Source organism: Gemmata sp. SH-PL17 (assembly GCF_001610855.1).
GTDB classification, from domain to species: domain Bacteria; phylum Planctomycetota; class Planctomycetia; order Gemmatales; family Gemmataceae; genus Gemmata; species Gemmata massiliana.
In genome coordinates this window covers 1,842,117-2,072,802 of record NZ_CP011271.1, presented here as the reverse complement: position 1 = coordinate 2,072,802, position 230,686 = coordinate 1,842,117, and the positions used below count along the sequence as shown (strand labels likewise).

The window sequence follows — 230,686 nt, the reverse complement described above, 5'->3', positions numbered from 1 at the left end:
CCCGTGAATCACGGGCGCGGTGGTGATCGCGTCCTTCACCGGGAGCCGCCAGACCTGGGACCGATCCGCCAGACCACTGTATTTGAACAGCACCAAGGAACACTCATTCGCGGCATTGCGCGTCGGGGCGAGCAGGCCGTGCGCGCGGGCGGTGCCAAACGGGGTCGCGGGCGCGGTCGCCTTAGAAGAACCCAGTAACACCGTTTCCCTCGACTCGTGGACCGCACCGAACCCGTTGGCCAGCGTCGCGAAGAGGTAATCGACATCTGCCGCCGGGTGCGGCTCCGTCGAGGTGGGCTTGGTCGTCCACGATTGGCGCTGCTCGACCGCGTTGTACCGAATCACGCCCGTCGCACTGATCGCGTAAATGACGCCCGCTCTCGAAGAGAACTTGGGCTGATCGCCGAACCCGCCGCGCACGATGTCAAACCCGGTTTGCCGGCCGGTTGCCACATCAAGCATGTACACGTGACCGGTCTTCTCTGCTGCGCCGCCCTTCGGCTCGTTTCGGCTCGCGAGGTACACCTTCCCGTCGTGAAACCCCACGGCACCGAGCAACTGCTCGCCGTTGTCCACTTTGCCGGGCAGCACGAACCGCCAGTCGATGCGGCACTCGGTGTCGATCACGAGAAGCTCGCGCGCTGTGCAGAGGAACACTTTTCCGTTGTGCGAAACCGTTTCCCCGGCCGCCACTTCGATCCGCTTCACGTCGCTCTTCGCGTTGGCGTCGGCTGCGGGGATCGCACTTGCGAGCGGGCGGCTCTGGATCTCCGCCTTATCCTGACCGACTTGCACGTACACCAAAGCGCGCTCGCGGTCACAACAGAGATACTTCCCATCGAAGCGATGAACTGTCAAAACGGGTTCGGTGATCCCCGGTTTCGCTAGTTCGGGTGGCGTCGCCGGCAGGAGCGGACCATCTGAAGGTGTTGGAAGCTTTGAAGGCTCCGGAAGCACCGTCGGAGCGAATGACAGTTTAGCTGCAGGTGAAGGGATCAGAGCGTCGCTTGCTGGTGGAGGCGAACCGCCCTGCAACTCGGACGGGCGAATCGGCTGAACGATGGGCACAACCAAGCCCCCCGGAGGCGCAACCGGCACAAGCGCCGTGGGCGCGGGAATGATTGGCGGGGGCAGGACCGAGGAAGCCTCCGGGGGGGGCGGAGGAAGTACCACGGCGGCCAATGAAGTAGACGAAGAAGCCACAGAAGGCACCGGGGGGCTCACGCCAATCGCGACCGGAGGCGTCACCGGCGACGGAATCGGAGGAAACACCGGTTCGGGTATTTTGGGGGTTACCGGGAGACCAGGAGGAACGGGCGGAGCGAGTGGAGCACTCATCGCGATCTTCGCCTGTTCGCTCGAGTCTGCGACGAAAGGGGCGTGAGCGTGTGTCGCAGGTGCTTTGGGCGCGACAATTACATGCGGTTGCGGTGGTGCAACGGCAACTTCAGCAGTGTGCGTCGCGGGCGTCGTTGGTCGGGGCCACCTGCCTTCATTATTGAGCACCAATGTGACCAATAGTGCCGCACTCAAAATGCCGGGCACACACCAACGCCTGAACGCACGCATCGTTCGCCCTCCGTGACCTACGTTCCCGCGTGAATTATTGCCTCCGTGGGCCGCGGCGTAAAGGGCAAGACCGGTGTTGGCGTTGCCGCATTTGCGGTTACTCAATTAGCATGAGGAGTAACTTCCCAGGACGTAGAGGATTACCGATGACCACCGGCTCGCGCTTCGACCTGAGCGTGCTCGAAACGGCCCAGAAGGTTCCGGGCAAACCGCGCCACAAGACCCGCGAGGTGAAGGTCGGCTCCGTCATCATCGGTGGGTCGAACCCGGTCGCGGTGCAGTCGATGACGACCACCGACACGTTCGACGTCGAAGGCACGATCAAGCAGATCCACGCACTGGAAGAGGCCGGATGCGAACTCGTCCGCGTGACCGTGCCGAAACCCGAGGACGCGGGGGCGCTCACGCAGATCAAACAGAAGATCGGCATCCCGCTCATCTGCGACATCCACTTCGACTACAAGATGGCGCTCTCCGCGCTCGACCACCCCATCGACAAGATCCGCATCAACCCGGGCAACATCGGGACCGAGGAGCGGTTCCGCCAGGTCGTGCGGAAGGCGAAGGAGAAGGGCATCCCGATGCGGATCGGGGTGAACGCGGGGAGCCTCGAGCGCGACCTGTGCGAGAAGTACGAGTTCCCCTGCCCGCCCGCGATGGTCGAGAGCGCGCTGCGCCACATCGAAACGGCCGAGAGCGAGGGGTTCCGCGACATCATCGTGTCGCTGAAATCGAGTGACGTGCTCGTCGCGGTCGAGGCGTACCGCCTGTTCGCCAAGATGTGCGACTACCCCACCCACATCGGCATCACCGAAGCGGGCAAGCCACCCTACGCGGTCACGAAGTCCGCGGCGGGCCTCGCACCGATCCTGCTCGATGGCATCGGCGACACGGTCCGCATCTCGCTCCTGGGCGACCCGGTACCGGAAATCGCCGCCGCGTTCGACATCCTGCAAGCGACCCAGCGCCGCGTGCGCCGGCCGGAGCTGATCGCGTGCCCTACGTGCGGGCGCCTCGCGATCGACCTGGAGAAGATCATCGCGGAACTCGAAGGGCGGCTGAACGGCAAGCGCCTGCCGGTGAAGATCAGCGTGCTCGGGTGCGTCGTGAACGGCCCCGGCGAGGCGCGCGAGGCCGACATCGGTATCGCCGCGGGCAACGGCCAGGGGATGATCTTCCGCAACGGCGAAATGGTCCGGCGCGTCGCGGAAGCGGAAATCGTGGACGCGCTCATGGAGGAACTGGCCCGCTGGGAAGCGGAGAACCAGCACCGCATCCCGAAGACCACCGACGCGGAGGGCATCGGCCGGCGCAAACTGCCGGTCGTGACCGCGTGACTTCCGGGCACGAGCGCGGGCGGGTAAACTGAAGTGTCGGAGGTCGCCCGATGGCCCGGCCGAAGATCGACATCAGGCACTTCGTTGTCTGTCGCGCCGTTTCGTGGGAGGGGCCACCGGGACCGTACACACTGCGAACGTTGGAAGGCGTGTGCCACCGCTTCGGCGTCCCGCCCGGGACCGAGTTCCCGTTCGAAGTCGATGAGTTCTGGACGTACCTGCGTGTGTTCAACATGAACGCGGGTACGGGAACGATCCCGTTCTTCTTGACTCTGCTTCGGACGGGCACGCAGGGGACGCCTCAACGAATCTGGACACGCCCCTACGCCCAAATTCCGTTTCGGCCGAGCCGCGGGGTTGTGGAGGCCGCGTTCTCCCTCAAACGAGTGACGTTTCCCGCCCCGGGATGGTACGAGTTCCGGCTCTCCCGGGAAGTCCGATTGAGGTGGCAAACGCGGCGCCTCATTGTCGCGCGGGAGCACGTCCTAATCGAGAAATGACATGGCCAAGCGCCGCCGGAAACGCTCGAACGGTCCGCCTCCCAACAACGGAGCCGACTTCCTGATCGGCGAAGCCGGTCCGCTCATTTACTCGTACCCGATGCCGCCGGCAAAGAGTCGCGGGCAGCTCATCCCGCGGCCCGAATGGACGGCGATCGAGTCTGGCACAGAACTGGCGCCCGCTGAGCAAGCCGCGACCAACGCGCGCACGAAGGCGCCCGCCGATCTCCCGCTGATACCCGCCTCCGAAGAAGTCGCGACGCTCCCCCGAGCCGCGCGAGAAGCGTTCGCCGCGCGCTGTGCGGCTCGTGTGGCTCCGCTACGCGAAGGGGTGATATCACCGGAAGGGACTGCAGCCCTGATACTCGCGGCCGCGACCACCGCGACCCCGGTCCGGCGCCAGTTGCTCTGCATCCGGCGCGACTTCGACCGGTTGAAGCTCCTCGCACAGCAGAACAACTGGACCGACGACACGCCGGTGTCTCTCGACATTTTTGGCCCGATGTGGCCAAAACGTGCCACGCCGGACTGGGCAAAAGGGCCGCCCGCGACCACGAATCCTGAGTAGCACAGTCTCCGAATTCTTCGACGCAACGCGCCGCAGACCGTTTTAGTCAAGCTCATGGGCGGTAGCACGGGCCGCACATCCGGCGCGTTCTGAAGAAACCAAACAGGCTCTCATCGCGTTTTCTGCGGTGAGTTCTGCGCGCGTTTCACGTTTCATTTCTCATACCCACTTCATCGGAAGTGAGTAAACTCAAGTATCCAGGTGGGACATTCCTACCGGAGGGTGAACCCGTGCGCGTGCTGCTCGTTGAAGACCACCAGCCCCTCGTCAAAGCCTTACGGCAAGGGTTGGAAGAGGAAGGGTTCGCCGTCGACGTCGCGACCGATGGCGAAGAAGCGGACGTGAAGTGCCGGAGCACGTCCTACGACGTCGTCGTGCTCGACGTGATGTTGCCAAAAGTTGACGGATTAAGTCTGTTAAAGAGGTGGCGCGGCTCCGGTATCAATACACACGTCCTGATGTTGACTGCGAAAACCACAACCAACGACAAGGTGACGGGACTGGACGCGGGGGCCGACGACTACCTCCCCAAGCCGTTCGAGATGGACGAACTGTTCGCGCGGTTGCGGGCACTCATCCGCCGTGGGCACCAGCAAAAAGACCCCGTACTGCGGTGCTACGACCTGGAGATCGATACCGCGGCGCGCACGGTGCGCCGGTCCGGGCAGGTGGTCCACCTCACGCCGCGCGAGTACGCCCTGCTGGAGTTCCTCGCGTTCCACCGCGGCAAGGTGGTGACCCGGAGCATGATCTGGGAGCACCTCTACGACGAGTACGACGAGAACACGTCGAACGTTGTGGACGTGTACATCCGGTACCTGCGGAACAAAGTCGATAAGGGGTTCGATCCGCCGCTGATCCTCACCCGCTGGGGCGAGGGGTACATGCTCCGCGGCGACGACGATCCGCCCCCCCAGAAAGCGTGACAACAACGAAGGGCGACGCATAACAAGGGCACACCGGAACGGCGGTTCCGGTCGCGTCGCGGCGCCCCTCGCTTCTCCTCTGGTGCCCCATGCGCTCGATCCGGCGCTCGCTACTGGCTTACCTGCTGGTGCTGCTCGCACTCGCGCTGGGCGCGGTGGGCGTACTCGTGGACGGGTTCGCGATCGACGCGATCCGCGCCCGCGAGAAATCGGAATCGGACAACATCGAGCACGCCTTCAAAGTGCGCCACCAGGAAGCGAAGGCGAAATTCGACGCGGACCTGGTAGCCGAATCGAAGGCCCTCTCGAAGGAAGTCTTCTACAAGCTCGGGCCGCTCCTGGGCCAAACGGAACCACTGCGCCGGCTCACACCAACGGAACAAATCGCGGTTCAAATCGGTGGGGCCGTTCTCGGTCACAACATGGAATCGCGCCGCCCGCCCGGGGGCGGTCCGGGCGGCCCCGGGCCGCGCCCGGAACCGCAACCACCACTGAGGGCGTCCGAGGACGAGGCCCGTCAGTACAGTTTGCGCCTCGGGTTACTGAGAAACGTTCCCGGGCCGACCCTCTGGTCGCAACTCGCGCCGGCGGCGGCGACCGAACCGATCCTCCGGAGCGCGGGCGGCGACACCCGCCGGCTCAACCCGTACCCGAACTGGGTGGAGTTCGACGGCCCGCGGCTCGTGATCCGGGTCCAAGACGCGCTCCGAAAGGCGTTCACCGACGACGAGCACTCGTTCCCGTACCAGTTCCAAATCACACTGGTGGCGACGTACCCGAACCGCCCCGGGCGGAACATCGCGGTCATCCGATCGGAGGGGATCCACAGCGACCTCTCCATAGACCCCGCGTTCTTGGAACCGACCGAGGAACTGGAACCCAAACTGGTGGGCGACAACCTGCCCGGGTTGGGCGACTGCCTGCGCGTCGTCACCGGTACCCTGGCGGGCGGGCGCCCGATCGGGTTCTGGGTGCTCCTACCGTCCCCGCCCGCCCCGGCCGCCCTCGCCCGATTCTCGCCGTACCCGCCGTGGCGCGGCGGTGCGGACATGGCACTGCGCGCGATCGTCCAAACCGTGCGCCCGTACTCGGACCTCGACGCGCGCCTCGCGGCCGACCAGCAAACGCGGGACGAGCAACTGGAGCGCGTGCGGACCGAGACGCGCGTGGAACTCGCGCAGTTCCGCGGGCGCCTCATCCTGATCGGGGCCGGCACGTTCGCCGCACTGGTACTCGGCGGGTGGTTCTTCGTCGCCCGCGGGCTGGCCCCGCTCCAAATGCTCTCCGACGCCGTCAGCCAGGTGTCCGAAAAGGACTTCCGCTTACCCGTTGTCGCGCACGAACTGGGCCGCGAACTGGCCCCCATCCACGCCCGCATCACGCAGACCCTCACCCTCCTCCAGCGGGCTTTTGAACGGGAGAAACAGGCAGTGGCCGATATTTCGCACGAGCTCCGCACGCCCATCGCGTCCCTCCTCGCTACGATCGACGTCGCCCTCCGCAAGCCGCGCACGCCCGAGCAGTACCGGACCACCCTCGAGGAGTGCCGGCTGATCTCGAAGCAACTGGGCCAGTTGGTCGAGCGGATCATGACCCTCGCCTCGCTCGACGCGGGCAACGACCACACGCACATCACGCGCACCGACGCGGGCGAACTCGCGATCGGGTGCGCGGCCGTCATCCGCCCGCTCGCCGCCGCGAACAACCTCTCGGTCGCGGTGAACACCGACGAAGTGGCGGTCGACACCGACCCGGGCAAACTGCGCGAAGTGCTGATGAACCTGCTGCACAACGCGGTCGAGTACAATTCGCCGAACGGCACGATCGATCTGGCCGTGCGGCGCGAGGGCGAGGCGGTCGTGTTCGAGGTGCGCGACACGGGCATCGGTATGACGCCCGAGGTGCGCGAGCGTATCTTCGAGCGGTTCTACCGCGCGGACTCGTCGCGCCACGCCACCGGGGTTCACGCCGGGTTGGGACTCGCCATCGTAAAAGAGTACGTGGCGCGGCTCAACGGCTCGATCGAAGTGGAAAGCGAACCGGGCACCGGGACCACGTTCCGCGTCACGCTGCCGACGCCCTCCAGCGAACCGGCCCCTTCCGCCATCACACGCATGAAGGCGCCACGCGACGTGGTTCCCAGCGGGTCGTAGTCGTAAGGGACAGCGGTATCAATTAAATCGTGATACCGCCAACGAAGGCCTCACCCCTCGACGCCACCGCAGTCACGGAGAATGGCGCGGAAGGCGTCGGTCGCATACGGGAACAGGTCCGGTCCCGTTACCCCTCCGGTCGGGCCGCCGCCGCGCAGGTGCGGCTCCATCACCGCGAACCCCTTGTACCCCATCGCGACCGCCCCGCGGATGCTGTGCGCGACGTTCCCGTCGCCGGTCCCCGCGATCACACCGTAGTCGTGACCGGCCGCGTGCCCCCCGCGCTTCCAGTCCTTGATGTGGAAGTGCGACGTGTACGCTTTCGTTTTCTCCCACCCCTCGACCGGGTCGAAGTTGCCGTAGGTGTAGTTGGCCGCGTCGTAGGCCGCGCGGAGCGCCGGGCTGTTGACAGTGCCCAGGATGTCCGCGACGCGATCCGGGGAATCGCCGTAGATACGGTGCTCGTTCTCGTGGAACAACACGACGTTGTTTTTGGCCGCGATCTCGGCCTTCGCCCCCATGCGCCGAATCACCTCCGCGCGGTGAGCGGGCCAGTTCGCCGGGTCGAAGTTCGGGTCGTTGCCGGGCGGGTAGTAGCTGAACACGCGGATGCCGCGCGTACCGAGCACGCCACACAGTTCGATGGCCCGCTTGAACTTATCGAGGTGCGGCTCGAACGGGGCGTCCACCGCGACCTTCCCGATGGGCGAGCCGATCGCGGAAAGCCCGATGCCCTCGCCGTCGATGAGTGCCTTGAACTCCTTGATCTGGTCGTCGGTGAGGTTCAACACGTTGGTCTTGTGGATCGACCGGAACTCGATGAACCGAACGCGGCTCGCCTTCAGAACCGCGACCTGTTCGCGCGGGTCGGGCGAGATCTCATCAGCGAATGCGGACAAGGTAAACATGGGTCGGCACCGAAACGGGTTGGTTGGTGCCGGTAGTGTATGAGAAGGCCCAGGTAACCGGCCGGTGGGGGCAGCGAAGCTCTTTTTGACAGTATTCACCAGGCAAAGGCGAACGACCAGTGTGAGCCGGTCGGTGAAGGCCGCGAAGAATTTTTGACAGGATTAACAGGATCAACCAGATTCGGACAAGCCAGAACCCACCGCTCACCGGCCCAACAACGGTCATACTACAAAATCATGTGTCCGTGTTTTGCTGAATCCTGTCGATCCTGCTAATCCTGTCAAAAGCTCTTCTGTCTTACCACTCCGCCTCTTCCTCATACGGGAGCTTCTCGTGCTGCCCGGCGAGGAGCACCGCGATCAGAATTGGCACCAAGATCAGGGCCGCCCGTAGTGCGAGCAGGAGCCACCGATTCTGGCGGCTCACCCGGGGAACGAGAAACGGCGACAGGATCAGCGGCGCGAGCGCCACGAGCCAGAACGATAGCGCGGGAACTTTAGTTTCGTTGTGCGAGGGTCGTGTACCCAGGAACAACCCGGGCAGGAACGCGACCGCGGCCGGGATCGCACCACTCGCGATCGCCCGCGTGCCGTCTTCGCGCGCGGGCACAACGAGGGTGACGACCGCGATTCCGAACATCGCGGAACCGATTATCACCGCGAGTTCCATGAACTTCGCGTTATGCGAATAGAGGAGCACGCCGGCACCGGCGTAGAAGACCGCGGTCAAATACAGAGAGATTTCCGCACTCGCCCCACCTCGCGCGAGGCTATCAAGAACGAGCCAGACGAACACCATCGACGCGATCAATTCCCACCGCAGGGACGCCCACTTGGGGTCGGCCGCGGCGTTTCCCAGAAGGAGCCACGCGCTGACGTAATAAACGGCCGCGATGCGTGGGAGCCAGACGAGTAAATTCGCGGTCCACCACGCCCGTTCGGGCACGGCCCGGCTCACGGCCAACCCGAGCCAGCGAGTCAGCAACCCAACAGCGACCAGCACGAGCGACACACGCGGCAACCATTGCTCGCACGGAGACGTTTCGAGCGGCTTCCACAGGAGCACACGGTACGTGTTCTCCCACGTCGGCGCCGGATCTTCAATCGACAACTTCGGTGGCGCGAAGTTGCCGCACATGAACGCGACCACGACCGCCACCGCGGACCCGAGTGCCGCCGCCCGCCACCGCCCGACTGCCAGAAACGCGCCCAAGACGAGCGCCGCAGCGCCCGCGCCCGGGAGTACCGCGTGGTACAGGGCTTCGAGCACATCTTTGAGTGGGGGTGGCGGGGGCATCGGAACGAGCTCCTTAATTGCTTACTTCTTCGCTTCGACCTTGATACCCAGTTCGACCTTGTCTTCGATCTTGCCCTTGCCGTAGTTCATGCCCCACAGGGTGCGGTCGATGGCGAACGACGCGGCGACTTCGAGCTTCCCGTCCTTCTCGGTGATGGTCGCGGGGAAGCTGACCGACTTCGTCTTGCCGAGGAGCGTCAGGTCGCCGGTGACGGTGTAGCCCGCCGTGCCCTTCTCCACCTTCGTCGATTTGAACGTGGCCTTCGGCTGGTTCTTCACGTCGAAGAAGTCCGCGTTTTTGAGGTGCCCGGTGAGCTTCTCGTCGTCGGAGAAAATCGACTCCGTTTCGATCTCCACCGTGACCTCGAGCTTCGTGGGGTCACCACCAGCGACGGTCGCGGACCCGGTGAGCTTGCCGAACCCGCCGGTGTGCTTGCCGTCGGTCTTCTTCCCGACGAACGTGACCTTCGTGTTGTCGCCGGTGAGGGCGTACTTCGCGTCCGCGGCGCTGGCGGGGACGGCGAGGGCTGCGACGAGACCGAGCGCGATCAGAATCCGAGGCATGGTCAGCTTCTCCGCGTTGAAAAGAAAAGACGGGAACCGATCCGCCGGTCCGAGTAACCGGCGACACGACCGCAGTGACGTGCGCGGTCGTGGGAAGTGTACTCAGCTACCGGGCGAGGGGCGCGGGCTTACAACAGAATTTCACATCGGAAACTAGGATAGTGGGAGAAGACAGAGAACTGATATCAGAAGGCAGAGGACAGAAGACAGAAATCAGCGAAGGCAGAACGGCCACAAAAAAGCACAAAGGGCACAAAAGAAGAGGGCAAATATCAGATGACCAAGATCGCACGCTTTGGCTTAAGCCCCGATAGGGGCGGCCGATGGTAGCCCAAGGTTACACCAAATCACCCGAGGTTTGGAGGAAGGGAAGTCCGCCAGGGGTTGCGCTCGCGTAGCTCGCTTCACCCCTGGCTACTCGCCTACGCCCCTATCGGGGCTGACCCAAGTACGCGCTCTTCTCTTGTTTGATCCGCGTAATCTGCGTTATCCGCGGCTCCGCCTTTTGATCTCTGTTCTCTTCCTTGCGCCTTTTTATAGCCATCCTGCCTTCTGTCTTGATCCGTGTTCTCTGTGTTTATCCGTGGCGGATTTCGCCCCTCGCTACGCCTTCTTGCGGCCGACGACCTTGAGTCGGATCTTGTCGCCCGCGAAGACCTTTTCGCCGTGCGCGGGGAAGCGGATCTTCACGCGGCGCAGGGCGCCGTAGCCGCTCACGTCCGTCACGTTGCCGAGGCCGAACTCCTCGTGCTGGACTAGTACGCCCACCGCCAGTCCGGTGTCCGGCGCGTCGGGGATGGTGGGCTTCAGTTCCGGGTTCGGCTTCCGCGGCGGGATGAATGGCCGGGCGCCGGTATCGGCCCAGTCCTTCGCGGCCGAACTCGCCTTCAGGCGCCACTCGTCGGCCGCGGTGCGTGCGGCGTTGCGGGCCATCGACGGGTCGATGAACTCCACGCCGCCGCGCGGCAACTCCTGCAAGAACCCGGACGGGATGCAGTAGTTCAACTGCCCACGGAACTCGCGCATCCGGGCGTGGCACATATACAGTTCCTTCATCGCGCGCGTCATGCCTACGAAGCACAACCGGCGCTCCTCTTCGATCTCGTCGTCGCGCCCCATGCTGCGCTCGTGCGGCAACAGCCCTTCTTCCACCGCGAGGACGTACACCACGGGGAACTCCAGCCCCTTCGAGGCGTGCAGCGTCATCACGGAGACGTGATCGGCCTGCTCGTCCCAGCCGTCGACGTCCGACGCGAGCGTGATCTGCTCGAGGAAGTCCGTAATGGTGCGGGTGTTGTCCTCGTCCCAGAACTGTTTCGCGGCGGTAACGAGTTCGCCCACGTTCGCGAGCCGCTCCGCGTCGTCCTCGTCGGTCGAGTCGCGCAGCATGGCCTCGTAGCCCGACTTCTCCAGCACGAGCTGAACGAGTTCGTGCGGCGGGAGGGCGAGCCTCGATCGCATGTCCGACATCATCCGGTGGAAATCCCGCAGCCCGCTCACGGCCTTCCCGCGGATCTCGGTGATCCGCGCGACCTGCCCGGCCGCTTCCAGCAGCCCGATCTCTTGGTCCGCGGCGAACCCCTGGAGCTTGTCCAGCGACACCTTGCCGATCCCGCGGCCGGGTTCGTTCACGACGCGGAGGAAGCTCACGGTGTCCTGCGGGTTCGCGAGCAACCGCAGGTACGCGAGCACGTCGCGGTTCTCTTTGCGCTCGAAGAACGCCAGCCCCTTCACGATCTGGAACGGCACACCGTGCTTGACGAAGGCGCTTTCGAGCGACCGCGTGAGCGCGTTGATGCGCATGAAGATCGCGTGGTCGCGGTACTTGAACTTGCCGCTCTTCGCGGCCTCTTTGATGCGCAGCACCACGCCCTCGGCCTCGTCCAGCCCGTTGTCGAACGTGATCACGCGGACCGGGTCGCCTTGTGGGTTGTCGGTGACGAGATCCTTCTTCTTGCGCTGCTTGTTGTGGTCGATGAGCACGCTGGCCGCGTGGATGATCGACTTCGTGCTGCGGTAGTTCTGTGCCAGCGTGATGGTGCGCGAGTCCGGGAAGTCGCGCTCGAAATCCAAGATGATTTTGATGTCCGAGCCGCGCCACTTGTAAATCGAGTTGTGGACCACGACCCCGTTGGCGACGAAATTGCGCGTGTCCGGAACCGACAGGTCGTACACAGGACCGTCGTAATCTTCCCACTCCACCGATTCCACCAAGCGCTCTTCGATTCCGTTCCCGACGCACACGGGCACCACCATTCCCGGTTGCAGGTGGCTGGCCGGCATAAACGGGAACGCTTTGGACTTGGTCAACCGCGCGCGGGAGACCAGTTCAAAGTCGTCGACCTTGTTAATCGACTCCGCGAGCAAAAGTGCGTCATCGTACCCCTTACGTGACGTCTCGATCCGCCAGGTTCCCTTGTTACCGTTACGCACCGGAAGCGCAGCTGCCATCGCCTTGGCCCGCAGCTCCGCACCGGACGTAATGACCTGAACACGATGCTCATGCCACCGCTTCCCCGTTTTCGGGCGCGGGTCGCCGAACACCGTGAATTGAACGAACCGCCGGGCGATCCCGCCGCGCGTAACGGCCCCGGGGCGGTGGTGCGGGTAGCGCCGATCCAAATGGAAGTCCGCCATCAACCGGGCGGCCGCGGCGCACGTGTCGATCTCGCGGAAGAGGCGGTCGACCAGATCCTGGCTGATCCCCATGTTCCGCCCGCGAACGAAGAACACCATCGTCGGGATACCGTACTTCACCGACAGGAACTGTTCGTGGAAACGGGCTTCGGACGACGAGCGGCAGGTGCGCACGATCCACATCGCGTCCGCGACTTCTTGATTGGTGCGCACTTGGAGGCCGGACATGAGCGGGCCGCTCTTGCTCGTGCGCACCCCGCGCGTCGTCCCCAACCGGAAACCGACCCCGCGCTTCCACATGAGGTACACATGGTGCAAATTGGGATCGGGTTGGAGCCGGGCGAAGCAGACGTGGTTCGGCGTCGCCCGGAGCACGATCCCGCCCTCGACCGTGACCCGCATCACCTTACCCCGGTGGGGGTTAACCATCACCTTGTCCACTCGCATCGGCGCGACCTTCCCCCACCCGATACCGGACATCACCTCATCGCCGTCGCGGATCTGTTCGATCGGCTTCCGCCCGCTCGGGGTGTCGACGAGTGTGCCCGGGAGCAGGCACTGGTCCGGATCCCCGACCACGCACAGGTTCGGGTAGTTCAGGCTGAGCTGCTTGACGATCTGGTACTGCGCCGAGTTGGTGTCCTGGTACTCGTCGATGAGCACATATTTGAAGCGCGCGTCGAGTTCGGCCCGCAGCTCCTCGTTCGTCTTGAGCGCCATCGCGGGGAGGTACAGCAGGTCATCGAAGTCCATCGCGTTGGCCTTGCGGAGCCGCTTCTCGTACCCGTGGTACACCTTCCCCACGACCTGCTGGAAGAAGTCTGTGGCGGTGCGCTCGTACTGCGGGGGCGTGAGGAGTTGGTTCTTCGCCTTGCTGATCGCGCTGCCGACGCGCTCCGGGCTGAACTTCACGTTGTCCATGCCGCTCGCTTCGAGTGCGTCCTTCACCAACTTGTTGCGGTCGTCCACGTCGTAGATGGTGAAATTGCGGTCGAACCCGAGGCGCTCCGCGTACTGGCGCAGGAGGCGCGCGCCGAGGCTGTGGAACGTGCTCACCCACACCCGGTTGCCCGGCGCCAGTTTCTCGACGCGGTTCTTCATCTCGCTGGCGGCCTTGTTCGTGAACGTGATCGCCAGGATGTTGCTCGCGCGCACGCCGGACCGGAGCAGGTGCGCGACCCGGCGCGTGATCACGCGCGTCTTCCCGCTCCCCGCGCCCGCGAGGATCAGGAGCGGCCCCTCCCCGTGCATCACCGCAGCCCGTTGATCGTCGGTGAGGTCGGCGAGCAGGTCGTTTGAATCGGACATCGCGAGTCCTTCCAGAAGTTCTTCCGCACAATGACAGAGAATCCGGTCCCCGGCCCTCGTTCCTACAAAGAGGAAAGAGAAGAAAACCCACAAGCGGTTCGGCCCTCCGCGTTCGGGAGGGGGATGGAGACGGGTTCTTCAACTGCGAATTCTACCGGCTCGCACCGGGCGTGCGAAGGTCAGCCAGAACCGGCCCCTTCCCCGCATCCGAATTCGCCGGAGGGACGATGGAAATACTCGGCCTCGGCACCCAGGTCATGGAGTGCGCGCGGGTGCGGCAGTTGCTCGACGAACACGCCGACGCCTTCTTGAGACAGGTCTATACCGACCGCGAGGTCCGGTTTTGCAACGCGAAGCGCCAAACCACCGAACAGTACACGGCGCTCTGGGCCGCGAAAGAGGCGGTGTTCCGGGCGCTGGGTACGACCTGGAAGCGCGGGATGAACTGGACCGACGTGGAAATCTTCTGCGACCCGGGAACCCCGCCGCACGCGACCGTGAGCGGGGCGACCCGGGAACTGATGACGGCCCGCGGCGCGAACCACGTGATGCTCACGCTGGCGTTCTGCCGCAGTTTCGCGACCGCGACGGCCATCGCGGGCCGCGCGGCCGGGCCGCCGGTTCCCGAAGACACGGCCCTGGACGATTGACGCGGGGCCGACCTTCCAACGCCCGGATGTTACTGCAACCCGTCGCCCACTTCGCGCAACAAGGCTTTGGCGGCCTTGAACGCGGCCCGAACGCTCATCACCCGGCCCTCGATCTGGTCCGACGTGAACGGGCGGGCGGGGTCCGCTTTCGGCAGCCCGGCCAGTTCCAGCGTGAGCGGCAGCATCTTCATGAACTCGGTCATTCGGCTCTGTTTCAGTTCGTTGCTGACGGGCTGGTCCATTGGTGCAACTCCGTTCGGGTATCGTGCGCGGGACGTGGCGAACCGGTTCCCTCCAAGCCTACCGTAACGGGCGCAACATCTCAAGCGCGGGCGCCCATCCTGCCTCGGGTCAGCTATCTCGCGTCTCTTCCCCCGACCGCGAACCTTTTCTATCTCGCGGCAACGCCCGGAACTTAAACCGGAACCCAAAAATTTTCCGGTTCGACTGGCAGACTAGCTAAATACTTCCGCCTGTACCGTCGATGGGATGGTGGGGATACCCGTCCGAATTGACTGGGGCCGCTCGCAAATGCGGGCGAACGGTTCGATCGGGTAATCGCGGGTCCAGGGTGGGAGCGGGGAACACACATGAGCCGGAGCCGATGGTTCACACGAGCGCTCGCCGGGGTGCTAACTGTTTCCGCCGCGGGGGGGTGTAAGCAGCAACTGTTTATGGACCCCGCGGACTACAAGGACGCGGCCTCGCTGAAGCTGCCCGCGTCGCTCGAATCGAACCCGCACGGCGCGATCGCGCCGGGGCAGGTCGACAAGCTGAGCGGCGGCACGACCACGGTGATCGACTTCGTGCGCCCGCCGCGGCACATGACGCTCCGCGAGTGCGTCGCCCTCGCGCTCGAACAGGGGAACGTGGGGAGCCAGGCCCCGAGCAACCCCGGGTTCAAGAACGAGCAGGCCGAGTCGTTCGCCGGGCGCAGCGTCAGCGGCACCGACTCGATCCGCGCGTTCGCCATCGACCCGGCCATCGCCACCGCGGAAATCGAGCGCTCGGTGAGCAAGTTCGACGCGCGCTGGATCACCTCGATGCAGTGGCAGAAGATCGACCAGCCGGTCGCGGCCCAGTTCCTCTCGTTCCAGCAGTCCCGCGACGCGGCCACGTTCAGCAGCACGCTCGCCAAGCCGCTGCCCACGGGCGGTGTGGCCGGGATCACGTTCAGCACCGATTACTCGAAGTTCTCGCAGAGCTCCACGACCCAGACGTCGCTGGTCAACCCGAACTACACGCCGCGCGTGCAGCTCACGGTCGAGCAGCCGCTGTTGCGGTTGTTCGGGGTGGAGATGAACCAGCTCTCCTCGACGCACCCCGGGAGCCTCTTGCTCCAGGGCGTGCAGTCCACGGGCGTCGGGACCGAGGGCATCTTGCTCACGCGCCTGCGACTCGACCAGACCCGGGCCAACTTCGACATCCTCGTCAACTACATGCTGTTGAACGTGGAGGCGGCGTACTGGAACCTGTACGCCTCGTACTACAACCTGTACGCCCAGGAAGAGGGGCTCCGGCAGGCGTATGAGGGGTACCGGTACACGTACCTCCGCGTCGAGGCGGGGGCCCTGCGGCCGCAGAACCTGGACCAGATCCAGGCCCAGTTCGAGCGGTTCCGGCGCCAGGTGTACCAGGCCCGCGGAACGGTACTGGAAAGCGAGCGCCAGTTGCGCGGCCTCATCGGGCTGCGGAGCGACGACGGCGTCCGGCTCGTCCCCATCGACGAACCGAACCTCGCGCCCTACAAGCCGGACTTCCAGGAGTCGGCCAACGACGCCATCGCGTACCGCCCGGACCTGCTGCTCGCCCGCCAGGACGTGAAGTTCCGGCAGCTCGACCTGCTGCTCCAGAAGAACTTGCGGCGCCCCGACCTGCGGGCCTTCGGCCAGTACGACATGGCCGGCCTCGGCACGCGACTCGACGGGCGCGCGGAGGACTTCGGCGCCAACGGGAACACGACCCCGGGCAACGCCTTCAGCAACTTCATCGACAACCGGTTCAACAGTTGGACCCTCGGGGTGCGGCTCGACATGCCGCTCGGGTTCCGCGACGCCAACGCCCTGGTGCGCCAGGCCCAGTTGAACATGGCCAAGAGCTACATCCAGCTCCGGGACAACGAGCTGAAGGCCGTCGAGTTCCTGATCCTCCAGTACCGGCGCGTGGTCCAGACGCACACGGAAATCGCCCCGGCCCGGGCCGAGCGCGAGGCCCTTCAGCGGTACGTGGCCCGGATCAAGGCCGCCCTGCTGATCGAGGGTCCGCGCGAGCAGGACTTCCTCAGTAACTTGACCGTGCAGCAACAGTTGGCGGCGGCGATCGCGGCCGAGACGCAGGCGGTGGCCAACTACAACATCGCCCTGTCCCAGTTCGAGTGGGCGAAGGGAACGATTCAGCAGTACAACAACGTGTCGGTCGGTGATGGTCAACTACCGCCGTGGGTCTCCAAGCGGGCCAAGGACCACATCCGCGAGCGGACCGAAGCGGCCATCAAACTGCGCGACCAGCCGGTGGCCCCGGGCGGCGTCGCGGCCGGCGGGCACTCGGTCTCGCAAGTGGGCGGCACCGCGTCGCTGCTCCAGCTCCCGCCGTTCGCCGAGAAGCGCGACCCGGTACCGGAGAACCTGCCGGCGATGCCGGAACCGAAGAACCCGAACGACCCGAACGCCCCGCGCCCCGGGTCCGACCAGCGCCCGATCCCGGACGCCTCGCGCCCCGGGAACACCGGCTCGGCTCCGGAATACTTCCAGCCGGGCGGCCGGGTCCAGCTCCCGCCGCTCCCGAGCGGCCGACCGAGCGGCACCAACGTGCCCCCGGTGACCGGGAGCGGGAACGCCTCGGGTGGGGACTACTTCCGCCCCACCGGGCGGGCAACGGTCCCGGAGCCGACTCCGTACCGCCCCGCGGTGAGTGGAACGGGGGCGCCCGCGATCCCGTCCGCGTCGAGCGACCGCCCCACGCTCCCGCCGCTGCCGGACGCGAGCAAGTCCAGTGGGCTGACCCCTTCGGTGCCGGCCGGCCCCGCGATCCCGCCGACGCTCCCGCCGCTGCCGGGTGGCCAGTAAGTGTGAGCCAACAGCGAGTGTGAATGAAGATCGGGGCGCCTTTGGGCGCCCCGATCGCGTTTTGTAGCACTTATCATGTCGGAACGGGATCTGGGCAGTCGGTCTCAGGATTGAGTAAGATTCGTGTGGTCAATCCGCACCAACAGTGGCAGAACGTATAAGGTGAACGCGGATGGGCCAACGATACTCATTTGAACTCTTCTACCCAGTTACCCGGGTAAGTGAAGCTCTGATCGCGCTGAATGGCGCCCGGCCCACCGCCCGACGCGGTCGCCAGCACGCACCAGCCGTGGACCTCAGCCAGCTCTCTCCCGAATCACCGGTGTTCGCCGAACTTGCCATGTTGCTACCCGCCGATGCGGTGGCGCGCTGGTACGCCGACCCGTTCGATGAATTGAAGCCGGAGTGGACCGACGCCGGGCTCGAATGTCTACCGATTGGGATCATCGATCTCGCAGTCCGCGTCGGTGGAGAATACGTGCTGTTCAGTTACACCGCACGAACGAATTCAATCAGCCTGATATTCGAGGAACCAACAGTCTAGCAACGATTCAGCGAATTACTCGAACCGGCTGGCGGGATCACCGGGCTGTTCTGTGGACCGGTCCGCCGGGACCGAGGGCCGTACCCGATACTCCCGAACGGACGGGAAGTCATCGAGTTAAATTTCTTTGAATTCGTACTGGAGGAAAGGGAGTTGTACTGGCACATCGACACTGACCGGTATGCCCGCGCCGTTCTGAGCGCTCCACGACTCTTGGTCAAAACGGACAACCGGTGAGATCATTTCAGGACTGAATCCAGCATTTCCGGCACTATCTCACGGCCACGACTCGCGAGCCGTTCTTCACCCGAGCGATTTCTTTGAGAAAGCTCAGCTTCGGCCCGTGGACGAGCAAGTACAACATTCGGGTACCGTAGCTCGATGCGTTGTGTTGAAACCGCCAGGAGGCGCTTGTGGGGACCGTCGCATTTCCACTGAGGCCCGCGACCCACGCCGACCTGCCCCGCTTGTGCGAACTCATCGACCAATCGGTGCGAGCGCTCAGCGCGGGTTACTACACCCCCGCACAAATCGAGAGCGCGCTTCGGTTCGTGTTCGGACCTGACACGCAGTTGATCGCGGATCAGACCTACTTCGTTATCGAAAGCGAAAATGGAGAACTGGCCGCCGCGGGCGGATGGAGCCGGCGCCGGACGCTCTACGGTGGCGACCAAATGAAAGAAACCGACGACCCGCTTTTAGACCCCGCGACCGAACCGGCGCGAATTCGAGCGTTCTTCGTTCACCCCGCGTGGGCGCGACGCGGACTGGCCCGGCAGTTGTTCGATCGCTGTGCGTCCGATGCGGGTCGGTCCGGGTTCCACACACTGGAACTCATGGCCACGTTGCCCGGCGAACCACTCTATCAGGCACTGGGCTTCACGCCCGTCGAAAGAATCACAACGGAATTGCCCGACGGTGAAACACTCCCGCTCGTGCGCATGACACGACCACTCCCCGCTATGTCCTGATCGGCGGAAGTGACGGTTACACATTCCGAACGGAGCCGTTGACTGGCCCCGCGCCCCGGCACCCGCTCCGATCATTGCGGCGGTTGCCGGTTGTTGTTACGCTGCGGGCGCATTGACGCACGACGGGGCGTCGAGCCGAACAGTCGTGGTTCTGTGCGCGAGGGGGTTATGGGTAAGCCGGCGCGTCCGAGCACACTTGTGCGCGAGCAGGAGCAATTCGCGACTCGTGCGATCGAATCGTTACGAGCAATCCCGCAGCCGTCCGACGAAGCCGGGGCCGCCGAACACCTCTTCCGGTTGCAGTTCACTGCAAGCGCCCTGGTCATCGCACTTCAAGTTCGGTGGCAGAACGGGATCGGCGATCACACCGAACCCGCTCGTCAGATCGTGGCGGTCGCCCGCGACGCTGTTGCGGTTCGGCAGCGTTTTCCGGGCGCGCCTTCCACGTTCCCGTTCCATCACGCGGCCTGGTTCGTCTACCTCCTCGACGGAACCTTTGACGCGGAACTCATTGCCCAATTCCCGGTGCCCGAAGATCTGACCGGTTGGTGGATTGATTACCCGTTTATGCTTGGCGATGCGTGCCTTCTCAACTGGCTCCGCACCCGGACCCCACACCCGGACTGGGAGGCCCTCCTCGACGGCCGACTCGAGCGGCGATTGCCGACCGCACACCTGAGCAAGACGTACCAAGCCTACAGCGACGCGGTGAGAGCGATTTTCACCGCGGACCAAGCGGCGTTCACCGAAGCGGTCCGCGAGGCGGAGCGATTGTACGACAAGCGCTGGCGCATCAGCTACGAAGTGCCCGAAGGCGGGATCATCATGAATCCGAAGGCGCGGGGACGGGATTTCCGGTTGGCCGCTCTGCTGGAATACGCCCGTCGTACCCGACCAGAGTGGACGGCCAGTGTTGTGTCGTCGCACCAGTGGGCGGGGCACGAAGCCGCCCGAATCTCGCCTGTTGAGTCGTTGGGCAGTTAATCGACCGCGACCAAAAGCGTAGCCTAACTTGACGTGGGCCAAGTGCCTTCGAGGTAATGCTTTACGAGGGCCGCGTGCGAGAGCGGGTTCGTCAGGTCTTCGACGTCCGCGTTCGTCTCGTAGTCGAGTAATACGACGGTCCCGTCGTTCGCGGCCGTGCGAAGTTGCTCCAGTTCCCGCGTCAGCCGGTTCTCCAGTACCCACCGGTACGCGGGCAAATAAATTCGGAATCGTGCATCGCGGTAACCGATTAAATCAGCGCCACTTATGCCGAATCGATGTCCGCGCACGGCCCCGCGGCTTCTTCCTGCCCGCTTGATGCCGCGCATGGTAGTGATCGCCCACTTCGATGGGTCGATGTCCTCCTTTTCAAACACTTTCAGCCCTTGCCATAACCCTTCCACCGAGGCGGCAGTTTGTTGAGGGCTGTTCGGAATCGGGATTCCGCCGTGCGGGAAGAACGGGCTGAACCGCACCCACGGCGCCGGCCCCTTCGACGTGACGTCAACAATGGTCGCGCCGGGCCACAACTTCGCGAGAGTGGCGGGCTTCTTTCGGCGGCTCTCCACGATAATGGGCATTGCACTCCTCGCAGGGCAGAAAAACGCTCAAATGTAGTGCCCCGCGGTACGGCCGCAATGTCAGTAGTCGACCCGAAAAAGCAAGACGCATTCGCAACTCAGATAACAAACATAAGCAATAATAAATCCGCGTATGGCCTCTGCGTTGACTCACCCCGGGCGCGCTGGTAGGCTGTCTGAAATCGATCTTTATTTGCCCGCCCGCATTTATGTACCCGTTATCATGCCTCCTTCGGACACACTCACTAATAACCGGGAACGCACGGTCCTCGAAAATTGCCAGGAAGCGATCGGGTACCGGTTTTTGAAGCCGGAACTGCTCCGGTCGGCCCTCACGCACACGTCCAGTGCGAACACGCGGGCGGCGTCCAACGAGCGACTGGAGTTCCTCGGCGACAGCGTGCTGGGGTTGGTCACCTGCGAGCAACTCTACCAGCGGTTCCCCGAATACCAGGAAGGCGACCTCACGAAAGTGAAGTCCGCCGTCGTCAGCCGTAAAACCTGTGCGCGGTTCAGCCAGGAAATCGGCCTCGGCGACTTCCTGTTCCTCGGCCGGGGGGTCCACACCCACGGCGAGATGCCGCTGAACATTCTCGCCAACGTCTTCGAGTCGCTCGTCGCGGCCATCTTCCTCGATGGCGGCTGGGGCGCGGCCCGCGAGTTCATCCTGCGGTTCATCACGCCCGAGATCGAGCGCGTGGCCCGGGACGCCATCTCCTCGAACGCCAAGTCGCAGTTGCAAACCGTGACGCAGCGCGAGTACGGCGACACCCCGCGGTATTTCCTCCTCGACGAGCAGGGGCCGGATAACAACAAGTGCTTCAAGGTCGCGGCGCAGGTCCACGACGAGCGGTTCCCCCCAGCTTGGGGGAGCACCAAGAAGGAAGCCGAACTCAAGGCCGCGATGAACGCGCTGGCTCACATTCACGGCGAACCGCTCCCGTTCCCGCCGGCCTGAAAGCTCATCTATGCCAATGTCGCAGTACCCGGTGCTATGTTACGCACCGGGTTGTAACGCTCCGGCGGTGTACAAGATCGCCGCGAAGTGGAGCGACGGCACCACAAAAGAACTGAAAACGTACAGTTTGGGTTGCGCCGAGTGTTTGCAGCCTCTGCTCGCCCTCGCGGTCACAAAGCGTGCTCAGTGCCGACTCACCGCGGGCGAAACTCTTGAAGCACCCGGTATTTACGAACTCAACCGCGGCGGGCGCGACCGCGCGCTTGCCCGACGAACAGATCTCGAAGCCGAACTCCGCCTTTCGTAGTTCATATCTGTGCGCGTCGATTTCCTCATCATCGGGCAGGGTATAGCCGGCACCACGCTGGCCTGGCGCCTGCTCCAGCGCGGGCGCAGCGTGTTCGTCGTGGACCGCGAAAACGGCCATTCGTCGTCGCGCATCGCGGCCGGGCTGATGACCCCCGCGACCGGCAAACGCATCGCGAAGTCGTGGCGATGGGCGGACTTGTTCCCCAACGCGGTCACGTTCTATCGGTCGCGTGAAAGCGAACTCGGCGACCGCTTCTTCCACCAGCGCCCGGCGCTACGCCTTTTCATCGACGCCCAAGAACAGGCCGAGTACCAGCGCCGGTCCGGTGGCCTTCTGCTGGGGCTTGTTGAACCGGCAACCGACATCAACGCGGAGTGGTTCGACGCGCCCCTCGGCGGATTCTCGATGCCCGACGCAGCTCGACTCGACGTTCCGCGATACCTCGACGCTTGCCGCACGCACTTTCGCGCCCGCGACGTCTACCGCACCGCGGGCCTATCTCCACACGACCTCGAACTCACGGCGACCGGCGCGCGGGTGCCGGCCCTTTCCGTCGAGGCGCAAACGGTCGTCTTCTGTCGCGGGTTCGATGCGGGTACGGACCCGTGGTTCGGGTCCATCAAGTTCAACGCGGCTAAGGGCGAAATCCTCACCGTGCGCGTCCCCGGGCTCGCAGAGAACCGCGTGATTCACCGAGGGATCTGGCTCGCCCCAATCGGCGACGAGGTATTCCGCGTTGGAGCGACTTATACCTGGGAACCGCTCGATTCGCGCCCCACAGCGGAGGGGCGGGCGGAGATCGAGTCGCGCTTGCGCGCGTTCCTGCGGTTACCGTTTGAAGTGCTCGAACACCACGCCGCAGTGCGCCCCGTGATTGATGCGGGGCTTCCCGTGCTGGGCCGGCACCCGGAGCACCCGCAACTGGCGTACTTCAACGGGCTCGGCTCGAAGGGGTCGCTGCTCGCGCCGTTCTTTGCCGACCAACTCGCGGCCCACCTGTGCGGAACGGGCGAAATCGATCCCGAAGTGAACGTGCGGAAAGCGCTACACCGCCTCTAACCGAACGTGCCCACGGCATGCCGTAGTTGATGCGGGCGAGACTGCCCCCGACGCCATATTTGGAGGTGGTCGGAGGAACTTACCCTTCAGCACTACCTTGGTTTCTCGTTTGTTGGTCACCGGGCTGTTGGCCCTTGTAACGCCACTCGAGCCAAACACACGCACCCACCGTCGCCGTGACGGTAACGGTCAGCCAGATCGCTTGCCAACCGGCATCAACCCAGGGCGCCCCGCGGTTCGGTGAGTATCTGAGGTCCGCCGGCATCCACCGTCGCGCGGTCGTCCCGTCCGGGAAGACGCAGGGCGGACAAAAGACCTGAACAGCCAGGGCCACCGTGCCAACCAACACCACCAGTTTTTGCCCCGAACGCAGCCCGTTGACAACGCACGCTACGGCGCCCACAGCCGTTACGCACATGACGAGGATCGCCGTGTCGTAGTTCAAGGCTCGCACCTCACACAGCGGATTTTGCGTCAGCCGGCAGTCGCCCCGCGAGTGCAAGCGCCACACCCGCGGCGCTCACGGTCACAAAACTCAGCCCCAAGCTGACCAGGTGCCACGACGCGAAGCCGGCCTTCGCAGTGTCGGCAATCGCACTATCAGGGTTAAAGCGCAACAATCGCAGCCGGGTCACTTCGTCCGAAATCGGCCATGCTACTGCGACGGTCGCGAGCGCGAACGCAATTACGAGCACGCGCCAGCGGTGAACGCCACCGAGTTTCCACCAGCTCAGGGCCGTGAGTAGCGCGATCACACTACACACGGCTTGCATCGCGAAGTATCGCGGGAACACCGGTCCGACCGCGGACCCGGCCAGCGCGCTCGCGAGCGCGTTCTTCTGCTCTTGTGGCGCGTCGGCCGGGATAATGACCTGGTGCGCAGTCCGGTCCGACGGTCCCGCGTTCACCACCTCTTTGAACGACGCGAAGATGGCCGTTGCAGTACCGAAGTTGAAGAACGCAGCGCCCCCGAACCAGAGTCCGAGCGCGAGTACGTGGATGCTCCGCAAAACGGGCTGTCGCATCGAAAACTCCCCCACCGCGTTCTCGGTCCCCGCGAGCAGCCGCTTCACGTTGGCCCGGTGCTTCACAAAAACCAGCGCGGTGCCAATGACGAGGTAGAGGGTGATCGGCAGCGCGTTTTCACCGAAGGGTGCCGGGGCGCTCACGAGGTGCGCGGCCACCAGAACCGTGCCCGCCGCGAGCGACGCGAGCGACACGAAGCGCGACGCGAACAGCACAACCACCCACGTTAGTATCGAGAGCGCGGCCGGGATCGGCACGAGGACGAACACGGTTCCGGCCCCCGTCGCAACGCCCTTCCCTCCACGAAACCCCAGGTACACCGGGAACAAGTGCCCGAGGAACGCGAGCGCCGCGGCACCAACTCGCACCACGTCCGGCGCGCCGAACGCAGTCGCCGCTCCCGCATCGAGCGCGTTCGCCAGCGGCACCGCCGCCGCAACCGGAACGACGCCCTTCAGGAAATCGAGCACGAAAACGAGCACACCGAACGACCGGCCGAGCACGCGGGCCGCGTTCGTGGCGCCGATGTTCCCGCTCCCGGCGTGAAAGAGGTTCACCCCGCGGGCGCGGCCCACGAGGTAACCGAATGGGAGGGCACCAACCAGATACGCAACGACGAGCGGAACGAGAGCGGCAACGGACGGCGACATGGCGGGCCAAACTGCAGTCAGTGGAATGTTTTTAAACGTCACCCTCACTGTAGGAACCACACGCGCACAAAAACAAAGCGGGGCGCACATTTCGTGCGCCCCGCTCGCGAAAACCCTTTACCACTTACTGGGGCGGCGGCGGGAGCTTCGGCATCGGCCGACCCACGGCCTTCACAACGGAACTCGTTCGGTAGATCCACTGCTCGGCCGGTCCGTTCGCGTCGTCCGGGCGGATGTCGGTAATCACCGGCTGGCGGTCGTCGGTCGGGCGGACGAAGTTGATCTGGAGTGTCTTCCGTTTGATCAGAACCTCGCCCGTGCGCAACTCTTCCTTCGCTAAGCCGTTCGACAGCCCCGTGATGTACACGCTGAACTTGTTCGTCTTCGGCGCGACCTCGGCCATATCGGTCCAGATCGCGACCCCGGACACCACGCGCGGCACCGCGTCGGGCAGGGTCGGTGGGATCGGGCGCTTCGAGATCGAGATCGTGGACTGGAGGTTCTGAACGCCGTTGGGGAAATCCTTCCCGATGGTCGTGTCCTCGATCTTGCGCACCTGCTCAAAAATGTGCGGTTGCGGCTCGTCGAGGTGCGCGGTGTTCAAGTCCTTGGTAACCAGCTCGAACTCGGGCATGAACGTAACCGGTTCGGCCTTGGCGAGCACGTCGGGCTTGTTCGGGTCGGCCTCGCGCGGCTTGCGCGGCGCGTTGTACACTTGGTACCACATGTACCAAACGACCTGCTTCGCCCGCTTGCCGTCCTTGTCGAACCCGTCGAGTGTGACGATCCGCGGCGGCTTGTAGCGGAAGTGCAGCGTCCACACGTCCGCGTTGTCGAGCGGCAGGTCGAGCGGGACGATTTTCTTTTCGCCCAGGTTCTGTTGAGCGAGTGCGGCGCCCGGCACGCCCACGGCGGAAGCGATTGCCGCGCCCAGGAACGCTCGCCGGTCGAGCCGTGTGTGAAACGACATAATGTACCCCGAGTGGCGAGAGGTGCCAAAGTTGACCATAACCGCCGGGGGCTAACGGATCAACCGGACCCGCGCGACTTCGCACCGGTTCGTGGACCGGCGACAGCGCACAGACGGAACGCGCCGCGCCCCAAACAGTTGGGGCGCGGCGCGTTCCGTCTCTTAATGCCGATTCTAACGACGACCTTTCACGAATGCGTAATTCCACCCGCTCGTTGACACCCGCGGTTCGCCTGGAGCCTCTTGGCGAACTGCGAGTGTCAACGAGCGGGTGGTGATTTCAACGCCCCCTGCAATACCCGCACCTCACTCCAAGCGGTACAGGAACGCCCCGGCGCCGGGCTTCTTCACCTCGCGCTCACACGGCCCGCGGCAATCGAGCGCCGTCCGGATGATCGTCTCTTCGTAATTGTGCGGGTGGCTGAACACGACCCACACGCGCCCGTGCAGATTCTTCAATTCGGCGAGGTACCCGGCCGGGTCGTCCCGGTGCTCCTCTCCCATCACCACAACGTCTGCGGGGAACGACTGGGTGCGGGTATAGAACGTGAACGCGGGACCGGCCCCGTAGTACACGTACAAGCGATCGCCCGGTTGGAACTCGCTCCGCACTCGATCGAGCACCGGCGCCAGTTGTTCGTGGCGCAAGGGTCGTTGGAGCACTTCCCACGTCTGCCACGCGCTGGCCCCGACCAACAGCCCGAGGAGCGCAACCGCGGCGAAGCGGTTCTTGTCCTTCATCGCGTCGAACACGGCCCACGCTCCGCGTGCGACGAGTAGCCCCCCGATCGGGACCATGAACAGCATCAACCGCCCGCCGATCGGGTACTTGTGCAGGCTGGACGCGAACAGCACCAGAACGGTCGGCATCACGAGGGCAACGGCCAGGGGCCAGCGTTCGCGTGCGAACTCACGCACCCCAACGAGTGCGAGCACGGCCGCGAACCCGCCCAGTGGCACCATCAACCCGCCGAACCCGCCTGGGACCACGAAGAACGCGACCACGTGATCCACGAGCCACGCGACGTCGCCCAGGCCCTTCGGCGGAAACGACATGAAGTGCCCGGCCCAGTAGTCGGTCAGGTACTTGTTCCCGCCTAACTGCTTCAAGCAGAGCACGTAGCAAATACCGAAGCTCACCAACCACGCCCCAACGGTCGCGCTCGCGGACAGGAACCGCGCCCGGTCGCGCTCGACCGCGGCCCACACCAGGAGCGCGGTACCGATCCCGCCGAGCACGAACACCGACGGGTGTGAGCACCACACCGCCGCGGCCCCGGACACAGCCAGCGCGAACCATCGCCAGAAGCCCCCCTTACCTTCGAGCAACCCCAGCGACACGGCGAACAGCCCGATCGCCAGAGTCGCGTCACTCTGGTACTGCTTGCACTCGCCCGCGTAGCTCACAATGTGCGGGGACAGCGCGAACAGTGCCGTTGCGAACACGGCCGCTCCCGGAGAGAGCAGGCGCCGGGACACTACGGAAAACGCGATCAGCCCCACAATCGAAGCGATGAACGGTACCAGCCGCAGCGCCCAGGCGCTCGGCCCGAACGCGCTGATACCCGCTTTCGCGACCAGCAGGAACGCCACCGGCGCCCCCTGGTTGTAGTCGAGCTTGTCGAAGAGTTGGGCCGGCGAACGGTCCACGAGGTTGAGTGCGAGCATCGCCTCGTCGATCCACAAGTTCCGGTCCGTGAGGAACGACGCCGTCCGCGCCCCGCCGCCTAGAAGGACGAGCGCGACCAGCGCGGCCGTCACGCGCGACGCGGGCCGGTTTGTGGGAGCTGGTGCGGTCTCGACGACCGTCACCAACTTCACGGTGGGCTGAATTCGGTTCTCGATTGGTACGTTTTTTGTTGATTCCACGGGTGCGACCTCCTGTCGGGCGGAACAGGGTAGCCGGCCGACGTGACGCATCGCAACCCCAACATCGCGGCCCGAACTGGGGCAAATACCCGCACCCGCGCCGTTGTCCCCGGCGCAGCAACCGGGTAGCATCACCACACCTGCCCTAATTCAGGACGCCGGCTCGCCGTGAACATTCGCACCTTCCAACCCGGCGACGAAGCCACGCAAGCGGCGCTGTTCAACGTCGCCGCGTTCGCGCTGCCCGGGTTCAAGGCCGCTACCTCAGACGACGTGAAGCGGCGCACCCGTGCGCGGGGGTTCGATCCCGGGGCGCGGTTCTACGCGGAAGAGGGCGGACAGGTCGTCGGATACTGCGTGCTCGAACCGGAACAGGGGCGCGTGAGCGTGCCGTGGTGCCGCAAGGGGTTCGAGTCCGCCGCCGGTCCGCTGTTCGACGCGGCCCTGGACGCCGCCCGCGCACGCGGGCTGGACACGGTGTTCGCGGCCTACCGTCGAGACTGGGAACCGGTCCTGACGTTCCTCGCGGACCGCGGCTTCGTCGTTGCACGCGAAATTGTGAACTTCTGGGCCGATCCGGTCGATCTACCCACGCTCGTGAACCGGAGCAAGTTGCCGATCGACCGGTTGCGTCGAACGGACCTCCCGGCGGTCGCCGCGATGGGCCGGGGACTTCTCCGCCTTCCGGACGAGAAGCTCGAAAGTTATTTCTTCGCCAACCCGTACTTTCCTGCGGAGGCGCTTCTGGTTCTCCGTGGGGCGGACGATGAGCCGGTCGCGATCGGGATCGGTTTGGAGAGTTCCACCTACGCGGACGTCAAGAAAGTGGACCCGAACGCCCCGTGCTTCCGGCTCGGCGCGTTCGGCACCGAAGGACTGAACACAAAGCGTGTCAACGGGCTGTTCAGCTTCGTGGTCGCGGACCCGGGCCGCGCGCTAACGGCGGGGCTGGCTCTGCTCTCCGAAGCGTCGCAGGAGATGACCGAGGGCACCGTCACCGCGCTCGCGGCCCAGTGCCCGTCCGACGCCCCACACCTGACCTCCTTCTACACGCGGTACTTCAAGGAACACGGCCGCTTCCCGATACTGGAGAAGCGATTGGCTTAGCCGAACGGCCGAAAACAGCAGAGTTGGGCCACAAAAACGCACAAAGGGCACAAAAGAAAACAGAGATCAAAAGATCAGAAGACTACGGACAGAGAACAGAAGGTGAATACAGAAGTAGCAACCGAACCAGTGACCTCTGTCTTCTGACCTCCGATTTCTGTTTTCTGTTCCGGTCTTCCTTTGTGCGTTTTTGTGGCCGATCTTCTTCCGGGTCGTGCGCCTCACACGGGTGGCTCATGCGGGCGATTCTGAGCGACGTTCACGGCAACATTGAGGCGCTCGACGCGGTCCTCGCCGACATCGCGCGGCTCCCGGTATCGTCCGTTACGAGCCTGGGCGACATCGTGGGCTACGGCCCGAACCCGATCGAGTGCGTCGAGCGCGCGATGACCTGGGATCTGAACGTCCTGGGCAACCACGACCACGCGGTGCTGTTCGACCCGTTCGGGTTCAGCCCGACCGCGGAAAAGGCCGCGCTCTGGACCCGCGCGGTCCTAGAGAGCGCCCGGCGCGACGACATGTGGGCGTTCCTCTCCGAGCGCCCCAAGCAGTCCCGTGACGGCGCGTTCTTATTCGTGCATGGGTCGGCGCGCAGTCCCACCAACGAGTACGTCTTCCCCGAGGACGTCTACAACGTCACGAAGATGACGAAGATCGGCGAGCAGATCGAGCGCTACTGCTTCGCGGGGCACACGCACGTGCCCGGCGTGTTCATCGAGCCGGAACCGGGCGCCCAGTGGCAGTTCCTCTCCCCGGAAGAGATCGACTACACCTGGCGCCTCGACGACCGCAAGACGATCGTGAACGTCGGCTCGGTGGGCCAGCCGCGCGACACGAACTGGCGCGCGTGTTACGTGACCCTCGACGGACTCAATTTGGTCTTCCGGCGCGTACAATACGATGTGGACAAGACCGTAGCGAAAATCTACTCGGTGCCCGAATTAAACGACTTCCTCGGCGACCGATTGCGCGAGGGGCGGTAAGAAAGGCGGTCCGCGTGGCGGCACACATCCTCACGATCAACGCCGGTTCGTCGAGCACGAAGTTCGCCACGTTCACCGCGGGTGAAGCGCCCCAAGAGATATCGCACGGGAAACTCGAACGCCTCGCCAGCGCGGGCGCCATCCTGGACGAACTCGAAGCTCGCGGCGCGACGGTACAACTCGCGGGGATCGGGCACCGGCTCGTTCACGGCGGGCCGGACCGCGTGGCCTCGGAATTGGTCACCCCCGAGTTACTCCGCGACCTGAAACAGCTCCAACCGCTCGACCCCACGCACCTGCCCGCAGAACTCGAACTGATCGCGGCCTGCACGGAGCGCTTCCCCGGCGTCCCGCAAGTGGCGTGCTTCGATACTGCGTTCCACCGCGGGCTGCCCACAGTGGCCCGCACGCTACCGGTCCCGCGGCGCTACCAGGCACAAGGGATCCGGCGCTACGGTTTCCACGGGCTCTCTTACGAGTTCCTGATGGAAGAACTCGCGCGCGCGGCGGGCGCGGACGTGGCACGCGGGCGCATCGTACTCGCACACCTCGGCTCCGGCGCGAGCATGGCCGCCGTTCACAACGGCTCGTGCGTCGACACTACGATGGGCTTCACGCCCACCGGAGGACTCGTGATGGGCACGCGGACCGGCGATCTCGACCCGGGTGTCCTGGTCCACCTCGCGCGGGCCGAGAAATTGAGCGCGGACCAGATCGACAAGCTCGTGAACCGCGAATCCGGGCTGCGCGGGATTTCCGAAACCAGTTCCGACATCCGCGAGCTACTCGCGCACGAGCCCACCGACCCGCGTGCGGCCGAAGCGCTCGCCGTGTTCTGCTATCAGGCACGGAAGTGGATCGGCGCGATGTCCGCAGCGCTCGGGGGACTGGACACGCTCGTATTTTCGGGCGGCATCGGGGAGAACGCCCCCGAAATTCGCGCCCGCATTTGTGCGAACTTGGCGTTCCTCGGAGTGAGCCTCGATCCAGCCCGCAACACCGCAAGCGCCCCCGTCATTTCCCCGGACGGTTCCCCGGCCACGGTGCGAGTCATTCGCACGAACGAAGAAGCCATGATCGCGCGAACGGTCGCGCGACTCCTCGCTCGCTGATTCGCGCACGATATTTTCTGCTCCGCGACACGAACACACTCGCCGCGCGATGCGCGGCCCAGTTCTTCGAGAACCCGTAGCTCTTGCGCGCCTTGCGGCGGCACCGGTTCCGGTCCGTCCCGTTGTGACGCTCCACGAAACTCGTGTTCACGACCCGGCCGACCGCCGATGCGGCCACGGCCGTCCCGAACACCACGCGCGTGCTCACCCGCACTACCCGATTGTTCTCCTTTGTTCTCCTTCTCCTTGTGAACGGTCGCGTAGGTCACTGCCGGTGGGATCACCGTGCGTGGCTTCCGGGGCCGACCCGGGCGACCCGTCCGCGGTGGCACGACCACGTGCCCGTAGGCGTCCCGGATCGCCTCCTCGTGCACCGGGTACTCGTCGGACGTCATCAGCCGCATCACACGAGAGCCGGTCCGGCGCCGGAAGTCCGGGACCAGCGCGTGGGTCGCCTCGGCGGTCCGCTTGCTGACCACCAGACTGACGACCAACCGGGTCTCGGGGTCGAGGGCCACGTGGTCCCAGCAGTCCCCCCGCGTCGGGCGTCATCCGGGGCGCAGATCTTCTGCTTTTTGCCGACGAGCGCCCACGTCTCGTCGAACTGGACCTCGTTGGTCTTCGGGGAAAAAAACGACCAACTCGTCGTGGAGCCCGGCGGCGCGACCGCCGGCGAGTTGGATATACCGGGCGACCGTGTCCGGGTGGCCCCCGGTGAGCCGAGCGGTCTTGCGGGTGCCGACCCCTTCGGCCACGTGCGCCAGCACGGCGGTTGCGGTCGTCGGGGTGAGCCGGGCACCGAACAGGGGTGTGCCCTTGCGCTCCGAGAACCGGGTCTTGCAGGTGGAGCACCGGAGCATCCGACGGGCCTTGCCGGCCCCGTACCGCGAGGCCACGGTCAGGTTCCCGTGGCCCCGCGGTACGGGGCCGGGACAGTCCGAGTTCTGACAGCAGAACGGCCCCAGGTCGTCCATGATCCGCCCCCTTGTTCCGCACCCGGCCCGGATTGACGGAAGTCGTTCTACAGCTTTTGCCTCGTTCGCGCGGCGCAAGTAGGTCATCACCGCGATTCGCCGGTGGTGGAGGAATATGGGATCGGGCGGGTATCCCGAGGCGACGAAGCTGTTGATTACAGCCGAATCCGGCGGCAGCAACGCGAGTCGGCGTCGGCTGTGGAAAGTAGCCCTCCAGCGGTTGACCGATGAGACGGGGTTGGCGATTAGACCTCATTCACGATAGCAGTTGGTCCGTAGGATATCGGGACGAATCTGGCCCTGTTGGATGACGTCGCTGATTGCACGTCTTGAGAACCTGCGGAAGTCCCCGGTCGTGTTCGGCCACCTGACCGGGCTGACGGTCGCCGCGGTCGATGCGTTGGAAGCGGATGTGGTCCCCGCGGTCGGAGCCGCGCACAAAAAGGCGCTCGCGCGCCAACCGGCAACGGGCGCTCGGGGGCGGCGACAACTTCGACCTGAGCACCGCGGACCAACTGCTGCGGACCGTCATCTGGTTGCGCCGGAACCCGACCAACGAGGTGCTCGGGTTCCGGTTCGGGGTGTCCGACTCGAGCGCGAGCCGCGCCCGGTGCTTGCCGGCACTCGCGCGCGCGGGCCGGGACACGATGCGTGCGCCCGACCCCGGCGTGGCCCGGCGCAAGCGGCGGCCGGCGCTGCTCCCGGACGCGCCCGGGTTGGCGGTCGTCATCGACAGTTTCGAGCAGAGAACGCAGCGCCCGAAGCGTCGCCCGCGCGTACTACTCGGGCCAGAAGAAGGCTCACACGCTCAAGAGCCAGGTGGCCGTGGACGATGAGTCCGGGGCGATCGTAGACGTGTCGGACTCGGTACCGGGGCCGTGGGCGGATATCACGTTGCTCAAGAAGTCGCGGCTCATGAAGCGACCGCCGACGGGCATCGGCGATCTGGGGTACGTCGGGATCGGTGAGTTGCACCCGACGGGGTTGGGCGCGGCCCCGCGACGCAAGCCGCGTGGGAAGGAGCGCCCGCCCGCGGGACGGAAATATAACCGCGCGTTCCGCCGGCGCCGGATCGTGGTCGAACACGCGATCGGGCGGTTGCGTCGGTTCCGGGCGGTCGCGCGTGTGAACCGGCACCCGCGACCAAGGCACGCGGTGCGTGTCCGCGCCATTGCTGGGTTGGTCAACCGGATGCTCAAACACCGAGCCTCCTGAACCGGCACCAGGGAAGGGGCAGGGTAACTCGCCTGCTATCGTGAATGAGGTCTAGTGATCGGCGCGCGTTGCGGAAAGACGCTCTCCGGAGCAGTTCCTATCTCAATTCGCATGACTATCCCCGCTTCACCGCCCCAGATCCTCAGCACCTCCATCGGCGACTTCCCACTCGTGGAGTGCCGCCTGCCGGTCGGGAACAAGGAACTGTCGGTACTGCACGTACGCGCGGTCCTCAGCCTCGACGAGGAAACGCACTTCCTGAACCTCCCGGACCAGCGCGCCCCCTACGGGTTGGTGCTGTGGCCCGCGGCGCTCGCGTTGGCGCACGAGATCGCGACCCGGTCCGCCGAGTTTCGGGGAAAGACCGTGCTGGAACTCGGCGCGGGTACGGGCGTGCCGGGACTCGTGGCCGCGGCGCTCGGGGCCGAGGTCGTTCAGACGGACCGGTCCGAGTTGATCCTGCACATGTGTCAGCGCAACGGCGAGCGGAACCGCGCCACCGGGATCAAGTACCAGTTGGGCGATTGGGGCGAGTGGACGGACCAGACGCGCTACGACTGGATCGTGGGCGCGGACATCCTGTACGCCGACACGCAGCACGAGAGCCTGGAGCGCATCTTCCGCAACAACCTCGCGCCGAACGGTCGCGTGCTGCTGTCCGATCCGTACCGCCCGCCCAGCCTTTCGCTGCTCGCGGGGCTGGAAGCACGCGGGTGGGGGACGAAGCACTCCCGCTGGGCGATCGGTGAGGGAACCGCCGCCCGCTCGGTCGCGGTCCACGAGCTGACGCCGCCGCGCGGTTAGAGCGGATTTCGCGGGCCAATCGAGTTCTTGGGAAAAGCGGAAGCACGACCGGAGGAACGGCGATGAGCGTTCGGGACCGACTCGGGCGGAGCTTGTTCGTCGCGTGCGCGGTCGGGCTGGCCTGGGGCATCCGCGGGGATTACGGCCACGTCATCGGGGCGATGTACCCCGGCGCGATTCTTGGGCTGGCCTGGGTGTTCGTTGCCGGTTCTCCGGCCCTGCTCCCTCGAATGCCCGTAGTTGCCGCACTGACCGCGGCCGGGATCGGGGCCGGCGGGCAGATGAGCTACGGCATCCTGCACGGGTACGCACAGGCGGACACCCTGCCGAACTACTCTTACGGACTCGCCACGCTGTTCCTTCAGGGCGGGTGCTGGGGCACGTTCGGCTGCGCGCTGGCCGGGTTGTTAGCCGAACGCCGACCGATGCGCACCGGGGATTGGATCGGGCTGCTCACGAGTGTGGTACTCGGGGGGTGGCTCGGGTTCACGCTCCTGGTGGACCTGATCGGGTTCCACATCAATCCACCTCGCAACGACATCGCCGTGGCGTTCCTCGGGGCCGCGCTCGGACAGTTCGCGTGGCTCGCCGGGAGCGGGCGCGCCGTCGGGCTCCGGGGCGCGGTTTATGGGTTCATCGGGTTCGGCCTGGGAATGGCCGGTGGGCGCCTCCTGGCCAACGCGACCGTGAGCCTGGAAGCCTGGGGGTACACCATCAACCACTGGAACGTGATGGAACTCACCTGCGGGTTCGTTGGCGGTGGGGTGTTCGCCTATGGGATGCTCGGCGCCGGGCGACTCGACCCGACGGGCGAACCGAACGAGTTCCGCACGCCTGCGGTGCTCGGAGCACTATTCGTGCTCGGGGTGATCCCGCTCTGGCACCGACTCACCCGGGTATCAGACAAGGTGCCCGGTTGGGTCACGACCCTGCGCGACCTCGGGTACCCGGACCCGGACGGGCTGAGCGCAACGATACTCCGCGGCACGGACGCGGTGTGCGCGGTCGCCGGGGTCGGCGCGCTGGTGTGGGCGCTAATATTGGTCCGCGGATGGCGGTGGCCGGCTTGGTTCCCGACCGTCGTATTATCCGCTGTGATGCTCGTGTTCCAGAACCTGACGGCGCTGTACTTCTGGCGCCCGGCACGGCCCGGGTATCTGAACACGCAGACCGGTTTTTGGATGCTGTTCGCGTTCGTGCTCGCGTACCCGGTGTTCGTCCGCCCGCGTGCCCTCCCGGATACGGCCCCCGAGCGCCCGTTCCGGTGGGGCCGATTAACTCTCGGGACGGTCGCTTTGCTGGCAGTGTTCGTGGCACTGGCAGCAATCACGAACGGAGACCGCACGATGCGCACGGCGAATACCCGGTGGCCGTTGTGGTCCTGGAACGAAGGCCCGTTCCCGGGTCGCGCGAAGAGCCAGTAGCTGCCCTTTAACGACGTATTTGAACCGGAGGGCAGAACGGTCATGCTGAAAGTGGGAGGGTGACCGATGGCTAGCGCGGCCGAGGATTTGCGGAGAATAATTCGGCAGTACGAGGAAGGGGTTCTCACAACTGCCGAATTTCCGATTCGGCTCCTCCAACAGCTCACATCGGAGACGACGGAAGACTTCTCCCACGCCATCACTCCACCCGTACTCGATCTCCTCTTAGATACGATCGATCGCGCTCCTATCGCGCAGGATGAATGGGACCGGATGGGAATTGTGCTGGGTGAGAGCTGGACCACAACTTCGCCCGAAAAAGTTGTGGCCCAGCTCTCACTACAAACTGAGCAAGAGTACCGAACCAGGTTCCAGCGCGGCGCCGAACTATTGCGAGCGGCCCGTTGGTGCCTCTTCCCCAACAGCACATTGTTCTCTCCCTCCTGGCAAACCTCCACCGCGGTCGCACTCGCATCCCAGATGTACGAGTCACGCGACTTCGGCGCTATGCCCATTCTGGCCGACGCACTCCAAGATGCCGGGTGCGACAACGCCGATGTGCTAGTGCACTGCCGCGGTTCGGGGCCGCACGTGCGCGGGTGCTGGGTCGTGGACCTCCTGCTCGGGAAAAAGTAGTCGCGAGTAAGAACATTTCACCGCCGAGGGCACGAGAGGGCGCAGAGAAAAACAAGTGCGGCCTTGATCGGTTCGCGCCTCGGTTCTACTCCGCGCCCTCTCGTGTCCTCGGCGGTGAAATCTCTTTCAAAGTCGTTGGGTCGTTAATCTGGTGCTCGGTAAGCAGTGAGGGCCGCCGATGACCGAGGCCGAGTGGCTCGCGTGCGAAAGCCCGGAGCGGATGCTTAAGTTTCTGCGAGATGGCAACACGAGCGACCGTAAGTTGCGGTTGTTCTCCTGTGGGTGCTACCGACAGGTGTCGATCTGTTTGGAAGACGAAGTGACCTGCTCGGCCCTCGAAACGGCCGAGCGCTTCGCGGACGCGCGAGCCACTCCGGAAGAACTCCGGGCGGCGCGGACGAATCGGGGAGGCCCGGGCAACGCCCGCTTCTGGATCACGCGCACATCCGCGGCCGCCGCAGCCGGCGGCGCCCTGTGGTCCCCTCTGGACGCACCCCACTCTTACGACCCGGTGGCTCGGCACTTCCGTTTTCCCAAAGCCTTGGCCCTGCTCCGCGACGTATTCGGCAATCCGTTTCGCCCGGCTATCTTTCTCCCCGAGTGGCGCAGTTCGACCACAGTCGCGATCGCGTCCCAGATGTACGAGGCACGCGACTTCAGCGCGATGCCCATTCTGGCAGATGCGTTCCAAGATGCGGGCTGCGACGGCACCGACGTGCTGAACCACTGCCGCGCGCCGGGTGTCCATGTACGCGGGTGCTGGATCGTGGATCAGGTGCTGGAAAAGGATTAGTCGTCGTTTTTTTCTAGGCCGGCAAACCTCGCTGGTGAGGTCGCAATTCACCGGTGAATCGCGTGAGTGGACGGTTGCTCATGCGATCTATTTCAAGCCGGTTTCGATCGTCACCAGCGAGGTTTGCCGGCCTAGTTTTTTTGATCACAAAGGGCACGTGTCGTATGGAGTCGCGAAAGGTAGATACCCCGAATGACCCATTTCGAGGGCTGCCGGGGCGGTGCCCACACTGCGGAACGACGCTCCCTTCGGTCGGTGCGAACGTGCAGGAATTCATCGCCTGTTACCCCGGCAATTGGGGACCGGGGCGAATCGAGATCGCGTGTCACGTTACCTTCCGAACCCGGTGTGTGGCGTGTGAAACCGAATGCTCCGCCAGCGTGAAAGGCCGTTACAACTGGTCCGAGTGCGACCCGGATACAGTCATTTGGTCTCGAGCTTCAAAGCTAAAATCCATAATCCCCCCTGCTCCTCCACGGTCGAACGCACTCAAGGCGACCAACCACAATAGCGCCCGCGTTGCCAAACCAGATACCAAGCCCGGCGATGGAACACCCACCACCACCTGATCCGCTTCCCGTAAGACGCCAAGCACTCAAGAGATCTACGGCTGATTACATTTCTCGCGAAGCTGTTACCGACTTTATCGATTGCAGACGGCGGCATTGTCCGCCCCCTCGTGCGAACGGACAGAATCGCACGCCAACACGACGCGATATCGGACCGGTCGTTCACTCTCGTCCGTGGCAGTCCACTTCCGCTGCGCCTCTCACCGGGCGCTCGCCGCACGCGCTTTCAGGCTCTTCCCCAGTTCGATCATCCGGCGCTTGCACTCGTCGCGTGCAGTCACAAACCCGGCCACCGTCACGTTCCCGGCGCGGAGGTAGTTCAGCACCACCGATTCCGCGTCCATGAACCCGGCGCAGCCTTCGGCGGTGAGCGCGGCGAGTTCGTGCGGGATCGTGGTGATGCCGTTCCGGTCGCCGTGGAGCAGGTCGCCCGGATTGATCCAGACGCCCCCCACGCGGACCGGCACTTCGAGTTCCACGATCTGCGTGTAACCGTGCGACGGCATCGTGCCGCCGGTGAAGCACGGGAACTTCAGCGGTTCGACTTGGTCCAGGTCACGCCCGCACCCGCTCGTCACTAACCCCACGCACCCGAACGCCTTATACGTCGTACACATGATCTCGCCGAACGTGGCCGCGGTGGGCGGATCGTCGAGATCCTGGAACACGACCACCTTCGGTCCGCTCAGGGCCGCGATCCGCTCGACCTGTGCCCCCAACCCCATGTACGTGTCGCCGCCTCGAGGTGGGGCGCCGGCGCGGAACGTCGCGGTGGTCGCGAACCCGACCATCGGCGGCAGCGCGGGGTAACACGCCTGAATGCGGACGTCGGTGTAGCCCACGATGCGCGAGCGCATCTCGAAGAGTTCCAGCACGTTGCACACGGTCGGCGTGTCGTACTTGCGCAGCTCGTCGAGAACGGCGGAGGGGATTTCGACCGACATGATTGGAGAGCCCTCGGTGAATAGAATCGCGTACCGGACGGCGGCGGGGTTTCCGATGTTTTATATTGCAGGGAACACCCTCCCGGGGTATCCTTCTGGAAACGGTCCAAGTGCGAGAATCCCACCAAAACTATTCTCGCTCGCGTAATTTCGTGGTTCCGCCGCCGAAGTGAAGGAAGGCGTACCGTTCGCCGTTCCTGAAAAGTGGCGATGTTCCACAACCGTTTGCGTTCGGAAGCTGCGTTCGATCCCGCCAAAAACTTCCGCCGAGGCGTTCCGCCATGCTCAACATTCCCTTCGGTCGCGTTCGGATGTGCGACGGCGTCTCCCGCCGGAACTTCCTGAAGGTCGGTGCCCTCTCCTTCGGCGCGATGAACCTCACGCTCGCGGACGTGCTCCGCGCGGAAGCCGCCGCGAAGAACCAAGACCCGTTCGGCCGCACGCGGCACAAGGCGATCATCAACATCTTCCTCGGGGGCGGCCCGCCGCACCAGGACATGTGGGAGATCAAGACGGAAGCGCCGAAGGAGATCCGCGGCGAATTCAAGCCGATCGCCACGAAGGTGAACGGCGTTCAGATCGGGGAGACATTCACGCGCATCGCGTCGATGGCGGACAAGTTCGCGTTCGTGCGATCGATCGTCGGCGCACGCGACGGGCACGACGCGGTCCAGTGTACAACGGGCTTCCTCAAAGCGTCGCTCGCCCCTCTGGGCGGTCGGCCGAGCATCGGCAGCGCCGTCGCGAAACTACAGGGGAGCGTCGATCCGAGCGTGCCGCCGTTCGTCGGCCTCGCCGAGCGCACGCAGCACGTACCGTGGAGTGATTCGGGCCAAACCGGGTTCCTCGGGAACGCCTTCGAGCCGTTCAAGCCGAGCGGACCGGACATGGCGAACATGGTCCTCAACGCCACGAACAAGGACCACCTGCCGGACCGCAAGAAACTGCTCGCCAGTTTCGACGACATGAAGCGAACCGTCGACCACGCGGGCGGACTTCGGGGCGCGGACGCCGCGACCGAACGGGCCTTCGACGTGCTCACCTCGAACCGCCTGGTCGAAGCGCTCGACATCTCGAAGGAGAGCCAGAAGACCCGCGACCGCTACGGCAGCGGCAAGCCGTACCAGTTCCAGTACGACGGCGCCCCGACAGTGAACGAGCACCTGCTCGTCGCCCGGCGCTTGGTCGAAGCCGGTGCCCGCGTGGTCACACTGAGCTACGGGCGCTGGGACAGCCACGGCCAGAACTTCAACCTCGTCCGCGACCACGGCGGGAAGCTCGATCAGTGCCTCACGGCGCTCGTCGAAGACCTGGACGTGCGCGGGATGCTAAATGACACGACCGTGATCGCGTGGGGCGAGTTCGGGCGCACGCCGATGGTCAACAAGGAAGCGGGCCGCGACCACTGGCCGCAGGTGAGCTGCGCGATCCTGGCCGGCGGCGGGATGAAAATGGGGCAAGCGATCGGCAGCACCGACCGCACCGGGGGTACCGCGAAGGACCGTCCCGTGGCGTTCGGCGACATCTTCGCCACGCTCTACCACAACATGGGGCTGAACGCGGAGACCACGACGATCAACGACCCCACCGGGCGCCCGCAGTATCTGGCCGAAGGCAAGGTCATGCCGGAACTGGTATAGTTTCGGTAACCGTTCCAGTTCCGCGAAGCGGGGGCTCCGGCCCCCTCTTTGCATTTACCGAGAGCACGGTGGCACATGGCCCGCTCTCCGCTGTGGCTGTTCCTCTGCCCCGCGTGCGGTACGGGAATCGCGTTCGGTGACACGTTGCCCCGCGTCGAATGCCCGAGGTGTCAACACCGAACGCTGTACCCGAGCGCGGAGGCGTTCGGATCGGCGGAGTGGGACACGGCCTCCAGACCGGAATACTTCTACGGGTGCCTGACCGCACTCGATCGCGTGCCGAGTTCCCGGAAGCGCCGGCTCCTCTACACAACGGTCGCACGGACCGGGTTCGACTGGCGCCGGGACCGGTGGTTCCGGCTCGCAATCGAATTCGCGGAGCAGTGGGCGGACACGGACCGACCGCAGTTCGGTATCGACGACATCGTCCGCTCGTTACGCAGGCAAACACCGCGAATCTCCACCGCGAGTTGGGACGCGCAACAAGTCGCAGTGGGCAGTTTGAGCGCCACACCACCGGTACCAACCGAGAACTTTCGCCCCGCGACCCAGCACGCCTTCGCCGACGCCTACCGCGAACTGTTCCCCAACCCGTTCGTTACGCTCGAATGGAACCCGAACTGGCACACGACCACCGTGCGCGACCTCGCACAACACATCTACTCCGCGCGCGAGTTCGGCACGATGCCCATTCTGGCCGACGCGCTCCAGGACGCGGGTTGCGACAACGAGTGCATCCTAGGCCACTGCCGCGCGAATACGCCCCACGTCCGCGGGTGCTGGGTACTCGATGCACTTCTGGGCAAGTCGTGAAGCACTCAAGACTAAACAGCTCCCGCAAATCGCGAAAGTGACAGCAGGTTGGCGGGGCGATCTCTGTAGGCGGCGAAACCAGGTACCATCAGGGTCAGTGGGAGCCCGACCATCCTAAAGCTGAGGAACCGATGAGCACACCAGAGAGGAAATGGAAGCACATTCAACGGCGACTCCGCAGCATCCCAGTGGAGGAAATCGCCCCACGCATCGCCGCTGAAGAGCGACATGGCCTCTGGTGCTTCGTTGCCCACGAATTGGAGTTCATTCCGAGGAACGGAGCAACCTGCGAGACGTGTTGGGATGACCAGTTGGAGGCCGCTCAGTTCCTCCGCTGGGTACTGGCACACCCGGAGCGAGTACACCCGACCAGAGAGGCGGCACTGGACTTCGTGCAGGCGCACTTCGCCAAGCAAGAATCGGCGTAGTTCCTGCGGGGCCAGAATGCCATCGATTAGAGACATCACTTTCGCATTTGGTCGCTCTCCCCTTCTCCATCCGGCTATTCGGTGAGGGAGGATCGGCACGCGCATACAATCACGAGCGAAGAAAAATCGAGAGCCGTCACCGGAAATCGCATCCACACGAGTCATCCATGCCAACTTACGCCTGCGATCTGCCCGCCGTTCTAGAAGCTGCAGAGCGCATTCGGGGCATCGTTCATCGCACGCCGGTAATGACGTGTGAGACGCTCGACCGGCTCGCGGGGCGGAAGCTCTTCTTCAAGTGCGAGAACCTCCAGAAGATCGGTGCGTTCAAGTACCGCGGCGCCACGAACGCCGTGCGCAAGCTCACCGACGCAGAAGCCGCGAAGGGCGTCGTCACGCACTCCAGCGGCAACCACGCCCAGGCTCTCGCATTGGCGGCCCGCGAGCGCGGAATCCCCGCGTACATCGTCATGCCGAAAACCGCGCCCGCGGTGAAGAAAGCGGGTGTGGAGGGCTACGGCGGGCAAATCACCGAGTGCGAGCCGAACCTCGCCGACCGCGAACGCGCGGCCAACGAGCTGGTCGCCAAAACCGGCGCGACGCTGATTCCGCCGTTCGACCACGTGGACGTGATCTCTGGTCAGGGCACGACCGCGCTCGAACTGCTCGAAGACGTGCCCGACCTGGACGCGATCGTCACGCCGGTGGGCGGCGGCGGGCTGCTCGCGGGGTGCGCGGTCGCGGCACGCGGGCGCAAGCCCGGTATCCGCGTGTTCGGAGCAGAACCGCTCGGCGCCGACGACGCGGCACGCTCGAAGGCCGCGGGCGAACAGCTCCTCCAAACGGCGCCGAACACCATCGCGGACGGGCTGCTCACGAGCACCGGTCAACTCACGTGGCCGATCATCCGCGATCAGGTGGACCGCATTTTCACTGTAACCGACGACGAGATCCGCGCCGCGATGCGCCTCGTGTGGGAGCGCATGAAGCTGATTGTGGAACCGAGCGGCGCGGTCGGTGCGGCAGTGGCTCTGAGCGATGCGTTAAAGGTACTCGCGGGCGCCGAGAAGGTCGGCATCGTCTTCAGCGGCGGGAACGTGAACCTCGACAAACTGTGGTGGTGAGCGTCCTGCTTCCCAAGTGGCTCGCACAAGCGAATTTGCACAGAAACGACCGCGCGAAGCGACCGGAAGTGAGAAGAGTTCTTGAAGAATATCGCGAAGGAGGCATTCTCGCCCCTTCTGCGTCTCGGTGGGGAGTGCCCTTTCTTCTACAAATCCCCCATGCACCGCGAGATCAGCACCGTAGACGACCCGTTTCACTCCGAATCGCCGCTCGGCCTGTACCTGCTCACGGCCATCGTGGGCGGGCTACTTGGGGCCGACCTTTGGCCCGTCATCGCGACTTGGTTGAAGGGCCAGGGCGTCGAAACGTACTCCTGGACGCGGGAACTGTACGGCTTCCGGTACGCGCTCCTCGCGGCCGTTATCGGCGGCGGGCGGGTGCTCTACACGTCGCTCGAAGCACTGTTCGAGGGGCGCATCGGGTCCGACCTCGCGCTCGCCATCGCGTGCCTCGCGGCCATCATTCTGAAAGAGCCGGTCGTCGCGGCCGAGGTGGTGTTCATCGGGCTCGTCGGCGAGTGCCTCGAAGCGTTCACGTTCGCGCGCACGCAGAACGCGCTCGGCAAACTCGCGGAACTGTTCCCCCAACGGTGCTGGGTGCTGCGCGACGGCGCCGAGGTGCGTGCCTTCACCGCGGACGTCATTGTCGGCGATAAGGTGGTGGTGAAACCCGGCGGGCGCGTCCCCGTTGACGGCACCGTGATCGACGGGCGATCGGCCGTGGATGCCAGCGCGATTACGGGCGAAAGTTTGCCCGTCGACAAAGGGCCGGGCGACGCTGTTCTCGCCGGCAGCATCGTTCAACACGGCTCGCTCACGGTTGAAGCGAAGAAGGTCGCGAAGCAAACTGTTGCTGGGCAAGTTATCGAATTGACCGGTCAGGCGCTGAAGGACAAGGCGCCGATCGAGCGCTACGCCGACAAACTCGCGCGGTACTTCCTGCCCATCGTGCTCGCGCTCGCGCTCGTTACGTTCATCGGGAACGTTGCGTACCAGGTTTCGGGTTCGCCCCAACCCGGCTTCCCCAAGCCCACGCTCCGGGCCGCGGCCAAAGTCGCCGCGTACCCGGCGCTCGCGGTACTCGTGGTGGCGTGTCCGTGTGCGCTGATTCTCGCGACGCCGGCCGCGGTGATTGCCGCGCTCGGCCGGCTCGCGGGTACGGGCGTGCTCATCAAGGGCGGGTCCGCGCTGGAACGGCTCGCGGGCGTCACGTCGTTCGCGTTCGACAAAACCGGCACGCTCACGGAGGGGAAGCTCGAACTCGGCGACGTGATTCCGCTCGCCCCCGCCACTACAGAGCAACTCCTGCAAGCCGCCGCGACCGCGGAACAGCGGAGCGAGCACCCGCTCGCGCGACTCATTGTGCGCGAAGCGTCGACGCGCAATCTGGAAGCCTCCCCGGTCGAAGCGTTCCAGGCCCACCCGGGCGCCGGCGTCACCGTCACCGCACCGGATGGCGCGATCATTGTCGGCACGCGACGGTTAGTAGAGGAACAGGGCGTCACTCTCCCTGCGGACGCGATCGCGGCCCTCGAACGACTCGACGCGGCGGGGCAGACGTCGCTGGTCGTCGCCCGAAACGGCGCGGTCCTCGGCGTTCTCGGCGCACGCGACACGCTCCGGCCCGAAGCTGCACAAGTGATCGCCGACCTGCGTGCGCTCGGGATCGCGCCCGTCGCACTGCTGACCGGCGACCGTTCGGCCGTCGCCCGCACGCTTGCGGAGAACCTACCGGTCACGGAAGTTCACGCGGAAATGCTCCCCGCGCAGAAGGCCGAATGGGTCGCGTCGTGTGAGCCGAGCACACCCGCAGATCGAGCAGAAACTGACCTTCCGGGCACAGACGCGAACGCAAGCGTCGAAGGGCCACTCGCGTCACTCCTCCCTTCGGAGAGAACCGGTTCGTCGGTCGCGTTCGTTGGTGACGGCATCAACGACGCCCCCGCGCTCGCGCGGGCCGGTGTGGGGATCGCCATCGGCAGCGGAACCGATGTGGCGGCCGAGGCGGGCGACATCGTCATGATGGGCGCGCCGCTCGCACCACTCCCGCTGCTCGTGAAACTGTCGCGCGAAACGGTCCGCATCATTCGGCAGAACATCCTCATCTTCGCGTTCGGTGTGAACCTCGTCGGCATCCTGCTCACCGGGCTGCTGTGGCCGCTGTTCGCGTCGTCGCCCGAGTGGTACGAATCGGCCCCGCTCGCGGCCGTGATCTACCACCAGTTCGGCTCGCTCACCGTGCTGCTGAACTCGATGCGGCTGCTCGCGTTCGACCGCACGTCTAATCGCACCCTCTCGCGTGCTCGCGGAGCGGCCCAAGCGATCGAAGGGTGGGTCGGGCGCTTCTCGATCGACGAACTGTTGCACGGGATCGCGCACCAGTGGAAGTTCATTCGCGCCGGGCTGGTCGGTGCGGTACTCGTCGCGTTCCTCGGCTCGGCGTTCAGTCAGATCGAGAACGGCGAGGTCGGGGTCGTGCGCCGGTTCGGGGAGATCACCGCGGACCTTCAGCCGGGGCTGCACGTCCGCTGGCCGTGGCCCATCGAAACCGTCACCCGCGTGCGCCCGGACGAGGTGCGCAGCGTCGAACTCGGGTTCCGCGTTCTTGCCGAGAAGCAAGAAAAGAAGCCGGGCAGCAACACGTGGACGAGCGGGCACGGCGACGGCGTGGGGCGCCTCACCGACGAGGCCGTGATGATTACCGGCGACGGCGACCTGGTCGAGATCCTCGCGACCGTGCGCTACCGGGTCAGCGACCCGCGCCGGTACCTCTTCGCCGCCCGCGACCCGGACGGCGTCGTGCGCTCGTCGGCCGAATCGGTGCTCCGAGAACTCGTGTCGAGCCACCGCTTCCTGGAACTGCTCACGGTCCGCCGCCCGGACCTGGAACACGCGGCCCTGGACCGACTGAACCGCCGGCTCACGGAAGTCGCGCCCGACGGGATGGGGGTCGCGCTGGACGGCTTCACGCTCCACGACCTGCACCCGCCGCCCGAAGTAGTGAACTCGTACCACGAGGTGGCCAAAGCGATCCAGGACCGCGACCGGGCCGTGAACGAGGCGCTCGCGAGTTCGATCCGGACCCGGCGCCGCGCGGAAGAAGAAGCCGACTGGGTGCTGAAGCGCACCGAGGCCGAGAAGCACTCGCGGATCGAGAGCGCGAGCGCCGACCGCGACGCCTTCCTCGCGTGGTACCTCGCCCGCACGAAACTGACCGATGCGGAGGAAGCCGCCCTCGCGACCGAGCGCGCGAACCGCATCGCGGCCAAACAAGACCCGGTGATGGTGGACCAGGACATCGCGGACCGGCGCGCGAAGATTCTCGCCGAGCGCCGGGCGCTGCTCGAAACGCGCCTCACGTACCAGACTGTGGTCGACGTGCTGCGCGTGCGCGACAAAGTCATCATCGACGCGCCCGACGCCCCCGGGCGCCGGCACCTGTTCCTACTCGACCCGGAACTGCTCAAGTTCCCGCAACTCACGCCGCCCCGAACCATCGACAAGGAATAACGATGCGCCCGGCGCGAGGTCGAGCGACAACCTCATTGGCAGCCGGGCGCGCAATCGAGTGGCGGGATCGCGTTCTTCTCGCGGAAGGGTCGAACAGGACTCGACCCGATGAGGAGACGAGCCATGCTCCGCAAACTCATCCTGTCTATCGCAATCGCTACCCTGATCGGATCGAATCCGGTCGCGACCGCTGCCGAGATTACCCCGCCCACCCAACCTCAACGCGAGTTCAAGGTATTCGTTCTGCGCGAGTCGGGGTGGCAACTCCACGGCACTTACGCACTCCACGCAGACGCCCGACAAGCCGCGACCCGGCTCTGGCGCGAAGGCTACCGAGTTGAGATTTGGGAAGTGCGCGGCAAATGATATAGGCGGCGCGCGGTCGGAGGCGAAAACCCAGCGATACGACAGAGGTAGCAAGTACGATGGTAGTATGCTGAGTTCGTCCGGACGCCCGTCGTATGGCAACGCCGTTGTCTCGGACGGTCCGGCACCCGTCTACTCGGCGGTAGTTCGCCGCGAAAGCGACAATGGTGCGGTTCACAGAGTTCGACGGCTACCTGTTGTGGTGTTTGCCGGAACCGGGCTGTGACTTGGCGTACCTGATCTGGGCGTACACATTCCTTAACCGGGACGCGGTTCCGAGCTACCCCCAACTTGCTGAGTGCTTGCGGCGGTCTGTGTCAACGGGGGCCATCCTACCCCCGGTGGGTGGGCACTTCCGGCTGAGCCCGGAGTGCGGCCTCGGGTTCACCAGTGGGACCAACAGTCAACCGTGCCTGAGGATGGGATGATTGCATTCGCAGAGTGGCTGCCATCCGACGAATGGCCAGTTACTTACCCGGCCGGATATTCCCTCAGTCTCAGCGAGTATGAAGCTGCCGTAGTGCGTCAGCCGAAGCGTGGATAACGCCGTCATCCGCAACAACTGCGAAGCGCTGGCAGCGATACCAGAAACCACACGAAATGCAGGAAACCAGTAAAAGGCCGTCTAGAAAGCTAGGATTTCACCGCCTTGGGCGGTCTCCTCAGTAGGTCATCGTCCTTGTTCTTGTCGGGCAAGCCGAACCGCGACATGCGATGGATCATGGCGATGTAGATCCATGCCTCGCTGCTCTTGGTGTTGTGCTCATAATCCTTGGACAGGCGCCGGTACCGGCCGAACCAGCCGAACGTGCGCTCCACGATCCATCGCCACTTGTGGACCTCGAATGTGGTCTGACCGGGGCGCCCGGTGACCACCTCCAGTACCCACCGCGCGTGCCCCTTGATCCACTCGCCCAGGGCGCTCGCCCGGTAGTTCGCGTCGGCCCACACCTTGGCCAACCGGGGCATCGTCTTCCCGACCTTCTCGAACACCTTCACCGCCCCGTCCCAGTCGGTCGGGGCCGCGGGAAGAACGACCAAACCCCAGATCAGCCCGAGCGTGTCCACGAGCACGTGGCGCTTGCGCCCGGACACCTTCTTGCCCGCGTCGTACCCCTTCGGGCCGCCGGCCTCGGTCGTCTTCACCGACTGGCTGTCGATGATCCCGGCACTCGGAGTTGGTTCCCTTCCGCCGCACACCCGGATCTCGGACCGCAGGGCGTTATGTACCTGCTCCCACACCCCCGCATCGCGCCACGTGTAGAAGTAGTAGCTGACCGTCTTCCACGGCGGGAAGTCGTGCGGCAGCATGCGCCACGTACACCCGCCCCGGGCCAGGTACAGGGCCGCGTTCACCACCTCACGTACCGGGTACGTGCGCGGACGACCGGTCTTCCCATTACCCTGCGGGAACAGGTGCCCGATGTTGTCCCACTGAAGGTCCGTCAGGTCGCTCGGGTAGCGCTCGCGAGTGCTCATACCCGAATGGTAACGACCACCCCAAACGGCTCCCGGGACCGCTTTCTAGACGGCCTTTAAGAGTTTTTGGTCCAGAATCTTCGCGCTCGTAGATCAGCCCCCACTCATCCGGTTCAAATAGCGCACCAGAACGGCGGCGTGTGCGAGTGGCTGGTCCGCGTCGTTCGGGTCGCCGTTATCGCCGACGTCGTGAAAATACTGCGTCACACCCGCCCGTGCCGCGTTGACGAACTCCCGAATCAGTTCCGGTGAAATACGGTTCTCGATCACCCATTCATACGTCGGGACGTAGATCAGGCGCCGGGCATCGACGACTCCGAGTTGCTTCTTGCCGAACTGATGGCCGGACGGTTTCCCGCCGCGCTTCGCACCCGGTCCGCGAAAGTACCGCGGTGCGGTCTTCCCGCGAATGATTTTGAGCCCCTGCCACACGCCCTCGACCGTGTCGCTCGTTTCGCCGGAGAACCCGGGAACGGGAATCCCGCCGTGAACCCACATCGGGCTGAGCGTGCAGTACGGCGGCTCCGCGTAACTGCTCACGTCGTAAATCGTGCTCCCGGCGGGCAAGTTCTCGACGTGGTAGCGCGGAACGAAAACGCACCGCGCGAACGGGGTCGAACGCGACATCGGGGGCACCTCCGCGAACCGAGACACGGCCCGCGGCCCCGAAGTTCATCCTTTTTCGCGCGGTCAGCGCCCTTACTTCGATTCTGGTTTCGGCTTCGGTTTCGTTTTCAGTTCCGGATTATCCTTGCCGGGCACGTCGAGTTCCTTCACCAATTCCGCAACCGACTTCACCACATCGTCCGGAGCGACGAGGGTCAACAAGTGTTCGTCCAGGGCCGCTAGTTTCACGTCCTCGAACGACAGCGCGTTAATCACCTCCGCCAGTTCTTCGGTAGTAGCGTGTTTCAGGGTAAACGCCTTGACGATCTGCAGTTTCGGCAGCGGGTCGTTCGCCGAGCGGTCGAGGATCGCTACCAGATCAGCAGCGACCTTGAGGTGCCGCTCCGACCCCCGCACGACCACCGATCGCGTGCGCGCTTGCGCCGTCGCCCGCCACACCGGGGTCGTGTTGACTCCGCCGTTTCCGATGAAGCAACCGACGGCCCCGAGTTGGCCCGACCCACCGAGCCCAACTTGCCCGGCGCCGGGCGCTGGCGCGCCACCGAACCCGAGCTGTCCGCCGGGTGGCGGACCGAACCCACCGAACCCACCCGGAGGACCGCCGGGCGGAGCCCCCATAACTCCCATCGGCACACCGACACCTCCCGGCATGCTACCGGGGAGACCACCCGGACCCACCGGCAAGTTCACCTCGACATCGGGTGATTCGAGCAGCGAGTTGAGCGCCTCGACCACCGCTCCGGGTTCGCCGCGTTCCAGTTTGAACACCTTCACCGTCAGTTGCGGCTTGGCGGATAGGGGTCTGGTCGCACCGCCCGGTACCGGCGGGCTCGGTGCACCCGATCCCGCCGGTTGGCCGACCACAACGGGTAACGCCCACGCGATCACCATCAGCCCCGCGATCGCCCGGAAACAGAAGCGCATGGGTCTTCCTCGTAAGGAGAAATGGACTCGAACGTGGAACACCACGACTCTACCCGAAACGGGGAGCGGCTCAAAGTGTTGGCGCGTTTGGTGACCGATTCGATTCCGTTCGAGGAGACGTGAGCAAATCAGCCCTTCGGATAAACGCTGATCTCCGCCCCGGCGGCGAGCACAACCGACGCCGGCTTCGACGTGTTCGTGACGGCCCATTCCGGGCTATACAGCAGCCCCCAATCGACATCGGCCACGAACTCGCGCCCGGGTACACGTCCCGCTCCGATCTATTGACCTTGGACGGCGCCGTCGATCTGCAGGCACTCGTGCCTAGAGATGGAGATTCGCAGGTGGCCCAAACCGGGTAACCCGTGCGAGAAGACCCGCTCCGCAAGCAGGTGCTCCTCTCGTGCACGGACCGGAAACGGACAGCCGGTCGACCAGTTAGTTGCGGGAACCGCACGGTGAAGCGCGCAGTTCGGCTAATTCGGTACCAAGTGTGCGAACTGCGCGATCGCCCTGTATCATTTGGCTTTCTCTGGAACCGCCTTGTTCTGCTCGTCCTTGAGTAGCTTGTTGATCCGGTCCACCGCCGCCGCAGTCCCAGCGCCCACTGCCCGGACCTCGGGGAAGAACACGAACTTAATCCGTTCGGCGGCACTGTGGCATCCGATACAGTTCGACCCCTGGTGATAAGTCTCCATCGTCGCGTTGGCGACGCGGCCGACGGGGAACCGAGCATCCGCATCACCGTTGCCGGGCGCGGTCGGCCATTGGGTGGCGATCAACCGGTAGTTCGACCAGACGGTGTCCTTGACCATCGCGTGCCCCTGGTACAAACCGTTTACCTTATTGGTGGTCGAGTGGATCTCTGTCCGCCGGGCAACCTCGACCGGGATCAGATCCTTCGGGATGGGCTTGCCGAACTCGATCTTCGCTTGGGGCACGTTTGTGCCCGGGGCTCCGAACATCGTGCCACCGTCCTTGCTGTTGAGGTTCGGCGGCGAGACACCCCCGGCAGACAGTTCGGTATTGTCCACGTGCTCAAAGGTGGCCCAAATCCAATTCCCCCTCTTCGGGGTCTTGTGGACCACGTGCAGTCCGATCAGGGCGACCGGGCGCTCGGTCAGATCCGGGGTACCGTCTTTTTCCCAGTCGACCAGTTTCGCGCGGGTCCGGTAGAACCGCTTCCACCGCGGCGACGACTCGTCCGTCACCTCCATCCAGGCGGCCTTAATAGTGATCGATTGATCGCAGAACTCGGCGGGCGTGCCGACAGGGGGAAGGTTCTCCCGGCGGTAGTACTTTTTTGCCAGAATCTCCTCGTATGCTACCCGATTGACCCGGACCTCGTACCGGACGAGCGTCTTGTTTTGGGCGACTAACGGGAACTCGACGAAGCTCGGAGGGAATCCGGCCTGGTTCAGGTCTTCGAGCTTCGACAGCCGGGTCAGCAACTTCGTCCGTCCGGCGGTAGCCTTCGGAAGCGGGGCGGGGACCATCTGCCCCTTACCGGTTTTGTCGGTCCCCCGGACCGAGAGGACGGCAGCGAAGTCGCTCCAGGGGGACGGCGGATTCGCGACCGGGTCGGCCGGGAACGTCTCCGACATGGACTTCCAGGTCTCCCAGACGGTCGGCCCAGACGTGTCCCCGAACTTCTGGCACGGATGCGGCTCCCCCCGTTTGTTGGCGTCAGCAGGCCAGTTCAGGGCGATAAAATCCCGCCACGCGAAGTCGTCGAAAAACGGCCGGTCCTTCTCGCCCTCGTTCTGTTGCTGGAAATCGACCTCGGTTGGGGGCAGAGGAGATAATTGCTCGGGCGGAGTTGGAGCCACCGGATCGGGTTGGCCGCCGGGCGTCGGCCGAGTCGAGGCGAGTAGGGCGGTCAGCCCGAGTAGGGCCACCGCGGACCTGAAGACACGGGTTCGGAACATGGGCGTCTCCGTTAAGGGTGCAGTTTGATTCAAGTTTGGTAACCGCCGCCCATGCTGTCCCGGAACGTCTTCAACTGCGAGTTCTCCGAGGCACGCCTGTTGACCGGCAACCGGTCCCGCGCTCGCCGCCAGCAGTGAACGAATCTGGCGTCTTCGCGGGTCATCAAACCCCTTGGCGGCCGGGTCGGACGTGTAAGCGAAGTCGTCAAGGGGGAACGTGGCGGGACGCCGTCTGGAACGAAAGGGCCACGTAGCGGTCCGCGCGTGGTAGCCCGTGGCCAACTGGCCGCCGGCTCAACATCTGTGGCCAGCGGCCGGTTCCTTGTTTCTGCTGAAGTCTCAAACCGTTAGGTCACAAGTCCTCAAGCCACATAGCCACCCCAACGAGACGTTACGGCTCGCAACTTGAGGATGTCATGACCGCCTTCACTAACGCCCGAGCGGGCTGTGCGGCTAGAGCTTCAGAAATTTCGTGTCAGTTCCCCCAAGCTGGCCGCCGATACTCGGCGGCCAGCTTGGGGGAACTGACCGTTCGGGTCAAACGGCGGCGGGTGGGCCGGCGGCGCGATTAAACTGGCGGCGGCGGGGGCGGGGACGACACAGGCTCGAACCACCCCTCGCGGGCAACTTGCCCCGGTGCCCAGTCGAAGGACGCCGGGGACGCAGCGACCGCGCAATCCGCATGAGTCGCGTTGACGAAACATTCCTTGCTGCCTCGAATAAAGTGGCACGCTCCGACCACCGAGGTAGCGCGTTGGGCGCTGGCGAGACGTTGAGCGAGATCGAGAGCCTTCTCGGCAGGGGTGCCGTCCGGTTTCGGAAGGAAGTTGTCGGGACTCACTTGTTGGAGGCGGGTACTGAGTCTGTCAATCAGATCCGTCATGTAAGGATCTGGCGGGTCCGGTGGATCGTTTGCCGGGTCTTGGGTGGTGAGCGCCTTCTGGTTCGCGCTCGCCTGCACGGTGCTGGGCATCGGTCTCCTCCTGGGTAGGAATTAAGAAGTAAGTCACCAACGAACGCACTCGACTCGGCCCCGGGGGCGGCCCGGGAAACCGAGGTCACCGTCGCGTCACCGCACCGGTGGCCCCCCGAGCGCCTCCAACCGCAGGCGGCGCTCTTGCCACGCCGGGCCGCTGAGCTCTCGGACCCCGCCGTTGCCGTCGGGTTCCAATCCCGTCAGCGTCTCGATCCAGAGGCGGGTCCGCGGGCCGTCCTCTTCCAGGGATCTCACCCGCCAGAGCCGGAGCGTCTTATCGGAACTCCCGGTCAGAGCCATTGTTCCACCGGGGCCGAACGCAACGCAGTTCACCAAGTTGGAATGCGACAAGGGGGGGCCGATCGGTGTGCCCGTCCTCGTGTCCCACAAGTAGGCGGCCCGATCCGGCAGGGTGGCCCCTGTCAGAATCATCCGCCCGTCGGGGCTGAAAGCAATGGCGTTCACCGGCCCGCGGTGCGACAGTACCCGACCAACGGGGTTTTCCGCCGAAATGTCCCACACACGGGCCGTCGCGTCGTTGCTACCAGTGAGCACGAACCCGCCGCACGGGCTAAAAGCGACCCGCTTCACCTGATCCTGGTGGCCGCGCAGTTCCCGAGTTACCGTTCCCGCCGCCACGTCGTAAACACAGCTCGAGCCGTCCTCGCACCCGAGCGCCAGGGATCGTCCGTCCGGGCTGAAGGCCACGCCCTGAACGGTCTTCCCGCGGTGCAACCAGTGCGTCGGCTGGCCGTTGCTGGTCCAGAGCCGGGCGCCGTTCTGGCCTCCGGTCGCGACGTGCAGTCCGTCGGGGCTGAACGCCCCCGCAACGATGGTGCCCTGGTGCTCCAACCTGATTTCCCGACCGGTGGCAACCTCGCCGAGGTACACGAGCCCTTTCGAGGTCGTAACTAGCACGAGTTGTCCGTCGGGGCTGAATTCGGCGGCCGTCACGATTCCACGCTCCCGACCCGGTTGAGGGGGGAAGCTACGGATCGGACGACCACTGACCGTCTCGAAGACGATCACGGTGCCGTCAAAACTCCCGCTGCCCGCGAGAGCCGTGTTCCCGCTGGGATTCACGGCGACCACCCGGACGGGCCACGGGAGCGGGAGCGACTGCCCCTCTTCAGCGCTTGGAACCCGGTTCCACCACCGGAGAGTGCTGGCCCCCTTGAGTAATATCTGTTCGCCGCTGAACAGATTCCCATCGGGACTAAAGGCGGCCGCCAACACCTCGCCGGGGTGCCGAAGGGTTCGAGTCGGGAAGCGGTCGGGAGCCGCCTCCCACAGGCGCCCCTCGCGCCCGCATCCGGTTAACACCACCTTCCCACCCGGGCGGTAAGCCACAGCCCCAACCGGGCCGCGGTGCGGGAGCGATTGAGCGATGGGTTCTCCCGTCTCTCGGTCCCAGAAACGGACCATCTTGTCCGCCCCGGCCGTCACGAGAACCCGGCCGTCGGGACTGAATGCGGCGCACAGAACCCGTTCGTCGACCGGGAGGGAGTGAAGTCTGTTCCGACTGCGCGTATCCCACAATTGGATTGACCGGGAAAGCCCGGCGGCAACGAACGTTTGTCCGTCGGGGCTGAACGCGACCGTCCGGATGGGTCGGGCGAACGCGAGCGAATCGATTACCTCCCCTGTGGCTGGATCCCAGAGGTGGGCCTGCTCGTCCGTCCCGCCGGTCAGGACAAGGCGGGGGGCCGTGGGGCTCCAGGCCACGGCGTGAACTTTACACGAGTGCGGCAGGCGGCGGAGGGGTTGCCCGGCGTTCACGTCCCACACCGTGGCCTCGGCGCCGCCCCCCAACAGCACGTTTCGGCCGTCGGGGCTGAATGCGGCCGAATACGTCTCCGCGGTCCCCAGGCCGTGCCGCAGGGTGAGCGTCGCCAGGTCCCACAGGCGCGCCCCGTCCTCTCCGGCCGTGACCGCGTACCGGCCGTCGGCCCCGATCGCCACCGCGTGAACCTTGCCCCGGTGATCGTCGAGCCGGGCCGTTTCCCGCCCGGCGACGGCGTCCCACACTCGGACGCCCCCGTCGGCGCAGCCGGTCAAAGCGAGCCGCCCGTCCGGGGTGAACGCGACAGCCTCGACCTCATCGGGGTGCTCCAGTGGAGGGCCCGCGAGTCCCGGAACGCCGTCGGCCCAGGCGGCCAGATTCGCCCGGATCGTTCGTCGCAGGTCGACGGCATCTTCGGGCGCCGTTTCGAGGGCTCGCACCAGCTCCAACATGCCGCGGCGGAGGTCTCCTTTCTCGAAGCGGCCGAGGGCCTGGTCTCGCAGCGCCTCGGCAAACAACAGACGGTACTCGCGCGCCGAGTGGTTCGCGCGCTCGGCGCTTCGGGCCTGGTAGATTCCGAACCATATGGCGAGGACGAATAGAGTAACGGTCGCCACCGCACCGAAGCTCAGGGCCGCGGCGAGGGGGCGGTTCCGGTGCACCCACAAGCGGAGCCGCTCTAAGTAGCCGACCGCCCGCGTGTGCTGGAGCGGTTCGTGTGCGCGGAACCGTCTCAGTTCGTCGGCCAGTTGCTCGGCGGTTGCGTACCGCTCCGCGGGTTTCTTCTCCAGGCACTTCATGCAGATCAGTTCGAGGTCTGTTGGCAGGCCCGGGCGGAGGCGGCTCGGTGGGCGCGGGGTGTCCGATTCCGAACAGATTCGCTTGATGACGGCCAGATCCGTCTCCCCCTCGTAGGGCAGGCGCCCGGTCAACAGTCGGTACAGAATCGCCCCCAGCGCGTGGACGTCGGTGTGCGTCCCGATCTCATTCGACTGGCCCGCGGCCTGTTCCGGTGCCATGTACGGAACAGTGCCGTAGATGCCCGGACGGGATCCCGTCAGGCCGGCGCCCGAGTCGAGCAGTTTAGCCAACCCGAAATCGGCGACCTTCGGTACGTAAGACCCGAGCCCGGTTGGCGAGGCGCTGTCGGTTCCAGGGTCGGGAACCGACAGCAAGATGTTGCTCGGCTTGAGGTCGCGGTGGATCACGCCGCGTTGGTGGGCGTGGTGGACCGCGCGGGCGAGCGTTTCGACCAATCTTGCGGCACAAGCGGGCACCTGCGGGGCGTCGCCGATCCGGTTCTCCAGGTCCCCTCCGGCGGCGTACTGCATCGTGAAGAACGGCCCGCCGCGGTAACTGCCGACCTCGTGTACCGGAATGATGTTCGGGTGCTCGAGCCGCCCCAGCGCCTCGGCGTCGGTCAGGAACCGCTCGCGGTCCCGACGGCTTCCGTCCCGCCCGCCCTGCATCAGTTTCAGTGCCACCTGGCGGCGCGGGGCGCGCGTCTCGATCGCCTCGTAGACGACGGCCATTCCCCCGCGACCGAGCCGCTGTCGGATCGCGTACCCCGGAATGACGGGCCACTCGTCCGGTTCCGGCTCCGCGCCGGACGGTACGCCGTCGAGAACGAGGGTGCCGTTCGGAAGGGGGGTCTTCATCTCGCTGCCACCGCCCCTCCGGGACGCTGGCCGATTACCCGTCAGCCGGTCCAGCTTCTCCTGGCACCGCGCGCACCCGTCAATGTGCTTGGTGATTTCCTGCTGCGCCTGTTCGGGCAACCGGTTCTTGAGGAACTGCCGGAGGCGCGCGCGATCGTAGCAGGTGATCATGCGTCGCGCCTCTGCGAACCCGGGCCAGCGCCCCCCCGCAGGTCGGCCCCCGCCCGGCGGAGCAACCGCTCGACCCGGAACTTGGCCTGGTAGACGGCCGCGACCGTCAGACCGAGTTCGCGGGCCACGGATTGGGCCGGCCGGTCCTCCATCGCCGTTTGCCAGTAGGCGACCCAGCTGTGGGGCTGCACCTGTGCCCGGACCCGGGCGACGGCGCGCCGGGCCAACTTCAAGCTCCGCTCCAGGGTCCGGTCAATTTCCTCGATCAGCTCGGCTTCGCGCTCGGGAGACTCAAGGGACTTGAGCAACTCGTCCATGTCCGGGTCACCGGTCCCCCGGTCGGCGGGGTGCCGCCTCAGGCGCCGCCAGAACAGCCGCGCCTGATTGTGGACCACGGTCTTGAGCCAGGGGCGGAAGCGGCGGCGGGGGTCGTAAGCACCGAGGCTCTTGAGGAGCGCGGCCAGCACCGCGGAACAAACCTCGTCCCGGTCGTCCCCATTCAACCCGAACTGGTCGCACCACTCCTGGATGAGGGGCTGGTACCTGCGGATGAACGTCCGCCAGGCTTCCTCCTTGTTGTCCGGGCTCCACAGTTCTCGTAAGAGCGTGTGACTGGTCGAGACTCCCCGTGCGCCGGCCATAGTGGGCCCCTCATGCTGTGGCTGCGACCAACAGGTAATTAACCGGGCTATGAACAATCTGACTCGGATTATTTCTGTTCGCTACTCACTCCGCAACCTAAATCCTGTCGGCGCTAAATGTAACGCTCGGACGAGAATTTTTCGACCGGCCAGGCCGCGTGAGCGCCGGCAAATCTCTTATCGGAAGGGGGCGGTTCCCCACACGCCGGCCGAGTGAGGGCCGGGCCGCCGTGGCCGGTCCACGACCCAACAGCCCCATGACTCGCAGCGTTTTTCCGTACTCGATTGAGCCCCAGACAAGAGGTGGTTCCGTGAACCCGACGTTTGAAGAGGTTGATAAGCACATCCAGGGCGCGGACCTCACCGCGATCCAGCCGGGCGGCAAGCACCACCCGGCCGCGGGCGCCACCGGCGCCGTCGCGCTGGCGAGCATCTGCCCGGCATACAAGGTCGTGCGCCCGTTTCTGCTGCTCGCTTCCAACACCCCCGTTCTTCCCCAGCGGTGGCGCGACGCCATCAAGGCGTTCATCGGCGTGGTGGATGTGATTTGCCCGTGAGCGGGCCATTCGGCACCCCGCGTAACAATCCCGAGGACCGATCCCGTGCCCATGTCCCCCGTCCGCGCCGTTTTTTTCGACCTCGGGAACACCCTGGTTGTTTCCGCCGACCGCTCGTGGGTGCCCGGGGCGAAGGCCGCTCTGGCCGACCTCCGGTCGCGGAACCTCCGGCTCGGGGTGATCTCCAACACCGGCGGGCGGACGCGGGAGCAGTTGAACCCGTTGTTGCCCGCCGATTTCGACTGGGCCGTGTTCGCGCCCTCGCTGGTGATTCTCTCGGGAGAGGTCGGGTACGAGAAACCGTCCCCCGAGATCTTCCGGCGGGCCACCGACTCGTCCGGTGTTCCGGCCGGCGAGTGCCTCTTCTGTACCGAGGACCTGATCGACACGCTCGTCGCCCAGCGTGTCGGCATGGCGGCCGCCCGCGTCCAACCGCCGCCGCATGCGGACATCGGCGAGTTGGTCGCGGCGCTGGCCGCGGCCGGAGTCCTGCCACAGGCCCGGCCCCCGGAGGGGACGTGCCCCTCCGGGCGCGCCTGAGCGCTTCGCTTCCCCGGCCCCGGTTCCCTTCCCCCGATTCCACACAGGATCTGTCATGGCCATCACGAAAGAGCCGAAATCACCGCGGTCGAAGCCGACCAACGGCGCGCCCGCTGCCACGAGCGCCCAGCCGGAGGTGAATGGTGACGCGCTCCTGGCGCTTAACAGGACACTAAAGGAACTGACCGGCCGACTGAGCCAGGTCGTTCCGCAGAAGGCCGGTGTCAAGGGCGGCAAGGCGCCCCACCTGCCCGCGTCTGAAGAGGGCGTCGCAATCCGGATCTGGGAGGACGACCCGTTCCTCGAAGCCGTGGGCGGTCGCGACCCGGTTGTGGCCGAGCCGATCTCGGTCGAGGAGCCCACCAACGAGCACGAGTTGCTCCAGACGCGCATCCTCGGAGCCAGCCCCGACCCCGACCTGTACGACCCGGGTACCCGCGACTTCCTGTTCTGGAACGCGGCCTCGGCCCTGGCCCGGGGAATCAACTTCTGGGCTCCCCTGCTCCCCGAGGGGACGCAGTGGTCGACGTTTCAGCGCCCGATGCAGGTGGAACTGGACGACGGGGTGGACCTCAACGCGTTCTACTCCCGCGACAGGGGACTGGTTTTCTTTCACGACATCATCGACGGTAACACGGTCTTTTCGGGGGAGAGCCCCGACGTGGTCTGCCACGAACTGGGGCACGCCGTCCTGGACGCCGTGAAGCCCGATCTGTTCGATGTAGCCAGCCTTGAAGTGGGCGCCCTCCACGAAGCGTTCGGGGACATGACCGCAATGCTCTGCGCGCTGCAGATTCCGTCCCTGCGGGAGTTCGTGCTCGCACAGACCGACGGGGACCTGAGACTCAATTCCCGGCTCTCGCAGATGGCCCGCGAACTCGGGTGGGCGATCCGCCAGTTCGCCCCGGACGCCGTGGACGTCGACTGCCTTCGTAACACCGCCAACTCGTTCTTCTACCAGGACCCGGCCGCCCTGCCGCCCAGCGCGCCGGCGGCCCAGCTCTCCTCCGAGGTGCACTCGTTCTCGCGGGTCTTCTCGGGGGCCTTTCTCGACGTGCTGGCGGCCATGTTCGAGACCGGGCCGGCGGGGGCGTGCGGTGACGACTCCGAGAAGCTGGTGGCGATCTCACGAGACGCGGGGCGGTTGCTCATCGAGGGGGTCCGGATCGCCCCTGTGGGGGCAGGGTTCTACAGCCAGGTCGCGGCCGGAATGGTCCAGGCCGACCAGAGCCTCTTCCGGGGCCGCTACCGAACGGCCCTGATCAGCAGCTTCGTCGGCCGCGGGATCCTGGCCCCGGAGTCGGGCGTGGCTCTGGCCCGCGACCTCCGGGTCCACGCCGGAGCGGCTTTTGGGGTCACCAGCGCCGCGCCCGCCCAGCACCTCCAGTTCGAGGGGGACAACGAGGGATACAAGAGGACCGCCCAGGACGCCCCGGCCATGCCCCTCCACCCGCTGACGACCCGGTTCGGCACGACCATCCACGTCCACCTGCCGTCCGCGCCCAAGCGGTTCGGGGTGGCGGCCGCGGCGGTCGCCGGCGGGGCCGACGAGACCCTCAGCGCCGAGGACGACGCCCGGTCCTTTGTCGAGGACCTGATCCAGCTCGACCGGATCGCTGAGGACGAGGGCACGGGCGTGATCCCGGCCGAGCTGATTAGTCCGCGCAAGTCGTACCCCGGCGACAAGACCCACCGGCTGGTCAGGGAGGACGGAAAGACGGTGCTGAAGCGGCGCCACTTCTGCTGCGGGTTCTGCGGCCGCCGGCCCGGCCGCCCGGTGTCGTGAGGACCCATTTTCCGGCGAGGGCGCCGGCCCGCGCCGCCGCTCTCGCCCGCCCGCGGGCGCCCGCCTTCAACGTAATGGGGAACGAAAAATCGGGGGAGTAGAATGGCGTCGGCCGGACCCGAACCACCCGTCAACCCGTCCGAGGTGTGAGCACCATGCCGACCCCGAACCCCGATCCCGAACGGACCCCGGATGAGGAGGCGCGATTGTTCTACGAGCGCCTCGAACAGACCGGGCAGCTCGCCGATGTCAAAGAGGGCGAGGACACGTCCGCGCTCCCGGCCCGGGTTACGCACGTCCGTTACCCGGACGGGACCGTCAAGCGCATTCGTTTCACTGGTCCGGGGTTCCGCTGAGCCCGCGCCGGCTGCCGACGGCGCCCGTTTCGTACACCTGTGACGCCCGCACCGGGTGCGGCGCTGTCTCAACCACGAGGTTCGTTTTATGCCGCTCAACCGGCTCGTATCAAGCGACGACGTGCTCCCCGCCCCCGACGTCCAGCCGACCACGTTCTCGGTCGACGTGCTCGGCCGGTACGTCTGCAACACCCTCGGCGAGGCGCTTACGAACCCGGACTTCGACGCCATCGTCATCGGCTCGGGAATGTACGGCGGGTACTTCGCATCGAAGCTCTTTCGTCAGAGCATCGACGCCGGGCACCCGCTCCGCGTACTCGTCCTCGAAGCGGGGCCGTTTCTGCTGCCGGAGCACGGGCAGAACTTGCCGGAGGTCGGGATCTTCGACCCCTCGAACGCTCCGTTCGACACGCGCGACGACCAGAACCAGAACCTCAAGAACGCGCTGGTCTGGGGGATCGGGTGGCGGAGCCAGACGAGGTTTCCCGGGACCGCGTACTGCGTCGGCGGCAAGTCCCTGTTCTGGGGCGGGTGGTGCCCGCGACTGACCGACAAGGATCTCGAGCAGTGGCCGGCCGAGGTGCGCGAGTACCTGAACGGCAAGCCGAAGGTCGGGGCCGACGCCAAAACCCGGGCGTCGATTTACGAGGCCGTTGAATACGAGGTCGGCGCCCGGCCCACCGACGACTTCATTTTCGACCCGGTGGCCGGCCCGGGCGCCCCGGCGGGCGAGATCGGGCTGAATCGGGCGCTGCACAAGCTCGTCAGCGACGCGATCAAGGCCGGGGCGACGAACGACCCGCTCAAGGACGTCCTGCCCCCGCCGATTGCCGTCCAGACGCAATCGTTCATATCCGGCCTCTTCGCGCCGGACAAGTACAGCAGCGTCCCGGCAATGATCAGTGCGATCCGCTCCGGAGACAACGGCGGCGGGGACGGACAGAAGAAGTTCTTTCTGGTGCCCAACACACACGTCCGCCGGCTCGTTTGCCCGCCGGTTCCCAAGGACGGGGCGACCCCGGACAGCTACCGCGTCCACGGGATCGAAGTGATCTCCCAGGGGGTGCGGCAGACGATCCCGGTCAAGCCGACGTGCATGGTCGTACTCGCCCTCGGGGCGATCGAATCGACGCGGCTCGCGCTGGAGTCGTTCCCAACTGCCCCGGGGCGCCGCGATCAGGAGCTGATGGGCCGCAACCTCATGGCTCACCTGCGGTTCGATTTCGGGTTCCAGCTCGACCGGAAAAAACTGAGCGACCGGATGAAGGCCGAACTGGGACACCCGCTCGCAGAACGCCTCCAGTCCGCGAGCCTCCACGTCCAGGGGTTCGGGGACCACGGCCGCTTCCACTACCAGGTTTACAGTGCGTCGCGGCCGGGGAGCGGCGGGGAGGAGATCTACCGGATGATTCCCGACCCGGACGTCGCCACCAAACTGGAAGACATGGAGTCAAAAGACAGGATCGCCGTGATCTTCCGGGCGTGCGGCGAGATGAAGGGGGGCGACGCGCCGGTCGGCGCGCCCGGCACGAACTGGATCGACCTCGCCGGGGAGGGCGACCGGGACCAGTTGTTCGACCACGCCCGCGCGTGGGTCCATTACGAGAACCCGCAGGACGCTCCGATCTGGAAGGAGATGCACACCGCGGCCGTGAAGCTCGCGAAGGCGATGGGCGCGGTCGAGTTCCCCGGCGGCGGGGACAAGTTCGAGAACCTCGGCCGCGCCGGCGTCGGGACGACGTGGCACGACGCCGGCACCCTTCGCATGGGGGACGACCCGAAACGTTCGGTGACCGACGTGAACGGCCGGTTCCACCACATCGCGAACGCGGCCTGCGTCGATCAGGCGCTCTTCCCGACGGTCGGGTCGGCGAACCCGGTTCTGACCGGGACGTGTCTCGCGCGCAAGGTGTGCGAGGAACTCGTCGCGCGCTACACCAGCCAACCGGACCTGGCCCCGGCCGATGTGACGCGCGAGGAGTCGGACGGCTTCGTCTTCCTTCTCAAGGGGGGGAACGCGGCCAAGTGGAAGGCGAACGACACGGGGCGGGTGAACCGGCCGAACCCGAGGTTAGCCGGCGACACGATTCTGGAGGTCGCGGCCGGGGCCGGGACGGCGCTCGCGGCCGACGCCAGCCCGTTCGATCTGGCGGTCCTGTTCTTCGACGACCCGGCACCGTTTCGGGACTTCGTCTTGCGGCTCCAGTGGAAGGCGTTCTTCCAGGACGGCGGGGACATCACCGCCAACTCGGGGGTCTTCTTGCGCGCCCCGGCCCCGCCCCAGAAGCTGACCGACGACAACTTCTACAAGCGCGCGATCGAGATCCAGATCGACGAAACCGGGTACGACTTCGCCGCCCGGAGGTTCCGCAGCCCCCTGCACCGGACCGGGGCCATCTACGAGATCGCTCCGGCGCACCAGTGGGCCGCCAAAGTGCCCAGCACGGACGGGACCGACGGGTTGTGGAACGACTACGAGATTACCGCCTCGGGGGACCGGGTGACGGTCCGCTTGAACGGCAAACTGGTGAGCGACGGAAACGTCACCGGTAAAGGGCCGTCGGGGGCGATCGGCTTCCAGTACCACACCGGAAAGGTGCAGTTCCGCAACGTCCGCGTGAAACGGCTGCCCGCGCCGGCGTGAGGCCGAGGGGCCAAATCACAGGTTCGAGAGGGGCGCGGGGCCCCACCGCCCCGCAGACCTCGCACCCGATCACCGTGAACCGTGCCGCCCGGGGCCGCGCCCCGGCGGAGCGCCATCAATTCGTGAACCGCGGGCCACGCGCCCGCCGAAAGGACTGACGACCATGCCCAAGAACGACCGCTCGACTGACTACAAGGACGTCGCCCCTCCCCCCGCGCCGGATGCGTCGTCGGGGGCGGCGGGGGGCACCTCGCTCATCGACATCGGGGATCTCGCCGCGGCCCCGGCGTTCCTGGGAAACGTGCAGGGGAACATCCTCAAGGGGCACGGGCGAGACCACATCCGTCTCGTCTTCCTCCGGTTCACCGTGCCCGCCGACGAGGCCAAGGCGGCGCTGCGGGAGTACATCGCGTGTGGCCACGTGCAGTCGGCCCGTACCCAGCGCGAGCACGAGGTCCGGTTCAAGCGGTTCGGCGTGCCCGGCCCCCTCTTCTCGAACGTGCTGCTCAGCGCGACCGGGTACCGAAAGCTGGGGTTTACGGACCTCTCTTCGTTCGACGAGAGGCCCCAGCTCCCGACGTTCGGGAGCGAGGTCGTCACCTTCACGAAAGGGGCCAAGGCGCCGGACGTGGTGGCCGCGCTGGGGGATCCGCCGGTCGCCACATGGGAGAAGCCGTTCCGCGACGACATTGACGCCCTCATCCTGCTCGCCGACGACGACCCCTCGACGCTGATCACCGTGCTGAATGAAACCATCGAGTTGTTCAAGGCGGCGGCGGAGATCGTCCACGTTCAGTCGGGCGACGCGCTGCGGAACAGCTCGGGCGACACGATCGAGCACTTCGGGTACATCGACGGCCGGAGCCAGCCGGTCTTCTACCAACAGGATTTGCAGAAGGAGATCGCCGAACTCGACGGCGAGGACCCCGCGCTGCCGGGCGCGCGGCACTACCTGAAGTTCGATCCCCGGGCGGGGAAGGAACTCGTGCTGGTGCCGGACCCGCTCGCGACGGGCGGGGACAACTTCGGGAGCTACTTCGTGTTCCGTAAACTCGAGCAGGACGTCCGCGGGTTCAAACAGCAGGAGCAGTCGCTGGCCGACCGGCTCGGGCTTTCCGGGGACGACCGCGAACTGGCCGGGGCTTACGTCGTGGGTCGGTTCGAGGACGGCACACCCGTCGTCATGCGCGACCGCGACGGCCTGCGGGAGCCGATCCCTAACAATTTCGACTACGCGCCCGATCCGGAAGGACAGAAATGTCCGTTCCACTCGCACATTCGAAAGATGAACCCCCGCGGCGACACCGTCCGGGCGTTCGCCGCCGCACCGGCCGACGAGCCCAAGTTGCTGGCCGAAGAGCGCGGGCGGCGCATCGCCCGCCGCGGGATTACCTACGGGGACCGCGGGGCCGACCCGTCCGACCCGTCCAAGATCCCCGAACTCCCGACCCGGGACGTCGGACTACTCTTCATGTGCTTTCAGGCCAACATCCCGAGTCAGTTCGCGTTCCTTCAACAGAGTTGGGCGAACAACGAGGCCTTTGTAAAGGCCGGGACCGGCCTGGACCCGGTCATTGGCCAGCAGAGGGACCTCGACAAGCCCGTTTCGCAGAAGTGCCCACTGTCTTGGGGGCAGCCCGGTTCGATCCGAGCCGATTTCTCGGGGTTTGTGACACTGAAGGGCGGGGAGTTCTTCTTCGCCCCGAGCATACCGTTTCTCGATGGGCTCTAATCCCAGCGCCCGCGCACGGGACCAACGCGCGCCCGGCCCAAGTTCCGGGGCCCAAGCCGGAAGAGACCGGGCGCGGAAACGTGCTGACGGCATCCCGCAAGGGGCGCTTACCGAAAAGCTCGAAACACGGAACTGAAAACAACCAGTCCCGCAGTGGCGCCACCGGGCGCGGGATCCAGACCGTTCGACCGCGCACAGGAGCTTCGATGCCCACCCAACCACTTCCCGTGCCCCGCGAGTACACCGGGATGTGCGACGCCTCGGCGTCGGCCGTGCTCGATGACGACCACTTCGTCGTTGCGGACGATGAAGATAACATTCTCCGCGTGTACCGGCTCGACGCCCCCGGCGGCGCGGTCGCGGAGTTCGATTGGTCCGCGCATCTCGGTATCGGGGCGACCGACGCGCACCCCGAGGCCGATATCGAGGCCGCGGCGCGAGTGGGGGACCGGGTCTACTGGATCACTTCCCACGGAACCAACAAAGATGGGAAGCCGCGGCCGAACCGCCGGCGCTTCTTCGCCACCGATGTCGCCGTCGCGAGCGGCCGGATCAAGCTGGCGCCCGTCGGAACCCCCTTCCGCGGTCTGATCGAGGCGCTGGCATCGGACCCCCAGTTGGCCGAGTTCGAGTTCGCCGAGCGGGCGCGGAAGGCGCCCGAGAGCCCGGGCGGGTTGAATATCGAAGGACTGACCGCCACCCCGGACGGGCGGCTCCTCATCGGGTTCCGGAACCCGGTGCCCAATGGCACCGCCCTGCTGGTACCGTTAGAGAACCCAGACGCCGTGCTGGCGGACGGGCGGGCGCCCCGGTTCGGTGCCCCGGTGCGCCTGGACCTCGGCGCGCGGGGCGTTCGGAGCATCGACTTCGCGCCCGCACACGAAGCGTACTTCATCGTCGCCGGCCCGGTCGGGGACGGGGGCACGTCCGCACTGTACCGCTGGAGCGGGCCGACGGGAGCGGCACCCGTTCTCCTCACACAAGTCAACTTCGCCGGCCTGAACCCCGAAGCGGCAGTCGCCCCCCCGGGGCCACGGACCGACCTGCTCCTCCTGAGCGACGACGGCGGCCGGATCGTTGATGGCGTCGCGTGCAAACAGGCGGCGCGCACGACGCGGAGGTTCCGGAGCCTCTGGGTCACGCCGTGAGCCCGAACGCATTCCACTAACCTCGTGCAGGACGGGGCTAAAGCGCCGTCGCCTTGGCTGCGGCCCTCCCTCACAAAGGGGAGCGCAAAGTGAGCCCCGGCAACGGTTACTCTTCGCGACCCGGTAGCCCACCGAGATCACCTTATGGCTATTTCCGACAAGAAGGTTCCCGGCAACTTTCACGCGCTTTACGAACCAGCCGTTCGTGCCGCCCGCGGCGCCGCCCCGGCCGCGACGGCCGCCCCGCAGCGGGGAATGGCGCGGTTGGCGGCGGAGGCCGGGGAAACCGTCGTCCACCTGGACGAGGCGACCGGGATGCCGGTCAGCATCACCCTCCCGGAACCTCACCAGCGGCTCACCGCCCGGGCCGGCACCCCTGAAGACGCGGCGGCCGGGTTCCTCAAGGAGCGCGGCGACCTATGGGGGCTGACCGCGGCTGACGCCGCTACGGTGCGGGTCCGCGCCGTCAGCACACAGGGGTTACCGACGGTACACATGGTCCAGCAGATCGGCGGGATCGATGTGTTCCAGGGCGAACTCCGGCTCGGGTTGGGAACCGACAACTCGGTCCGCTCGGTCGCCGGGCAGGTGTTCCCTGGGGCCGGGGCGGCGCCGCGCGGGGCGGCCGGGCCGAAGAAGCGCCTGCCCCCCGCGGCCGCGATCGCGCGGGCAGCGTCCGACCTGACCGGCCAGGCGTACCTCGCCAAAGAGTTCAAGGCGGTCAAGAAGCCGACCGGCTCGGGCAAGAAGCGGACCGACATCGATCCGTACACGCACTTCGAGTTTCTGCCGCCCGGAGAGGACCGGCGGCCCGGGTTCGAGCGGCCGGTGCGACTCAAAGAGGTTCTATTCCCCCTGGGCGACGGCACGTTCGTTCCCGGGTACTACCTGGAACTGTGGCTCGACGACTACCCGGCGTTCAGCTATGTCGTCGATTCGGTGGACGATCCCGACGTTCTGTTCCGCAAAAACCTGAGCTCCCCCGCGACGTTCAAGTACCGTGTCCACAACGCGGGCGCCCCCTCGTTCCGCCCGGAAGACGGCCCGGCCCCGGGCACCCCGCACCCGACCGGCAAGCCGGACGGGTTTCAAGCGCCGACGATCCCCGAGAAATTGGTCGCCATCGACAGCCTGCTGCCCGGTCGGCCGTGGCTACCGGCCGGGGCGAAGGCGACGACCGGCAACAACTGCATCGCCTACGCCGATCTGAAGTCCCCGAACGGGTTCGGAACCGGTGACGTGCGCGGGCAGATTACCGCCCCGGGCGAGTTCGACTACAAGTTCGACCACACCAAGCCGGCAACGGACCCGAACAACCTGCAAGCCAGCTTGGTCGGGATGTTCTTCCACGTCAACTGGCTCCACGACCGTTGGTACGAGGCCGGCTTCGACGAGGCGTCGGGCAACGCTCAAACGGACAACTTCGGGCTGGGCGGCGTGGGCGGCGACCCGATCCTCGCAGAAGGGGCCGACTTCAGCGGCACCGACAACGCGAATATGTCCACCCCGGCCGACGGGGCCAGCCCGCGCATGCAAATGTTCACGTTCCTCGGCCCCACTCCGGCGAAACCGTCGCGGACCAGCAACCACGAAGCACTCATCACCTTCCACGAGATGGGGCACTACATCACCAACCGGCTGGTCGGGAACGCATCCGGGCTGAACAACACGCAGGGTGAGGGGATGGGCGAGGGGTGGGGCGATTTCTTCGCCATCTGCATGACCTCGCAGGCCGGCGACAATTTCGCCAAGGGCGCGTTCGCGGTCGGCGGCTGGACCGACCTGACCGCGACGTTCAAGGACAATTACTACTTCTCCATCCGCCGCTACCCGTACTCGGCCGACCTCAAGAAGAACCCGCTGACGTTCAAGCACATCAGCGCCGGCGCGCTGCTCCCGAGCGGACCGGGCAGCCCGCCGCGCCGGCCGACCGGCGGCGGCAACAACGAGGTCCACAACGTCGGCGAGGTCTGGTGCGCTGCGCTCTGGGAAGTGTTCGTCGCCCTGGTGGCACAGCACGGCCAGGCCGACGCCGAGAAGCGGGTGCTGAAGTACGTTATCGGCGGGTTGAAGCAGACCCCCAGCCAGCCGACCTTCACCCAGGCACGGGACGGCATCCTGGCAGCCGTGGCGGCACTGGACCCGGCCGACCTGCCCGCCGCCCGAAAGGGGTTCGCGAAGCGCGGGATGGGAAAAAACGCCAAGTCACCGCCGTCCAGTTCCATCACCCTGACCGGGGTTGTGGAAGACTTTAACCCGTAAGCGGCCGGTCGCGCCCCACCCTTTGAGAACCCCGTCATGCGCCTCGCGACTTCGCCCGCGCCCGGTACACCGCCCGCCCGATCCCACTCGGGGCCGGGCGGGCTGGGGGTGCGGTTCGGGGACACGCTGTTCCACGCGGTTGAAGAGGACAAATGGGACGATGCCGTCGCAGCGGCCCGTGCGCGGGGTAGCGCCCCGGTGCCGCTGGGCTCCGTGCCGGCGGCGCGGCTCCACGTCGTCGTGCAAAAAGGTCGCCTGTTCCAACAGGAGCACCCCGGTGTGCCGGTGTTGCTCGACAAGGGGCGGTACCTGGTGGTCGACCTCGGCCCGGAAGAGGCCCGGAAGTGCGACCACGGCGACCTCCCGTGCTACGCCGTCCGCCCACTCGCCGATTTCACGACCGCATTCGACACCCGCGCACCGGTGGCCGCGGGTCCCGCCCGGCCCGAAGTTCAGGCCGTGGTGGACCGGATCGTCCGCGCCCCATACGAAGCCGACCTGACCCGGCTCGTCGAGTTCGGCACCCGGCACTCCACCAGCCCGCAGTACGCCGCGGCGGCCAAATGGACCCGCGAGCAGTTCAAGGGGCTCGGCTTCGCGACCCGCCTCCAGACGATCACGGTCGGCGGAAAACCGAGCCAGAACGTCATCGCCGAGAAAATCGGGAGCGGAGCGGCCCCGCGCGGGGTGGTGATCGTCAGCGCCCACCTCGACTCGATCAACATCACTGGCGGGCCCGCCGCGCCGGCCCCCGGGGCTGACGACGACGGCAGCGGCAGTGCCGGCGGACTTGCGATCGCCCGAGCCTTGAAGGACTTCCCCAACACGCACGACCTCCGAGTCGTGCTCTTCGGCGGCGAGGAGGAGGGACTGTTCGGGAGCCGGAAGTACGTCGGGTCGCTGTCCGCGCCCCAACGGCGACGGATCCGGGCCGTGGTTCATATGGACATGATTGCGTCGCTGAATTCCCCGGCGCCGACGGTCCTCCTGGAAGGAGCCGCCCTTTCGCAGGTAGTAATCGACGGGCTGGCCGGTGCCGCAGCGACCTACACTCGATTGGCCGTGCAGACCTCGCTGCACCCGTTCAACAGCGATCACGTCTCGTTCCTGGACGCGGGCGTGCCGGCGGTGCTGACGATCGAAGGTACGGACGACGCGAACCACAACATCCATAGCGACAAAGACACACTCGCGCACATCAACTGGGACTTGGCCCTCGACATCCTGCGGATGAACGTGGCATTTATCACACAGTCGCTAGAGCACCAATAAATCAAATTCTCGACATAATATCCCCGGCCCAGTGGACGCCGATTCTTGTTGTCAGTGGATCTGAGTAACTCAGAGGTTACGAGCAGGCTCGCGTTCCGGTATCAACAGACCGGTTGCAGATAATCTTAACGAATCAGCCCTTCGGGTAGACGCTGATCTCCGACCCGGCGGCAAGCACAACCGACGCCGGTTTCGCCGCGTTCATGACGGCCCATTCCGGGCCATACAGCAGCCCCCAATCGACATCGGCCGCGAACTCGCGCACGGGGTACACGTCCCACTCCGGGTGGTTCACCTCGTAGCGAATCGCTTTTCCGCGGTGCGACGTCCCGAAGCCCCAGGAATGCTCTTTGAACCAGTGTTCGGTGCTGTCGGGGGTGGGTCGGATCGCGGGCTTCGCCCCGACCGCGCGGAGCGAGTGAACGCGCCCGGCCCATTTCACCGTGTACGTCGCGGTGAGCGCATCGGGCTGGTCCTTCACGTCCATCGACATGCGCGCGGAGCGGTACGGCTCGTTGTAGAGCACGCGGGCGATGGTCGCGACCGTCCACTGCGGTACGAACTCGCGCACGAAACACACGCCGCGATCTTGGCCGCAGCGCACGTAGAACCGCAGGTTCCATTCGGGGAAGTTGCGGAACCCCGGCCACCCGATCCCGAGCACCCGTGTACCCAGGAACTGGAACCCCACCAGGCTGGCACAGCACGCTCCGTCGCGGCGATCGAGTTCGCACCCGGGCGGCACGAGCGGGCGCAACAGCTCCTCCGGCACCGCGTAGTTCGCGAGGATGAGGTTACACCACCGCGCCGTGAGGAACTTTCGCCGCGACACGCCTCTGCCCTCCGAATCACGCACCGCTCGCCAGGTGCTTCGCCAAGTCGCCGAGCTTCTTCAAGTCGAGCTTCCCCGTACCAAGAACCGGCATCACGTCCACCGGGTAACAGTCGCGTCGGTCGGGCACCCACAAATTCGGGATGCCGCGCTTCGGCAACGCGGTGAGCAGGTCGCTCAGCTTTGTTTCGATTTCGGGAAGGTACAGCACCACAAGCCGCTCGCCGCGCTTCTCGTCCGGCACCGCGGCCACAGCCAGCACGCGATCCCCTCCGGTCGCGAGCGCGTCGTGCATCTCGTCGTCGAGACGCTCCAGGGGAATCATTTCACCCGCAATCTTCGCGAAGCGCGATAGCCGACCGGTAATGCGGATGAACCCCTCCGGCTCGATTAGCCCCGCGTCGCCGGTGTTGTACCACCCGTCGCGCACCACGAGCGCGGTCTTCTCCGGTTGCTTCAGGTACCCGGCCATCACGTTCGGCCCCTTACTGCACAGCACACCCTCCGCACCGATCGGGAGCGGTTCCATCGTGTTGGGGTCAAAGGCTTTCGTACACACACCGAAGATGGGCTGACCGACCGTTCCGCGGGAGTTCCGCTGCTGGAGCAAACCGCCGACGTTCACGTCCGGCATGTTACACGACACCACCGGCGACAGTTCGGTGCAGCCGTACCCTTCGAGCGGGAGCACCCCGAACTTGGCCCGGAACTCGTCCTGGAGTTTCACGGGCAGCTTTTCCGCGCCGCAGATGATGAGCCGCAGCGTGCGGAAATCGTCCGGCCCGCACCGGCGGATGTAGAACCGCAGGAACGTCGCGGTCGCGGCCATGACGGTGGCTCGATACGTGCGCGCGATGTCGCCGACCTCTTTGGCCTGGCGCGGGTCCGGGAAGTAGACCGCGGTACACGGCACGGTCATGGGCAGCCACATACACACCGTGTACCCGAAACTGTGGAAGAACGGGAGGATGCCGAACAGCGTTTCGCCCGGCGCGACCTCCAGCGTGCGCCGCGAGGCGTCGGTGTTCGCGGTGATGTTCCGGTGGGTCAGCACCACGCCCTTCGGCTCGCCCGTGCTCCCGCTGGAAAACACGATGGTGAGCACGTCGTCGGGCCGGTGCTTGGACAGCCCGAGCAGGAAGTAATCGATCGCCCAACCGGGGAGGAGTAGCACGAGGAGGAACGTGCGGATGCGCTGCCACTTCGTGACGGACTCGAGTGCGTCTTCGAGGTAGATCAGTTGCACGTCGCCGGGAAGATCCAGCGGCATGCGCGCAGTGAACTTCTTCGCAGTGATAACGACCCGCACGCCGGCCTGCTTCACCGCGGATCGCACCGCGGCAGTTCCGGCGGTGTAGTTCAGGTTCACCGACGTTTTGCCCAGGAACGCCACGCTCATGTTCGCCAGGGCGCTCCCCAAGCCCGTCGGGAGCCAAATCCCGACGTTCTGCGCCTCGCACACACGCGACCGCAAGAACCGCGTGACGCACAGCACTCCGACCAGCACCTTCGCCCACGTGAGCGTGCGCGCCGAGCCGCCCGAGTAGTCCACAATGGCCGGCCGGAACAGTCGGCGCAACTTCGACGCGACCCGCACGAACCGCCGGTGTACCAGCAGCAAGTGGTCGCTTTCGAGGATCGAAAGCTCCGCGGTCGCTTCCTGAACCGCGAGCCGAATGTCCGCGGCGGGGGGAGGTAGAAAGGCAGAACCTCCCCCACCCCCCTTCCCTAGGAAGGAAGGGAGAGCAGAACCAAGAACAGGCGCGGAACGGTCTTCGGTATTAAGCCCCTCTCCGTTTAGGGGAGGGGTTGGGGAGGGGTTGTTTTCCACCCCCTTCCCTTCAGGGAGGGGGGCGGGGGGGGTAGGTACCTTGATCGCCTCCCCGAACAGCACGCTCACGCGCGGGCGGAACGCTTTCGGCCACTTCCACAAAATCCGGCCGGCCCCGTGGCTGAAGAAGCCGTTCCACAGGCCGGTAGTGCAAGTCGGGACCACCGCCACGTCGGTCGTTACGAGCTTCAAAATGCGCTCGATCCCGCGCCCGAACGGGAGCATGTTCCCGGTCCGCGTGAGCGCGCCTTCCGGGAACATCACCACCACGCGCCCCGCATCGAGCGCCGCGGCGATTTGCTTCAGGCTGCTATTGACCGCGTGCGGGTGCGTGGTGCGATCGGCCACGCGGACCGTGTTACGCCGTGCCCAGGACAAGAAGAAGCGCAGTATCGGGTTGCGGTAATACCGGCCCCAGAGCACGAACGTGACCGGGCGCGGGCACGCGACCCATAGCAGCAGCCAGTCGACGTAGCTGACGTGGTTGGAAATCACGAGTACGCCCCCCTGAGCGGGCACGCGGGAGCGGTGGTACACCGTGAACCGGTACAGTCCGTTCGCGACGAGCCACAATACGGGGTGCAAAAGAGACGGGAGCGCCCACGTCAGGGCGCCCCCGAGAACGAGAACGGCAACAAGTGCGAGAGCGACGTCGGCCGGGTCGGTCATGGCTGTCCAAATGATGGCCCGGTGCGCCGGGCAGAGAGGATCTTTTGCGGTCCGCGTTCGCCCAGATTACGTGACTTGCTCGCCCATGCCAACTCCGCGTTCAAAAGTCGGTGCGAAGTGCCTCCGGAGCGCGCGATGTCCGCTTGCGAGCGCCACGAATCGGCGATATACGCTCCCCCACTTCACACGAAGCACACGGGACGGGGACGGGACGAGGCCGGCGGGTTGGGGGACTCGCCGGCCGGGAATTGTCGTGGACGGTTTGGGGGACGGTTCATGCCGACGCAGTGCGACTCGATCATTCGCTACGTGCTCCGGGACGAAGCGCTGACTCGGGGGTTGGGTGATATTGAGGCCCGGATGCTGGTCGAGTGGCTCGCGGACTGGACGGAACTCCTTTCCGACGCCGCGCGCACAGAAGACGATGCTTGGTCGTGCGTTGAACGGTTGTGCCGTCGTGGGCGCGCGATCGGGCGATTCGTACAATTGTGGAACGACCCGTTCGACCGCGGGGCCGCGATCCAGTTGGCCGCGTCCGAACGGTTCGACTGGCCGCTCCCGGCTTCCGACATGGATCCGGGCGACCTAATGCACCATATTCTGACTTGGGAGAACCAGCACCCCGGGGCGTGAACCGTGCGTAAGATGACGGCACACCTTGGCGCGCTCCCAATTTTTAATTTGGCCGATTTTTGGCCGTTCGAGCGGATAACGGCGATCTACTTGGGAGGGGAACTTGCCCACCCCTCCGTTCGCGAGGTATGATCGTTAGGACTCGGCCGACCGCGCCTTTCGGTTTGCTCGGTGTAAACGCAGTACGAGGTTCTCGCCGTGAGCACGACCCCGACCGCCGCGCCCGCCCCCCAATCTTCCGGGGGCGGTGACGACGCCAAGAGCAAGTACGCGCGTCAGATTGAAGATGCGTTCGAGTCGGCCGGGAAGCTGGCCGGCTCCGCGCTGCCGCCCACCGACTTCTACCAGCAGTTCCTGAACCGCACGCTCTCGGCCATCGACGCGCCCGCCGGCGCCGTCTGGCTGCGCACGCCGCAAGGGTTCCTGCAACTGGCGTGTCAGGAGAACTTCGAGAAGATGGGGCTGGACGCGCGCCGCGGCGGGCGCCAGTGCCACAACGAGGTGCTCCGGCAGGTGTTCCAGTCGGCGCCGCCGCGCCCGGTCCTGCTCGAACCGAACGGGCGCATGGCCCCCGGTCCCGGCGAACCCGGCCCGGTACCGCCCGCCAACCTCACCGACCACTTCGCACTGTTCGCGCCGATCGTCACGCCCGACAAGCAGCCGCTCGGCATCCTGGAAGTGTTCCAGGACGCGACGCACGACCCGCGCATGTACCCCACCTTCTTGAACTACACGTTCCAGATGGCCGGGTACGCGAGCCAGTACCACAACTTCAGCAACGCCCGCGTCGCCGCGGGGGTCGAGAAGACCTACGCGCAGGTCGAAACGTTCGCGCGCGACATCCACGGCAGCCTGAACCCGACAGAGGTGGCGTACCACGTCGCCAACGAGGGGCGCAAGCTGATTGAGTGCGACCGGCTGTGCGTCGGCATCCGCCACGACCGCTCCCGCGTCACCGTTGAAGCGGTCAGCGGGGCCGACGTGGTCGAAAAGGCCAGCACGCACGTGCGCCGGCTGCGGCTCCTGATGGAAGCCGTGCTCCAATGGGGCGAGGCGCTCATCTTCAAGGGCGAAAAAGACCCGGGGCTGCCGCCCGCCGTCGCCCGCGCCCTCGACGACTACCTGCACGAGAGCCAACCGAAGATGCTCGTCGTGCAACCGTGCCGCGACGAGCGCGAGAAGGACACGGCCAAGCCCGCCCGCGCGGTGCTGGTCCTGGAGGCCTTCAACCCACCGGAACAGACCGAGACGCTCATGCAGCGGCTCGAGATCGTGAACAAGCACGCGGCCCCCGCGCTGTACAACGCGGCCGAAATGAGGCGCGTGCCGCTCAAGTTCCTGTGGTGGCCGATCGCCAAGGTCCAAGAGGGCATCGGCGGCAAGCGGCGGTTCATCGCCGGGGGAATCGCGCTCCTGGTCGCGATCCTCATCGGCGTAATGGCCGCCCCCCCGTCGGTCCCGCCGTTCGGCGCCCAGTTGCGGATGGAAGCCAAGGGCCAGATGCAGCCGGTGGAGCTTTCCAAGATCTACCCGCCCCGCGAGGGCACGGTGCGTGACATCCGCGTGAAGCCGGGCCAGCAAATCGACCCCGGTTTCGAGGTCGTTTCGCTCGAAAGCAAGGATCTGCGCGAGGAACAGGAGCGCGCGATCGGTGAGCTGCGCGAAGCGAACGCGAGTATCGAAACCTCGACACAAGCAATCCAGGCGCCCAACCTGCGCGATGAAGACAAAAACAAGTACATTAATGATAAGAAGGTCGCCGAGGCCCGACGCGACAAGTCGCTCGAAGACCTCAAGAACCTGGACGAGTTGTTCAACGGCAGCAAGGCCAACACCCGCGGCCTGTTCCGCGCGCTGGCGCCCAAGTTCGATACCAAACTCGCTCGCGAAGCCGGGCGCACCCGCTGGACCGTGCTCAACGACGACCGCCGCGAGGGACTGCTCGGGCGCACCATGCGGCCCAACGAAGAACTGCTCCGGGTCGGGCATCTCGAAGGCCCGTGGCACGTGGAACTGAAGATCCCGCAGCGGAACGTCGGGCAGGTGCTGAAGGCGTTCGCCGATCCGAGCATGCACGGGGTCGAAAACGACCCGATCAAGGGGCCGCGCAAGTACCTCGACGTGGACGTCCTCTTGCGGACCGAATCGGACACGAGCTACCGGGGCCGGCTGTACCGCGACGACATCGCAGCCGAAGCGGTGCCCAACAAGAACGAGCACGACGAAAACGAGCCGGTCGTCACCGCTTACGTCAAACTCAACGTGAAGGGCATTCCAGAGAGCCAGTGGGTTCCGCGCGACCTGTTCATCACGGGGCTGGAAGTCAGCACCCGCATCCGCTGCGGCAAGCACGCCATCGGCTACACGCTCTTCCACGGCGTCTGGGAATGGTTCTACGAGAAGGTCGTGTTCTTCTTCTAAGAATCACCCAAGTTTCGAGTTCCGGTTCCAAATTGAAAGTAACGATTTGGAACCGGCTTCCGCTGTACCGCCTCCCGGTCGGCTGGCGAGCGCCAGACCCCGGTGGCACCCGCGCCACACAACCTTACCGTCCCTAACAGACTAGAGGACAATTTCATGCGCTCGCGCGTACTCGCGTCTTGGTGCCTCCCGGCCGCCCTCACCGGCGCGCTCATTGGTTGCGGCACCAATCCCCCGAACACCAACTTGTCGTCGAATTCCACCGACAAACCCGTATACACCGACGCCGGTTCCCCGCTATTCCCAGCGGTTGCGCCACCGGAGTACAAGGCCACGACCGAGCGCGGTGAGCCGCTCGTGATCCCGAACGCGCTCGTGTCCTACGAGGACCGACAAACCGTTTCGGCCGAGGTAGACGGGACGATCGAGCTGTTCGCGACGCCGTTCGCGGCGGGCGAGTACGAGAAACTGACCGCGGACCAAAAGGCCGAGTGGGTCGTTTACCACCCGCGCGACCCGAACCCGAAGAACCCGACGCCACTCAAGCGGGTCCGGGAAAGCATGCCCGTCGACGCGCGGCAAATCGTCGCGATCATGGACGACCAACTCATTCGGGCGCGTCTAGAAGGAGCCGAGAAGATCAAATCATCGGCCACCGCCGCGAAGAAGAGTGCAACCGAAGGGTCAGAATCGGCCAAGAAAAAATACGACATGACGTTCAAGATCGCGCAGGGCCAACTGAGCCGCGATTTGCTGGACGATCACATCACGCTTCAACGGTTCCTCGAAAACCTCGACCAGGCGAACCAACAGATCGCGAAATCCGAAGCGGATTACAAAGAACAAGAGGTGCTCCTCGGGCGGCACCAACTCAGGAGCGGGGTGAACGGGGTCATTCGCACGATCTCCCGGCGCCCGGGCGAGTACGTGAAGGCCGGCGAGAAGGTCATGGAGATCGAGGGCACCGACAAGGTGCGGATCGAGGGCCAACTCGACGTCCAGCACATGCGCGCGATCCGGTACGGGATGGAAGTGGTCGTTGAACCGGCCCTGCCCAGCGCGCCGCTGGTGTCGCACACCGGGCACCGCCAGCCGGTCACCGGGGTCGCCGTGACCGCGCACCCGGACGGCCCGCTCGTCGTTTCCGTCGGGGCCGACGGCACCGCGCTCGTGTGGGACCCGAACCTGGGTAAGAGCGCGAACCGCCCGACCGTTCCGCACAACCTGTCGCACCCGGTCGGGGTGCGGAGCGTCGCCGCGACGCCCGTGGCCGCTAAGACCGCGATCGTCATCACCGGGGGCGACGACGGGAAGATCCGCATCTGGGACGTGTCGAACCGGAACGGGTTGCCCAAAACCCCGAAAGCCGAGCCGGAAGAAACGCACTCGTCCTCGGTCCAGGCCGTCGCGATCAACAACGACGGGAAGTTCTTCGCGACCGCGGCGGGCCGCGACGTGTTCGTGTGGGAACTCGCGGGCGCGAAGAAGCTCTACGCGCTCCCGATGGAGCACCGCGACTCGGTCACGTCCGTGAGTTTCACTCCGCAGAACACGCTCATCACCGCGTCGAAGGACGGCACGATCAAGGTGTGGAAGCTCGGCACCGAGCGGGCCGTCGTCGCGCGCACGCTCGACCACCGCGCCGGGGTGCTCGACGCGCTCGGCGTCAGCCGCGACGGGGCGCGGATGCTGTTCGACCAGGACAAGACCCGCGTGGACCTGGTGGACCCGGCCAACGGGCAGACCGTGGGGCAGGTCCAGAACGTCGGCTCGGCCGGCTCGTTCTCCTCGCTCGCCGTGTTCGGTCCCGACGAGATACCCGCCGGTGCCCAGGCGGTCGACGTGCCGTACACGATCGCCACGGCCGGTGGCGACGGCGACCTGAAGGGCGCGGTCCAGGTGTGGAAAGCGGCCCGCACGGGCGGGCGCGGGTCCGAAGTGGGCCGGCTCATCACCCCGGGGCGCGTCCCGGTCACGGCCGCGGCGTTCAGCCCGGTCCGGAACGAGCCGTTCCTCGTGGTCGGCACCAGCGCCGGCACCGTTCACCTGTGGAAGCCGCCGACCGAAATGCCCAAAAAGCACAGCGGCCGCATCGTGAACATCGACGCGACCGACACCAAGTACGTGACGGTCCGAGTCGAGATGAGCAACAAGGAGCTCCGGCTCCTCGACCACAGTGTCGCCAACATCATCATCAACCCGGAAAAGTAACGAGCGACGGGTTACGGCGAGCGGGCATTCTCTCGCTCGCCGTAACTCATCACCGGTTCTTCGGGCCGTGTCCCTTACCGCCCGTTCGACAACACACGTGGTTCTGGAACCGCCGAGCGCTCGCCCCTTCGTGGGTGGGTGCGAAGGCGAACATTTGTCGGCCGCGTACCCCGTCAGCGAAACATGGCCAACGACCTCATTGCGAACCTGAACAGCCCCGCGGAGCGCCGCAAGCAGGTGCGCCTGCGGGTGCGCCCCGACCTTCAGGCGTTCGAGCAGAAGTACGAGGGGAAGACGTTCACCGTCGTCAAAGACCCGGTGTGCCTGCGGTACTACCGGTTCAATAAGCAAGAGCACTTCGTGTTCCAGCTGTTCGACGGCAAGCACACGATGGAGGAGGTGCAGGAGGCGTTCGAGGACGAGTTCAAGCCGATGCGGTTGGAGCAGTCGGACCTGGAAGGGTTCGCGCGCCAGCTCGTCACCGCCGGGCTGGTCCAGAACGAGCAACCGGGCGCCGCGCGGCACCTGTTCCAGCGCCGCGCGAAGCAGCGCCGGCTCCGGCGCCTCGCGACCCTGAGCAACATCCTGTACCTCAAGATCCCGGTCTTCGACCCGGACCGGCTGCTCACGTGGATGTACCGGTACCTGTGGTGGGTCTTCACGACGTGGTTCTTCGCGGCGAGCGTGGGGCTGATGCTCGCGGCCGTGGTCCACGTGACCCTGCACTTCAACACGTTCCAGGCGAAACTGCCCGCGTACCAGGAGTTCTTCACCTGGAACTCGGTGCTCTACATGTGGCTCTCGCTGGGCGTGGTGAAGGTGATCCACGAGTTCGGGCACGGGCTCAGTTGTAAGGCGTTCGGCGGCGAGTGCCACGAGATGGGCGTCTTGCTCATGTGCCTCTCGCCGGCGCTCTACGCGAACGTGACCGACGCCTGGACGCTCGCCGACAAGTGGAAGCGCATCATCATCAGCTTCGCGGGCATCTACGTCGAGCTGGTGATCGCGTCGATCGCCACGTTCGTGTGGTGGTACACACCCGTGTACCCCGTCATCAACAACATCGCGCTGTGCATCATGGTGCTGTGCTCGGTGTCCACCGTGATGTTCAACGCGAACCCGCTGATGCGGTTCGACGGGTACTACATCCTCGCGGACTGGCTCGAGGTGCCGAACCTGCGCGAGAAGGCCAACAAGTACCTGAACAACCTGTTCCAGGCGAAGTGCCTGGGGATCGAGGTGCCGCCCGAGGCGTACATGGCCCCGTGGCGCAAGTGGCTGTTCGTGATCTACGCGGTCGCGAGCTGGATCTACCGCTGGGTGGTCACGTTCAGCATCCTGTGGTTCTTCGCCGACTTCATGGGGCCGAAACTCAAGATCCTGAGCCAGATGTTGGCGATCATGTCGCTGGCGTCGCTGTTCGTCTGGCCGGGGTACAAGCTCATCAAAAACATTCGTCAGCGCGGGCGGTTACCAGACATGAAAGCGGCGCGGGTGTACGTCACCCTGGCGGTGTTCTCGGCCCTGCTCCTGGCGTTCTTCTTCCTGCCGCTGCCGGTGAGCCGGGTCCACGAGACCGGGCTGGTCGCGGTCGACCCCGACGCGCTCGACGCGGTGATGCTGACCGAACCGGCCCGGCTCGAGTCCCTCGCGGACGTCAGCTCGGGGCAGCAGGTGCGGCGCGGGCAGCTCCTCGGCACCTTCAAGAGCGACGCCCTCGAGATCGAACTGAAGAAGGCGAAGGCCGTCAGCAACGAGCAGTGGCGCACGGTCGACCTGATGACGTCCTCGGCCGCCAGCGCCCGCAAGACGGGCAACGACGCGGCCGACAAGCAGTACGCGGCGGAAGCGAAGAAGGCCCGCGCGAAGGCCGAAACTGCCGACGACGACGTGAGCCGGCTGCTCATGCGCAAGAGCCGGCTGGACGAACTCAAGGCCCCGCGCGACGGGATGCTCGTTTCCGCGCCGAAGCGCGACGACATCGGCAAGCTCTACGACAAGGGCTACACCGACGCGCCTCCGGTGTTCGCGGTGGGTGATCCGGGGCGCTTGGTGCTGAAGGTGCCCGTGAGCCCGTTGCACTTCCGCGTCCTCAAAGACGACCTCGCGGCGCGTAAAGAACTGAACGTGTCGATCTACGTGAAGGGGCGCAGCGACCGCACGTTCCAGGGCAAGCTCCGGAAGCTGCCCGAGCAGAACGCGGCCACGGTCCCGCTGGCCCTCACTCAGCGCGGCGGCGGGTCGCTCGCGGTGAAGCCGAGCGAAGACCCGAACGTGCTGATCCCGCTCGCGCAGGTGTACCTGGTGGAAGTCGAGATGACCGACCCGGACGCCGCGGTCGACCCGGGGCAACTCGCGACCGTGAAGATCCACGCCCGCTGGCGCAGTGGCGCGTGGTGGGTCGCACGTGCCCTCTCCAACTCGCTGGACATCGGGCTGTATTGAGAATTAGAGTTCCAGAGTTCCAGAGTTCCAGGTTGGAGGAAGCTCACTTAGAGCGTGCCTTCATCTGAAATTTCTGGGCCTCTGGAACTTGGAATTTCGGAACTCTGGAACTTGGAACTAAATGTTCGCGGTCGCGTTTTCCGGTGAACCCGGGGAGCGCGTTCCACGAAATGCGGCGAGTGCCCCGGCCGCCAATCCCTTCAGTGTAATGACGCGACGCGCGGGCCACTTCAGCGCGCGGGCGGACCACCGCAGCGATTCGACCGGGTCGCTCGGGCGCATCACGTAGCTGAGTGTCTGACACGTCGAAGCGTACCCGTCGGCGATCACGGGCGCGGAGACGTGGCCCGCGACGCCGTACCGCGACTCGGCGCGGTGCATGATGGACATCGCGGTGTCCACGCGGTCGCGCAGTCGCTTCGACAGGTTCCCGTGCCCGGTGCGGTACCGGACCAGTTCCTCGTCCACGAAATCGAACTGGTGGAACGTGCCGACGCGCAACCACAGGTCGTAATCGATGGACAGATCCCACTGGGGATCGAACCGGCCGACGTGCGCGAACACCTCGCGCTTCACCACCACGGATGAAAAGCACACGAAGTTCTGCGTGAACATGTGGGGCAGGACGAACCCGCGCGGGAACACATTCGGTGCGCTCGCGGGAAGTGCCCTGCCCTCTTCGTCCATCAGCGAGCGCCTGCTGAACACCACCCCGACTTCGGGCTTGGCAGCAAACACCGCGAGCTGCTTTTCGAGCTTGGTCGGTTCCCACGCATCGTCGGCGTCGAGGAACGCCACGAACCGCCCGCGGCTCAGCGCGATGCCGAGGTTCTTCGCGCGCGGCTGCCCGAGCTTGTCCGACCGGAAGTAGCGCACGCGCCGGTCCGCGAGGTACGGCCGGACCACGTCCGGCGTGCAATCGGACGAGCCGTCGTCAATAACCAGCAGTTCCCAGTCGGTGAAGGTCTGCGCGAGCGCCGAATCGACCGCTTCCGGAAGGAACCGGGCGTAGTTCTTCGCCGCCATCACGATGGAGACGGTGGGCGGTGGTTGTAACCCCTCCCTCGCGAAAGGGATGTGACAGTCGGGAGAACCTACCCCCCTATCCCCCCTCCCTGAAGGGAAGGGGGAGAAAGAATGGTCAGCAGACATAGGCTCAGTCCCAGCGGGCTCACGCGCCTGCTCCCCCTTCCCTTCAGGGAGGGGGGATGGGGGGGTAGGTTGTGGCTGTAACCCCTCCCCAACCCCTCCCCTAAACGGAGAGGGGCTTAATACCGAAGCCGGTTCAAGCTCTTCTGATTTTGGTTCTGTTCCCCCTTCCTTCTTAGGGAAGGGGGTTAGGGGGTTAGGTTGCCTTTGCTCACCCCGCGATTGAGGTTCCTCGCTCATGCGCTCATCGCTTCCATGTGGTCGCGGGCGACTTTCGAGATGCAGAACCGGTACTTCCCGCTCGGTTCCTGCGGGATCGCGTCCACGAGTTCCACGTCGTGCGCCACGGTGTCGCCGAACGTGTCGCGCACCAGGTCCGCGATCTTCTGGCGGCTGGTCGTGTTGAACGCATCGTCCGCGACGAGCCGGATGCGCAACTGCGTGATCGACTCCTGCACGATCTGGACCTGGGCCGTGCCCGGGATCAGCACCGCGAAATTCTCGGTGAGCGAGATCCCGGAGATGAGGTGCCCGGCCGGGGTGAGCACGTAATCCGCGTCGCGCCCCTCGACGCGCTCGATCATCGGCAGCCCGCGCCCGCACTTGCACACGCGGGTCGAGGGCACCACGACGTCGCCGACCTGGTAGCGAATGAGCGGCATCCCTCGATTGCACAGGTCGGTCACGAGCAACTTGCCGTTACTCGGAACCTCGGCGTAAATCGAATCGGCGTTGACGTGCAGCCCGCTGTGCTCCTCGCACTCGCTCGCGATGAGGCTCACCTCCTCGCACCCGTAGCGGTTCGTGACCTTGCAGCCGAGCACTTGTTCGATGACGGCCCGCTGCCAGTCGTGCAAGATCATCGCGGTGGAAATGATGCCGTTGGGTCGCACGTCGAACACGCGGGCCTTCTTCAGGGCGCACGCGAGCAGGTACAGCGAGTGCGCGTGCCCGAAGATCAGCCCCGGACGGTGCCGGCGAATGGCCCTCGTGAACTCGGTGATGCGCTGGTCGTTCAGGTCGAGCGTGTCGAGGTACACGGCGCGGTCGAGGAAGTAGTTGCGGAGCCGCCCCTTCAGCCCGAAGTGCCGGTACTCCGGGTTCCCCCACACCTTCGCGACCCGCTGCCCCAGGCGGTACCCGCTCCACTCGTCCGAGCGGATCGTACACGCGGCCTTCCACTGCATCGCGGGCTCGTCGCAGTAGATCGTGAGCGGTACGCCGGTGGACCCGCTCGTGCGCTTCTCCCGGAGCTTCGTGACGTCGAACGCCGACGAAACCATTGCCCGGTTGTGCCGGCGGATGTCGGCCTTGGTGACGATCGGGAACGCTTCGAGGTCCGCCAGTTCGCGCACGTCCGACGGGTGAACGCCCGCCTGGGTCCACGAAGCGCGGTAGTACGGCACCGTGTCCCAGGCGTGTTTGAGTTGGGCCTTCAGTGCTTCCAACTGCCGCGCGCGAATGACCTCCGGCGCATCAAACTGTGTTTTCTGAAGCGTCTTCAGGTACCGCAGGTGCGGGCGCCCCTCCCGCCATGCCATGAACGGGTGCATCAGGTGTCGGTTCAAGGCGTCGAGCATCCGTGCCCTCCGAAAAAGACGAAGAGTAGCCGCGGATCAACGCAGATAATCGCAGATCAGAGAAGAAAATCCGACAGGGTGGGCGGGATCGACCTGGCAAAAATTCTTCTGTCTTGATCCGTGTTATCTGCGTTTATCTGCGGCTAATTCAAAGTTCTCTGCCACTCCACCTGCTTGGCCAAGCCGTCATCGATACCCGTTGTCGGTTTCCACCCGAGGTGGCGGAAGAGTTTGGTCACGTCCGCGCCGGTTGCCAGTTGGTCGCCCTGGCGCGGCGGGTGGCGCTCGATGATCGCGGGCTTCCCGATGATGCGTTCGAGCTTCTTGAACACTTCGAGGACCGTCACCAGCTCGCCGCCGCCGAGGTTGAAGACCTCGCCCGGCATCGCCTGCGTCGCGCGGATCGTCGCTTCCACGCAGTCCGAAATGTACGTGTTCCCGCGGACCTGCAGCCCGTCGCCCGTGAGCTTGATCGGCGTGCCCCGCAGGATCGCGTTGATGAACAGGTGGTAGCCCATTTCCGGGCGCTGGCGCGGGCCGTACACGCTGAAGTACCGCAGCACCACGGCCGGTACGCCGAACTCGTCGCCGTACACGCGGCAGAGCTGCTCCGCGGCGAGCTTCGTGATGCCGTAGGGCGAACTCGGGCGCGTGGGGAGCGCCTCGTCGCCGCTCGCGTACTTGCCGTACACCGACGACGTGCTCGCGTAGACGATGCGCTTCAGCGTCGGCGAGCCTTTGAGCGCTTCCAGCAAGCGGTGGGTCGCGGTCAGGTTGTGTTTGTTGTAGCTGTCGAAGTCGAGCCAACTGCGGGTCAGGCCCGCCATCGCCGCGAGGTGGAACACCCACTCGGCCCCGGCCGCGACGCCCGCGGGGACGCCCTGCGAGAGGTCGAGTTCGTGGAACGTGAAGTGCCGGTGGTCGCGGAACCCCGCGAGGTTCCGCTCCTTGACGGCGCGCGCGTAGTAGTCGGTGAAGCAGTCGATCCCGGTGACCGCGTGCCCGTCCGCGAGCAGGCGCTCGCACAAATGCGACCCGATGAACCCGGCCGCGCCAGTAACAATGCAACGCATGTGAATCCCCCGCGTGCGACTCTAACAGATCGCGAAACCCCGTCGCAAGGCCGACCGCGGGGGGGGCGGGAAGAAGTCGGGCGAACGGCCGGTGTGAGCCGGTCGGTAAACCGCCTCACAGCAACGAGATAACCCAGTCGCTCACGTGTGGCCTCATAGTAGTGCGGGTTCTGAGGCGGCAAATAGGACGGCGCACTTCCTGCTCGGCACGAGTTCAAATCGTTCCCATGATCCACACACGCTATGATGGGGCACCCGGAACGGACAACCCCAACACCCTGCGATTCAGCAGACAATTCCATCGTAGATATTTTTATATTATCTCAAATCAATAACAGTATTCCTTTGCAGTGCAGACCGTCCACTTGCATTTCTCGGCACCCTTGATCTGCTTTACCGTCCCACCCCGACCGGTTACCATCGTTTCCAAACTCGATTTCAGCAATCCTTCGGACGCCACCATGATCCGCTCGCTGTTGCCGGTCACTATCGCACTTCTTGTGCTCGCGGGGCCGTCGCCCGCAGGCGCGCAAGATAAGAAGCCGGTGCGCCTGATCGCAGAGGCAGAGGATTTCACTGTCACCTCGGGCTGGAAGGTGATGCCGTACCGCGAGAACTACTTCGCGGGGACGTTCGCCGTCACGTTCTTGTCACGGATGGCCTGTTTAAGCGCCCCGGACGAGATCTCCTCCGGCAAGAAAGCGGTTGCAGAGCAGCCGATCACAATCCCCTACGCCGACACGTTCGAGGTCATGGTCCGGTACGAGCAACCGTACCAGTTCGCGGCTGAGTTCACGGTCGAAGTCGAGCAGGACGGCAAAGTCGTCGGGAGCTTCTCGTGCGGGCGCCTGACCGATCCGAAAATCTGGGCGTTCAACGACCACAAGCGCGTGCCGATGGAGCGCTATTCGTGGAGCGGGACCGACAACATCGTTTGGCAGCAACCCGGGAACGTGAAACTCGCCGCCGGTGCCGCGAAGCTGCGGCTCATCGCGACCGAGCAGAAGGACGGCGACAAGCCGCGCGTGAACATCGCGAAGCGGAACGTCGATCTCGTGTGTCTGACGAACGACAAGGCCGGGATGGAAGCCCAAAAGAAAACGGGCTACCTCGAATTCGACGGCTGGCTCGTGCAGGACGGTGACGTGTTCGTCCGATTCACGAACCCGAAGGACGGGTTCGGGCCGGTCGTTCCGATCGTCGCGCCGTTCGATCAGGGGCAGCACTCGCCGTACTACGTTCACGTCCGCGACTGGCCCACGCAACAGGTGATGAAGAGCGGGCGCACCGTATCGGAACTGAAGTACCAGAACGCCGGCCCGCGTTCCACCAAAGTGAAGCCGGAAGCACTCGCCCCGGTCGTCCCCACTCCGGCAACGATCCCGGACAGTGAGTACCTGCAACCGGGAGATACATCGGGGTGGGTACCGCTCGGCCCCGTGCTCGATTCGCTCAACTACTCGCAGTGGTTCCCGAAGGCGATCTACAAGGGCAAAGCCGAGGGCATCCACCTCCGCTTGGAGTTCGGCATCCCGGACGGTCGCGGCGGGATCAAGTTGATGAAGAACGTGATCGTAAAGGGACCGGCGCAAAATCTCTCGCCCGCGTGCTTCGACATTCCGGGCTGCGTGAACCCGAACCAGGACCACTTACTCGCGCTCATCAAGCGGTACTGGAAGCCCGAAATCCGCACGCAGAAGGAAGTGCTGGATTACCTGAACGCGGAAGTCGCGAAGTTCCCGCAAGTCGGTAGCGTGCCCAAACGAATGCCGATCTACGGCATCATGGGTTTCGGCTCCGCACACACCGCGTTCCCCGAAGCGAAACAACTCGCCCTCGCGTTGGGCGATAACACCACGGTCGACGCGACCGGCAAGAAGCGCGAGCTGGTTGCGCACTGGGCCGATCCGTCCGTGGAGTGGATCAAGAAGCAAGAAATGACACGCAAGGGCGGGTTCGATGACCTCGCCATCGTGAGTTACGGCGACGAGATTCACCTGCCAGCAATCCCACTTAAAGACGATGAGTTCGCGAAGTGGCTCAAGGATCGAGGAGTGACCGTTGAAGGCGCAGTGAAGTACACGACCGACAAGAAAGACCCGCTCTACTACTACTCCCAGATCGCGGCCAAAGAGAAAGGCGCGGTGAAGTTCGCCGAGGGAACCGCGTACTACAAGTCGAAGGGCGTGCTCACCGGCGCGAACTACTCGCCGCACGCGAACTACCTCGTCACCGAACTCGACTACATCCGCCCGTTCAAGCTCAAGGCGATGTCGATGCCGTGGACGGAGGACTACGCCTGGCAGATCGCGGAATTCAGCCCGCAAATCGTGGGGTATCTCGCGAGCGGACTGCGGGCCGGCGCGAAGTATGATGACCTACCCATTCACATGTACGTGATGCCACACTCACCGGGTCAGTTGCCGAGCGAGTTCCGACAGAGCTTCTACACGTCGGTCGCCCACGGCGCGAAGATGATTAACTACTTCTGCGCGACACCGTCCGCCGTGGGTGCCACCGAAAACTACGTCGACAGCTACGACCTGAAGATGTGGAAGGAGATCTACACCTGCACGCACGAAGCCGGCATCTTTGAGGACTATATTGTGGACGGCAAGGTGCGCCCTGCGAAAGTCGGGCTTCTCCTTTCGAGCACGGACGAGTTAATCACCGGCGTCAACAACTTCTCCTTCGCGCTCCACAACAACGAGCGCAAGGCGCTCTATTACGCGCTGCGGCACTCGCAGGTACCGGTCGATTTTCTGTCGGAAGACGACGTGATTGACGACCGGGCCAAAGACTACAAGCTCATCTACGTCACGCAGCAGTACCTCCAGTCCAAGTGTCTGGATTCGCTCCAGAAATGGTGCGCGGCCGGGGGAACGGTCGTTGCAATGGCCGGCGGCGGGTATTTCAACGAATTCCAGAAGGAGAACCCGGCGACCGCGAAGCTCTACGGCGCCACCGGCAGCAAGATCACGACGGACCCCAACCTCGTCTCCAAGTATCTGCTCAAAGAGAACACGCCGTTCTTCAGCAAGCACGATCTCCCACAATACGAGCCGATGGACACGGCCCACTGGCACATCGGCGGGTTGTCGAAAATCGACCCGGACCCGGCCCCGTCGCCGAACCACGTGTTCAACGTGCCCGTGATCGCGTGGAAGCAAGCGCTCACCGCGACCGATGGCACGGTCATCGGCAAGTTCAAGGACGGTTCTCCCGCAGTGATTACGAAGCGCCACGGCACCGGGCGCGCGATCCTGTTCGGGTTCCTACCGGGGCAAGCGTACCTGCAAAGCGGTTTGCCCGTCCGCCCGGTCGATCGCGGGGCGAACGCGGACAGTTACGCTCACTTCCTGCCCACGGGAATGCGGCTCCACCTGCTCACGCGGCTGGCGGACGATTTCCTGGGGTTCGGCGGGCGCGACGCGAAGCCCGTCGTCACCACGGACGGACTCGTGGAAACGATGTGCATCGATACCCCCGCGAAGGGCGACGCACCGGCCAAACTCGCGATCCCGCTCATCAACTGGACCGGCGCGGAACAGACCTCGCTGACCGTCACGATCCGCGTGGACAAGGTGAGCAAGGTGCGCAGCGTCGAACGCGGCGAGTTGAAGTTCACGCAGCTCAAAGGCGCCATTCAGATCAACATGCCGCTGAACGTCGCGGACATGCTCCTCATCGACAAGTAAAGCTTTCCGCTCGCGGTGGCACTCAGCCACCGCGAGCGAATCACCCGCATACACCGGCACTATTCCCCCTCGCACTCTCATCCTCCATACATTACTCCCCGACACTAACACCTCGGGGAGTAGACATGTCGGACGGCACAGGCGCCCACAAGGTGGTCATCATCGGCGGCGGGTTCGGTGGGCTGGTCGCGGCCCAATCTCTGAACAAGACGCCGACCGACGTCACGGTCATCGACCGGCGCAACTTCCACCTGTTCCAACCGCTGCTCTACCAGGTCGCGACCGGCGCGCTGTCTCCGGCAAACATCGCCGCCCCGCTCCGGTCCGCGCTGAAGAACCAAAAGAACACCCGCGTGATACTCGGCGAGGTAACCGGGTTCGATATCCCCGGCAAGGCGGTCCTCCTCAAAGACGGCGCGCGCGTTTCGTTCGATTCGCTCATCGTCGCGACCGGGTCCACGCACCACTACTTCGGCCACAACGAGTGGGAAGAGTTCGCACCGGGGCTGAAGACCATCGAGGACGCGACCGAGATCCGGCGCCGGGTGCTGTCCGCGTTCGAGCGAGCGGAGCGCACGACCGACCCGGCGGAACGGGCGCGGCTCCTCACGTTCGTGGTGGTCGGTGGCGGCCCGACCGGGGTAGAAATGGCCGGCGCGATCCGCGAGCTCGCGAAGCACACGCTCCGCGCCGACTTCCGCAACATCAATCCGGCTACAGCCCGCGTGATTATCGTGGAGGGGCAAACGCGCGTGCTCGGCGCGTTCCACGAATCGCTCAGCGCGAAGGCAAAAGTCTCCCTGGAAGAAATGGGCATTGAGGTGCAACTCGATTGTCACGTGACCGCGATCGGAGCCGGTCACGTGCTCGTGAAGCCCGACGGCGGAAAAGCCGAGGCAACGCGCATCGATACCGAAACGGTCGTGTGGGCCGCGGGCGTGAAGGCGTCGCCGCTCGGGAAGATCTTGGCGGACGCGCTCGGTGACGTTACGGTCGGGCGCGGCGGTCACGTTCCGGTGAACCCCGACTGCAGCGTCGGCGCGCACCCCAACGTTTTCGTCGTCGGCGACCTCGCCAGTTGCGCTGGTACGAACGGCAAGCCGCTTCCGGGCGTCGCCCAGGTCGCGATGCAGCAGGGCGAATACGTGGCCGGCACGATCGTGCGCCGGATCAAAGGGGAAAGCCCCAAAGGGCCGTTCCGCTACTTCGATAAGGGGAACATGGCGACGATCGGCCGCGCACGGGCGGTGGCCGAGGCGTTCGGCATCCGGTTCAGCGGGCACCCCGCGTGGTTCGCGTGGTTGTTCATCCACATCCTGTACTTAGCCCGGTTCGAGAACCGCGTGCTGGTGCTGTTCCAGTGGTTCTTCAATTACGTCACGCGGAACCGCGCGGCGCGGCTCATCACCGGCGAGCGCCCGCCCGATACGCGCGGCACGAAATAACCCGTTCCGAAGTGGCGGAGGTATCAGAAATGGTGCGGGGATGGTTGTTGCCCCCCGCGCCACGAACCGCGATACTACCGGGGTCCAGGCTGCCTCCTTCCCGCCCACATTCCCACCCCGCCCCGACCGTACCGGAGAATCTCCATGCTCGTTCGCCGAATCGTGAGCACCGGCCTCATGCTGGCGCTGTGCGTCACCGCGCCCCTCAGCGCGAAAGACGCAAAGGACAACCCGGCCGTGAAGCCGCTCAATCGCGACATCCAGCGCCACAAGCAGTTCCTGAAGATCGTGGAAAAGGGCGAAGGGGACGTGATCTTCCTCGGCGACTCCATCACCCAGGGTTGGGAAGGCGCAGGCAAGAAAGTGTGGCCCGAGGCGTTCGGCTCGTTTAAGCCCGTGAACCTCGGTATCGGCGGCGACCAGACCGGCCACGTGATCTGGCGCCTCACCGAGGGCAAGGAAATCGAACCGCTGAAGCCGAAGCTCGCGGTCATCATGATCGGCACGAACAACATGGGCGGGCACTCCCCCGAGCAGATCGCGGGCGGCGTGAAGGCCATCATCGCCGAACTTCAGAAGCAGAAGCCCGACACGAAGGTACTCCTGCTCGCGATCTTCCCGCGCTCCCCGAAGGCCGACGATAAGATCCGCGTGAAGGTGAACGACACGAACAAGATCCTCGCCAAGTTCGCGGACGACAAGAAGGTCTTCTACAAGGACATCGGCGAGAAATTCCTGGAAAAGGACGGCACACTCGACAAGAAGATCATGCCCGACTACCTGCACCTCAGCGAAGAGGGGTACAAGATTTGGGCCGACGCGATCAAAGAGGACATCGCGAAACTGGTGAAGTGAGTGACGTAGAAAAGAAGAGCCGCGGATGATTTCCGCGGCTCTTTGCTTCCTATCTTCAGCTCATCACGACTGCAATGGGCTTCCGTGTGCGCCGGCGTTCGAGACTCGCGCCGATGAAGTCGCGGAACAGTGGGTGCGGTTTCGTCGGCTTCGACTGGAACTCCGGGTGCGACTGCACCGCCACGAACCACGGGTGGTCCTTCAACTCAATCGCCTCGACAAGCGATCCGTCGGGGCTCGTGCCCGAGAAAATCATGCCGTGTGCTTCGAGGCGGTCCCGGAAGTTGTTGTTCACCTCGTAGCGGTGCCGGTGCCGTTCGCTAATCACGTCCACCCCGAACGCGGCACGGGCCTTGGTGTTCGGCTTCAGGTGGCACGGGTACGCCCCCAGGCGCTGCGTGCCGCCGAGGTTCGTGACGCCCTCCTGTTCTTCGAGCAGGCACACAACCGGGTGCGGGGACGCCTTGTCGAACTCGGTGCTGTTCGCGTTCTCCAGGCCGGCCACGTGCCGCGCGAACTCGATCGTCGCGCACTGGAGACCGAGGCAGATCCCGAAAAACGGCAGCCCCGTTTCGCGTGCGAACCGGATCGCTTCAATCTTCCCCTCGATTCCGCGCTTGTCGAACCCGCCGGGGATAAGCAACCCGTCCACGTTCGCCAGAGCTTGAGCCGCACCCTCGTCCGCGAGCTTGTCCGACTCGATGCGCAGCACCCGCACCTTTGTGCGGTGGGCGATCCCGGCGTGGTCGAGCGACTCGTACACGCTCTTGTAGGCGTCGCGGTGCTTCACGTACTTGCCGACGAACCCGATGGTGATCTCGTGCTCGGGCGCCCGCATGTTTTCGAGCATCGTGCTCCACTCGCTCATGTCGAGCGGCTTCGCGTGCGTGAGGTGCAGCTTCTCCACAACGAGTTCGTCGAGCTTGTTGTTCGCGAGGCTCAGCGGCACCTCGTAGATGCTGAACTCCTTGTCCTTCTCCTCGATCACCGCGTTCCGCTCGACGTTACAGAACAGCGCGATCTTCTCGCACTCGTCCTTCGGGATGTCCTTCTCGGTGCGGCAGATGAGGATGTCCGGCTGGATGCCGATCTCGCGCAGGTCGCGCACGCTGCGCTGCGTCGGCTTGGTCTTCAGTTCGCCGGCGGCCTTGAGGTACGGGACGAGCGTGAGGTGAACGAACAGGCAATTGTGTTTGCCGACGTCGAGCGCGTACTGGCGGATCGCCTCGAAGTACGGCATGCCCTCGATGTCGCCGACGGTCCCGCCGATCTCGGTGATGACCACGTCCACGTCCGGCGCGACCATCTTCTTGATGCAGCCCTTGATCTCGTCCGTGACGTGCGGGATCACCTGCACGGTCTTCCCGCGGTAGTCGCCCCGGCGCTCCTTCTCGATGACCGAGAGGTAGATCTTGCCCGTGGTGTAGTTGCAGTCCTTGTTCAGCACCGCGTGCGTGAACCGCTCGTAGTGCCCGAGGTCGAGGTCGGTCTCGGTGCCGTCGTCGAGGACGTACACCTCGCCGTGCTGGTACGGCGACATCGTGCCCGGGTCGACGTTGAGGTACGGATCGAGTTTCTGCAACCGCACCCGCAGCCCACGTTTTTCCAAAAGCAACCCGATGGAGGCGGACGTCAGGCCCTTTCCGAGCGAACTGACGACGCCACCAGTAACGAAAATGTGTTTAGTCATCGTGCGGCGATCCTTAACGTGAGGCGGGCTATCACTTCACTATATCGCCCGCCCCGAGCCAAACCAATCAGCACAGATTGCCGGCTCGCGCAAAGGTTTTTTAAGCCGCGCGGCGCGTTCCCCCCGCCCCGTTGTCCCCGTTCTGCCGGTACCACCGCACGAAATCGGCGTAATCGGCCGGCGTGTCCACACCGCGGTGCGCGCGGTGCACCTGCCCGAGCATGATTGTGCCACCCGTGCCGAGCACGCGGAGCTGTTCGAGTTTTTCCGATTGCTCTAACGGATGCGGCGGTTCGCCCGCGATCCGGAGAAGGAAATCGCGCCGGTAGGCGTACACGCCCAGGTGCTGAAGGAACCGCGCGGGCCGAGCGGTGAAGTCCGGTTCGCCGTCGCGCACCATCGGGATCGGTGACCGCGAGAAGTACAGCGCGCGCCCACGGTCGTCGCACACCACCTTGACCACGTTCGGGTTGCGGTACGTCTCCGCGTCCGTGATCGGCACCGCGAGCGTGGCCATGTCCGAACCGGGTGCGCGCATCAGTTCCGCGAGCAGATCGATCGCGTCCGGGTCCAGTTGCGGTTCGTCGCCCTGCAAGTTGATGACCACGTCCGCAGTAAGACGCGCAGCAACTTCGGCCACGCGATCGGTCCCGGACACGTGGTCCTCGCGCGTCATCACGGGGGTACCACCGAACTCACGCACGGCCGCGAAGATACGGTCGTCGTCGGTGGCCACGATCACGTCGGACGCGCACTTCGCCTTCTGCGCCTGCTCGAAGACGTGTTGGATCAGGTACTTCCCGGTTTCGCGCAGGAGCGGCTTACCGGGCAACCGCGACGACGCGAACCTCGCGGGGATAACGATAGCGGTGCGCATGCTCGACCTCCGTGTCCGCGCGCCCGGTGGGGAAAACGCGAGCGGATTAGACCCGCGTTACCGGAATTCGGCAAGCCGAACCTCCGGCTTCAGCCCCGGTCGAGCACCTTGCGCACTTCGGTCGCGAGTCCGGCCGGTGTAAACGGTTTCGGCAGGAACGGCGCCGCAGCGTCCGGTATTTCGCACCCCTCGCCGACGCACCCCGACGTGAGCAGGAGCGCCAGATCCGGCCGGGCCACCCGGAGCCGACGGGCCAGCGCGTTCCCCGACTCGCCCGAGAGCACCAGGTCGCAAACCACCAGATCGATCGTGCCGGGGTGGTCGGACACGAGCGCGGTGGCTTCCTGCGGGTCGCTCGCTGCAAGTACGGTGTAGCCCCGCGAGCGGAGCGCATGGGTCATTAGTGCCCGAACGGACGTGTCACTGTCTACGATCAGAACCGTTTCCGACCCGCGCAAGCGATGCTCGCCCGAGGAGTCCGGGAGCGGCTCGAACGGCAGCGCGTCCACGCGCGGCAGGTACACCCGGAATTCGGTCCCGCGCCCGAGTTCCGAGTCCACGCACACGTGCCCCTGGCTCTTTTGCACGATGTCCCAAACCGTCGATAGCCCCAACCCGGTCCCGCGCCCCGCGGGCTTCGTCGTGAAGTACGGCTCGAAGATGCGTTTCAAAGTCGCCGGGTCCATCCCGTGCCCGGTGTCCGCGACCCGGAGTACCGCGTACATGCCAGCCGGAATCCTGGGGTGCTGGGGATCGTCACTCTTCACGTGCGCGTCGGCCGTCGAAACGGTCAGTGCGCCGCCGTTGGGCATCGCGTCGCGCGCGTTCACCACAAGGTTGATGAGCACTTGTTCGACGTGCCCGGGGTCGGCGGTGGTGGGGTGCAGATCCGGCGCGAGTTCGGCGCGGAGTTCGACGCCCGAACCGAGGAGCCGGCGCAGAATCCCGCTGCACGAGTTCACCACGGCGTTCAGGTCCGCGTGCGCGCGGCGGGCGCCACCCTTCCGGCTGAGCGTGAGCAACTGGCGCGTCAGCCCGGCCGCACGCGAACCCGCCGCGGCGATCTCGGCGACCATGTCCCGGGTCGGGTTGTCCGGCGGCAGCAGATCGAGTACGGCCTCGGCGAACCCGTTGATGACGGTGAGCAGGTTGTTGAAGTCGTGGGCCACACCGCCCGTGAGCCGACCGACCACTCCCATCTTCTGAGCCTGGAGGAACTGCGCTTCGAGTTCCTTCACGTGGGTGATGTCGGTCTGCACGCCGACGAAGTGCGTGACCGTTCCGGTCTCGTCTTCGAGCGGTGTCACGGAGAGCGCGTTCCAGAACGGGGTCCGGTCTTTACGGTAGTTCCGCAGCACGACCGAACACCCGGCGTGTTCTCGCAGTGAACGACGGAGCCGTTCGAGTTCCTGGGTGTCGGTACCCGGCCCCTGGAGGAACCGGCAGTTGCGGCCCACGACTTCGTCGGACGTGTAGCCCGTGAGACGCTCGAACCCGGGGTTGCAGTACACGATGGGGTAATCGGGACGGGTGGCGTCGCTGATGACCATCCCGAGCGCCATCGTCTCGGCCGCTTGGGGCAGCAGCGGGAACTTCATCGCGGTCAACCGCAGCAATCGTGAAGCTCGTGGGGGCGGGGCAAGTGTCTCGAGTGCTTTCACGAACGTGAACATCGCGATCCTCTGGGCGCGAGGCAAATCAAACCGGCGTCAGTCAACCCAATCGTAGCGCGCCGGAGCGGGTGCGCGAGAAAAAGCGCCGGGTAACCGAGCACGCTCCCGTTTCACTTAAGGCACTGGCAAAAAGTGTCTCTGAAAGTGCTATCTGACCCAAAGATAGTGACAGCCCGGCGCGAAAAGAATACCCGCCTTAACTCGCGCATCCGGAAGTGGACACTCGGGCGGTTCCGGAATCGTTGACCACGCGCCCGTCCCGCATGCGGATCACGCGGTCGGCACGCTCGGCGACCTCGTCACTGTGCGTGACCACCACGAGCGCGAGGTTGCGCGACTTCTGGAGCGACGCGAAAAGGTCGAGCACCTTGACCGCGTTGTCCGAGTCGAGGTTCCCGGTCGGTTCGTCCGCCAGGAGCATCGCCGGATCGTTCGCGAGCGCGCGGGCCAGAGCCACGCGCTGGCGCTCGCCGATCGAGAGCTTCAGCGGCAAGTGGTTGGCGCGTTTCGCCATGCCCACGAGTTCGAGCAACTCGTCCGCCTTCCGCACGCGCTCGCGGGTGCTCCGGGGAGGCCCCTCGAACATCGGCACCTGCACGTTCTCGCGTGCACTCAACGTCGGGATCAGGAAGAACGACTGGAACACGAACCCGATCTGACGGGCACGGAAGTTGTTCAGGTCCGGGTGGCGCGAGAGCGGTTCGCCGCGGAAGTACACCTCACCGGCGTCGGGCTTGTCGAGCACGCCGAGCAGGTTCAGGAGCGTGGACTTACCGCACCCGGACGGCCCGGTGATGGCGACGTGCTGCCCGGCCTTCACCCCGAGCGTGACCCCGTTGAGCGCGTGGACGTCCCCGTCCGGGTAGGTCTTCACCACCTGGTCGGCATAGAGCAGGTGAGCGGCGGGGCCGTCAGTCATGGCGGAGCGCCTCCGTTGGCAGCATGCGGGACGCCCGGAACGCGGGGTACGCGCCACCGATCACGCCGATGAACACGGTGATGAGAGCGCCCTGAACGACCACCATTGGGGCCACGTTCGGCTCGATGAACCCGTTCACCTTCGGCGAGAGAGTGAGAACCTGCATTCCCAAAAGTGCGATCAGCGTCCCCCCAGCGGCAGCAGCGGTAGCAATCAGCACGGCCTCGCCCAGAACCATGCCGATCACCCGGCGCGGGGGCCAGCCGACCGCTCGCAGAATACCGATCTCCTGCGTGCGCTCCAGCACCGACATCGCCATCGTGTTCAACATGCTGATGACGCCGATCGCCAGCGCGATCGCGGAGATCAACCACGACACGGCCCGCATGAGTTTGAGTTGCTGGAGCGACTTCACGAAGTCTTCGGGCGTCTGGGCCGTGAGCCGAGCAGTCGTGTCATTGGGGTCTTCCAGCGCCTCGATCTTCTTCCGCGCCGCTTCCACCTCGGCGGGCGTGGCCTGGGCACCCGCCTTCCGCACGCGCACCGAGAAACCGGTCACGCGGTCCCGTTTGCCCGTAATAACTTGGGCGTCCTTGTAAGGGACAATCGCCCCGCCCCGCTCGAAGATGTGCGGACTCTCGTAGATCCCGATCACCTCGTAGGGGTTCTTGGTGTCGCCCCCGAGAACCAGTTTGTCGCCGACCTTCTTGCCGAGATTGTCGGCCAACATGTTCCCGAGCATGACCTTGTGGTGCTCACCGGCCTCGAACTTGCGCCCGGAGGTGAACTTCAACTCGTCGAACGCGAAGTTGTCCGCCCGCCACCCGAAGATCAGGACCGCATCGACGGCCCCGCCGTCGCGGGTCATGTCCGCCATGTCCGCGACGCCCTCGGCCACCTGCGACACTTCGGGGAGCTTCCGCGCCGCTTCGACGAAGTATTCGCTGAAGTCGCTGTTCAGCCCGCTCGATTTACCGGCCTGCATGACCTGGAGGTCGAAGCCCCGAACGGCCCGCTCCGCGGACTCCTTCACGTTGTGGCTGACCGCCAGGAACGCGATCATGCTCCCGACCGTAACCGCTAGCCCCAAAACGGTTAGGGCCGTGCGGATCGGGCGCCGCGTGAGGTTCTTCAGGATGAACGTGACAAAGTGCATAGTTACTGCGAGAGCCGCGTCAGGTGCCGTTTTACGGCGTCCGTGAAGCCCGCCGTGTTGTCGAGCATTGCCAAGTGCTTCGCGGCCGGGATGATCTCGGCCACACACTTAGCAAGATGTTGTTCTAGCCACCGGCATGTGGCAAGGAAGGGGGAGAATTCGTCGTACAGCGCGACCACCGGCTTCGTGATCCCCGCGAGCACCCGCTCCGTGAGCCCGGCCTCGGCCAGAACTTCATCGCCACACGTCGTTTCGGCGAGGCGCGGGAGCTGCCGCAACCACCCGCGGCCGAACGCGCCATAAATGTCTTCGAGTTCCTTCATCTTTTCGGGAGACAGTGCGGCCGTCTCACGGAAGAGGCGGGTGAAGTCCACCGTGTCGCCAAGTTCGACTCCGACACGAGCAAATGTCTCTCGCACATCGCCCCAAATTCCCATCTTGCCGAAATTCGGTTCAATGTGCTTCAAACCGGGAAAGAACGAGTCCGAGAGCAGCACACCCGCCACGCACTCCGGCGCAACGACCGCGGCGTGCATACTCACGACGCCACCGAAACTGTGCCCCACAAGGAACGCCGGTTTCAGTCCGAGAGCCGCATGAAACTGACGGAAGTCTTCGGCCATCACCGCCGACGTGTATCCGGTTGCCGGGCGTGCGCTAGCGCCGTGGCCGCGCATGTCGTATGCGGTTACGCGGAAGTCGGCCGCGAGCGCTTCCACCAACCCGCTGAACACCCACACGGCCTGGTTACTCGTGACCGCGTGGACCAGTACGACGTCCGGACCTTCGCCGGACTGCTGGTAAAAGAGCCGTGTGCCGTTGACCTCAACTTCGGGCATGATTTCTCGTCTTGGAGCTGCTGTCTTGTGGACCGAGTGTTGTCGGATTGCCCCGGCACGGCGGTGCGTTCTCTTCCCCTGCCGTGCTAACAATTGCTAACGTTTTGGGCCTGTGGCGGGCAGTTACCGAATCAGACACGCGCTAACAACTGGCGCCTCAACATCTTGGAGCCATTGCAACGTTCGGCAGCGCACATCAACGGCTAACATTGCTCCATTTTTCGCCGTTTTCGGCTAACTTACCCCGCGTGTTGTTGCAAAAAAGCGACCAAATCGCCGAGTGACAGGTCTTCCGCGCCACGATCCCGCAAACCTTTCAGGAAGACACCGAACGGCAACCGGCGCCCGAAATGTGCATCCAGCCGCTCGGCCAGCACGACGAGGTCGATGGACGCGAGCCCGAGGTCGCCGAACGCCCGCGTATCGAGATCAACGGAATCGGGGAAATCACGATCGGGGAACGTCTGCCGAACGACGTTCCCGAGTGCTTCGAGCAGTTCATCGGTGGTTCGCATCACGCTACCTCGCACAGAGTGGTAGCGACGACCGATTCCTTCTGTCGCGCCGTCTGAACGCGGAACCGTTGACCGCTTGCGCTCACCAGCGCGGCCCCGGTGTTCGCGTCGAGAGAATGGAGCACACAGCCTTCAGCAGGAATACGCAGCGCGTCCGCGACCGCGTCGCACGCCACTCGCGCCCGCGCGTCCCGTTCGACTTCGGCCGAAGCTTTCTTCGGGATCGTTTGAAGCGCGACACCGACCTGTTTTGCGAACGCGGAGAAGGCAGCCACGGTACCTTCTGAGATGGCCACACTCACGGGCGGGAACGATTCACTCTTAGCAGCCCCGCGCGGGCGGCACACAATGCGGCCGTCGGCTTCTTCGGTTTCCATGTCGGCGGGGAAAATCGTCTCGCCGTACTTCTGCACCCATGCGGCACGCGCGGCGTCTTTCGCGAGCAGCCGGCCAAAGAACCAGTCGTTCAGTCCCGCGTCGGTCCCGGTCCACTTCCCAAAGGTGTCGAGTTCGGTCGGAGTCATCGTCACATACGCGCCCGCCGCGCGCAGCACCGGTTGCTTCAGGTCCGCGGGCGGATCGATAAAGTGACACCGCGCGAACGGGGCCACGGGCTCGGAATTCGGCTCGGTCCCCACAGCTTCGGGCCAGTAACGGCTGAGGTAATATTCGTCCTTTGGTCCGAAGAAGTTCACGTGCCCGAACGGGAGGTAGAAGCGCCAGTACCCCGCGCCCGTGAGCCGCAGCCACAAGTGCCCCTGCGTATCAAACACTTCCAGCCCGTGGCGGAAGTGCCGCGCCGATTCCTGCTCGTTGTGCCCCCGCACGACCAGGTGCGAACCGATTTCCGGCGTGGGACCAAAGTATTCGACCTTCTGCACCTCAAATGGCAGGAGGATGCGCCCGGTCCAGTCCGGCTGTTCGAGGTGCCACGCGCCGAGGATGTGCATCGCGGCGTCCATCAGCACCGGGTCGATCGCGTAGTGCGGGTCTTTGTTCGAGCGGAACCACGTGTCGCGCGACTGTACTTCGAGCGTGCCCTCGATCCCCTCGCGCCCGGTGCGATCGAGCGTGCGAATCATCTGGAAGACGGGGCCGTGGAACATGTTCCGGCGCAAGTCCTCGATCGAGGACTTGCACGGTACTTCGTCGGTGAGATCGAACGGCAGCGGGGGCGCGGGGTCCGGGTACCGGTCCGCGAGTACGATCACCGCTTCGGACGACGCTTTGTTCGCGCCGTCGCGGAGGAACGAGTTGCCGAGGTCGCGGACGTTCGCTTTGACCTCGACGGTCCCGGTCGCCTCGTCCACGGACGACACCGTAGCGCGCACCTCGAGCGTGGTCGTTTCGGCATCAAATGGCAGCCACCGGAACAGCCGGATGTTGCGGAGCCCGATCACGACCTTGCCCGGCGCGAGCATCGCCGCCGCTTCGGACATCGCTTCGAGGCTAAATGTCATCGGGAGTACGGGGAGCCCGTTCTGCGCCGGGTTCTCCCGACTGACCCCGCGCCCGCCGAGCGTGTGATCGTCCGCGTACAGGTCTTCGCGCTCGTCCATCACCCGGCGGAACGTGATCTCGCGCCCCGGCTCGTGTTGAATGACGCTCTCGATGAGTGCGAACGGTCGGGGTGCGGCCGGAGCAAGAGGCGCCGGATCGATCGGGATCGAGAGATCCGCGAGCGCGAACAGTTCCGGCGGCAGCGGGGCCGACTGCCCGCGCCCGCGGAAGAACGCCGTCATCACCTCGCGCTGGGCGTCGAGGAACTGCTCCATCACGTCGAGGTAACCGTTCATGATGGAGGAACCTGCTTGTAACCCCTCCCCAACCCCTGCCCTAAACGGAGAGGGGCTTAAAACCGGCGCTTGCGGCGCGTATTCGCTGGTATTTGGTTCTGTTCCCCCTTCCTTCTTAGGGAAGGGGGTTAGGGGGTTAGGTTCTTCGCCCACCCGCCCCGCGTACAGGTAGCCCAAGTTCAGGTCCACGCCGTGCGCGACCAGTTGCGCAACCATGTGGTTGATCTGCGTCGGGCCGCTCTTGCGGAGCACGTTCGCGGGGATCGCGGCGAACGACTTACCCCGGAGGATGTCTTCCACGAACGCCGACAGGTTCCCGCGCGGGCCGCACTCGACGAAAAGGCGCACGCCGTCGCGGTGCATGCTCTCGATCATCCGCGTGAACTCGACCGGGGTGACCCAGTGGTTCACGGCGAGCGCGCGCATCGCGTCGGGATCGGTCGGGAACAGTTCGCCGGTGGAGCAGCAGTAAACGGCCGTTTGCGTTTGATTGAATGGCACACCCACGAACAGTTCGCGGAGCGCGCCCATGTACGGCTCGAACAGCGGCGTGTGGTACGGCCGTTTGAACGGCAACCGCTCGCAAATGATCCCGCGCTCCGTGAGCGCGGTTTCGACTGCGGCGATCGGGTGCGCCGGCCCCACCGCGACGCACTGGTGCGGGCAGTTGTCCATCGCGACGATCACCGCGCCGCCCGCGACCGCGTCCGCGACCTCCATGATGGTCGCCTTGCTCGCTCCGACCGCGAGCAGCACGACCTCCGGCCCGCCCGCGTCGCTCTCCTGGCGCTGCATGATCTCCATGATTTCCGGCAACCGCGAGCCGTGCTGGTCGCGGGCGTTCATCGCACCACTCGCGAGCAGCGCGCCGAGTTCGCCGGCGCTGTGACCGGCCATCGCGGACACCGGAATTTGCAGATTTTCGAGCACACGGAGGATCGCCTGGTCCGCGAGCAGAACCCCGAAGATGGACGGCCCCAACCCCCGGAGTTCGAGTTCGGCCGCGGCCTTGTCCTCGGCGGTGGCATCGACCGGGAGGTGCAGTACGCGCCGCAACGAAGTTTCCGGGCGCCCGGCTTCGGCCGCAAGCTGGTCGCACCACGCGAAGGTTTCTTCCACCTCCGGGAACACGCCGCACAGGTCCGCGAGCATGTTCAGGTACTGCGCGCCTTCGCCCGGAAACAGGAACGCGACCGTCCCCTGCTCCGCCAGCGGCTGCTCGAAAAAGTAGAGGCCGTTCGCGTCCCGGACCTGCTTGGTCTTCGGATCGCCGATTCGCTCCGCAGCACGTTTGAGGCGCGTGAGCAGATCGGCCCGGGAACCCGCAACCACCGTGAGCCGTGAGCCGCTGGGCTGAATCTCGCGCGCAAGCGCCGCCGCGAAATCGACGAGCGGGGCGTCGGGCTGGCGTTCGACCTGTTCCACAAGCGCGAGAACGCGCTGACGCAACGCAGCACGATCGTCACCGCGCAACACGAAAACTTCCGTGTCCCATCCGGTCACGGGAGGAATGACGCGGGGCTGCGGTTGCGCGAGGGTCTGAGTCATGAGAGAAATTGTTCGCGTTAATAGAACCAGGGGTGAAATTCCTGGCTATTCCCGGTGGCCCATTGAGGCCACGAAACAACGAAAAGAACCAGGGGTTGAAACTCCTGACTACTTCCGGTGACCCCATTGGGGCCGCGAAAACGGAAAAAGAACCAGGGGTTGAAACCCCTGGCTATTCCCGGTGGCCCCGTTGGGGCCGCAAATACAACGATCACCCGGCATTTTGCCTTTGGACCCCGAAGGGGTCACCGGGAATAGCCAGGGGTTTCAACCCCTGGTTCTTTTTGGCTACTCGGCACCGGCGCCCACGGGCTGTGCGCTGGTGCGCTGCTTCGGTGCCGACTCGGTGCCGCCCGCCACAACGACTTCCGGTTCGCCCTTCGTGCCGAAGATCACTTCGTCCACCGCGAACCCGGCGCCGACGGCCGGTTCGATGAGCTTCAGCCCACGGGCCACGAGGTGCTTCTCCAGGTCCGCGACCATGCCGACCTCGGCCCACGGCCCCCACGCAACCGACACCACGCGCCCCGGCCACTTACGGTCGAGGTCGCACGCGAGCTTGCTGAGCACTTCGTTCGCGGCGGCGTAGTCCGACTGTCCGCGGTTCCCGTAGCGGCTCGTGATCGAGGCGAACAGCGCGAAAAACTTCAGTTTGGCGGGGTCGAGCTTCCGGGTCAGCGTCAGGGCGCTATCGACCTTCGTGCCGAACACGCGGTCGAAGGACTCCGGCGTCTTGTCGCGCAGGAGCTTGTCTTCGATCACCCCGGCACCGTGGATCACACCCGCGATCCCACCTTTGGCGTTCAGTTCGTCGATGAGGCCGCCGAACGCAACAGAGTCACGAACGTCGACCGCGCGGTACTCAGCGGAACCGCCCGCGGTCCGGATCGCGTCGAGGTTGGCGCGGATCTCGCGGTCCTTGAGCAGGCGCTTGTACGCGGCCTCGACCGCGGCCGGTTTCGCGCCGGGTTGTTGCTTCAATAGCGCGGCCTTGATCTCCGCCGGCGTCTGAAGCGAGGCTGTGTCCGCGCTCTCGACGGCCGGCGCGGGCGAGCTACCGACCAGCACGAGCTTCGACTTGTACCGCGACGCGATTTCCAGCGCGACCTTCGCGGTGATGCCGCGTGCGCCACCGGTGACGAGCACCGTGCTGTTCGCGTCGAGCTCGATCGCCTGGGTGTCTTTCTCTAGCGGTCCCGGATCGACCTGCCACGTCTTGCGGAACTCGCCGTCGCGACCAACCTCGAACGGGCCGTCCGGGTCACCGAGTTCGCCGAGGAGTTGTTCAACGAGTCGCGGTGCGGCGGCTTCCGCGTTCACGTCCACGACGCGAACGGTGACTTCGGGCCACTCGTAACCGAGGCACTTGGTGAACCCGGCGATGCCGCCGTGACCGGCGAAGAACTCGCTCGGCAGTTCGTCACTGTACCCCATCGCGCCGCCCATCGCGGTCACCGTGAGCAGCACGGCAGAGCCGTTCGTCCCGGCCGCGCGGATGTCGTTTTCCAACCCGCGAGCGAGCAGGTACAGCGACTTCACTTCGCGCCGCATCCGCTGTTCATCGGTTTCGCCCGCGGGCGGTTCCGCGAGCGGCAGCAGGTGAACCAGCCCGGACACCGCGCCGCACTTCTCGCGCACGCGGCCGAGCAGTTCGTTCACCGCAACGGGGTTGGTCAGATCGGCGTTGAAGCCCTCGTTCTTGCCCATGCGAACGAGCGCGGTCTTGATGTCGAGTTCCGCGAGCCGGTCGGCCAGTTCTTGCGCGACGCCGAGTTCGTCATCGGTGATGACGATGGTGCCGGTCGGCGGGCTGAACGTCGGCCGGATCGGGAGCGGCGCGTCGATCAGGCGCACCACGAGCCGCTGAACGTCCCCCTGTCGCGCACCGGGGTGAAAGTCGCCGTTCGCGTTGGCCCGGGTTGCGGGCGCTTCACTAGCCGCGGGCAGCGCGGGAACTTCGTGCTTGCCATTCGTCGAAGGAGCCGACGCGGGCGCGGCTTCGTTCAGCGCGCCCATCACGTAGTCGGCGATCCCGCGGAGCGTCTTGATGACGGAGAGCTTCTCCATCTCCAGGTTCGGCTGCTTGCCGTCCGCACCGGCCTCGATGCTCTCGGCGAGCGCGCCCAGCACCTCGACGCGCTTGATCGAATCGACCCCCAGGTCGGCTTCGAGGTCGAGGTCGATGCTCAGCGCTTCCTTCGGGTAACCGGTGCGCTCGCTCACGAGGTCGAGCAACCGGGCGAGCAGCGTATCGCGATCCAGCGCGCCGCCCGCGGGCTTATTCGCCGGCGCGGGAACGACCACGGGCGCGACTTCGGCAGTCGGCGCGTGCTTGCCGTTCGTTTCAGCCTTGGTGCTGACGACGGGCGCCGGCGCTTGCGGCCGGGCAACCACGGGCGTCGCGATGCGATTGGTCGCCAGCGCGGGAACCGGCATCGGGGTCGCGTGCCCGTTCGTGTGGGCGTGACCGTTGGTGTGGGCATGGCCGTTGCCGTTGCCATTCCCGTTCGTGTAGGTGTGGCCGTTCGTGTGCGGCACCACCGGGTACGCGGTGTGGCCGTTCGTGTGCGGCGCGGGTGCGGTCGCGGCCGCGTTGGGCGCGCCGAGGAACCCGAGCATCACGGACTTCTGTGTATCGAGGAAGCGCCCCATCACCTCCTGGAACCGCATCATCACGGCTGCGGCACCATCGGGCGCGGCATGGTGGTGCGCGTGCCCGTTAGTGGAGGGGACCGACAGAGCGGGTTGAGTTTCGGTGTTGTGCATCATCGCTCGTGAGGGCGTGGTGACAGCGGGCGGTAGAGCGGCAGCGTTGGGCGCGGGTGGCTTCGGAGCGGCGGGCGGCGCGGGCGCGGGCACGGGCTTGGTCGAACTTTCGGGCTGCGCCGGTTTCGGCTTCGCCTTGCCGTTCGTATCGGGCCGCGGGGCTTCGTTCCGGGCCGCAGCGTTGGCCGGAAGTGCTTGCCCCAGCAACCGCGGTTCGGGCGCGTTCAGCGGTTTGCTCCGAATGCCGTTGACGAGCCACGTCGTCGGCGCGAGTTTCGGCTTGCCGGTGTCCGCGTTGAGCTTCGCGAGGTCGAACGCTTGCACGTTCCGGCCCACGAAGAGGCGGTCGAGGTTGGCCGATACACCGACCGCGAGCAGTTGCCCGAGCAGGTGGGCGAGTTGCACCAGCCCCGGGCGGGACTTCGCGTCGCTCGCGAGCGCGAGGTGCGGTCGGCCCGCGAGGATCTGGCCCGTGAGTCCGGTCAGAACCGCTTGCGGCCCGACCTCCACGAAGACCCGCGCGCCGGCCTCGTGCATCGCACGAATTTCGTCCGCGAATCGCACCGGCGACACGAGGTGCTCCGCGAGCTGTTTCGCGATCACGCTCCCGTCGGCCGGGTGCGGCACGGCACTCGTGTTCGAGAACACCGGCTTACTCGGGGCCGTGAACGTGGCCCGCGAAAGGGCGTCGGCCAGGGCCGGTTTCGCGCCCGCGATGAGCGGCGAGTGGAACCCGCACGCGACCGCGATCCGCTGCGAGCGAATCCCCGCCGCCTGGAGTTTCTCCGCGGCGACCTTTACGCCGTCTTCGGTGCCCGCGATCACGGTTTGGGTCGGCGAGTTGTGGTTCGCGATCCACACGTCCGCGATGCCCTTCAGCACCGGCGCGATCGCCTCGGCGGTGTTGTCCGCCGCAATCATCCCGCCCGGGGCGTTGACCGCGGCTTCGCGGATCGCCAAGCCGCGCTTGAACGACAGGTGCATCAGGTCGTCTTCGGAGAGCGCCCCGGCCGCCGTGAGCGCCGCGTACTCGCCGTAGCTGTGACCCGCGAAGAAATCGGCTTCGATCCCGAGCGACGTGAGCAACCGGAACATGCCGATGCTCGTCGCACCGATGCTCGACTGCGCGATTTCCGTCCGGCGCAGCTCGTTGCGATTCGTGGCCTCGTGTTCCGGTGTGAACGACGACGGCGGGTAGATGAACCGGCTCAGCGGCTTGTCGAGATCGGCGTCGAGTGCGGCTTCCGCCCGGTCGAGAACGTCGCGCACCTCGGAGAACGTCATCGCGACCTGCGCGAGCATGTCCGGGTACTGCGATCCCTGCCCCGGGAACAGGAACGCGACCTTGCCCGCGGGCGCGGACTTCGCGGCGAAGTAGATCCCGCGCGGGTCCGTGTACGTCTCGGTCGCTTTGGGCAGCGCTTCGAGGGCCGCGTCGAGCTTTTCCTTGAGGTCGTCGAGCGAGGACGCAATCACCGCGAGTGTCGCGTTACCGGCCGGTGCCGTTTTGCTGCTCTGCCACACGCTCGCCGCGAGATCGGCCAGCGCCGGTCGTGCGCCAGCAACGATCGCGTCGCGCACGCTCTTCAGGCTCGTGGTGATCGCGGCCTTGTCCGCTCGGCGCCACACGAAGAGTTCCGTCGGCCACTGACGAATCCCGGTGTTCGGGCGGTTCAGGTAGTCGCCAGTGTACTCTTCGAGCACCGTGTGGAAGTTCGTGCCACCGAAACCGAACGCGCTCACGCCGGCGGTTCGCGGGTGCTCTGCCCCGTGGACCCACGGCTTCGCTTCGGTGTTCAGGTACAGCGGTCCGCCTTCGAGATTCGCCTTCGGGTTCGGCGTCTCGACCAGCGTGGGCGGGAGCACCTTGTGGTGCAGCGCGAACGCGGTCTTGATGAGCCCCGCGAGGCCGGCGGCACACTTACTGTGCCCGATCATCGACTTCACCGAACCGATCGCGCACGACTGCGGGTCGCCCCCGGCATCGCGCATCAACTGGCCAATCGCGCGAGCCTCGGTCTGGTCGCCGACCACGGTCCCGGTGCCGTGCGCTTCCACGAGCGCGACGTTCGCCGGGTTCACGCGAGCCTGAGCGTAGGCCCGGTGCAGCGCGCGGAGCTGACCTTCCGCACGCGGCGCGGTGAGTCCCTTGTCGCGGCCGTCGCTGGAAGCCCCGACCCCCTTGATGACGGCGTAAATCCGGTCGCCGTCGCGTTCCGCGTCCGCGAGTCGCTTCAGCACCGCAATACCGACGCCCTCGGCGAGTGCGATACCGTCGGCGTCCGCGTCGAACGGCCGGCACCGCCCCTTCGGGCTGAGCGCGTGCGTCTTCGAGAACGCGACGTAGGCGTAGGGCGTCTGCACTGCGTCGCCACCCATCACGATCGCGACGTCGCTCGTGCCGTCGTTCAGTTCACGAACACCGGCGTACAGCGCGGCCAACGACGACCCGCACGCGGCGTCGATCGCCATGTTCGGACCGCCGAGGTTGAACCGGTTCGCGACCCGCCCGGCCGCGACGTTCAGCAAGATGCCGGGGAAGGAGTCTTCCGTCCATTCCGGCAGCATGCCCTCGCCCAGCGCGACGATCTCGTTCGACTTCACCGGCACGCCGGGAATCGAATCGAGCAGCGGCATACACGCGCGGAACCCGTATGCGACGGACAGCGGCATCCCGCCGCCACCGACGCCCAGGATGGCGCAGGTGCGTTCGCGGGCGAACGGCCGATCCAGGTAGCCCGCGTCAGCAAGCGCCTGGTTCACGCCTTCGAGCAGCAGCAGTTGCAGCGGCTCGATGTTCGGGATGCTCTTGGGCGTGATCCCGTACTTGAGCGGGTCGAACGTGATGTCCGACATGAACCCGCCCCACTTCGACACCATCTTGTCTTTGGCGCGGGGGTCGGGGTCGTAGTACGGCCGCCAGTCCCAGTGCGTCGGCGGGATCTCGATGACGGCGTTCGTCTTCGCGAGGATGTTTTCCCAGTACTGCCACAGCGACGTAGATTGCGGGTAGAAGCACGACAACCCGACGATCGCGACGTCGCACGGCGGCGGCGCGGGCAGTTCGACATCCTGGGTGCGAACGGCCGATTCGGGCAGGATGATGCTGTCGGTCACGTTCGCGTGCAATTCGGCGATAGTCGTGACTTTATCGTGGAGCGCGGCGATCTGCCCGATCATGTACATGCCGCGTGCGAACTGCTCGTCCGCACTCACGTCGGCGAGACCGCTCCCGTTACCGTTCACGGACGGCGCGCGGTCCACGCCCTTGCTCGCGACCCGGAGCCGCCCGAGGTTCATGCGCTCAAGGGCAATGCCGACTTCCAACGGCGTCTTGCCTTCGGCCTTCAGCTTCCGCTTCTCGGACTCGAACACGTCCGCGTAGGGCGTCGGGATACAGCGGATCGCGTGCCCCGGGCCGGTTTCGAGCAGCACAGTGTCCGCGCACGCGAGGGCTTCCTTCTGGAAGCGCTCCGTGATCGCGCCGCCGCGCACCGCTTCCTTCGTGAACAGGTACGCGGTCCCGAGCAGCACACCGACCTTCACACCCTTTTCGGCGAGCGACGCGCTCAGCACCGCGACCATGTTCGCAGAGAGCGCGTCGTGAATGCCGCCGGCAAAAACAACGTGCAGGTCGTCCGCGGGCTTGTTGCCGATGTTTTCGAGCAGGACTTCGACCATCGCTTCCCACAGCGCAAAACTCGCGCGCGGGCCGATGTGACCGCCGCACTCCTGCCCCTCGAAGATGAACCTCCGGGAACCGTCCTTGAGGAACATCTTCAGCAGGCCGGGCGACGGAACGTGCAAGTACGTCGGGATGCCCTGCGTTTCGAGTTCGCGGGCCTGGTCCGGGCGCCCACCTGCAATGATCGCGAACGGCGGCTTGTACTTGCGAATCGCTTCGAGTTGTTCGCTGCGGATCTCGTTGGGCACGAAGCCGAGGATGCCGACGCCCCACGGCTTCGCACCGAGCTTCGTCTTCGTTTCCGCGAGGAGCTTTTCCGTTTCCGCTTTGCGCAGTAGCGCCAGCGCCAGGAACGGCAGCGCACCGCCCGCGGCCACACTGTCCGCGAACGCGGCCGTGTCGCTGACGCGGGTCATCGGGCCTTGTAGGATCGGGTACTTTGTCCCGTGCGCTTTCGCGAGCGAGGAATCCGGCGCGAGGTGTTTGAGCCGCTTCGCGACGTCCAATTGATGCGTTACGCGGGCGCAGATTGCCTGCACCACACCCGCAACGGTTAGCCCCTTCGCCGCGAGCGGCGCAGCACTCACAATGTCCTGACCACAGAACCACACGCCCGTGGACGGATCGGCGGCCACGCGCGTGCGAACCGCTTCGCGCCACGCGGTCAGTTTCTCTTCCGCGGAAAGCGCCGCGTGCTGGAGGCGATCGTCCTCCTTCGCGAGCTCCTGCGCACCGGCGCAATCCGGACGCGCGTAGATGCGGTACCCCTCGCCGAGTCGCGCGCCGAGAACGAGCGTCTCGCTCCCGTCCAACCCCGCGACGCGCTTCCGCGCGGCTTCGCGCAGAGGAGTTTCGTGCGTAAGGAGCACTTGCGAATCGAGAACGCCCCCGCGCGCACCGCCCGCGACACACGCAGCCGCCGTATTCGCCCCGAGTCCCCCACGCACCCAAAACGGGACCGTCACACCGTTCTTATCGGCGAACTGGCGCCACCGTTGGAGCAGCACGAACGACGTATCGGCGCCGACGCGCCCGCCGGCTTCGTGGCCCTTCAGAACGATGCCCTTCGCCCCGAGTTCGACCGCGCGCGATGCTTCCGCGACGCTCGTGGCCTCGCGCAAAACTTCGATACCCGCAGCATTCAGATCCCGAATACGCGCGGCGAGAGTGGGGTGATCGGCCCCGGCGAGAATCACGAACGCGGGTTTGAATTGACCGAGGAGGTCAAACAGATCTGCGGCGCCCGTGCGGAGCTGAACACCGTACCCGGTTGCGAACCGGGCGAGTTTCGTAAGTGCTTGGGACGCAAGTAAGCGGGAGCCGAACTCCAGGTCCAACACGCCACGCGCACCTGCACGGCAGGCGGCAATAGCGAGTGACGGGTCGGCGGCTCCCGAAGGGGTCAAAACGATGAGGTCGCGCGGTTCCATCACTCGCCTCGAAGGGCTGGACCTCCCTGTCCGGGGATGTCGGTTCGCCGGTTCACGCTCCGGCACCAATGGCGCATCAGGGCCGACATTCGGCTGCGCCTTAACCGTCAGTATCGGAAGTCAACGTCAGTTTGGCAAACTGGGCAGTGTGGAGACCTATGGCACATTAGGACTTAGTTCAAATGGAAGTCCCTGGAACGGTCCCGCGGCACACTCCCAAAGGGCAGGTTGTAACAAGTTCAACTGTTGTGTCGGAATTAGGGTAATTCGGCAAGGGCGGTTGTACCGATAACACGGGCGCAAGAGGCAATTCACGGATCGAAAGACGGGGACGGAGCATGCGCAATATTTTTCTTGCAATTCTGACAATTCCGCTCCTCGTGGGGTGTGGGAGTGACCGTTTTGTGGTCAAGACCCGGGTCGCGGGGCAGGTCGAAACCCGCCTCGATACGCCCCCGGTCAGCCCCAGTGCCGGTCCCGTTAAACCAGTTGTCGTCCAACCCGGCGCGAGCCGGATCGCGATAGTTGATGTCGATGGTCTGATTCTTAACACTCCGTTCGTCGGCCCGTTATCGTGTGGCGAAAACCCGGTCGCTCTGTTTCGCGAGAAACTCGAAGCGGTCGCCTGCGACACGTGCGTAAAGGCCGTCGTGCTCCGCATTAACAGCCCCGGCGGCGGCGTCGCGGCGTGTATTTCGATGCGGCACGATCTCGAACGGTTCAAAGAGCGCACGCACCTGCCCGTGGTCGCGTGCTTGATGGATACCGCTGCGGGCGGCGCTTATTACTTGGCAGCCGGCGCCGACCAAATCGTCGCCGGTCCCGCCACCGTCACCGGCGGACTCGGGGTGATCCTCAATTTGTTCAACCTGCGCGACCTGATGGCGCAGTTCAACGTAATTCCGCAAGCGATCAAGTCGGGCGAGTTCTCCGACATCGGCACCTCCGCCCGGGCGCTGACCGAAGGGGAAAAAGCCATCCTCCAGGCGATGGCCGACGAGTTCCACAACCAGATCATTGCCGATGTGAAGCGGTCGCGCCCGGCCGCAACGGACGCGACCGCGTTCGACGGCCGCATCTTCACCGGCTCGCAGGCGAAGGCACGCGGGCTGGTCGACCACATCGGCGACCTGGACGAAGCGCTGCAACTCGCGGCGGGGATCGGCTGCCCCGGCACGAACGTGCGGCCCGGTGCGGTGATGTACCGCCGCACTAACGACCCGGCCCGCTCCATCTACGCGGTCACCGCCAACGTGCCGCTCCAGGGGTCGGGGCTGTTCCCGAGTCTGCCGGGCCTCGACCGCGCGAAGATGCCCACATTCCTGAGCCTGTGGCAGCCGGAACTCTCGATTGAGAAGTTGGGCGGCAAATAAGCGGAAATATCTGGCGCGGCGCGTGGAATTCGGAACACTGAATAGAAAGATACAAAGGTTGCGGGTTCTGGGAGGTATCCCAGTTACACCGGTTCCGCGTATCGTGTTCCGAATCCCACGCGCCGCGTTGCAACGATGTTCACCAATCAGCACCACCTCAAGCACCTCCTGCGGCCGCACCACTATACGTCCGAAGAACAGTACCGCGCGGAACTCCGTCACCTCTTTCATCCTGCCTGGCACCCTCTCGCTGTGAAAAGCGACCTCGCGAAGCCGGGCGATTTCCTCACATTCGACCTGCTCGACACGCCGATCCTGATCCGCAATTTCGACGGCGAGTTGCGCGCGTTCCTGAACGTGTGCCCGCACCGTCACAGCCGCCTGACGGACAAGGCGAGCGGGAACGCGGAGAAGCTCCGCTGTCAGTACCACGGGTGGGAGTTCAACAAGGACGGCGGCACGGGGAAGATCCCGGACGCGAAGGCGTTCCGCCCCTGGGACCGCGACAACTCGTGCCTGCGCCAGTTCCGCGTGGACACCTGCGGCGACCTCGTGTTCGTCAACTTCAACGAGAGCGGTCCGTCGCTCCGCGAGTGGATCGGTCCGCTGTGGGACGTGTGGCAGGACTACGGCGGTGCGTACTGGCACGCCGGGACGTGGGAGAAGGACTTCCCGTGCAACTGGAAGGTGGTGCTCGAGAACTCGCTGGAGTCGTACCACATCCCGGAAGTCCACCCCTACACGTTCAAAGAGTTCCCGCAGGAAGAAAATGCGTGGCACGAACTGACCGACCGGTTCACGTCGTTCAAAACGGTCCCGCCGCGCGAGTTCGCGACCTACGCGCAAGACTGGATCGTGCGCCGAATGGGTGAGCCGGTGACCAACGAATACTGGCACCGCGTGCTGCACCCGCACGCGACCGGCAGTTCGCTCGACTCGTTCCGCATGATGCAGTGCGTGTTCCCGACCGGCCCGACGTCGTGCCGCTACCGGTCCATCTTCTTCACGCTGCGCGGGCACCGGCAGAACCCGCTGGCGTGGGTGCTGTACCGCGCGCTCCGGTCCATTTCGACGATGATCGCCAAGAAGGTGTTCGCGGAAGACGGGTCCATCTACGCGGGCGTCCAGCGCGGAATGGAGGTCAGCCCGCACCCCGGGGTGATCGGCACGCGCGAGGAGCGCGTGTACCACTTCCAGAAGTTCGTGCTCGACAACGCGCGCGGCCCGCGCGAACTGCCCCAGGTGCCCGCGCCCGAAGGCGCGCGCGCGAACGGGGTCTGCGCCGGGTAGCGCGGCGCGTTCAGAATTTGTCCGCGCTGCACAAAAGGCGGCCACTCTCATTAGTTCTTAATTGCACAAAGCTCCGCAACTGACACAATTGTAAGTTGCGGAGCATTTCTCATCATTTCCGCACGATACTCCGTGCTAACAGAACAGTTAAATCGCTGCCGGTGCGGTCCGCGTCCGGTCCGCGCCTCCGTTTAGCTTCCGGGTAACGGTTCCGCCCCGAGCCGTCCGGGACCGATTTTTCACTAGGGCGAATCAACATGAATTTGGGCGAACGTGGTGAGCGGCCGAAGACTGGACGGTTCGTACCCCGTGTGGAGTGGTTAGAAGACCGCACGGTCCCGGCCGGTAACGTGCAAGTCATGTTGTTCGACGGTACGCTCTACGTCGCGGGCGACGACCTGGGCAACCAGATCTGGATCGCGGGCACCGGCAGCAGCAGCGTGACCATCCGCGCGCTCGACGACACGACCACGATCAACGGGCAGGCCGGTCCGATCTCGGTGAGCGGGATCAAGCACGACCTCTACATCCGGATGTTCGGGGGCGACGACCAACTGCTCGTGACGAGCACGCGCAACAAGGGCACGCTCAACGTCGACACGGGCGACGGGAACGACACCTTGGGCATTTCGGACGCCGGGCACCGCTCCGAGAGCACCCTGGCGACCGGGGCCGGTAACGACACCGTGATCCTCAACGGGTCCGTGTTCCGCCGGTACGTGTACCTCGACACCGGGGCCGGCGACGACACCGTGATCGCGTCGAGCATCGGCGTCACGGATTTCGGCGTCTTCAACCCGGCGGGTAGCGACTACTTCGAGAACCGCGGCTCCACCATCGCGCGCCCGGCAACGATCGGCGTCACCAGCGGCACGCGCCCGACCGTGGACACGAGTAGTAACGCGGGTCCGACGGTCCTCGTGACGACCACGGTCCCGGCCCAGACCAACACCAGCCCCATCGCGCTGGCGGTCACCTTCGACGCGGACGTGACCGGGTTCGACGCATCGAAAGTGACCGTGAACAACGGCACCGTCACGTCGTTCACCGCACAGGACGCGCGGGTGTACCTGATCGAGGTCACCCCGACGGGCCAAGGGGCCGTGTCCGTGACGGTCGGCGCGAACGCCGCGGTCGACGCGAACGGCAACGGGAACCTGCTGTCGAACACCGTGGAACTGACCTACGACAGCGTGGCCCCGGTCGTCGCAATCAACGCGCTGACGACCAACAGCGCGAGCCCGACCATCACCGGCACCGTGGACGACTCGTCGGCGACCGTGCAGGTGACCGTCAACGGGAGCCTTTACACAGCGTCCGTGTCCGGCACCACTTGGGGCGTGAACCTCACCGACGCACTCGCCGACGGCACGTACTCGGTTTCCGTGACCGCCACCGACGCGGCCGGCAACATCGGCTCAGCGTCGAACGCGACCGGGTTGATAGTCGACGCGGCCGCGCCGACCATCGTCTTCACCACGAGCCCGAGCGTCCCGACGAACCAGGGCCTCGTGACGGTGACGATCACCTTCAGCGAGGACGTGACCGACTTCACCACGGACGACGTCACCGTCACGAACGGGACGAAGTCGAACTTCCAGACCGTGACCACGGGCCGGGTCTTCACGATCGACGTGACCCCGACCGCGGACGGCACCGTCACGGTCTCGGTCCCGGCGGGCGCCGCGGTCGACGTGGCGGGCAACCAGAACGCGACGAACCAGTTCAGCTTCGTGTACGACACGACCCCGCCCGCGGTAACGGTAGACGCAACCGGCACCGCCGAGGTCACCGGAACGAGCAGCGACACGGCCGGCGCGTCGGGCGTCCAGAAGGTGGAGGTCAGCATTCTGGACGTGAACGGCACCGGGATGTACTACTCCGGCAGCGCGTTCGACAGCGCGACGGAAGTGTTCCTCCTGGCCACGACAACGGACAACTTCGCGACCTGGAGCTACGCCCTCACGGTCCCCGGCACCTACACTGTGAACGCGAAGGCAACCGACAACGCCGGAAACGTGGCAACCCTCGGCTCACCACAATCCGTCGTAGTGAGCTGATTACGAAATTGACGATGTAAAGCAGCGAGGGGGTGACCGCAAACCTGATGCGGTCACCCCCTCGCGTTTTTGTGCCACCTTACGGGAGCTTGATTTCTCCCAGCGCCTTGCGGAACGGGTCGCGGCGGAACGAGTTGAACGTTTCCATGCGCACCTTGAGCCGGTTATCGACCGATTCGACGGTCGGCCCGGGAATACCGCCGGTCACGCCCTGCTCGTAATAGAAGGCCGCGTTCGGCCGGAGCCGCGTCACGATCGTACCGTCGAGTTTGGTCCGCATCTCGATTAGCGCCTTCGGTTCCTCCCGCTTGTCCGTTTTTTCCTTCGACTGCAAGTCGATGAACAGCGTTTCGATGGCCCACGTGTAGAGCTGTGCCACTTCCGGGTCACCGACGGGCCTCTTCTCGTCGGTCGCGGCGGCCTTGACCATTTCAAACAACCGCTTGGTCTCCTCGGGCGTGTACCGCACGGCTTCGAGCTTCTTCCGCACGTCCTCGCTCCACTTGGCGATGTTCGCGGTCGCCGTTTTGACCTTGTCCGGGTCGCCGTAGGTCTTGGCGGTGAACGCATCGGCCAGCGCGAGTTCGGCCGCGTCGAGTTCGGCCACTGCGGTCTTGAGGTCCGGCCCCTTCATCCCGGCCGCGTGGCTGAGAACGAGCCGGGCGAGCGCGAACGCGGCCGGGCGGTAGAGCGGGCGCCCGGGGCGCCCGACGTACCCGCGGTCCTGGCGCTCGCTGGGGTACTTCAAATTGTGGTGGCACGAGTAGCAGTCGAACGCGGCGAAATCGAGGCCATCGGCCTTGGCCTTCGCGTCGGCAGCGAGTTGCGAGCCGAGGCTCGCTGTTGCGCCGAGAGTGGCGAGCGACGACTCGGCGAACCGTCGGGCGACGAACGACTCGTCCTGTCGGTAGTGGTACAGGGCGAAGGCCTTGTCCTTTGTCGCGGCCTTGCTCGCGAGGCTGGTGATGTACGGCATCTCGTGCGCGAAGCCCCAGTGCCGGGGTTGCTCACGGGCGTAGGCCATCAGGTCGAGTGGCGGGAGCGGCGGGTGCCCGGCCGCGTACCAATCGTGGGTGACGAACCGGCCCTCGTCCTTGTTCCCGATGTGGCACGAGGCGCACGTGTGCGTCGCCGTGGCCGGGTCGCGCAAGTTGGTCAGCCCCCATTCGCTCTTGAGCGCGGTCGGGAAGCTCCGCCAGTCCACCACCTTTTCCGTCGGCGGGTTGGGGGTATCGTCGTCGCGGCTGGCCCGGTGCGTTCGCTCGTACATGGTGCCGTGCCCGTGGCACATCTCGCACCCGACGCCCTCGGTGGTCGAGAACGAGGTCGGTTTCCATTCGGTGTGCGGGGTTCGCGCCAACGGCGCTTTGGTACTCGCGTGGCACGCCAAGCACCCGATGTCGTTCGCGACCGTGTACGTGTCGCCCTTGTACTTCCGCAGGTTGTCTTCCATCCGCTGCGCGGTCGCGTTCGGCTTGTCCTTCTTGTTCTTGACGGTTCGGTCGGTCAAGAGACTTCGGTACGCAGTGGAGTGCAGGTCGTGGGTGCTCCAGATGATGTTCTCAGACAACCGAATGAACTCGTACCCTTTCGTCTGTTGGTACAGTTCCTTATCCTGCGGTTTGGTTTCCGAGTGACAGTTCTTGCACTCGGCCGCGCCGAGCAGACCGTGCTGTGCCTTGTCCGAGGCGCCCGGGCGTGGGTAATCGGCTTTCTTTTCGTCCTTCTGCGTGGCGCCCACCGGCCGCACCGACGCGGAGGAAACGACGAGCCCGATCACGAGGCCGGCGAACGCCCCCGCTAGCCCGACCGCGCGCGCGGCCCGACCCGCGTATCCCGTCGTCATCACTTCCCCTCCGGTGTGCCCGTCTTGTTGCGCAGTGACTCGAAGCTGTCGCGGATCGGGTCCAGTCTGAGCCGGTCGAACTTCACCGGCCCGTTCGCGATCGGCGGGAACCGCAGTTTCTTGTCGATCGCGGTCAGCGGGTCGTGCCACCCGGCACCTGTTCCCGCTTTACCGCCGGCCGCGTGGTACATGGCCGCCGTGCCCAGGTAGTTCGCCGCCAGTGAATCCCAGTCGTGATCCGCGAGCACCTTCCCGTCCGAAGATAGAGCATTTGTCGCGAGCCGGTGTGCGATTTTCGCGGGCGCGTCGCGCCCGACGAAGCTCGGCCCGCGGTCCTCGGCGGCTTGCAGGTGCGCGAGCCACGTATCGAGTTCGACCACGGCCGCTTTCGCACGCTTCGCGACCTCGCCCGGCGCGGGCGCCCGCTTCGCCCCCATGAACTTGCGTAGTTCCTCGACCGCCGGCAGCTTCACGTCGCGTAACTCGGGCGAGCTTAGCCCGGGGAACGCGAGTTCGCAAGACTTCGCCGCCACATCAACCGTCGTGTTCGACCAGACCTCCCACCCCGGCACGCCGGGCGTGCGCGGAGTCGCACTCAGGCTCCCGCGTGTTTCCGTGTCACCGATCGTTTGGTGGCAGGCGTAGCAACTGTAACCGCTGAACTCCGGCCACGGCGCCTTCTCGTTCGGCGCGTCGGCCTTCTTCGCCCGCTCGTGGAGCAAGTTCACCGACGCCCGCAGCGTCGCGGCTTGCCCGATGACCCACATGCGCACTTCAAAGCTGAGAGGATCGCCCTTTTCGGTCCAGTGCTTGCGGTAATCCGGTTGGAAGTGGAACCGGGCCGGCTCGAACGCGAGCCGCGGGTGCCCGGCCGCGATGAAGTCGTGGTTCATGTCGCGCTCGCTGTCCCCGACGTGGCAGCTCGCGCAGTTCAGCGCACGGGCCACGAGGTTCTTCGTCGGCACGAACCCGAACTCGGTCCACTTCTCCTGGTTGCTACGGATCTTCCACGACGGGAGCGTGTGCTCCGCGATCCACTTGTCCGCGGGACCGTGACACGCACCGCAGCCGACGCCCTCGGCCAGAATCTGGTCGTGGGTCGCGGAGTCTTTCACACTATCGACCGCGTGACACGCGAGGCACCGGGCGTCCTTGTGCGGCTCCTTGATTCCAAGCGCCTTGCCCATCTTCACGGAGACGGGGTTGAACAGCACGCTGTACGCTTTGGAGTGCGGGTCGCTCGTTCCGGCCGAAACCGCTTCACGCGCCCAGGTCGAGTGCTCGCTCCCGACCTTCCCAATCGCCCCTCCACCGTGACACGCCGATGCCGAACACGAGGTGCTCGCGCGGTACGTGAACGGCTCTTTGAAATCGACCTTATCGACGCCGTAAGGTTTAGCTGTTGGTGCGACGATCGCGACCGCGGCGGTCGGTGGTTGGTGCGACTGCGCCGTGTTGAACACGCCCGCGACGATTGCGACGAGTGTTACCGCGATGAGGGGAACGGCACGCACGTTAAACCCGCGGTTCGTGTCCGGCGCATCCATGCGGGGAATCCGTTTGGGTGTCACTTCTCGTGAATCGCTTTGAAAGCGCGCTCTAGCCGATCCCAGTCCTGATCGCGGAACGCGGTCACGCCGCTGCGGTACTTCTTCACCACGGTGTCGCTCGGTTTCCCGCGAGCGTATTCCAGCGCCGCGAGGCCGAAGAACACCTGCGTCGCGCTGTCCCACTCGGGTAGGTTCAGCGCCCCTCGGGGGAAGAAGGCTCGTGCCCGCGCTTCGACCTGTTCACCGGGCTGCGACACGAGTTCGCGCCGCAAGTTTCCGGCCTGCTCTCCTGTGGTTTTCGCAACGCCTTGCGCCTTGTCCGCCTTTGCGGGGCGCGGCGACTCCATTGCGAGAACCACAGTCTTTAAGAGCGCCTGATCCCGCTTCGGCGACTCGATGCCCGCCGCGGACGTCAGCGGCCAAATCATTTGCCACGGGGGAACACCGATCGGGCGCTCGCCGAGGTACTCGGCACTCTTCCGCCAGTCGCCGTACTTCTCGCTCTCACCCGGTATGCGGAGGTTGTGGTGGCACGACGCACAGTTGAACTCGGCGAACTCCGGCCACGGCGTTCGGTGCTCGTTCGCGTCGAGTGACCGCCTCGCGCGGTCTTCGAGCAACTTGCACGCGGCCTCGGCGTGGGCCACGCGCCCGACGAACCAGACCTTCGCCTCGTTCGGCACGATCGGCGAGTAGCTGCTCTTCGTGCGATCCTTCTCCTGCCAGTGTTGCGGCAACCGGCGCTGGTACTCGGCGAAGTCGAAGTTCAGGCGCGGGTGCCCGGCCGCAATCATGTCGTGATTCATGTCACGAACCGGCAGCCCGTTCTCGGCCGGGGCACCGACGTGACACCCGGCACACGCAAGCGCCCGCTTGCCCAGGTCGTACAGCGGCTTCATTCCCGTGTCTGCGTAGACCTTCGCCCGATCTCCCTTCCACGCGGTGTGCGGTTGGAGCCACACGCTGGCGTTGCCGTGGCACGCCTCGCAACTCACCCCTTGCTCGCGCAATACAAGAGCGTTCGCATCGGGAATCAGTTCCTCCCGCGCGAGCGCCGGATTGGTGTGGCACGCGAGGCAGCGAGCGTCCTCGGTCGCCTTCTTCCCCGGCGCGTACTTGGCCATGATCTTCGCGGCCGTGATCTTCAGCGGGCGCCGCGGGTTGTCGGTCAGCAGGCTGTACGCCGCGGTGTGCGGATCGGCCGCGGCCCAACAACTCCCCGAGCTTTGCCAGCAATCGATCCCGCGCTCACCGTTCAGCACCTTGCCCGCGGGCGCTCCGTGACACGCCGCCGCGAGGCACCCAGACATACCGATGGCTTGCCTGCTAGCGTTCCCGGCCCCTTCGCTGCTCGCCGCTCGCGCCTCGGGTACGGGGAGACTGATTGTGGCGGTCGGGGCAACTCGAGCGGCAGCCAACGCGAGCGCAACGCCGGGGATCACTCCGGCTAGCGTGAGAGCAACTGTACGCGCGCTGAGATTCATTGTCAGCCGAGAATGTGGGTCAGTGTTTGAGAAACCCGCGAGCTACGATGCGCCGGCCGGCGCGTTCACCATGTTCGGCGTTTTCGGGTGCAACGGCAAGCACCATTCAACACGAACACTTCACCCGTGATCGCACGTTAAGTGCAAAATCAAACTGAAGCCGCCCTCCGTTCCGACCGGTCCGCCCCCGGCTAACAATTGCTAACCTTTCCGGGCCTCGGAAGCCGCATCGGTACACGTAGAGCCTCTGGCTCTTGGCTTTTCATGTACTTTGGCACCATCTCAGCGCGCTGGCAACCGAATACGGTGGCTAACATTCGCCAACAGCGGTTGTCTGCCACCCACCGCCCTTGCGGGCGGGGTTCACCGCACTTTGGCAAAACCGGTAGTCCCATCACCCGTGGCACCCTGCCCCACGCCCCTGGTGAACCCCGCCCGCAAGGATGGTGGGTGGGAATCCAGCCCAGCCACCGCGCGCCGTCGATATCTGATGTCAAAACTCCGGATCGGGCTACCTCTCCTCTACACCTACTGATCATTCGACCAGAGTGCTCACTCGGTTTCAGATTACGCGCCGTCTGTGATGGCGTGCCGAACACCGGTTCTTCACACAACAAAGGGCTATTTTCGGCTTCAATACCCTTCAAGTTCCGACCATAGGGCCTCTTTGCCCCGCGTGCGGGCAAATAAATTCAAACAAGACGGGAAAATCGTCAAAGTGAGTTCTAAGGTACGGACCGTAACGGGATGGATGGCGCGATCCGACTGGAGTGACGCCCCGGTGTCACTGACCCGGAAACCCGGATTCTGGAATGTTGACCGCTCCGTTTGAGTGGGTTACTATCCTGAACCTAACCCCAAGGCGCAACGAACTAACCGGAGCGGCGAGTGCTTCTCGGCAAGACGAAGACCGTGCAGCGGCGCATCACCACGATCGTGATCGCCACCGTCGGGGTCACCCTCATCGGGGTGATCCTCGCCCGGCTCGGCGCGCTGGTCACGCTGTGGGACTGGCCGCCCCTGCCGAGCAGCGGGTTCGGCGTCCTGTGCGGCGTGGTGGGCGGGGCCATCGTGTTCTTCGAGATGGCGATCGTCCTCCGCAAGCGGTGGCGCCGGTGGCGCCTGGGCCGCACGCGGCTGTGGATGCGGCTCCACATCTGGATGGGGCTGATCTGCCTGCCGGTTATTCTGATCCACGCGGGCTTCGGGTTCGGGGGGCCGCTCGCCACGGTCACGCTGGTGCTGTTCCTGCTCGTCACGTTCAGTGGCGTGTGGGGGCTCATCATGCAGCAGTGGCTCCCGCAGAAGATGCTCGCAGATATTCCGGGTGAAACGATCGCCTCGCAGATCGATCGCCTCGGCGAGTACCACGCGGACGAGGCCCGCCGCATCGTGACCGGGCTAACCACCGTTCCCCCGGAAGCGGAAGCGGTCGATCCGATCATCGGCGGCCCGCTCGCGGTCGAACTCGAAGCGTTCCGCGACGACGTACTCCTGCCGTACCTGCAACGGGGCAGTCACTCGCGCTCGCCGCTAACGGCCCCGGCCGAGGCCGAGCGCCGGTTCGCCCGGCTCCGCGAAGCGGTTCCGCCCGAGGCCCGAAACGACCTCGACCGGCTCCAGGAACTGGCCAACTTGCGGCGCCGGTGGGACGCGCAGGCCCAGTTGTACTTCTGGCTGCACAACTGGCTCCTCGTCCACCTGCCGCTCTCGGTGGCGATGACCGCGCTGATGGTTCTCCACGCGGTCCGGGCGCTGAAATATTGGTGATTCGTGTTCCGTATACGGTTTTCGGTGCTCGGGCCGGGTTAAACTCGTTACACCGTGCTCTCGCAGGCACCAGCGCGCCGAACACTGTTTACTGTTTCTGGGTGCAAGATGCCTCGTTCACCAAGTCGCGACCTGTCGGACCGGTTCACCGGGAAGCGCGGCTACTTCCGCCGGCCGGACGCGCTGCGCCGCGGGAAGATCGCCCTCGGTTGGATGGCTCTACTCGCCGCCGGCGCGTGGGCCGCGGTGGACGTCGTTCAGCCGGCCCAGCGCGTTCAGTACGCGCACTCGCACGGGCCGCTCTCGAACCCGCACGCTTCCTTCGACGACAATTGTGCCGCGTGCCACGTCGCCCACGGGCTGAAAGACCTGGGGCCGGTGTCCGTCTTCAACGCGCGCGACCGCTGGCACGATTTGACGTGCGAAAAGTGTCACTCCGGCCCCGGCCACCACGACTCCGCGAACGCGGGCGCCCGCGCGTTCCACGACCGCTGTTCCAACTGCCACCACGACCACAACGGGCGGTTGAGTTCGCTCGTGCGATTGGCCGACAAGGACTGTAACCAGTGCCACGAGAATCTCGGCAAGTGGCACGAGTCGAACAAGTCCAAGGCCGGCAAACCGTACCAGAACGAGATCACGAACTTCGTGAAGGACCACCCCGAGTTCCGCTCGCTGGACACTTCCGCGAACCCGCGCACGCTCAAGTTCAGCCACGCCATCCACATGAACCCCGGTCAGGCGTACACGGCCGACGGGAAGGAAGCGATGACGGTGAAGCGGCTCCGCGAACTGGGCGGGGACGCCGCCGTTACCCGGTTCGCCCCCGGCGCGGCCGACGACGTAAAGGTGCAACTCCAGTGCGCCTCCTGCCACGCGCTCGATTCGGGCGTGGGTTCCCCCGGCTTTAACTCGCTCAAGGACACGCTCGCGAAGGACGATCCGACCCGTGCCCTGCTCCCCCCGCGTGCCGAAGGCGCGTACTTCCTCCCGGTCAACTTCGAGGCCCACTGCCGCTCGTGCCACCCGCAGAAGGCGAACGAGGGCGTGAGCGAAGCCAACGGAAAGAAGTTTGAAGTGCCGCGGTTCGATGTGCCGCACCGCAAGCAACCGACCGACCTGATCGCCGATCTGAAAGCCGGCTACCTCAAGGGGCTGAGCGACAGCGGGCACCCGGCCCTGAACGCGCCGCCCGAACTCGGCGGCAAACTCGACGCGCCGCCGAAGAACCTCGCCCCGCGCACTTTAGGCGAAGAAGCCGAGCGGCTCGCCGGACTCGCGGAAGGGCTGCTCTTTGAACCGGCCGGGAGCTGCGCCAAGTGCCACACCATGACGCCGGGCGACGGAAAGGCCAAGCCCCGCGTCACGGCCGTCCCGGACCGCACGGTCTGGTTCAAGCACGCGAAGTTCAACCACGCCTCGCACCGCGGAACGACGTGCGCGACGTGCCACCCGGGGACGGGCGCCGACTACATCTCCAAGGTGGAAGCGGACAAACCGGAGCCGGTGCAGATCGTGGGCATCAACACCTGCCGAGCGTGCCACTCGCCGCTCGGCACGAAGATCAAGGTGTCCGACAGCCCGGACGTCCTGGGCGGCGGCGCGCGGCACAACTGCACCGACTGCCACCGCTACCACAACGGCGACCACCCGCTCCAGGGGCGCGGCGCCCCGGCCCGGGACGCGAGCAAACCGCTCGACCTGCTCAACTGGCTCAAGGGCAGCAGTAAGTAGCAGAGGGCAGAGTCTTCGGACGTCTGCTCTCTGGAACTCCAGGCGCCAACCATCAGGTTCTTCGATGATCGTCCAGCGGCTCCGCGACATCCAAAACCGGTTCGGCTTCCTTCCCGATAAGGAGCTGAAGGAGCTGTCGCGCGAAATCGACGTGCCGATGTACCGGCTGGAAGAGGTGAGCAGCTTCTTCCCCGCGTTCAAGCTCGAACGGACCAACCCGCCCGACATCGAGATGCGCGTCTGCCGCGACATGACGTGTCACCTGCGCGGGTCCGCAGCGCTCCTGAACGAGCGGACCGGATTGCCCGTACTCGCGGCCGAGTTGTCGGAGCGCACCGGGAAGAAGATCTGCGTCGAGGGCGTGTCGTGTTTGGGGCGGTGCGACCGCGCGCCGGCCGTCTGGGTCGAGAAGCGCCCGATGCCCGAGGACGTTCACGCCTGGGTGTACGCGAATCGCCCGGGTCAGGATCTGGAAGAAGTGCTCCGCGCGCTGGCCGACGACCGTGACCCGCCCAAACCCGACCCGGACGCCGAGTACCCCCCGCACACGAACTCGAACCGCGGCTACACGACTCCTCCATCCGACGGCGACAGCGCCCACCCTCCCCTTCCCGCGGCCGGCTGGTCGCTGGACGTGTACGGGCGCCAGCGCTGGCCCCGCGACTACCGTGCCATCAAGCGCTTCACCGACTACCTGTCGAAGCTGATCCGTCCGCTCGTGCCCCCGCCCCGCGACATGGGCGGTAAGGATCTGGAAAACTACGTCCAGCGGTTCCACCCGCTGCTGTGGGAACTGAAGACGTCCAACCTGCTCGGGATGGGCGGGGCCGGTGCGCCCGCGTACCAGAAATGGCTCGACGTGTGGCGCGAGTCGGGGATGGAAAAGTACGTCGTGTGCAACGGCGACGAAAGCGAACCGGGCACGTTCAAGGACCGCGAGATTTTGCTGCGGATGCCGCACCTCGTTGTGGAGGGTGTGATCCTCGCGGGGCTCATGACCGGCGGGTCGGCCGGGTACATCTTCATCCGCCACGAGTACCACGAACAGATCCACGCGGTTCGCGAGGAGATCGAGCGGGCGCGCGAGATGGGCGCGTGCGGCGAGAACATCTTCGGTTCCGGGCGCAACTTCTCGGTCGAAGTGTTTGAAAGCCCCGGCGGGTACATTTGCGGCGAACAGTCCGCGCTCATTGAAGCGATGGAGGACCGGCGCGGGCAGCCTCGCAACCGTCCGCCCGAACTGACTACCAACGGCCTGCGCGACCGCCCCACGGTGGTGAACAACGTGGAGACGCTCGCCTGGGCGCCGGGCATCGTGCTGTTCGGTGGCGACAAGTACGAGATGGGCGGTTGGCGCCTGGCTGCGGACCCGAAGATCAAGTTCGGCGGGCGCCGATTGTTCTCCGTAAGCGGCGATGTGGCCCGACCCGGCGTCTACGAGGTCGCAGTGGGCCTGACGCTGGGCGAGCTGTTCACCGGCGACAAGTATTGCGGCGGAATTACAGGGCCGCTCCGGGCGGTCGCGGCATCCGGTCCGTCCGGTGGGCTATTACCCGCAAAGATACCCATCGACCCGAAGTTCGATGAGAAGAAGCGCGTGGACGCGGTCGCCAAGATCCGCGAGCGCTCTGCGCAGGACGCCGACTACATGGCGTGGTTCCTCCGCACCCACATCCCGATGGGCGCGACGGAACTGGACCTGCTGAAGGTGCCGCTCGACCTGAACTTCTTCCGCCACATGAACGGCGCTCTACGGTTCCCGGTCGAGCCGATGCTCGGCGCCGCGATCGCCGTGTACGCGGGCAACGTGGACCTGCTCGACCAGGCGGTGAACTACACCGAGTTCTACCGCAACGAGTCGTGCGGCAAGTGCATCCCGTGCCGGCTCGGGTCACAGAAGTTGGTGCAGATCGGCCAGGAACTCCTCACGCGCCGCGATTCCGGCAAGCCAATCGCCGGTGAGGAGGCCGAGCGCATCAAGTCCGACGTGAAGGAAATCACCAAGACGTTGCAGCTAACGTCGATCTGCGGATTGGGGTACGTCGCTCCCATCCCGCTCGCCACCGCGCTCTCGTACTTCATGGAAGACACCCAGAAGAAGCCGCGGGGCTGAGTGCAGCGAGTTTTACGAGCCGCGACCGCAAGGGAGCGGTTGCAGCCCGGACTTTGAACAGGGATCGCAAACAACCTGTTGTGCCTCCCGCTCCCTTGCGGTCGCGGCTCGTAAAACTCGCCCACCAACTGTTTCCCCGCCGGTGTAAACCGGCCGTCCGGAATCGCCGAACTCGTTCAGCGCCCGCGTGAGTTTCCACCATGCCCGACTTCGCCGATCCCGATATCTCTCTCGGCCGCGAAGAGGAATCCCTCTTCGCCCGCGACGACAACGACGTCCTCGTGCGCCGCGAGAAGGAAACGCGCGACCGCTTCAACGACCTGGTGACCATCGTCATCGACGGGTACGCGGTCGAGGTGCCGCGCGCGGTTCCGAAGACCGACTCCCAGGGCAACGTGCTCCGCGACGCGGACGGTAAGGAGATCCCGCGCACCACGACCATCTACGACGCCGCGGCCGCGCTCGTCGAACAGGGTCTGTGGTCCGACGAGGAACTCAAGAGCCGCATCCCCGTGCTGTGCCACCAGCGCCACGTCGCGCCGGTGGCCGTGTGCCGCATGTGCTCGGTTCACATCAGCAGCATGAAGCGCGGGAAGTTAACGGCCGGGCGCAAGCTGGTGCCCGCGTGCCAGCACCGCATCGAAACGAACATGGTGGTCACCACGCGCGCCGGGATGTGGGGCTACAACCCGGAAAAGCGCACCACGGCCGACGAAAAGGTGATCGAACGCGCCGCGGGCGACGTGAACTCGTCCATCCGCATGCTCGCCGAGTTCCTGGTCGCGGATCACTGCCACGAGCCGCTCACCCCGACCAGGCGCTACGAAGACGAACTGAGCACGGTGGCACGGTCCCTCGGCGTGATCGAGGTGCGCGACGACGAGGTAGAATTCAAAGTTCGCGACAGCCTCCAGCGCGCCCCGGAACTGCCCAGCCGCAACACCGCGCAGGAAGCGATCCCCAAATCCCGGCGCATCGAACTGCCGCTACTCCCCACCCTCGAAGCGAAAGAACTGAACGAGGAGCGGTCCGACCTGCGCCCCGCGTGGGAAGAGTGGAACGCACTGATTGACGACAACTACCCGTACTCGTCGCGCACCGTGGTGGTGGACCACGACCGATGCATCCTGTGCGACCGGTGCGTGCGTGCGTGCTCGGAAGTGAAGCCGTTCAAGGTGATCGGGCACACGGGCAAGGGGTACGGCACGCGCATCAGCTTCGACCTCGACTCGATCATGCGCGACTCAACCTGCGTGCAGTGCGGCGAGTGCATGAACAGTTGCCCGACCGGTGCGCTCTCGCTGCGGCGCCGCGTGCGCCCGCGGGCCTGGGAGGACTCGCCGGAGCAGATCCCGGTGAACCCGAACACGTCGTTCCCGAAGTCGTCCGGGTTCCTCACCGCCGACGAGATGCAGCAGGTCTGGCTGCTCTACGAGAGCCCCACGCGCGGCCCGCGGGTCGTGTTCCCGTTCCGCTCGATCCCGTACTCGTACCTGAAGTGGAACGAGGGCGCGGTCCGCAAGTGGGAGATCGCCCCGGGCGAAAAGAAGGTGCTGTGCGAGGAGGGCGAGTACGGGAGCACCGCGTTCCTGCTGCAAGGCTCGGGCACGTTCGAGATCTACGTCCGCGGCGCGGTACAAACCCAGAAGCCCGGGTTCTTCGCGAGCTTGTTCGGCAAGAAGGCCAGCAACACGAAGGCGGCCGGGTACGGCGATCTCGTGAAGGTCGCGATGGGCGACGAACTGGTACTCGGGGAAATGACGTGCGTCACCCAGCGCCCGCGCGTCGCGAGCGTGATCGGCGTCGCGGAGACGGATAACCGTGAACTCGTGCTCGGGACCGACGAGAACGGCTGGCCCACCGTCACCCCGCACCCCACGCGGTCCGGGCCGGTCATCGTGTACGAAATCACCCGCAACATGCTCGACATGATGCAGCGGGCCGCGTCCGCGCGGGAAGACATTCAGGAAATGTACACCCTGCGCGCGATCCAGACGGGCGTGCAGAGCGGGCGCCTCTTCCAGTTGCTCGACACGATGGAGCGCCAGCAGGCGGTCACGTTCCTGCTCACCGAGGGCGTGCAGTTCGGGCGCGTCGCCGCGGGCGAAACGATCATTGCCGAGGGCGACACGGCCGCCGCGTTCTACATCATCCGGCTCGGCACCGTGCGCGTCTTCACCACGGCCGGGGGCGGCGAACAGGTGCTCCGCATCCTGTCCGTCGGCGACGGGTTCGGCGAAACGGGCCTCCTGTCCGATCGCCCCGGCACCCGCACCGCGACCATCGCCGCGCTCGATCCGGTCGAGGTCGTGCGCGTGCCCGGTCCCGTGTTCCGCAAACTCTGCGACCGGTTCCCGGCGCTCAAGGACGGCATGAAGTCCGCGCCGCGCCCGGCGGTGCCCGGGGTCGAGAAGGCCCCGCCGCCCGCGGTGCTCCGCGACTACGTCCGCCAGGGTTTGTACCAGGGCCAGAAGCTACTGGTGCTCGACCTGAAGAGTTGCACGCGGTGCGACGAATGCACCCGCGCCTGTGCCGACTCCCACGACGGCAACGCGCGCCTGCTGCGCGAGGGGTTGCGGTTCGGCGACTTCCTGGTGGCGACCTCGTGCCGGTCGTGCCACAAGCCGTACTGCATGGAGGGGTGCCCGGTCGACGCGATCCACCGGCGCGGGAACCACCTGGAAGTGGTGATCGAGAACCACTGCATCGGGTGCGGGCTGTGCGAGCGGAACTGCCCCTACGGGGCGATTCACATGGTGCCGCGTGGCACGCCGAACCCGGCCGCGGCGGACGTTCCCGGCGGCAACCCGTACATGACCGCGGCCCGGCGCGCGGTGAACTGCGACCTGTGCAACGGCGACGAACCGTACTGCGTGCAGGCGTGCCCGCACGAGGCCGCGTACCGCAAAACCGGCCCCGCACTGCTCGACGAGATCCTCCACCGACTGGAAACGCACGATTGAGTGGCGCGGATCGTAACATTCAAATCCCGGCGGGTATTTCCCGTCGGGATTTGTTATTTGCACCCGCCAATGACGCGCAGGCCCGATTCACGCACCGCATAAGCGATTACCGCACGGAAGCGTCTGGGCGAACAGCCGGCTCACACCGGCTGAAACGACATCCACCTATCTCGTCCCGCGACCGGATTACTTACCACCAGTAATGCCCATAGCGTCTGCTGCGGCTTCCCAGTCGTCGAAGTCAGCGGTTTCCGACTTCGTGGGCGTCGTGGTCGCAACCGAGGTCGTGAACGTCTCTTCTTCCGGTTGGAAGTCTTCCCACTCCTTGGAGGAGATGAGCGGGATCGTCGAGAGCGGCGGACTCAGGCACGGTGTCACCGCCACGGCCCTCCCCTCCGCGGCGGCAGTCATCGCTTCCAGGAACGCGGTCAACATATCGACCGCCTTGTCCACCCGGTTCTTGTCCATGTGGGGGAAACTCGTGCGCCCCCAACCCGCCTCCTCGGTCGTGTTCCCGGTCCACTGTTTGTCGTACCGGTACCAAATCATAATGTTGTCGCGCTTCGGCCCGGTTGTACCGTGCGACTTCATTGAGATATGAACGGAGCGGTTCTCCTTCGCGTTCTTCACGGAGAAGTGCCGCTTGTTGCCAATGGCGAGAGTCGGCCCGTCCACGACCGCTTTATTGAAGTAATAGAACCAGCCGTCCTTGTTGCTTTTGCAGACCTTGCGCCGGACCGATTCCTTCGGGGTCACGAGCTTGTACGACTTGCCGTTAATGAGTAATTCGGCGGGCAGCGTTTTTGGCAACGTGTAAGGCATACACCCCCCTGTTTGGTGAGAATCTCGCGTAGTATCGGTGCCGCGAACTCACACGAGCGGGCACCTCACCGGCCCCCTTTCTACGGCGTACTCGCGACCGATCTTTCAGGTCGCTCGGACGATATTCCGAATTAGTCTTGGTGGCCTTATCCGTGAACCCGCGAAGGCGTTCCTCGGAGATGTGACGGCGCCGCCATCGCATTTGCGGCCGGAGTTTGGGGAGCCGTCGGTAGAAGTAATGCGGGCAGGGCCGTTGAGTTCTCGCGGTTGCGTCACTCCACCCGCTCGTTAACACGCGCGGTTCGCCCAGAGGCTCAGGCGAACCGCGCGTGTTAACGAGCGGGTGGGCGCCAGTACCTGCCCACTTCCACACATTAAACAGCCCTGCGAATGCCGCGGTTCTCCTATCGCGGCCCCGCAAAACAAGCTAAAGTGACTCGTACCGCCTTTTGCTCACGCGCACCGGCTTTATGAGCGACGAAACTCAACAGGCTCCGCGAGCCGCAACGCCCACCGACGACCAGGCCCTTACTGCCGCCGCTTCCGCGACGAGCAGCATCGAGTCCGTGCCGCACGCCGAAACGCTCGCCCAGACACCCGACCAGATCCGGCGCGTGACGGCCGCGATCGCGCCGACGGGTCCGGGAAGCATCATCGCGAGCTACGAGGTTATCGGCGAACTCGGGCGCGGGGGGATGGGGGTCGTTTACAAGGCCCGGCACCTCAAGCTGAACCGCGTCGTCGCGCTCAAGATGGTTCTGAACAGCGGGCACGCCGACGCGCGCGACATCGCCCGGTTCGTCACGGAAGCCCAGGCGGTCGCCGATATTCGCCACGCGAACGTGATTCAGATCTTCGACAGTGGCGAGGCACACGGGTGCCCGTACATGGCGATGGAGTGTCTGGAGGGCGGGAGCCTCGCTCAGCGCCTCCGCACGTCCGGGAAGATGGCTCCGCGTGCGGCGGCGGAACTCGTGGTCAAGATCGCACGTGGTGTACAAGCCGCCCACGACCGCGGGATCGTTCACCGCGACCTCAAACCGCACAACGTACTACTCGACTCGCCGGACGCCGCTTCGGAACCGTGGGGCGAGCCGAAGGTGATGGACTTCGGGCTGGCGAAGCGCAACGGCGCCGAACTCACCCAAACCGGCGCCGTAATGGGCACACCGGCGTACATGTCGCCCGAACAGGCGAAGGGCGAGACGAAGAACATCGGTCCGGCGTCCGACGTGTACGCGCTGGGCGTCATCCTGTACGAGTGCCTGTGCGGGTCCGTGCCCTTCAAGGGCAGTGATGCGTGGTCCGTGATCCGGCAGGTGATTAGCGAGGAACCGGAACTGGCCGCGCGCCGCGCGCCCGGCGTGCCCCACGATCTCGACCTGATCTGCCAGAAGTGTTTGGCGAAGGAACCGGCCGAACGGTACGCGAGCGCCGCGGCGCTGGCCGATGACCTTCAACGATACCTCAACGGCGAAGCGCTCCTCGGCCCGCGCACCGGGTTGTGGTACACGAGCACGAAGCTGGCCCACCGGTGGTGGCGCCCGGTCGCCGCCGTCAGCGTACTCGTCGCGCTGATCCTCGCCGCGTGGCTCCTCCCGTCCCCACTGAACCGCCAACAGCCCCAACCGCCGGATACGCCCGCCGCGAGCGACGATTCGGGAAAAACCAAGGAACCGGACGCCGCGTTGGTGCTCTTGCGCCAAGAGGTAGCCAATCAGGTCCGCGCGCTCCGACTCGCGGAACCCAAACCGGACCGCACGTCGCCGCACAAGTTGGCGGCGCACGCCGAACTGCCGCCGACGGACTACTCACGGTTCAACGTGTTCAAGGACGAACGGGTCATCGACATGCGCGGGTGGAAGCAGTTGAACCCGAACGACCCGAACGACGAGTGCTCGGTGGTGTACTTCACCCGGCGCGAGATGATGAAGATCGCCCCGGCCGACGAACTGCGCATCGAAACGCGAACGACGGGCCGCGACGTGGTCAACCGTGCGGTGCTGCCGACGCCCAAGAAGGCCCGCGCGTTCAGCACGGAGCGCCCCGGTTTCGTGGGCGACCAAGCCATGAAGGTGCGACAGCTCGTACTCGACGTGCGCGACATCCCGGTGAAGCAGGAGTTCACGCTGAGGTACACCAGCACGTACTGGAACTCGCTCCAGTCGCTCAACGAACAGTGGTTCGGGGTGATCGGCTACGAGGGTTCGGTGAAAGCGTCCATGCTGCTGCTGTTCCCCGACGACCACCCGTTCCGCGAGCACAAGTTCCTCTACGCGCCGACCAAGCGCGAAGACCCGACCAAGCGCGAAGACCCGCGGCCGTACACCGGCCCGCTCATCACCGTCGCGGCCGAGGACAAGAGTTGGCTGTACTGGGAGATCCCCGGTCCCAAAGCGAACCACGTCTACCGCGTCGATTGGACGTGGTAGGCGGCAACATCAGAATACTGCCAAGAAAGTGAAAGTTTTTCAGAAGAGATCATCCCTCAGCAGCCGTCCGCAGCCATCCTCATACACGTGAAGGCGATGTACTCGGCAGAGAAACTGGGGCCATCCGCAGCAGGCCCAGCCAACCAGTCGTCCAAGGGGGCTGCGAATTCCTGAACCATACGTCGGAGTTCAGCCAACTCCGCGGAAGGGGCATTCTCTATGAAATCCGCGCGGATTAGATCGTCCGAGATACCGAATCGCTCAGCTATCGGGATGATGTGCCGCAAACGCTCCGGCACCTCGACCGGATCTAATCGGATTGTCTGCCGGTCGTTGACTGTTAGCCCATACTTCTTCCGCATCTCGCCAGCGGGTAGGATCTCGAAGTCGGGAGCGTCGGCCATCTGAGGAGCCTCTTGTCGCCGTAGTCGACCTACCACTTTCGCATTTGGCGGGAAGTATTTTGCTCTAGTCCCGTTTCAGTTTCCTTGTAGCGAGCCGCGACCGCAAGGGAGCGGGAGGCGCCCCCGTTATCGTCGCGGTTCCACACACAGGTAGCCCCGCTCCCTTGCGGTCGCGGCTCGTTTGGTCGCTACGTGGATCTCGAAACGAGACTAGAACTGCCGCCACGTTTCCGCGCCGCAGCCTTCTGCTGCACCGGTGCTGTCGGTTCGGATTACGCTTTTTGTGGCTCCAACACCAAATCCCGTAACGCGGTGGCGCGTTCGTCGTCTTTTGCGCGTTCTGCCTCTTGGCTTTGATTGATGGTCCACGTCTACCGCGTCGATTGGACGTGGTAGACGTGCGTATTGCGATCTGACAAACGGTGATCTGAAACGCCCGGTTCAGCCCAGGGCCATTGCCATTACCGCGAGCAGCGCGAGCACCATGAGCACGATCCACACCGGCGACTTTCGGTCGCTCGGTGCGTCTTCCCGGGAGACGAACATCCCGCACTTCGGGCACTGCTCCGCTTCCTCGTCGATCTCGGCGCGACAGTACGGGCACGGTACGAACGCGCGCGAGTCGTCGACGTACAACCCGGCCGGATAGGTTTCCGGGTCTTCCGGGTCGTAGTCGGTCTCGGCGTCGTAATCGTCGCCGTCGAACTCGTCTTCGTCGTCCTCGTCCGGCGCGCCGGGTCGCGTGCGGGCCACGTTTTTAGTCCTTCTTGAGCGAGTTGAACACCAGCCCGGTGAGCAGCTTCGGGTAGAAGTACGTCGACTTCGGCGGCATCTTCTCGCCGTGCTCCGAGATCTGCTCGACGTGGCCCATCCCCACCGGCGGCACGAGGCACGCGAGCTGGCACTCCTTCTTCGCGGTCGCGTCGGTCACCTCGCTCAGAAGGTGAACGTACTTGCAAACTGGCGTCCCGCCGATCTTGTCCCGGAGCAAGCGATCGAGCACGAGCTTGTGCAGGATGCTCACGCCCAGTTCGCGCCAGTCCTCGCTCTGGTCCGGGGCCAGCGACGCCATCACGTCCCTGTCGCGGAGCTTCGCGACCGTCCACAGGCCGTCGGCCACGGTCCCGAACGCGAACGTGGACTGCGACCCGTCCATCAGCACGTGTTCCCACGCGGCTTGCGCGTTCGTACCGGTGCGTTCCAGGACGTCGAAGTGTTCCGCGAGCACGCCCTCCAGTTGCGGCGCGCTGAGGTCCGCGGCCAGCCCGCTCACGAGCCGGTGCGTCGGCAGAATGAGCAGGCCCGGGTCGCTCATCCCGACGAGCATCATCAAGCAGAAGTTCGGCGCGGCCTCGTCGTCGGCCACTTCGCCGGCCGCGCGCCGTTCTTCGAGGTACTTCAGACCGGTTTCGTACCGGTGGTGGCCGTCCGCGATGTACACCGGCTTCGGCCCCATCGCGCCGATCACCTTGCTGATGGTCGCGGAGTCGGTGACCACCCACAGACGGTTGATGACGCCGAGGTGGTCGCGTGCGACGATCGGCGGCGCGGACCGGATGAGTTGCTCCAGCGGCGCGAACACGGTGCCGTCGTCCGGGTACAGGCCGAAGATCGGCGACAGGTTGAACCCGGTCGCGCGGTAGAGCTTCAGCCGGTCTTCCTTCGGACCGGACATCGTTTGTTCGTGCGGGTAGATCTTCCCGCTGCCGAACGGTTCGAGCCGCACGCGGGCCAGGAACCCGCGGCGCACGAACGTCTGCCCCTCGACGGTGTACTCCTGTTCGTACACGTACAGCCCGCGCGCCGTGTCCTGGCGCACGGCGTTCTCGACGACCCATTCGCGGAGGGTGTTGCCGGCGCGGGTGTACTTGTTCGTTTGCTCGTCGTCGCCCGGTTCGTCGCGGGTGAGTTCGAGGCGGATCGCGTTGTACGGGCTGCTGTCGTAGAGTTTCTGCTGGAGCGCGGGATCGATCACGTCATACGGCGGCGCGACCACATCGGAGAGCGTCCCAACGGAGCCCAAATCGTACCGGAACCCACGAAATCCTCGAATATCAGCCATTGCAAAAACGCTCCTACCCCGCGAAAGAGAATAGAAATCATTGTACTGATATTGCGCGGGAGCGGAGGAAACGCGATCAGTCCCGTCGAAGTGCCGCAATAACATCGTTCCATAAGCCGGCCGAAACGTCGTGCGGTCCTGTGCCCGTAACGAGTTCCAAGCACTCGCCCGGCATTCGATTACTCGCGACCGAAAGTGCGGCGGCGGCGATCGTTGGCGACCGGCTCATCCCGGCACCGCAAAACACAAGCGTGGGAACCCCGGCCCGCACGAACCCGGCGACCGCTTCTACCGCAGCACGCAGCACCCAGTGCGGGTTCCCCGCGCCGTCGACCAGCGGGAACCGGCAGTACACCAACTCCCGCGTGACAGTGGCGACGGGTTCGTTCAGCGCGAGATCAACGACCGCTTCGATCCCCGCAGACAGCACACCGCGAAGGTCACGGATATCCGCGACGCTCCCGACCCACAGCGGGTACCCCGAGATTTGACGCATCGCTCGCGACCCAGAATAGCTCTACCCGCTGTAGCACTCGTGGTTCGCCAATGTATGGGCGAACCGCAAGTGTTTACAAGCGGGTAGCGCGTGACGTCTCTCATTAAAGCGGAGTTGTTCCTACATTCCGGACATTCCCGGCGGCTGCCAGGGTACATCCATGCGCGAGTGCGAAGAGTTCCCGCCCACCTTCATGAGCTGGTACGCTTCACGCGCGTAATCGCCCAACTGCGGGAGGTCCGTCAACGTGAGTTGCGGGAACTCACGGTAGAAGCAGATGTCGTCCGGTAACGGCGCGCCGACGAACTCCGTGTTGGGGAGCACGACCTTGGCGAGTTCCTGCAGCCGTTCCCCGTCGGCCCCGGTCGGGGCGGCCAGCACCACCATCTCGTAGGGCCGCGGGTACACGTTCGGCACGAGGTCCGGAGCCGCCTCTTCAAATGCCTCACCCAACAGCGGCTGTGCGGTACCGTTCTCCGAGCGCGAGCGGAAAAACACCGTGGCCGGGTCGGAGTGGTCGAGGCGCGCGTCGAGGAAGTCGCGGGCCTTGTTCAGCAGCATGTCGCGGAACACCGGTCCCTTTTCGAGCGGCTTGAGGCACACGTTGCCCAGCCCGCGGAACTTGCGCGTGATGTCCTTCTGGAGCGACTGGTCGAACGCGAGCAGGTCTTCGGGCGCGAGCGCGGCGAGGAACTGGTCGGCGGCCTCGTCCAGGTTCTTGCACCCGTCCGGGAGGATCAGCTTGCCCGGCGAAGCGTCCGCGTTGGCCGACGCCCCGAGCCGCGTGAGGGCCGCGTGCATTTCGCTCAGCGTGGACCGGCAGAAGTTGATCTCGCGCAGGTACTCGGGGGCGTTGCCCGCGAGCTTGCGGAACACGGACAGCGCCAGGTCGAGCACGTGCAGTTGCAGGCGCTTCTTGGTGTACTGGCGCATCAGGTCGGTGACGTCGGCCGCGTTCACCTTGCGCGTCATCGCACTGAGTCCCGTGCTCCCCAACCCGCCGATCGCCTGCAACAGGCGCCCGTAGATCATACCGACCTCTTTGTTGAGGTCGGCGCGCACCGGCTCCAGCGCTTCCACCTGCGTTTTCAGCTTCTCGCTCATCTGCCGCACGGCTTCTTCCGCGCCCGGCAAGCGGTACTGCGGCACTTCCAGGAACGTCGCGGCCATCACCGAGATGTGCCCCTCGGTTTCCTTCACCAGCCCCTCGAACCGGGCGCTCATCGCGGCCTGGAGCGAGCTCGGCTGCGGGTCGTTCTCGCAGTCCGGTTTGCCGACCAGTTTGATGAGCTGGTCGAGGACCGCGCACGCGGACGTCGCGTCCAGCCGCCCGCCGGACGGCGTGCGCGTGCGCAGCGGGTCGATGAACGCATCGAAGACGCGCTCGGGGTCCTCGCGCAAGCTGTCGCGCGCGGCCTCGTGGAGCGATTCGACGATGGCCTCGAACGACAGCTTCCGATCGGCCCACTGCTGGCCGAGCCAGCCGGCGATGTGTTCGCGCAGGTGGCCCGCGTCCCGACCGGTCCAGCGCTGGAGCTGCCGCTGCGCGAAGCGCCGGGTCGCCGCGCCGAGTACCTCCGGGCGCGGCCAACTCAGCCGGAACAGGCCGAACGTCTGGCACGAGGGCGTATCGGTCGGGTAGGCGTGGCGGTACACGTCGCGCCCTTCATCAGCCACGCGCCCGGCCGGTGTGAGCAGCTCGTGGTACAGGACGCGCGCCGCAGCCGCGAGCACCGGGCGCGCGCCGTCCGCGCTCACCGCCTTCGGGAGCTGCGCCACCATCGTCCGCGCGAACGGCGGCTCGCTGTCGGTGACCGGGGCTTCGGACTTGTCGAACGTCGTCTGGTACCGGGACTTCCGCGCCTGGAAGTGGTGCAACTCGGACAGCGCCGCGTAGGTGTTCGCCAGCGCCGTCGAGCGCGGCGCCGTCACGTCCGCCGGCGGCACGAAGAACATGCCGACCACTTCCGGCCGCAGGTACCCGACCTGGCGCAGTTCGTGGCGCACCAGGTACGCCATGTCGAGGAACATCCCGCTGCCGGTGCCGCCCGCCAGCCCCGTCACGATGTACGCGCGCGGGCGGTTGGTCCGCAGCCCGAGCTTCGTGACCTTATCGGCCTGCATCAGCGCGTCGTCGGTCAGGAACGTTTCGATCTCCTGGCGCACGCGCTGGGCGATGGTGCGGTAGTGGTCGAAGAGCGCGAGCCGGCCGAAGGTGCGCACCCCCGCGGCCGGGCCGGGGTTCCGCGGGAGCTTGTAGAGCGAGCCGGTCGGCATCCACTGTTCGACGGGCAAGAGCGAGTCCCGTTGCATGTAGTGGGTCGAGCGGTTCAGCCGGGCCGGGATGATTTCGCGCGCGGTCAGCGCCGCGGGCACGTCGGGCGCTTGTGGGACACCGGCTTCCGGGTCGGTGTCGATGTACAGGATGCGCACGTTGGGCACCCGTTCGACCGAACCGTACCGGTCGGCGATCACCCGCTTGAGTTGTTCCGCGACGCGGTACCCGGTCTGCCCGATGGCGACGAGGAGCGCGGGGAACAGGGCGCCGTCGCCGGACCGCTCGGGAGGCGCGATGCCCAGGCTCCCCATGCGCCCGGTCTGAAGCACCACGGGCCGGTTGAGCGTCTGAGACGGGTGCTGGGTGGACGGCGGAGCGGGGGTCACGAGCCGCGCGCCGGAGCCGGGCGGAACGAGCGCCGGCAGCGGGGTATGGTTCGCGCTCTGACCGGGCTTGATGAGCGGGGGCAGGTGCGTCGGCGGCGGGGTCTGTTCGCGGCTGGGGGTCTGTTCCGCGTTGAGGCGCCCCTGCCCCTGGCCGGCCATCCGCGTGGCCTGGATCGAGTCGGCGAGCGCGTGCCCGGACGGGTTCGGCATCGTGGGCGCGCCCGAACCGGGTATGGACCGGCCGGGGCGCGAGGGGCTGATCGGCGTCGAGGGCGCGGGCGGCAGCCCGCTCGTCCGCAGGGCGCGGATCATCTCCGTGCAGCTCGGCCACCGGTCGTCCGGCTTCTTGGCGAGCGCGCGCCCGATCACGGCGCGGTCCCCGACGGGGAGGGCGTTCAGGTCCGGCGTGCCGTTGATGTGCTGCATCAGCAGCGCGCGCGTGTTCGCTCCGTTAAACGGCCGGTGCCCGGTGAGCAGTTCCTGGAACACGATCGCGAGGCTGTACTGGTCGGAGAACCGCGACACCCACCCCTCGAACGTTTCGGGGGCCGCGTACACCGGGGTCACGCCGCCGGTCACGGTCGCGCGGACGCCTTCGAGCACCTTCGCCAGCCCGAAGTCGGCGACCTTGATGTGGTTGAAGATGAGGAACAGGTTCTGCGGCTTCACGTCCAGGTGCTGGATCTGATAGTAGTTGTTCATCAGATCGAGCCCCTCGGCGGCTTCGTCCATGTAGCGGAGAAGCTCGTCGCGCGGGATGCCCGGCAGACCCTGTCCGCGGCACTCGCGGAACCGGTCCCAGAGGTTGCGGTCGGCCAGCTCCATCACGATGATGAGCTGGCCGTCGATAATGCGGAACTGTTCGAGGGTGAGAATGTACGGGTGGCGGATCAGTTTCACCCGTTCGAGCGCCTTCAGCTCCTGCTCGGCCGGGCGGCTGTCCTCGTCCATCGCGTCGAGGTCGCCGAAAACGAACTTGGCCGCCTTGAGCATCCCGCCCGGCGCTTCGATCTTCCAAACTTCGCCGAACCCGCCCCGGCCGAGGCGCTCGATCAGCCGGTACCCGTTGAGCGGGTGTGGGAGTTCTTCCTGGCTGACCAAGCGAACCGGCATGAGTAGGGGCCGCCTTGAATAGCCAAACCACAACCACCGACCGACTCTCGGCACGAACGGGTGCGTAGTCGGGGGCTACTAGTTTGTAGTTCAGGGTGTGAGGTTTGGCAAAAATGTGCTTCGGACGAGCCGAAACTCGTTCACGCCACATCTGAATCACCCACCACTTTTGCGAGGTATCTTGCGATTTTAGTGCAAGAACCTGAGCGTATCCTCTTCATGTACGGCATGAAATGAATCGAAATGTAGACTCGGTCGCTCCCCATTTCCGGACCGATTTTGCCCCCGTCTCCCGTCCCTCAAGTCTCGATCCGAAGAACGGGCGCGAATTGCCGTTCCCGGGCGGAAGAAAACTTTGGCCCCGCACGACAAGCCCCGTGGATTCCAGTTCGGCGGGCTTTTCGGGTTCGGGTTCCAACTTGCAGGCACAATCGCTTATCATGTCCGACCCGGACGGACTTTGTGCCCCGCGGTGGAAGGAATCACCCGGTACCGGCAGACGCCGGACGCACGAAACTGGAAGTATCGAACCCGAAATGAGGCGGGAAAATATTTCCAATTTCGTACTTCAAAGTCCGAATTTGGTTTCACGGAAGGAATCACCCTGTCATGAGTGCGACACCCGGACTACTGGTGAGCGTGCGGTCGGCGGACGAAGTTGCGGCAGCACTGGCCGGCGGAGCCGACCTGATTGACGTGAAAGAGCCCGCAAAGGGCGCGCTCGCCCCGGCCGAAGCCGAGGTGGTGTCCGCCGTCATCGACGCAGTCGACGGGCAGGTTTCCGTGAGCGCCGCGCTCGGCGAGTGGTCGTCCAATGCCATCACCGAGGCCCACTGGCACCTCGAACTGCCGCTCCAGTACGTGAAGTGGGGGCTCGCCGGGTACGCACCGACGCCGGGGTGGGGCGAAGACCTCCTCGATACGCGGCGCGAACTCCCCATTGGCACGGAAATGGTCGCAGTCGCCTACGCGGACTGGGAGCGCGCGAAATCGGTCCCGCCCGCGGAAGTCGCCAAATTCGCCAAGCGCTTCCGCTTCAAGGCATTCCTGCTCGATACGTGGGGCAAGGACGGCAAGACGCTGCTCGACTTCATGACCGCGAAAGAGATCGCCGGTTTGGTGGACGGACTGAAGCGCGTCTACACGACCGTGTCCATCGGCGGTTCGCTGCGCCCGGAGCAGATCAAGCAACTCAAGGGCGTTGTGCCGGATTACTTCGCGGTGCGGTCTTCGGCGTGCGCCGCGGGCAAGCGCGATGGTGTCATCGACGCGACCCGCGTCAAGAAGTGGAAAGAAGTCCTCGCCGGGGTGAAAGTGTCGTGACCGACCCGCCTCACGGGGCCCGGCGCGACGGATTCCCGCTTTCCGCAAACGGGCGCGGGGCGAATCGATGTCCGACGAAGTGTACACCTACGACCTCCGCCAGGAGCAGCCGATCATTGCGGCCCTGGTGCGCCAAGCCTCAACCCGCTACGCCCAGCGGTTCGCTCAACGACCGGTGAACGCAATCGAGGTCGGGTTCTGGGTGGAAGGCGCCCGTTTGGTCGTTCGGCTCATCTCGAATCTGGCCTACGAATTTAACAGGGCCATCTACCCAACCGACTACTCCGAGACGGTCGACCGAGCCAGCTACGGAGAGCACGTGACCATCCCGAGTTGGGAACTACTCAACAGCCTGTCCGGATCGGTGGATATGCGGGTGCGCGATGACGGCGGTCACGACGTGACCCTTCACGCGATCCGGGACGGGTACCAAGAAGGCTGGCGGGACACGGTGGAGGCGATCGGGCGGAACGTAATGCGGGTGGTATTCGACGCGCACGCAGATCTGTTCACCGGCGTCCCTCTGACCGACCCGTGCGAGATAACAGTTTACGAGGACGAGGATTCCAGCTTAGCGTGGTACCTGCGCGTTTCCGGCGATGCCATCGGGTTCAAGCCCACAGGCGCGTGAGCCGGTTTGCCTCCCTCTGCCCGCGAGAAGCTCCACTGCCGAGCCGGAGAGCAAGCGGGGATTTTGGAGAGAACCTTGATAACCGACCCGTTTCTCGCTCTCGTCGCCGAAGCGCTGAATCTGATGCACCCGCGGTTCGCCGCGGCGCAGGGGCTGGCGTATTCGCCGAGCGAAGCCGAGGAGCCGCCCGCGGCGCGGAAGGTCCGTGAGCGGTCGTTCGTGATGGAGTTTTACCACGAGTTCCGCAGGCTCTGGGATCAGGCGGTCCCGGTGCAACGCGGTCTCGGCCACGTACTCATTCAGGGCGATCCGGACGCGGGTCCGCGGACGCCCGATCTCCTGTTCTGGAAACTCGGCGAACGCGGCGCTGCGGACGAACGACTCGCGGCCGTGTCGTTCGCGTTCCTCTCGAATCCGAATGCGGTAAGCGCGGATCAGGCACTTCTGACGAAGTTCCGCGACACCCCGAAGGGCGGCTACTCGCGCGCGATCAGCGTCGTGATCGGCCGACACGCGGATATCCCCGCAAGTGGTTTGGCCGCAACAGATGGCGTCGCGACGATCTTCTTCGACACCGAGAAGTGGCGGGTTGCGCAGTAGAGGCAGCCAGTCCTGGGATCGCGGGCACACCGCCCGCACTCCATCGTTAGAAGAGCGGGCAAGGTGCCCGTGGCCCCAGGTACCAGAAGTTCAGCCCAATTCGAGTGACGTGTTTCCGAACACTTTGTGGTCCGCCATTGCGGGGCGACCGCGTGTGTACATTCGGGCGCAGCGAAACACTTCCGTCATCCCAAGCCCTTGGACCAGCGGCTCCGCGTAAGCCTGCACTGAAGTGTCGGGGACGTCGATCACTACCGGTCCACCGACTTCCTTCGCCAATCCCAGCAGAAGAACCTCGGCCACCTGCACATCGTCCGCAAACAATGGCCCGATCTTGTGCCCGCTGACGGCGGCCCGCGCGATCCCGAAACCGGCCAGTGCCCCACCACGCAAAACTCCGAGAGCCACGGACTCCGGTTGCGCGACCCAACCTCGGAGAAACACGGCCCGATCCACGGGGAAGCACTCGCGATCGTAAGCGAGCACGTCCGCGAACGGCACAGCATCGAGTGGAACCTGTTTGAGAGCGGGAGGAATCACCACCGGCGCCCCGCCAACACTCCCACCGTAACGAACGTGGTGGTGCGAAGTACGAAAGCCCGACCGTTCGTAATTTGCGACCTGATCGAGCACGCCGTCCAGTCCGACGTTGCACCCGGCGAGCCGAGCTAGTCCCGCGGTCCACAAGCGCAGTCCCAGTCCGCGCCCCCGAAACTCTGGTCGCACAATGTAGTGACCGACGAACCCGAAGTTGTCGGGGTAGCGCACGCACGAAATCGACGCGACCGGTTCGCCCTGCAGTTCAGCGACGAGCATCCCGCCCGGGTCGGCGTCGTGGAAGCACGGTCCGTCGAACCGCCCGGGGTTCCACCCCTCACCGTTGGCCCACTCGAAAAAGAGCCGCATCTCGTCGCGTGCAATCGATCGCACGCGGAACGGTTCGTTGGCCTGACAGGGCGAGGAATCGTTCACGACTGCTCCGAAAACGAAAAATGCCCGCCCCGTCACGTGAACGGGGCGGGCCTTCAGAGTATCACAAGCGCAGAACTTACTCCAGGAGCAGGGTCGGCTCCCAGCCCACGCGCTCGGCGTTGGCCTTGAGCTTTTCCAGCGCCCGGTTCTGGATCTGGCGCACGCGCTCCTTCGAGATCCGGAGCAGATGACCGATCTGGCGCAGGCTGTGGGTGCCGTTGCCGGTCAGCCCGAAGCGGAGGTCCAGCACCTTGCGCTCACGGGGCCGGAGGTTTTCCATCAGGAACCCGAGGGCCTCTTGGCGCTCGTTGTTCTCCTGCATCACCAGGGTGCCCGTGTCCGGCATGGCCTCGGTCAGCTTGAAATCGCTGTCGTCGTCGAGGACGGCGTTGAGGCTGACGGGGGTGCGGGTCGCGGTCTGGAGGTGCGTGAGGTGCTCGAGCGAGCTACCGGTGCGGCTGGCGAGTTCTTGCGGGCTGGGCAGGTGCTTGCCGCCGTGAGCAAGGGCTTCGCTCTCCTGTTGGAGGAGACCGAGTTCCTGAAGGTGGTGCGGGCTGAGGCTCACGAGGTGCGACTGACGAGCGACCGCGATCTGGAGCGTCTGGCGAATCCACCACGTCGCATAGGTCGCGAGCCGGGTGCCGTGGCTCACGTCGAAGCGGTCGATGGCCTGCATCAGGCCGCAAACCGCTTCTTGGAGGAGGTCGGAGTAGGCCAAGCTGTGGTGGCGGAAGCGCTTAGCAACGTGGGCGGCGAGGCGGATGTTGGCGCTCGCGAGCCGGTGCTTGTAGTGAACGTAACGGTCGCGGAGGCGCCGAACGGCGATCACGTCGCAGCGTGCATCCGTGCAGTGTTCGCGGATGAACTGGGCCATCGGCCACGGTTCGAGCGGCGGGCGCACGGCACGGAGTTCGTTCGGGTAGTGGCGGAGCAGCACACGCACCAGTTCGCTCTTGCAATCCCAGAAGCTCGTGAGCAATTCACGTTCTTCTTCGGGCGTCAGCAGGTCCGAGGAGAAAGTCGTGAGAGAGGTGTCATCGACCTTCGCAGATTGACCGGATCGCTTACGCCTAGCAGTCTTCATGGTGGCCGTTTCCTGTTACGTCAGATGAGGTTCGTGGATGGTTACCGGGTTTTCGCACCGGACTTACAAACGGGACACAGCGGTGGCGTTGCCTCGCATATTAAATTTTTCGCGAGGGGAAAAAAAATCCCCGACTCGAGTTGAGTACCTCTGCGAACCAACAGTTTCGTCCCCCGATCCGGCGAGTCATAAGTCAGCCGGGCGAAAGCGATTCCGTCGAACGAGTAGCTTCGCGAGAGTGCTCACTCGAGCCGGCGGCAATACGGCTCGTGTCGCGTGGTTTTCCGGGGTCCACCCCCATTTATCAGCCCGATTGTAGGCGGTATTTCTTCGCCGATCAAGCGTCAAGACACACAAAATCGACTTTTTCTTGAGGCCACCTTCACTCGATTTTCAAGCTCGGTTATCATTCATCTTCCGAGACGTGACACGCCAACCACCTGCGCCATTTTGCAAACTTCCCCGACCACCTGACCGGTTACTTCTTCCTCCTCGCTCAAAGTTGTGATCGTGGCGCGACGACACGGCCGGTTGTGTTCTAGATTTCCCTCATGGAAACCATGCTACCGCGAGCTTCCGCTTCGGTGGGAGTGGGAGCGGGACCGTTCATGAACGTGACCCGGTACAAGTGTTCGGTCCTCGCTGTCGATGACGACCCCGCGATCCTGGCCATTCTCACGGGCCAACTCGGGGGGGATTTTGACGTTATCACCGCGTGCAGCGCCGAGCAGGCGCGGGTCACGCTCTCGAAGCGGTCCGTTGATATCGTCCTGTCGGATCTACAGTTACCCGACGAAACGGGGCTTTCGCTCCTCGATTGGGTGCGCCGAACCGCCCCGCGAACCGCCCGAGTGCTGATTACTGGCACGGCCCGGATGCAGGACGCCGTCGACGCCATTAACCACAGCCAGGTCCACCGCCTCGTACTTAAGCCCTGGCGATCAGAAGACTTACTCCAAACACTTCGGGCAATCTCCCGGAGCCTGCTGCTCGAACGCAGCCACGAACACCTGCTCGACGAACTGCGGAAACTGAATCTTGAACTGGAACAGCGCGTTCAGACGCGCACCCAGGAACTCGAACACGCTTTGGGGCAACTCCAGCAGGCGAACCTGATTCTGGAGCGGATGGCCGCGACCGATCCCCTGACCGGGCTGGCCAACCGCCGCGCCATCGACGCCATCGCACGCAAGGAACTCCAGCGCCGCACCCGGCTTCCGGGACCAATCGCAGTCCTCTGGATCGATGCGGACCACTTCGGCCGCGTGAACAAGGACTATTCGCAGATCGCCGGCGACCAGGTGCTCGTGTGGCTCGCGGGGATTCTACAATCGTCGATCCGAACGATCGACACATTAGGCCGCGTGGGTGGCGAAGAGTTCATGGTTCTCGCCCCGGGAACGGACGTCGTTGGGGCCGAAGCACTCGCGGAGCGACTGCGGACGAGCGTCGAAGCCGCGCAGACTGTTTATTTGGGCCACACGATCCGCATGACGGTCAGCATCGGTGTGGCGGTCGCAGAAGACGGTACGCCCGCGGGCTACGAGCAGCTCCGCGAGATCGCCGCTCAGACACTGAAGGAAGCCAAAGAAGCCGGCCGGAACCGCGCCATCATCCGCCTCATCCCGCCTCCAGCGGCGTAGCGCGAAGTCGTTACTCTTCTTCGTCCGACGCCGAAGGTGGTTCGCGGAACAGTGCCGCGAACACCACCAGCGCGACCGCGTACCCCACCAGCGGCACGATCCACACCGCCGACCAGTTCGTGACGTTTTCGACTCGGTTCGCCTGCACCACATTGCCGGCCATGATGTTCCCCACCAATACGGCCGGCCCGCTCCCCAGGAATGTGACTAGCGATTGCGCGCCGGCCCGCAGGTGCGGTGGGGCTTCGCGGTCCACGAAGTACGACCCGAGCAGCCCGTAAAACGCATACCCCCACCCGTGCATCGGCAACGCGACCGCCACCACCGACGGCACGTTCGCGACGTACAAAAGGGTGTTCCGCAGGAGCAAACCGGCCAGCCCGAGCAGCATCAGGTGCTTCATTGCAAACCGGCGCAGTAACCACGGCGTCGCAGCCATGCACCCGACCTCGCACACCTGCGCGAGCGCCATGATGACTTCCGGCGCGAGCCGCCCGTAAGCGCCGAGGTCCACTTCGACCCCGAGATCCTTCAAGTACGGGGACACGAACAGGCCGTAGAACTGGTTCATCATGTTGCACAACAACAAGATGCCCGCGAACACCACGAACGACCGGTCGCGGAACATCTTGAGCGCGGGCAACCCGATCACTTCGCGGATCGGACGCCCGTGACCTTTGGGCGGCGTGTGCGGCAGCGCCAGCGCGAACGCAGCGAGAATTGCCGACGTGACCGCGGACAGGTACAGCGGTTGCGGCGAAACCGGGTTCATGACCCAGCCCGTCACGATCCCCGCGAAGATCCACCCGACCGTCCCGACGAGGCGCACGTACCAAAACGACCCGTTCCCATCGGGCAGGTTGCGGAAGCTAATCACGACGGCGAGCGTGAGTGTGATTTGCGTACCGATCGCGTACCCGAGCACGAGCACGAACAGAGGCCAAACCACGTCCTCGGGGTTCGCCGCGGCGCCGTCGTAGGTGTCGCACCAGACCGCCGCACCGCCCATGAGCGCCGCCATAAGTGCGTGCGCCGCCGCGATCACCCGGTCCACCGCGAACCACCGGTCGGCGAGCAACCCCACGACCATCGGCGCCACGATCGCGCCGATGCAGAACGTCATGTAGATGTAACCGACGTGTGTGGGCTTGAAGCCCAGCCCGCCCGCGTCCGCGGCGGTCTGGAGGTACCGGGTGAGTGGCACCGTGAGCGCCGCGACGCCGAAATATTGCAGGAACATCATCGCGGCGAGCCGTCCTGGCACCGAACCGAGCATCACGTCCCCCGTTGAGTACCGCGTCTCACGGGTGTTGTATCAACCACGCCCAGAATAAAGTGCGCGGCACAAATGCGTGCCGTGAGTCGACGGTGGTCGTGGTCGCCTGGTTCGTCGCGGGGCCGATGAACAACCGGATCATCTACCTACCCGCCGGTCCTGTCGCGTTCATCAAAGGTTTGATTGGCGAAGAATAGGCGCTCCCGAATCCGATAGCCCGCGCACAACGCACGGGGTACGATGCGGCATCCATCCTGTCACGCGGTGGCCGCAAATGTTCTTATTCGGGTGCGGGGGCGTACTACTCGGGCTGTTCCTCGGCCTACTGATCGGCTCGGCGATCCTGCGCGCGGCCACGGCGCTCGCGAACCGGATCTTCAAACCAACAAAGCGAACCGACGAAGACACCTTCGGTCAGTGGGACGACTGGGATTCGGGCGAACCCGGACCGGGAGCGCGCAAGAACGCCGACCGCACCATTCCCGAACCGGGTATCGCGACCGGGATGCTCATTACCTTCCTTTGGGGAGTCGTTCACGCCTGTTGCTACGGGATACTGGGCGGGCTTATGGCACTCGCGTTCGACGACATGGGCGCGCGAAACGAATGGCTCGCTCCACTCGTCCTATTTTGTTTCAGCCTGCCCGCCTCGTACCTGGCACTGGCACTGCTCCTCGTGGTCACGCTGCCGACCACCTTCGGGCGCGCCGCACTGGTCGCGTTCTTGAACTACGCGATCGGCCTCGGTATCGCGCTCGTGATCGGCACCGCGGTGTCGCTCGCCTGGAGCGCGGTCGGGCCGTAGGACGTGTTCCAGGCTAAATCCCGGCCCAAAGCTTTTCGTACCGGCTTCGTCCGACGATTGATTTGCGCTCAGCTTTATTCGTTGCTGAACACGAACACCGGCTCCGCGCCCGGGCCGGTGAGAACGCACGCGGTGAGCGGTTCTCGCACACCGCCGCTCGTATCGATGCGGATGCGGACCCGGTTTGCGTCGGGAGCGTCGAGTTTAATGTGCCCGCTCACTTGCACTTTTCCCGGTAGCGGCAGCGGGCGCTCCGAGAGCCGCTTATCCGCACCGAGCCACACCGGGTACTCCGGGTTGAACATCCGGTCCGTGTCGGTCCCGAACCGCGGGTTCACCACCGCACGGTCCCAGATTTTGTTATGCGCACACGCCAACTGGACCGGCGCGGGGCAGTCCAGTTCCGGCGACAACCCGTTGTGCAGGAAGATGTGCCCCTCGGCCTCGGCGACCCACGGCAGGTTCGCGAGAAACGCCCGGTGCTCCTCCGGCATCGCGGCTTTCAGTTCGGCGAGTTCCTGTTCCCACTTACCCGGCGGCATGTAGTCCGCTGTGCGCCCCAAGTAGCTGCGGAACGTCCAGTTGTGGTCGTAGTTGGTCGCGTACCGGCGCACCCACGACTCTGAGGGCGGGCCGTCCAACCCGGTCGCTTTCACGAGCGCCAGATCGTGGTTGCCCATCACGCACGTGCTCCCGGGTTTCTCAGTGATTAACTCGATCACGCGCGCGACGAGATCCTTCACCGTGGGGTGCCGGTCCACGAGGTCGCCGAGGAAGACGAGTTTCGCGGTCGGCCATTCGGTGCGCGTGCGCAACTTCGCAACGAGCTTATCGAGCCACTCGACGCGCCCGTGCAAGTCACCGATCGCGATCACGGGGTAGTCGACTCGGGCGGGCAATTGCATCACCTCTCACCTTCTCCGGGTGTTCGTTCCGAGCTAAATTGCACTACTGGTATGTTATTTGATTGACACGCGGAGAGCCGCCATGCGGGTGGACCTGTTCGGGTTGGTGATGGAAGCGCCGAGTGTGACCTTTTATCTGTGGTCGCCGTGGCGCTGCTCCGCGATCGAGCACAAGCTCTTCGACGCCCTCAAAACGGTGGCCAACGTCTCCATTGAGGCGGCGCCAGACGAGGTGCGCATGCACATTACCGAGAACAAGAGCTGGCGGTCCGCGCTCCAGAACTTGTCGCGCGTGTTGAAGGGCTGGCAGGAGGAAGCCACCGACGGCGGAAAGGACGAGCGCAGAAGCTGGCGCTGGTTATTGGAAGCCGACACGGACGCGAGCGGTTACGACATGCAGGGCGAGAAAACGAGCATCTGGGCGTACCTGCGTCTCTCGATCGACCGCGGCGGCCCCGGGGAAGCCGAAAAGGGCGAAGACATCGACCTAAACGGTTTCGGTGTACAGGTTTGGGGCAATAAGGAATAAGGCCGATGTGTTTGTAGCCCCGGACGGGGCGCGGGCGAGTAGCCAGGGGTGGAGCGATAGCGCAACCCCTGGCGAGCTTGTCGCAACGAGAAATGTCCGCCAGGGGTTGCGCTCCGCTCCACCCCTGGCTACTCGCCTGCGCCCCATCCGGGGCTGAAACCCAAATCTCTGCCCGCTCTTGTTCTCTGTCCTACCTTCTTTGCCCCCTCGCTCTTGGCCTTTTCCTCGACCGCCGGTCTTGTTACAAGCACCCGCGACCGTGTTCCCACCACCCTCGCGCGCACACTGGTCGGAAGGACTGCCGTGTACAAGCTGCTCCTCTGCGTCCGCTACCTGCAAACCCGCTACCTAGCGTTCATCTGCATCGTGAGCGTGATGCTCGGCGTGGCGACACTGATCGTGGTGAACGCGGTCATGAGCGGGTTCAGCACTAAGCTCAAGGACCGGCTCCACGGGGTTCTGTCCGATGTCGTAGTAGACACAGACCGCCCCGACGGGTTCGAGATCGTCCGCGAAGCGACGCGCGACCTCACGGCAGACGAGGCCAAGAAGTTCGGCGCCGACCCACGGATGATTCGCGGGGGGTCGATCGAGGTGAGCCGGCAACACACCCCGCACGCGCTGGTCATCGAAACAACGGACGGCAAAACGCTCACGACCCGGCGGTACCTGACCCCGGCCGGGATCGCGCACGAGATCCAGACCGGTCCCGCGGGCGACAAGATCGAAGCCGTCACGCCCACCATCGAAACGTTCGCCGTTCTCCAGTTCCGCGACGACTACAATCGGATCGTGGCCAAACCGGTGCGGCTGATCGGCATCGACCCGGAGGGTCGCGCCGCGGTGGGCGGGTTCTCCGAGTACCTCGATCGTCAAAAGGGATCGCCGCACCCGAATTTCGACCTCACCCCGGAAGCGCTCCAGCGCGTCGAGTGGAACCGGCGGCGCCACGACCGCGAGGCCCCTCAAGTCGTTCAGTCGAAAGCCGTGAAGACGGCGATCCCGCCGCTACCCGACGCGATCCCCGAACCGAAGATGGACGTCGACGTCGGCATCCCGAAGCCGAAGATGCACGGCGTCATCGTGGGACACAGTCTCGCGCACTTCCGGTACCACAACAAAGAAGGCCAAATGGTGGAAGAGGTCGCGCTGTCGCCGGGCGACAACGTGATCCTCACGACTGCGGGCGGTGAAGACCTCAAGCCCGTGTGGGGCAGCTTCTATGTGGCCGACTACCTGAAGACGGAGATGAGCGAGTACGATCAGAACTACGTCTACGTGCCACTCGAACAGTTGCAGAGCATCCGCGGCATGGCGGACCGGGCCACGGCGTTCCAGCTCCGGCTGAAGAACTACGACCGGGACAAGGTGGCCGTGTGCGAGGAGTTGCGGAAATACTTCCCGCACCGCGAGGCCAAAGTCGCCACCTGGGAAGAACTTCAAGGGCCGCTATTGTCCGCGATTGAGGTGGAGCGCAGCATCCTGAACATACTCCTGTTCATGATCGTCGGCGTCGCCGGGTTCAGCATCCTCGCGATCTTCACCATGATCGTGAGCGAGAAGTACCGCGACATCGGCATCATGAAGTCGCTGGGCGCGAGCAGTTGGGGCGTGATGAGCATCTTCCTCGGTTACGGGCTCCTGCTCGGCACCGTCGGGTGCGGCTTGGGCACCGCGCTCGGGCTGACTATCACCCGGTACATCAACGAGATCGAGGCGTTCCTGACGCGGCAAACGGGCGCCGCGCTGTTCCCGAAGGACGTGTACTACTTCAAGGAAATCCCGACCAACATTGAGTGGCTGACCTTGGTGTACGTGAACGTCGGGGCCGTACTCATCGCGTCCACATTCAGCCTGCTCCCGGCCTGGCGCGCGGCGACGCTGCAACCGGTCCGGGCGCTCCGCTTCGAGTAGGCGAGCGGCCAGCGTGAGAACGCGAGTTACGGTGTTGAGGTGATGCGTCTTGTGGTGGTGGCACAGGCCTCTGGCCTGTGGAGGCGCTACCACAGGCCAGAGGCCTGTGCCACGAGCAAAACTACCAGCCGGCTCACGCCGGCCGTTCGCCCGGAGACGAAAATGCTGACCGCCGTAAAGCTCGAAAAGACGTACTGCCGGCACGCCGTTCAGGTGCGAGTGCTGAACGGGCTGGACCTCGAAGTACAGACGGGCGAGTTCCTGAGCATCGTCGGCGCGTCCGGCTCCGGGAAGAGCACGCTGCTGCACCTGATCGGCACGCTCGACGCCCCGGACGCGGGGCGCGTGCTGCTCGACGGGAAGCGCATCGACAACCTCCCGTCCCGCGACCGCGACCGCCTGCGGAACCGCACGTTCGGCTACATCTTCCAGTTCTACCACCTGCTCCCGGAACTCAACGCGGTCGACAACGTGCTGATGCCGGCGTACATCGGGCACTCGGTGCTCACCTGGTGGCAGACGCGCCGCCAGTGGCGCCGGCGGGCCGAGGAGTTGCTCGAACTGGTCGGGCTGAAGCACCGGCTGAAGCACCGCCCGCGCGAGTTGTCCGGCGGGGAGATGCAGCGCACCGCGATCGCCCGCGCACTGCTGATGGACCCCCGCGTCCTGCTCGCCGACGAGCCGACCGGGAACCTCGACACCGCAGCCGGGAGCGAGATCGTGCGCCTCCTGCGCGACATCAACCACAACAAGGGCGTGACGATCGTGATGGTCACGCACAACATGGAAATCGTGTCCGCAACGGACCGCGTGGTGCGAATGGTGGGTGGGGTCGTTACCGACGACACGCCGGCCCCGCGCCCGTCCTTTCAACCGCGATTAGCCGCCGTGTAATTTTCGATTTGAGAATTGCGATTGGAGATTGGGGGGCATTAGCTTACTGAGCGGCGCCCCTGTCAATCTTCAATCGCGAATCGAAATCGAACATGTCTCTTCTCTGGCTCAACGGCACGCTCACCGACAAGCTCGACGCCCGCGTCAGCCCGTTCGATCACGGCCTCCTCTATGGCGACGGCGTGTGGGAGCACCTGCGTGTCTTCAACGGCGCGCTATTTCGCGCCTCACACCACCTCCGCATCCTCTTCGCCGCGGCCCAGGCCGTGGGTATCGATATTCCGTTATCAGAAGCGGAACTGCTCGCGGCGATCGAAGCCACAGCGAAAGCGAACAACCGAACCGAGGGGTACGTTCGCGTCATCGTTACGCGCGGCCCGGGAACGATCGGCCCGGACCCCCGAAAGATCGAACCGCAAGTGATCGTGATCGCGGAGGAGTACCAGCCGTTCCCGCACGAACTCGCCGGACACGGGCTGCACGCGGTCGTTTCTCCGCTTGTGCTCGACACCGAGAACCCGGCCCACCGTTCCCGCACGCTGAATCAGCTCCACGTCGTTCGCGCGAAGCAGCACGCGCTGCAAAATGGCTGCCTCGAAGCACTGTTCCGGGATCAGGCGGGACACCTCGTCGGCGCCACGGAAGGCTTCCTGTTCGTGGTGAAAGACGGCGCGCTCGTCGTTGCGGGCGGGCAATCGGAAGACGCGACCGGGTACGCGATCGCAGGAATGGCCGGCGACGCGGGGCTGGTCGTTGCGGAATACACGGTCACGCTCGAAGACCTGCTCACCGCGGAAGAGGCGTTCATTGCAGGCACGGCGTGCGGCGTCGTCGGCATCGTGCGCGTGGACGGAAAACACATTCGTACTGGAAGTGAAGGACCGATCACGCGGGCAATTCGAGAAGGGTATCAGCAACTCACGCGCGGTGAATCGCGGTAGAATGTGGGTGTAGCCCGAAAGGAGCCACGCCATGATTACCATTCGCCGCATTCTCGTTCCGACCGACTTCAGCGAGTGCGCGACCCCGGCCGTGCGGTACGCGGCCGAGCTTGCCGACAGGTTCGAGGCCGAACTTGTCCTGCTCCACGTCGTTCCGGATACGGTCCTCGCGCTCCCGGACGCGGTGATGCCCACGCCCACGCCGATGGCCGATCTCGACGCACTCACCGAATCCGGCAAAATCGGTCTGGCGAACCTCATTACTGCAATGAAGCTGGAAAAGTACAAGCCGCGTGCGGAAGTGCGGCTCGGTTCACCGGAACAAGAGATCGTCGAAGCCGTAAAAGACCTGAACGTCGATCTCGTGTGCATCGCCACACACGGGCGCGAGGGAATCGCCCGCGTGCTGCTCGGCAGTGTAGCAGAAATGGTCGTGCGCCACGCTACGTGCCCGGTCCTCACAGTGCGGCCCGGGACGTGCTGAATTTCGCTGTCGTCACTTCACCGGCGGAAGCCCCAACACTTCCACCGGTTGCCGCCCCGCTGGAGTTTCGGCTTCCATCCGCGTGCCGGGTTCCTGGTGCTTCCACTTGAGGTACGCGAGCGCAACCGGGACACCGAGCCGCGGGGACTGACAACTCGACGTGACCAACCCGACCTCCTGGCCGTCGCGAAACACCTTCGCCCCGGCCGGGAGCGGGCCGCCTTCTAGCACCTTCAGGCCCAAGAACGCGCGGTTCACGTGCCCGGCGCGGTCGCGGGCCATCACGATCGGCTCTTGTCCCAAGTAGCAACCCTTCGCGTAACTGACCGCACGCAGCGCGTACCCCACCTCCATCACGAACCGATTCTCGTCGATGTCTTTCCCGAAGATCGGCGCGCCGGCCTCGATACGAAGCGTCTCGAACGTATCCGCACCGGCTGGAGTCGCACCCGCGGCGAGGAGCATGCGTTTCACGCCATCGGCAACGTCCGTTCGGCACACGATGTCAAACCCCGGCACGCCGAGTTGATCGCGCCGGCGCAGGGAGCACGTCGCGTCGCGCCCGAACGTGCGTTCCATGTGGGCGAACTCGGGCAGTTCCGGCACCGCTTCTCCGAGCGCGGCACCGAGTACGGCCGCGGCCTTCGGCCCGGCGAGGTGGAACTGCGCGAAGTCCGCGGTGCGATCAGCGATTTCAACCTGCTCCGAGATGAGGTATCGGTCGAGGTATTGCACCAGTTCTGTGTTGCGCCCGGGGGTCGTTTCGATCCACATCGCGTGGCGGGCATCGCTCAGTCGAACGTGATAGATCCACGCCTGGAACTTCACCTTCGCTCGTGCATCGCAGAAGTACGCCTCGACTCCACCACCCAATGGAAGCGCCTTAATGTCGTTGGTACTGAGGTTGCCGAGGAACATCGGCGCATCGGGGCCGGTTAGTAGGAGTTTGGCGGCCCCGGAAGTATCGAAAAGCGCCGCGCCCGTGAGTGCGGACTGGTACTCTGCCGGCGCGGGAACCGAAGTTGCGGTTGTCATCGAACGGTCCGTGAGTCTGTGGTCCGTGAACGCGGGAACCTGATACGGGCATTTTACGCATGGGAGGAAAGGTGTAGCCGGCCGCGTGCCCGAAGGTGTGCTACGTTTCCGAAACACCCGTTACTCGCGACCACCCGATGACAGACCCGAACCCGAATCCGTCGCGCGTGCGCCGCGGCTTCGCCGTACTGGTGGGGCTGTTCGCCACATGGCAACTCGTTTACATCGTTGCTGCGAATTTCGTGGTGTTCGTACCGCTCCGCCCGTCCGAGCCGCCACTCGAACCGATCACCTACGGTTACCAAGCCAAAGGAACGTTCACCACGTCCGAACCGCTCCAGCGGACCGCGGAGCGTGCCAGTGAGCTACTCACGTTCTGGTCCGAAGTATCCGGGCAGGAGCAAGGATGGGCGATGTTCGCGCCGGGTACGCCACCGTACTCGGTGTTTGCGAGCACAGAATTTCAATGGGACGACGGCACCCGCGATACGCTGCTGTCGCACTACGAACCACGAACTTACATAAGCACCGCGTACCGCGCCCCACTTGTTCAGTGCCGGCACTTTCACTTTGAGTCGCAATTCGTGATTCCGGTGTGGTACGCATCCCCAGAGATAATTGCGGAACGGCCGGACCTCTGGTCCGATCTGCCGGACATCGTGCGTGCCTCGCGCCGCGAGATCCGCGCCTGGCTCGATTCGCGTTTAAAAGAGTACCTCGCCAACAACCCGCACCGCGACCGACCGCATGTGGTGATTCTGAAACACCGGTACATCACCACGCCGAATCCGGATGAACCGCACGATTCCCCGCGCACGGTGACCGAGCGCCCGTTCGCCCGGTGGTGGCCCGACACCAACGCGGTCGATGCGTTTGACGTGACGAAAATGGAGTTCGTTCCGGTGGGAGTGGCGCCGTGAGCAACGCGCGACTCGTCGGCACGCAGCCCTGGTTCCCGTGGCCGCTGTCGCGGTGGAACTGGTGGACTGAACAGGTGCCCGCCGAGCGCGTCGCTGCGCTCCGGATCGCGACGGCACTCGTGCTGCTCGTGGACATCTTTGTCGAATACCTGCCACACTTCACTGCGTTCTTCGGACCGGACGCAATTAGCCAGCGCCTCTACGACGGTCGGTTCCGTGCCGACCACATGTACTGGTCGGTTTTGCGCTGGCTCCCGGCCGAATGGGGCGGGCAAGCGCTGTTCGGCGTGTGGATCGCTTCGGCAGTTGCACTATTAATCGGCTGGCGCCCACTCGTTTCGGGGCTGATCGTATGGATCTGTGCCCTCTCCGTGTGGAACCTCAACCCGGGTCTTCACAACGGCGGCGACCGCCTGCGTCACACACTCTTTTTGATGATCGCGGTGAGTTGCTCGGGCGCGGTGTGGGGCGTTTCGTCGGTGCGCGGCAAAAACGACCCGCGCCCGGTGCTCGTTCCGGGCTGGCCGGTCAAAGTGCTCTTCGTGCAACTCGCGGTGATGTACTTCTTCTGCGGCTACTACAAGGGCATCAGCCCGTTGTGGCGGAGCGGGTTCGCGATGTACTGGACCTCGCACGACCTCGCGTGGTCCCTGTGCCCCAGCGCCGCGGACCAGTTCCCCGTGTGGCTCCACCGGCTCTCGGCCCTCGTAACGCTCGTGTGGGAACTCGGGTTCCCCGTTCTTGCTGTGCTCAAGCGCACGCGAACCGCGACGCTCGCGCTCGGCGTGCTCTTCCACGTCGGAACGTTGTTCACAATGGAAGTGGGCCATTTCGCGCTGTACTCACTCGCGTGCTACGCGGTGTTCGTCCCCTGGGAACGGCTTCGCGCCCCGACTACTTCCGAGCCGCCAAAGTAATCGCTTCCAGTAGTTCGGCCTCCTGGCGATCAAAAACGCAGCGCAAATCGAGCAGCACGCGACCGTCTTGCACGCGCGTTACCACCGCGGGCGTTCCCGTGCGCAACCGCGACGCGAATTCGGTTTCGCTCACTCCGTCCGCACTCAGTCCGAGCACGGTCGTCGGCACGCTGACGTCGGGAAGCGAACCGCCACCGACGAACGACTCGTCCTCCCACACCCCGACCGTTACCCCGGGAATCTCCCGCACCCACGCCGCGAACGCTTCACTGCGGCGCTTCAGGTCTGTGGGTGAGGTCGTCAGCATGCGCAGAACAGGCACATCGCGAATCGCCTTCGTCGGGTTGCGATAGAGCAGCAATGTCGCTTCGAGAGCAGCGAGTGTCATTTTGTCGAGCCGGAACGCGCGCATGAGCGGGTCGCGTTCGATCTGTTGAATCAGTGCCGCCTTGCCCGCGATGATGCCGCACTGCGGGCCGCCGAGGAGCTTGTCGCCGCTAAAGAGCACGAGGTCCGCACCGCACGCGGCGCTGGCCGAAACGAGTGGCTCGCCCGGTAACCCGAACGGCGTCAGGTCGATCGCTTGCCCGCTCCCCACATCGTCGATCACCAGAAGGTTGTGCTTGCGCCCGAGTTCGACGAGTTCCGCGAGTTCCACGGACTTCGTGTACCCGCGCACGCGATAATTGCTGCAATGCACCCGCATCAGGGCCGCGGTGTTCGGGTTAATCGCGCGCTCGTAGTCGCTGAGCCGGGTAATGTTCGTGGTGCCCACTTCGCGCAACGTGGCGCCGCTCGCGGCCATCACGTCTGGGATGCGGAAACTGCCGCCGATCTCGACGAGTTGCCCGCGCGAGACGACGACCTCTTTCCCCTGCGCAATCGCACGCAGCGCGATCACGGTCGCGGCCGCGCAGTTGTTCACAGCGGTCGCACTTTCCGCGCCCGTAATGGCCCTCAGCCCCGCGCGAACGTTCCCCTGTCGAGATGCGCGTTTCCCTGTGGTGAGATCGAGTTCGAGATTCAGGTACCCGCGTGCCGCTTCGTAGGCCGCGCGTGCGGCGTCTTCGTGAAGCGGAGCACGACCGAGGTTAGTGTGAAGCACGACACCGGTCGCGTTGATGACCGAACGGATTACGGGCGCAACTTGCGTATCGAGAGAAGTGAGCACATCGGCCGCGATTGCATCGACGTTGAGCGTAAGCGGTTCACCGGCCACGAGCCGGGCGCGGATCCCGTCGAGCGCAACACGAATTTGTGCGGTAATCGCTTCGGATGAATGGCGCTCGCGTGCCCCCAGCAGTGCGGGCGTGTTGAGAACTTTCGTTACAGAGGGCAGGTCGCGAAACGGGTTATCGCTCATGCGAACAGTGTACGGGCGGCGCTGGTCACGGCCCGTCACCACTGGCCGCGTTCAGTACACGAACAATTTCGTCCGGCCGGTACCCGCGCTCGATCATCGATTGTTTGAGGGCCGCGTTGCGATCGGCCACACGGAGCTTGCGCCACTGCTCGGCAATAGTTGCCACGATGAGCCACAGCGCCCCACCGCCGAAAAGGAACGTCACGAACAGCACCGCGACCAGATCCTTCGCGATCGCATCTTCGATCGACATGGGGCACCCCGGAAGTGAGTTCACCCTGCGCTTCGCTGCCCGGGAGCACAGATTTTCGCTCCCGACACAATTCTCGCCGGTTCGCGCCCGATTCGCAACACCCCACACCTACCGACTTCTCAGCCGCGGCTCCTTATGGTAGAACTGGTATTAGCGATTCAAAAAACACCACTCATCGGAAGCGGCTATGGAGATTCACCAGCTCAAATACTTCGTAGCCGTCGCCGAGACGGGCAGCTTCACGCGCGCCGCGGAGCGCGAGGACGTGACGCAGCCCACGCTCAGTGAACAGATCATGCGCCTGGAGAGCAAAAAGCACGGTCTGAACCGCCGGCTCTTCGACCGGTTGGGGCGCAAGGTCGTGCTCACCGACGCGGGACATGAACTGCTCGGGCACGCCCAGCGCATCCTCGCGGCGGTGAAGGAGGCCGAGCGCGCGGTCCGCGATTCGGCCGAGGGCGGGTCGCTCCGCGTCGGGGCGATCCCGACGATCGCGCCGTTCCTGCTCCCCTCCACGGTCACGCGGTTCCGCAAGGACCATCCGGCCGTGCAACTTCAGTTGAAAGAAGACCTCACGGAGCGCCTGCTCGCGGACCTGCTCGCGGGCGAACTCGACGTCGCGCTCATGGCAATGCCGATCCGCGACGACCGGCTGCACGTCGAAAAGCTGTTCGCCGAGCCGCTCGTGATGGCGCTCCCGGCCAAGCACCGGCTCGCGTCGAAGACGGAAGTTCGGCTCGCCGACGTGCTCGAGGAACCGTTCATCCTGCTCGACGACATGCACTGCTTCGGCGACCAGGTGTTGAGCCTGTGTCACCGCGGGGGCCTGGAACCCCGCGTGGTTTGCCGCGGGGAGCAAATCGTTACGCTGCTGGCAATGGTCGCGGCCGGTCAGGGAGTGTCGATCGTTCCCGAAATGGCCGCGACCGCGGATACGAGCAAACAGTGCGTATACCGACCGCTCGGCAAGCCGATCCCAACGAGAACCCTGTGCGCCGTCTGGCACAAGCAGCGGTTCCGCCCGCCATCACTCCGCGCGCTCGTGGATGTGACGAAGCGCTGAAGTGTTTCGGGTGAACCCCGCCCGCGAGGGCGGTGGGTGAAAGTGTGACCGAACCCTGCCCACAAGGGCGGCGGGCGATGTCAGTGTGCCCCAACCCGCCGCCCTTGCGGGCGGGGTTCACCTGGACGGCGTCACACGGGCAGCACGAAGCGCTGGAGGAACTTCACGCCGTTGGCCACGTCCGCGAGCTTGTGTTCGCCCTGTTCGCGTTCGACCGTCAGGAAGCCGTCGAACTCCAGCACCTGGAGCGTGGCAGTCAGGGCCATCCAGTCGATGTCGCCGGCACCGAGCGGGACTTCCTGCAACCCGCGACTCACGCCGGCCGAACGCGCGTCGCGGGCGTGAACGTGCGAAACCAGACCTTCGAGTGGCATCAGGTTCGCGAGCGGGTCGTGCCCGTGGAGCAGGAAGTTCGCGGGGTCGTAGGTCACCTTCAGGCTACCCACATCGAACCCGGCGAGGTACTCCCTCACCTTCTCGGCCGGATCATACCCAATTTCCAGCGCGACGAAGCTCCCGACGCGGTCCCCGTACCCGCCGAGTGCCAGGAGCGATTCGCGCATGAGTTGCGCGCGGGGCGCGGCCGCATCTTCGGGCAATTTGGGGCACGCGACAACGACCCGGCGCGCGCCGAGATCGAACCCGAGCTGCATCGTTTTGCGCACGCGCTCCAGGCGCGGCTGAAGATCAGCGGCCACGTCCAGTCCGCGTCGCACCGGAACGTTTAGCGCCGCGAGTTCGAGGTCGAACGATCGGAGCAGGTTGCGGAACTCGCGCCGACCGGTCGCACCCAGCGCGTCCGGCGCGAGATCGCCGGTGGCGTCCACCTGAATGCCGCGTGCGCCCATTCGCGCCGCGGATTCGATCGCCTGGCGCAGCGACAACTGCATGGACTCAACAACGATCCCGATTTTCAGAGGCTTCATGGTCACAATCTTTGGCGCACGGCCGCGCTCGCACCAGTCAGCGTGAAGCGCGAAGATAGAAAGCGGTCAGCCCAGAGCGGCTTCCGCGGTCAATTCTATCACGTCCGGTGGCGGCGCGAGGAAGTGCGAGATCGGCTTCACGAGTGCGCGAAAATCGTCAGTCGAGAGGTGTACCGTTCCCCAGCGCGGGCTGCGGGTGCGCATGTGGGCGCGGTAATCCGTCACAAACACGCCGCGCAACAAATACACGCGCCCGCGGAAGACGAAAACGTCCGGCGTGCCCGCCGGCAACTCGATGTGAAGAGCCAGATCGTACACGAACGCGAGCACGCCGCAGAACCCGTCGCCGAACTTTCCCTGCCAGCGGATCAGGCTCTCCACGTCTTCGCGTTCGCACCAGTTCTGCCAGATGTTGCGCGACTTCCCGCCCTTCCCCACACCGGGAAACTTCCGGCCCTTCACGTCCACAACGAGCTTCGCGGCACATGGGCCGACCACAATGAAGTCCGGCGATTTCACCTCACTCACATCGATGTAACTCCGGCGCGCCTCCACCACGGGAACGACTGCGGCCCCGCACTGGCGCAGGTACGCATCGAACGCCACCTCGTAGTGGTTGTCGGACTTCATGGGCGCGTCCGAGGGTCACACCTGTTGCTTGATGCGCTCGACCAGTTCCGCTTCCGGCACCGCGGCTTCTTCGCGTTTCGCCAGATCCTTGACCTTCCACACGCCCTGCTCGAATTCGGCGGGACCAGCGACCACCGCGAGCTTGAATCCGCGCTTCTCGGCGTAGGCGAACTGCGTCCCGATCTTCTTCGTTGTGTCGGGGTACACTTCGACGTTTACGCACGCGGCTCGGAGCGCACGAGCGATGCGCTGGTAGTCGCCCAGACGGGTCGCGTCGAAGTTCACGATCAGCACTTGAGCCGGTGTGGTTTGCCCCGTGAGGAGCGGATGTTTCAGTTCTTCCATCGCGGCGATAAGCCGGTCCACGCCAAGCGACGCCCCCACCCCGGGAAGCACTTGCTTCGTGTACTTGCTCGCGAGGTTGTCGTACCGACCGCCGCTACACACGCTGCCAATGCCCGGCAGATCGGTCAGGAACGTTTCGTAAATGGTGCCGGTGTAGTAATCCAGTCCGCGCGCGATGCTCAAATCGATCTTGATACGCTCTTCGGGAACCCTAGCCTTTGCCGTAACCTCAATAAGTTGCAACAAATCCCGCACACCCTCCCTGACGAGATTATTTTCACCATATCGGTCGAGAAGGGTGCCAAGCAACTCTGTGTTCGTGCCTGCAAGTGACACAAATTCGAGGACGGCGTCCGCTTGGTTCGGCGACAATCCTACGCCCGTCATGCGATTGGCCAGTTCGCCGGCGGCCCAGTTGTCTAATTGCTGGTAAGCCTTTCGCTTTGCTATCGCCACATGCTGATCACTTAGTGTCAAAGCTGACGGCCCTTGTTCTCTGAGAATCTGTGATCGAATTTCAGTAATTTCCGAATCGTTACTTGAATCCTGTCGAATACGAGCCTTCCAACTCTTTCCCAAAAGCTGGAGGAGGATGCTCGGCAATTCCGAAGTCACATGGGCTGCACCGGCGGAGATTAGCTCCTGAGTGAGAGGTTCCAAAATCGAGCGGTGGATTTGTTTTATTTGCTCAAGATTCGCAGGAATTGGAACTTGATTTAGTAGTTCCTGGAGTTTCGCAACAAATGGCGCCACCAGTTCTCGGCGAACTCCGATCAATTCTTGTTTGACGGTTTCCGGTCCAACTTTAGGCAACTTATCCACAGCCCGAAGGATTGGAGCCACCTCTTGCCCAAGCCCATTCTCATTCAGCACGCCATTTAGCAGTTTCCGGTTGTTGATGCGGATCTCGAACTTGTCGAAGCCGATCGCGGTGAACAGGTCATTGATGACGAGGGCCGTTTCGATGTCGGCAGCGTTAGATGTGGTGCCGATCGTGTCGAAGTCGCACTGCCAGAATTCGCGATACCGCCCCTGCCCCGGGCGCTCACCGCGCCACACCGGTCCCATCGCGTATCGCTTGAAGGGTGTGCCGAGTTCGTTGATGTACTGCGCACTGAACCGGGCGAACGGCACAGTGAGGTCGAACCGCAGCCCCATCTCCGCTTTGTCGCCACGGGCGCTCAGCACGCGGTACACGAGCTTGTCGGACTCATCGCCCCCCTTACCCAGCAGCACATCGAGTGACTCGCACGCGGGCGTATCGATGGGAGTGAAGCCGTAGGAGCGGTACACCTCGCGGGCACGGCGCAGCACCTCTTCTCGCGCGAGCATGACCGCCGGCAGGTAATCACGGAACCCGGACAGCGTTCGGGGGGTAATCAGGGACATTATTTCTCGTCTTCCTTTTCACCCGACGGGTGAGATTCCTCAGCCCAGGGCAACGCCCTGGGTGGGTATCAGTACCGGTGCCAATTACGCGCACCGACAACGAACCGCCTGCGTTACCCACTGCTCCCCAGGGCGTTGCCCTGGGCTGAGGAATCCTACCCCGCCGGGGTAAAATCCAAACTCTTGTTTTACGACGTATTCCGCTTCCGGGCGCTGACACGCTTGAGGAACTGGCGCTCCTCGTCGGTGAGTGATCCCTGGCCGCTGCGGGCGATCTTTTCGAGGAGCAGGTCCATGCGCTCCTCGTCGCGCTGTTTCGCCTCCGTTTCGCGTGCGACCCGGCGTGCCTTGCGCGCCTGCAACCACCGGGTCACCGGTCCCGGGCGCTTCGGTTGCGGGGGCGGTTCGTCGTCCCTCTCCAGGCTCGTGTAGCCCGCCGAGAAATCGTACCCGAACGGCCCGTCCTCCGTATCCAACTGCATCAGCTTTATCGAAGCAGAATACAGCATGAAGAGCGCGAGCCCCATGAACAGCGACTCGTTCCACGCAATCGACACGATCAGGAACACGATCGAAACCGTGATCCCGGTGTACGCAGCAACGACAACGCCGCGCCGGTAGTCGGTTCGCGCCCAAACGAGTGATTGAAGCAATTGCCCGCCGTCGAGCGGGTAGGCCGGGAGCATGTTAAACAGGAACAAGAGCCAACTGAGCCAGAAGATACGGTAAGCCCACACCACCCACACCGGAAGCACGGCCCGTTCGTAGCCCATCTCCTGCACGGCTTCCGTGAACTTGGCCGTATCGCTGGGTTTGGGGAACGAACCCTTCCCGTGTGCGGTCTCGTACTCTTCCTGCTTCTTCGTGAACTCCTTCAGCGTCGGCTCCTCGGCGGTGCCGGTTTTGTAGAGCTTCACCTTGTACGAACTGGTGTAAATCCGGCTGTCGCGTAGCTTGGCTGCCTCAACGCGGTGCGGGTCGATTGTCGGGTCGAGTGTTGGAACGAACCCGGCAGCGAGTATCCCACCCGCACACACGAGGCAGATGAGTACGTTCACTCCAGGGCCGGCTGCAACCGTGGTAAACAGCGGCTTCCACCGGTGCGGGATCTCCGTGAACGCCAACCCACCGAGCGGCCAAATCAAGATCTCCCGTGCATCGCCCCCGACGTACCGTGCCCCGAAGCAGTGACCGAATTCGTGTAACAGAATGATTCCGAACAGCGCCACAACGGTGAGCAGGAACTTGTCGCCCCACCACACGTTGTCGTACTGCGTTAGTTGCATCTGCCGGAAGAACAGACCGAGTGTGACAATGAAAAAGAAGACGTGGACTCGGACCTGGATACCGAACAGCCGGAACAGCGGGATCGACCAACTCATCGGATCGCGCATCGGACGGACTCACTCACGCGCCGCGAACGGGTTGTCGGCGGACAACTGTTAATCTACCATCTTACACGTTACCAGTTCCAGAGTTCCGCGCTGCAAGTTCCGGACTCGGGGCCGCAAAAGGACGGGTTCTCCGCGGTATTTCGGCCCCTGCTCTGTAACTTGACCCGGTCCCAATAGAGGACTCCCATGTCCGTTGAAACCGTTCACGTCGGCCGGCGCATCCGCGTTGAAGTGAACACACTTACCACGGCCGACGGTAAGACGATCCGTCGCGACGCGATCCGGCACCCCGGCGCGGTCGTCATTCTGCCGATTCTGGACGCCGAGCACGTGGTACTGCTGCGCAATTTCCGATTCGTGATCGGTGAGACGCTCTGGGAAGCGCCCGCGGGCACAGTGGAACCGAATGAAGCACTCGAAGTGTGCGCGAAACGGGAGCTGCTCGAAGAAACAGGCTATCAAGCAGCGAAGTGGCGGAGCCTCGGCTACATGTACGCTTCGCCCGGTGTCATGGACGAGAAACTGCACCTATTCGTGGCCGAAGAACTGACCCCCGGTACGGCCCGCCCGGAACCGGACGAGCAGCTCGAACCGGTCACCGTGCGCCTCGATGAAGCCATCCGCATGTGCTTGGACGGCACCATCCGCGACGCGAAGACTATTACTTCGCTCTTGCTGTGGGAACGGCTTCTTTCAAGTCATAAGTCGTAAGTTCTCACACAACAAGGCCGTCGAATTCTCGGCAGCCCCACCCGCTCGTTGACACCTTCCAGTTGGTCACATCTTTGGGGTTGACGGCGGTGTTTGTCGTGATCTCTTCAAGATGCCCGTAGTTTCGACCGATTGGATCGCGATCCCAACCGCGATCCCCGCTTCCGAGTGCAAAATTCCCACACAAGATCATTCGACGGAAGATCAGCCCCAGCAGTCACTTGCTACGTCAACACCAAAAATGTGATCAACTGGAAGCGTTTACACTCGCGGTTCGCCCGAGCCTCTTGGCACACCACGAGTGTCAACGAGCGGGTGGAGTCCCTCGGACCCGCGACTCACTTCGCATCTACTGTGTTGACGGTCTTACCGTTCTCGATGAACGTGACCTTCTTCGCGCCCTCTTTCGGGACACTCACGATGAGCGGGCTGGCGAAGGTCGCGGTACCCGCCGGCCCACTTTCCGCCTTGTACTGCACGTACAGGGTGCCGTCCTTGTCGAGCGTCACGGCCTCGATCTTGTACGTCGTAATGGCGGGTCCGCGTTTGATAACGGCCGCGACGAACTGCTTGTCGAACGCATCGGGCGCGAGCAGCACCGGTTTCTTCCCGCCCCTCAGCGGCGGACGGGCCGCGAACACCTTCTCGAACCCGTCCTTGCTCGTGAGTGCGGTGTACGTCGCGTCGCCCTTCAGCCCGGAGTTGTTCTTCTCGAAGTACGCATCGTACACCGTGTGCGCGGCCTTCTCGCCCTTGGCCTCGTCCGCGGCGCGAGCTACGACCGGAAACGCCATCAGTCCAACAGCGATCAGCGCGAAACGGGTCATGAGAACCTCTCGTGCGGTCAGTTGGGTAACGGATTGGGCGCCTGGAACGTTTCGGGCGGCTCGGCCTTCGACACAACGACAACGCCCGCGTCGGTTACAGTGAACCCGCGGCGCCGGTCGAACTCGGTGTCGTAACCGAGGACCGTGTACGGCGGGAGTTTCACGTCCTTATCGATGATCGCCTTGCGCACGCGACAGTAGCGCCCCACGTCCACACCGTCGAGCAGGATCGAATCCTCCACCACCGCGTAGCTGTTCACCCGCACGCGGGGCGAAAGGATGCTGCGCCGGACATGTCCCCCTGAAACGATGCTCCCCGCACACACAATGCTATCCAGGGCTTCCCCGCGGCGCGCGTGACCGGCCGGTCCCTCGCCGGTGAACACGAACTTCGGCGGCGGCAACTGCGGCTGGACCGTGCGAATGGGCCACGTCGCGTCGTACATGTTCAGCACTGGCTCGACCGCGACCAAGTCCATATTCGCCTGGTAGTACGCATCCAGAGTACCCACGTCGCGCCAGTACGGAACGGCCTTTCGGTTCTGGTCGAGGAACCGGTGCGCGATCACCTTGTGACCGGCCTCGATCATGTACGGAATGATGTTCTTGCCGAAATCGTGAGACGTTCCGGTCTTCGCCGCGTCCTGACACAGCAGTTCAAACAGTAACCGCGTTTTGAAGACGTAAATGCCCATTGATCCCAGTGCGTGGTGCGAGTCGCCGGGCATCGAGTCCGCGGTCTTGGGCTTCTCCAGGAAGTTCACCACGCGGTCATCGGCCGCGGCCTGCATGATGCCGAAGTGCCGGACCTCGTCGAGCGGCACCGGGATGCACCCGATGGTCACGTCCGCCTTGCGGTCGATGTGGGCACGGATCATGTGCCCGTAGTCCATCTTGTAAATGTGGTCGCCCGCGAGGATCAGGACGTGTTCCGCGTTCTCGCGTTCGAGCGAATAAATATTCTGGTAGATCGCGTCCGCGGTGCCCTTGTACCACGTCTCGTCGATGCGCTGCTGCGGCGGCAGAACCTCGACCGACTCGCCCAGTTCGGAACTGAGGAAACTCCACCCGTGGCGGATGTGGCGGTCCAGGCTGCGCGACTTGAACTGCGTGAGCACGAGCACGCGGCGCAGCCCGCTGTTGATGCAGTTCGACAGGGTGAAGTCGATAATGCGGTACAGCCCGCCGAACGGCACGGCCGGCTTCGCGCGGTCGCGTGTAAGTGGTTCAAGCCTCGTTCCCCTGCCCCCGGCCAAGATCACAGTGACAACGCCGCGCATGACCACCCCCGGAACAACGACCGTGCTCATTCTGCTCCACGCGACCCGCGGGGAAAAGAGGGATTAGGTGAGAAGGGGCGAAAGGAAGAGCGATTTAGACGAGAATGTGTTAAAGTGTGCGGGGTTCGGGGCGCGGAGACCAGTCTCCGCGCCCCGAACCCCGCACACTCCGCCGGGAATTACCTGTCGGTCAAACTCTTCTCGAACATGATAAGATTGTCACCGCGGTCGGCGTCCCAGTGGAGACCGACGATGTCGTACCCGAGTTCGATGGCGAGGTGGAGCATGGGCCGGTGGGTGTTGTGGCACTCCAGCCGGATCGTTTCGTAGTGGTGCTGCGCGGCCCAGCTCTGTGCGGCTTCCATCAATTGGGAGCCGATCCCCATGCGCCGCACGTCGGGCATCACGCCGTAGAACCACGCGAAGAACGTGTCGGGCTTCAACTCGAACCCGAGGAAGAACCCGGCCGGTTTGTCCTTCACGCGGGCCACGAGCTGTAAAATGTTGTGGCGCCCCATGTACCGCCGACGGAACGACTCGATCGTCTTCGTGGGGCGGAAAATCTGGTTGTACATGTCGATGATGAGTGGCAGCTCGTCCACGCCCACAACATCGATGATCGCGTCCGCCATATCAGCTCCCAGTTTCCGGTTCCCGGCTCCCGCTCCGGATCTTCACTTTGCTCCGGAGCGCGAAACAGAGACTTATCCGGGGCGGTACAAGCCGCTCACGATGCTGTCCCAGGACGGCACGTTCCAGGTCGCGATCAGTTCGCGGAGCACCTCGTTGGCCGTGTCTTCTTCGGCCGCCAGCGGCGCCGGCTCGGTTTCAAAGTCTTCCACTTCTTCCCCCGCGGGTGCGTCATAATCATCGTTCGATGAAACCACTTCGGCGGTTTCGTCACTCTCGTCGCCCGACTCGCCGTTTTCTTCGCTCGCGGCGCCGGCAACGGGGGCCGCGGCATCGCCCGCCCCACCCTTACGACGACGGCGACGGCGGCGGCGACGTTTGCGCCCGGTGCCGGGCGCCGCATCACCGTCGGCGCCGTCACCGCCCGGTGCGTCATCGGCGTCGTCGAATTCCTCCGCGCCTTCGGACTCAGCACCTTCGGGCGCGGCATCATCCGCGAGCGGTTCGGTTGCTTCGGCACGGTCTTCGCGGTCCGCGGGTGCCGGTGCGGACGGCTTGTCCAGCGCGAACTCGCGTGCGAGATCGGCCCAGTCGTCGTTGTTATCGAGAGGGTCAGTCATTTGTGTGTGTTTCTGGTGCCGGTGGCCGCGGCGTCGCATCGGGCGCGGCTCACGGATCGAGAGAGGCGAACCGTGGTTTATTTATCTTATCGCGCGTGCGCAACACCGGAAACGTCAGCGGGCGTTACGACCCATGTTCGGGCCGGGCGCGCGAGGCTCACGTCCACCACTTGGTCGCCCGGATCGGCCCCGAACCCCTCAACGAGCGCCGGGGCCGGGTCGCCGTCCGGCAGCTCGTCTCGCGGAACCAGAAACACGTCCTCGGCCCATCCCGTGGCGCTGGCGAGTTGCCCGGCAATCGCATCCCACGCATCCGCGGGTAGCGGCAGACCCGGGAGTAACTTTGTGAACAGATCGCCAACGGCTCGTTCGAGGCACTCGCGCGGCGGGAGCAAATAGAACGTGGCCATAACGGTAACCCTCGCAGGTGTGGCGATTGGGGTTATCGGGCCGCGCGACCAGGGGACACGAAAGCTAATGAATATAGTGAATGTAGCGACTAAATCGTCGCACGGAACAATCGTCAAAATCCTCTTATTCCACCCATCATACCAGACGGGTTCGTGTAGATGTTGATCGAGATTGGAAGCTTGAGAGTGTCACTTAACTCGCGGCGGGTTCGTTCGCAGCTTCGACCATGTGGAACGTGAGGCGGCGGTTGCAGAGCGTAATCTGGTCGCCGGATTGAAGCTTTTGAGGCTGGGGGATCTTTTTGCCGTTCAGAAGTGTGCCGTTCTTGGAGGCGACGTCGTGCAGTTCACACCGAAGGTCCGAGTGAATCAGCACCGCACAGTGGCGCCGGGACACGCACTCGTCCCGCACCACAACGTCGTTATCGGGTAGCCTACCGATGCTATTCATCCCGAGGTGCAGCGGGTAAACGTTGGTGCCGTCTTTGAGATAGAAGGTAAAGCGCCCCGCAATCCCGCTCCTGCCCGCACCTCCAACCGGTGCTGCGAGAGTCGAAACGACTAGAGCCGCGTCGTCGAGCACGCGGACGTTGCCGGCCATCGTTTGGCTGCCACAAGCCGCCTGGAGTTTCTCGCGCGCAGAACGGAACGTGTCCCGCCTGGACTGACCTTCCAAGTGCAAGCTGTGAAGCCGGGGATCTGACATGCCCGCCTCCTGGCGGCCCGACCAGAAACGGTGTAGGTGCCGTTTCTAACAGTAGTATCGGCAACAACCCGTGCCCGCCAACACTGTGTTGGCAAGAAATTGTAAGCCTCTCTAGCACCTGTACGTGTCGAGTGTGCCCGTTTTTTCTCGTGCAAGTAAAAAACGGACACAATCCAATCATTACTCCGCAATAATTTCACGTTCCGCGCGATTTATATATTCGCTGTCGTAATTTCCAGGATCTTAAACTTGATGGTGCCACTGGGCACTTGAATTTTGACCGTGTCGCCCTTTTTCCGACCGATCAGCCCCTGCCCAATGGGGCTCGTGGTCAAGATGCGCCCCTTATCGGGATTCTCTTGGCCCGGCCCGACGAGTTCAAACGTCTCTTCTTCGTCGACGTCGAGGTCCATGACCTTCACCTTGCTCCCGAAGGCGATCGTGTCTTTGGGGAGCAGCGCGGTGTCGACGATGGTCGCGCGAGAGAGGCGGTCGGACAGGTCGTTGATTCGGGCTTGGAGGATCCCCTGGTCCTCGCGCGCGGCGTGGTACTCGGCGTTCTCGCTCAAATCGCCCATCTCGCGCGCCGTGGCGACGCGCTTGGTGATCTCGATCATCTCCGCACCGCGAAGGCGATCCAACTCGACCTTGAGTTTGTCGTAGCCTTCCCGCGTCATGGGGATGCGGTCGTCGGTCATGGCCGAGCGCTCCTGGTCTGTCGGTCCGGCACGGCTGAGGGGTGCGGACGGGAACACAAAAAATCATCCCGCCCCGGCCGGCGGTTGTAAAGGGCGGTCTCGATTCGGAAGAGCAAAGTGTCCGGTGCTGAAAGAAAAGTTCGGTAGTTGTGTCGCTTATCGGTTCGCGGCACTCAGCACTCGGCACTCGAAACTTCCGGGTGGCCGGAAACGGTCCGGCGGTCGCCAGCCCTGAATGCTATGGCGACCGCCGTGTGAACGCAACGTGATGATATTATACGTCGTCGGGCACGGCGCGCAGAAGAATCCGGCGAAAAGGGCGATCCGGGACGGGCCACCCCCATGCCGTCCACTCCCCGACGCGCGCGCGGTGCGGGAGATCGAGCTCCGTGACCCGGTCCACGCACTCTTGTTCGGCCGCTTCGAGCTTGCGCGGGGCCGGCGCCCGGTTCCCGCGACGGCTCGCCACAACCCCGTCGTCCACCACCGCGATAACGCACGGGGCGTCCAGATCGAGCAACCGCGCCGCGACCATTTCCATACTCGCGGTGGAGAAGACCTGTTTGAGAGCCGGGACGTCGTACTTGCAATCCCGGAGCGCGGCCCGGAGCAGGCGCGAGGGGATCAGCACGCGGGGAACGACCAGCCCGCGCACGTGCGTCTGGAACTGTTTACTCTCGCTCCCGAGGGGCACGCTGAGTTTGCGGAAGATCTCTGGCATTAGGAGCAGCGCGATTCCGCCGGCCGCCGCGCGCTGTTGTTGTTCGTCGCTCATGTCGGTGGTGAGCGTGATCCCGTTCCCGGCCGGGCGCGAGCGCGGCCGGCGCCGACCGGACTCGTCTTCCTCCGCCGGCTCGACGAACTGAACCGGGATGCCCAGATGGTGCTCGGCGAGCGCGAGCGCGTTGACCGGCCCCGCGGTCACGCCAGCGCGTTCGATCAACCCCGCGATGAGGCGATCGATGGTTTCGACCAGTTCTTCTTGCGAGAAATCCATCCCAGAAATGTAAACACAAACCACCCGAATGGGAAAGTCAGAATTACCGCCCGCGGCACTCGTTTAAGGGTCTTCAAGTGACCACGCTTGGCCGAACGGTGCGCTCGGATCGGGTTCGGCACGCAGCACGCGCCCGTCGGTCACCCCGCCACTCAAGCCGAGGACCATCGGGATCGTGAGCACCCCGTTGTCGTGCGTCAATTGAGCAACGACGCGCAGGTCCATCGTGCGGTGCGAGTAATCGGTCAGTTGGACCGCAAGTTCACCGAGTTCATACGGAAATGTACCCCCACCCAGCGACACCGAGCGTTGAACGTGCGACATCGCTGAATCGAACGGCAGAGGCGTCACCGCGCCCGGATAGAAGTGGCGCCAAATGTATTCGGGAATCACCGTTAGGTGGGAGCCGGTGTCTACGATGCACTCCGGAAGCCCGGCTCTGGCAGAAGCCGGACCACCCGGGCGCACGTGCGCGATCAAACTCACCAAAGCACGAAGTCGGAGAGCGGGAATCGAATCGCGTTGCCCACCGGGTCGAACGAATCGAAAGACCGTGTTGTTGGCGGCGGGCATCAGATAGAGGCGGACGCGGGCCACATCCGTTCTCCGACGTTAGTAGCGAAACCGAACCGTTTCCTCATCGGTCGGCACGTACCGGAGTAGGAGCCGATTGAATGGTATGGCATCACTTTTTGTATTCAATCGGCGCGCGAGTTCGTCAAAGTCGCTGTCGGCATCAACGATCTGTTCGCCGAAAATAGCAACGTGCTTCCCACGGTACTGCAAGATGAGCTCCCGCGGGGCCACCGTGTGGTACCAGAAATCCGACGCGACCAAGGCATGGAGATCCGCCTCGCTCCAACCGGTCGGGGCCGGCGGCGCGATCGTGGGTGTTGGTGAGTTCGGAGTAGGCACGGCGTCTCCTCGTCTGGGCGTGTACCCATTATCGCAGGAGAACGCCGGTCGCGAAATGCCGCAATGGTTGATCGAGAACGTTACCGCCCGAAGAGCCCGCGGACGAAGCCCAAGATGCCGCCCTTCGCGGGCTTGGCCGACGTCACGGCTGCGTGCGTGCGGGAGTCTTCTTGCGCCCCGAAGCTCGGGTGCTCCGCGGAGATACCGAGCGCCCGACACTGTGCGAGCGGGAGCCACGCCTGGAGCGCCTGAACCACCTCGCGCGCGTTTTGGTAGCGCGTGTGCGGGTCTTTCGCCCCCATTTTCATGACGATCCGGGCCAACTCGGGGGAGATCTTGGGCCGAAGATCGGCCGGCGACGGCACCCCGCGGATCTGCCGTTCGGCCATCATTTCCGGGGCCAGCCCCGGGAACGGCACCTGGCCCGTCAGCAGGTAGTAGAACGTCGAGCCGAGGCTGTACACGTCGCTGCGGCAATCCATCTCGCAGCCCCACGCCTGCTCCGGCGCGATGTGCGCGATCTCCTCCGCGTACTCCTTCGTGCTGATCCGCTTCGTGACACGCGCCCACGGGCTTTCGAGCATGTGCGTCAGCCCCAGATCGATGAGTTTCACGCTCCGGTCCGGCATCAGTGCGAGGTTACCGGGCTTCAGGTCGCGGTGGATCAGCCCGCACGAGTGCGCGTGCATCAGGCCCACAGCAACCTGTGCGATGAGCTGCGCGGCGGCGTCCGGCGTCAGCGGCCCCCTCTCCGCGACGATCTTATCCAGTGTCGGTCCCGGTACGAATTCGGAGACGACGAAGTGCGTCCCCTGCCAGTATCCCACATCGAGGATGCGGGCCACGGCCGGGTGGTCCACCTTCGCGGCGCCCCGCACCTCGTCCATGAACGCTTTCAGAATGGTCGGGTCACTGGCCCGGTCGCACGGCAGCACCTTCAGGGCCACCGTGCGCTTGGTCGTCGTGTGTTCCGCTTTGAACACCATCCCGACGCGGTCCTGCCGGATGCCGTCGAGGATCTTGTATTTGTCGAGGACGAAGCCCTGCGTCCGGTTGTTGAGTAACTGCATCGCCTGGAACTTCGTCAACAGCTTCTTTCGCACGAGCAGCGCCGCGACCTGGAGCGGTTCGGCGGTTGTGGGGTCGAGAGAAGCGTTCGCGAACACCGCTACCAAGTCGTCCGGCGTGAGCAGCCCACTTTTACGAACGGCACTCAGGAACGGCGAGTTGAGTCGCGGAAGTTGCGTGTGTGTTGCCACGGACGAAAGCTCCGGCCGGACTGGGTGATTGTCGCCGGAACAAGAGTAGAGCGCGATCCACGAGACGCAGGGATTTCGGGCGCGTGGGGCCGTCGGAAATTCCAATCACGTCCGGATTCCCGACGACCGGCATCCGAAGGACAGAATCTGACTGAATTTTCATGCTTCAGCGCAATTCGGAACGCGGAAATTGGCTGCGGATAAAAGAACCGGGACCGCGGACGCCCGCTCTCACCACCCAGAAGTGGAAGAAAAGGCCATCCGCGGTCCCGGCTACTTGTGGCTGATCGGTTACGGAATCCAGTTTGTCTCCGGACCGACTACCGCGCAGAACTCCGCGAGGAGCTTCGCCGCGTTCGTTAGGTCGTCGAGGTGGATCACTTCGACCGGGCTGTGCATGTAGCGGTTCGGGATGCCGATAAGCCCCGTGGCGACGCCCTCGCGCGCGATCTGAATCGCGTTCGCGTCGGTGCCGGTGGCACGCGGAGTTCCGCGTACCTGCACCGGGATGTCGTGCGCCTTCGCGGTTTCTTCAAGCAGGTCGAACACACGCGGGCTGATGTTCGGCCCACGGTACACGACCGGCCCGGCGCCGCACTTGATGTCGCCTTGCGACTTCTTGTCGCTCCCTGGGGTGTCGGTCGCGTGCGTCACGTCTACCGCGATACCCACGGTGGGGTTGATCGAGTAGGCGGCCGTCGTTGCCCCACGCAGCCCGATCTCCTCGGCCACCGTCGATGCGCCGAAGACCGCGGCCTTGAGCGGGCGCCCCTGGAGCAACCGCACGGCCTCCATACATACCCACAGCCCGACCTTGTCGTCCATCGCGGGGCTGGCCGCGAGGCCGTTGCGGAGCGGCCGGTAGCCGAGCGCGAACGTGAGCGGGTCGCCGCACCGCACGAGCGATTCGGCCTCTTCGCGGTTCTTCGCGCCGATGTCTACCCACACGTCGGTGAAGTCCGGCACCTTTCCGCGCTCTTCCGGTTTCAGGAGGTGAATCGCGCGCCGCGCCACGACCCCGTGAATGCCGCCGCTCTTCGTCCAAACGGTCAGGTGCTGGCCGAGCAGGATCTGCATGTCCCAGCCGCCGATGGGCTGGATGTAGAGGAACCCGTCGGAATCGATGTACTGCACCATGAGGCCGATCTGGTCGCAGTGCCCGGCGAGCATGATGCGCGGGGCGTCAGCGGGGCGCCCCTCGGGGAACCGGGCCGCGAACACGTTCCCGTGCGAATCGGTGCGGATCTCGTCCGCGAACGGCTTCATGCGATCGCGGACCACTTGCTGAATCTGCTGCTCGAACCCAGACGGGCTGGGCGTTTCGAGCAGATTCTTCAAGAACTCGTGCGACGTGTGTTCCATCTCTGGCTCTCCAAATAAAGAGAGCGGCCGCAGATAAACGCGGATGAAACGCGGATCTAAACAGAATTCTTGATTCAATCCGCGTTGTATCTGCGTTTATCTGCGGCCGCTCTGTTCCTTGATGTTTAGTGTCGGAAGTGCCGGACGCCGGTGAACAGCATGGCGATCCCGTGCTCGTCGCACGCGGCGATGCTGTCCGCGTCCTTCACGGACCCGCCCGGTTGGATGATCGCGGTCACACCGGCTGCGGCAGCCGCGTGGACGTTGTCCGGGAACGGGAAGAAGGCGTCCGACGCCAGCACCGAACCCTTCGACTTCTCGCCGGCCTTCTTCACCGCGATCTCGACCGAAACGACCCGCGACATCTGCCCCGCTCCGACGCCGACGACCTGTGTATCGCGAGCGAGCACAATCGCGTTCGATTTCACGTGCTTACAGACGAACCACGAGAAGTACAGCGCATTGAACTCGGCCTCCGTGGGCTTGCGCTTGGTGACGACCTTCCACGCATCGGGCTTGTCCGCGCCGTAGTCACGAGCCTGCACGAGCAACCCGCCGTCCACACGTCGGTAGTCGAGCCCCTTCGGGAAGCCGGTCAACTCGCCCGTCTTCAGGAGCCGGACGTTTTCCTTCCACTTCCTGAGCCCCTCGAGCGCGTATGGCTCGTAGTCCGGAGCGATGACGCACTCGATGAACCGCTTGGCTTTCGGGTCCATGAGGGCACTGGCAGTGTCAACATCGACGGGCCGGTTAAACGCGATGATCCCGCCGAACGCGGAGAGCGGGTCACCGTCCCAGGCCAGCCCGAAAGCGTCCGCAAGTTTACCGGCAGTCGCCGCACCGCACGGGTTGTTGTGCTTCACCACCACGCACGCCGGGGCCGCGAACTCGCGCGCCAGGTTCAGCGCCGAATCGAGGTCGAGGATGTTGTTGTAACTGAGTTCCTTGCCGTGCAACTGCTCCGCGGTCGCGACGCAAGGGTGGTCGGCGGTGCCGTCCGAGTAGAACGCGGCGCGCTGGTGCGGGTTCTCGCCGTACCGGAGCTTCTGGTTGGGAATAAACAGCAGCGGCAGAACATCGGGGTCGTCGAAATTGACTTCGCCCGGCGCCCCGCCCGTCAGGAAGTAGTTCGCAATGGCGTGGTCGTAAGCAGCGATCCGGGCAAACGCCCCGCTCGCCAGTTCCCGGCGCGTTTCGCGACTCAGTTGGCCCGCGTTCTGGCCGAGTTCCTTCAGGACAGGGCCGTATGAAACCGGGTCCACAATGATCGTCACGCTCGCGAAATTCTTCGCTGCCGCGCGGACCATACACGGCCCACCGATGTCAATGTTCTCGATCGCTTCGGCCTCGGTCACGCCGGGCTTCGCGACGGTCTGCTCGAACGGGTACAGGTTGCAGACCACGAGGTCGATTTCGGGCAGCGCGTGCTCAACGAGCGTCTGCATGTGCTCCGACTTGTCGCGCTTGGCCAGCAGCCCGGCGTAGATCGCCGGGTGGAGCGTCTTCACGCGCCCGTCGAGGATTTCGGGGAACTTCGTCAGTTCGCTGATGTCCTTCACCGGCAGACCGGCATCGGCCAGCGCCTTCCGGGTTCCGCCGGTGGCGATCAGTTCGACGCCGTACTTGGAAGCAAGTTCGCGCGCGAAGTCCACAAGCCCAGTCTTGTCGGACACACTCAGCAACGCGCGGCGAATCGGACGCAACATCAGGAACCTCCGGTTCCAACAAGTAAAAAGGCAAAATTCAAAAGGTAAAACGAAGCACAGATGCGGCGCAGGCACCATTTTCCCTTTTGCTTTTTACCTTTTTACTTTCGCGACGCGATCTGAACCACCCGCCCCGCGGATCGCATGCTGATGCCACCGGGAAAATCACAGGCGCCGGCGTTACGACACGCAACCTCGACCGCGCGCTCCCACGCATCAAACGTCATGTCGTTCATTGGCCAACCCTCGCGTTCCCAAAGCAATCGCAACGCGGCCCGCGTCACGGCACGCGGTGCTCCGGCGAGCGTACTCGCGTCGAGGATTCGCACATTTGCGGCGCTGGGGCGCCCGGCTCGGGCGAGCAACTCGGCCGCGGCGAACGAAATCACCTCGTGTGCTTCGGTGGCGTGCTCCGCGAGGTGCGTGAGTGCGGACACGACATCGGGGTTGAACGTCTTAAGCAGCGGCAGCAGTTCGTGCCGGATGCGATTGCGCGTGAACTTCGTGTCCGCGTTCGTGCTGTCGGTGCGGTGCGGCTGATCGATCTCCGCGAGATACGCCAACACATCGACGCGCGTGACGGCGAGTAGCGGTCGGAGGATGGGAGAACCTCCCCCCCTCCCTGAAGGGAAGGGGGAGAAAGAACCGTCGGCCGACGTAGCCTCAAGCCCTGCGAGATCGCGCGCCTGCTCCCCCTTCCCTTCAGGGAGGGGGCCGGGGGGGTAGGTTGTGGCTGCAACCCCTCCCCAACCCCTCCCCTAAACGGAGAGGGGCTTAAAACCAGTGTCTCCGATGTGCCGGCTTCTGCTTTTGGTTCTGTTCCCCCTTCCTTCTTAGGGAAGGGGGTTAGGGGGTTAGGTTGTCTTTGCTCCCCCTTCCCTTCAGGGAGGGGGGCCGGGGGGGTAGGTTGCCCCCGCTCAGCCGCGATCCCTCGCAATCCCTGCAATCCGGTGCCGCGAATCAGTCGGTGGAGCACCGTCTCGGCCTGGTCGTCGGCAGTATGGGCGGTCGCAGCCCAGGCCGCGCCGATCGCGTGCGCCACCTCCGCGAAGAACTCGTACCGCACCCGGCGCGCGGTGGATTCGAGGTTGCTCCCACTCGCGAGGGCTGCTACATCCGCGCTCCGAACGTAGCACTCTGCGCCGAGCGCCGCGCACAGTTCGCGCACGAAAGTTTCGTCGCCATCGGACTCTTCTCCGCGGAGCCGGTGGTTCACGTGCGCCACGACAACAGCCGCGCCGCACGCGCGCAGCGCACACAGGAGCGCCACGCTGTCCGCGCCACCGGAAACTGCCACAACGCCCGGTCCCGGCCGACTCGCCGTAAACCGCCGTACCGCCCGCAACACGCGCGTCACGCTACGTTCCCGCTCCGAGTAGAATTCCAAATATCATCCCGGCACGCGCCCGGGTGATGAGAAAGTCCGCTTGCGTCGCGACCCGTCGGAGGCTATGCGTGCACCCCGAACAACCCGATACGAACACCCGCGACGAGAGGCCGCCCCGGGCAAAGGTGCTTCGCCCCGCGGAAGACGCGGCCCGGCTGAAGCGCGTGGTCCGGGCGGCGCTACTGTCACTCGCGGCGGCGCTCACGGCCGTGTTCGCGGCAGCGGCCTACATCCATCCTTACGACGAGGACGGCGCGCCGCGGACGATGTCCACGCACACGCAGCTCGGGATGCCGCCGTGCAACTTCGCGGTGCTGACCGGCAAACCGTGTCCCTCGTGCGGGATGACAACGAGCTTCGCCCTCCTGGTTCACGGGGACGTGTCCGCGTCCCTCCGGGCGAACTGGGTGGGCACCACGATCTGCGTGATCTGGGCGCTGACTTTAGTGTGGGCACTGGCGAGCGGGCTGCGGGGGCAGCCGCTCTTCGTCCCGAAGCGCCGAGGGGCCGGCGAACTGATTTTTACGTGCGTCACCGGCGCCGTTGTTTTTCTTATGCTCGCACGCTGGGGCGTGCTGCTGATTTGGGGGTAAGAACCGGCGGGCAGAAATCGACGGGCTACGGGCGCGGAGCGCCCAAAGCGCCGACTCTGCCCGCGGTTCTCCGAATACTGTCTTCCGAATTCTGTTGCCGAATTCTGTTGTAAGGGGGGTTCACGGATGAACCGTAGCAAAGCCGGAAAGTGGGCCCGCCGGGCGGTGTGGGGGTCGGTCTTCGCGGTCGCGGCCATCGGGTGCAGCCCGCTGAACGTCGCGGCGTTCATCTTCGCACGCGACGACAAGGTGCCCGCCCCGTCGCCACTGACATTCGCCAAGGACGGCCCGAAAAAGGACAAGGACGAGGTTGTGGTGGCCCTGCTCCCGCAGGTAGCCCCCGGGAGCGCGCCGCAGTTCGCGACCATCGCCAACGAACTGGCCGACAAGATCGCACGCCAGATGCCCGAACTGGCCAAAGAAACCAAGGACAAGCGCAAGCTGAAGATCCTGACCCAGACCCAGGTCGACAAGTTCAAGATGCAGAACCCGACGTGGAAGAAGATGAGCGCCGACGACATCGGTCAGAAACTCGGTGCCGACTTCGTGCTGGAAATCTGGATGGAAAAGATGCGCCTGTACCAGCCCGGGAGCCAGAACCAGATCTACGAGGGCCGGGCCGAAATCCAGGTGACCGTGTACGAGGTCGGGGCCGGGGACGGGATGCCCAAAGACAAGTACCCGCTCTCGTTCTCGTACCCGCGCACCGGGGTGCGCTCGGCCGACGCCGTGTCCGAGAGCTCCTTCAAGGGCCAGTTCATCGAGAACCTCGCCATCGAAATCGCCCGAATGCACGTCGACCACAAGGCGAGCAACGGCATCGCCGACGGGCGCTGATTCCGACCACGAAATCGAGCAAAAGCGCGGGGCGCGGACCGGACAACCGGTTCGCGCCCCGTCCGCGTTTATACTATCCCCACGCCCGCGCCGCCATTCCCCGAGGTTCACACATGCTGCCGAGCTTCGTGCGCCCCACGCCCATGACCGACCGGCTCTACGAGTACGTGTTATCGATCGGGTTGCGAGAGCCTGATACGTTCCGCACGCTCCGCGAGGAAACGGCCCAACTCCCGGAGTGCGAGTGGCAGATCGCCCCCGAGCAGGGGCCGTTCCTTGCGATGCTCGTGCAACTGATGGGCGCGAAGAAGTGCCTCGAAGTCGGCACGTTCACGGGCTATTCGGCCGCGTGGGTCGCGAGCGTGATCCCGGCCGACGGCCAACTCGTGTGCTGCGAACTCAGCGCCGTTTACGCGGGCATCGCACAGAAGCACCTCGCCGCCGCGGGGCTGTCGAACAAGGTCGAGTTTCGTATCGCCCCAGCCGCTCAGTCGCTCGCGGACCTGCTCTCCAACGGGCACGCGGGCACCTTCGACTACGCCTTCATCGACGCCGACAAGTCGAGTTACAACGTCTACTACGAGCGGTGCCTGGAACTGGTCCGACCCGGCGGACTAATTGCGATCGACAACACGCTTTGGGACGGCAAACCCGCCGATCTGAGCGTGACCGACATGGACACGCTCGCGATCCGAGCACTCAACGAGAAGGTCCACAGCGACGACCGCGTATCGCTCAGTTTCCTGCCGTTCGCCGACGGGCTGACGTTGGCCCGGAAGAACACGTAACGGAACCCGGGTTTCAACCCCGGGTGCTCTTCGGTCAAACTTGATCGCCCCCGCAACGTTCCGTAACTTGACTCCTTAACGAAATAGCTCCTTCTAACGTGCCGAGGTTCGTCATGGCTGCCACTCGCGGCGAGTTGTTCGCCGGTGTCACCGTCGCCATTATCACCCCGTTCAAGAACGGCGAAGTCGATTGGGACGAACTCGGCAAACTCGTGGACTGGCACTGCGAGCAGGGCACCGACGCGCTCGCGCCGTGCGGCACCACCGGTGAGTCGCCGACCCTCACGCACGACGAGAACGAGCGCGTGGTCTCGTTCGTGTGCGAGCGTGCCCGCGGGCGCACGAAGATCATGGCCGGCACTGGATCGAACTCGACCTCCGAAGCGATCCGGATGACGAAGGCCGCGAAGAAGGCCGGCGCGAACGGTACGCTGCAAGTCGGCCCGTACTACAACAAGCCGACGCAAGAGGGCTACTTCCGCCACTTCGCCGCGCTCGCGGAAGCCACCGACCTCCCGATCGTCGTTTACAACATCCCGGGCCGCACCGCGAGCAACATCCTGCCCGAAACGCTCGCGCGAATGGCCGAGAAGTGCCCCACGATCGTCGCCGTGAAGGAAGCAACCGGCTCCCTGGACCAAGCCTCGCAGGTCGCGGCCCTCACCGACCTCACGATCTTGAGCGGCGATGACAGCCTCACGCTTCCGCTCATGAGCATCGGCGGCAAGGGCGTGGTGAGCGTGGTTGGTAACATCGTCCCGCGCGACATGATGGCGCTGGTGAAGGCGTTCGCCGCGGGTAAGTTTGACGAAGCACTTCAGTGGCACCGGAAGCTGTTCCCGCTCTGCCGCGACATGCTCGGCGTGGCGACGAACCCGATCCCGCTGAAGACCGCGATAAAGCTCCTCGGGCGCGGCAACGGCGAGATGCGCCTGCCGATGTGCCCGATCGACGCGGCCGGCGAAGCGAAGGTGCGCCAGACGCTCGTGAACTACGGCTTGCTGAAGTGAGCCCGACAGCCAGAGTCGACGAGCGGTGACAGTCGAAAGGCACCGCTCGTCGCCCCAGCCGACGCACTGCTCCGCGATTCAACCCCGCCCCTTTACCCAGGCAGGAGTCTCCGTGAGCGCCAAAAGCACCACACGTTTCGCCCGAGCAGCCCGATCGATCCAATATGAGGCAAGCAAGACGCCCTGCGGCAAATACACACGGTAGGCACACAAACCAAAGCACGTCCACCACGTCTGTGCGAGAAAATCAAGGTTCTGCGTGCGGAATTCGAGTACCCACCACGAGTACGTAGAGCGACCGCGCTACCAAAGCGATCGCAAGAAATATCAACCTGGACGGTGGTGGACGTGAAGAAAGATTGGAAAAGAGTATTCGGGTTCGAGAAGTGATCGGCGGGTACAGCGGGCGCCGAGTTTCGATGCAGTAAAGTGTGACGGCCGGGCGATCAATGGGGCATCCGCTGACCGAAGACAGCAGTTACCGACCAACGGGGAGCGTCAGCGCTGGCACGTTGCCGATCCGCTGCCGCTGAAAGTCCAACCGGCGAAGTTGGAGCATCAAGAGCAGCGTCGACTTGCTCTCCAGATCGCGGTCGTCGATGTAGAACCAGTGGTCACGATACCACACCGAGACGTAGGCGCATTGTGGCGGCTTGTGCGGGTGCCCCGGACACGAGTGGACGCGGAAAACGCCCTCCGCCGCCTCGGTCGAGCGGTCCCGTCGGGCGGCAACCGGACCAGCCCGCGCGCCACGTGTTCTTGCGGAACGTCTGCACCGTTCGCCAGGAAGAACAGAGCCTGGGCCGTGGACCGTGGGGTGAGGCGGAACGCCGCGTCCGGCCACCGGGTTCTTCGCCGGGTCCGGAACTCCGGACGCTACAACCAACTCGTACCGATCCCCGCTCGCATTCAGGTTGAGTAACCCTTCCAGTTCCGCAAGTTCGGGCGCCCCGCGCCCGTTCGGGTTCACCTGAAACACGAGCCTGCGCTCCCGTTAGCACCCACTCGTCTCCCTTGCGGCGGTACTCGAACCCGTCTTTGGCCGCCTGGGTGACGGACGAACTATTCACGGCGTTGGCCGGTAACGGGTCGCTCAGTTCCGTCGTTCGATCTTCGGCTTTGATGGACCCCCACTCCCGGTCCTGGGCGACTTGGAGCAACCCGGCCGCCCACCGGAACCGCTGGAAGTCCGGTGGTACATCCCGTGGCGGGCCACTGGCCGGAACCCAGTTCGGTACCCCATTAATTCGGTCGGCCCAGATGCGGACGATACTCGACACGGGCCACCCGGACTGGGTCAGAAAGACGAGCGTTTCGTCCGAAATAGGGGTCAGAAACTGGCGGATGGTGGACGCATCGTCCTGGGGATCGAGGCTGACCGTCGGACGATTCGACCCCTCAATGGAGGCGAACGGGAGGACCGAGGCGAAACTGCGGAACGGGTTCCCGGGCGCTTCGGTGGAAAAGAAAGGGCGCGCCTCGGTCCCGGCGGTGAACTCGTACTGGGCCGCAATAGCAGCCACATCGAGGTTCCGCGGGGCCTCAGCGTACCGGAGCCGGACGACGTTTTTGAGGAACTGTTCCTCTTCCACGCGCTGAACGGCAGTCGCGTACTTGCCGTGGGTTCGCTCGAGCGCCTTGGGGCCGAAAGAGCACCCCGGTAAGGCCGCGAGCACGGCGACCAGTGCCGGAATAGTTCGTGCGATGGCGGCTCGCATACGCTCGCCCAGAGCCGCGCCCACAGCGGAGCAATTGCACCAACTATTACAATCGGCGAATGCGGTCTCCCGGTTGAGAGGAATACCGGTCTCAAATCGAACCGGACTAGAACAGCAGTTGAAAGCGGAGCCCCGGGATGATCGCCGTGTCGACCCCGATCGTGCTCGGGCGCGCGATCTGGAGGTCGGTCGTCAACCGGGCCCACGGGGTAATGGCGATGTTGTAGAAGAGCTCCACCCCGTACTCGTCCCGTTGGGGCTGAAGTGGCCGCGCAAGCGACTTAAAGTTGTCACTCAGCCCGAGATAGAAGTACCCGATCCCGAACGTGTCGAGTTTGCGCCCCGGGATCATGCTGTGCCCGCCGATACCACCGTTGGCCACGAACCGGACCGGGTTCGGGTTCCCGTCCGAGAGCCCGAACTGACCAAACAGGCCCCAATTTCTCTTGTTGTCGCACTGATCAGCCCAAAGCGATTGGTAAAAGTTCGCGTACAGTGACCACGAACCGGTTTCCTGTGGGGCCGTGTTGGTACGAGCAACCGCCGAGCGAATGAACGGAATGTTCAGGTACGCGGCCGGGTCGAACGAGCGGTATTTGGCACTGCTGTACGTACCGCCGAAGTTGTACACGCCGGGGCGCCCCAGGAACTGGGTCCGTAAGACCAAATCGGGTACGAGGACGACGCCCCGGTTGTACAACCCGGAGAGGTCACTGGTCGCCCGCTCCTCGGGGTCGAACACGGAGAGCGTGAACAGCGGTTCGCCCTCGCGCAAAACCGCGAACCCGGCACCGGCCGCGGCGTAGGGGATCGTGCGCGCCGCAATCGGATTGAACACGAGCGACGTGTTCAAGAACCCACCCAGCCCCGGTTTATTGCTGCCCAAACCGGGGCTGTACCGCAGCGGGTACTCGTCGAGGGTGTTGATTTTCCCGGCGTACAGTGCGAACGATTCGGACAGCGCCTGGGTCAACTTCAACCCGGTAATCGAGGTAATGTTCGCGTCCTCTCGGGGGAAATTGAGAGGGAGGTTACTCGGCGCGATCAAGCCGTCGATTTCGTTCGTGGACCGGCCGTAGCGCGTCTCGGCGTGCAGGTTCACAAAGAGCCCTTGCCACAGGCCGAGTTTCTGGCCGTCAATGTTGAGCAGGTAGTCGATCTTCCCACCAAAGGGGAACGTTCGCTCCTGTCCCCCGCTGGCAATGCCCTGGTAGAACTGAGTCGCGAACAAGTCGAACGTGATCCCGCGGTCGGCCGCTCGCGAGCGCAGCCCGAGGGGATCCCCGAGCGCACGAAGGCGCGTTCTCAGGTCACCGGCGTATGGGTTTTCGGGTGCCGCTGCCGCTTCCCCGGTAGGTTCGGGAACAACGGGCGCTGTTGCTTCCGGGGCCGACGGCTCAGTCACAGTCGGCCCCGGGTTTGGAACGGGCGCCGTCGTTGTGGGAAGTTGTCCGATCGCGAGTGCCCCGGAGAGCAATAGCCCCACAGATGCAATCACGACCTGTCGGAATTCCGCGCGCATGACAATCCTCCGTGCCCCACTATCGGGGCGCGGCAAGGAATGAGGAGTCGGGCCGCGGATACTATCGGCATTCCGCGTAACGTGCGTAATGTGCGCGCGCATCTTGTGTCAGAACGTCACGGTGTTTTGGGGGAACTGATCCGTCTCGGCAGTGCCCCCCGTGCGATACGGACCACGACACTGTCAAACAATATCCACATCATCGATTCAATTTGACCAATTCCTGAGCTGAAACGACTCGCTACTAATCCCATCCGGAGCTTCATTTCATCACTGATATTTGATACTGTACTTTGCGCGAGGTTATAGGTTTCACGCAGCGAGATCGAGGCACCGCTTCGCCAGGTTCTGAATTTTCGCCGCGTCGTGCGGGTCTCCCACAACGGCCTGAATCTCTTCGGCCCGTAGCTCGCGTTGCCAGGCGCGGCGCTTGTCGGCGTGGCTCGGGCGCCGGTTCGGATCGTCCCACGGGGACGCGGACCGATGGGCGACCAGTGCCTCGGTGTTCCGATCCCAGGCCCACACCTCGGTCACCGTGAACGCCCAGGCGCACAGGTGGAAGCACCCCACGTTCGAGGTCAACCCGCGCACCTGCGGTTGGCCCGCTCCGACCACCTGCTTGAGATCGCGGAACGCGATTTCGAGGCTGAATCGGTCGGCGACGAGGCCCCGGATCTGGGCCGCGGTCGCGGTGGTGTCGGTGCAGGAGAACGCGACCCAACCCTTGGGCTCGTCCACCAGCACCACTCGAATTGCCCCACCGGCCGGGCGCCACGCCGCCACGAACGTCTTGTACCGGTTCTCGACCGCCTTCCCGTACAGGGTGAACGTGCCCGTGGTCCACCCGCGCGCCTGTCCGGCCCGCTTGGCCAACGACACCCGGTGTTCTCCGTACACGCGCGGGCGCCCGCGCCTCTTCGGGTCACGCGCCCCGGGTACCGAGCACAGGGCCGCGTCCCTGCGGAGTCGGCTCACCACCGTCACCCCAGTGCCCGCAGGGGCTTGAGCACCGGAGCCTGGGCATACGCCCCGTCGGCCACCACCCACACGGCCTTGGCCCACCATTTCAGCCACCCGTGGGCCCACCGCACCAGTTCCACGGCCATCACCAACGTGGTTGCGAACACCGGCCGAGCGTTCTCGGGGGCGTCCCCGAGATCCTTCTGGCGGATGTACAACCGGGCCAACAGGGGCAACGCGACGACCCCGCCGAGCGGGTGCGTTACCAGCAACCCGAGAACGACCCACACATGCCCGTAGACGAACCGGCTGCCGGGTTGTGATGCACTCCGGCCCCTTGGACCCTGGATCCGTACCGCTCCGTCGGGGTGTCGTCGAGCGCCGGCACCACGCGCGCCGCTCCGTCTACCCGCGGCTTGATGAGTTCCAACAGCACACGGGTGGCGATGCGCTCGGTGCGTCGCCCGACGGCGGTGACGGTGGCGTAGCACCGGCGGTACGGGCTCGACAGCCCGGCAACGCGAATCCAGCAACTAAGGGCTCGGCCCCCGCGGGCTAGGATCCGACCCAAGAACAGCAGTGCGAGTCGGCGCCCGGAACGCGGATCGAGGGTCTTCGCCCGTGCAGAAAACTACTCGGGTCGGGACGGTTGTGTGGTAACACCATCCTCCCGAGCGGACCGGCACTCCGCTACTCCTCAGACACCAACTCACTCCGGCGGCTTATAACTTCGCGGAAAGTACAGGTATTCTGCAATCGCGTCGGAAAGTGTCAGGCCGGTCGTCGGAGGCGGGGGATTTTGCGCAACAGGAGAATTAGCAATGGGTTTCGCCGTCAACGTGGCGAGAGCAACAACGGCCGCGTCGAAACCCTCTGCCTCTGTGCAGAGTTTCCGCCACGTTCCACCCACTGTGGTGTAGTAGTGACCTTAATGCAGGAAGGGTTTGGGCTTGCGGGGCATGCAGATACCATCAAGAAATCAGGTTTCAATCCTGATTACTTATATTGATGGCATCAATAGAGAAATGACACGACTGCGGCGCAAGTGCCGCCTCAGCCGTTACTTAAAATAGTGCGCCCGCTGGGACTCGAACCCAGGACCAACGGATTAAAAGTCCGTTGCTCTACCAACTGAGCTACAGGCGCCTTTCGCTTCAAATCCCTGACAATTCACTCTGCCCCTTGCCAAAACCGCTGCGACGTTGACACCAGATTCGATACCCAGTGTATTTGGATACATCTAAAGTATTGCACAAATTCTGGTGAGAGCCGCAACCACCATTTACAGGAGCGAGAGCCACGTCTAATAACGATTCTATTGCGCGTGGCACGCCAATCAAGCCGGACAACTCCTACCCCAACTTCCCTCTTTTTCTGCACGCTATGAAGCGTCGAACGAGGAAAATCCGCGGGAAAAAGATCTACTTCGGCCAGTGGAACTATCCCAACGAGTGGAGCTCCCCACGGAGGATCGTGGACAGTGTATTAGACCTAATTCACGATAGCGGGTGGTGTGTTCCGCCCCTTACCCGTGACCCGTTCAGGGAACCGATCGGTGGTCGAGCATGCGGTTGACCAACCCGGCGATGGCCCGAACCCGCATCGCGTGCCCGTGGCGCCGGTGCCGGTTCACGTGCGCCACCGCCCGGAACCGGCGCCACCGACCGATCGCGTGTTCGACCACGATCCGGCACCGGCGGAACGCACGGTTATACTTCCGGTCCTCGGACGGGCGGTCCTTCCGGCGAGGCTTGACGCGGCGACGCACCCAATCCCAACGGGTGCAACGCACCGATCCCCACGTAACCCAAGTCCCCGATCCCACCGACGCTCTTGGGGAGGCGCGTGAACAACCGTGACGTCTTGAGCAACTGGATGTCCGCCCACGGCCCCGGAACCGAATCGGACACGTCCCGACCGGAGTGCTCGTCCACGGCCACTTGGCTCTTGAGCGTGGGCCTTCTTCTTGCCCGAGTAATATGCCCGCTGGCGGCGCTTGGGATGTTGGGTCCGTTGCTCGAACGAGTCGATCACCACCGCCAACCCGGGCGTGTCCTGTAGGGCCGGAGGCGCGTGCGCCTTGCGGTCCCGGGATCGGGTATCCGCATCGCGTTCCGACCGGCCCGCTCCAACACCGGCACGCACCGGGCGCGGGCACGGCTCGCGGTCGAGCCCGGCACGCCGAAGAGGAATCCCAGAACCTCGTTGGTCGGGTACTGGCGCAGCCAGATCACGGTCAGCAGCAGTTGGTCCGCGGTGCACAGGTCGAAGTCGTCGCCCCAACCCACGGCCCGGTACCGGTCGGGGCGCTCGAGGCCCTTGCACCGCTTCGATCACCGGAACCACGTCCGCCGCCCGCGCGTCGAACACGGCCACGGTCAAGCCGGTCCGTTGACCGAACACTGCGTGCGTTCACAGGTTGTCCAGACGAGCGATCATAAAACGCATCCCACGAGGTCCGAGGCGGCCCGACATCTTACAAAACCGGCTTTCAAGGTGACGTACTCTGTGTCGCGCCCATTCATTCGGAGGCTGTCCAGCCAATCACTAAATGGTGAACTTAAGGCGACGCTCGCCAAACAATACGCAATCGGTACCGACGGTGACCACGGCTAAATTCAGATTCGGCCTCATCTCGTTTTCTCGTATCGGAGTCGGGCATCAGCCCACCCCGCAACGAGGTGCTGGATGAGGTTGACGGCGACCACCGGCAACAGCGCCAACGGGCACCCCGCGAGCGCGCCTGCCGCCAGACCCAACCCGGCACCGTTGTTCGCCATGCCGACGCCGAACACGAGTGCCGCGCGCTGTGCGGGGTCGGCGCGCACGGACCGCGCGGCCACGAACCCGCTCGTGAACGCCGCCACACACATCGTTCCGGCCGCGACCGCGATCAGCGCCAAAAAGTCCCAATCGGGATCGGCAACAACACCGGGCAGACACATTGAGGCATTCGTGTAGCACAAAACCAGCAGGATCACTGACGCGACCGGCTTCACCCACGGCCCGGTCGCGTCCGCCCTGCTCCCGCCGACCACCCAACGACTGAGGAGGCCCAAGCCGGTCGGGACAACCACCCACACAACGACGAACACGCCCGCACCACCCGATCCGGCGAGGTGATTCAATATCTCGCTCGCACCACTCGGGGCAAACGCACCCGCCGCACCGAGTGCGAGTGGAGTCGTGAGCGGGCTGAACACAGTCGAGAGCAGCACGAGGCCGAGACTCAGCGCGCAATCGCCGTCGGCGGCGCGGGCCCAACCCGCCGACGAACCCGCCACCGGCATCGCAGCTACCACCGCCAGGCCCACGAGCAGGTCGCGCGCCTCTGCGGGATCGTGCCAGAGCAACAGTACGGGAGCGACCACCGTCAGCACGATGAGGGGCACGGCGGCGCTCGCAACCAGCCCGACCACAAGAGAAAGGGGCCGCCGGAACATGCCCCACAGGTGCTCGCCCCGAACCGCGAACCCGGCGGCAAACAGAAGCACGCCGAGCATCACCGCTGGCGCGGATACTCGAACCGGGTGCCCCAATACGCAACCCGCCCCCGCCAGTCCCGAAATCCAACGGCCGGCCCCCGGCACCGCCCCGGCCGCAGCGTATGCCGCGATCAGGAGCCAGAGAAAATGTTGGTGCAGAAACCCCGAAACTGATCCGTGTTCGCGACGCATTTGGGTCGGTCCTTTTTCAGTTGAACGGCTCCGATCTGGACAGTCGACACCGTACCCGATGGACCTAAGCGGGCCGTGACGCGGGGATAAAGTACTTCTTATCTTCGCTTCATCCTCGATTTACCGCGGTCGGGTACAGTACGCCCGCGTCGGTTCCGGTCCGCCCACGTTGAGAGCGGCCGACCGCGTATTGAGGAGCAAGCCATGCGTTACCTCGCAGCCGCCACGGTCGTCGCGTTCGTGTTGGGCACGGCCCCGGTTCGGGCGGACGAAGAAAAGGTTCCGTTGGAAAAGGTGCCGAAGGCCGTTCTGGAAGCCGCCAAGAAGCGGTTCCCGAAGGCCGAGGTGATCGGTGCGAGCAAGGAAACCGAGAAGGACAAGACGGTGTACGAGGTGGAGCTGAAGGACGCCGGCAAGACGATCGACGTGACTCTCACCCCGGAGGGCGTCATCACCACCATCGAAAAACAGATCGACGCCAAAGAGCTCCCGAAGGCCGTGACCGATGCGCTCGAGAAGAAGTACGCGAAGGCCACCTTCAAGATCATCGAGAGCGTCTACTCCGTGAAGGACGGAAAAGAGGCACTCGACTACTACGAGGTGCTCCTCGTCACGGCCGCGAAAAAGGAGATCGAGGTGGAGATTCTCGCCGACGGTAAGATCAAGCACGAAGAAGAGAAAAAATCGGAGAAGTAATAAACCAAGCCCGGCTCGCGTGACGGCGCGGCCGGGGCTGGCAAGAAGGCCGACGGGACCACGTCCGCGGGCGCCTGAATTTGGGCGCCCGCGCTTTCGGGGCGATTGATATGGGAATCCGCATTCTGCTCGTTGAGGACGAACCGGCGATCGGCGACTTTGTCGCCCGCGGGTTGCGCGAAGAAGGGTACCAGGTCGAATGGGCCGTGGACGGTGACACCGGGTGGCACCACCTGCGCACCGCCGTGTGGGACGTGATCCTGCTCGACTGGTGGCTACCGGGTCCGAACGGGCTGACCCTCCTTAAGAAGTTCCGGCAAGCGGGCTGCGACACGCCGGTACTCATGCTCACCGCGCGCGACGCCGTTTCCGACCGCGTTCAGGGGTTGGATTGCGGTGCCGACGATTATCTGTGCAAACCGTTCGCGTTCGAGGAGTTGCTCGCGCGCGTCCGCGCGCTGGCACGCCGGCCCGGCGCGACGTCGGGCACCACGCTCTCCTACGCCGACGTGCAACTCGACCTCGCGACCCACCGGGCCGAGCGCGCTGGTGCAAAATTGGACCTGACCGCGAAAGAGGAGTCCCTCCTGGTGCTGTTCCTCCGGCACCCCGGCGAAGTGCTGAGTCGCACCCGGATCTACGAGGCGGTCTGGGACGAGCGGTACGACGGGATCTCGAACACGCTCGAGGTTCACGTCATGGAACTGCGTAAGAAACTCGAAGCGCACGGCCCGCGCCTCATTCAGACGGTCCGCGGGCGCGGGTACGTGTTCGGGGAGCTCGAGTGACCCTCACGACCCGTCTATCACTGTTCTTCCTGGCCGCACTCGCAACGGTACTCGTCGCGTTCTCCGCGGCGCTGTACGTCCTCGCGCACCGCCACCTGACGCGGCAACTGGACGACCGATTGGACGCATCCGCGCGCACGCTGGCTTCGGCCGCGGAGATCAAGCCCGACGGCGTCGAGTGGGAACCGGAGGCGCGGCCGTTCCCGTTTACATCGAGCCCCTTCGGGGACGAACTCCGGTGGAACGTCACCACCGACGACGGAACCGTCGTCGATCAATCCACCCAGGAAGGCGCGCGGGAACTGTTGACGGAAGCCGAAGAAGGCTTCCGCACCGGGCACCGGAACCCGCGCCGGGTGGACCGTGCGGGCCGCGCGTGGCAGGCGACGCGTATCCGACTCGCACCAGAACTGGCCCCACACCCGGTCCCACTCCGGCGCGGAAAGTTCTCAGCGCTCGTGCTGACGGTTGCGGTACCGCTCGATCCCGTTCACGGCACGCTCCGCACCCTCGCGGCAACACTAACGGGTCTCACGCTCGCGGTTCTCGCCGTCGCGCTCGTTGCCAGTCGCGCGGTCTGTCGGCGGGCGCTCGCCCCAGTCACGCGAATGGCCGAGACCGCGCGAGCGATGGGCACCGACTTGACCGAGCGCTTACCGGATACGCGATCCACGGACGAAATCGCGAACCTGACGAGTGCGTTCAACGGTTTACTCGATCGACTAATGGAAGCGTTCGAGCGCGAGCGGCGGTTCGCGGGCGAGGCGTCGCACCAGCTCCGCACGCCGCTCACGGCCCTCATCGGGCAGATCGAGGTTGCGCGGCGCCGCGACCGCCCGCCCCAGGAATATCAACGGGTACTCGGCGCGGTTTTGGAACAGGCCGGCCGGCTCCGGCGGGTCATCGAAGCGCTCCTGTTTCTGGCCCGCTCGGAATCCGACGCCCGGCTCCCCGGTTTGGAGCGGATCGACCTGGCGAAGTGGGTTCACGCGCGGCTGGGGGAGTGGGCCGATAATCCGCGCTCCCGAGATCTCACCTTTGAAGCGCCGAGTGAAGAAGTGCCCGCGGCGCTTCACCCGGATTTGTTTGGCGAGTTGCTCGACGCGGTTCTCGACAACGCCCTCAAGTACAGCGAACCGGGAACACTCGTCACGACGCGCACCGGCCGCACCGCGAGCGACGTGTGGGTGGAAGTCGAAGACCGGGGGTGCGGGATTTCGGCGGACGAGTTGCCGCACCTGTTTCGGCCGTTCTTTCGGTCCGAGGCCGCGCGAAAGCGGGGTGTACCCGGCGTGGGGTTGGGGTTGGCCGTCGCCGCCCGAATCGCTTCCGCTCTGGGCGGCACGATTGCTTTGACGAGTGAAGGCGGCCGGGGGTGTCGGGTCACGATTCGCCTGCCCCTATCTTTGGCACGCGAAGAGCGCGCGGGCGAATTCGGCCCGCACAGTTCGACTCAAGGAGGAGAGCTTTGATGACGCGACGGCGGTTCCTTGCGCTCGCCGCGGGCCTTCCCGTGGTGGGCGGTTCGCTCGCGGCGTGGGGCGTGGAGTACCACACCCGAAACTTTCACGCGGTCGAGCGGGGCGTTCTCTACCGGAGCGGGCAGCAGACCCCGACGGGACTGAGGCTGTCTCTGCGCGCGTACCAGATCAAGACCGTCGTCACGCTGCGAACGGTGCGCGACCCCGATCGGCCCTACCCCGACGAATGGGAGGCGGAACTGTGCGCGGCCCACAGCGTGCGTCACATCCGAATCGTCCCTCAGCCGTGGTCGTTGGACGAGAGGGGCGAACTCCCGGCCGAACGAGTCGTGCGGGCGTTCCTGGACATCGTGTGCGACCCGGCCAACCACCCGGTACTCGTCCACTGTTTCGCGGGCATCCACCGCACCGGGGCCATGTGTGCCCTTTTTCGGATGGAGTGCCAGAGGTGGTCGGCCGAACGAGCGATTGCCGAGATGCAGGACCACGGCTTCGAGCCCGGACAGAGCCGGGACGGAATCGAACAATACCTGCGCGACTACCGCGCCCAAACCCCACATTCGGCGCCATCATCATAATCGGATTTCATCTCCGGTTTATCCTGCATTGCCGATAACAAAGTGACACAACAAGAGCCATAACTTTGGCAGACGGTGAGCGCTCGGTAACCGGGGCGATTCGTGACGGCATTACGCACAGTTTTGTTCGCGGGCCTTGTCGAGCACTTTGGTTCCACTACCGGAACGACCGGAGCGCCCCGGCAGACCCCTTTTGGCGCCCGGCGGTTAGCCCTTACCAATCCGGCGAAGCGGACTCGCCGCCGGCTCGCGTTGCCAGTGCCAGCAGGATCGTGGCGGCGGAGTAAGTCAGAAAGTGAACGCTCCCGTCGGCAGAAAGGAACTGCGCGCCGCGTGGGTGCAAGCTCCAGTAGTGGAACACCGAGCACTGGTCGTCGAGGCGGCCCGCGGCGAACTCGTAGGGGGTGGCCGGGCAGAACCAGTTGACGTAGCCGCCGGTGTTAATCTCCCGCACACCCAGCAGCATGTCCGGCGAGCCGGTCTGGAGCTGTCCGACCCCGGCGTACCACCAGCCGTACCACATGTCGCTGCTCGGTGGCCGCTCCCCAACCATGACCGTGTTGCTTGTCCCGTCGGAGATATCGACTAGCCGCGTCTTCGACCCGGCGTACAGCACTCCGTTGGGGTGGAACAGGTCCGTCCCGAGCACCCCGACGTAACTGGTCAGCGCGACCCACCGCTTCTCTCGGGCGTACTGGGGGGCTTGGGTCCGGCTGTCGAGCGGGCAGCCGAACACCGCCAGGGGCGTGGCTAGACCGGTGTGGGGCGGAGCGGCGAACGGGTCCCGAGATTGAGTGTACGCGGCTGCCGTCACGTCCCAAAGCGGCTTCTGCTCCAGGTGCGGGAGCAGGCGGGTGTGCCACGACATCCGGGGGTACAGTTCGTTCGCCCGGTCCGGGGTCACCCCGGGTGGGAGGGCCCCGGTGGTGTCGTGGTGGCCGTGGAGGGCCAGCCCGAGCTGGGCGAGGTTGTTCGCGCACTTGAGCCGGGCGGCGGCGGCGCGGGCCTGTTGGACGGCCCCGAGCAGGAGGGCCATCAGCACGGCCACGATCCCGATGACGACGAGCAGCTCGATGAGAGTAAAACCGCACCGGCCCGCCCTCGCGCCCATAGTTGATCTCTCCTGGTTAGATCGCTCACGGCGAAGCTGGCTCGAAACCGGTCACGACCCCGTCCCTGACCCACACCGCCAGCGGGGTTTGGACGATCCACGTCCGGTCGGCGCGGAGGCGGCCCGGCACGCCGATGCCCCGCTCCATGTCTCCGGCCTCGCCCCCGACAGTGGGAACTTCGACAAGTGCAACCGACGCCCCTCCCAGGCGGGCCTGCTCGGTGAGCCGGGGCACCTGCCGCCGGCACTCTTCGCAACCCGAGCGGTGCAGCACCACGAGCCAGGCGCCGGCGCGGAGCCGGTCGGCAATGTCAGTCTCTTCGAGCAGCGGGAACCGCCGACCGACCCAATCGGAGCTGTCGATGACCTCGAACCGCTCCGCCGGTGCGGGCCGGAGCAGCGCGGGCAGCGCGGCGCACCCGACGAACAGGCCGACGGCCGCTGCCACCGCCCACCGGCGGGCGGGCGGTTCGGCGAGGCGCGGCTTGAGAGCCACGAGGCCCGCGAGCATCGTCAGGTCGAACGCGAGCGTCGCGGTCGGAGGAACCTTTACCGGCCCGAAGCACCCGCAATCCCGGAGGCCGGTGACGACTTGGTGAAGCGTCAACCCGCTGAACGCGAGGAGGAGGACGATCCCCACCGCCCGCGCCGCCGACGGTCGGGCGCCGCTCGCCAGCCACAGCCCGAGGGCGAACTCGACCACCGGCCAGCCGCTAAGCAGTGCGGCCGGGAGGCGACCCGAGCCGAGCGGCGGGGGCGGGGCGCCGAGCAAGGTTTCCGCGGTTTTGAGGCCGCCGGCGGCCGCGAGCGTCAGCCCGAGTATCACGCTCAGGGCGGCGTACCCGGGCGTCGGGCGCGGGTTCATTCCACCACCTCACCGGTGATGGTCAGCTTGAGAACCGCTTGCGACGGCACGTCGGTGTACACCGCGACCCGCTCACTCAACGGCCCCGGCGTCTTGGTGTAGCAGTCGAACTCCAGGCACGCCGTCTGCCCGGCCGGCACAGCCAGTGGCAACTCGGTCCGCAGGACCACGCACAGCCCGGCCCGACAGCCGTCCGCCGCACCGGTGATGCGGACCGTGCGGCCGGACTCGTTGCGGAACTCGAACCGGGTCTGCGCGGTGGATGACGCCTTCACCACCCCGAGATCGTTCGCGAGCCCCCCTGTCAGTCCGTCCGAGTTAGCCCCTCCGCCCTGCGGGGCGGTGTGCGACGCGGACCCCGCCGGCGTGGAGTAGAGAGACAGCCCCCACCCGACCAGACCGACCGCGACAGCCAAAAGGCCGGCGCCAGTAGCACGGTACATAGCAGCCCTCGTTCCGGGAGGTAGGGTTACTCGGTAGCAGCCGCACGACGCCCACGCCGCAGGAGCAGGATGCCGACTGCTCCCACGACAACTGCCCCGCCGACCAGCCACGCCCAGAGCCACGACCGCGGCGGCGGCGGCGGGGTCACGCTCTGGGGCTCGGGCAACCCGAACTGACTGATCAGGAACTCCTCCGGGGCGACCGGACGGCGGTCCCAGGATTCGAACTCGATGGAACCCGTCGCCGGAGGGCTTTTCTTCTCCGGGAGGTAATCGAACCGCTCGGTCACCCGGAGCGGTCGGGGGGTCTCACCCGCCGGCTCGGCATAGTCGACCGTGACGGTCACGGTGCCGTAGGACACTTTGGACTCGTACTTCCGGACGGCCCCGCCGGCCCCCTCGTCGAACCACGCCGTCACCGTGAACGGGTGGTTCTGGGCGCTCTCCTGGGCCGGGGTGTAGCTGGCGTCCAGTTGGATCAGGCTCCGCCCGTCCTTCTGAACCCGCGTCAGCGAGCGGACGGCACAGAGCGGGTTCGTGAACCAGTCGGCGGCGGGGCGGCCTTGCACGTAGGTCGTCACCAGCCGGGGTTGCCGGCTGCTCGCGAGCTTCTTCGCGAAGTCCTCCGGCTCCTGCCCCAGGTAGCCGAGCCGGTACGCCTCGCTCCCGACCTTCCGCTCGAGCAGGTAGGTGTAGTCCGGGGTGCGGCCCACCACCCGCTCGATCTCGCCCAAACCCAAGTTGTCGAACTTCAAGGGCGCGCGGTTCCAGACCAGCACCGAGTTCCCGCTCGCCAGCAACTTGTACTTGGTCGGGATCGGCACCTTCCCGACAAGGGCCGGCTCGTTCCGGGTGTACGTGGTGGCCAAGTTCTCGGCGGACTTCTCGAGCGCCGCCCATTTTTGGAGGCACGTCTCGCGAAGTTCGTCGCCCTCCGCGGCCACGCACGCGTGGCGGGGGCCCGCGAGCAGACCGAGTAGCGCTAGCAGCCGCCAGACGCGATGCATGATCGGCACCTGTTAAAACAACCCAACGGAAGGACAGAAAGACCGAAGAGGAGCCGCTGGTGTCGCGGTTCGGGGGGCGTCAACCCGCACAGCGCCCGATCAACGACTGCGGCACCCGTTGAAAGCGCGACCGCTCGATCGAAGCGGCTCACGTGATCACCTTCGCGACCGGCCAAGCGAGTGCACTCGGCCGGTCGCGACCTGTCGAGAGCGGGCGTTCGCTGCCGCCCCGCCCGTCCCGAGCGGGTTCGGACGAGGCGTCGTTCGGCCGCCCCTACACGTCGGCGCAGTCGCAGTACTGCACCCCGTCCGCGCCGACGATCGTCTTGCAGGTGCAGAAGCAGATCCAGCCGGTGCACGTCGCGGTCTTCGTGGCGTCGGCACAGTTGCCGGGCGTCCGATCCTTCTGGCAAACATCAACGCGATCGCACAAGCTCTGGTTGCAGCCCGCGGCGACTGGCGCCGTGACCGATCCGTCGTCGGCGAACCCCGCGGTGGGGGCCACCAAGACGCCCCCCACCGCCAGCATGACCAGCGCCAGGCTGGTGAGGGCAGCGCCCAGCACCTCCGCTTTCAACCACTTCGTCATGAGCTTCCTCCTCGGCACCAACGGCGTCGCAGCCCTTCCCGCACGTCGGGAGGTTTACCGCTCCACCGCTTGTTCCAGCACCGCGCCCGAAATCGTCACCCGCACGTGCGGGCGCGCCGGGCTGTCGGTGAAGACGACGTATTCCTGCACGAACGGCCCCGGCTGGCCGGCGAACCGCACCTCGAGTTCCAACTCGAAAGAGCCTCGGGCCGGAATCGTTCGAGGGAGGTCAGAGACGGCGAGGCATCGGCTGCAAGACGCCTGCCCGCCCAGCAATGTCACCTCACCGCCCGTGTAGTTGTGAACTGTCACCCGAGTTCGCTCCTGCGCCCCCTGCGGGCGAGCACCGGTATCGATTCGCGTCGGCGCGACGATCAACCGCTCGCCGCGGAGGTAGCGAGCGCCCACCCCGAGCGAGCCGAACAGCGCCCACGAAGCGACAAGCAGAAGTGCCAGTAGGACGGCGGCACCCCCGAGCGCTGCGAGGAGGGGCGTCCGCTTCTTGCGCTGGAGTTCCATCTGAGAGCACTCACCCATTGGTGCAGAAACGGGCATCGGATCGCGCGGCCGGCTTGCGGCCGGCGGGCACTTTAGCCGAGAGCGATTCGCACGCGCCACAACACGTGCGAATTCGCAAAACAATTAGACAAATACTTACCACTTCTGGGATGATGCCGATTATTTCTCACGACTTGAAGCCTGTCAAGAGGTAAGGTGTCGCCTTTTTTGAATGTTTTTCACCGCGTGCCGGGGCGCCCCCTTTACGACAAGCGGCCGGTCGCACTCCTCCGGTACCAGCGGCTTGACTGTGCGGGCACAGTGGCCTGCGTCGTGGCGATCGCCGCATCGCTGTTCGTCGCGCTCACCGTCACGCCCGCGATGTCGTACATGCTGCTCACGGGCCGTGCTCACAGTGCGGAACGCGACCCGCCGCTCACGCGCGTTCTGAAGCGCGGGTACCTGCCCGTATTACCGGCGTTTGTGGCCCGGCCGTGGCAGTGCCTCGCGGCGCGGGTGCTCGCGTTCGCCGTCACGGGCGCCGCGGCCACGCGGCTCGGTCAGGAGTTCCTGCCGAACTTCCAGGAAACCGATTTCCTGATGCACTTCGTGGAAAAGCCCGGTACCTCGGTGAAAGCGATGAACCGCGTGACGACGGCCGCGAGCAAGGAGCCGCGCGCGCTCGAAGACGAGAAGGGACAGAAGCTCGTTCGTAACTTCGGCTCGCACATCGGGCGCGCGGAGGTGGCGGACGAACCGGTCGGGCCGAACTTCACCGAGCTGTGGATCAGTACCCCGGAGGACGCGGACTACGAACAGACGGTGAAGAAGATCGCGGACGTCGTGTACACCTACCCCGGGCTGCACCACGACCTCCTGACCTACCTGCGCGAGCGCATCAAGGAAGTCCTCACCGGCGCGAGCGGGAGCGTCGTCGTGCGGCTCTACGGCCCCGACACGGCGGTGCTGCGCGAAGGCGAAGGACGTGGAGGCCGCGATGAAGGACGTGCCGGGGTCACGAACCTGAAGGTCGAACCGCGGGTGCTGGTCGCCCAAATCAACGTCCAGTTGCGCCCCGAAGACCTCCGCAAGTTCGGCCTGACGCCGGGCCACGTGCGCCGCGCCTCGACCGTGCTCCTGAAGGGACAGAAGGTGGACGAGGTGTTCGACGGGCAGAAGAAATTCGACGTGGTGGTGTGGGGCGCGAGCAACCTCCGCTCCGGTCTGGGAGCCGTTCAGGAGTTGCCGATCGACGTGCAGAACGGCACCCAGGTGCGGTTGAAGGACGTGGCCGACGTGCGCATCGTGTCCGCACCGAACGAGGTGCGGCGCGAGAACACGAGTCGGCGCCTGGACGTGACGTGCAACGTGTCCGGGCGGGATCTCGGGTCGGTCGCGCGCGAGGTCGAGGAGAAGGTGAAGCAGATCCCGTTCGAGCGCGAGTACCACCCGGAGTTCCTGGGCGAGTACCAGGCGCGCCAGGAATCGACACGGAAATTGTACGCACGCTCCGCACTGGCACTGGCCGGGATCGTACTGCTGTTGTTCGTGGACTTCGGCGCGTGGCGACCGACGCTGCTCGTCGCGCTCACCATTCCGTTCGCGCTGGTCGGCGGAGTGTTCGCCGTGACGATCGCGCTCGCAACGGGCTTGGCTCTTCTCCCGCTCGCGATTACGGGTAACAAGCCGGGGCAGGAGATCGAGTACCCGCTCGCGGTGGTCATCCTCGACGGGCTCGTCACCTCGACACTCTTAAACCTGTCACTTCTTCCGCCACTGTATTTTCTGGTTGGTCGGCCTGTCTCTGCAATTGACTGCCAATAGCAACAATGATGCAAGGAATCGCAGGAAAAAATGAGTCCCGGGCACGTCGCGTGCGTTGATATCTCCCATCGCTTTTGGGAGGAAATGTTATGGCGAAGCCGCTCGTGAGTGATGCTCTGTGGGAACGGATCGAACCGTTGTTGCCGGCTCCGAAATCCCGCCGCTTTCGCTTCCCGGGGCGCAAGCCCTTGGACTACCGAAAGGTTCTTACCGGGATCATCTTCGTCCTCAAGACCGGGATCGACTGGGAAGACCTGCCGGCCGAACTGGGCTGGGGTTGTGGCAAGACCTGTCGGAACTACCTCCGAGCCTGGCAGAAAGCCGGACTTGGGACAAGCTCTATCATCTCCTCCTGCAAGAGCTCCCAGATACGAACAAGATCGACTGGTCCCGCGGAGCGGCCGACGGCACCAAGTCTCGGGCGCGGGGCGGTGGCGACGACACGGACCCGAACCCGACGGACCGCGGTAAATCCGGGACCGAGCACCATGTGCGGACCGATGCCCAGGGTATCCCCTTGACGGTCACCGTGACCGGGGCCAACGCCGCCGATGTGACCCAGTTGCTACCCCTGGTGGATCGCATCCCGGACCTCTCCGGGGAAGCCGACAAGCCCACCCGACCCGAAGAACTGTATGCGGACCGAGCCTACGATTCGGCCCTCCATCGCGAGGAACTGAGGGACCGAGGCATCGCCCCAAGATCCCGAAGCGTCGGACCGAGCACGGTAGTGGGTTGGGCGTCTATCGACGGGTCGTGGAGCGAACCAACGCCTGGTTACACACCTTCGGCAAGCTCCGGTTGCGAACCGATCCCGACGGGGACATACACAAGGCGTTCGTGGCACTGGGAGCTGCTCTCATCTGTATGTGGTTCCTATGAGCCGATCATTTTTTCCTGCGGTTCTTATATCAATTGTCACGAGTGCCGTTGAGCTGTAAACAGCAGGTGATTCCGATACGCGGTCGTCGGTGTCCGGGGCGATACCGCCCCTCCATTTGGCAGGAACTATCGGGCTACTCTGAACCCAACGCTCCTACTTCTGTCTGTAATCTTGTCTTCAGACCCCTGTCGTCTGCCTTTGGGTTTCTGTGCCCCAATCTTTGGTTCTCTGCTCCAGAGGTGGTATGTCCGAGGGCCGCGCCGACAACCTTCCGCCGAATTTCCTGATCCCGGTTGGGTCACAAGTGGTGCTGCGCTACGACCGGCGCGTGCCCGGTACGGACGTCGTGAAGCCGGCCGGCACCGTGGGGGAAGTGGTGGAGGCGCCGGAGTCGAACGATCGACCGTACCTCGTGCGGTTCCTGGACGGCGCGTCGTTTCGGCTGAAGTTTGGTGAACTGCTCGTTCGGCGCGGGGACCACACCGTCGAAGCGACCGCGACCGCCGGGCCGGACGTGTCCGCGTTCGTGGTGTACCGGGTGATGGTCGGGTCGCGCGCGTTCGGACTCGCGACCGAGTCCTCCGACGAGGACCGCCGCGGCGTGTTTCTGCCGCCCGCCGACTGGCACTGGGCGCTCACCAAGCCGCCGGAACAGGTCGAGTTCTTTACGGAGGGCGTCGAGGAAGTCGATTGGGAGATCGAGAAGTTCGTGCGGCTCGCACTTCAAGCGAACCCGAACATTCTCGAAGTGCTCTGGTCACCCGCCGTGCTGCACACCGACGAAACGGGAACGGAACTGCGCGAAATGCGCACCGCGTTCCTGTCGCGGCACCTGTACCGCACGTATTCGGGGTACGTTCTGTCGCAGTTTCGATTGATGAAGCGGGGATTCGACACGAACCGGCACTACAAGCCGAAGCACGCGATGCACCTGATCCGCCTCCTGCACAGCGGCATTTATGCGCTCCGCGAGGGCGACATTCGGGTGGACGTGGGCGAGCACCGCGACGAGTTGCTCGCCATTCGACGCGGCGAAGTGCCGTTCGAGGCAGTGGAGGCCCGTGCGCTGGAGTTGGATCGCGTGTTTCAGGAAGCGTTCGCGAGTTCCCGGCTCCCGGAGAAGCCCGACACGGAACGCGCGAACCGGTTTCTGATCGCCGCCCGCCGCCGACGGGTTTAAAGAAAGAAGGAAGAGCCGCGGATAACGCCGATAACGCGGATCAGACAAAAGAGAGATTGATAGCCACAGCGGTGCTTTACTACGAAATTGGTTCGATCAATGATTGTGTTTTGACGACAGCGAATTCTTCAGGGAACGTGTGAAACGCATTCACGCTCAGACATTGGGGCAGGGCTTCCACGATCACCACACCGATTGGCGATAGACCGATCCGGTTGTTCTCAGGACCGTGGAAGACGAGGCCCTTGCGTGCGCCGTCGGCCAGTAGTTCCGCGTGGACGTGAACGAACTGTTCCGGCTTCAGCACCTCGATCTGGCCCGATACCTGGTACCGCACGGTGGGGAACGCACAGTTCCCGCGGCGCCCGCCGTCGAACCGGTGTGCGAGGCGCAATCCCGTTTCGGGCAGGTCCGCTCCGGTGGTCGTAATCACTTCCTCTATATGGGCGCCGGGGCCGGCCCAACTCAGAGAGTGGCCCGTGCGCGTGAGCCGGACCGTGAGCCGCGCGCCGGCGTGCGCCACGGACTTTACGGCAACGACGTCCAGTAATTCGGGGTGCAGCGGGCGGTCGTAGAGTCGGAACTCGAGTTCCGCGACCGTCGGCCGAACCAGGGGCGCGCCCATTCAGGTTCCTCCGAATGTGGGAATTATAACTGCGCCCACAAAAACAAAAACGGGAGCCTTTCGGCCCCCGTTCGCGTACCCGGCTCAAGCAGTCACTTAGCTGCCGTGGCAGCTACCGTGGCAGCCACCCTTCTTGTTGAACAGGCCGCCGCTGCTGCGGAGCCCGAAGATCCCGCCCCCGTGGCAGCTCGAGCCGTGGCAGCCGGTGGAGGTGTAACCGGTGCAGCCGGTGCAGCCGGCCGGGGCCGCAACAACGGCCGGGGCCGCCGGGGTGTAACCGGTGCAGCCGGTCGGGGTGCCGTGGCAGCTCCCGTGGCAGCCGCCCTTCTTGCTGAACAGCCCGCCGCCGTTGCGGAGCCCGAAGATCCCGCTGCCGTGGCAGCTCGAGCCGTGGCAGCTCGTGCTCGCGACGGTGCCGGTGCAGCCGGCGCTGACGACGGTGCCGTGGCACCCGGCCTTGTCCTTGCCACCGAAGCTCGCCATGTCCCCGCCGGAAGTAGCCGCGACCATGAGAACGATGCTGTACATCCCGATGCCCTCTCGACACCCACCTCGCGTGCGAACGGCCCCCGGTCGCGGCTCCGTGTCCGCAACTGAACGAGCGCCGGGTTTTCGCGTCTAGTTATCGCTTTGTGGGGAAGCTTTAACCGTATGAGGCAGGCGAATTCGTGTAGTGAGGATGGTAGGTTGAGGCGAAATGGGAGTCAACGGTAAATTGGGGTATCTGGCTAGTTCTAGAGGTCCGAAAACAACGGTTGTACGGCCCTATGTCGGACGCCCGGCGGAGGGGCTAAAATGCGGGTGGCGCGACCCCGGCTGCGCGATACCAACGGGCACCCCGGAATCAGGGTTATGACTACCGGGAACACGCGCCGATTAAAGGAGCGTATTTTCACGCGCCGCACCGTTGAACGAGGACGTCATGGACCGGGACGCAGTACCCGCACAATCTATTGCAGAAGTCGTGCCGCCGTTTGAATGGGCTTCCGTTCGTAAGGTCGGGTCCGTCGGTTTGGGGCTGGTCGCAGGGGCGGCGGTTCTGGGCCTGGTGGCGACCGCACTGGGAGCCCCCCCCTGGGGGCTGCACACCGCCCGGTTGTTCCTCGTGTTCATCGGGGCGATCACCACCGGGGCCGCCGTATCGATGCGCCCGGACCTGTGGCAGGCGTGGGCGCTCGGGGCCGCGGCCGGGGCACTGGCCGTTGTCGGCACCCCCGCGCACTGGGACTCGTTCCGCTTGCTGTTCGGTGTGGCCGGCGCGGTCGCGGCTTCGTGGGCCGTGCTCCTGCTCGCCCCGGCCGAGTACCGGGTGCCGGTGCTCAGCGTGGTGCTGGTGTTCCACTTCACCGGGATCTTCCTCGCCACGACCAGCCCGCCCTCGACGCCGTGGGTCACGGAGCAGGCGTTCATCCGCGTGTACAACCCGTACCTGCAGTTCCTGTACCTCCGGAACGCCTACCACTTCTACTCGCCCGAGCCGGGACCGGCCAGCGTCATCGTGTGCCTGCTGAAGACCGAAACGGGCACCGACGCCCAGGGGCGCCCGCAGTACGAAACGCGGTGGGTGGTGCTGCCGAAGCGCCCGGCGGACATAAAAGACCCGCTCGGCCTCACGTACTACCGCCGGCTCTCGATCACCGAGCAGATCGCGCGGGCCACGCCGGGGCTGGGCCAGACGACCGCCGAGAACAGCGAGATGCTCCCGCGCCGGAAGATGGTGCTGCGGTCCATCCCGCTCCACCCGGCCGACCGTGAGGAGACCCAGTACCGGCTCCCGCAACCGGAGGTCGCCCGGTTCGTGCTCCCGTCCTACGCCTCACACATCATTCTGGAGAACACGGACGCGGCCCGCGCGGGCAAGACGACGGTGAAGATCTACCGGCTCGAGCACAAGACGCTGAGCGTGGAGGAGTTCGTCAACGCCTTCGATCGCCCCAACATGATTACCAACCCGTACCACCCCTCCACGTACCGCCCGTTCTTCCTGGGCGAGTTCGGGTTCGTCCCGGACCCGGACAAGCCGGGATCGACGCGCATCGAACTGCTGAACCCCCAGGAGCCGATGCTCTACTGGCTCGTGCCCGTCGCCCCGCGCCCGGGCGGGCGCCCCCCGGGGGACACTAACACGCGCGAGTACATCGATTACATGTCGATCCACGCGCTCGACACGCTCAACCTGAGCGAGCGGGACGTGGACGACCCGGCGTACCGCGACAAAGTGTTCGACTGGAACCAGTTGCGGTAAGGGCGCTCCGGCCGCGGCTCTTGTGACGAAACGAAATCGAATCGAACGGATGGGTCCGAGGCGCCCCGCGGGGCGCCAGTCAACGCGCGCCGGCCCCTTCCCTTTCGAGGGAGGGGGACCGGGGGTAGGTTCTTGGTTGCAAGTAGTGAGATCCCGTCATGGCCTCTGAGTTGACGCCCGACACCGCGCCCGAGCCCGTGTACCGGTCCCCGTGGCAGAAGTGGGTCGCGTTCTGGTTCCCGGCCGCGGACCCGACCACGCTCGGGTTCATCCGCCTCACGACCGGGCTATTGGTGCTGTACACGCACCTCGCGTACAGCGTGGACCTGCAACAGTTCTTCGGCAAGCACGGGTGGTACTCGGCCGCGTTCATCGAGCGCGAGCGCAAGGAGTACCCCTGGCAGGTGTCGCCGTTTTGGGACTGGAACCCGAAGGACGTGGTGCCCGCGAAGGTGCCGGACTTCCCGCACCGGCGCAAGGCCGTCGTCGATTTCATCCGCGGGCTGCCCGCGGACGAGGCCCAGCGCAAGCGCGCGCTCGAGTTCCTCCGCCGCATCAGCGCGAGCGAGAACCCGGACCACCCGCTCGAGGCGCTCAACTGGTTCCAGAGCATGCGGACGTTCCCGGAGCGCCGCGACCGGTACCTGAACGTGCTCACGAGCGGCTCGGCGCCGGCCAAGGACGAACCGGCCCCGCCCGCGTTCCTCGCGGCGCTCCCGCCGGAGGCGCGCCAGCAGGTGGCGGCGGACGCGCGCGCGTTCTGGGAGGTCCTACCGCTCAACCGCGCCGACAACAGCGCGCGGGCCTACGTGCTCAACCACTTCGTCGAACTCGGACCCGAGTTCCGCCGGGCGCTCGTGAATTTCCTCTACACGCTCCCGTCCGATCCCGTGGAGCGCGCAAAGCGGATCGACTACCTCGATTACTGGAACAACGAGCCGGACAAGGTGGTGCGGACCGGGCACAGCATCTTTTCCATCTGGTTCCACGTCACGGACCCGACGCAGATGGCGCTGGTCCACGCGGCGGTGCTGGTCGCGATCCTGCTGTTCACCCTCGGGCTGTTCACGCGGGTCACGTCGGTGCTCGTGTGGGTCGCGGTCGTCGGGTACATCCACCGGACGCAGCAGGTGCTGTTCGGGATGGACACGATGATGAACATCCTGCTGTTCTACCTGATGATCGGGAACAGCGGGGCCGCGCTCTCGCTGGACCGCGTGATCGCCCGGTACCGGGCGGCCCGCGCGAGCCTCGCCCGCACGGGCGCGATCGACGCCCCGACGCGGGCGTTCCTGGCGGTCCCGCCGCCCTCGAAGGGGGCCGGGTTCGCGCTGCGGCTGATCCAGGTCCACTTCTGCTTCATCTACGTGGCGGCGGGGCTGTCCAAGCTCAAGGGGCCGGCGTGGTGGGACGGGCACGCGGTCTGGGATGTGATGGTGAACCCGGAGTTCACCCTGATGCAATACGAGTGGTACGAGCGGGTTCTGCGCGCGGTGGCGAACATCAAGCCGCTGTACTACGCGGCAGTGGCGCTCAGTTCGTGGTCCACGCTGTTCATCGAGATCGCGGGGCCGTTCCTGCTCTGGACCCGGCTGCGGTGGTTCATCATTTTCCTCGCGACCGCGATGCACGCGGGCATCGCCGTGCTGATGGGGCTGAATCTGTTTGAACTGCTGATGATCGTGATGCTGCTCGCGTTCCTGCCGGACCTCGTGATCCGCGACCGGCTCCGGGGCGGGACGGGCTTGGCGAAGGTGACGTTCGCGTTCGACCCCGGTTCGGCGGTATCGCGCCGCGCCGCGGCACTCGCGCTCGCCGCGGACACCGAGGGGCAGGTGGCGCTGACCCCCGATTCCGGGCTCGTCACGCCGGCCCTGACGGACGCGGGCGGCACCCGGTACAGTGACGCACGCGGCGTCACGGCGCTGTTCCGAGCCTTGCGGGTGCTTTCGCCGTTGGCCTTCGTGCTGTGGGTGCCGGGCGTGCGCGGGATACTGGCGAAGCGCTTGTTCCCGGCTCCGGCGGGGAGCGTTCCTCCGGCCCCGACCGCATCTACACCGGTGGGCGCGCGATAGCGGTCGCTCTCTTTGCCATCTCTTCAACGTGAAATGCCACGGGCCAGGGAGTGTTCCCTGGCCCGTGGTGTTCTTGTGGTGTCTACTTCTCGACCGGGGACGCGGAACGCTCACGGCACCGCCGAGCAGTTGCTGCGCAGCTGCGCGGCGGCACGACGACCCGCGGCGTTGCTCCAGTTCGCCGCGCAGCTGCGCAGCAACTGCTCGAAAGCGGTGCTGGAACAGCGGTCCCCGCGACGAGTGCGGTGGAGTGTGCTCGGACGACGCAACATCGTCCTGTCGCAGAGCGACGAGCTAAACCGACCACGAGAACACCCGCAGTGTACCCGAACCCGGCCCCAGAGCAAGCGGTCTGTCGAGGACCGAGCGAACGATCTGGGCCGCGGAACTCGCACCGGTGCCGAAGCGGTCATGCTAAGTTGAGAGGCGGCCAATGACAGAAGCAGAATGGCTGAGGTGTGACGATTCGGTACCGATGCTGGAGGAACTTCGGAACCGGGCGGGGAACTGGAAATTACGACTGTTTGCGATTGCTTCGTGCAACCGCGTTAGCTCGCTGCTTCTTGATGAGCGAAGTCGTAGCGCCATTTTTACTGCGGAGTTATTCGCAGACGGAAAAGCCGCCGAAGTGGACCTGATTGCCGCTCACACGGAGGCGCTAGGTGCCCGAGAGGACGTCCAACGGTCTAGCCCAGAATCCATATTCTATTACTGGGGCGACGCAGCTGCAGGAGCCGCTGCTGCGTGTGCAGCTACCGCAGCTTTTCCGCCTGCTCATCCCGTGCCACGACACGAGTATTTCATCACTGCCGGGGGCGGAGCGGCGAATGCCGTAGCCGCATATCGTATCCGAGAACTGGAAGAATCATTCCGACTCGACGAGCTTCCGGACGACGGAACGCTTGACGCAGCGAGATCCGAACTCTTTGATCAGGTAGCGATTCTTGGGGACCAGACTCGGCGCGTCGAAGAGGCTGCGCAGGCCGATTTGCTCCGCGACATCTTCGGCAACCCGTTCCGCCCCGTCGCCTTCTCCTCTGCGTGGCGCACCCCCACCGTTCTCGCACTCGCGGCGCAGGTGTACGAGTCACGTGACTTCTCTGCGGTGCCGATCCTGGCTGATGCGCTTCAGGACGCCGGGTGCGACAACGCCGACATCCTGGACCACTGTCGCGGTACCGGGGCGCACGTGCGCGGGTGCTGGGTCGTGGATCTTGTGCTCGGTAAGGAGTAGCGCGCGGACCCTACTCACCTGTCACATTCCGCGCTCATCGGGTATCAATCAACCCACGCGCCGAACTATCACACCACTCGATTTTCGCGGCGTTTCTCGTCGGTATACACGAGTGGTCGGTTTGTCCTATACTGTGCCAATCCGCGACTGTACGTGACGACGGCGCGGAGCGCACACCAATCTCTCGAGGAGTCGCCAAAATGTCCGAGGAAGTCAAGCCGGCGCCCGCACAGAACCCGCAGCAGCAGGTGCAGATCCCGGTGGACGTGACGAACCGGGAAACGGTGTACGCGAACTTCGTTCAGGCCCACTTGAACGCGGACGAAGTGTACCTGGAACTGGGCACGTTCTCCCAAGTGGTGACGCCGGCCGGTCCCGACCCGATCACGCTGACCCACCGGGTCATCATGAACTTCGTGACCGCGAAACGCCTCGCCGACCTGCTGAAGCGGGCGGTCGCGCAGCACGAGCAGATGTTCGGCGTGGTCGAACTCGACCCGAACCGCCGGCTCCGCGTGCCGCAGCAACAGCGCCCGAACGGGATGTGATTCGATCGATCGTGAATGCGAAAAAGCCCGCGGCCCGGACTAAACAAGTCCGGGCCGCGGGCTTTTCGTGGGTTGTGTTCGGCTATTTCTTCACTGGAAACACTTCCGGAGGGAACAGCGCTGCTTGCTTCGGTGCGGGGACGCCCAGCGCCCACGCGAGCGTCGGTGCGACCGACAGCGACGACACCTTTTCTGCGCGCTTGCCGAGCGCAGGAACGCCCGCCCCGTACACCAGGAACGGGATGTGTGCGTCGTAGGGGTGCGGGCTGCCGTGACCCGTTCCGGTCGTGTACTTCGAGATCTGCACGCCGGCTTTGGGAATGATGATGACGTCGCCGCACCGGTCCGGGTGGTACGCGAGTGCGACGGCCTTCTTGAACGGTTGCTCCGGCGGGAACTTCCCGTCTTCGAGTTCCTTCCGCGTGAACGCCGTCTCGACGAACCCGCGCCCGGCCGCGAAGTCGCGTGCGCGCTCGGCGACGTCCTCGACCTTCAGCTTCCGGGCCTCAATGGTCTTGTGATTCAGGTACAGCCAGGGCCACACATCGTCGTCGAAGACCTCGATCCACTTCGTCTTCACGTCGGACTTGCCGTACATCTCGGTGAGCGCCGATTCGAGTCCTGTGGCCAGTTCCTCGGTCGTCGCGCGCTGCGCGGCCGGGTACTTGGCCTTCGTGGACGGGAGTTCCGGCAACGGGCACACGCCGTGGTCGGCCGCGATGACCATCGTGTACTTCCCCTTGCCAACTTCCGTGTCGAGGAAGGTCAGGAACTCGCCGACGAGTTTGTCGGAGCGCAGGGTCACGTCCATCACTTCCTGCGAGTCCGGGCCGTACTGGTGCCCGATGATGTCGTTCGACGAGAAGCTGACGCACAGCAGGTCGGGTACCGCGCCGCGCCCGAGTTTCTCCGCGGTGACGGCCTTTTTCACCAGACTGAACAGCATCTCGTTGCCGGAGGGCGAGCACTCCAGGGCGGAGTAGTAGCCCTTCGCGGGGGCGGGGAGCTTGCCCTTAAACGGGTGCGGGAACACGCGCCCCTGGCCGTTGTAGCCGACCGCTTCGCCCGGGGCGTCGTCCGGACCGCTGAACTTCGCGTAGTCGATGTCGGTCCGCAGCTTCTCCCACTTCTGCTCGAACCACGCATCGGCGGGCTTCGCGGCGTTGAACTCGGTGACCCACGGGTGCGGGGCGTCGCGGTAGAACGCACCGGTGTGGAACAGCCCGTCGCGCGTGTCGAAGCAGTACGCGCCGGTCGGCTTCTGACCGCCCATCAGCACCGCAGTGCGGTCCTTGATGGAGAGCGAGAACACGCGCCCCTGGCCCTTCGTGGACTCGTTGAGCGAGTCGGCCACCGTTTGCGCGAGCAGGCGTTCGGGCGAGTAGCCAGTCGCCGCCCCGCGCCCGGGCTTGCCCAGGCTCTCGGGCACCGGCGGAACGAGTTCATACGGGCGCTTCGGCTGGCAGCAGTACATTTGCGTGCCGGTCTTGCGATCGAACCACTCGTTCTCGATGATCCCGTGAACGCTCGGCGGCGCGCCCGTCGAGAGCGAGGCGTGCCCGGGGCCGGTGGACGTGCAGGAGTAGGGGATGTAGCACTCGCTGAACCAGACGCCGTCCTTCTTGATGCGCTCGAACCCGTTGGGGCCGTAGAGTTCGGCCCAGCGCGAGATGTAGTCGCCGCGCATCTGGTCGAACACCACCAGCACCACGAGCTTCGGTTGCTCGGTCGCGGCCTTGCGATCATCAACGGGCGGTGTGCCGGGATCGACCGGTGCGAGTTCGGGGCGCGCTTGGCGCTTCGGTTCGGGCGGGCGCAGCAGGAAATACCCACCGACCCCTGCGACGGTCGCGAACACGAGCAAAGCACCAAGAATGACCGGGATACGCGGCATATGAACTCCGGGCGAAAGCGAAGAACCTATTTAAGCCCCTCTCTTTGTTAGGGGAGGGGGAGCCGAACCGACCAGGTGAACCCTGCCCGCAAGGGCGGGTGATGGTCGTGGTGAACCCCGCCCGCAAGGGCGGTGAGTGGTGACGGGCCAACACCCTTGTGACTGACGGATACCCACCGCCCTTGCGGGCGGGGTTCACCGTGCCCTTGCCGGCGAGGGCACCACGCCCGGCACCCGTCTGTTACTTCCCGTCGTTTTCGAGCAGTTCCCACTTCTCGCCAAAGAATCCGGCCCGCGCGATCTTGCCCGGGTAGCGCGAGTTCGGCGGGGTGGTGACATCAATCACCGCGTAGTCCGGAAGCTTCGACACCTGTCGAGCGTTGTTGAGGTAGTCGTACTCGCGGAACGTGAACCCGCTATTCAGGACGACGTACTTCTTCGGGTTCAGCGGGTTCGGGTAGATCAGCACCGGAACGTGGGTACCGGCGTCGTAAGTGTCCTTGCCGACCACCACGCCCTTATCGGTCCACTTGACCGGCAGTTTGTCCGCGATCTTCGCGAGTACCGCGTTGCTCGACGGGTCGCCCCAGAGGACGAGGTTGCTGTTCTTGATGTCGGCGTCGGTAACTTCGGTGTCGTTCTTGACCGGGGCGTCGCCGCGGAACTGCTTCTGCCAGTGTTCGGTCGCGTGCTTCATTTCTTTTGCGGCCCACGCGCCGACCTTTTCGTTTGCGGCCTTCCCGGTGGGTTTGACCATCACGAACGAGTCCATGAAGGCGTCGTCGATCGGCCCCTGGAGGCCGGGGGCCTTCTTCAGTTCGTCGGGTAGGTTGCCCGGTACGGCCCAGCGCCCGATGACTTTGACGAACCGTTTGACGCGCGGTTTGTCGGTCGGAATGCCCATCTCGGTGAGGACCGTCTTGCCGTCGATCTTCACCACGATGTCGCGTTCGTGGGTCGTGATGTTGAACGCGGAGATACCGCTCGTGGTCAGTTCGTAGGTACCGTCGGCGGTCTTGCCCGTCACCTTGGCCTCGGACCAGTGTTTCTCCAGTCCGGTGATTTCGACCCAGCCGCACTGGTTGTAGCGGAGCGTGTACGTGGTGAACTTGATCTCGCTCGGTTTGGCCGGCTTGCCCTTCTCGACGAACGCATCGATCTGCTTATTGACCTCGGCCTTCGCGCCTTTTTCGTAGCTGTGGCCGGTCTTCGGACCGATGATGTGCGTGAGTTCCAGCCCGACCTTCTTCATCTCTCGCGCCATCACGTCGGCGGCTTGCTTCTGCGAATCGGCTTCGCCGCTGTACGCGACCGTCGGCAGGTTGAAGATGTTCACCGCGGTATCGGTGGCGTTGTACATGTGCCACAGCTTCTGCTCGTACCACGTCGGTTCGAGCTTCTCCTGCTGGAACACCTTCAGGAACTCCGGCGTCTCGCTGAAGCCCGCACCGGGCGCGTTCGCGGCCCACAGCGTCGGGTAGTGAACCGCGTACTGCCAGCACGCGGCCCCGCCCATGCTGAACCCGCGAGCCACGAGGCGCGAATCGTCAATGCGGTAGTGCTTTTTGGCGTGTTCCAGGCACTCGAACGTGTCGATCTCACCGGCAAACTTGTTCGCGTTGCTGAAGCGCCCGAACGGGTGAAGGATGAGGGCGCCGGGGGCCGGGATGATCCCGCCCGTGCCGGGCGAGTTGGCCATGAACCCCGCTTCGACGACGTTCTCGAACCGGCCGTGCCACCAGAAATCGAGCCGGTGCTTGGTCTTCGCGGTGAAGTCGTAGTCCTTCGGGACGATGAGCCAGTACGGTTGCACGCTGCCGTCGATCTTCGACGTGTACGCGCGGACCACGCTCCCGGTCTGCGTCGTCCACGGTGCCTGACCGCCCTTGAGCTGTTTCGCCCGTTCGAGGCCCGCCGCGAGTGCCTTCTTCACGTTGGTGGCCGGCTTCGCGCCCTTGCCGTCGTAGATCTCCTTGTAGTCGAGCGCCCATCGCACCGCTTTCTCGTACACCTGCACGTCCGGCAGCAGGTCGTGCTTCCCGATGTCCTTGATGAGCTGCTGGAGTTCGACCAGCCCCTTCTTGATCTCGTCCGCGTCGGCGTCCGGGATCGTGTTCCCGACCGGCGGGACCGGGCGCACGTTGTCGGCGATGTTGTCCTTGGGACCGTCGGCACGGGACGCGCCCGCGGGGAATACGGCGAGGCTGGCGGTAGCCGTGGCGAACAGGGCCGCGGCGAGAATGCGTGGCAGCGCGAACATCGGGGCACCTCCGGGGTGTCGTGGGTTACGGCAGTGTAAGGGGGCGGGTGCGCGGAGTCAGCCCCGAAAGGCTCGTGTTCGGTGTTTCGGGGGCAGGCGCGAACCGGGCTCGCGTTCGCGGGTATGAAACACCGAACCGGCGGGCCGCGTTCCCTTCTCCGCCCGGCGTGAGTCTGCTAGAACAACGGTTGAGCGTTTCACACACCGGGACCGCCCACACGGACGTGGGCTCCCTTAAACGGAGGCTTCCAGTGGCGGCGACGAAGATGATCGACATCCGGCGGGGCATGGTGCTGAACATGGAAGGCACCCTCTTCTACTGCCTCGATCGCGACCTCAACACGCCGGGGAACTGGCGCGCGATCCTGTACCTGAAGCTCAAGAACATGACCACCGGGGCCATCACCGACGAGCGGGTTCACCCCGACCACAAGGTGGACGTGGTGTACCTCGACACCAAGGACTACACGTACTCGTACAAGGACGGCGAAGACTTCGTGTTCGTGGACAAGGAGTCGTTCGAGCCGGTGACGCTGTCGGGCGACATGGTCGGCGACATGATGAAGTACCTGCGCGAGAACGACGACGTGAAGATCACGTTCTACGACGGCCGGGCACTGTCGATGGAACTGCCCCAGACCGTCACGCTGAAGGTGACCGAGACGGAACCGGGTATCAAGGGCGCGACCGCCGCGGCGCAGACGAAAGCGGCCACGCTGGAAACGGGTCTGGTGATTCAGGTGCCGTCGTTCATCACACAGGGCGAACTGATCGAGGTGCAGACCGAAGACGGCAAGTACCTCCGGCGCTCGAAGGAAGGCAAGTAGGAATCGGCGGGTGCCGATTTGTGATTGGCGATCAAAAGACCGGGGCGCGAGCCCCGGAGGCACTGCACTCAGCGAACCCTCCGGTCACGCGCCGGCAATCAGAACGGCACCCCCACAACCTTGGTTCCCGGTAGTTGTTGGTTGAGCCAGCTCACGAATTCCCCCTCTTCGGGCAACACGGCAGACATCCAAAGCTCGCGCAATCCGCGTAAGGCCGCGAAATTCGTGTACCACAAATCACGGGCGATGTGGTGGGCGCTGGTCGAGAACGACACGACTCGCACCGGCTGGCGCGCCCGCACCGCGGCCCCGTGTCGCAGCCACTCCGCGACCGGGCAATGGACCCGCTCCACGAACCCGCGGCGCCACGTTAACTTCTCCGCGCCTTCGACTTGCGGCATTGCGAGTGGCGAAGCCCCGCGCGGCGGCGGTTTGATGGGGACCAACTCCGGGCACGCATCCGCGGCCCACAGCAGTCGGAACACGGATCGCGCGCCGAGGAACGCCCGTTCTTTCTTCCGCAACTCGTCGGCTTCGGGCGATACCGCCGCGCCGTGCGCTTCGAGGCGCGCGAGTTCACACTGAATACGAATGAACGTAGCGCGATCCGGGTCGCCGTTCTCCTCCAGGAAATCGGCCGCGACCAGGCGCACGGTGTCGTCGTCGGGGTCGGCCAGGATCGCCGCCATGAACGCCGACCAGTCGGGGTGTTCCATATCGGCTCCGGGTCACGTTCTCGGTGGAAAGGCGCGCCGGTTCCCGCCACCCGGAGCTTCAAACGCGCTCGACGCGGTACCCGATCGGGTAGGTCGCGTAGTCGAAGCTGATGATGTCGTTGCGGGCGCTGCCGGTGTAGCCGAGGTCCGCGCCGTCGAGGATCGTGACGCGGACCAGTCCGCGCTCGCCGGCCCGCACGACGCCGGCGTGGACCACGGCGGACGCGAGCCGCGAATCGGCCGTGTAGACGTCGGTGCCCCACACGTTGCCGTCGGTGCGCCCGGTCACTTCGATCAGGACCGTGCGCCCGATGTCGCTCGGGGTGAACTCGGTGAGCGTACCCGGGTCGGGCCGCACGCCGAGCAAGTCACCCCGCAATTGCCGCACGCGGGCGCGGATCGCGAGTGCTTCATCGAGCAACCCCTCGCGCGCGTACCGCTGCTGAAACTCCCGGAGCTGGTCGAGTAGCCCGCGCACGAGCGGCGCGAGTTCGCGCGTGGTGGCGTGCTGCACCGCGGCGAGTTCCGCTTCGGCCCGGGCGCGGATCGCGTCGCACTCCCGCTCGGCCGCGGCGCGGATCTGGGCGGACTCGTAGTCCGCGCGCTCGCGCACCTCCGTGACCGCGCGCTCGGCCGCGTCCACCGCGCTCCGGGCCTCGTCGGGCAGATCGTCCAGACCGAGTAAGTCGTTGTCGTCACTCATCGTTTGAAGCCTAAAAGACCTACCCCGGCTTCCTGAAAGGGAAGGGGAGAAGATGCGATGTCTGTGGTGCGGTGCTCCACCCGCTCGTTGACACTTGCGGTTCGCCAAGAGGCTCCGGGCGAACCGCGAGTGTCAACGAGCGGGTGGGACTTCTCCGCCATCGTAGGAGCGCGGCGCAGATACCCACAAGACGCGATGCGCGCGACCGAGTAAAATTCCCGCATCTCTCCCCACCGAGTTGTGCGATGAACACACCGAACACCTTCCAGACGATCCCGGGCCAGGACGACTTGCACCAGATCGAGCGCGATTTGTCGTTCCATACCTGCACCAACGCGAACCCGAAGGTGCTCACGCGCGAGCAGGTCGAGCACTTCAACCGCACCGGGTACATTCTCCCGCTGCGCATTTTCAGTGAGAGCGAGGTCGCGGGGCTACGAACATACTTCGATAACCTGCTCGCGAAGTACATGTCGGAAGGCAAGGACAGTTACTCGATCAGCTCGGCGCACCTGCGCCACGGGCGCGTGTGGGACGTGCTCACGAACCCGCGAATCGTCGCGATCGTATCGGACCTGCTCGGGGAGAGCGTGGTCGCGTGGGGCTCGCACTTCTTCTGCAAAATGCCCCGGGACGGCAAAACGGTGAGCTGGCACCAGGACGCGAGCTACTGGCCGCTCACGCCGAGCAAGGCCGTCACCGTGTGGCTCGCGATCGACGACGCGGACCGCGGGAACGCCTGCATGAAGTACATCTCGGGAACGCAGGGATTGGGCCACCTCACGTACCAGTTGAGCGAAACGGACGAGAGTAACATCCTGAATCAGACCGTGCCCGAAGTGGAAAAGTACGGTGCCCCGGTGTTCGTGGAACTGAAGGCCGGCGAAGCCTCGCTCCACTCCGATCTGTTGCTCCACGGATCCGACGCGAACACCAGCGACCGCCGCCGGTGCGGGCTGACGCTCCGGTACACCCCCGGCGATGTGCGAGCGTACATGGGCTGGCACGACAAGGGCGTGATCGTTTGCGGTGAAACTCCGGCGCACTGGAACAACCGCGCCCGGCCGAACGAGGAATAACGTGGACGGTCCCGCGCTCCCGGACGAATCGAACGTGTTCGGTTCGCTACACACGTCCCGGTCGCCGGAGCGGGTGGCTCGGGTGTTCGCGCGTTCCGGCTGGGACGTGCGGAAGTGCTCGTGGACCGATTACGAGATCACGTGTGCGTTCGCGGAACTGGTGATCGAGCGGTCTGCGGTGGAACCGGAGTACGTGTTGATTCACGGCTCCGTCGCGGATGTTGGTGTCAATTTACCACGCATCACCGAACCACTCACCGCGGCGGGTATCCCTTACTCTTTGGAGTACTACAACGCGGAACGCGACCTGATTCACCACACTCGCGGGTGAAACTAACGGAGCGCCATTGATGGAGATTACGGCACCAGTTCTTACAGGGCGATGGGTACGTCTGGAACCGCTCACAGAGGAGCACCGCGAGGGGCTGCGCAGCGCGGCTGCCGACGACAGTATCTGGGAGCACATGACCGTGCTCGGGAGCGGCGCGGGCTTCGACGGCGTGTTCAACGACGCCCTCGCGCTGCGCGACGCCGGCAAGCGCGTGCCGTTTGCGGTTCGGCTGCTTTCGAGCGGGGAACTGATCGGCGGCACGAGCTATCTGGACCCGGTTCCGCAGCACAAGCGCGTCGAGATCGGGTGGACGTGGTACCGCCCCGATCAGTGGGCCAGTGCGGTGAACCCGGAGTGCAAATTTCTCCTCCTCGCCCACGCATTCGACACGCTCGGGCTGAACCGCGTGCAACTCCTTACCGACTTCCGGAATGCGCGCTCACAGGCCGCGATCGCCAAACTCGGGGCCACGCGCGAGGGCGTTTTGCGCTCACACATGATTACACGCGGCGGGCGCATCCGCGACAGCGTGCTGTTCGCGATTACTGCCACCGACTGGCCGCGCGTGAAGGACGGACTGCTCGCTCGCCTCGCGGCGTTCGAGAAGGGGTAGTCGGGAGTTTACTGTTCGGGCTTCCCGAGTTGCGCCCGCATCTCGCGCACTTCCTGCTGTAATTGTCGCAGGAGCACACTCTGAGCCTCCAAGTGCTCCAACACGACGCGGATCTCTTCCTCGGCTTTCAGGTTGATCTCGTAATCGTTTTGGGCGCGCACGCGGTCCATCGCGGCGACGCGGTTCTGGCTCATCATAATCATCGGCGCGGTGTACGCAGCTTGGAGCGAGAGGAACAGGTTCATCAGAATGAACGGGTACGGATCCCAGTGCTCCAGCCACGCGACCACGTTCAGCGCCGCCCACGACAGGAGCATTGCCGACTGGGTGCCGATGAACCACCACGACCCGACCACGCCGGCCACGCGGTCGGCGGCCCACGCGCCCCACGAAAGGTCCGCGGTGACGACCTCGTTCACGTTGCGCACGGGCGGGTGGTCGTGTTCGTACCGTTCCGGGAACTGGGGCTGCATACAAGAACCGGGGTTGGTGGTGCGGGTGCGGACACTGTAGTGAACTGGGGCGGATCGTTGAAGCCCGGCGCCCTGACTGTGGGCGCACTCGGGCCTACAATGGGCGCACCCCAAAACTGAGGTCCGCCCGTGTCGCGTCGCCTGTTCGCCGAACTGTTCGGTACGTTCGTTCTCGTCTTCGCGGGCACGGGCGCGATCGTGTTCGATTCCGTGAACCCGGGCAAGATCGGGCACATCGGGGTCGCACTCACGTTCGGCCTCGTGGTGCTGGTGATGGCCTACGCGGTCGGGAGCGTGTCGGGGGCGCACCTGAACCCGGCCGTTACGGTGGGGCTGTGGCTCGCGCGCCGCGTCCCCGGGCGCCGGGTGGCGCCGTTCGTTCTCGCGCAGTTCGCGGGGGCGCTCGCGGCCAGCGCGCTCCTGTTCGCCATGTACCCGCACCACGCCACGCTCGGGGCGACGCTCCCGCACGGCCCGCCGTGGCACGCATTCGTTCTCGAAGTGTGGCTCACGGCGGTGCTCGTGTTCGTCGTCCTCGCGGTCACGGTCGCGGAACCCTCGGTGCGCGCGCTCGGGGGCGTAATTGTGGGCGCGGTGATCGCTCTGGAAGCACTGTTCGCCGGGCCGATTTCCGGCGCGAGTATGAACCCGGCCCGGTCGCTCGCCCCGGCGCTCGTATCCGGGAGCACGGAACACCTGTGGGTATACATCGCCGCCCCGCTCCTCGGGGCGGTGGTCGCCGTTCCGACGTGCGTACTCATCCAACAACCCGGCTGCTGCCGAGACGGAGCCTGCTCGTGAGCGACCGCAAGATCCGCGTGCTGTTCGTGTGCGTGGAGAACAGTAACCGCAGTCAGATGGCTCAGGCGTTCGCCAGCATGTACGGCGGGGACGCGGTGGAGGCGCTGTCCGCCGGCAGCCGCCCGAGCGGGAAGGTGAACCCGAAGGCGGTCGCGGCGATGGCCGAACTCGGGTACGACCTGACCACGCACGCCTCGAAGGGACTGGACGACTTCAACGGTACCGAGATCGACGCGGCCGTGACGATGGGGTGCGGGGATGCGTGCCCGCTCGTGCGGGCGAAGCACCGGTTCGACTGGCAGATTCCGGACCCGCGCGAGATGCCGCCCGAAGAGTTCCGCAAGGTCCGCGACCTGATCGGCGGAAAAGTGCGTGCGCTGTTGGGGGAACTGGGTGTAGACTCGCGCGTAGTGTAACCACTCCCGGCCCCAACCGCGGGCGCACCCGCGCGGATTTTCGTCATGTCCCCTCCCAAGATTTGCGTTGTCGGTTCCGCGAACCTGGACCTGAACACTTACACGACCCGGCTCCCCGTGCCGGGAGAAACGCTCCACGCCCACCGGTTCACGATGGGGTACGGGGGCAAGGGCGCGAACCAGGCGGTGATGGCTGCGCGTCTCGGGGCGGACGTCGTACTCGTTGCGCGCGTCGGGAACGATCTGTTCGGTCGCGACATGCTCGCGCACCTCCGCACCGAAGGCATTGATACCCGTCGCGTCACTTCAACAGACGGCGTTCCCACCGGTACGGCCGTCATCACGGTCGACGACGCGGGGCGCAACACGATCGCCGTGACGCCCGGGGCCAACGGGCTACTCGCTCCGACCGATGTGGACGCGACACGCGGTGCGATCGAATCGGCGCGGGTGCTCGTGTGCCAGCAAGAAGTGCCGGTCGAAACGAACTTGGCCGCGATGCGGTTCGCGGCCGGGGCCGGTGTGCCTGTGGTGTTCAACCCAGCCCCGGCCAGCACGACGATACCCGCCGAGGCGTACCGGCTCTCGACGGTGTTCTGCCCCAACGAACACGAGGCGGCCGTTCTCACGGGTAAGCCCGTTGAATCACCGGAAGAAGCGGAAGCCGCTGCCCGGGAGCTGATGGCGCGCGGCGCGCACAACGTCGTCGTGACGCTCGGCGCACGCGGGTGTCTGGTCGCAACACCTCGCGGAATGACCGCGCTCCCGGCGCCCGCGGTCGAGGCGGTGGACACCACCGGTGCGGGGGACGCCTTTATCGGCAGTCTCGCGTTTTTCCTGGCGCGGGGAGACGATCTGGTGACCGCTGCTCAGCGCGCGAACCGGATCGCGGCAATCAGTGTGCAATCCCCAGGAACACAGACGAGTTTCCCGCACGCAGCAGATTTGCCCGCCGACCTTATGGAATGACGATTCGCCGAACCGCGCGTTCTTGCGCCACATTGAGGGCGGCGGGGCATTATCCTGGGAATCGTTCGCTGATCCCGGGGGGACACATGTCTCAAATTGAGTTCCGGCAGGCCGCGGTGCGACTGCTGCGTGCGGACTTGCAACCGCCTCAACTCACCGACGCGGAACTTCTTGCGCGGTTCGCGGCCACACGCGACGAGTGCGCGTTCGCGGAACTGGTCGCGCGGCACAGTGCGCTGGTTCGCGGGACCGTGCGCCGGCGCGTCCGCGACCCGCACACCGTGGAAGACGTGTGTCAGGCGACGTTCCTCGTTCTCGCGGGGAAGGCCGCAACGGTTCAGTGGGGGCGCACTGTTGGGCCGTGGTTGCACGCGACCGCGGTGCGGCTCGCCCGCAAAGCGCTCCGGCGCACGCGAGCGAACGTGCCGGCCGTTTCCGGGGATGTTCCTTCGAGTGCCGGCGATCCCGCGGTCGCGGTCGCGTGGGACGAAGTGTGCCGCGCGCTCGATGACGAACTGGCCGCGTTGCCCGACGCGCTCCGCGGACCGCTCGTGCTCTGTTACCTCCAGGGGCGGACTCGGGACGAAGCGGCCCACGCGCTCGGGTGCTCGCTCGCGATGCTGAAGCGCCGACTGGAACGCGGGCGGAACCTGCTCCGCGACCGGCTCGCGCGGCGCGGGATCACACTTCCTGCTGCTGGTTTCGGGGTGCTCGCGACTGACCTCACGGGTACCGCGGCCGTCGACTCCACGACCCGGGCCGCGGTCGCGTTCGTTTCGCACGGAACGGCTTCACCCGCGGTCGCAGCACTCGTTAGTGCGTCGCGTGGGTTCCAACTGAAGGTCCGAACTCTCGTTGCAGTGGTAGTTGGGTTGGTCGCGTGCGGGTGGGCATTCGCCGCACTCATCACCCCGGCAAGCGCGGAGGTCGAAATGCCCAGTGATCCGCCCGCGGTCGCACTCGCGTCGGACGAGCCGCCCCGTGCAGACGCTCCTGGCGATCCCCTTCCGCCCGCAGCGCTGGCGCGCCTCGGGAGCACTCGGTTGCGCGCCGGGGGCCGCGTCGAGCGAATGGCGTTTTCACCGGACGGGACACAGCTCGCGTCGTGGAGCGGCGATTCCCACACCAATGATTCACTCACCATCTGGGACGCGAAGACGGGGCGGGCACTGCGCCGGGTCGATTTGCCCGGAGCGCGGGTCGATCAGCTCGTGTGGCTCGCGGACGGGCGCGGGATCGCGCTGGTTCGGGGCAGTTACGACGATCGGGTGCCGTTGATTTGGGAGTTCACTGATGAGAAGGGCGCGAAGCCCCAACTCGCGTCGCGAGAAATGAAAATGGGCATTGTGCCCGTGAACCCGAACCCACAGGACAACGAGCGCGATTCCTGTTACGCCATCAACCCGGACGGGAAGACCCTAGCGATCGGGCGCGCGGGACAACTCGATCGCGCCCGCGAAGTGCGCCTCTGCGAACTGAAAACCGGCGTGAAAGTGGACGCGCTCAAACCGCTCCGAGCCGTCGCCGTCCACCCCGCGTCGTGTGGTGAAGTACATTTCACCCCGGACACAAAGACGCTCGTCGTGCTCACGCGCGCCAAGCAGCTCGGTCGTGATAAGTTCGAGTCCGAGGTGCTGGTGTCGGTTTGGGACGTCAGCACCGGGGATTCCAAAGCCCAGTTCAAAGTTGCCACCCCATTCGGGAACGGTATCCGGACCGCGGTTGCCCTCTCGAATACGACTCTCGCGATCGGGCTGGAGAAGGGGGACACCAGCTTGTGGACGCTAACGACGGGTAAGGAACAGAAGTTGGCGACCGGGCACGAGAACAAGAAACCGGGGCGCGGACACGGTACGTACTCCGTGGCGTTTTCGCCGGACGGCAAAACACTCGCTACCGGCGGGCACGACGAAGTGACGAAGGTCTGGGACGTCGCAACGAGTAAGCTCTTACATACGCTCACGGGGAACCATACCTGGGTCGAGGCGCTGGCCGTGACCCCAGACGGCAAGACCCTCGCATCCGCGGGACAGAACGGGCTGATCCGATTGTGGGATTTCGCAACCGGGGCCGATGTGTGCCCACAGGTCGGACATAAAGACGCCGTTTCCGGTGTCGCCTTTGGTTCGGACGGTAAGACCGTGGTCACCGGTAGTCGGGACGGTACGGTTCGCTGGTGGGATTCCACAACGGGGGCGGACCGGCGCTCGATTTCCGTTCTCGGGGGTATTGGGGGATTTTCTTTCAACCCGGACGGGAAGTCTGTACTGGTTTCGACCTGCGACGGAAAACTCCGAACGTGGGACGCTGTGACCGGGCGGGAGAACACGCCCACGAACCTGCCGGGTGATGCGAAATTCGGTCCGCTTTCTTTCACACCCGACGGAAAGTACCTGGTTGCTTCGTCCGGGCCGAACGTCGCGGTCTGGGAGTGGCCCGGAATGAAACTCGCGCGAACGATCGAGCTCCCGAAACCAACGAGGGTCGCTCCTAAAGACCCGAAGATTCGTTGCGCGAGCGAGTGCCAAGTTGCGTCCGTTTCAACCGACGGGAAGTGGCTCGTCACGGTATCCTATTGTGCCTGCTCGCGCGAACAGGACGGTCGCGTTTTCGGATCGGGCTCGGACGGGGTGGTTGATTTGTGGGACTTCGCTACGGGGCAGCGCGTGCGTCGGCTGGTGACATCTCAAGGCACGTACCGTTCGGGAGGATTCACGGCCGACGGCCTGTTTCTGTTGACCGGTGCCGGGGGAACGATTCAGCTCGCGGACGGGCGCGACGGAGAATCGTTCACGGGCGAAATTAACCTGATCGACCCGATCGCCGGGCGCTGGGTACGGGGATTCGACGGCCCGCCGGTACCGAAAACGGTGTCGTTTCGGTACATTGGTTCCTCGGCACTCGCTCCGGACGGTCGGACGCTCTACGTCTCCTACAGCACGGGTGAGGTTGCTGTGTTCGAGGTCGCGACGGGGCTCCTTCGGCGCACGCTGGCCGGGCGCCAGGGATACGTCCCTGCTCTGAATGTCAGCGCGGACGGGAGCCGAATGCTCTCGGGCGGCAGTGACGGTACCGCGATCGTGTGGGACGCGACCCTGGCCGGCGCAGCGCCCAAACGGGGCCAACCGCTTACCGAGGCCGACGCGGAGAAACGCTGGGAGGTGATCAGTCGATCCAGCCCCGAGGCGTTTACCGCGCTGTGTGAACTGGCGGGTGCTCCCGATCGCGCGATGCCCCTGCTCCGGAAGCACATGAAGCCCTCGCCCGCGGCCCCGAGTGACGCGGTACTGGACCGCATTTTCACCGATCTCGGCAGCGGCGAACCGGTGACGCAGAAACGCGCAACGAAGGAGCTGACCGAATACGGTGAATCGGCCGTGCCGGGCGTGCGGAAGCGACTGGAGGGTGAGCCAACGGCAGAAGCACGGGCGCGGGCGCTCGCGTTCCTGAAGTCGTTCGAGAAGGGAACACTCTCGGCGGCGCGCCTCCGCCAGCTTCGGGTAGTGGAACTACTGGAAGGTTTGGGGACGCCCGCGGCGCGGAAATTTTTAGCTGAACTCGCTGCGGGTGCCCCTGGCACGCCGCTCACCACCGATGCCGCCGCTACACTGAAACGTCTCGGGCAACCGTAGCGGTAATTGTAACCGGTCGCCTAATGATTCGAGGCTTCGTGCGGGCGCTTTTGCGCGGCACGAAGCCTCGGGTTGTTGAATACACGTGCGACGGATTCGTTACCGCGACTTCCGCTCTTTGGGCGCGGGGGCCGGTTCCGCGACCCGCGGCTTGACCTGGTACTCGTACTCGCCGTACTCGGCGGCGAACTTGCCCTTCTCGGTCAGCGTGTAGGTCGCCTCGAACGGATCGGCCTCGGTGCCGGTCGCGCGCTCGAGCAGCCCCTCCTCGACCAGATCGGTCAGGAACGAGCCGTCCTTGGTTTTGCGGTTCGGGACCAGGCGCAGGGTGCGCCCGACGGGCGGCTTCTTGCTCCGTTTTACGGTCCGGAGTACTTGCCAGTCGAAGTGCGAGGTGGGTCGGATGGGCACGGGACGTTCTCCAAGCGAGGCGAATAAGAAAGAAAAGATGGCGCGGCAACGCGGGGGCGGGTAATTACTAGTGAATCTAGCCGAACGACGTGCGAATTGCAATTATCTGTTTGTTCATAGGGCTCGCTGTCGCTCTGGAGTACGTTTCCTGGCTCTTTTATGAGTTCAGGTACACGATTGATGCGAGTCACACCGGTATAACAGACGGGCACGCGGAACGCCCGGACGTTCTTTTCTTTACTACTCTAGTTCGTTTTGTTCCTTTCGTTGCGGAATTTTTGTACCAAAGAAATTCCCGGCGGGGGCGTTGTGCGGTTCACAACGCCCCCGCCGGGAATTTGGGTCCGCGAGTTCGGGGCGAATGGGCAAACGTTACGGTCAGCCCCGGGTCAGGAAGTCCCAGCCCTTGCGGTACTCCTTGCTGACGAACTTCGTCGCGGCGTCCGAGTTCGTGAACCGCAGTTTGGTCGCGTCCCACTCCAGTTTCGTGCCCGCGAACCGGACCGCGATGTTCCCGAGCAGCATCGTCTCGGTGAGCTGCCCGGCGAAGTCGAAGTTCGAGGACGCCAGCGCCGGCTTGCCGGCCTTGATCGCGTCCGTCCACTCCTTCTTCATGTGCGGGTCTTCGCCCTTATCGACGCCCGCCGGGAGCTTCTCCGGGGTCGCCGTTTGCAGCCCCTCGAAGTCCTTCTCGGGGGTGAGCCGGAACCGGGCGCCGTAGTCGTTCGGGCTGAACAGCACGCCCTTGTCGCCCACCAGGATCGACCCGCTGTCGGAGAGCTTCTCACCCTTCTTCAGCAGCTTCGCGAGCAACTCCTCGGGCGGGAGCACCCGCTTCCCGTCGCGCGAGCCCTCGTACCAGTGGAGGGTGCAGGCCGGGGCGTCCCCGCGGGCCGCGAAGAGGTACTGGATGTGTGCCCACGCGGGGTACGTTTCGGGGTTGATTTCGCCCGCCTCGGCGACCACGGCGGTCGGGGCGCCGAGCTTCAGGGCGCGGAACGCCATGTTCGTGGTGTGGCACGCCATGTCGCCCAGCGCGCCGGTGCCGAAGTCCCAGTACCCGCGCCAGTCGTGCGGGTGGTACGCGGGGCGCGGGGAGAACGCCAGCGCGTAGGGGCGCATCGGCGCCGGCCCGATCCACTCGTCCCAGTGGACAGTCTTCGGGACCGGGGCCTCCTTCGGCCGGGCGGTGATGTCCGGGGACTGCTTCCAGTAGTGCGCCGGGCGGTTCGTCCAGACGTGGGCCTCGCGGATCGGGCCGAGGGTGCCGGCGTGGATCAGTTCCACCGCCCGGCGCAGCCCGTTGAGCGCGGATCCTTGGTTCCCCATCTGCGTACACACCTTCTGCTTCGCGGCGACCTCGCGCATCAGGCGCGCCTCGAAGACCGTGTGCGTGAGGGGCTTCTGGCAGTACACGTGCTTCCCGGCCCGCATCGCGAGCACCGCGGCCGGGGCGTGCGAGTGGTCCGCGGTCGAAACGGTGACGGCGTCGATGTTCTTGGCCATCTCGTCGAGGAGCTTGCGGTAATCGAAATACTTCTTCGCGCTCGGCCAGGTCGCGGCGCGGCTGTTGAGGCGCTCTTCGTCGATGTCGCAGAGCGCGACCACTTCCATGAGTTCCCCGGCCTGTTGAATATCGCCCGAGCCCTTCCCGCCGACGCCGATCCCGGCGACGCGGATCTTCTCGTTGGCGCCGAACGCGCGCGTGACGGAGTAGGTGGGGCCGGTGAACAGGTAGCCGAGGGTTCCGGCGGTTCCGATCTGGATCGCGCGGCGGCGAGTAACCTTTTGGGGCACGAGCGGACTCCTTACTGGCGTGGGAAAGGGCAGGCGCCACTGAAGGTAGCCGCCCGGCGCGGAGGTGTCCACAGTGCGGTTCCGTGTTCGCGGGAGAAATGTGAGGCGCTCAACGACCCGACCCGCGGCGTTGGGCCGCGGGTCGGGTGGCATCAGTGGCCCGGTTCGAGTTACTTGGGCGGGTTAGCCGGGACGGGAGCAGGGAGGGGAACCGCGGGCAGGGCGGGGGCGGGAAGAGCGACGCCCACGACCCGCGGGGCGACCATGACGCCGCCCGCGTTGGCGCGCACGACCCCGGTGCTCGCACCCATCCACGGGCGGTTGATCGTGTACTTGATCGGCTCGCCCGTCAGCTTCTTCCACGACTCCTTTTGCTCGTCGGTCAGGATCGCCAGCGCCCGCTTCATCCCCTCGGCCCGCGCTTCCTTGGTGATCGAATCGACATCGAACGAGGAAACCGCGGCAAAGTTCCCGAGTCCGACCTGGACCGGCTTCTGGAACGCTTGCTGGACCTCGTCCGCGGTCTGTTGGACGTTCGCGGCGAACTGTTCCTTTTGCTTCGGGCTCAGGTCGAGCACCTTCGCGACAGAGGCCGTGGTGAACACGTCGTGCCCGCGGGACTGGAGGTCGATCTCGCGGAGCCGGGCGCGTTGGGGGATCGTGAGCATCTTCGTGACGACTTCCGCCGTGGCCTTGCGCATCTCCTTCTCCCCGGCCTCTTGTGCGTCCTTGAACATCTGGTTGATGGCCTCGGGGTTCACGTTCCCGCCGTTCGCGTTCACCTTGATCTGCACCATCGCTTCCTGGGTCTTCTTGCGCGACGCCAGGGTTCCGGCTTCAACGGCGTCCATGATGCGGTCGAGCTGGTCGATGTCGCACTTGATGTCCTTGAGCACCTTGCGGTTCAGGAGCAACTGGCCGTCCACGTCGGCGAGCGCCTCGTTGAGCGCCTTTTCGTCGAGCGCGGGGCCGGCCGGTGTTTTGGGGACCGGGGCCGCCGCGTGGGTCGGGTCCGCGACCAGTCCGGTCAGCGCGAACGTGGCGCCGAGGGTGACGACGGCGGCGACGGTGACCGTTTGCAGTTTTTTCAGGAACATGCTCTTCAATACTCCTGTCGCGAGTTGAGCAACATTTGGGGACACGGCGGAAGCTGACATCGGTGCCAGTGCGACCGGGACGGTCGCGCGGACCAGGGACTCGGCCAGTGCGACCTGGCGCTCGGTCAGGATGACGACGATGGCGGCGCTGGAGAGCGAAACGCCGCGGCGCTTCAGGCGCTCGGCGAGCATGCGCCGGCCGCGCGTGAGGCGCGAGGACAGAGTGCCCTCGGAGCACCCGAGGGTGACCGCGACCGCGGAGCGCAACTGCCCCTCCAGGTCGCACAGGACGATCGGGAGCCGGTAGAGCTCGGGGAGCGCCGCGAGTTCCTGGTCCAGGAGCGGCTCGGCGTCGGCGCGGGTGAGTTCGGGCGTCATGTCTTCGGCGCTCCGTGCGGGAACCCGCTTTTCCACCTCGGTGCGCCGCGCGGCGCGGTGCCGGGCCTTGAGTGCGGTCTTCTGGGCCACCCCGTGTAACCACGCCGCGAGGCGGTTCCGCGGCGACACCGACGCGGCCTTGTACGCGAGCACCAGGAACGTGGCCTGGAACGCATCTTCCGCGTCGTGGGTGTTCCGCAGGATCCGGCGGCACACGGCGAGCACCATCGGCCCGTGCCGGCGCACGAGCACTTCAAACGCGGCCGCGTCGCGCGCGGTGATGAACCGGTCGAGCAGCTCGGCGTCGCTCGTGGCGCCGGGGAGCGCGAGTGCGGTCGCCCGCAACCGGGGGATCACGCCGGCCAGCGATCCGATTGCCATACGCGCTCCTGCTCCCTGGCGGGGTTCGAGGTACCGGACCGCCCGGTTCCGCCGCGCTTACTACTTGTGTATTTCCCTGACGTGGCAAAAACCGTGCAAGAAAACTGTAACAGTCGCGCGCCGGAACCGGAACAGCGATCGGTACCGGTTCGCCCATGTGCGAATATACGGATAGAACGGTGGGAACCTTTTGAGCGGCAAGTGTGAGAGCGAGCCACACGGGTAACCGAAGCAGGCTCCTCATACTCGTGTGTTGGTATCACTTGCTCGGTTTTCGCGCTACCGGAAGGGAAATGTGCCTATGGCAGCGGCGGCAATGCTGTTGTTCCTCGTCATGGACCCGCTCGGGAACATCCCGTTTTTTCTCGCCGCGCTCAAGCACGTGGACCCGGCGCGCCAGAGTCGCGTGATTCTCCGGGAACTGGTGATCGCGTACTTGGTGATGGTCGGGTTCCTGTTTACCGGTCAGTACGTGCTCGCCGCGATGCGAATTTCCGAGCCGGCGCTGTCCATTTCCGGCGGCGTGATCCTGTTTTTGATCGCGATCAAGATGGTGTTCCCGACCCCGTCCCACAGTCTGCACGAAGATGTAGACGGCGAGCCGTTCATTGTGCCGCTCGCGATTCCGTATGTCGCGGGGCCGTCGGTGCTTGCGGTCGAGTTGCTCCTGATGAGCCGCGAGCCGAACCGGTGGCTGGAGTGGCTCGGTGCGGTCACGGTCGCGTGGTTCGGTGTAGCTGTAATCGTGTTCCTCGGTGCGCGCCTGCGTTCGTACCTGGGGCAGAAGGGACTCACCGCCCTGGAGCGCCTGATGGGGATGGTGCTCGTCGCGATCGCGGTTCAGATGTTCCTGACCGGTATCGAACGGTTCGTGGCCCAAATGCAACCCGCCCCGGCCGCGCTGCGTTCGGTTCCCGTCGATGCGAACCCGCCCACGGGTATCGCGTGTCGGTGTATCATGGTCGCGGCGCGAAGCGGTTCGTCCGCGAGCTGAGGGCGGGATTCGCCGTCCCCTCTCGGCTCAGTCGCGCGTGCTCTGTGGGACATTGCTCTCACCGGCTTACGCCAGCCGTTCGCCTAAACGCGGGCCGAGCGCCGACCATATCCGCCAATTTCCTCAAATGGAGTGAGCAGAACGCGAATTAGAGAAAGTCCCGTCTTCGTTTGGTCGAGCCACGCAATTTCCTCCCATTCACTTCTCACACGAGCGAGGCTGAAATGCTTAATTCACAGGCTTTTTATAATTCGCGCCCGGACGGTTTCGGTGTTCTCGAAGTCGCGGACAATCCGTCGGAGCCGGACGCGCCGCGGAAATTCGTTCCGCTGATGCGCACGTCACTGACCGGTACTGTGACCGGGCCGCTCGCGACTCTCACGCTCGCGCAAACTTTCGCGCTACCGGACCGATCGACCGACGTTCTCGAAGCACTGTACCGCTTCCCGCTACCGGGCGACGCGGCCGTGACTGGTGTTCGCGTGCGGTTCGGCGACGTCGAGATTCACACCACCCTGAAGGAGCGCGAAACCGCCGAAACGGACTATCGCGAAGCCAAACGCACGGGGCGGCAAGCGGCCCTCGTAACGCGGGAATCGCCGGACGTGTTCACGCTCGCGGTGGCCGGCATTCGGCCGGGGCAGGACATCGCCGTTCAGACCGATTACGTGCAGGTCGCGAAGGCGGAAGGGGCCGGGTGGTCACTGCGCGTGCCGTTGACCACTGCGCCGCGCTACGTTCGCGCGGACGAGGCCAGCTCGCGCCACGCGGGCGGGCAACCGCTCGCCGTGCTGCGCGACCCGGGCCATCGGTTCGCGCTCGATCTCGTCGTTCGCGAAGCCGAGCGCATCGCCTGCTCCACGCACGCACTCGCGGTGGAGGGGGACCGCGTTCGATTGCGGGAAGGGGAAGTGATTCCGGACCGCGACTGCGTTATTTCGTGGGGCGCGAAGGCGGACGATTCGCAACCCGCACTGCGGACGTGGGTTCACACCGATCCCGCGACCGAGAAGGCGTACTTCCTGGCGCTGTGCGCGCCGCCGAAGTTCGCGAACGCGAAGAAGATCCCGCGTGAGGTCGTGCTCCTCGTGGACCACTCCGGTTCGATGGAGGGTGCGAAGTGGGAGGCCGCGGACTGGGCCGTCGAGCGCTTCCTGGCGGGGATGAGCGAGCACGATTCGTTCGCGCTGGGGCTGTTTCACGACACCACCAAGTGGTTCGCCGAGCGCCCGCGCAAAGCGACACCGGACGCGGTGCGCGAAGCCGTGGAGTTCTTGAAGGCCAATCGGGACAGCGGCGGAACTGAACTCGGCGTCGCGCTGGAACAGGCGCTCGACCGGGCGCGGGTTGCGGACACGCCGTCGCGCCACGTTCTCATTCTCACCGACGCAGAAGTGAGTGACGCGGGGCGCGTTCTGCGTCTGGCGGACCTGGAATCGGAGAAACCGAACCGGCGCCGGGTGAGCGTGCTGTGTATCGACGCCGCACCGAACGCCACACTCGCGAGCGAATTGGCTGAGCGAGGGGGCGGGGTGTCGCGCTTCCTCACGAGCAACCCGGACGAAGACGACGTGACGACTGCACTCGACGAAGTGCTCGCGGACTGGTCCGCTCCGGTCCTCACGGGCCTCACACTCGATGTGAACCGCGTGCGCGCGGAGGCGACCGGGCGCACCGTCGCGCTCGTCGTTCCTGGACCTGCCAGTGCAGTCGATATCGGCGATCTCCCCGCCGGGCGCCCGGTGTGGGTCGTTGGTCGGGTACCGCTGGACGGTGAGCCGCTGTCGTTCCGCTTGCGCACGGGAGCGGACGTCATTGCGGAATCGCGCTCTGATGCGGGTAGTGCGACATCGGGCCTCAAGGCGCTCTTCGGTGCGGATCGCGTGCGCCGGCTCGAATACGTGATGACCGGCGGGACGAGCGGTGACAAGCTCCGCACGGAACTCGGGCGCCTCGGTTACGACGCGGTGGATGTGGGTGAAGAGAAGGTCTTCGCGGAGAACGCGCACGAGGCTTCGGCGAAGGCGGTGCGCGAGCTGCTCGTGCGCGAATCACTGGCGGTCGGCGTGCCGAGTTCGGAGACAGCGTTCATCGCGGTTCGCACGGAAGCGGGACAGCCCGTTACGGGAACGGTCGCGGTGGCGAACGGACTGCCGGAGGAGCGGTTGGAGGCCCAGTTCGGCAGTGGGGCAGCGGTAGTGTGCGGCGCTGCGAGTATGAGCGCGCTGCAAACTTCTCCGTCTGTATTGTCGCGCCCACCCGCACCTGCTCCCGTTGGCGCCCGGAGAGCGCGAAAAATCGCTTCACCGCCACCTTCGGGACCAGGGGGCGGGGCGGGCGTCAGTGTGAAGCTGACACCTGAAATGATTGACCGGCTCCGCCAAGCCAGTGTGCGCGGGCAATGGGCCTCTCTTAACGAGATTGCTCCGCCATCGCGCGACGTTCGTATCAGCGTAAGGGCGGGGCAGCACACACCGGCGGATGGTGCGGCGCTGTACGATTCCGCGACCGGCACTGAGGGGCAACTGACGTTCCTCGCGGTCATGTTTGGCGACAGCGCGCTGACAGCCGATCAACTCGACCCGGAGTTGACGTTGTTGCTCTTCGTAGGCGATCTCGCGAGTCCTCGGGCGCGGGTGAAACTGGCCGACGTGCTGCGCCAGGGCGGGCGTCGACCGCTCAACGTGCGCCGCGCTGCGAACCAACCGGTCCGCCTCACGCTGGAAGACCCATCCGGTGCGTGGGCGTCCGGTGTGCCCGCACTGGAGATCGTGTTGGGCTGGAAGGATTAGTCTCTGTTCAAGATCAGTGTAGCGCTGAGGTTTGAAATCCTGTACCGGGTAGGCCGCCGGTTCGCGGACGGGCGCATCGAACAAGAGACGTCTTGCGGGCTCACGAGTTCGTGCCCGCTCAAGGCCGGGACCGGGCCTGTTGTGCTGGAATCGCACCCACTGGTCCACCGAGAACAACCTACATCGGGGTCGCGACGTCACCTTCGGTGAGGATGCGAGCCGCTATCCGCAGCACCCGGACCCAACTGCACACCGGCGCCAAAAGCCCCAACTTCGCCGCCGCGCTCCGACGGTTCGCTATCCAACCCCTTGAGGCCCTCCGGCTCATAAGGGCGAGCGCACGCTTGATCGAGAACTAAACGACCCTTGGCCTGTAACCAAGTCGGGCTTGCGGGCGCTGGGGTAAACGGGGTAAAGTCACCGGCTCTGTGCGACCGACACCTATTCCGTCAAGGACGGCGGATCTTTCATGCGCGCGGTCATTCTTGCCGGGGGGCTCGGTACCCGGCTCGCCGAAGAAACCGAAACCCGGCCGAAGCCAATGGTCGAGATCGGCGGGCGCCCGATCCTCTGGCACATCATGAGCCACTACGCGGCCCACTGGGTGACCGAGTTCGTGGTCGCGCTCGGGTACAAGAGCGACGTCATCAAGCGGTACTTCATCGAGTACGCGCGGTACATAGGCAGCCTGTCGGTGAACCTGGCGCGCGGCGAGGTCTCGCACCACGAAACGGTCGACGTGGACTGGACCGTTCACCTCCTCGATACCGGGCTGCACACGAACACCGGCGGGCGCGTGAAGCGCGCGGCCCCGTGGGTGAACGATGGCACCTTCATGCTCACCTACGGCGACGGGGTGAGCGACGTGGACGTGCAGGCGCTGCTCCGGTTCCACCGCGCGACCGGCAAACTCGCGACCGTGACCGCCGTGCGCCCGCCGGCCCGGTTCGGCGAGCTGCGGTTCGACGGCGACCTCGTGAGTGCGTTCTCCGAGAAGCCGCAAACCGGCGACGGGTGGATCAACGGCGGGTTCTTCGTGCTCGAGCCGAAGGTGCTCGACTACATCGGCGGCGACGACGAGAGCTTCGAGAACGACGTGCTCCCGCGCCTCGTGGCCGACGGCGAACTGGCCGCGTACAAGCACGCCAAGTTCTGGCAGTGCATGGACACGCTCCGTGACAAGCGGCAGTTGGAAGCATTGTGGCAGGAAGGCCGCGCACCGTGGAGGGCCGCATGAGCGGGTTCTGGCAGGACCGTCCGACGCTCGTAACCGGTGGGACCGGCCTCGTGGGGGGCTGGGTCGTGCGCCGGCTGCTGCGCGCGCAGGCGGACGTCGTGTGCCTGGTGCGCGACTGGGTTCCCGAGAGCGAGCTGGTGCGCGGCGGGCTGCTCCCGCAAGTGAAGACCGTGCGCGGGGACGTGTGCGATCAGGAGCTGATCGAGCGCGTGTGCGGCGAGTACGAGATCGACACCGTGATCCACCTCGCGGCACAGACGCTGGTCCCGGTCGCGAACCGGAACCCGGTCGCGACGTTCGAGAGCAACATCGCGGGCACGTGGGCGCTGCTCGAAGCGTGCCGGCGCAGCCCGCGCGTGAAGCAGATCGTTCTGGCGTCGTCCGACAAAGCTTACGGCGATGCCGACAAGCTGCCCTACGACGAGACGACCCCGCTCCAGGGGCGGCACCCCTACGACGTCAGCAAGTCGTGCGCGGACCTCATCGCGCAGTCCTACGCGACCACCTACGGCCTGCCGGTCGCGATCACGCGGTGCGGCAACTTCTACGGCCCCGGCGACCTGAACTGGAACCGGATCGTGCCCGGGACGATCCGCTCGGTCCAGCGCGGCGAGCGCCCGGTGATCCGCTCCGACGGCAGCCACATCCGCGACTACTTCTACGTCGAGGACGGCGCCGCGGCGTACCTCATGCTCGCGGAGAAAATGGCGGCCGACCCGTCGCTGCACGGCGAGGCGTTCAACTTCTCGAACGAGACGCAGGTCACCGTCCTCGAACTCGTGCAGAAGCTCCTCGACCTCACGGGATCGCGCCTGACGCCCGACGTGCGCAACGAGGCGAGCCACGAGATCAAGCACCAGAGCCTGAGCGCCCGCAAGGCGCGCGAGCGCCTGGGCTGGCACCCGCTGTTCACCCTGGACGAAGGGCTGCGCAGGACGGTGCCCTGGTACGGAAACTTCCTGGCGACGAGGAAAGCCGCGTGACCGCCATTCCCGCTTGCCGGTCGTGCGGGAGCGCCCCGCTCGCGCCGGTGCTCTCGCTCGGCAACACGCCCCTCGCGAACGCCCTCCGCGGCGCGAACGATCTGGGCGCGCCCGAGGCGACGTTCCCGCTGGACCTCGCGGTGTGCCCCCGGTGCGCGCTGGTGCAGATCACCGCCGAGGTGCCGCCCGAAGACCTGTTCCGCGACTACGTGTACTTCTCGTCCTTCTCGGACACGATGCTCCGGCACGCGGCCGATCTCGCGCGCGATCTGATTCGCGCCGAGAAGCTCGGCTCTGACAGCCTCGTCATTGAGGCCGCGAGCAACGACGGGTACCTGCTCAAGAACTACGCCGGCGCCGGGGTTGGCGTGCTGGGAATCGAGCCGGCCCGCAACATCGCCCGCATCGCGGTCGAGCGCCACAACATCCCGACGCGCGCCGAGTTCTTCGGGCGCTCCTACGCGAAACAGCTCGCGGCCGAGGGCTACCGGGCCGACGTGTTCCACGCGCACAACGTGCTCGCCCACGTCCCCGACCTGAACGGGTTCGTGGCCGGTATCCGCGCGGTACTGAAGCCGACCGGCGTCGCGGTGATCGAAGCCCCTTACGTCAAGGACATGCTCGACCACTGCGAGTTCGACACGATCTACCACGAGCACCTCTGCTACTTCTCGCTCACCGCCCTCGACGCCTGCTTCCGCCGACACGATCTCGTGATCCGCGACGTGCAGCGCGTGCCGATCCACGGCGGCTCGCTCCGACTGTTCGCGGCGCCCGTCGAGAGCGTCGACGAAGTGTCCCCGCGCGTCACGAACTTGCTGGCCGAAGAAGCGGATTGGGGCGTGGGCACGTTCGAGCCGTACCGTGCGTTCGCGGAGCGCGTCGCGGCGATCAAGCACGGCCTGCGCGACTTGCTAAAGCGCCTCAAAAGCGAAGGCAAGCGCATCGCGGCCTACGGCGCGTCGGCGAAGGGGAGCACGCTCCTGAACTTCTGCGGCATCGGCCCCGAAACGCTCGACTTCATCGTGGACCGGAGCACGGTCAAGCAAGGTAAGTTCACTCCCGGCACGCGGCTCCAGATCCACGCGCCGGAAAAGCTGCTCGAAGACATGCCGGATTACACGCTGCTGCTGACGTGGAACTTCGCGGACGAGATCCTGAAGCAGCAGACCGAGTACCAGAACCGCGGCGGCCGGTTCATCCTGCCCGTACCGCTCCCGCGTGTCGCATAAGGGAGGTGGAGAAAAGCGCCGCGGATCACGCAGATAACGCGGATCAAGACTGAAGAACAGAGGCACGAAAGCGGATGACTCAGCGCGCCATTATCGCACGTTTTAATTCTCTTGTCTTGATCCGTGTTATCTGCGTGATCCGCGGCGCTTTTCTCTCACCCACGTAACCATGCGATTTCTCTCCACCGAGTTGCCGGGCGTGTTCGTGATCGAGCCGGAGCCGAGGGCCGACGATCGCGGACTGTTCGCGCGGACGTACTGCCGCGACGAGTTCGCCGCACACGGTCTCTGTACCGACTGGGTCCAGTGCAACGTGTCGTTCAACACGAGGGCCGGCACGCTCCGCGGGATGCACTGGCAGTCCGCGCCGCACGAAGAGGTGAAGCTTGTGCGCTGTACGAGCGGCGCGGCTCTCGACGTGATCGCGGACCCACGGCCCGATTCGCCGACGTACCGGAAGTGGGTCGCGGTGGAGATCACCGCGGAGAACCGGCGAGCCGTGTACATTCCGGGCGGGTTGGCGCACGGGTTCCAAACGCTCGCCGACGGGACCGAACTGTTCTACCAGATGTCCGCGTTCTACGTCGCGGACGCGGCCCGCGGCGCCCGCTGGGACGACCCGGCGCTGGGCATCGCGTGGCCGGCGTGTGCGCAGCGCGTCATCGCCCCCCGCGACCTGTCATTCCCGGATCTGCCGATATGAAGCGGCTGCTCGTTACCGGTGCGACGGGGTTCATCGGCGAACCCGTCGTGCGGCTCGCTCGGTACCACTTCGAGGTCCACGCGACGGCCCGCGCGACTCGCGGGGCACACGCGGGGGTGTCGTTCCACCCGTGCGACCTTCTGAACACGGATAAGACCGCGCGCCTGATCGAAACCGTCCGCCCGACGCACCTGCTCCACCTGGCG

186 protein-coding genes, 1 tRNA gene and 4 pseudogenes (2 of these 191 only partly in view) are annotated in these 230,686 nt (G+C 65.1%); 97 read left to right on the top strand and 94 right to left on the bottom strand.

Annotated features, from left to right (window positions below; genetic code table 11):
- On the bottom strand, positions 1 to 801 hold the 5' portion of the coding sequence (locus tag VT84_RS08475; RefSeq protein WP_157469318.1) for a PQQ-binding-like beta-propeller repeat protein. 237 nt of this gene lie to the left of the window's left edge; 801 of the gene's 1,038 nt are visible here — the first part of the coding sequence; the start codon lies at positions 799 to 801; the stop codon falls past the left edge of the window.
- Positions 802 to 1,715: 914 nt separating this feature from the next.
- Between VT84_RS08475 and ispG the strand changes: the two genes are divergently transcribed.
- From ispG to VT84_RS08450, 5 genes are all read left to right on the top strand, one after another.
- Positions 1,716 to 2,906 (top strand): flavodoxin-dependent (E)-4-hydroxy-3-methylbut-2-enyl-diphosphate synthase, encoded by a 1,191-nt coding sequence (gene ispG / locus VT84_RS08470; protein ID WP_052559617.1) that lies wholly within the window; start codon positions 1,716 to 1,718, stop codon positions 2,904 to 2,906.
- A gap of 50 nt (positions 2,907 to 2,956) precedes the next feature.
- The gene (locus VT84_RS08465) at positions 2,957 to 3,406 is read left to right on the top strand and encodes a hypothetical protein (RefSeq protein WP_052559616.1); all 450 of its coding nucleotides are present in this window, start codon (positions 2,957 to 2,959) and stop codon (positions 3,404 to 3,406) included.
- 1 nt (position 3,407) lies between these two features.
- Positions 3,408 to 3,974 (top strand): hypothetical protein, encoded by a 567-nt coding sequence (locus VT84_RS08460; RefSeq protein ID WP_082839204.1) that lies wholly within the window; start codon positions 3,408 to 3,410, stop codon positions 3,972 to 3,974.
- A 230-nt stretch (positions 3,975 to 4,204) separates the two neighbouring features.
- Positions 4,205 to 4,900: a response regulator transcription factor gene (locus VT84_RS08455; RefSeq protein ID WP_052559614.1), complete on the top strand. Its 696-nt coding sequence runs from the start codon at positions 4,205 to 4,207 to the stop codon at positions 4,898 to 4,900.
- 89 nt (positions 4,901 to 4,989) lie between these two features.
- Positions 4,990 to 7,053 carry a sensor histidine kinase gene (locus VT84_RS08450; RefSeq protein WP_082839203.1) on the top strand — a complete coding sequence of 688 codons (2,064 nt, stop codon included), beginning with the start codon at positions 4,990 to 4,992 and terminating at the stop codon, positions 7,051 to 7,053.
- A 50-nt stretch (positions 7,054 to 7,103) separates the two neighbouring features.
- Here the strand turns inward: VT84_RS08450 and VT84_RS08445 are convergent, their stop codons facing one another.
- From VT84_RS08445 to VT84_RS40655, 4 genes are all read right to left on the bottom strand, one after another.
- On the bottom strand, positions 7,104 to 7,961 hold the full coding sequence (locus VT84_RS08445; RefSeq protein ID WP_082839202.1) for a sugar phosphate isomerase/epimerase family protein: 858 nt from the start codon (positions 7,959 to 7,961) through the stop codon (positions 7,104 to 7,106).
- Between the two features lie 298 nt (positions 7,962 to 8,259).
- Positions 8,260 to 9,258 (bottom strand): hypothetical protein, encoded by a 999-nt coding sequence (locus VT84_RS08440; protein WP_052559611.1) that lies wholly within the window; start codon positions 9,256 to 9,258, stop codon positions 8,260 to 8,262.
- A 21-nt stretch (positions 9,259 to 9,279) separates the two neighbouring features.
- Positions 9,280 to 9,822, bottom strand: a complete 543-nt coding sequence (locus tag VT84_RS08435; RefSeq protein ID WP_052559610.1) for a YceI family protein — start codon at positions 9,820 to 9,822, stop codon at positions 9,280 to 9,282.
- Positions 9,823 to 10,425: 603 nt separating this feature from the next.
- A complete protein-coding gene (locus VT84_RS40655; protein WP_082839201.1) occupies positions 10,426 to 13,767 on the bottom strand; it encodes a UvrD-helicase domain-containing protein in 3,342 nt (1,113 codons plus the stop codon).
- Positions 13,768 to 13,994: 227 nt separating this feature from the next.
- Here VT84_RS40655 and VT84_RS08425 point away from each other — a divergent pair, with 227 nt between their 5' ends.
- Positions 13,995 to 14,417 carry a holo-ACP synthase gene (locus tag VT84_RS08425; protein WP_052559608.1) on the top strand — a complete coding sequence of 141 codons (423 nt, stop codon included), beginning with the start codon at positions 13,995 to 13,997 and terminating at the stop codon, positions 14,415 to 14,417.
- Positions 14,418 to 14,446: 29 nt separating this feature from the next.
- On the opposite strand, the gene VT84_RS08420 is transcribed toward VT84_RS08425, so the two are convergent.
- Positions 14,447 to 14,659, bottom strand: coding sequence for a hypothetical protein (locus VT84_RS08420; protein ID WP_052559607.1), 213 nt, complete (start codon positions 14,657 to 14,659; stop codon positions 14,447 to 14,449).
- A 348-nt stretch (positions 14,660 to 15,007) separates the two neighbouring features.
- Between VT84_RS08420 and VT84_RS08415 the strand changes: the two genes are divergently transcribed.
- From VT84_RS08415 to VT84_RS08400, 4 genes are all read left to right on the top strand, one after another.
- The gene (locus tag VT84_RS08415; protein ID WP_082839200.1) at positions 15,008 to 17,482 is read left to right on the top strand and encodes a TolC family protein; all 2,475 of its coding nucleotides are present in this window, start codon (positions 15,008 to 15,010) and stop codon (positions 17,480 to 17,482) included.
- 172 nt (positions 17,483 to 17,654) lie between these two features.
- Positions 17,655 to 18,026 carry a hypothetical protein gene (locus VT84_RS38270; RefSeq protein ID WP_157469316.1) on the top strand — a complete coding sequence of 124 codons (372 nt, stop codon included), beginning with the start codon at positions 17,655 to 17,657 and terminating at the stop codon, positions 18,024 to 18,026.
- Positions 18,027 to 18,439: 413 nt separating this feature from the next.
- Complete coding sequence (locus VT84_RS08405; protein ID WP_052559604.1) at positions 18,440 to 18,997, top strand: GNAT family N-acetyltransferase; 558 nt, start codon at positions 18,440 to 18,442, stop codon at positions 18,995 to 18,997.
- Positions 18,998 to 19,165: 168 nt separating this feature from the next.
- A complete protein-coding gene (locus tag VT84_RS08400; RefSeq protein WP_052559603.1) occupies positions 19,166 to 19,981 on the top strand; it encodes a hypothetical protein in 816 nt (271 codons plus the stop codon).
- 23 nt (positions 19,982 to 20,004) lie between these two features.
- Here VT84_RS08400 and VT84_RS08395 read toward each other — a convergent pair whose 3' ends face one another.
- Positions 20,005 to 20,562, bottom strand: coding sequence for a DUF6939 family protein (locus tag VT84_RS08395; protein ID WP_052559602.1), 558 nt, complete (start codon positions 20,560 to 20,562; stop codon positions 20,005 to 20,007).
- Between the two features lie 223 nt (positions 20,563 to 20,785).
- On the opposite strand from VT84_RS08395, the gene rnc reads away from it, so the two are divergent.
- Genes rnc through VT84_RS08380 form a run of 3 tightly spaced genes read left to right on the top strand, consistent with a single transcriptional unit; the run spans position 20,786 to position 22,889 of the window.
- Complete coding sequence (gene rnc / locus VT84_RS08390; RefSeq protein WP_052559601.1) at positions 20,786 to 21,520, top strand: ribonuclease III; 735 nt, start codon at positions 20,786 to 20,788, stop codon at positions 21,518 to 21,520.
- 10 nt (positions 21,521 to 21,530) lie between these two features.
- A complete protein-coding gene (locus VT84_RS08385) occupies positions 21,531 to 21,827 on the top strand; it encodes a hypothetical protein (RefSeq protein WP_052559600.1) in 297 nt (98 codons plus the stop codon).
- 9 nt (positions 21,828 to 21,836) lie between these two features.
- On the top strand, positions 21,837 to 22,889 hold the full coding sequence (locus tag VT84_RS08380) for an NAD(P)/FAD-dependent oxidoreductase (protein WP_052559599.1): 1,053 nt from the start codon (positions 21,837 to 21,839) through the stop codon (positions 22,887 to 22,889).
- A 455-nt stretch (positions 22,890 to 23,344) separates the two neighbouring features.
- Here the strand turns inward: VT84_RS08380 and plsY are convergent, their stop codons facing one another.
- The 3 genes from plsY to VT84_RS08360 form a co-directional block, all read right to left on the bottom strand.
- Complete coding sequence (gene plsY, locus VT84_RS08370) at positions 23,345 to 24,565, bottom strand: glycerol-3-phosphate 1-O-acyltransferase PlsY (protein WP_052559597.1); 1,221 nt, start codon at positions 24,563 to 24,565, stop codon at positions 23,345 to 23,347.
- 124 nt (positions 24,566 to 24,689) lie between these two features.
- The gene (locus tag VT84_RS08365) at positions 24,690 to 25,535 is read right to left on the bottom strand and encodes a hypothetical protein (protein ID WP_052559596.1); all 846 of its coding nucleotides are present in this window, start codon (positions 25,533 to 25,535) and stop codon (positions 24,690 to 24,692) included.
- 306 nt (positions 25,536 to 25,841) lie between these two features.
- Positions 25,842 to 27,404, bottom strand: a complete 1,563-nt coding sequence (locus VT84_RS08360) for a glycosyltransferase family 39 protein (RefSeq protein WP_052559595.1) — start codon at positions 27,402 to 27,404, stop codon at positions 25,842 to 25,844.
- A 168-nt stretch (positions 27,405 to 27,572) separates the two neighbouring features.
- Here VT84_RS08360 and VT84_RS08355 point away from each other — a divergent pair, with 168 nt between their 5' ends.
- The 3 genes from VT84_RS08355 to VT84_RS08345 all read left to right on the top strand — a co-directional run bounded on the left by VT84_RS08355 (position 27,573) and on the right by VT84_RS08345 (position 30,606).
- Positions 27,573 to 28,511, top strand: a complete 939-nt coding sequence (locus tag VT84_RS08355) for a hypothetical protein (RefSeq protein ID WP_082839198.1) — start codon at positions 27,573 to 27,575, stop codon at positions 28,509 to 28,511.
- Positions 28,512 to 28,747: 236 nt separating this feature from the next.
- Positions 28,748 to 29,494: a metallophosphoesterase family protein gene (locus VT84_RS08350; protein WP_052559592.1), complete on the top strand. Its 747-nt coding sequence runs from the start codon at positions 28,748 to 28,750 to the stop codon at positions 29,492 to 29,494.
- Positions 29,495 to 29,508: 14 nt separating this feature from the next.
- Complete coding sequence (locus VT84_RS08345) at positions 29,509 to 30,606, top strand: acetate/propionate family kinase (RefSeq protein WP_082839197.1); 1,098 nt, start codon at positions 29,509 to 29,511, stop codon at positions 30,604 to 30,606.
- A gap of 548 nt (positions 30,607 to 31,154) precedes the next feature.
- Here the strand turns inward: VT84_RS08345 and VT84_RS08340 are convergent.
- The gene (locus VT84_RS08340) at positions 31,155 to 31,580 is read right to left on the bottom strand and encodes a helix-turn-helix domain-containing protein (RefSeq protein ID WP_239465743.1); all 426 of its coding nucleotides are present in this window, start codon (positions 31,578 to 31,580) and stop codon (positions 31,155 to 31,157) included.
- 85 nt (positions 31,581 to 31,665) lie between these two features.
- Here VT84_RS08340 and VT84_RS08335 point away from each other — a divergent pair, with 85 nt between their 5' ends.
- The 7 genes from VT84_RS08335 to VT84_RS40640 all read left to right on the top strand — a co-directional run bounded on the left by VT84_RS08335 (position 31,666) and on the right by VT84_RS40640 (position 36,452).
- On the top strand, positions 31,666 to 31,845 hold the full coding sequence (locus tag VT84_RS08335) for an ISAzo13-like element transposase-related protein (RefSeq protein ID WP_410000389.1): 180 nt from the start codon (positions 31,666 to 31,668) through the stop codon (positions 31,843 to 31,845).
- Positions 31,846 to 31,990: 145 nt separating this feature from the next.
- On the top strand, positions 31,991 to 32,416 hold the full coding sequence (locus VT84_RS40650) for a helix-turn-helix domain-containing protein (protein WP_239465741.1): 426 nt from the start codon (positions 31,991 to 31,993) through the stop codon (positions 32,414 to 32,416).
- A complete protein-coding gene (locus VT84_RS40645) occupies positions 32,400 to 32,795 on the top strand; it encodes a transposase family protein (RefSeq protein WP_239465739.1) in 396 nt (131 codons plus the stop codon). The genes VT84_RS40650 and VT84_RS40645 overlap by 17 nt, the downstream gene beginning before the upstream one ends.
- A 111-nt stretch (positions 32,796 to 32,906) precedes the next feature.
- The gene (locus VT84_RS08320; RefSeq protein ID WP_082839193.1) at positions 32,907 to 33,599 is read left to right on the top strand and encodes a class I SAM-dependent methyltransferase; all 693 of its coding nucleotides are present in this window, start codon (positions 32,907 to 32,909) and stop codon (positions 33,597 to 33,599) included.
- A gap of 62 nt (positions 33,600 to 33,661) precedes the next feature.
- Positions 33,662 to 35,023: a hypothetical protein gene (locus VT84_RS08315; RefSeq protein WP_052559586.1), complete on the top strand. Its 1,362-nt coding sequence runs from the start codon at positions 33,662 to 33,664 to the stop codon at positions 35,021 to 35,023.
- A gap of 66 nt (positions 35,024 to 35,089) precedes the next feature.
- On the top strand, positions 35,090 to 35,659 hold the full coding sequence (locus VT84_RS08310; RefSeq protein WP_052559585.1) for a hypothetical protein: 570 nt from the start codon (positions 35,090 to 35,092) through the stop codon (positions 35,657 to 35,659).
- Between the two features lie 178 nt (positions 35,660 to 35,837).
- A complete protein-coding gene (locus tag VT84_RS40640; protein WP_239465738.1) occupies positions 35,838 to 36,452 on the top strand; it encodes a hypothetical protein in 615 nt (204 codons plus the stop codon).
- A gap of 769 nt (positions 36,453 to 37,221) precedes the next feature.
- On the opposite strand, the gene VT84_RS08300 is transcribed toward VT84_RS40640, so the two are convergent.
- Positions 37,222 to 37,965, bottom strand: coding sequence for an RraA family protein (locus tag VT84_RS08300; RefSeq protein WP_082839192.1), 744 nt, complete (start codon positions 37,963 to 37,965; stop codon positions 37,222 to 37,224).
- A 281-nt stretch (positions 37,966 to 38,246) separates the two neighbouring features.
- On the opposite strand from VT84_RS08300, the gene VT84_RS08295 reads away from it, so the two are divergent.
- The 5 genes from VT84_RS08295 (at position 38,247) to VT84_RS08270 (ending at position 45,846) form a co-directional block, all read left to right on the top strand.
- The gene (locus tag VT84_RS08295) at positions 38,247 to 39,605 is read left to right on the top strand and encodes a DUF1501 domain-containing protein (protein ID WP_082839191.1); all 1,359 of its coding nucleotides are present in this window, start codon (positions 38,247 to 38,249) and stop codon (positions 39,603 to 39,605) included.
- A 75-nt stretch (positions 39,606 to 39,680) separates the two neighbouring features.
- Positions 39,681 to 40,418 (top strand): hypothetical protein, encoded by a 738-nt coding sequence (locus VT84_RS40635; RefSeq protein ID WP_239465736.1) that lies wholly within the window; start codon positions 39,681 to 39,683, stop codon positions 40,416 to 40,418.
- 595 nt (positions 40,419 to 41,013) lie between these two features.
- Complete coding sequence (locus VT84_RS08280) at positions 41,014 to 41,970, top strand: pyridoxal-phosphate dependent enzyme (RefSeq protein ID WP_082839189.1); 957 nt, start codon at positions 41,014 to 41,016, stop codon at positions 41,968 to 41,970.
- 159 nt (positions 41,971 to 42,129) lie between these two features.
- On the top strand, positions 42,130 to 45,480 hold the full coding sequence (locus VT84_RS08275; protein ID WP_082839188.1) for a cation-translocating P-type ATPase family protein: 3,351 nt from the start codon (positions 42,130 to 42,132) through the stop codon (positions 45,478 to 45,480).
- A 123-nt stretch (positions 45,481 to 45,603) separates the two neighbouring features.
- The gene (locus VT84_RS08270) at positions 45,604 to 45,846 is read left to right on the top strand and encodes a hypothetical protein (protein ID WP_082839187.1); all 243 of its coding nucleotides are present in this window, start codon (positions 45,604 to 45,606) and stop codon (positions 45,844 to 45,846) included.
- A gap of 633 nt (positions 45,847 to 46,479) precedes the next feature.
- Here the strand turns inward: VT84_RS08270 and VT84_RS08260 are convergent.
- The 7 genes from VT84_RS08260 to VT84_RS08230 form a co-directional block, all read right to left on the bottom strand.
- Entirely contained in the window at positions 46,480 to 47,325 is an 846-nt protein-coding gene (locus VT84_RS08260; RefSeq protein WP_239465478.1) for an IS5 family transposase, read from the bottom strand.
- 93 nt (positions 47,326 to 47,418) lie between these two features.
- A complete protein-coding gene (locus VT84_RS08255) occupies positions 47,419 to 47,952 on the bottom strand; it encodes a DUF6939 family protein (RefSeq protein WP_082839185.1) in 534 nt (177 codons plus the stop codon).
- A 72-nt stretch (positions 47,953 to 48,024) separates the two neighbouring features.
- Positions 48,025 to 48,876, bottom strand: a complete 852-nt coding sequence (locus VT84_RS08250; RefSeq protein WP_082839184.1) for a secretin N-terminal domain-containing protein — start codon at positions 48,874 to 48,876, stop codon at positions 48,025 to 48,027.
- Positions 48,877 to 49,394: 518 nt separating this feature from the next.
- Positions 49,395 to 50,804, bottom strand: coding sequence for a hypothetical protein (locus VT84_RS08245; protein ID WP_052559573.1), 1,410 nt, complete (start codon positions 50,802 to 50,804; stop codon positions 49,395 to 49,397).
- A gap of 568 nt (positions 50,805 to 51,372) precedes the next feature.
- Positions 51,373 to 51,777, bottom strand: coding sequence for a hypothetical protein (locus tag VT84_RS08240; protein ID WP_052559572.1), 405 nt, complete (start codon positions 51,775 to 51,777; stop codon positions 51,373 to 51,375).
- A gap of 96 nt (positions 51,778 to 51,873) precedes the next feature.
- Entirely contained in the window at positions 51,874 to 55,392 is a 3,519-nt protein-coding gene (locus VT84_RS08235) for a WD40 repeat domain-containing serine/threonine protein kinase (protein WP_082839183.1), read from the bottom strand.
- Positions 55,389 to 56,033, bottom strand: coding sequence for an RNA polymerase sigma factor (locus VT84_RS08230; RefSeq protein ID WP_082839182.1), 645 nt, complete (start codon positions 56,031 to 56,033; stop codon positions 55,389 to 55,391). The genes VT84_RS08235 and VT84_RS08230 overlap by 4 nt, the downstream gene beginning before the upstream one ends.
- A 311-nt stretch (positions 56,034 to 56,344) precedes the next feature.
- On the opposite strand from VT84_RS08230, the gene VT84_RS08225 reads away from it, so the two are divergent.
- From VT84_RS08225 to VT84_RS08190, 9 genes are all read left to right on the top strand, one after another.
- A complete protein-coding gene (locus VT84_RS08225; protein ID WP_052559568.1) occupies positions 56,345 to 56,590 on the top strand; it encodes a hypothetical protein in 246 nt (81 codons plus the stop codon).
- Between the two features lie 51 nt (positions 56,591 to 56,641).
- Positions 56,642 to 57,130 (top strand): HAD family hydrolase, encoded by a 489-nt coding sequence (locus VT84_RS08220; RefSeq protein WP_052559567.1) that lies wholly within the window; start codon positions 56,642 to 56,644, stop codon positions 57,128 to 57,130.
- 55 nt (positions 57,131 to 57,185) lie between these two features.
- Positions 57,186 to 58,916 (top strand): hypothetical protein, encoded by a 1,731-nt coding sequence (locus VT84_RS08215; RefSeq protein ID WP_052559566.1) that lies wholly within the window; start codon positions 57,186 to 57,188, stop codon positions 58,914 to 58,916.
- 155 nt (positions 58,917 to 59,071) lie between these two features.
- Positions 59,072 to 59,272, top strand: coding sequence for a hypothetical protein (locus VT84_RS08210; RefSeq protein ID WP_052559565.1), 201 nt, complete (start codon positions 59,072 to 59,074; stop codon positions 59,270 to 59,272).
- Positions 59,273 to 59,360: 88 nt separating this feature from the next.
- Positions 59,361 to 61,916, top strand: coding sequence for a family 16 glycoside hydrolase (locus tag VT84_RS08205; RefSeq protein ID WP_082839181.1), 2,556 nt, complete (start codon positions 59,361 to 59,363; stop codon positions 61,914 to 61,916).
- Between the two features lie 163 nt (positions 61,917 to 62,079).
- Positions 62,080 to 63,648 carry a Dyp-type peroxidase gene (locus VT84_RS39530; RefSeq protein WP_162271640.1) on the top strand — a complete coding sequence of 523 codons (1,569 nt, stop codon included), beginning with the start codon at positions 62,080 to 62,082 and terminating at the stop codon, positions 63,646 to 63,648.
- Positions 63,649 to 63,854: 206 nt separating this feature from the next.
- Positions 63,855 to 64,796, top strand: coding sequence for a DUF3616 domain-containing protein (locus VT84_RS39525; RefSeq protein WP_162271639.1), 942 nt, complete (start codon positions 63,855 to 63,857; stop codon positions 64,794 to 64,796).
- 144 nt (positions 64,797 to 64,940) lie between these two features.
- On the top strand, positions 64,941 to 67,058 hold the full coding sequence (locus tag VT84_RS08195) for a M36 family metallopeptidase (RefSeq protein WP_204249731.1): 2,118 nt from the start codon (positions 64,941 to 64,943) through the stop codon (positions 67,056 to 67,058).
- A 36-nt stretch (positions 67,059 to 67,094) separates the two neighbouring features.
- Complete coding sequence (locus tag VT84_RS08190) at positions 67,095 to 68,330, top strand: M28 family metallopeptidase (RefSeq protein WP_082839180.1); 1,236 nt, start codon at positions 67,095 to 67,097, stop codon at positions 68,328 to 68,330.
- 133 nt (positions 68,331 to 68,463) lie between these two features.
- On the opposite strand, the gene VT84_RS08185 is transcribed toward VT84_RS08190, so the two are convergent.
- On the bottom strand, positions 68,464 to 69,162 hold the full coding sequence (locus VT84_RS08185; protein ID WP_082839179.1) for a YqjF family protein: 699 nt from the start codon (positions 69,160 to 69,162) through the stop codon (positions 68,464 to 68,466).
- 16 nt (positions 69,163 to 69,178) lie between these two features.
- Positions 69,179 to 71,662: an AMP-binding protein gene (locus VT84_RS08180; protein WP_082839178.1), complete on the bottom strand. Its 2,484-nt coding sequence runs from the start codon at positions 71,660 to 71,662 to the stop codon at positions 69,179 to 69,181.
- A gap of 276 nt (positions 71,663 to 71,938) precedes the next feature.
- Here VT84_RS08180 and VT84_RS08175 point away from each other — a divergent pair, with 276 nt between their 5' ends.
- The 4 genes from VT84_RS08175 (at position 71,939) to VT84_RS08160 (ending at position 79,372) form a co-directional block, all read left to right on the top strand.
- On the top strand, positions 71,939 to 72,295 hold the full coding sequence (locus tag VT84_RS08175) for a hypothetical protein (protein ID WP_052559554.1): 357 nt from the start codon (positions 71,939 to 71,941) through the stop codon (positions 72,293 to 72,295).
- Between the two features lie 198 nt (positions 72,296 to 72,493).
- Entirely contained in the window at positions 72,494 to 74,716 is a 2,223-nt protein-coding gene (locus VT84_RS08170; protein WP_052559553.1) for a hypothetical protein, read from the top strand.
- Between the two features lie 156 nt (positions 74,717 to 74,872).
- Positions 74,873 to 76,927 carry an HlyD family efflux transporter periplasmic adaptor subunit gene (locus VT84_RS08165; protein ID WP_082839177.1) on the top strand — a complete coding sequence of 685 codons (2,055 nt, stop codon included), beginning with the start codon at positions 74,873 to 74,875 and terminating at the stop codon, positions 76,925 to 76,927.
- Positions 76,928 to 77,110: 183 nt separating this feature from the next.
- Entirely contained in the window at positions 77,111 to 79,372 is a 2,262-nt protein-coding gene (locus tag VT84_RS08160) for a site-2 protease family protein (protein ID WP_082839176.1), read from the top strand.
- Positions 79,373 to 79,489: 117 nt separating this feature from the next.
- Here the strand turns inward: VT84_RS08160 and VT84_RS08155 are convergent, their stop codons facing one another.
- The 3 genes from VT84_RS08155 to VT84_RS08145 form a co-directional block, all read right to left on the bottom strand.
- Positions 79,490 to 80,524, bottom strand: coding sequence for a glycosyltransferase family 2 protein (locus VT84_RS08155; protein ID WP_255359536.1), 1,035 nt, complete (start codon positions 80,522 to 80,524; stop codon positions 79,490 to 79,492).
- Positions 80,525 to 80,757: 233 nt separating this feature from the next.
- Positions 80,758 to 82,101: a phenylacetate--CoA ligase family protein gene (locus VT84_RS08150; protein WP_052559547.1), complete on the bottom strand. Its 1,344-nt coding sequence runs from the start codon at positions 82,099 to 82,101 to the stop codon at positions 80,758 to 80,760.
- A 143-nt stretch (positions 82,102 to 82,244) separates the two neighbouring features.
- Positions 82,245 to 83,174, bottom strand: a complete 930-nt coding sequence (locus tag VT84_RS08145) for an NAD-dependent epimerase/dehydratase family protein (RefSeq protein ID WP_052559545.1) — start codon at positions 83,172 to 83,174, stop codon at positions 82,245 to 82,247.
- A gap of 461 nt (positions 83,175 to 83,635) precedes the next feature.
- Here VT84_RS08145 and VT84_RS08140 point away from each other — a divergent pair, with 461 nt between their 5' ends.
- The 3 genes from VT84_RS08140 to VT84_RS08130 all read left to right on the top strand — a co-directional run bounded on the left by VT84_RS08140 (position 83,636) and on the right by VT84_RS08130 (position 89,172).
- Positions 83,636 to 86,872 (top strand): hypothetical protein, encoded by a 3,237-nt coding sequence (locus tag VT84_RS08140; RefSeq protein WP_082839174.1) that lies wholly within the window; start codon positions 83,636 to 83,638, stop codon positions 86,870 to 86,872.
- Positions 86,873 to 86,997: 125 nt separating this feature from the next.
- Positions 86,998 to 88,317 (top strand): NAD(P)/FAD-dependent oxidoreductase, encoded by a 1,320-nt coding sequence (locus VT84_RS08135; RefSeq protein WP_052559541.1) that lies wholly within the window; start codon positions 86,998 to 87,000, stop codon positions 88,315 to 88,317.
- Between the two features lie 144 nt (positions 88,318 to 88,461).
- A complete protein-coding gene (locus VT84_RS08130; protein ID WP_082839173.1) occupies positions 88,462 to 89,172 on the top strand; it encodes a GDSL-type esterase/lipase family protein in 711 nt (236 codons plus the stop codon).
- A 55-nt stretch (positions 89,173 to 89,227) separates the two neighbouring features.
- Here VT84_RS08130 and VT84_RS08125 read toward each other — a convergent pair whose 3' ends face one another.
- The 9 genes from VT84_RS08125 to VT84_RS08085 all read right to left on the bottom strand — a co-directional run bounded on the left by VT84_RS08125 (position 89,228) and on the right by VT84_RS08085 (position 108,066).
- Positions 89,228 to 90,862 (bottom strand): CTP synthase, encoded by a 1,635-nt coding sequence (locus tag VT84_RS08125; RefSeq protein ID WP_052559539.1) that lies wholly within the window; start codon positions 90,860 to 90,862, stop codon positions 89,228 to 89,230.
- Positions 90,863 to 90,962: 100 nt separating this feature from the next.
- Positions 90,963 to 91,739 (bottom strand): 3-deoxy-manno-octulosonate cytidylyltransferase, encoded by a 777-nt coding sequence (gene kdsB, locus VT84_RS08120; RefSeq protein ID WP_052559537.1) that lies wholly within the window; start codon positions 91,737 to 91,739, stop codon positions 90,963 to 90,965.
- An 89-nt stretch (positions 91,740 to 91,828) separates the two neighbouring features.
- Positions 91,829 to 93,412 (bottom strand): PAS domain-containing protein, encoded by a 1,584-nt coding sequence (locus VT84_RS08115; RefSeq protein ID WP_082839172.1) that lies wholly within the window; start codon positions 93,410 to 93,412, stop codon positions 91,829 to 91,831.
- Between the two features lie 196 nt (positions 93,413 to 93,608).
- Positions 93,609 to 94,331 carry an ABC transporter ATP-binding protein gene (locus tag VT84_RS08110; RefSeq protein WP_052559533.1) on the bottom strand — a complete coding sequence of 241 codons (723 nt, stop codon included), beginning with the start codon at positions 94,329 to 94,331 and terminating at the stop codon, positions 93,609 to 93,611.
- The gene (locus VT84_RS08105) at positions 94,324 to 95,487 is read right to left on the bottom strand and encodes an ABC transporter permease (RefSeq protein ID WP_082839171.1); all 1,164 of its coding nucleotides are present in this window, start codon (positions 95,485 to 95,487) and stop codon (positions 94,324 to 94,326) included. Before VT84_RS08105 ends, VT84_RS08110 begins: the two co-directional genes overlap by 8 nt.
- 2 nt (positions 95,488 to 95,489) lie before the next feature.
- Positions 95,490 to 96,326 (bottom strand): alpha/beta fold hydrolase, encoded by an 837-nt coding sequence (locus tag VT84_RS08100; protein WP_052559530.1) that lies wholly within the window; start codon positions 96,324 to 96,326, stop codon positions 95,490 to 95,492.
- Positions 96,327 to 96,565: 239 nt separating this feature from the next.
- Positions 96,566 to 96,841 carry an acyl carrier protein gene (locus VT84_RS08095; protein WP_052559528.1) on the bottom strand — a complete coding sequence of 92 codons (276 nt, stop codon included), beginning with the start codon at positions 96,839 to 96,841 and terminating at the stop codon, positions 96,566 to 96,568.
- The gene (locus VT84_RS08090) at positions 96,841 to 100,185 is read right to left on the bottom strand and encodes a polyketide synthase dehydratase domain-containing protein (RefSeq protein WP_082839170.1); all 3,345 of its coding nucleotides are present in this window, start codon (positions 100,183 to 100,185) and stop codon (positions 96,841 to 96,843) included. Before VT84_RS08090 ends, VT84_RS08095 begins: the two co-directional genes overlap by 1 nt.
- A 288-nt stretch (positions 100,186 to 100,473) precedes the next feature.
- Positions 100,474 to 108,066, bottom strand: coding sequence for a type I polyketide synthase (locus VT84_RS08085; RefSeq protein WP_082839169.1), 7,593 nt, complete (start codon positions 108,064 to 108,066; stop codon positions 100,474 to 100,476).
- A 404-nt stretch (positions 108,067 to 108,470) separates the two neighbouring features.
- On the opposite strand from VT84_RS08085, the gene sppA reads away from it, so the two are divergent.
- The 3 genes from sppA (at position 108,471) to VT84_RS08070 (ending at position 112,789) form a co-directional block, all read left to right on the top strand.
- Positions 108,471 to 109,439, top strand: a complete 969-nt coding sequence (sppA, locus tag VT84_RS08080) for a signal peptide peptidase SppA (RefSeq protein ID WP_052559520.1) — start codon at positions 108,471 to 108,473, stop codon at positions 109,437 to 109,439.
- Positions 109,440 to 109,574: 135 nt separating this feature from the next.
- Entirely contained in the window at positions 109,575 to 110,729 is a 1,155-nt protein-coding gene (locus VT84_RS08075) for an aromatic ring-hydroxylating oxygenase subunit alpha (protein WP_082839167.1), read from the top strand.
- A 359-nt stretch (positions 110,730 to 111,088) separates the two neighbouring features.
- On the top strand, positions 111,089 to 112,789 hold the full coding sequence (locus tag VT84_RS08070; protein ID WP_157469312.1) for an Ig-like domain-containing protein: 1,701 nt from the start codon (positions 111,089 to 111,091) through the stop codon (positions 112,787 to 112,789).
- A 79-nt stretch (positions 112,790 to 112,868) separates the two neighbouring features.
- Here VT84_RS08070 and VT84_RS08065 read toward each other — a convergent pair whose 3' ends face one another.
- From VT84_RS08065 to VT84_RS08055, 3 genes are read right to left on the bottom strand one after another with little or no spacing between them, the layout of a single operon-like run.
- Entirely contained in the window at positions 112,869 to 114,635 is a 1,767-nt protein-coding gene (locus tag VT84_RS08065; RefSeq protein ID WP_052559514.1) for a multiheme c-type cytochrome, read from the bottom strand.
- Positions 114,635 to 116,182, bottom strand: coding sequence for a multiheme c-type cytochrome (locus tag VT84_RS08060; RefSeq protein WP_052559512.1), 1,548 nt, complete (start codon positions 116,180 to 116,182; stop codon positions 114,635 to 114,637). The genes VT84_RS08065 and VT84_RS08060 overlap by 1 nt, the downstream gene beginning before the upstream one ends.
- 20 nt (positions 116,183 to 116,202) lie before the next feature.
- Positions 116,203 to 117,495, bottom strand: coding sequence for a multiheme c-type cytochrome (locus VT84_RS08055; protein WP_162271638.1), 1,293 nt, complete (start codon positions 117,493 to 117,495; stop codon positions 116,203 to 116,205).
- A gap of 1,062 nt (positions 117,496 to 118,557) precedes the next feature.
- Here VT84_RS08055 and VT84_RS08050 point away from each other — a divergent pair.
- From VT84_RS08050 to VT84_RS08035, 5 genes and pseudogenes are all read left to right on the top strand, one after another.
- Positions 118,558 to 119,439, top strand: a complete 882-nt coding sequence (locus VT84_RS08050; protein WP_052559509.1) for a hypothetical protein — start codon at positions 118,558 to 118,560, stop codon at positions 119,437 to 119,439.
- 108 nt (positions 119,440 to 119,547) lie between these two features.
- Positions 119,548 to 121,173: a cytochrome c3 family protein gene (locus VT84_RS08045; protein ID WP_082839164.1), complete on the top strand. Its 1,626-nt coding sequence runs from the start codon at positions 119,548 to 119,550 to the stop codon at positions 121,171 to 121,173.
- Positions 121,174 to 121,231: 58 nt separating this feature from the next.
- A pseudogene (locus VT84_RS41645) lies at positions 121,232 to 121,579 on the top strand (NAD(P)H-dependent oxidoreductase subunit E); the annotation flags it as partial.
- A gap of 12 nt (positions 121,580 to 121,591) precedes the next feature.
- Complete coding sequence (locus VT84_RS08040; protein ID WP_315850304.1) at positions 121,592 to 123,286, top strand: NADH-ubiquinone oxidoreductase-F iron-sulfur binding region domain-containing protein; 1,695 nt, start codon at positions 121,592 to 121,594, stop codon at positions 123,284 to 123,286.
- 200 nt (positions 123,287 to 123,486) lie between these two features.
- Positions 123,487 to 126,249: a cyclic nucleotide-binding domain-containing protein gene (locus VT84_RS08035; protein ID WP_052559504.1), complete on the top strand. Its 2,763-nt coding sequence runs from the start codon at positions 123,487 to 123,489 to the stop codon at positions 126,247 to 126,249.
- A 186-nt stretch (positions 126,250 to 126,435) separates the two neighbouring features.
- Here the strand turns inward: VT84_RS08035 and VT84_RS08030 are convergent, their stop codons facing one another.
- The gene (locus tag VT84_RS08030) at positions 126,436 to 127,071 is read right to left on the bottom strand and encodes a hypothetical protein (RefSeq protein ID WP_052559500.1); all 636 of its coding nucleotides are present in this window, start codon (positions 127,069 to 127,071) and stop codon (positions 126,436 to 126,438) included.
- 470 nt (positions 127,072 to 127,541) lie between these two features.
- Between VT84_RS08030 and VT84_RS08025 the strand changes: the two genes are divergently transcribed.
- Entirely contained in the window at positions 127,542 to 129,503 is a 1,962-nt protein-coding gene (locus tag VT84_RS08025; RefSeq protein WP_157469310.1) for a serine/threonine protein kinase, read from the top strand.
- Positions 129,504 to 129,559: 56 nt separating this feature from the next.
- Here VT84_RS08025 and VT84_RS08020 read toward each other — a convergent pair whose 3' ends face one another.
- From VT84_RS08020 to VT84_RS08000, 5 genes are all read right to left on the bottom strand, one after another.
- Positions 129,560 to 129,907 (bottom strand): hypothetical protein, encoded by a 348-nt coding sequence (locus VT84_RS08020; RefSeq protein WP_082839161.1) that lies wholly within the window; start codon positions 129,905 to 129,907, stop codon positions 129,560 to 129,562.
- Positions 129,908 to 130,348: 441 nt separating this feature from the next.
- Positions 130,349 to 130,660: a zinc-ribbon domain-containing protein gene (locus tag VT84_RS08015; RefSeq protein WP_082839160.1), complete on the bottom strand. Its 312-nt coding sequence runs from the start codon at positions 130,658 to 130,660 to the stop codon at positions 130,349 to 130,351.
- 4 nt (positions 130,661 to 130,664) lie between these two features.
- Positions 130,665 to 131,969: a DUF1015 domain-containing protein gene (locus tag VT84_RS08010; protein ID WP_082839159.1), complete on the bottom strand. Its 1,305-nt coding sequence runs from the start codon at positions 131,967 to 131,969 to the stop codon at positions 130,665 to 130,667.
- Between the two features lie 76 nt (positions 131,970 to 132,045).
- On the bottom strand, positions 132,046 to 132,465 hold the full coding sequence (locus VT84_RS08005; RefSeq protein WP_052559491.1) for a dual specificity protein phosphatase family protein: 420 nt from the start codon (positions 132,463 to 132,465) through the stop codon (positions 132,046 to 132,048).
- 120 nt (positions 132,466 to 132,585) lie between these two features.
- A complete protein-coding gene (locus VT84_RS08000) occupies positions 132,586 to 136,242 on the bottom strand; it encodes a tubulin-like doman-containing protein (protein ID WP_082839158.1) in 3,657 nt (1,218 codons plus the stop codon).
- Positions 136,243 to 136,851: 609 nt separating this feature from the next.
- Between VT84_RS08000 and VT84_RS07995 the strand changes: the two genes are divergently transcribed.
- From VT84_RS07995 to VT84_RS07985, 3 genes are all read left to right on the top strand, one after another.
- Positions 136,852 to 137,565: a (5-formylfuran-3-yl)methyl phosphate synthase gene (locus VT84_RS07995; RefSeq protein WP_052559487.1), complete on the top strand. Its 714-nt coding sequence runs from the start codon at positions 136,852 to 136,854 to the stop codon at positions 137,563 to 137,565.
- Positions 137,566 to 137,632: 67 nt separating this feature from the next.
- Positions 137,633 to 138,196: a hypothetical protein gene (locus VT84_RS07990; protein WP_052559485.1), complete on the top strand. Its 564-nt coding sequence runs from the start codon at positions 137,633 to 137,635 to the stop codon at positions 138,194 to 138,196.
- Between the two features lie 75 nt (positions 138,197 to 138,271).
- Positions 138,272 to 138,796 carry a hypothetical protein gene (locus VT84_RS07985; RefSeq protein ID WP_052559483.1) on the top strand — a complete coding sequence of 175 codons (525 nt, stop codon included), beginning with the start codon at positions 138,272 to 138,274 and terminating at the stop codon, positions 138,794 to 138,796.
- A gap of 90 nt (positions 138,797 to 138,886) precedes the next feature.
- Here VT84_RS07985 and VT84_RS07980 read toward each other — a convergent pair whose 3' ends face one another.
- Complete coding sequence (locus tag VT84_RS07980) at positions 138,887 to 139,768, bottom strand: GNAT family N-acetyltransferase (RefSeq protein ID WP_052559481.1); 882 nt, start codon at positions 139,766 to 139,768, stop codon at positions 138,887 to 138,889.
- A 76-nt stretch (positions 139,769 to 139,844) separates the two neighbouring features.
- Positions 139,845 to 140,852 (bottom strand): RNA polymerase sigma factor RpoD/SigA, encoded by a 1,008-nt coding sequence (locus VT84_RS07975; RefSeq protein ID WP_052559479.1) that lies wholly within the window; start codon positions 140,850 to 140,852, stop codon positions 139,845 to 139,847.
- 608 nt (positions 140,853 to 141,460) lie between these two features.
- On the opposite strand from VT84_RS07975, the gene VT84_RS07970 reads away from it, so the two are divergent.
- Complete coding sequence (locus tag VT84_RS07970; RefSeq protein WP_162271637.1) at positions 141,461 to 142,495, top strand: diguanylate cyclase; 1,035 nt, start codon at positions 141,461 to 141,463, stop codon at positions 142,493 to 142,495.
- Between the two features lie 10 nt (positions 142,496 to 142,505).
- Here the strand turns inward: VT84_RS07970 and VT84_RS07965 are convergent, their stop codons facing one another.
- Complete coding sequence (locus VT84_RS07965; RefSeq protein ID WP_082839156.1) at positions 142,506 to 143,771, bottom strand: MFS transporter; 1,266 nt, start codon at positions 143,769 to 143,771, stop codon at positions 142,506 to 142,508.
- A gap of 274 nt (positions 143,772 to 144,045) precedes the next feature.
- Between VT84_RS07965 and VT84_RS07960 the strand changes: the two genes are divergently transcribed.
- A complete protein-coding gene (locus VT84_RS07960; RefSeq protein ID WP_082839155.1) occupies positions 144,046 to 144,576 on the top strand; it encodes a hypothetical protein in 531 nt (176 codons plus the stop codon).
- A 74-nt stretch (positions 144,577 to 144,650) separates the two neighbouring features.
- Here the strand turns inward: VT84_RS07960 and VT84_RS07955 are convergent, their stop codons facing one another.
- On the bottom strand, positions 144,651 to 145,481 hold the full coding sequence (locus VT84_RS07955) for a metallophosphoesterase (protein WP_082839154.1): 831 nt from the start codon (positions 145,479 to 145,481) through the stop codon (positions 144,651 to 144,653).
- 82 nt (positions 145,482 to 145,563) lie between these two features.
- Between VT84_RS07955 and VT84_RS07950 the strand changes: the two genes are divergently transcribed.
- From VT84_RS07950 to VT84_RS07930, 5 genes are all read left to right on the top strand, one after another.
- Entirely contained in the window at positions 145,564 to 146,010 is a 447-nt protein-coding gene (locus VT84_RS07950; RefSeq protein ID WP_082839153.1) for a hypothetical protein, read from the top strand.
- A 303-nt stretch (positions 146,011 to 146,313) separates the two neighbouring features.
- Positions 146,314 to 147,924: an ABC transporter permease gene (locus tag VT84_RS07945; protein ID WP_082839152.1), complete on the top strand. Its 1,611-nt coding sequence runs from the start codon at positions 146,314 to 146,316 to the stop codon at positions 147,922 to 147,924.
- A gap of 162 nt (positions 147,925 to 148,086) precedes the next feature.
- Positions 148,087 to 148,818, top strand: coding sequence for an ABC transporter ATP-binding protein (locus VT84_RS07940; protein ID WP_082839151.1), 732 nt, complete (start codon positions 148,087 to 148,089; stop codon positions 148,816 to 148,818).
- Between the two features lie 92 nt (positions 148,819 to 148,910).
- A complete protein-coding gene (locus tag VT84_RS07935; protein WP_052559461.1) occupies positions 148,911 to 149,759 on the top strand; it encodes an aminotransferase class IV in 849 nt (282 codons plus the stop codon).
- Between the two features lie 31 nt (positions 149,760 to 149,790).
- The gene (locus VT84_RS07930; protein WP_052559460.1) at positions 149,791 to 150,243 is read left to right on the top strand and encodes a universal stress protein; all 453 of its coding nucleotides are present in this window, start codon (positions 149,791 to 149,793) and stop codon (positions 150,241 to 150,243) included.
- A gap of 12 nt (positions 150,244 to 150,255) precedes the next feature.
- Here the strand turns inward: VT84_RS07930 and VT84_RS07925 are convergent, their stop codons facing one another.
- Entirely contained in the window at positions 150,256 to 151,278 is a 1,023-nt protein-coding gene (locus VT84_RS07925; RefSeq protein WP_052559458.1) for a YgfZ/GcvT domain-containing protein, read from the bottom strand.
- Positions 151,279 to 151,415: 137 nt separating this feature from the next.
- On the opposite strand from VT84_RS07925, the gene VT84_RS07920 reads away from it, so the two are divergent.
- Both VT84_RS07920 and VT84_RS07915 read left to right on the top strand, forming a co-directional pair.
- Positions 151,416 to 152,198: a hypothetical protein gene (locus VT84_RS07920; RefSeq protein WP_082839150.1), complete on the top strand. Its 783-nt coding sequence runs from the start codon at positions 151,416 to 151,418 to the stop codon at positions 152,196 to 152,198.
- Positions 152,195 to 153,115 (top strand): HTTM domain-containing protein, encoded by a 921-nt coding sequence (locus VT84_RS07915; RefSeq protein ID WP_082839149.1) that lies wholly within the window; start codon positions 152,195 to 152,197, stop codon positions 153,113 to 153,115. The genes VT84_RS07920 and VT84_RS07915 overlap by 4 nt, the downstream gene beginning before the upstream one ends.
- Here the strand turns inward: VT84_RS07915 and selA are convergent.
- Together selA and VT84_RS07905 are read right to left on the bottom strand one after the other, a co-directional pair.
- Positions 153,093 to 154,478, bottom strand: coding sequence for an L-seryl-tRNA(Sec) selenium transferase (selA, locus tag VT84_RS07910; RefSeq protein WP_052559731.1), 1,386 nt, complete (start codon positions 154,476 to 154,478; stop codon positions 153,093 to 153,095). The two genes, VT84_RS07915 and selA, sit on opposite strands and share 23 nt — an antisense overlap.
- Before the next feature lie 25 nt (positions 154,479 to 154,503).
- Positions 154,504 to 154,731, bottom strand: coding sequence for a hypothetical protein (locus VT84_RS07905; RefSeq protein WP_052559452.1), 228 nt, complete (start codon positions 154,729 to 154,731; stop codon positions 154,504 to 154,506).
- A 187-nt stretch (positions 154,732 to 154,918) separates the two neighbouring features.
- Here VT84_RS07905 and VT84_RS07900 point away from each other — a divergent pair, with 187 nt between their 5' ends.
- Positions 154,919 to 155,794 carry a LysR family transcriptional regulator gene (locus tag VT84_RS07900; RefSeq protein ID WP_082839148.1) on the top strand — a complete coding sequence of 292 codons (876 nt, stop codon included), beginning with the start codon at positions 154,919 to 154,921 and terminating at the stop codon, positions 155,792 to 155,794.
- Between the two features lie 131 nt (positions 155,795 to 155,925).
- Here the strand turns inward: VT84_RS07900 and VT84_RS07895 are convergent, their stop codons facing one another.
- The 4 genes from VT84_RS07895 to VT84_RS07875 all read right to left on the bottom strand — a co-directional run bounded on the left by VT84_RS07895 (position 155,926) and on the right by VT84_RS07875 (position 160,478).
- Positions 155,926 to 156,720: a sugar phosphate isomerase/epimerase family protein gene (locus tag VT84_RS07895; protein WP_082839147.1), complete on the bottom strand. Its 795-nt coding sequence runs from the start codon at positions 156,718 to 156,720 to the stop codon at positions 155,926 to 155,928.
- A gap of 66 nt (positions 156,721 to 156,786) precedes the next feature.
- The gene (locus VT84_RS07890) at positions 156,787 to 157,350 is read right to left on the bottom strand and encodes an HYExAFE family protein (RefSeq protein ID WP_082839146.1); all 564 of its coding nucleotides are present in this window, start codon (positions 157,348 to 157,350) and stop codon (positions 156,787 to 156,789) included.
- A 15-nt stretch (positions 157,351 to 157,365) separates the two neighbouring features.
- Positions 157,366 to 159,084 carry a histidine--tRNA ligase gene (locus VT84_RS40630; protein ID WP_255359535.1) on the bottom strand — a complete coding sequence of 573 codons (1,719 nt, stop codon included), beginning with the start codon at positions 159,082 to 159,084 and terminating at the stop codon, positions 157,366 to 157,368.
- A 188-nt stretch (positions 159,085 to 159,272) separates the two neighbouring features.
- Entirely contained in the window at positions 159,273 to 160,478 is a 1,206-nt protein-coding gene (locus tag VT84_RS07875; RefSeq protein ID WP_082839145.1) for a site-2 protease family protein, read from the bottom strand.
- A gap of 186 nt (positions 160,479 to 160,664) precedes the next feature.
- On the opposite strand from VT84_RS07875, the gene VT84_RS07870 reads away from it, so the two are divergent.
- Positions 160,665 to 161,189 (top strand): NUDIX hydrolase, encoded by a 525-nt coding sequence (locus VT84_RS07870; protein ID WP_082839144.1) that lies wholly within the window; start codon positions 160,665 to 160,667, stop codon positions 161,187 to 161,189.
- A 338-nt stretch (positions 161,190 to 161,527) separates the two neighbouring features.
- Here VT84_RS07870 and VT84_RS07865 read toward each other — a convergent pair whose 3' ends face one another.
- The 15 genes and pseudogenes from VT84_RS07865 to tilS all read right to left on the bottom strand — a co-directional run.
- Complete coding sequence (locus VT84_RS07865; protein ID WP_082839143.1) at positions 161,528 to 162,016, bottom strand: hypothetical protein; 489 nt, start codon at positions 162,014 to 162,016, stop codon at positions 161,528 to 161,530.
- A 17-nt stretch (positions 162,017 to 162,033) separates the two neighbouring features.
- Positions 162,034 to 163,296 (bottom strand): glucose-1-phosphate adenylyltransferase, encoded by a 1,263-nt coding sequence (gene glgC, locus VT84_RS07860; RefSeq protein ID WP_204249805.1) that lies wholly within the window; start codon positions 163,294 to 163,296, stop codon positions 162,034 to 162,036.
- 179 nt (positions 163,297 to 163,475) lie between these two features.
- A complete protein-coding gene (locus VT84_RS07855) occupies positions 163,476 to 163,928 on the bottom strand; it encodes a GNAT family N-acetyltransferase (protein WP_052559440.1) in 453 nt (150 codons plus the stop codon).
- 72 nt (positions 163,929 to 164,000) lie between these two features.
- Positions 164,001 to 164,546, bottom strand: a complete 546-nt coding sequence (locus tag VT84_RS07850; RefSeq protein WP_157469308.1) for a hypothetical protein — start codon at positions 164,544 to 164,546, stop codon at positions 164,001 to 164,003.
- Between the two features lie 86 nt (positions 164,547 to 164,632).
- On the bottom strand, positions 164,633 to 164,956 hold the full coding sequence (locus VT84_RS07845; RefSeq protein ID WP_052559436.1) for a hypothetical protein: 324 nt from the start codon (positions 164,954 to 164,956) through the stop codon (positions 164,633 to 164,635).
- A gap of 193 nt (positions 164,957 to 165,149) precedes the next feature.
- Positions 165,150 to 165,662, bottom strand: coding sequence for an FHA domain-containing protein (locus VT84_RS07840; protein WP_082839141.1), 513 nt, complete (start codon positions 165,660 to 165,662; stop codon positions 165,150 to 165,152).
- Between the two features lie 212 nt (positions 165,663 to 165,874).
- The gene (gene greA, locus VT84_RS07835; protein WP_052559432.1) at positions 165,875 to 166,360 is read right to left on the bottom strand and encodes a transcription elongation factor GreA; all 486 of its coding nucleotides are present in this window, start codon (positions 166,358 to 166,360) and stop codon (positions 165,875 to 165,877) included.
- Between the two features lie 274 nt (positions 166,361 to 166,634).
- Entirely contained in the window at positions 166,635 to 167,357 is a 723-nt protein-coding gene (locus VT84_RS07830; RefSeq protein ID WP_082839140.1) for a hypothetical protein, read from the bottom strand.
- A gap of 63 nt (positions 167,358 to 167,420) precedes the next feature.
- Entirely contained in the window at positions 167,421 to 167,681 is a 261-nt protein-coding gene (locus VT84_RS38265) for a hypothetical protein (protein WP_157469306.1), read from the bottom strand.
- A 288-nt stretch (positions 167,682 to 167,969) separates the two neighbouring features.
- A complete protein-coding gene (locus VT84_RS07820) occupies positions 167,970 to 168,272 on the bottom strand; it encodes a DUF5678 domain-containing protein (RefSeq protein WP_157469304.1) in 303 nt (100 codons plus the stop codon).
- Positions 168,273 to 168,352: 80 nt separating this feature from the next.
- Positions 168,353 to 169,531, bottom strand: coding sequence for a serine/threonine-protein kinase (locus VT84_RS07815; protein WP_052559425.1), 1,179 nt, complete (start codon positions 169,529 to 169,531; stop codon positions 168,353 to 168,355).
- Between the two features lie 291 nt (positions 169,532 to 169,822).
- On the bottom strand, positions 169,823 to 170,893 hold the full coding sequence (locus VT84_RS07810) for a M42 family metallopeptidase (RefSeq protein WP_052559423.1): 1,071 nt from the start codon (positions 170,891 to 170,893) through the stop codon (positions 169,823 to 169,825).
- Positions 170,894 to 171,018: 125 nt separating this feature from the next.
- Positions 171,019 to 172,599 carry a bifunctional phosphoribosylaminoimidazolecarboxamide formyltransferase/IMP cyclohydrolase gene (gene purH / locus VT84_RS07805; RefSeq protein WP_082839139.1) on the bottom strand — a complete coding sequence of 527 codons (1,581 nt, stop codon included), beginning with the start codon at positions 172,597 to 172,599 and terminating at the stop codon, positions 171,019 to 171,021.
- Positions 172,600 to 172,700: 101 nt separating this feature from the next.
- Positions 172,701 to 173,228, bottom strand: a pseudogene (locus tag VT84_RS40625) (ATP-binding protein); the annotation flags it as partial.
- A gap of 296 nt (positions 173,229 to 173,524) precedes the next feature.
- Positions 173,525 to 173,896: pseudogene (gene tilS / locus VT84_RS42155) on the bottom strand (tRNA lysidine(34) synthetase TilS); the annotation flags it as partial.
- A 158-nt stretch (positions 173,897 to 174,054) separates the two neighbouring features.
- Between tilS and VT84_RS40035 the strand changes: the two are divergent.
- The 4 genes from VT84_RS40035 (at position 174,055) to dapA (ending at position 177,214) form a co-directional block, all read left to right on the top strand.
- Positions 174,055 to 174,579 (top strand): DUF2752 domain-containing protein, encoded by a 525-nt coding sequence (locus VT84_RS40035; protein ID WP_052559416.1) that lies wholly within the window; start codon positions 174,055 to 174,057, stop codon positions 174,577 to 174,579.
- A gap of 126 nt (positions 174,580 to 174,705) precedes the next feature.
- Entirely contained in the window at positions 174,706 to 175,416 is a 711-nt protein-coding gene (locus VT84_RS07785; protein WP_052559414.1) for a hypothetical protein, read from the top strand.
- Between the two features lie 113 nt (positions 175,417 to 175,529).
- The gene (locus VT84_RS07780) at positions 175,530 to 176,204 is read left to right on the top strand and encodes a class I SAM-dependent methyltransferase (protein WP_082839135.1); all 675 of its coding nucleotides are present in this window, start codon (positions 175,530 to 175,532) and stop codon (positions 176,202 to 176,204) included.
- Positions 176,205 to 176,317: 113 nt separating this feature from the next.
- Positions 176,318 to 177,214: a 4-hydroxy-tetrahydrodipicolinate synthase gene (gene dapA, locus VT84_RS07775; protein WP_204249729.1), complete on the top strand. Its 897-nt coding sequence runs from the start codon at positions 176,318 to 176,320 to the stop codon at positions 177,212 to 177,214.
- Positions 177,215 to 177,692: 478 nt separating this feature from the next.
- On the opposite strand, the gene VT84_RS40030 is transcribed toward dapA, so the two are convergent.
- From VT84_RS40030 to VT84_RS07740, 10 genes are all read right to left on the bottom strand, one after another.
- Entirely contained in the window at positions 177,693 to 177,842 is a 150-nt protein-coding gene (locus VT84_RS40030) for a hypothetical protein (protein ID WP_204249728.1), read from the bottom strand.
- Positions 177,829 to 178,932, bottom strand: coding sequence for a hypothetical protein (locus VT84_RS07770; protein WP_204249727.1), 1,104 nt, complete (start codon positions 178,930 to 178,932; stop codon positions 177,829 to 177,831). Before VT84_RS07770 ends, VT84_RS40030 begins: the two co-directional genes overlap by 14 nt.
- Positions 178,933 to 179,038: 106 nt before the next feature.
- Positions 179,039 to 180,454, bottom strand: a complete 1,416-nt coding sequence (locus VT84_RS07765; RefSeq protein WP_052559409.1) for a carbohydrate porin — start codon at positions 180,452 to 180,454, stop codon at positions 179,039 to 179,041.
- Between the two features lie 312 nt (positions 180,455 to 180,766).
- On the bottom strand, positions 180,767 to 181,333 hold the full coding sequence (locus VT84_RS40620; RefSeq protein ID WP_239465734.1) for a hypothetical protein: 567 nt from the start codon (positions 181,331 to 181,333) through the stop codon (positions 180,767 to 180,769).
- A gap of 101 nt (positions 181,334 to 181,434) precedes the next feature.
- A complete protein-coding gene (locus tag VT84_RS40615) occupies positions 181,435 to 181,704 on the bottom strand; it encodes a hypothetical protein (protein WP_239465733.1) in 270 nt (89 codons plus the stop codon).
- Positions 181,705 to 182,487: 783 nt separating this feature from the next.
- A tRNA-Lys gene (locus VT84_RS07755) sits at positions 182,488 to 182,560 on the bottom strand.
- Positions 182,561 to 182,954: 394 nt separating this feature from the next.
- Positions 182,955 to 183,182, bottom strand: a complete 228-nt coding sequence (locus tag VT84_RS40610) for a transposase family protein (RefSeq protein ID WP_052559407.1) — start codon at positions 183,180 to 183,182, stop codon at positions 182,955 to 182,957.
- Positions 183,124 to 183,348 carry a hypothetical protein gene (locus VT84_RS40605; RefSeq protein WP_162271535.1) on the bottom strand — a complete coding sequence of 75 codons (225 nt, stop codon included), beginning with the start codon at positions 183,346 to 183,348 and terminating at the stop codon, positions 183,124 to 183,126. Before VT84_RS40605 ends, VT84_RS40610 begins: the two co-directional genes overlap by 59 nt.
- 96 nt (positions 183,349 to 183,444) lie before the next feature.
- Positions 183,445 to 183,702: a helix-turn-helix domain-containing protein gene (locus VT84_RS40600; protein ID WP_052559405.1), complete on the bottom strand. Its 258-nt coding sequence runs from the start codon at positions 183,700 to 183,702 to the stop codon at positions 183,445 to 183,447.
- A gap of 342 nt (positions 183,703 to 184,044) precedes the next feature.
- Positions 184,045 to 185,091: a bile acid:sodium symporter gene (locus VT84_RS07740; protein WP_082839132.1), complete on the bottom strand. Its 1,047-nt coding sequence runs from the start codon at positions 185,089 to 185,091 to the stop codon at positions 184,045 to 184,047.
- 204 nt (positions 185,092 to 185,295) lie between these two features.
- Here VT84_RS07740 and VT84_RS07735 point away from each other — a divergent pair, with 204 nt between their 5' ends.
- The 4 genes from VT84_RS07735 (at position 185,296) to VT84_RS07720 (ending at position 188,634) form a co-directional block, all read left to right on the top strand.
- Positions 185,296 to 185,787 carry a PepSY-like domain-containing protein gene (locus VT84_RS07735; RefSeq protein WP_082839131.1) on the top strand — a complete coding sequence of 164 codons (492 nt, stop codon included), beginning with the start codon at positions 185,296 to 185,298 and terminating at the stop codon, positions 185,785 to 185,787.
- Positions 185,788 to 185,897: 110 nt separating this feature from the next.
- On the top strand, positions 185,898 to 186,575 hold the full coding sequence (locus VT84_RS07730) for a response regulator transcription factor (RefSeq protein ID WP_052559399.1): 678 nt from the start codon (positions 185,898 to 185,900) through the stop codon (positions 186,573 to 186,575).
- Positions 186,572 to 188,047, top strand: coding sequence for a sensor histidine kinase (locus VT84_RS07725; protein WP_082839130.1), 1,476 nt, complete (start codon positions 186,572 to 186,574; stop codon positions 188,045 to 188,047). Before VT84_RS07730 ends, VT84_RS07725 begins: the two co-directional genes overlap by 4 nt.
- Positions 188,047 to 188,634: a fused DSP-PTPase phosphatase/NAD kinase-like protein gene (locus VT84_RS07720; protein ID WP_082839129.1), complete on the top strand. Its 588-nt coding sequence runs from the start codon at positions 188,047 to 188,049 to the stop codon at positions 188,632 to 188,634. The genes VT84_RS07725 and VT84_RS07720 overlap by 1 nt, the downstream gene beginning before the upstream one ends.
- 214 nt (positions 188,635 to 188,848) lie before the next feature.
- On the opposite strand, the gene VT84_RS07715 is transcribed toward VT84_RS07720, so the two are convergent.
- The 6 genes from VT84_RS07715 to VT84_RS07690 form a co-directional block, all read right to left on the bottom strand.
- Positions 188,849 to 189,745, bottom strand: a complete 897-nt coding sequence (locus VT84_RS07715; RefSeq protein WP_052559396.1) for a DUF1559 domain-containing protein — start codon at positions 189,743 to 189,745, stop codon at positions 188,849 to 188,851.
- Positions 189,746 to 189,770: 25 nt separating this feature from the next.
- Positions 189,771 to 190,610: a MauE/DoxX family redox-associated membrane protein gene (locus VT84_RS07710; RefSeq protein WP_052559395.1), complete on the bottom strand. Its 840-nt coding sequence runs from the start codon at positions 190,608 to 190,610 to the stop codon at positions 189,771 to 189,773.
- Complete coding sequence (locus VT84_RS07705) at positions 190,607 to 191,053, bottom strand: DUF1573 domain-containing protein (RefSeq protein ID WP_052559393.1); 447 nt, start codon at positions 191,051 to 191,053, stop codon at positions 190,607 to 190,609. The genes VT84_RS07710 and VT84_RS07705 overlap by 4 nt, the downstream gene beginning before the upstream one ends.
- A 26-nt stretch (positions 191,054 to 191,079) precedes the next feature.
- Complete coding sequence (locus VT84_RS07700) at positions 191,080 to 192,060, bottom strand: hypothetical protein (RefSeq protein WP_052559391.1); 981 nt, start codon at positions 192,058 to 192,060, stop codon at positions 191,080 to 191,082.
- A 274-nt stretch (positions 192,061 to 192,334) separates the two neighbouring features.
- Positions 192,335 to 192,649: a hypothetical protein gene (locus tag VT84_RS07695; protein ID WP_052559386.1), complete on the bottom strand. Its 315-nt coding sequence runs from the start codon at positions 192,647 to 192,649 to the stop codon at positions 192,335 to 192,337.
- Positions 192,650 to 192,703: 54 nt separating this feature from the next.
- Complete coding sequence (locus VT84_RS07690) at positions 192,704 to 193,168, bottom strand: hypothetical protein (RefSeq protein ID WP_052559384.1); 465 nt, start codon at positions 193,166 to 193,168, stop codon at positions 192,704 to 192,706.
- Between the two features lie 207 nt (positions 193,169 to 193,375).
- On the opposite strand from VT84_RS07690, the gene VT84_RS07685 reads away from it, so the two are divergent.
- From VT84_RS07685 to VT84_RS07675, 3 genes and pseudogenes are all read left to right on the top strand, one after another.
- Positions 193,376 to 194,971: an efflux RND transporter permease subunit gene (locus VT84_RS07685; RefSeq protein WP_204249726.1), complete on the top strand. Its 1,596-nt coding sequence runs from the start codon at positions 193,376 to 193,378 to the stop codon at positions 194,969 to 194,971.
- Positions 194,972 to 195,060: 89 nt separating this feature from the next.
- A pseudogene (locus tag VT84_RS07680) lies at positions 195,061 to 195,853 on the top strand (IS5 family transposase).
- A gap of 245 nt (positions 195,854 to 196,098) precedes the next feature.
- Positions 196,099 to 197,034 (top strand): DNA polymerase beta superfamily protein, encoded by a 936-nt coding sequence (locus VT84_RS07675; RefSeq protein WP_052559378.1) that lies wholly within the window; start codon positions 196,099 to 196,101, stop codon positions 197,032 to 197,034.
- A 79-nt stretch (positions 197,035 to 197,113) separates the two neighbouring features.
- On the opposite strand, the gene VT84_RS07670 is transcribed toward VT84_RS07675, so the two are convergent.
- Positions 197,114 to 197,659 (bottom strand): DUF2617 family protein, encoded by a 546-nt coding sequence (locus VT84_RS07670; RefSeq protein WP_052559376.1) that lies wholly within the window; start codon positions 197,657 to 197,659, stop codon positions 197,114 to 197,116.
- Between the two features lie 96 nt (positions 197,660 to 197,755).
- Positions 197,756 to 198,187 (bottom strand): hypothetical protein, encoded by a 432-nt coding sequence (locus VT84_RS07665; RefSeq protein WP_052559374.1) that lies wholly within the window; start codon positions 198,185 to 198,187, stop codon positions 197,756 to 197,758.
- 394 nt (positions 198,188 to 198,581) lie between these two features.
- Here VT84_RS07665 and VT84_RS07660 point away from each other — a divergent pair, with 394 nt between their 5' ends.
- From VT84_RS07660 to VT84_RS07645, 4 genes are all read left to right on the top strand, one after another.
- A complete protein-coding gene (locus VT84_RS07660) occupies positions 198,582 to 199,904 on the top strand; it encodes a hypothetical protein (protein WP_082839127.1) in 1,323 nt (440 codons plus the stop codon).
- A gap of 158 nt (positions 199,905 to 200,062) precedes the next feature.
- Positions 200,063 to 201,979 carry an HTTM domain-containing protein gene (locus tag VT84_RS07655; protein ID WP_052559372.1) on the top strand — a complete coding sequence of 639 codons (1,917 nt, stop codon included), beginning with the start codon at positions 200,063 to 200,065 and terminating at the stop codon, positions 201,977 to 201,979.
- A 988-nt stretch (positions 201,980 to 202,967) separates the two neighbouring features.
- The gene (locus VT84_RS07650; RefSeq protein ID WP_239465732.1) at positions 202,968 to 203,213 is read left to right on the top strand and encodes a hypothetical protein; all 246 of its coding nucleotides are present in this window, start codon (positions 202,968 to 202,970) and stop codon (positions 203,211 to 203,213) included.
- A gap of 200 nt (positions 203,214 to 203,413) precedes the next feature.
- Positions 203,414 to 203,761 carry a DUF3467 domain-containing protein gene (locus tag VT84_RS07645; RefSeq protein WP_052559369.1) on the top strand — a complete coding sequence of 116 codons (348 nt, stop codon included), beginning with the start codon at positions 203,414 to 203,416 and terminating at the stop codon, positions 203,759 to 203,761.
- Between the two features lie 82 nt (positions 203,762 to 203,843).
- On the opposite strand, the gene VT84_RS07640 is transcribed toward VT84_RS07645, so the two are convergent.
- Both VT84_RS07640 and VT84_RS07635 read right to left on the bottom strand, forming a co-directional pair.
- The gene (locus tag VT84_RS07640; protein WP_082839126.1) at positions 203,844 to 205,655 is read right to left on the bottom strand and encodes an alkaline phosphatase family protein; all 1,812 of its coding nucleotides are present in this window, start codon (positions 205,653 to 205,655) and stop codon (positions 203,844 to 203,846) included.
- A gap of 241 nt (positions 205,656 to 205,896) precedes the next feature.
- Positions 205,897 to 207,915, bottom strand: a complete 2,019-nt coding sequence (locus VT84_RS07635; RefSeq protein WP_082839125.1) for a prolyl oligopeptidase family serine peptidase — start codon at positions 207,913 to 207,915, stop codon at positions 205,897 to 205,899.
- Positions 207,916 to 208,166: 251 nt separating this feature from the next.
- On the opposite strand from VT84_RS07635, the gene efp reads away from it, so the two are divergent.
- Complete coding sequence (gene efp / locus VT84_RS07630) at positions 208,167 to 208,742, top strand: elongation factor P (RefSeq protein ID WP_052559365.1); 576 nt, start codon at positions 208,167 to 208,169, stop codon at positions 208,740 to 208,742.
- 98 nt (positions 208,743 to 208,840) lie between these two features.
- Here the strand turns inward: efp and VT84_RS07625 are convergent, their stop codons facing one another.
- Positions 208,841 to 209,458 (bottom strand): TIGR02996 domain-containing protein, encoded by a 618-nt coding sequence (locus VT84_RS07625; RefSeq protein WP_082839124.1) that lies wholly within the window; start codon positions 209,456 to 209,458, stop codon positions 208,841 to 208,843.
- A gap of 58 nt (positions 209,459 to 209,516) precedes the next feature.
- Positions 209,517 to 210,161 carry an LCCL domain-containing protein gene (locus VT84_RS07620; RefSeq protein WP_082839123.1) on the bottom strand — a complete coding sequence of 215 codons (645 nt, stop codon included), beginning with the start codon at positions 210,159 to 210,161 and terminating at the stop codon, positions 209,517 to 209,519.
- Between the two features lie 245 nt (positions 210,162 to 210,406).
- On the opposite strand from VT84_RS07620, the gene VT84_RS07615 reads away from it, so the two are divergent.
- The 3 genes from VT84_RS07615 to VT84_RS07605 are packed head-to-tail and all read left to right on the top strand — an operon-like array spanning position 210,407 to position 212,184.
- Positions 210,407 to 211,240 (top strand): phytanoyl-CoA dioxygenase family protein, encoded by an 834-nt coding sequence (locus VT84_RS07615; RefSeq protein ID WP_082839122.1) that lies wholly within the window; start codon positions 210,407 to 210,409, stop codon positions 211,238 to 211,240.
- Between the two features lies 1 nt (position 211,241).
- A complete protein-coding gene (locus VT84_RS07610; protein WP_082839121.1) occupies positions 211,242 to 211,571 on the top strand; it encodes a hypothetical protein in 330 nt (109 codons plus the stop codon).
- 19 nt (positions 211,572 to 211,590) lie between these two features.
- On the top strand, positions 211,591 to 212,184 hold the full coding sequence (locus VT84_RS07605; RefSeq protein WP_082839120.1) for a GNAT family N-acetyltransferase: 594 nt from the start codon (positions 211,591 to 211,593) through the stop codon (positions 212,182 to 212,184).
- An 8-nt stretch (positions 212,185 to 212,192) separates the two neighbouring features.
- Here VT84_RS07605 and VT84_RS07600 read toward each other — a convergent pair whose 3' ends face one another.
- The gene (locus VT84_RS07600) at positions 212,193 to 212,657 is read right to left on the bottom strand and encodes a DUF1003 domain-containing protein (RefSeq protein WP_082839119.1); all 465 of its coding nucleotides are present in this window, start codon (positions 212,655 to 212,657) and stop codon (positions 212,193 to 212,195) included.
- A 129-nt stretch (positions 212,658 to 212,786) separates the two neighbouring features.
- Between VT84_RS07600 and VT84_RS07595 the strand changes: the two genes are divergently transcribed.
- The 4 genes from VT84_RS07595 (at position 212,787) to VT84_RS07580 (ending at position 218,475) form a co-directional block, all read left to right on the top strand.
- Complete coding sequence (locus VT84_RS07595) at positions 212,787 to 213,458, top strand: MIP/aquaporin family protein (protein ID WP_082839118.1); 672 nt, start codon at positions 212,787 to 212,789, stop codon at positions 213,456 to 213,458.
- Positions 213,455 to 213,874 carry an arsenate reductase ArsC gene (locus VT84_RS07590; protein ID WP_052559351.1) on the top strand — a complete coding sequence of 140 codons (420 nt, stop codon included), beginning with the start codon at positions 213,455 to 213,457 and terminating at the stop codon, positions 213,872 to 213,874. Before VT84_RS07595 ends, VT84_RS07590 begins: the two co-directional genes overlap by 4 nt.
- 45 nt (positions 213,875 to 213,919) lie before the next feature.
- The gene (rbsK, locus tag VT84_RS07585) at positions 213,920 to 214,843 is read left to right on the top strand and encodes a ribokinase (protein WP_082839117.1); all 924 of its coding nucleotides are present in this window, start codon (positions 213,920 to 213,922) and stop codon (positions 214,841 to 214,843) included.
- An 86-nt stretch (positions 214,844 to 214,929) separates the two neighbouring features.
- Positions 214,930 to 218,475, top strand: a complete 3,546-nt coding sequence (locus tag VT84_RS07580; RefSeq protein ID WP_162271635.1) for a sigma-70 family RNA polymerase sigma factor — start codon at positions 214,930 to 214,932, stop codon at positions 218,473 to 218,475.
- A gap of 99 nt (positions 218,476 to 218,574) precedes the next feature.
- On the opposite strand, the gene VT84_RS07575 is transcribed toward VT84_RS07580, so the two are convergent.
- The 3 genes from VT84_RS07575 to VT84_RS07565 form a co-directional block, all read right to left on the bottom strand.
- On the bottom strand, positions 218,575 to 218,886 hold the full coding sequence (locus VT84_RS07575; protein ID WP_052559342.1) for a MarR family transcriptional regulator: 312 nt from the start codon (positions 218,884 to 218,886) through the stop codon (positions 218,575 to 218,577).
- A 378-nt stretch (positions 218,887 to 219,264) separates the two neighbouring features.
- Positions 219,265 to 220,683 (bottom strand): Gfo/Idh/MocA family protein, encoded by a 1,419-nt coding sequence (locus VT84_RS07570; RefSeq protein ID WP_239465727.1) that lies wholly within the window; start codon positions 220,681 to 220,683, stop codon positions 219,265 to 219,267.
- A gap of 170 nt (positions 220,684 to 220,853) precedes the next feature.
- Positions 220,854 to 222,539: an RNA polymerase sigma factor gene (locus VT84_RS07565; RefSeq protein ID WP_082839114.1), complete on the bottom strand. Its 1,686-nt coding sequence runs from the start codon at positions 222,537 to 222,539 to the stop codon at positions 220,854 to 220,856.
- A 301-nt stretch (positions 222,540 to 222,840) separates the two neighbouring features.
- Here VT84_RS07565 and VT84_RS07560 point away from each other — a divergent pair, with 301 nt between their 5' ends.
- The 7 genes from VT84_RS07560 to VT84_RS07530 all read left to right on the top strand — a co-directional run.
- Positions 222,841 to 223,533 carry a MarC family protein gene (locus tag VT84_RS07560; protein ID WP_082839113.1) on the top strand — a complete coding sequence of 231 codons (693 nt, stop codon included), beginning with the start codon at positions 222,841 to 222,843 and terminating at the stop codon, positions 223,531 to 223,533.
- 224 nt (positions 223,534 to 223,757) lie between these two features.
- Positions 223,758 to 226,325: a VIT and vWA domain-containing protein gene (locus VT84_RS07555; RefSeq protein ID WP_082839112.1), complete on the top strand. Its 2,568-nt coding sequence runs from the start codon at positions 223,758 to 223,760 to the stop codon at positions 226,323 to 226,325.
- A 469-nt stretch (positions 226,326 to 226,794) separates the two neighbouring features.
- On the top strand, positions 226,795 to 227,562 hold the full coding sequence (gene rfbF, locus VT84_RS07550) for a glucose-1-phosphate cytidylyltransferase (RefSeq protein ID WP_082839111.1): 768 nt from the start codon (positions 226,795 to 226,797) through the stop codon (positions 227,560 to 227,562).
- Positions 227,559 to 228,545, top strand: a complete 987-nt coding sequence (locus VT84_RS07545; protein WP_052559728.1) for an NAD-dependent epimerase/dehydratase family protein — start codon at positions 227,559 to 227,561, stop codon at positions 228,543 to 228,545. The genes rfbF and VT84_RS07545 overlap by 4 nt, the downstream gene beginning before the upstream one ends.
- 5 nt (positions 228,546 to 228,550) lie before the next feature.
- The gene (locus VT84_RS07540; protein WP_052559727.1) at positions 228,551 to 229,777 is read left to right on the top strand and encodes a class I SAM-dependent methyltransferase; all 1,227 of its coding nucleotides are present in this window, start codon (positions 228,551 to 228,553) and stop codon (positions 229,775 to 229,777) included.
- 169 nt (positions 229,778 to 229,946) lie between these two features.
- On the top strand, positions 229,947 to 230,480 hold the full coding sequence (rfbC, locus tag VT84_RS07535) for a dTDP-4-dehydrorhamnose 3,5-epimerase (RefSeq protein ID WP_052559326.1): 534 nt from the start codon (positions 229,947 to 229,949) through the stop codon (positions 230,478 to 230,480).
- On the top strand, positions 230,477 to 230,686 hold the 5' portion of the coding sequence (locus VT84_RS07530) for an NAD-dependent epimerase/dehydratase family protein (protein WP_082839110.1). Its footprint extends 714 nt past the window's final position; the window shows 210 of its 924 coding nt (coding positions 1–210); the start codon lies at positions 230,477 to 230,479; the stop codon falls past the right edge of the window. Before rfbC ends, VT84_RS07530 begins: the two co-directional genes overlap by 4 nt.

What these genes read in the sequence shown, in the direction of transcription:
- VT84_RS07810 (WP_052559423.1), bottom strand. Translation starts at nt 170,893, where the DNA reads ATGGAACACACGTCGCACGAGTTCTTGAAGAATCTGCTCGAAACGCCC.
- VT84_RS07705 (WP_052559393.1), bottom strand. Translation starts at nt 191,053, where the DNA reads ATGTACCGTGCTACTGGCGCCGGCCTTTTGGCTGTCGCGGTCGGTCTG.
- VT84_RS07625 (WP_082839124.1), bottom strand. Translation starts at nt 209,458, where the DNA reads ATGGAACACCCCGACTGGTCGGCGTTCATGGCGGCGATCCTGGCCGAC.
- VT84_RS08230 (WP_082839182.1), bottom strand. Translation starts at nt 56,033, where the DNA reads ATGGCCGGCGCACGGGGAGTCTCGACCAGTCACACGCTCTTACGAGAA.
- VT84_RS08095 (WP_052559528.1), bottom strand. Translation starts at nt 96,841, where the DNA reads ATGCGAACCACCGATGAACTGCTCGAAGCACTCGGGAACGTCGTTCGG.
- VT84_RS08180 (WP_082839178.1), bottom strand. Translation starts at nt 71,662, where the DNA reads ATGACCGACCCGGCCGACGTCGCTCTCGCACTTGTTGCCGTTCTCGTT.
- VT84_RS08195 (WP_204249731.1), top strand. Translation starts at nt 64,941, where the DNA reads ATGGCTATTTCCGACAAGAAGGTTCCCGGCAACTTTCACGCGCTTTAC.
- VT84_RS07730 (WP_052559399.1), top strand. Translation starts at nt 185,898, where the DNA reads ATGGGAATCCGCATTCTGCTCGTTGAGGACGAACCGGCGATCGGCGAC.
- VT84_RS07545 (WP_052559728.1), top strand. Translation starts at nt 227,559, where the DNA reads ATGAGCGGGTTCTGGCAGGACCGTCCGACGCTCGTAACCGGTGGGACC.
- VT84_RS07615 (WP_082839122.1), top strand. Translation starts at nt 210,407, where the DNA reads ATGAACACACCGAACACCTTCCAGACGATCCCGGGCCAGGACGACTTG.
- VT84_RS40630 (WP_255359535.1), bottom strand. Translation starts at nt 159,084, where the DNA reads ATGTCCCTGATTACCCCCCGAACGCTGTCCGGGTTCCGTGATTACCTG.
- VT84_RS08010 (WP_082839159.1), bottom strand. Translation starts at nt 131,969, where the DNA reads ATGGCTGATATTCGAGGATTTCGTGGGTTCCGGTACGATTTGGGCTCC.
- plsY (WP_052559597.1), bottom strand. Translation starts at nt 24,565, where the DNA reads ATGTCGCCGTCCGTTGCCGCTCTCGTTCCGCTCGTCGTTGCGTATCTG.
- VT84_RS07700 (WP_052559391.1), bottom strand. Translation starts at nt 192,060, where the DNA reads ATGCATCGCGTCTGGCGGCTGCTAGCGCTACTCGGTCTGCTCGCGGGC.
- VT84_RS07560 (WP_082839113.1), top strand. Translation starts at nt 222,841, where the DNA reads ATGGCAGCGGCGGCAATGCTGTTGTTCCTCGTCATGGACCCGCTCGGG.
- VT84_RS08210 (WP_052559565.1), top strand. Translation starts at nt 59,072, where the DNA reads ATGCCGACCCCGAACCCCGATCCCGAACGGACCCCGGATGAGGAGGCG.
- VT84_RS07955 (WP_082839154.1), bottom strand. Translation starts at nt 145,481, where the DNA reads ATGCAATTGCCCGCCCGAGTCGACTACCCCGTGATCGCGATCGGTGAC.
- VT84_RS07935 (WP_052559461.1), top strand. Translation starts at nt 148,911, where the DNA reads ATGTCTCTTCTCTGGCTCAACGGCACGCTCACCGACAAGCTCGACGCC.
- VT84_RS08420 (WP_052559607.1), bottom strand. Translation starts at nt 14,659, where the DNA reads ATGGACCAGCCCGTCAGCAACGAACTGAAACAGAGCCGAATGACCGAG.
- VT84_RS07780 (WP_082839135.1), top strand. Translation starts at nt 175,530, where the DNA reads ATGCTGCCGAGCTTCGTGCGCCCCACGCCCATGACCGACCGGCTCTAC.
- kdsB (WP_052559537.1), bottom strand. Translation starts at nt 91,739, where the DNA reads ATGCGCACCGCTATCGTTATCCCCGCGAGGTTCGCGTCGTCGCGGTTG.
- purH (WP_082839139.1), bottom strand. Translation starts at nt 172,599, where the DNA reads ATGTTGCGTCCGATTCGCCGCGCGTTGCTGAGTGTGTCCGACAAGACT.
- rnc (WP_052559601.1), top strand. Translation starts at nt 20,786, where the DNA reads ATGCCTCCTTCGGACACACTCACTAATAACCGGGAACGCACGGTCCTC.
- VT84_RS07565 (WP_082839114.1), bottom strand. Translation starts at nt 222,539, where the DNA reads ATGGCAATCGGATCGCTGGCCGGCGTGATCCCCCGGTTGCGGGCGACC.
- VT84_RS08130 (WP_082839173.1), top strand. Translation starts at nt 88,462, where the DNA reads ATGCTCGTTCGCCGAATCGTGAGCACCGGCCTCATGCTGGCGCTGTGC.
- VT84_RS08450 (WP_082839203.1), top strand. Translation starts at nt 4,990, where the DNA reads ATGCGCTCGATCCGGCGCTCGCTACTGGCTTACCTGCTGGTGCTGCTC.
- VT84_RS07675 (WP_052559378.1), top strand. Translation starts at nt 196,099, where the DNA reads ATGTCCGAGGGCCGCGCCGACAACCTTCCGCCGAATTTCCTGATCCCG.
- VT84_RS07990 (WP_052559485.1), top strand. Translation starts at nt 137,633, where the DNA reads ATGTCCGACGAAGTGTACACCTACGACCTCCGCCAGGAGCAGCCGATC.
- VT84_RS08460 (WP_082839204.1), top strand. Translation starts at nt 3,408, where the DNA reads ATGGCCAAGCGCCGCCGGAAACGCTCGAACGGTCCGCCTCCCAACAAC.
- VT84_RS08300 (WP_082839192.1), bottom strand. Translation starts at nt 37,965, where the DNA reads ATGTCGGTCGAAATCCCCTCCGCCGTTCTCGACGAGCTGCGCAAGTAC.
- VT84_RS08445 (WP_082839202.1), bottom strand. Translation starts at nt 7,961, where the DNA reads ATGTTTACCTTGTCCGCATTCGCTGATGAGATCTCGCCCGACCCGCGC.
- VT84_RS08385 (WP_052559600.1), top strand. Translation starts at nt 21,531, where the DNA reads ATGCCAATGTCGCAGTACCCGGTGCTATGTTACGCACCGGGTTGTAAC.
- VT84_RS38265 (WP_157469306.1), bottom strand. Translation starts at nt 167,681, where the DNA reads ATGTCGCACGTTCAACGCTCGGTGTCGCTGGGTGGGGGTACATTTCCG.
- VT84_RS08435 (WP_052559610.1), bottom strand. Translation starts at nt 9,822, where the DNA reads ATGCCTCGGATTCTGATCGCGCTCGGTCTCGTCGCAGCCCTCGCCGTC.
- VT84_RS07635 (WP_082839125.1), bottom strand. Translation starts at nt 207,915, where the DNA reads ATGTTCGCGCTGCCACGCATTCTCGCCGCGGCCCTGTTCGCCACGGCT.
- VT84_RS08260 (WP_239465478.1), bottom strand. Translation starts at nt 47,325, where the DNA reads ATGAGCACTCGCGAGCGCTACCCGAGCGACCTGACGGACCTTCAGTGG.
- VT84_RS07765 (WP_052559409.1), bottom strand. Translation starts at nt 180,454, where the DNA reads ATGCGCGCGGAATTCCGACAGGTCGTGATTGCATCTGTGGGGCTATTG.
- VT84_RS08030 (WP_052559500.1), bottom strand. Translation starts at nt 127,071, where the DNA reads ATGCCTTACACGTTGCCAAAAACGCTGCCCGCCGAATTACTCATTAAC.
- VT84_RS07660 (WP_082839127.1), top strand. Translation starts at nt 198,582, where the DNA reads ATGGACCGGGACGCAGTACCCGCACAATCTATTGCAGAAGTCGTGCCG.
- selA (WP_052559731.1), bottom strand. Translation starts at nt 154,478, where the DNA reads ATGAGCGATAACCCGTTTCGCGACCTGCCCTCTGTAACGAAAGTTCTC.
- VT84_RS08310 (WP_052559585.1), top strand. Translation starts at nt 35,090, where the DNA reads ATGGCTAGCGCGGCCGAGGATTTGCGGAGAATAATTCGGCAGTACGAG.
- VT84_RS08235 (WP_082839183.1), bottom strand. Translation starts at nt 55,392, where the DNA reads ATGATCACCTGCTACGATCGCGCGCGCCTCCGGCAGTTCCTCAAGAAC.
- VT84_RS07715 (WP_052559396.1), bottom strand. Translation starts at nt 189,745, where the DNA reads ATGGGCGCGAGGGCGGGCCGGTGCGGTTTTACTCTCATCGAGCTGCTC.
- VT84_RS07995 (WP_052559487.1), top strand. Translation starts at nt 136,852, where the DNA reads ATGAGTGCGACACCCGGACTACTGGTGAGCGTGCGGTCGGCGGACGAA.
- VT84_RS07850 (WP_157469308.1), bottom strand. Translation starts at nt 164,546, where the DNA reads ATGACTGACCCTCTCGATAACAACGACGACTGGGCCGATCTCGCACGC.
- VT84_RS08350 (WP_052559592.1), top strand. Translation starts at nt 28,748, where the DNA reads ATGCGGGCGATTCTGAGCGACGTTCACGGCAACATTGAGGCGCTCGAC.
- VT84_RS07920 (WP_082839150.1), top strand. Translation starts at nt 151,416, where the DNA reads ATGACAGACCCGAACCCGAATCCGTCGCGCGTGCGCCGCGGCTTCGCC.
- VT84_RS08085 (WP_082839169.1), bottom strand. Translation starts at nt 108,066, where the DNA reads ATGGAACCGCGCGACCTCATCGTTTTGACCCCTTCGGGAGCCGCCGAC.
- VT84_RS07950 (WP_082839153.1), top strand. Translation starts at nt 145,564, where the DNA reads ATGCGGGTGGACCTGTTCGGGTTGGTGATGGAAGCGCCGAGTGTGACC.
- VT84_RS07695 (WP_052559386.1), bottom strand. Translation starts at nt 192,649, where the DNA reads ATGACGAAGTGGTTGAAAGCGGAGGTGCTGGGCGCTGCCCTCACCAGC.
- VT84_RS40640 (WP_239465738.1), top strand. Translation starts at nt 35,838, where the DNA reads ATGACCGAGGCCGAGTGGCTCGCGTGCGAAAGCCCGGAGCGGATGCTT.
- VT84_RS08315 (WP_052559586.1), top strand. Translation starts at nt 33,662, where the DNA reads ATGAGCGTTCGGGACCGACTCGGGCGGAGCTTGTTCGTCGCGTGCGCG.
- ispG (WP_052559617.1), top strand. Translation starts at nt 1,716, where the DNA reads ATGACCACCGGCTCGCGCTTCGACCTGAGCGTGCTCGAAACGGCCCAG.
- VT84_RS08150 (WP_052559547.1), bottom strand. Translation starts at nt 82,101, where the DNA reads ATGCTCGACGCCTTGAACCGACACCTGATGCACCCGTTCATGGCATGG.
- VT84_RS07870 (WP_082839144.1), top strand. Translation starts at nt 160,665, where the DNA reads ATGTCCGTTGAAACCGTTCACGTCGGCCGGCGCATCCGCGTTGAAGTG.
- VT84_RS40635 (WP_239465736.1), top strand. Translation starts at nt 39,681, where the DNA reads ATGGCCCGCTCTCCGCTGTGGCTGTTCCTCTGCCCCGCGTGCGGTACG.
- VT84_RS08045 (WP_082839164.1), top strand. Translation starts at nt 119,548, where the DNA reads ATGCCTCGTTCACCAAGTCGCGACCTGTCGGACCGGTTCACCGGGAAG.
- VT84_RS08425 (WP_052559608.1), top strand. Translation starts at nt 13,995, where the DNA reads ATGGAAATACTCGGCCTCGGCACCCAGGTCATGGAGTGCGCGCGGGTG.
- VT84_RS08320 (WP_082839193.1), top strand. Translation starts at nt 32,907, where the DNA reads ATGACTATCCCCGCTTCACCGCCCCAGATCCTCAGCACCTCCATCGGC.
- VT84_RS07960 (WP_082839155.1), top strand. Translation starts at nt 144,046, where the DNA reads ATGTTCTTATTCGGGTGCGGGGGCGTACTACTCGGGCTGTTCCTCGGC.
- VT84_RS07925 (WP_052559458.1), bottom strand. Translation starts at nt 151,278, where the DNA reads ATGACAACCGCAACTTCGGTTCCCGCGCCGGCAGAGTACCAGTCCGCA.
- VT84_RS08035 (WP_052559504.1), top strand. Translation starts at nt 123,487, where the DNA reads ATGCCCGACTTCGCCGATCCCGATATCTCTCTCGGCCGCGAAGAGGAA.
- VT84_RS08240 (WP_052559572.1), bottom strand. Translation starts at nt 51,777, where the DNA reads ATGCCCAGCACCGTGCAGGCGAGCGCGAACCAGAAGGCGCTCACCACC.
- VT84_RS08205 (WP_082839181.1), top strand. Translation starts at nt 59,361, where the DNA reads ATGCCGCTCAACCGGCTCGTATCAAGCGACGACGTGCTCCCCGCCCCC.
- VT84_RS07690 (WP_052559384.1), bottom strand. Translation starts at nt 193,168, where the DNA reads ATGGAACTCCAGCGCAAGAAGCGGACGCCCCTCCTCGCAGCGCTCGGG.
- VT84_RS08105 (WP_082839171.1), bottom strand. Translation starts at nt 95,487, where the DNA reads ATGCACTTTGTCACGTTCATCCTGAAGAACCTCACGCGGCGCCCGATC.
- VT84_RS07720 (WP_082839129.1), top strand. Translation starts at nt 188,047, where the DNA reads ATGACGCGACGGCGGTTCCTTGCGCTCGCCGCGGGCCTTCCCGTGGTG.
- VT84_RS08065 (WP_052559514.1), bottom strand. Translation starts at nt 114,635, where the DNA reads ATGACGACGGGATACGCGGGTCGGGCCGCGCGCGCGGTCGGGCTAGCG.
- VT84_RS07710 (WP_052559395.1), bottom strand. Translation starts at nt 190,610, where the DNA reads ATGAACCCGCGCCCGACGCCCGGGTACGCCGCCCTGAGCGTGATACTC.
- glgC (WP_204249805.1), bottom strand. Translation starts at nt 163,296, where the DNA reads ATGCGCGGCGTTGTCACTGTGATCTTGGCCGGGGGCAGGGGAACGAGG.
- VT84_RS08395 (WP_052559602.1), bottom strand. Translation starts at nt 20,562, where the DNA reads ATGCCCATTATCGTGGAGAGCCGCCGAAAGAAGCCCGCCACTCTCGCG.
- VT84_RS08340 (WP_239465743.1), bottom strand. Translation starts at nt 31,580, where the DNA reads ATGGACGACCTGGGGCCGTTCTGCTGTCAGAACTCGGACTGTCCCGGC.
- VT84_RS07665 (WP_052559374.1), bottom strand. Translation starts at nt 198,187, where the DNA reads ATGTACAGCATCGTTCTCATGGTCGCGGCTACTTCCGGCGGGGACATG.
- VT84_RS08115 (WP_082839172.1), bottom strand. Translation starts at nt 93,412, where the DNA reads ATGTTCACGTTCGTGAAAGCACTCGAGACACTTGCCCCGCCCCCACGA.
- VT84_RS07645 (WP_052559369.1), top strand. Translation starts at nt 203,414, where the DNA reads ATGTCCGAGGAAGTCAAGCCGGCGCCCGCACAGAACCCGCAGCAGCAG.
- VT84_RS08140 (WP_082839174.1), top strand. Translation starts at nt 83,636, where the DNA reads ATGATCCGCTCGCTGTTGCCGGTCACTATCGCACTTCTTGTGCTCGCG.
- VT84_RS07555 (WP_082839112.1), top strand. Translation starts at nt 223,758, where the DNA reads ATGCTTAATTCACAGGCTTTTTATAATTCGCGCCCGGACGGTTTCGGT.
- VT84_RS07840 (WP_082839141.1), bottom strand. Translation starts at nt 165,662, where the DNA reads ATGTCAGATCCCCGGCTTCACAGCTTGCACTTGGAAGGTCAGTCCAGG.
- VT84_RS08075 (WP_082839167.1), top strand. Translation starts at nt 109,575, where the DNA reads ATGTTCACCAATCAGCACCACCTCAAGCACCTCCTGCGGCCGCACCAC.
- VT84_RS08125 (WP_052559539.1), bottom strand. Translation starts at nt 90,862, where the DNA reads ATGACTAAACACATTTTCGTTACTGGTGGCGTCGTCAGTTCGCTCGGA.
- VT84_RS08020 (WP_082839161.1), bottom strand. Translation starts at nt 129,907, where the DNA reads ATGGCCGACGCTCCCGACTTCGAGATCCTACCCGCTGGCGAGATGCGG.
- VT84_RS08070 (WP_157469312.1), top strand. Translation starts at nt 111,089, where the DNA reads ATGTTGTTCGACGGTACGCTCTACGTCGCGGGCGACGACCTGGGCAAC.
- VT84_RS08175 (WP_052559554.1), top strand. Translation starts at nt 71,939, where the DNA reads ATGCCGACGCAGTGCGACTCGATCATTCGCTACGTGCTCCGGGACGAA.
- VT84_RS07900 (WP_082839148.1), top strand. Translation starts at nt 154,919, where the DNA reads ATGGAGATTCACCAGCTCAAATACTTCGTAGCCGTCGCCGAGACGGGC.
- VT84_RS08400 (WP_052559603.1), top strand. Translation starts at nt 19,166, where the DNA reads ATGGGTAAGCCGGCGCGTCCGAGCACACTTGTGCGCGAGCAGGAGCAA.
- VT84_RS08465 (WP_052559616.1), top strand. Translation starts at nt 2,957, where the DNA reads ATGGCCCGGCCGAAGATCGACATCAGGCACTTCGTTGTCTGTCGCGCC.
- VT84_RS08000 (WP_082839158.1), bottom strand. Translation starts at nt 136,242, where the DNA reads ATGCCGGTTCGCTTGGTCAGCCAGGAAGAACTCCCACACCCGCTCAAC.
- VT84_RS07770 (WP_204249727.1), bottom strand. Translation starts at nt 178,932, where the DNA reads ATGCGAGCCGCCATCGCACGAACTATTCCGGCACTGGTCGCCGTGCTC.
- VT84_RS08215 (WP_052559566.1), top strand. Translation starts at nt 57,186, where the DNA reads ATGGCCATCACGAAAGAGCCGAAATCACCGCGGTCGAAGCCGACCAAC.
- VT84_RS07865 (WP_082839143.1), bottom strand. Translation starts at nt 162,016, where the DNA reads ATGACCCGTTTCGCGCTGATCGCTGTTGGACTGATGGCGTTTCCGGTC.
- VT84_RS08190 (WP_082839180.1), top strand. Translation starts at nt 67,095, where the DNA reads ATGCGCCTCGCGACTTCGCCCGCGCCCGGTACACCGCCCGCCCGATCC.
- VT84_RS08250 (WP_082839184.1), bottom strand. Translation starts at nt 48,876, where the DNA reads ATGCGCTTCTGTTTCCGGGCGATCGCGGGGCTGATGGTGATCGCGTGG.
- VT84_RS07655 (WP_052559372.1), top strand. Translation starts at nt 200,063, where the DNA reads ATGGCCTCTGAGTTGACGCCCGACACCGCGCCCGAGCCCGTGTACCGG.
- VT84_RS07895 (WP_082839147.1), bottom strand. Translation starts at nt 156,720, where the DNA reads ATGAAGCCTCTGAAAATCGGGATCGTTGTTGAGTCCATGCAGTTGTCG.
- VT84_RS08025 (WP_157469310.1), top strand. Translation starts at nt 127,542, where the DNA reads ATGAGCGACGAAACTCAACAGGCTCCGCGAGCCGCAACGCCCACCGAC.
- VT84_RS08160 (WP_082839176.1), top strand. Translation starts at nt 77,111, where the DNA reads ATGGCCAACGACCTCATTGCGAACCTGAACAGCCCCGCGGAGCGCCGC.
- VT84_RS39525 (WP_162271639.1), top strand. Translation starts at nt 63,855, where the DNA reads ATGCCCACCCAACCACTTCCCGTGCCCCGCGAGTACACCGGGATGTGC.
- VT84_RS07580 (WP_162271635.1), top strand. Translation starts at nt 214,930, where the DNA reads ATGTCTCAAATTGAGTTCCGGCAGGCCGCGGTGCGACTGCTGCGTGCG.
- VT84_RS07970 (WP_162271637.1), top strand. Translation starts at nt 141,461, where the DNA reads ATGAACGTGACCCGGTACAAGTGTTCGGTCCTCGCTGTCGATGACGAC.
- VT84_RS08155 (WP_255359536.1), bottom strand. Translation starts at nt 80,524, where the DNA reads ATGTCTGCTGACCATTCTTTCTCCCCCTTCCCTTCAGGGAGGGGGGAT.
- VT84_RS07965 (WP_082839156.1), bottom strand. Translation starts at nt 143,771, where the DNA reads ATGCTCGGTTCGGTGCCAGGACGGCTCGCCGCGATGATGTTCCTGCAA.
- VT84_RS07855 (WP_052559440.1), bottom strand. Translation starts at nt 163,928, where the DNA reads ATGGCGGACGCGATCATCGATGTTGTGGGCGTGGACGAGCTGCCACTC.
- VT84_RS08365 (WP_052559596.1), bottom strand. Translation starts at nt 25,535, where the DNA reads ATGTCGTTTCACACACGGCTCGACCGGCGAGCGTTCCTGGGCGCGGCA.
- VT84_RS08220 (WP_052559567.1), top strand. Translation starts at nt 56,642, where the DNA reads ATGTCCCCCGTCCGCGCCGTTTTTTTCGACCTCGGGAACACCCTGGTT.
- VT84_RS08275 (WP_082839188.1), top strand. Translation starts at nt 42,130, where the DNA reads ATGCACCGCGAGATCAGCACCGTAGACGACCCGTTTCACTCCGAATCG.
- rfbF (WP_082839111.1), top strand. Translation starts at nt 226,795, where the DNA reads ATGCGCGCGGTCATTCTTGCCGGGGGGCTCGGTACCCGGCTCGCCGAA.
- VT84_RS08245 (WP_052559573.1), bottom strand. Translation starts at nt 50,804, where the DNA reads ATGTTCCGAACCCGTGTCTTCAGGTCCGCGGTGGCCCTACTCGGGCTG.
- dapA (WP_204249729.1), top strand. Translation starts at nt 176,318, where the DNA reads ATGGCTGCCACTCGCGGCGAGTTGTTCGCCGGTGTCACCGTCGCCATT.
- VT84_RS07600 (WP_082839119.1), bottom strand. Translation starts at nt 212,657, where the DNA reads ATGCAGCCCCAGTTCCCGGAACGGTACGAACACGACCACCCGCCCGTG.
- VT84_RS07845 (WP_052559436.1), bottom strand. Translation starts at nt 164,956, where the DNA reads ATGGCCACGTTCTATTTGCTCCCGCCGCGCGAGTGCCTCGAACGAGCC.
- VT84_RS08145 (WP_052559545.1), bottom strand. Translation starts at nt 83,174, where the DNA reads ATGCGTTGCATTGTTACTGGCGCGGCCGGGTTCATCGGGTCGCATTTG.
- VT84_RS08005 (WP_052559491.1), bottom strand. Translation starts at nt 132,465, where the DNA reads ATGCGTCAAATCTCGGGGTACCCGCTGTGGGTCGGGAGCGTCGCGGAT.
- VT84_RS07670 (WP_052559376.1), bottom strand. Translation starts at nt 197,659, where the DNA reads ATGGGCGCGCCCCTGGTTCGGCCGACGGTCGCGGAACTCGAGTTCCGA.
- greA (WP_052559432.1), bottom strand. Translation starts at nt 166,360, where the DNA reads ATGACCGACGACCGCATCCCCATGACGCGGGAAGGCTACGACAAACTC.
- VT84_RS07740 (WP_082839132.1), bottom strand. Translation starts at nt 185,091, where the DNA reads ATGCGTCGCGAACACGGATCAGTTTCGGGGTTTCTGCACCAACATTTT.
- VT84_RS07735 (WP_082839131.1), top strand. Translation starts at nt 185,296, where the DNA reads ATGCGTTACCTCGCAGCCGCCACGGTCGTCGCGTTCGTGTTGGGCACG.
- VT84_RS07940 (WP_082839151.1), top strand. Translation starts at nt 148,087, where the DNA reads ATGCTGACCGCCGTAAAGCTCGAAAAGACGTACTGCCGGCACGCCGTT.
- VT84_RS08100 (WP_052559530.1), bottom strand. Translation starts at nt 96,326, where the DNA reads ATGCCCGAAGTTGAGGTCAACGGCACACGGCTCTTTTACCAGCAGTCC.
- VT84_RS07905 (WP_052559452.1), bottom strand. Translation starts at nt 154,731, where the DNA reads ATGTCGATCGAAGATGCGATCGCGAAGGATCTGGTCGCGGTGCTGTTC.
- VT84_RS07785 (WP_052559414.1), top strand. Translation starts at nt 174,706, where the DNA reads ATGAACCGTAGCAAAGCCGGAAAGTGGGCCCGCCGGGCGGTGTGGGGG.
- VT84_RS40650 (WP_239465741.1), top strand. Translation starts at nt 31,991, where the DNA reads ATGTGGTCCCCGCGGTCGGAGCCGCGCACAAAAAGGCGCTCGCGCGCC.
- VT84_RS08440 (WP_052559611.1), bottom strand. Translation starts at nt 9,258, where the DNA reads ATGCCCCCGCCACCCCCACTCAAAGATGTGCTCGAAGCCCTGTACCAC.
- VT84_RS07605 (WP_082839120.1), top strand. Translation starts at nt 211,591, where the DNA reads ATGGAGATTACGGCACCAGTTCTTACAGGGCGATGGGTACGTCTGGAA.
- VT84_RS08255 (WP_082839185.1), bottom strand. Translation starts at nt 47,952, where the DNA reads ATGTCGCGTTCGACCCCGTTCGCGCGGTGCGTTTTCGTTCCGCGCTAC.
- VT84_RS08295 (WP_082839191.1), top strand. Translation starts at nt 38,247, where the DNA reads ATGCTCAACATTCCCTTCGGTCGCGTTCGGATGTGCGACGGCGTCTCC.
- VT84_RS08110 (WP_052559533.1), bottom strand. Translation starts at nt 94,331, where the DNA reads ATGACTGACGGCCCCGCCGCTCACCTGCTCTATGCCGACCAGGTGGTG.
- VT84_RS08270 (WP_082839187.1), top strand. Translation starts at nt 45,604, where the DNA reads ATGCTCCGCAAACTCATCCTGTCTATCGCAATCGCTACCCTGATCGGA.
- VT84_RS40655 (WP_082839201.1), bottom strand. Translation starts at nt 13,767, where the DNA reads ATGTCCGATTCAAACGACCTGCTCGCCGACCTCACCGACGATCAACGG.
- VT84_RS07875 (WP_082839145.1), bottom strand. Translation starts at nt 160,478, where the DNA reads ATGCGCGATCCGATGAGTTGGTCGATCCCGCTGTTCCGGCTGTTCGGT.
- VT84_RS07975 (WP_052559479.1), bottom strand. Translation starts at nt 140,852, where the DNA reads ATGAAGACTGCTAGGCGTAAGCGATCCGGTCAATCTGCGAAGGTCGAT.
- VT84_RS08135 (WP_052559541.1), top strand. Translation starts at nt 86,998, where the DNA reads ATGTCGGACGGCACAGGCGCCCACAAGGTGGTCATCATCGGCGGCGGG.
- VT84_RS07620 (WP_082839123.1), bottom strand. Translation starts at nt 210,161, where the DNA reads ATGAGTGACGACAACGACTTACTCGGTCTGGACGATCTGCCCGACGAG.
- VT84_RS08060 (WP_052559512.1), bottom strand. Translation starts at nt 116,182, where the DNA reads ATGGATGCGCCGGACACGAACCGCGGGTTTAACGTGCGTGCCGTTCCC.
- VT84_RS08415 (WP_082839200.1), top strand. Translation starts at nt 15,008, where the DNA reads ATGAGCCGGAGCCGATGGTTCACACGAGCGCTCGCCGGGGTGCTAACT.
- VT84_RS08040 (WP_315850304.1), top strand. Translation starts at nt 121,592, where the DNA reads ATGCCCGAGGACGTTCACGCCTGGGTGTACGCGAATCGCCCGGGTCAG.
- VT84_RS07930 (WP_052559460.1), top strand. Translation starts at nt 149,791, where the DNA reads ATGATTACCATTCGCCGCATTCTCGTTCCGACCGACTTCAGCGAGTGC.
- VT84_RS08165 (WP_082839177.1), top strand. Translation starts at nt 74,873, where the DNA reads ATGCGCTCGCGCGTACTCGCGTCTTGGTGCCTCCCGGCCGCCCTCACC.
- VT84_RS07890 (WP_082839146.1), bottom strand. Translation starts at nt 157,350, where the DNA reads ATGAAGTCCGACAACCACTACGAGGTGGCGTTCGATGCGTACCTGCGC.
- rbsK (WP_082839117.1), top strand. Translation starts at nt 213,920, where the DNA reads ATGTCCCCTCCCAAGATTTGCGTTGTCGGTTCCGCGAACCTGGACCTG.
- rfbC (WP_052559326.1), top strand. Translation starts at nt 229,947, where the DNA reads ATGCGATTTCTCTCCACCGAGTTGCCGGGCGTGTTCGTGATCGAGCCG.
- VT84_RS08280 (WP_082839189.1), top strand. Translation starts at nt 41,014, where the DNA reads ATGCCAACTTACGCCTGCGATCTGCCCGCCGTTCTAGAAGCTGCAGAG.
- VT84_RS08055 (WP_162271638.1), bottom strand. Translation starts at nt 117,495, where the DNA reads ATGTCTGGGTGCCTCGCGGCGGCGTGTCACGGAGCGCCCGCGGGCAAG.
- VT84_RS39530 (WP_162271640.1), top strand. Translation starts at nt 62,080, where the DNA reads ATGCCCAAGAACGACCGCTCGACTGACTACAAGGACGTCGCCCCTCCC.
- VT84_RS07830 (WP_082839140.1), bottom strand. Translation starts at nt 167,357, where the DNA reads ATGGATTTCTCGCAAGAAGAACTGGTCGAAACCATCGATCGCCTCATC.
- VT84_RS38270 (WP_157469316.1), top strand. Translation starts at nt 17,655, where the DNA reads ATGGGCCAACGATACTCATTTGAACTCTTCTACCCAGTTACCCGGGTA.
- VT84_RS08090 (WP_082839170.1), bottom strand. Translation starts at nt 100,185, where the DNA reads ATGACTCAGACCCTCGCGCAACCGCAGCCCCGCGTCATTCCTCCCGTG.
- VT84_RS07640 (WP_082839126.1), bottom strand. Translation starts at nt 205,655, where the DNA reads ATGCCGCGTATCCCGGTCATTCTTGGTGCTTTGCTCGTGTTCGCGACC.